The sequence below is a fragment of the Archangium minus genome, assembly GCF_044360475.1.
Lineage (GTDB): Bacteria > Myxococcota > Myxococcia > Myxococcales > Myxococcaceae > Archangium > Archangium minus.
The window spans coordinates 1,200,808-1,431,493 of the sequence record NZ_CP043494.1 but is presented as its reverse complement, the minus strand read 5'-3'; the positions used below and the strand labels follow the sequence as shown (position 1 = coordinate 1,431,493).

At 68.1% G+C, this 230,686-nt stretch carries 192 protein-coding genes and 3 pseudogenes (2 of these 195 running past the window's edge); 94 read left to right on the top strand and 101 right to left on the bottom strand.

What is annotated here, in order from left to right; all coding sequences use genetic code 11:
- From F0U60_RS06050 to F0U60_RS06020, 7 genes are all read right to left on the bottom strand, one after another.
- Window positions 1-55: the 5' end (the start) of a hypothetical protein gene (locus F0U60_RS06050; RefSeq protein ID WP_395815238.1), read on the bottom strand. Its footprint begins 1,103 nt before the window's first position; 55 of the gene's 1,158 nt are visible here — the first part of the coding sequence; it begins with the start codon at window positions 53-55; the stop codon falls past the left edge of the window.
- A 20-nt stretch (window positions 56-75) separates the two neighbouring features.
- Window positions 76-882: a tetratricopeptide repeat protein gene (locus tag F0U60_RS06045; protein ID WP_395815235.1), complete on the bottom strand. Its 807-nt coding sequence runs from the start codon at window positions 880-882 to the stop codon at window positions 76-78.
- Between the two features lie 97 nt (window positions 883-979).
- On the bottom strand, window positions 980-1,288 hold the full coding sequence (locus F0U60_RS06040) for a hypothetical protein (protein ID WP_395815232.1): 309 nt from the start codon (window positions 1,286-1,288) through the stop codon (window positions 980-982).
- Window positions 1,289-1,344: 56 nt separating this feature from the next.
- Window positions 1,345-1,911, bottom strand: a complete 567-nt coding sequence (locus F0U60_RS06035) for a hypothetical protein (protein ID WP_395815229.1) — start codon at window positions 1,909-1,911, stop codon at window positions 1,345-1,347.
- Between the two features lie 43 nt (window positions 1,912-1,954).
- Complete coding sequence (locus F0U60_RS06030) at window positions 1,955-3,607, bottom strand: type VI secretion system contractile sheath domain-containing protein (RefSeq protein WP_395815226.1); 1,653 nt, start codon at window positions 3,605-3,607, stop codon at window positions 1,955-1,957.
- A gap of 79 nt (window positions 3,608-3,686) precedes the next feature.
- Window positions 3,687-4,361, bottom strand: a complete 675-nt coding sequence (ung, locus tag F0U60_RS06025; RefSeq protein ID WP_395825999.1) for a uracil-DNA glycosylase — start codon at window positions 4,359-4,361, stop codon at window positions 3,687-3,689.
- Between the two features lie 115 nt (window positions 4,362-4,476).
- Window positions 4,477-7,398 carry an ATP-binding protein gene (locus F0U60_RS06020; RefSeq protein ID WP_395815223.1) on the bottom strand — a complete coding sequence of 974 codons (2,922 nt, stop codon included), beginning with the start codon at window positions 7,396-7,398 and terminating at the stop codon, window positions 4,477-4,479.
- Window positions 7,399-7,611: 213 nt separating this feature from the next.
- Here F0U60_RS06020 and F0U60_RS06015 point away from each other — a divergent pair, with 213 nt between their 5' ends.
- From F0U60_RS06015 to F0U60_RS06000, 4 genes are all read left to right on the top strand, one after another.
- A complete protein-coding gene (locus F0U60_RS06015; RefSeq protein WP_395815220.1) occupies window positions 7,612-9,390 on the top strand; it encodes a CpaF family protein in 1,779 nt (592 codons plus the stop codon).
- 96 nt (window positions 9,391-9,486) lie between these two features.
- Window positions 9,487-10,386: a hypothetical protein gene (locus F0U60_RS06010; RefSeq protein WP_395815217.1), complete on the top strand. Its 900-nt coding sequence runs from the start codon at window positions 9,487-9,489 to the stop codon at window positions 10,384-10,386.
- 8 nt (window positions 10,387-10,394) lie between these two features.
- Window positions 10,395-11,996, top strand: a complete 1,602-nt coding sequence (locus F0U60_RS06005; RefSeq protein WP_395815214.1) for a PE-PGRS family protein — start codon at window positions 10,395-10,397, stop codon at window positions 11,994-11,996.
- An 87-nt stretch (window positions 11,997-12,083) separates the two neighbouring features.
- A complete protein-coding gene (locus F0U60_RS06000; protein WP_395815210.1) occupies window positions 12,084-13,838 on the top strand; it encodes a protein kinase in 1,755 nt (584 codons plus the stop codon).
- 45 nt (window positions 13,839-13,883) lie between these two features.
- Here F0U60_RS06000 and F0U60_RS05995 read toward each other — a convergent pair whose 3' ends face one another.
- Window positions 13,884-14,648, bottom strand: coding sequence for a transglycosylase domain-containing protein (locus F0U60_RS05995; protein WP_395815207.1), 765 nt, complete (start codon window positions 14,646-14,648; stop codon window positions 13,884-13,886).
- 58 nt (window positions 14,649-14,706) lie between these two features.
- Here F0U60_RS05995 and F0U60_RS05990 point away from each other — a divergent pair, with 58 nt between their 5' ends.
- Both F0U60_RS05990 and F0U60_RS05985 read left to right on the top strand, forming a co-directional pair.
- Window positions 14,707-15,399 (top strand): NAD-binding oxidoreductase, encoded by a 693-nt coding sequence (locus tag F0U60_RS05990; protein WP_395815204.1) that lies wholly within the window; start codon window positions 14,707-14,709, stop codon window positions 15,397-15,399.
- Between the two features lie 11 nt (window positions 15,400-15,410).
- A complete protein-coding gene (locus F0U60_RS05985) occupies window positions 15,411-17,822 on the top strand; it encodes a ribonuclease H-like domain-containing protein (protein ID WP_395815201.1) in 2,412 nt (803 codons plus the stop codon).
- Between the two features lie 104 nt (window positions 17,823-17,926).
- Here F0U60_RS05985 and F0U60_RS05980 read toward each other — a convergent pair whose 3' ends face one another.
- Window positions 17,927-19,555: a WD40 repeat domain-containing protein gene (locus F0U60_RS05980; protein ID WP_395815198.1), complete on the bottom strand. Its 1,629-nt coding sequence runs from the start codon at window positions 19,553-19,555 to the stop codon at window positions 17,927-17,929.
- On the bottom strand, window positions 19,552-21,738 hold the full coding sequence (locus tag F0U60_RS05975) for a penicillin-binding protein activator (protein ID WP_395815195.1): 2,187 nt from the start codon (window positions 21,736-21,738) through the stop codon (window positions 19,552-19,554). The genes F0U60_RS05980 and F0U60_RS05975 overlap by 4 nt, the downstream gene beginning before the upstream one ends.
- A gap of 265 nt (window positions 21,739-22,003) precedes the next feature.
- On the opposite strand from F0U60_RS05975, the gene F0U60_RS05970 reads away from it, so the two are divergent.
- On the top strand, window positions 22,004-22,870 hold the full coding sequence (locus tag F0U60_RS05970) for a hypothetical protein (RefSeq protein ID WP_395815193.1): 867 nt from the start codon (window positions 22,004-22,006) through the stop codon (window positions 22,868-22,870).
- Window positions 22,871-22,945: 75 nt separating this feature from the next.
- Here the strand turns inward: F0U60_RS05970 and F0U60_RS05965 are convergent, their stop codons facing one another.
- The 3 genes from F0U60_RS05965 to F0U60_RS05955 all read right to left on the bottom strand — a co-directional run bounded on the left by F0U60_RS05965 (window position 22,946) and on the right by F0U60_RS05955 (window position 28,170).
- Entirely contained in the window at window positions 22,946-26,089 is a 3,144-nt protein-coding gene (locus F0U60_RS05965; protein WP_395815190.1) for a protein kinase, read from the bottom strand.
- Between the two features lie 357 nt (window positions 26,090-26,446).
- The gene (dnaJ, locus tag F0U60_RS05960; protein ID WP_203410646.1) at window positions 26,447-27,580 is read right to left on the bottom strand and encodes a molecular chaperone DnaJ; all 1,134 of its coding nucleotides are present in this window, start codon (window positions 27,578-27,580) and stop codon (window positions 26,447-26,449) included.
- Window positions 27,581-27,723: 143 nt separating this feature from the next.
- Window positions 27,724-28,170 (bottom strand): hypothetical protein, encoded by a 447-nt coding sequence (locus tag F0U60_RS05955; RefSeq protein ID WP_395815187.1) that lies wholly within the window; start codon window positions 28,168-28,170, stop codon window positions 27,724-27,726.
- A gap of 139 nt (window positions 28,171-28,309) precedes the next feature.
- Here F0U60_RS05955 and F0U60_RS05950 point away from each other — a divergent pair, with 139 nt between their 5' ends.
- Together F0U60_RS05950 and F0U60_RS05945 are read left to right on the top strand one after the other, a co-directional pair.
- Window positions 28,310-30,073: an ABC transporter ATP-binding protein gene (locus tag F0U60_RS05950; protein WP_395815184.1), complete on the top strand. Its 1,764-nt coding sequence runs from the start codon at window positions 28,310-28,312 to the stop codon at window positions 30,071-30,073.
- Between the two features lie 116 nt (window positions 30,074-30,189).
- Window positions 30,190-31,179 carry a hypothetical protein gene (locus F0U60_RS05945; RefSeq protein ID WP_395815181.1) on the top strand — a complete coding sequence of 330 codons (990 nt, stop codon included), beginning with the start codon at window positions 30,190-30,192 and terminating at the stop codon, window positions 31,177-31,179.
- Between the two features lie 27 nt (window positions 31,180-31,206).
- Here the strand turns inward: F0U60_RS05945 and F0U60_RS05940 are convergent, their stop codons facing one another.
- Complete coding sequence (locus F0U60_RS05940; protein ID WP_395815178.1) at window positions 31,207-31,836, bottom strand: hypothetical protein; 630 nt, start codon at window positions 31,834-31,836, stop codon at window positions 31,207-31,209.
- A 163-nt stretch (window positions 31,837-31,999) separates the two neighbouring features.
- On the opposite strand from F0U60_RS05940, the gene F0U60_RS05935 reads away from it, so the two are divergent.
- Genes F0U60_RS05935 through F0U60_RS05925 form a run of 3 tightly spaced genes read left to right on the top strand, consistent with a single transcriptional unit; the run spans window position 32,000 to window position 33,623 of the window.
- Window positions 32,000-32,239, top strand: a complete 240-nt coding sequence (locus tag F0U60_RS05935) for a hypothetical protein (RefSeq protein ID WP_395815175.1) — start codon at window positions 32,000-32,002, stop codon at window positions 32,237-32,239.
- 43 nt (window positions 32,240-32,282) lie between these two features.
- The gene (locus F0U60_RS05930) at window positions 32,283-33,047 is read left to right on the top strand and encodes a hypothetical protein (RefSeq protein WP_395815172.1); all 765 of its coding nucleotides are present in this window, start codon (window positions 32,283-32,285) and stop codon (window positions 33,045-33,047) included.
- Window positions 33,048-33,050: 3 nt separating this feature from the next.
- A complete protein-coding gene (locus F0U60_RS05925; RefSeq protein ID WP_395815169.1) occupies window positions 33,051-33,623 on the top strand; it encodes a hypothetical protein in 573 nt (190 codons plus the stop codon).
- A 96-nt stretch (window positions 33,624-33,719) separates the two neighbouring features.
- On the opposite strand, the gene F0U60_RS05920 is transcribed toward F0U60_RS05925, so the two are convergent.
- Entirely contained in the window at window positions 33,720-36,755 is a 3,036-nt protein-coding gene (locus tag F0U60_RS05920; RefSeq protein ID WP_395815166.1) for a helicase-related protein, read from the bottom strand.
- Window positions 36,756-36,993: 238 nt separating this feature from the next.
- Between F0U60_RS05920 and F0U60_RS05915 the strand changes: the two genes are divergently transcribed.
- The 5 genes from F0U60_RS05915 to F0U60_RS05895 all read left to right on the top strand — a co-directional run bounded on the left by F0U60_RS05915 (window position 36,994) and on the right by F0U60_RS05895 (window position 44,609).
- Window positions 36,994-37,959, top strand: a complete 966-nt coding sequence (locus tag F0U60_RS05915; RefSeq protein ID WP_395815163.1) for a sensor histidine kinase — start codon at window positions 36,994-36,996, stop codon at window positions 37,957-37,959.
- Between the two features lie 325 nt (window positions 37,960-38,284).
- The gene (locus F0U60_RS05910) at window positions 38,285-40,099 is read left to right on the top strand and encodes a cytochrome c3 family protein (protein ID WP_395815160.1); all 1,815 of its coding nucleotides are present in this window, start codon (window positions 38,285-38,287) and stop codon (window positions 40,097-40,099) included.
- A gap of 30 nt (window positions 40,100-40,129) precedes the next feature.
- Window positions 40,130-41,290, top strand: a complete 1,161-nt coding sequence (locus F0U60_RS05905; RefSeq protein WP_395815157.1) for an FIST signal transduction protein — start codon at window positions 40,130-40,132, stop codon at window positions 41,288-41,290.
- A gap of 3 nt (window positions 41,291-41,293) precedes the next feature.
- A complete protein-coding gene (locus tag F0U60_RS05900) occupies window positions 41,294-44,224 on the top strand; it encodes a response regulator (RefSeq protein WP_395815155.1) in 2,931 nt (976 codons plus the stop codon).
- On the top strand, window positions 44,217-44,609 hold the full coding sequence (locus F0U60_RS05895) for a two-component system response regulator (RefSeq protein ID WP_395815152.1): 393 nt from the start codon (window positions 44,217-44,219) through the stop codon (window positions 44,607-44,609). The genes F0U60_RS05900 and F0U60_RS05895 overlap by 8 nt, the downstream gene beginning before the upstream one ends.
- Before the next feature lie 219 nt (window positions 44,610-44,828).
- Here F0U60_RS05895 and F0U60_RS05890 read toward each other — a convergent pair whose 3' ends face one another.
- On the bottom strand, window positions 44,829-45,512 hold the full coding sequence (locus F0U60_RS05890; protein WP_395815149.1) for a response regulator transcription factor: 684 nt from the start codon (window positions 45,510-45,512) through the stop codon (window positions 44,829-44,831).
- Window positions 45,513-45,704: 192 nt separating this feature from the next.
- Window positions 45,705-45,977: a hypothetical protein gene (locus F0U60_RS05885; protein ID WP_395815146.1), complete on the bottom strand. Its 273-nt coding sequence runs from the start codon at window positions 45,975-45,977 to the stop codon at window positions 45,705-45,707.
- A gap of 249 nt (window positions 45,978-46,226) precedes the next feature.
- Between F0U60_RS05885 and F0U60_RS05880 the strand changes: the two genes are divergently transcribed.
- The 5 genes from F0U60_RS05880 (at window position 46,227) to F0U60_RS05860 (ending at window position 53,119) form a co-directional block, all read left to right on the top strand.
- Window positions 46,227-48,206, top strand: coding sequence for a serine/threonine-protein kinase (locus F0U60_RS05880; protein WP_395815143.1), 1,980 nt, complete (start codon window positions 46,227-46,229; stop codon window positions 48,204-48,206).
- 104 nt (window positions 48,207-48,310) lie between these two features.
- A complete protein-coding gene (locus F0U60_RS05875) occupies window positions 48,311-49,261 on the top strand; it encodes a DUF2381 family protein (protein ID WP_395815140.1) in 951 nt (316 codons plus the stop codon).
- Between the two features lie 161 nt (window positions 49,262-49,422).
- Complete coding sequence (locus F0U60_RS05870; RefSeq protein WP_395815137.1) at window positions 49,423-50,577, top strand: serine/threonine protein kinase; 1,155 nt, start codon at window positions 49,423-49,425, stop codon at window positions 50,575-50,577.
- Window positions 50,578-50,639: 62 nt separating this feature from the next.
- Window positions 50,640-52,508 carry a PAS domain-containing protein gene (locus F0U60_RS05865; protein WP_395815134.1) on the top strand — a complete coding sequence of 623 codons (1,869 nt, stop codon included), beginning with the start codon at window positions 50,640-50,642 and terminating at the stop codon, window positions 52,506-52,508.
- Between the two features lie 200 nt (window positions 52,509-52,708).
- On the top strand, window positions 52,709-53,119 hold the full coding sequence (locus F0U60_RS05860) for a response regulator (RefSeq protein WP_395815131.1): 411 nt from the start codon (window positions 52,709-52,711) through the stop codon (window positions 53,117-53,119).
- A 40-nt stretch (window positions 53,120-53,159) separates the two neighbouring features.
- Here the strand turns inward: F0U60_RS05860 and F0U60_RS05855 are convergent, their stop codons facing one another.
- From F0U60_RS05855 to F0U60_RS05840, 4 genes are all read right to left on the bottom strand, one after another.
- Window positions 53,160-54,302, bottom strand: coding sequence for an ISAs1 family transposase (locus F0U60_RS05855; protein WP_395809119.1), 1,143 nt, complete (start codon window positions 54,300-54,302; stop codon window positions 53,160-53,162).
- A 268-nt stretch (window positions 54,303-54,570) separates the two neighbouring features.
- Window positions 54,571-55,881 carry an ABC1 kinase family protein gene (locus F0U60_RS05850; protein ID WP_395815128.1) on the bottom strand — a complete coding sequence of 437 codons (1,311 nt, stop codon included), beginning with the start codon at window positions 55,879-55,881 and terminating at the stop codon, window positions 54,571-54,573.
- Window positions 55,882-55,896: 15 nt separating this feature from the next.
- Window positions 55,897-57,786 (bottom strand): protein kinase, encoded by a 1,890-nt coding sequence (locus tag F0U60_RS05845; protein WP_395815125.1) that lies wholly within the window; start codon window positions 57,784-57,786, stop codon window positions 55,897-55,899.
- Window positions 57,787-58,187: 401 nt separating this feature from the next.
- Entirely contained in the window at window positions 58,188-58,460 is a 273-nt protein-coding gene (locus tag F0U60_RS05840; protein WP_395815122.1) for a type II toxin-antitoxin system RelE/ParE family toxin, read from the bottom strand.
- Between the two features lie 254 nt (window positions 58,461-58,714).
- Here F0U60_RS05840 and F0U60_RS05835 point away from each other — a divergent pair, with 254 nt between their 5' ends.
- From F0U60_RS05835 to F0U60_RS05825, 3 genes are all read left to right on the top strand, one after another.
- The gene (locus F0U60_RS05835) at window positions 58,715-60,058 is read left to right on the top strand and encodes a short-chain fatty acid transporter (RefSeq protein ID WP_395815119.1); all 1,344 of its coding nucleotides are present in this window, start codon (window positions 58,715-58,717) and stop codon (window positions 60,056-60,058) included.
- 77 nt (window positions 60,059-60,135) lie between these two features.
- Window positions 60,136-60,648: a hypothetical protein gene (locus tag F0U60_RS05830; RefSeq protein ID WP_395815116.1), complete on the top strand. Its 513-nt coding sequence runs from the start codon at window positions 60,136-60,138 to the stop codon at window positions 60,646-60,648.
- A gap of 354 nt (window positions 60,649-61,002) precedes the next feature.
- Window positions 61,003-63,510 carry a sodium-translocating pyrophosphatase gene (locus tag F0U60_RS05825; protein ID WP_395815113.1) on the top strand — a complete coding sequence of 836 codons (2,508 nt, stop codon included), beginning with the start codon at window positions 61,003-61,005 and terminating at the stop codon, window positions 63,508-63,510.
- Between the two features lie 164 nt (window positions 63,511-63,674).
- Here F0U60_RS05825 and F0U60_RS05820 read toward each other — a convergent pair whose 3' ends face one another.
- Window positions 63,675-63,995, bottom strand: coding sequence for a transcriptional regulator (locus F0U60_RS05820; RefSeq protein ID WP_395815110.1), 321 nt, complete (start codon window positions 63,993-63,995; stop codon window positions 63,675-63,677).
- Between the two features lie 127 nt (window positions 63,996-64,122).
- Between F0U60_RS05820 and F0U60_RS05815 the strand changes: the two genes are divergently transcribed.
- The 3 genes from F0U60_RS05815 to F0U60_RS05805 all read left to right on the top strand — a co-directional run bounded on the left by F0U60_RS05815 (window position 64,123) and on the right by F0U60_RS05805 (window position 66,051).
- On the top strand, window positions 64,123-65,088 hold the full coding sequence (locus tag F0U60_RS05815; RefSeq protein ID WP_395815107.1) for a fatty acid desaturase family protein: 966 nt from the start codon (window positions 64,123-64,125) through the stop codon (window positions 65,086-65,088).
- Window positions 65,089-65,211: 123 nt separating this feature from the next.
- A complete protein-coding gene (locus F0U60_RS05810; RefSeq protein ID WP_108072049.1) occupies window positions 65,212-65,418 on the top strand; it encodes a cold-shock protein in 207 nt (68 codons plus the stop codon).
- A gap of 66 nt (window positions 65,419-65,484) precedes the next feature.
- On the top strand, window positions 65,485-66,051 hold the full coding sequence (locus F0U60_RS05805; protein ID WP_395815103.1) for a DUF99 family protein: 567 nt from the start codon (window positions 65,485-65,487) through the stop codon (window positions 66,049-66,051).
- 145 nt (window positions 66,052-66,196) lie between these two features.
- Here the strand turns inward: F0U60_RS05805 and F0U60_RS05800 are convergent, their stop codons facing one another.
- The 6 genes from F0U60_RS05800 to F0U60_RS05775 all read right to left on the bottom strand — a co-directional run bounded on the left by F0U60_RS05800 (window position 66,197) and on the right by F0U60_RS05775 (window position 74,049).
- Window positions 66,197-66,685 carry a hypothetical protein gene (locus tag F0U60_RS05800; RefSeq protein ID WP_395815100.1) on the bottom strand — a complete coding sequence of 163 codons (489 nt, stop codon included), beginning with the start codon at window positions 66,683-66,685 and terminating at the stop codon, window positions 66,197-66,199.
- Window positions 66,686-66,697: 12 nt separating this feature from the next.
- Window positions 66,698-68,161, bottom strand: a complete 1,464-nt coding sequence (locus tag F0U60_RS05795; protein WP_395815097.1) for a TolC family protein — start codon at window positions 68,159-68,161, stop codon at window positions 66,698-66,700.
- 43 nt (window positions 68,162-68,204) lie between these two features.
- Entirely contained in the window at window positions 68,205-71,333 is a 3,129-nt protein-coding gene (locus F0U60_RS05790; protein ID WP_395815094.1) for an efflux RND transporter permease subunit, read from the bottom strand.
- A gap of 32 nt (window positions 71,334-71,365) precedes the next feature.
- Window positions 71,366-72,478 (bottom strand): efflux RND transporter periplasmic adaptor subunit, encoded by a 1,113-nt coding sequence (locus F0U60_RS05785; protein ID WP_395815091.1) that lies wholly within the window; start codon window positions 72,476-72,478, stop codon window positions 71,366-71,368.
- A complete protein-coding gene (locus F0U60_RS05780; protein ID WP_395815088.1) occupies window positions 72,475-73,251 on the bottom strand; it encodes a TetR/AcrR family transcriptional regulator in 777 nt (258 codons plus the stop codon). Before F0U60_RS05780 ends, F0U60_RS05785 begins: the two co-directional genes overlap by 4 nt.
- Before the next feature lie 102 nt (window positions 73,252-73,353).
- Window positions 73,354-74,049 carry a DUF2293 domain-containing protein gene (locus tag F0U60_RS05775; protein WP_395815085.1) on the bottom strand — a complete coding sequence of 232 codons (696 nt, stop codon included), beginning with the start codon at window positions 74,047-74,049 and terminating at the stop codon, window positions 73,354-73,356.
- A gap of 136 nt (window positions 74,050-74,185) precedes the next feature.
- Between F0U60_RS05775 and rnz the strand changes: the two genes are divergently transcribed.
- Window positions 74,186-75,109 (top strand): ribonuclease Z, encoded by a 924-nt coding sequence (rnz, locus tag F0U60_RS05770; RefSeq protein ID WP_395815082.1) that lies wholly within the window; start codon window positions 74,186-74,188, stop codon window positions 75,107-75,109.
- A gap of 20 nt (window positions 75,110-75,129) precedes the next feature.
- Here rnz and F0U60_RS05765 read toward each other — a convergent pair whose 3' ends face one another.
- Window positions 75,130-75,642, bottom strand: a complete 513-nt coding sequence (locus F0U60_RS05765; protein WP_395815079.1) for a hypothetical protein — start codon at window positions 75,640-75,642, stop codon at window positions 75,130-75,132.
- 200 nt (window positions 75,643-75,842) lie between these two features.
- Here F0U60_RS05765 and F0U60_RS05760 point away from each other — a divergent pair, with 200 nt between their 5' ends.
- The gene (locus F0U60_RS05760; RefSeq protein ID WP_395815076.1) at window positions 75,843-78,068 is read left to right on the top strand and encodes an ATP-binding protein; all 2,226 of its coding nucleotides are present in this window, start codon (window positions 75,843-75,845) and stop codon (window positions 78,066-78,068) included.
- A gap of 28 nt (window positions 78,069-78,096) precedes the next feature.
- Window positions 78,097-78,618, top strand: a complete 522-nt coding sequence (locus F0U60_RS05755; RefSeq protein WP_395815073.1) for a YkgJ family cysteine cluster protein — start codon at window positions 78,097-78,099, stop codon at window positions 78,616-78,618.
- A gap of 12 nt (window positions 78,619-78,630) precedes the next feature.
- Here the strand turns inward: F0U60_RS05755 and F0U60_RS05750 are convergent, their stop codons facing one another.
- Window positions 78,631-79,587 (bottom strand): alpha/beta fold hydrolase, encoded by a 957-nt coding sequence (locus tag F0U60_RS05750; protein ID WP_395815070.1) that lies wholly within the window; start codon window positions 79,585-79,587, stop codon window positions 78,631-78,633.
- 125 nt (window positions 79,588-79,712) lie between these two features.
- On the opposite strand from F0U60_RS05750, the gene F0U60_RS05745 reads away from it, so the two are divergent.
- The 5 genes from F0U60_RS05745 (at window position 79,713) to F0U60_RS05725 (ending at window position 86,439) form a co-directional block, all read left to right on the top strand.
- Window positions 79,713-80,486 (top strand): rhomboid family intramembrane serine protease, encoded by a 774-nt coding sequence (locus tag F0U60_RS05745; RefSeq protein ID WP_395815067.1) that lies wholly within the window; start codon window positions 79,713-79,715, stop codon window positions 80,484-80,486.
- Window positions 80,487-80,601: 115 nt separating this feature from the next.
- Complete coding sequence (locus F0U60_RS05740; RefSeq protein WP_395815064.1) at window positions 80,602-82,338, top strand: hypothetical protein; 1,737 nt, start codon at window positions 80,602-80,604, stop codon at window positions 82,336-82,338.
- A gap of 83 nt (window positions 82,339-82,421) precedes the next feature.
- Window positions 82,422-82,808: a BlaI/MecI/CopY family transcriptional regulator gene (locus F0U60_RS05735; protein ID WP_203410604.1), complete on the top strand. Its 387-nt coding sequence runs from the start codon at window positions 82,422-82,424 to the stop codon at window positions 82,806-82,808.
- Window positions 82,805-84,661: a M56 family metallopeptidase gene (locus F0U60_RS05730; protein ID WP_395815060.1), complete on the top strand. Its 1,857-nt coding sequence runs from the start codon at window positions 82,805-82,807 to the stop codon at window positions 84,659-84,661. The genes F0U60_RS05735 and F0U60_RS05730 overlap by 4 nt, the downstream gene beginning before the upstream one ends.
- Before the next feature lie 89 nt (window positions 84,662-84,750).
- Window positions 84,751-86,439 carry an amidohydrolase gene (locus tag F0U60_RS05725; protein WP_395815057.1) on the top strand — a complete coding sequence of 563 codons (1,689 nt, stop codon included), beginning with the start codon at window positions 84,751-84,753 and terminating at the stop codon, window positions 86,437-86,439.
- A 45-nt stretch (window positions 86,440-86,484) separates the two neighbouring features.
- On the opposite strand, the gene F0U60_RS05720 is transcribed toward F0U60_RS05725, so the two are convergent.
- On the bottom strand, window positions 86,485-88,521 hold the full coding sequence (locus F0U60_RS05720) for a hypothetical protein (protein ID WP_395815054.1): 2,037 nt from the start codon (window positions 88,519-88,521) through the stop codon (window positions 86,485-86,487).
- Window positions 88,522-88,578: 57 nt separating this feature from the next.
- Between F0U60_RS05720 and F0U60_RS05715 the strand changes: the two genes are divergently transcribed.
- Window positions 88,579-89,757: a DUF6068 family protein gene (locus F0U60_RS05715; RefSeq protein WP_395815051.1), complete on the top strand. Its 1,179-nt coding sequence runs from the start codon at window positions 88,579-88,581 to the stop codon at window positions 89,755-89,757.
- A gap of 89 nt (window positions 89,758-89,846) precedes the next feature.
- Here F0U60_RS05715 and F0U60_RS05710 read toward each other — a convergent pair whose 3' ends face one another.
- Window positions 89,847-90,287: an organic hydroperoxide resistance protein gene (locus tag F0U60_RS05710; RefSeq protein WP_395815048.1), complete on the bottom strand. Its 441-nt coding sequence runs from the start codon at window positions 90,285-90,287 to the stop codon at window positions 89,847-89,849.
- Window positions 90,288-90,389: 102 nt separating this feature from the next.
- Between F0U60_RS05710 and F0U60_RS05705 the strand changes: the two genes are divergently transcribed.
- On the top strand, window positions 90,390-90,977 hold the full coding sequence (locus tag F0U60_RS05705) for a YdeI family protein (protein ID WP_395815045.1): 588 nt from the start codon (window positions 90,390-90,392) through the stop codon (window positions 90,975-90,977).
- 3 nt (window positions 90,978-90,980) lie between these two features.
- Here F0U60_RS05705 and F0U60_RS05700 read toward each other — a convergent pair whose 3' ends face one another.
- On the bottom strand, window positions 90,981-92,180 hold the full coding sequence (locus F0U60_RS05700) for a VWA domain-containing protein (protein ID WP_395815042.1): 1,200 nt from the start codon (window positions 92,178-92,180) through the stop codon (window positions 90,981-90,983).
- 13 nt (window positions 92,181-92,193) lie between these two features.
- On the bottom strand, window positions 92,194-93,036 hold the full coding sequence (locus F0U60_RS05695) for an AAA family ATPase (RefSeq protein ID WP_395815039.1): 843 nt from the start codon (window positions 93,034-93,036) through the stop codon (window positions 92,194-92,196).
- Window positions 93,037-93,286: 250 nt separating this feature from the next.
- Between F0U60_RS05695 and F0U60_RS05690 the strand changes: the two genes are divergently transcribed.
- Window positions 93,287-94,300 (top strand): endonuclease/exonuclease/phosphatase family protein, encoded by a 1,014-nt coding sequence (locus tag F0U60_RS05690; RefSeq protein WP_395815036.1) that lies wholly within the window; start codon window positions 93,287-93,289, stop codon window positions 94,298-94,300.
- Window positions 94,301-94,478: 178 nt separating this feature from the next.
- Window positions 94,479-96,044, top strand: a complete 1,566-nt coding sequence (locus F0U60_RS05685; protein WP_395815033.1) for an ATP-binding protein — start codon at window positions 94,479-94,481, stop codon at window positions 96,042-96,044.
- A gap of 7 nt (window positions 96,045-96,051) precedes the next feature.
- Here the strand turns inward: F0U60_RS05685 and F0U60_RS05680 are convergent, their stop codons facing one another.
- Window positions 96,052-97,539 (bottom strand): N-6 DNA methylase, encoded by a 1,488-nt coding sequence (locus tag F0U60_RS05680; RefSeq protein WP_395815030.1) that lies wholly within the window; start codon window positions 97,537-97,539, stop codon window positions 96,052-96,054.
- Window positions 97,540-97,839: 300 nt separating this feature from the next.
- Here F0U60_RS05680 and F0U60_RS05675 point away from each other — a divergent pair, with 300 nt between their 5' ends.
- The 3 genes from F0U60_RS05675 (at window position 97,840) to F0U60_RS05665 (ending at window position 100,464) form a co-directional block, all read left to right on the top strand.
- On the top strand, window positions 97,840-98,712 hold the full coding sequence (locus F0U60_RS05675; protein WP_395815027.1) for a hypothetical protein: 873 nt from the start codon (window positions 97,840-97,842) through the stop codon (window positions 98,710-98,712).
- A gap of 103 nt (window positions 98,713-98,815) precedes the next feature.
- A complete protein-coding gene (locus F0U60_RS05670; protein WP_395815024.1) occupies window positions 98,816-99,646 on the top strand; it encodes a hypothetical protein in 831 nt (276 codons plus the stop codon).
- Between the two features lie 227 nt (window positions 99,647-99,873).
- Complete coding sequence (locus F0U60_RS05665; RefSeq protein WP_395815021.1) at window positions 99,874-100,464, top strand: hypothetical protein; 591 nt, start codon at window positions 99,874-99,876, stop codon at window positions 100,462-100,464.
- A gap of 143 nt (window positions 100,465-100,607) precedes the next feature.
- Here F0U60_RS05665 and F0U60_RS05660 read toward each other — a convergent pair whose 3' ends face one another.
- Both F0U60_RS05660 and F0U60_RS05655 read right to left on the bottom strand, forming a co-directional pair.
- A complete protein-coding gene (locus F0U60_RS05660; protein ID WP_395815018.1) occupies window positions 100,608-101,240 on the bottom strand; it encodes a hypothetical protein in 633 nt (210 codons plus the stop codon).
- A gap of 11 nt (window positions 101,241-101,251) precedes the next feature.
- Entirely contained in the window at window positions 101,252-101,554 is a 303-nt protein-coding gene (locus F0U60_RS05655; RefSeq protein WP_395815015.1) for a hypothetical protein, read from the bottom strand.
- Between F0U60_RS05655 and F0U60_RS05650 the strand changes: the two genes are divergently transcribed.
- From F0U60_RS05650 to F0U60_RS05625, 6 genes are all read left to right on the top strand, one after another.
- Entirely contained in the window at window positions 101,553-103,571 is a 2,019-nt protein-coding gene (locus tag F0U60_RS05650; protein ID WP_395815012.1) for a hypothetical protein, read from the top strand. The two genes, F0U60_RS05655 and F0U60_RS05650, sit on opposite strands and share 2 nt — an antisense overlap.
- Before the next feature lie 380 nt (window positions 103,572-103,951).
- Entirely contained in the window at window positions 103,952-104,386 is a 435-nt protein-coding gene (locus F0U60_RS05645; protein WP_395815009.1) for a hypothetical protein, read from the top strand.
- 32 nt (window positions 104,387-104,418) lie between these two features.
- Entirely contained in the window at window positions 104,419-106,437 is a 2,019-nt protein-coding gene (locus F0U60_RS05640) for a hypothetical protein (RefSeq protein WP_395815007.1), read from the top strand.
- 469 nt (window positions 106,438-106,906) lie between these two features.
- The gene (locus F0U60_RS05635; RefSeq protein ID WP_395815004.1) at window positions 106,907-107,254 is read left to right on the top strand and encodes a hypothetical protein; all 348 of its coding nucleotides are present in this window, start codon (window positions 106,907-106,909) and stop codon (window positions 107,252-107,254) included.
- 235 nt (window positions 107,255-107,489) lie between these two features.
- Window positions 107,490-108,137, top strand: coding sequence for an SGNH/GDSL hydrolase family protein (locus F0U60_RS05630; protein WP_395815001.1), 648 nt, complete (start codon window positions 107,490-107,492; stop codon window positions 108,135-108,137).
- A gap of 55 nt (window positions 108,138-108,192) precedes the next feature.
- The gene (locus F0U60_RS05625) at window positions 108,193-108,939 is read left to right on the top strand and encodes a glutathione S-transferase family protein (protein ID WP_395814998.1); all 747 of its coding nucleotides are present in this window, start codon (window positions 108,193-108,195) and stop codon (window positions 108,937-108,939) included.
- A 10-nt stretch (window positions 108,940-108,949) separates the two neighbouring features.
- Here F0U60_RS05625 and F0U60_RS05620 read toward each other — a convergent pair whose 3' ends face one another.
- The 3 genes from F0U60_RS05620 to F0U60_RS05610 form a co-directional block, all read right to left on the bottom strand.
- Complete coding sequence (locus tag F0U60_RS05620; RefSeq protein WP_395814995.1) at window positions 108,950-109,534, bottom strand: NIF family HAD-type phosphatase; 585 nt, start codon at window positions 109,532-109,534, stop codon at window positions 108,950-108,952.
- A gap of 117 nt (window positions 109,535-109,651) precedes the next feature.
- Window positions 109,652-113,908 carry an adventurous gliding motility protein AgmC gene (agmC, locus tag F0U60_RS05615; RefSeq protein ID WP_395814992.1) on the bottom strand — a complete coding sequence of 1,419 codons (4,257 nt, stop codon included), beginning with the start codon at window positions 113,906-113,908 and terminating at the stop codon, window positions 109,652-109,654.
- An 18-nt stretch (window positions 113,909-113,926) separates the two neighbouring features.
- The gene (locus tag F0U60_RS05610; protein WP_395814989.1) at window positions 113,927-115,780 is read right to left on the bottom strand and encodes an OmpA family protein; all 1,854 of its coding nucleotides are present in this window, start codon (window positions 115,778-115,780) and stop codon (window positions 113,927-113,929) included.
- A 345-nt stretch (window positions 115,781-116,125) separates the two neighbouring features.
- Here F0U60_RS05610 and F0U60_RS05605 point away from each other — a divergent pair, with 345 nt between their 5' ends.
- A complete protein-coding gene (locus F0U60_RS05605; RefSeq protein WP_395814986.1) occupies window positions 116,126-118,468 on the top strand; it encodes an ATP-binding protein in 2,343 nt (780 codons plus the stop codon).
- A gap of 12 nt (window positions 118,469-118,480) precedes the next feature.
- Here F0U60_RS05605 and F0U60_RS05600 read toward each other — a convergent pair whose 3' ends face one another.
- Complete coding sequence (locus F0U60_RS05600; protein ID WP_395814983.1) at window positions 118,481-119,017, bottom strand: hypothetical protein; 537 nt, start codon at window positions 119,015-119,017, stop codon at window positions 118,481-118,483.
- A 121-nt stretch (window positions 119,018-119,138) separates the two neighbouring features.
- Complete coding sequence (locus F0U60_RS05595) at window positions 119,139-121,349, bottom strand: methyltransferase domain-containing protein (protein WP_395814980.1); 2,211 nt, start codon at window positions 121,347-121,349, stop codon at window positions 119,139-119,141.
- Between the two features lie 125 nt (window positions 121,350-121,474).
- Between F0U60_RS05595 and F0U60_RS05590 the strand changes: the two genes are divergently transcribed.
- Entirely contained in the window at window positions 121,475-122,275 is an 801-nt protein-coding gene (locus tag F0U60_RS05590; RefSeq protein WP_395814977.1) for a M50 family metallopeptidase, read from the top strand.
- Window positions 122,276-122,287: 12 nt separating this feature from the next.
- Here F0U60_RS05590 and F0U60_RS05585 read toward each other — a convergent pair whose 3' ends face one another.
- The 5 genes from F0U60_RS05585 to F0U60_RS05565 form a co-directional block, all read right to left on the bottom strand.
- Window positions 122,288-123,355 (bottom strand): type III polyketide synthase, encoded by a 1,068-nt coding sequence (locus F0U60_RS05585; RefSeq protein WP_395814974.1) that lies wholly within the window; start codon window positions 123,353-123,355, stop codon window positions 122,288-122,290.
- Between the two features lie 116 nt (window positions 123,356-123,471).
- Window positions 123,472-123,678, bottom strand: a complete 207-nt coding sequence (locus F0U60_RS05580) for a hypothetical protein (protein ID WP_395814971.1) — start codon at window positions 123,676-123,678, stop codon at window positions 123,472-123,474.
- Window positions 123,679-123,862: 184 nt separating this feature from the next.
- On the bottom strand, window positions 123,863-124,618 hold the full coding sequence (locus tag F0U60_RS05575; protein WP_395814968.1) for an SDR family NAD(P)-dependent oxidoreductase: 756 nt from the start codon (window positions 124,616-124,618) through the stop codon (window positions 123,863-123,865).
- Between the two features lie 14 nt (window positions 124,619-124,632).
- A complete protein-coding gene (locus F0U60_RS05570; protein WP_395814965.1) occupies window positions 124,633-126,039 on the bottom strand; it encodes an ELWxxDGT repeat protein in 1,407 nt (468 codons plus the stop codon).
- A 231-nt stretch (window positions 126,040-126,270) separates the two neighbouring features.
- The gene (locus tag F0U60_RS05565) at window positions 126,271-126,783 is read right to left on the bottom strand and encodes a hypothetical protein (RefSeq protein WP_395814963.1); all 513 of its coding nucleotides are present in this window, start codon (window positions 126,781-126,783) and stop codon (window positions 126,271-126,273) included.
- 524 nt (window positions 126,784-127,307) lie between these two features.
- Between F0U60_RS05565 and F0U60_RS05560 the strand changes: the two genes are divergently transcribed.
- The gene (locus F0U60_RS05560) at window positions 127,308-128,450 is read left to right on the top strand and encodes a hypothetical protein (RefSeq protein ID WP_395814960.1); all 1,143 of its coding nucleotides are present in this window, start codon (window positions 127,308-127,310) and stop codon (window positions 128,448-128,450) included.
- Window positions 128,451-128,462: 12 nt separating this feature from the next.
- Here the strand turns inward: F0U60_RS05560 and F0U60_RS05555 are convergent, their stop codons facing one another.
- Window positions 128,463-129,092 (bottom strand): TetR/AcrR family transcriptional regulator, encoded by a 630-nt coding sequence (locus F0U60_RS05555; RefSeq protein WP_395814957.1) that lies wholly within the window; start codon window positions 129,090-129,092, stop codon window positions 128,463-128,465.
- A 70-nt stretch (window positions 129,093-129,162) separates the two neighbouring features.
- Here F0U60_RS05555 and F0U60_RS05550 point away from each other — a divergent pair, with 70 nt between their 5' ends.
- Complete coding sequence (locus F0U60_RS05550) at window positions 129,163-130,029, top strand: DUF6463 family protein (RefSeq protein ID WP_395814954.1); 867 nt, start codon at window positions 129,163-129,165, stop codon at window positions 130,027-130,029.
- A 56-nt stretch (window positions 130,030-130,085) separates the two neighbouring features.
- On the opposite strand, the gene F0U60_RS05545 is transcribed toward F0U60_RS05550, so the two are convergent.
- Entirely contained in the window at window positions 130,086-133,658 is a 3,573-nt protein-coding gene (locus F0U60_RS05545) for an ABC transporter permease/M1 family aminopeptidase (protein ID WP_395814951.1), read from the bottom strand.
- 13 nt (window positions 133,659-133,671) lie between these two features.
- Window positions 133,672-134,583: an ABC transporter ATP-binding protein gene (locus tag F0U60_RS05540; RefSeq protein ID WP_395814948.1), complete on the bottom strand. Its 912-nt coding sequence runs from the start codon at window positions 134,581-134,583 to the stop codon at window positions 133,672-133,674.
- A 168-nt stretch (window positions 134,584-134,751) separates the two neighbouring features.
- Here F0U60_RS05540 and F0U60_RS05535 point away from each other — a divergent pair, with 168 nt between their 5' ends.
- The gene (locus F0U60_RS05535; protein ID WP_395814945.1) at window positions 134,752-135,009 is read left to right on the top strand and encodes a mersacidin/lichenicidin family type 2 lantibiotic; all 258 of its coding nucleotides are present in this window, start codon (window positions 134,752-134,754) and stop codon (window positions 135,007-135,009) included.
- 208 nt (window positions 135,010-135,217) lie between these two features.
- Here F0U60_RS05535 and F0U60_RS05530 read toward each other — a convergent pair whose 3' ends face one another.
- Complete coding sequence (locus F0U60_RS05530; RefSeq protein ID WP_395814942.1) at window positions 135,218-135,976, bottom strand: DUF5953 family protein; 759 nt, start codon at window positions 135,974-135,976, stop codon at window positions 135,218-135,220.
- A 1-nt stretch (window position 135,977) separates the two neighbouring features.
- On the bottom strand, window positions 135,978-136,142 hold the full coding sequence (locus F0U60_RS05525) for a DUF6310 domain-containing protein (protein WP_395825997.1): 165 nt from the start codon (window positions 136,140-136,142) through the stop codon (window positions 135,978-135,980).
- A gap of 161 nt (window positions 136,143-136,303) precedes the next feature.
- Between F0U60_RS05525 and F0U60_RS05520 the strand changes: the two genes are divergently transcribed.
- Together F0U60_RS05520 and F0U60_RS05515 are read left to right on the top strand one after the other, a co-directional pair.
- The gene (locus tag F0U60_RS05520; RefSeq protein ID WP_395814939.1) at window positions 136,304-136,762 is read left to right on the top strand and encodes a DUF5063 domain-containing protein; all 459 of its coding nucleotides are present in this window, start codon (window positions 136,304-136,306) and stop codon (window positions 136,760-136,762) included.
- A 325-nt stretch (window positions 136,763-137,087) separates the two neighbouring features.
- On the top strand, window positions 137,088-137,624 hold the full coding sequence (locus F0U60_RS05515) for a hypothetical protein (protein WP_395814936.1): 537 nt from the start codon (window positions 137,088-137,090) through the stop codon (window positions 137,622-137,624).
- A gap of 130 nt (window positions 137,625-137,754) precedes the next feature.
- Here F0U60_RS05515 and F0U60_RS05510 read toward each other — a convergent pair whose 3' ends face one another.
- A complete protein-coding gene (locus F0U60_RS05510) occupies window positions 137,755-138,549 on the bottom strand; it encodes a hypothetical protein (RefSeq protein WP_395814933.1) in 795 nt (264 codons plus the stop codon).
- A 322-nt stretch (window positions 138,550-138,871) separates the two neighbouring features.
- Here F0U60_RS05510 and F0U60_RS05505 point away from each other — a divergent pair, with 322 nt between their 5' ends.
- Entirely contained in the window at window positions 138,872-139,867 is a 996-nt protein-coding gene (locus F0U60_RS05505) for a lipin/Ned1/Smp2 family protein (protein ID WP_395814930.1), read from the top strand.
- 211 nt (window positions 139,868-140,078) lie between these two features.
- Here the strand turns inward: F0U60_RS05505 and F0U60_RS05500 are convergent, their stop codons facing one another.
- On the bottom strand, window positions 140,079-140,612 hold the full coding sequence (locus F0U60_RS05500; RefSeq protein ID WP_395814926.1) for a TspO/MBR family protein: 534 nt from the start codon (window positions 140,610-140,612) through the stop codon (window positions 140,079-140,081).
- A gap of 76 nt (window positions 140,613-140,688) precedes the next feature.
- On the opposite strand from F0U60_RS05500, the gene F0U60_RS05495 reads away from it, so the two are divergent.
- Complete coding sequence (locus tag F0U60_RS05495) at window positions 140,689-141,267, top strand: DUF924 family protein (protein ID WP_395814923.1); 579 nt, start codon at window positions 140,689-140,691, stop codon at window positions 141,265-141,267.
- A gap of 3 nt (window positions 141,268-141,270) precedes the next feature.
- On the opposite strand, the gene F0U60_RS05490 is transcribed toward F0U60_RS05495, so the two are convergent.
- The 5 genes from F0U60_RS05490 to F0U60_RS05470 form a co-directional block, all read right to left on the bottom strand.
- A complete protein-coding gene (locus F0U60_RS05490; RefSeq protein ID WP_395814920.1) occupies window positions 141,271-142,026 on the bottom strand; it encodes a ferritin-like domain-containing protein in 756 nt (251 codons plus the stop codon).
- Window positions 142,026-143,228, bottom strand: a complete 1,203-nt coding sequence (locus tag F0U60_RS05485) for a hypothetical protein (protein ID WP_395814917.1) — start codon at window positions 143,226-143,228, stop codon at window positions 142,026-142,028. Before F0U60_RS05485 ends, F0U60_RS05490 begins: the two co-directional genes overlap by 1 nt.
- Window positions 143,229-143,513: 285 nt before the next feature.
- Window positions 143,514-144,623, bottom strand: a complete 1,110-nt coding sequence (locus F0U60_RS05480) for an extensin-like protein (RefSeq protein ID WP_395825994.1) — start codon at window positions 144,621-144,623, stop codon at window positions 143,514-143,516.
- A 35-nt stretch (window positions 144,624-144,658) separates the two neighbouring features.
- Entirely contained in the window at window positions 144,659-145,618 is a 960-nt protein-coding gene (locus F0U60_RS05475; RefSeq protein ID WP_395814914.1) for a ParA family protein, read from the bottom strand.
- A gap of 40 nt (window positions 145,619-145,658) precedes the next feature.
- The gene (locus F0U60_RS05470; protein WP_395814911.1) at window positions 145,659-147,368 is read right to left on the bottom strand and encodes a HEAT repeat domain-containing protein; all 1,710 of its coding nucleotides are present in this window, start codon (window positions 147,366-147,368) and stop codon (window positions 145,659-145,661) included.
- A 540-nt stretch (window positions 147,369-147,908) separates the two neighbouring features.
- Between F0U60_RS05470 and F0U60_RS05465 the strand changes: the two genes are divergently transcribed.
- The 3 genes from F0U60_RS05465 to F0U60_RS05455 all read left to right on the top strand — a co-directional run bounded on the left by F0U60_RS05465 (window position 147,909) and on the right by F0U60_RS05455 (window position 150,007).
- Window positions 147,909-148,250 (top strand): helix-turn-helix transcriptional regulator, encoded by a 342-nt coding sequence (locus F0U60_RS05465; RefSeq protein WP_395825991.1) that lies wholly within the window; start codon window positions 147,909-147,911, stop codon window positions 148,248-148,250.
- 201 nt (window positions 148,251-148,451) lie between these two features.
- Window positions 148,452-149,249, top strand: coding sequence for a fatty acid desaturase family protein (locus F0U60_RS05460; protein WP_395814909.1), 798 nt, complete (start codon window positions 148,452-148,454; stop codon window positions 149,247-149,249).
- An 80-nt stretch (window positions 149,250-149,329) separates the two neighbouring features.
- Window positions 149,330-150,007 (top strand): helix-turn-helix domain-containing protein, encoded by a 678-nt coding sequence (locus F0U60_RS05455; RefSeq protein ID WP_395825988.1) that lies wholly within the window; start codon window positions 149,330-149,332, stop codon window positions 150,005-150,007.
- 217 nt (window positions 150,008-150,224) lie between these two features.
- Here F0U60_RS05455 and F0U60_RS05450 read toward each other — a convergent pair whose 3' ends face one another.
- Together F0U60_RS05450 and F0U60_RS05445 are read right to left on the bottom strand one after the other, a co-directional pair.
- Entirely contained in the window at window positions 150,225-151,628 is a 1,404-nt protein-coding gene (locus F0U60_RS05450) for a sensor histidine kinase (protein WP_395814906.1), read from the bottom strand.
- 113 nt (window positions 151,629-151,741) lie between these two features.
- Window positions 151,742-152,365 carry a phospholipase D-like domain-containing protein gene (locus F0U60_RS05445; RefSeq protein WP_395825985.1) on the bottom strand — a complete coding sequence of 208 codons (624 nt, stop codon included), beginning with the start codon at window positions 152,363-152,365 and terminating at the stop codon, window positions 151,742-151,744.
- Between the two features lie 107 nt (window positions 152,366-152,472).
- On the opposite strand from F0U60_RS05445, the gene F0U60_RS05440 reads away from it, so the two are divergent.
- The 4 genes from F0U60_RS05440 (at window position 152,473) to F0U60_RS05425 (ending at window position 156,466) form a co-directional block, all read left to right on the top strand.
- Window positions 152,473-153,147: a TetR family transcriptional regulator gene (locus F0U60_RS05440; RefSeq protein ID WP_395814903.1), complete on the top strand. Its 675-nt coding sequence runs from the start codon at window positions 152,473-152,475 to the stop codon at window positions 153,145-153,147.
- A gap of 131 nt (window positions 153,148-153,278) precedes the next feature.
- Window positions 153,279-154,718: an aldehyde dehydrogenase family protein gene (locus tag F0U60_RS05435; RefSeq protein ID WP_395814900.1), complete on the top strand. Its 1,440-nt coding sequence runs from the start codon at window positions 153,279-153,281 to the stop codon at window positions 154,716-154,718.
- Window positions 154,719-154,727: 9 nt separating this feature from the next.
- Window positions 154,728-155,354: a phenylalanine--tRNA ligase beta subunit-related protein gene (locus tag F0U60_RS05430; protein WP_395814898.1), complete on the top strand. Its 627-nt coding sequence runs from the start codon at window positions 154,728-154,730 to the stop codon at window positions 155,352-155,354.
- A gap of 68 nt (window positions 155,355-155,422) precedes the next feature.
- Window positions 155,423-156,466 carry a phosphotransferase family protein gene (locus F0U60_RS05425; RefSeq protein WP_395814895.1) on the top strand — a complete coding sequence of 348 codons (1,044 nt, stop codon included), beginning with the start codon at window positions 155,423-155,425 and terminating at the stop codon, window positions 156,464-156,466.
- On the opposite strand, the gene F0U60_RS05420 is transcribed toward F0U60_RS05425, so the two are convergent.
- On the bottom strand, window positions 156,460-156,951 hold the full coding sequence (locus tag F0U60_RS05420) for a gluconokinase (protein WP_395814892.1): 492 nt from the start codon (window positions 156,949-156,951) through the stop codon (window positions 156,460-156,462). The genes F0U60_RS05425 and F0U60_RS05420 overlap by 7 nt on opposite strands.
- Before the next feature lie 404 nt (window positions 156,952-157,355).
- On the opposite strand from F0U60_RS05420, the gene F0U60_RS05415 reads away from it, so the two are divergent.
- Together F0U60_RS05415 and F0U60_RS05410 are read left to right on the top strand one after the other, a co-directional pair.
- Window positions 157,356-158,666, top strand: a complete 1,311-nt coding sequence (locus F0U60_RS05415) for a serine/threonine-protein kinase (protein ID WP_395814889.1) — start codon at window positions 157,356-157,358, stop codon at window positions 158,664-158,666.
- A gap of 112 nt (window positions 158,667-158,778) precedes the next feature.
- A complete protein-coding gene (locus F0U60_RS05410) occupies window positions 158,779-159,606 on the top strand; it encodes a hypothetical protein (RefSeq protein ID WP_395814886.1) in 828 nt (275 codons plus the stop codon).
- An 18-nt stretch (window positions 159,607-159,624) separates the two neighbouring features.
- Here the strand turns inward: F0U60_RS05410 and F0U60_RS05405 are convergent, their stop codons facing one another.
- The 3 genes from F0U60_RS05405 to F0U60_RS05395 all read right to left on the bottom strand — a co-directional run bounded on the left by F0U60_RS05405 (window position 159,625) and on the right by F0U60_RS05395 (window position 163,815).
- On the bottom strand, window positions 159,625-161,709 hold the full coding sequence (locus tag F0U60_RS05405) for a neutral/alkaline ceramidase (RefSeq protein WP_395814883.1): 2,085 nt from the start codon (window positions 161,707-161,709) through the stop codon (window positions 159,625-159,627).
- A gap of 84 nt (window positions 161,710-161,793) precedes the next feature.
- Window positions 161,794-162,978, bottom strand: coding sequence for a nitrogen regulation protein NR(II) (locus F0U60_RS05400; protein ID WP_395814880.1), 1,185 nt, complete (start codon window positions 162,976-162,978; stop codon window positions 161,794-161,796).
- 216 nt (window positions 162,979-163,194) lie between these two features.
- Complete coding sequence (locus F0U60_RS05395; protein ID WP_395825981.1) at window positions 163,195-163,815, bottom strand: acyltransferase; 621 nt, start codon at window positions 163,813-163,815, stop codon at window positions 163,195-163,197.
- A gap of 295 nt (window positions 163,816-164,110) precedes the next feature.
- Here F0U60_RS05395 and F0U60_RS05390 point away from each other — a divergent pair, with 295 nt between their 5' ends.
- From F0U60_RS05390 to F0U60_RS05380, 3 genes are read left to right on the top strand one after another with little or no spacing between them, the layout of a single operon-like run.
- On the top strand, window positions 164,111-164,692 hold the full coding sequence (locus F0U60_RS05390) for a head protein (protein ID WP_395814877.1): 582 nt from the start codon (window positions 164,111-164,113) through the stop codon (window positions 164,690-164,692).
- A 40-nt stretch (window positions 164,693-164,732) separates the two neighbouring features.
- A complete protein-coding gene (locus F0U60_RS05385; protein ID WP_395814874.1) occupies window positions 164,733-165,326 on the top strand; it encodes a hypothetical protein in 594 nt (197 codons plus the stop codon).
- 39 nt (window positions 165,327-165,365) lie between these two features.
- Window positions 165,366-165,947, top strand: a complete 582-nt coding sequence (locus tag F0U60_RS05380) for a head protein (protein ID WP_395814871.1) — start codon at window positions 165,366-165,368, stop codon at window positions 165,945-165,947.
- Window positions 165,948-166,246: 299 nt separating this feature from the next.
- Here F0U60_RS05380 and F0U60_RS05375 read toward each other — a convergent pair whose 3' ends face one another.
- The 7 genes and pseudogenes from F0U60_RS05375 to F0U60_RS05345 all read right to left on the bottom strand — a co-directional run bounded on the left by F0U60_RS05375 (window position 166,247) and on the right by F0U60_RS05345 (window position 171,235).
- Entirely contained in the window at window positions 166,247-167,272 is a 1,026-nt protein-coding gene (locus tag F0U60_RS05375) for an alpha/beta fold hydrolase (protein WP_395814868.1), read from the bottom strand.
- Window positions 167,269-167,895 (bottom strand): hypothetical protein, encoded by a 627-nt coding sequence (locus F0U60_RS05370; RefSeq protein ID WP_395814865.1) that lies wholly within the window; start codon window positions 167,893-167,895, stop codon window positions 167,269-167,271. Before F0U60_RS05370 ends, F0U60_RS05375 begins: the two co-directional genes overlap by 4 nt.
- 113 nt (window positions 167,896-168,008) lie before the next feature.
- Window positions 168,009-168,326 (bottom strand): annotated as a pseudogene (locus F0U60_RS05365) (LysR substrate-binding domain-containing protein); the annotation flags it as partial.
- 100 nt (window positions 168,327-168,426) lie between these two features.
- The gene (locus F0U60_RS05360; RefSeq protein ID WP_395814862.1) at window positions 168,427-168,897 is read right to left on the bottom strand and encodes an NUDIX hydrolase; all 471 of its coding nucleotides are present in this window, start codon (window positions 168,895-168,897) and stop codon (window positions 168,427-168,429) included.
- Window positions 168,894-170,402: a DUF2380 domain-containing protein gene (locus tag F0U60_RS05355; protein WP_395814859.1), complete on the bottom strand. Its 1,509-nt coding sequence runs from the start codon at window positions 170,400-170,402 to the stop codon at window positions 168,894-168,896. Before F0U60_RS05355 ends, F0U60_RS05360 begins: the two co-directional genes overlap by 4 nt.
- Window positions 170,392-170,825, bottom strand: a pseudogene (locus F0U60_RS05350) (hypothetical protein); the annotation flags it as partial. The gene F0U60_RS05355 and the pseudogene F0U60_RS05350, both read right to left, overlap by 11 nt.
- 128 nt (window positions 170,826-170,953) lie before the next feature.
- Window positions 170,954-171,235 (bottom strand): hypothetical protein, encoded by a 282-nt coding sequence (locus F0U60_RS05345; RefSeq protein ID WP_395814856.1) that lies wholly within the window; start codon window positions 171,233-171,235, stop codon window positions 170,954-170,956.
- A gap of 240 nt (window positions 171,236-171,475) precedes the next feature.
- Between F0U60_RS05345 and F0U60_RS05340 the strand changes: the two genes are divergently transcribed.
- Window positions 171,476-172,279, top strand: coding sequence for a hypothetical protein (locus tag F0U60_RS05340; protein ID WP_395825978.1), 804 nt, complete (start codon window positions 171,476-171,478; stop codon window positions 172,277-172,279).
- Between the two features lie 28 nt (window positions 172,280-172,307).
- Here the strand turns inward: F0U60_RS05340 and F0U60_RS05335 are convergent, their stop codons facing one another.
- Entirely contained in the window at window positions 172,308-173,054 is a 747-nt protein-coding gene (locus F0U60_RS05335; RefSeq protein WP_395814853.1) for a phosphatase PAP2 family protein, read from the bottom strand.
- Window positions 173,055-173,290: 236 nt separating this feature from the next.
- Between F0U60_RS05335 and F0U60_RS05330 the strand changes: the two genes are divergently transcribed.
- Window positions 173,291-173,764, top strand: coding sequence for a DofA protein (locus F0U60_RS05330; protein WP_239014928.1), 474 nt, complete (start codon window positions 173,291-173,293; stop codon window positions 173,762-173,764).
- Window positions 173,765-174,120: 356 nt separating this feature from the next.
- Entirely contained in the window at window positions 174,121-174,651 is a 531-nt protein-coding gene (locus tag F0U60_RS05325; RefSeq protein WP_395814850.1) for a hypothetical protein, read from the top strand.
- Here F0U60_RS05325 and F0U60_RS05320 read toward each other — a convergent pair whose 3' ends face one another.
- On the bottom strand, window positions 174,652-175,350 hold the full coding sequence (locus F0U60_RS05320; protein ID WP_395814847.1) for a class I SAM-dependent DNA methyltransferase: 699 nt from the start codon (window positions 175,348-175,350) through the stop codon (window positions 174,652-174,654).
- Window positions 175,351-175,524: 174 nt separating this feature from the next.
- Entirely contained in the window at window positions 175,525-176,964 is a 1,440-nt protein-coding gene (locus F0U60_RS05315) for a hypothetical protein (RefSeq protein ID WP_395814843.1), read from the bottom strand.
- A 417-nt stretch (window positions 176,965-177,381) separates the two neighbouring features.
- Between F0U60_RS05315 and F0U60_RS05310 the strand changes: the two genes are divergently transcribed.
- Entirely contained in the window at window positions 177,382-178,794 is a 1,413-nt protein-coding gene (locus tag F0U60_RS05310) for an NAD-dependent succinate-semialdehyde dehydrogenase (RefSeq protein WP_395814840.1), read from the top strand.
- Here F0U60_RS05310 and F0U60_RS05305 read toward each other — a convergent pair.
- Window positions 178,784-179,968, bottom strand: a complete 1,185-nt coding sequence (locus F0U60_RS05305) for a hypothetical protein (protein ID WP_395814837.1) — start codon at window positions 179,966-179,968, stop codon at window positions 178,784-178,786. The two genes, F0U60_RS05310 and F0U60_RS05305, sit on opposite strands and share 11 nt — an antisense overlap.
- Window positions 179,969-180,200: 232 nt before the next feature.
- Here F0U60_RS05305 and F0U60_RS05300 point away from each other — a divergent pair, with 232 nt between their 5' ends.
- Together F0U60_RS05300 and F0U60_RS05295 are read left to right on the top strand one after the other, a co-directional pair.
- Window positions 180,201-183,128 (top strand): sigma 54-interacting transcriptional regulator, encoded by a 2,928-nt coding sequence (locus tag F0U60_RS05300; RefSeq protein WP_395814834.1) that lies wholly within the window; start codon window positions 180,201-180,203, stop codon window positions 183,126-183,128.
- Window positions 183,129-183,530: 402 nt separating this feature from the next.
- The gene (locus F0U60_RS05295; RefSeq protein WP_395814830.1) at window positions 183,531-184,490 is read left to right on the top strand and encodes a COX15/CtaA family protein; all 960 of its coding nucleotides are present in this window, start codon (window positions 183,531-183,533) and stop codon (window positions 184,488-184,490) included.
- 73 nt (window positions 184,491-184,563) lie between these two features.
- Here F0U60_RS05295 and F0U60_RS05290 read toward each other — a convergent pair whose 3' ends face one another.
- Window positions 184,564-185,400, bottom strand: coding sequence for an SIR2 family NAD-dependent protein deacylase (locus F0U60_RS05290; protein ID WP_395814827.1), 837 nt, complete (start codon window positions 185,398-185,400; stop codon window positions 184,564-184,566).
- Between the two features lie 22 nt (window positions 185,401-185,422).
- On the bottom strand, window positions 185,423-187,195 hold the full coding sequence (locus tag F0U60_RS05285) for a hypothetical protein (RefSeq protein ID WP_395814824.1): 1,773 nt from the start codon (window positions 187,193-187,195) through the stop codon (window positions 185,423-185,425).
- Window positions 187,196-187,312: 117 nt separating this feature from the next.
- Here F0U60_RS05285 and F0U60_RS05280 point away from each other — a divergent pair, with 117 nt between their 5' ends.
- The 4 genes from F0U60_RS05280 (at window position 187,313) to F0U60_RS05265 (ending at window position 191,066) form a co-directional block, all read left to right on the top strand.
- Complete coding sequence (locus tag F0U60_RS05280; protein ID WP_395814821.1) at window positions 187,313-187,930, top strand: DUF2378 family protein; 618 nt, start codon at window positions 187,313-187,315, stop codon at window positions 187,928-187,930.
- Window positions 187,931-187,980: 50 nt separating this feature from the next.
- Window positions 187,981-188,982 (top strand): RNA ligase family protein, encoded by a 1,002-nt coding sequence (locus tag F0U60_RS05275; RefSeq protein ID WP_395814818.1) that lies wholly within the window; start codon window positions 187,981-187,983, stop codon window positions 188,980-188,982.
- Between the two features lie 224 nt (window positions 188,983-189,206).
- Window positions 189,207-190,220: a kinetoplast-associated protein gene (locus F0U60_RS05270; protein WP_395814815.1), complete on the top strand. Its 1,014-nt coding sequence runs from the start codon at window positions 189,207-189,209 to the stop codon at window positions 190,218-190,220.
- 24 nt (window positions 190,221-190,244) lie between these two features.
- The gene (locus F0U60_RS05265; protein WP_395814812.1) at window positions 190,245-191,066 is read left to right on the top strand and encodes a hypothetical protein; all 822 of its coding nucleotides are present in this window, start codon (window positions 190,245-190,247) and stop codon (window positions 191,064-191,066) included.
- A gap of 48 nt (window positions 191,067-191,114) precedes the next feature.
- On the opposite strand, the gene F0U60_RS05260 is transcribed toward F0U60_RS05265, so the two are convergent.
- Complete coding sequence (locus tag F0U60_RS05260; RefSeq protein WP_395814809.1) at window positions 191,115-192,614, bottom strand: glycine betaine ABC transporter substrate-binding protein; 1,500 nt, start codon at window positions 192,612-192,614, stop codon at window positions 191,115-191,117.
- Window positions 192,611-193,354, bottom strand: coding sequence for an ATP-binding cassette domain-containing protein (locus F0U60_RS05255; RefSeq protein WP_395814806.1), 744 nt, complete (start codon window positions 193,352-193,354; stop codon window positions 192,611-192,613). The genes F0U60_RS05260 and F0U60_RS05255 overlap by 4 nt, the downstream gene beginning before the upstream one ends.
- Before the next feature lie 203 nt (window positions 193,355-193,557).
- Here F0U60_RS05255 and F0U60_RS05250 point away from each other — a divergent pair, with 203 nt between their 5' ends.
- A complete protein-coding gene (locus tag F0U60_RS05250) occupies window positions 193,558-194,625 on the top strand; it encodes an H-type lectin domain-containing protein (protein ID WP_395814803.1) in 1,068 nt (355 codons plus the stop codon).
- Window positions 194,626-194,638: 13 nt separating this feature from the next.
- Entirely contained in the window at window positions 194,639-195,127 is a 489-nt protein-coding gene (locus F0U60_RS05245; RefSeq protein WP_395814800.1) for a hypothetical protein, read from the top strand.
- Between the two features lie 45 nt (window positions 195,128-195,172).
- Here the strand turns inward: F0U60_RS05245 and F0U60_RS05240 are convergent, their stop codons facing one another.
- The 4 genes from F0U60_RS05240 to F0U60_RS05225 form a co-directional block, all read right to left on the bottom strand.
- Window positions 195,173-196,837 carry a mechanosensitive ion channel family protein gene (locus F0U60_RS05240; protein ID WP_395814797.1) on the bottom strand — a complete coding sequence of 555 codons (1,665 nt, stop codon included), beginning with the start codon at window positions 196,835-196,837 and terminating at the stop codon, window positions 195,173-195,175.
- A gap of 162 nt (window positions 196,838-196,999) precedes the next feature.
- The gene (locus tag F0U60_RS05235; protein ID WP_395814794.1) at window positions 197,000-197,500 is read right to left on the bottom strand and encodes a thermonuclease family protein; all 501 of its coding nucleotides are present in this window, start codon (window positions 197,498-197,500) and stop codon (window positions 197,000-197,002) included.
- Window positions 197,488-198,648 carry a lamin tail domain-containing protein gene (locus F0U60_RS05230; protein ID WP_395814791.1) on the bottom strand — a complete coding sequence of 387 codons (1,161 nt, stop codon included), beginning with the start codon at window positions 198,646-198,648 and terminating at the stop codon, window positions 197,488-197,490. Before F0U60_RS05230 ends, F0U60_RS05235 begins: the two co-directional genes overlap by 13 nt.
- A gap of 44 nt (window positions 198,649-198,692) precedes the next feature.
- Entirely contained in the window at window positions 198,693-200,795 is a 2,103-nt protein-coding gene (locus tag F0U60_RS05225; protein ID WP_395814788.1) for a helix-hairpin-helix domain-containing protein, read from the bottom strand.
- A 173-nt stretch (window positions 200,796-200,968) separates the two neighbouring features.
- Between F0U60_RS05225 and F0U60_RS05220 the strand changes: the two genes are divergently transcribed.
- The gene (locus tag F0U60_RS05220) at window positions 200,969-201,742 is read left to right on the top strand and encodes an alpha/beta hydrolase (RefSeq protein WP_395814785.1); all 774 of its coding nucleotides are present in this window, start codon (window positions 200,969-200,971) and stop codon (window positions 201,740-201,742) included.
- Between the two features lie 43 nt (window positions 201,743-201,785).
- Window positions 201,786-202,322, top strand: coding sequence for a DUF2378 family protein (locus tag F0U60_RS05215; RefSeq protein WP_395814781.1), 537 nt, complete (start codon window positions 201,786-201,788; stop codon window positions 202,320-202,322).
- An 18-nt stretch (window positions 202,323-202,340) separates the two neighbouring features.
- On the opposite strand, the gene F0U60_RS05210 is transcribed toward F0U60_RS05215, so the two are convergent.
- Window positions 202,341-203,498 (bottom strand): acetyl-CoA carboxylase biotin carboxylase subunit family protein, encoded by a 1,158-nt coding sequence (locus tag F0U60_RS05210; protein ID WP_395814778.1) that lies wholly within the window; start codon window positions 203,496-203,498, stop codon window positions 202,341-202,343.
- A gap of 371 nt (window positions 203,499-203,869) precedes the next feature.
- Here F0U60_RS05210 and F0U60_RS05205 point away from each other — a divergent pair, with 371 nt between their 5' ends.
- Window positions 203,870-204,664 carry a hypothetical protein gene (locus tag F0U60_RS05205; RefSeq protein ID WP_395814775.1) on the top strand — a complete coding sequence of 265 codons (795 nt, stop codon included), beginning with the start codon at window positions 203,870-203,872 and terminating at the stop codon, window positions 204,662-204,664.
- Between the two features lie 158 nt (window positions 204,665-204,822).
- Here F0U60_RS05205 and F0U60_RS05200 read toward each other — a convergent pair whose 3' ends face one another.
- Entirely contained in the window at window positions 204,823-205,770 is a 948-nt protein-coding gene (locus F0U60_RS05200; RefSeq protein ID WP_395814772.1) for an HNH endonuclease, read from the bottom strand.
- 109 nt (window positions 205,771-205,879) lie between these two features.
- Entirely contained in the window at window positions 205,880-206,623 is a 744-nt protein-coding gene (locus tag F0U60_RS05195) for an Imm52 family immunity protein (protein ID WP_395814768.1), read from the bottom strand.
- A gap of 281 nt (window positions 206,624-206,904) precedes the next feature.
- Here F0U60_RS05195 and F0U60_RS05190 point away from each other — a divergent pair, with 281 nt between their 5' ends.
- From F0U60_RS05190 to F0U60_RS05180, 3 genes are read left to right on the top strand one after another with little or no spacing between them, the layout of a single operon-like run.
- Window positions 206,905-208,446 (top strand): DUF2380 domain-containing protein, encoded by a 1,542-nt coding sequence (locus tag F0U60_RS05190; RefSeq protein WP_395814765.1) that lies wholly within the window; start codon window positions 206,905-206,907, stop codon window positions 208,444-208,446.
- Window positions 208,443-208,910 (top strand): NUDIX hydrolase, encoded by a 468-nt coding sequence (locus tag F0U60_RS05185; protein ID WP_395814762.1) that lies wholly within the window; start codon window positions 208,443-208,445, stop codon window positions 208,908-208,910. The genes F0U60_RS05190 and F0U60_RS05185 overlap by 4 nt, the downstream gene beginning before the upstream one ends.
- Before the next feature lie 54 nt (window positions 208,911-208,964).
- Window positions 208,965-209,579: a pentapeptide repeat-containing protein gene (locus tag F0U60_RS05180; protein ID WP_395814759.1), complete on the top strand. Its 615-nt coding sequence runs from the start codon at window positions 208,965-208,967 to the stop codon at window positions 209,577-209,579.
- Window positions 209,580-209,790: 211 nt separating this feature from the next.
- On the opposite strand, the gene F0U60_RS05175 is transcribed toward F0U60_RS05180, so the two are convergent.
- On the bottom strand, window positions 209,791-210,123 hold the full coding sequence (locus F0U60_RS05175) for an antibiotic biosynthesis monooxygenase family protein (RefSeq protein WP_395814756.1): 333 nt from the start codon (window positions 210,121-210,123) through the stop codon (window positions 209,791-209,793).
- Window positions 210,120-211,319, bottom strand: coding sequence for a cytochrome P450 (locus F0U60_RS05170; RefSeq protein WP_395814753.1), 1,200 nt, complete (start codon window positions 211,317-211,319; stop codon window positions 210,120-210,122). Before F0U60_RS05170 ends, F0U60_RS05175 begins: the two co-directional genes overlap by 4 nt.
- Before the next feature lie 122 nt (window positions 211,320-211,441).
- On the opposite strand from F0U60_RS05170, the gene F0U60_RS05165 reads away from it, so the two are divergent.
- Complete coding sequence (locus tag F0U60_RS05165; protein ID WP_395814750.1) at window positions 211,442-212,131, top strand: ArsR/SmtB family transcription factor; 690 nt, start codon at window positions 211,442-211,444, stop codon at window positions 212,129-212,131.
- Between the two features lie 31 nt (window positions 212,132-212,162).
- Here F0U60_RS05165 and F0U60_RS05160 read toward each other — a convergent pair whose 3' ends face one another.
- The 6 genes and pseudogenes from F0U60_RS05160 to F0U60_RS05135 all read right to left on the bottom strand — a co-directional run bounded on the left by F0U60_RS05160 (window position 212,163) and on the right by F0U60_RS05135 (window position 219,484).
- A complete protein-coding gene (locus F0U60_RS05160; protein WP_395814747.1) occupies window positions 212,163-212,450 on the bottom strand; it encodes a barstar family protein in 288 nt (95 codons plus the stop codon).
- Window positions 212,451-212,665: 215 nt separating this feature from the next.
- Window positions 212,666-213,019, bottom strand: a pseudogene (locus tag F0U60_RS05155) (DUF2019 domain-containing protein); the annotation flags it as partial.
- A complete protein-coding gene (locus tag F0U60_RS05150) occupies window positions 213,013-214,449 on the bottom strand; it encodes a hypothetical protein (protein WP_395814745.1) in 1,437 nt (478 codons plus the stop codon). The pseudogene F0U60_RS05155 and the gene F0U60_RS05150, both read right to left, overlap by 7 nt.
- Before the next feature lie 226 nt (window positions 214,450-214,675).
- Window positions 214,676-215,974 (bottom strand): serine hydrolase, encoded by a 1,299-nt coding sequence (locus F0U60_RS05145; protein ID WP_395814742.1) that lies wholly within the window; start codon window positions 215,972-215,974, stop codon window positions 214,676-214,678.
- A 610-nt stretch (window positions 215,975-216,584) separates the two neighbouring features.
- The gene (locus F0U60_RS05140; protein WP_395814739.1) at window positions 216,585-217,913 is read right to left on the bottom strand and encodes a carboxypeptidase-like regulatory domain-containing protein; all 1,329 of its coding nucleotides are present in this window, start codon (window positions 217,911-217,913) and stop codon (window positions 216,585-216,587) included.
- A 164-nt stretch (window positions 217,914-218,077) separates the two neighbouring features.
- Window positions 218,078-219,484, bottom strand: coding sequence for an amidase (locus F0U60_RS05135; protein WP_395814736.1), 1,407 nt, complete (start codon window positions 219,482-219,484; stop codon window positions 218,078-218,080).
- 306 nt (window positions 219,485-219,790) lie between these two features.
- Between F0U60_RS05135 and tnpA the strand changes: the two genes are divergently transcribed.
- The 3 genes from tnpA to tnpC are packed head-to-tail and all read left to right on the top strand — an operon-like array spanning window position 219,791 to window position 222,240.
- Window positions 219,791-220,168, top strand: coding sequence for an IS66 family insertion sequence element accessory protein TnpA (gene tnpA / locus F0U60_RS05130; RefSeq protein ID WP_395804314.1), 378 nt, complete (start codon window positions 219,791-219,793; stop codon window positions 220,166-220,168).
- Window positions 220,162-220,533: an IS66 family insertion sequence element accessory protein TnpB gene (gene tnpB, locus F0U60_RS05125; RefSeq protein ID WP_395804316.1), complete on the top strand. Its 372-nt coding sequence runs from the start codon at window positions 220,162-220,164 to the stop codon at window positions 220,531-220,533. The genes tnpA and tnpB overlap by 7 nt, the downstream gene beginning before the upstream one ends.
- Window positions 220,534-220,569: 36 nt before the next feature.
- Window positions 220,570-222,240: an IS66 family transposase gene (tnpC, locus tag F0U60_RS05120; protein WP_395806806.1), complete on the top strand. Its 1,671-nt coding sequence runs from the start codon at window positions 220,570-220,572 to the stop codon at window positions 222,238-222,240.
- Window positions 222,241-222,567: 327 nt separating this feature from the next.
- Here tnpC and F0U60_RS05115 read toward each other — a convergent pair whose 3' ends face one another.
- On the bottom strand, window positions 222,568-222,861 hold the full coding sequence (locus F0U60_RS05115) for a cupin domain-containing protein (protein ID WP_395814732.1): 294 nt from the start codon (window positions 222,859-222,861) through the stop codon (window positions 222,568-222,570).
- A 213-nt stretch (window positions 222,862-223,074) separates the two neighbouring features.
- On the opposite strand from F0U60_RS05115, the gene F0U60_RS05110 reads away from it, so the two are divergent.
- Window positions 223,075-224,049 carry a lytic polysaccharide monooxygenase gene (locus F0U60_RS05110; protein WP_395814729.1) on the top strand — a complete coding sequence of 325 codons (975 nt, stop codon included), beginning with the start codon at window positions 223,075-223,077 and terminating at the stop codon, window positions 224,047-224,049.
- Between the two features lie 19 nt (window positions 224,050-224,068).
- Here F0U60_RS05110 and F0U60_RS05105 read toward each other — a convergent pair whose 3' ends face one another.
- The 3 genes from F0U60_RS05105 to F0U60_RS05095 all read right to left on the bottom strand — a co-directional run bounded on the left by F0U60_RS05105 (window position 224,069) and on the right by F0U60_RS05095 (window position 228,210).
- Window positions 224,069-226,396 (bottom strand): class I SAM-dependent methyltransferase, encoded by a 2,328-nt coding sequence (locus F0U60_RS05105; protein WP_395814726.1) that lies wholly within the window; start codon window positions 226,394-226,396, stop codon window positions 224,069-224,071.
- Window positions 226,397-226,425: 29 nt separating this feature from the next.
- Window positions 226,426-227,184 carry an SDR family NAD(P)-dependent oxidoreductase gene (locus F0U60_RS05100; RefSeq protein ID WP_395814722.1) on the bottom strand — a complete coding sequence of 253 codons (759 nt, stop codon included), beginning with the start codon at window positions 227,182-227,184 and terminating at the stop codon, window positions 226,426-226,428.
- Between the two features lie 120 nt (window positions 227,185-227,304).
- Window positions 227,305-228,210, bottom strand: a complete 906-nt coding sequence (locus tag F0U60_RS05095; RefSeq protein WP_395814719.1) for a LysR family transcriptional regulator — start codon at window positions 228,208-228,210, stop codon at window positions 227,305-227,307.
- Between the two features lie 94 nt (window positions 228,211-228,304).
- Between F0U60_RS05095 and F0U60_RS05090 the strand changes: the two genes are divergently transcribed.
- On the top strand, window positions 228,305-229,363 hold the full coding sequence (locus F0U60_RS05090) for an SDR family oxidoreductase (protein ID WP_395814716.1): 1,059 nt from the start codon (window positions 228,305-228,307) through the stop codon (window positions 229,361-229,363).
- Between the two features lie 310 nt (window positions 229,364-229,673).
- Here F0U60_RS05090 and F0U60_RS05085 read toward each other — a convergent pair whose 3' ends face one another.
- Both F0U60_RS05085 and F0U60_RS05080 read right to left on the bottom strand, forming a co-directional pair.
- A complete protein-coding gene (locus F0U60_RS05085) occupies window positions 229,674-230,399 on the bottom strand; it encodes a dienelactone hydrolase family protein (protein ID WP_395814713.1) in 726 nt (241 codons plus the stop codon).
- Between the two features lie 108 nt (window positions 230,400-230,507).
- Window positions 230,508-230,686 carry the end of a hypothetical protein gene (locus F0U60_RS05080; RefSeq protein WP_395804454.1) on the bottom strand. 328 nt of this gene lie beyond the right edge of the window, so 179 of the gene's 507 nt are visible here — the last part of the coding sequence; the start codon falls outside the window, past its right edge; its stop codon occupies window positions 230,508-230,510.

The following is a 230,686-nucleotide window of genomic DNA, read 5'->3' as shown; positions in this document are numbered from 1 at the left end:
CAGCCCGACCCTCCAGGCGCAGGCGGTATTCGTCCTCGACCGGCGGAACTCCCATGGTACCCGGGAGTATAGCGCTCAGCCCGCCTGGGCCATCGTGTCCTTGGGTCGCAGAGGAGCAGCGAGCCGCTCGGCCTCAGCGCCCAGAGGGCCCTCTGGGTCCAGCGCCTTCGCGCGCTCGAAGGAGGCGAGGGCGGCCTCGCGGTCTCCCTTCAGCTTGAGGGCGACGCCCACATTGAGGTGCGCGCCGACGTTGTCGCGGTCCATGGCGAGCGCCTCACGGAAGAGGGCGAGCGCCTCGTCCAGGTCACCGGCGAGCAGGGCCTCCTTGCCGGCCTGCACGCGCTTGTCCGCGTCATTGACGAGCTCCACCTGGAGCAGGCTCCCGCCAGCCACGGTGACGACGAGCGCGCGCAGGATGCCGCCCCAGTAGAACGTGAGGCCCTCGGCGGCGGCGACGGCGGCGAGGGGCAGGTCCGGCAGCAGCTGCTTGCCGCGGAACTTGAAGCGCACCTTGGTGTAGCGGCCCTTGTTGGCCCAGTGGACAGCCTCCTCGCGCAGCTTGCGCAGACCTTCCTCGATGCGCTTGGGGTCGATCTCGAAGGGGAACGCCTGGCCGCTCACGGGCTCCCCAGCCGGGAGGGCCTTCACGTCGGGAAGGGGCTCGGCGGCGGGGGTCGTCTCGCTTGGGGCGGTTTCCTCGGGCGCGGGAGGCGCCACCGGAGCAGCGGGCTTCTTCGCGGCAGCGGGCTTCTTCGCCGGAGCCGCACGCTTCTTCACGGGGGCGGAGCTCTTCTTCGCGGGAACAGCGCTCTTCTTCTTCGGAGCCGCGCGGACGGCCTTCTTCTGGCTCGCCGGGGCCTTGCGGGGTGCGGTCTTCGCCATGGTGACAGGACTCTAACCAGTCGCGAGGCGGCTTGCTCGCGGGTGCACCCGGAACGTCGGGGGGACCCGGCGGCATCCCGCAGCCGGGCCCGGGTTCTCAGAGGGCCCGCTGCCGCGTCAGGGCGTCGTACTCCGCACAGCGCTCCAGGAACCTTCGGATCGCCGCCTGATGATCTCCCCCGGACTCCTCCAGATACAGCCCGGCCCACCCCTTGCCTGCTGGAAATTCGTTTCGCACATCTCGAAGCCAGGCGCCGAACTCCTGGAACTGCGGATCCTCGACACCACCGCAGTACAGATGGAACCGCACGCCGTGCACAAACGCAGCCACCGACCAGACATCCAGCCTGCCGAAGAACATCTCCGGCATCACTCCGCCGAGAATCTGCTCGCGGATGAAGAGCAAAACCTCCAGGGTCGAAACGAATCGGCCCTTCCATGCTTCCGGTGGTCGGATCGCGCTCACGGTATCACCGTGTACTGAAGCGACCCCAGGTACGCCATGGCTGCTTGATACTCGGGCCAGGTCATCCCTACGGCTCCCGTGAAGGCATCGAAGATTCTTCCATCACTGAGCACGGCGGCATGGAAGTTGTTGTCCGACACCAATTGCCTTCCTTTCCACGACAGCATGTCGCCCCCCGAGCTGGATATGCGAATGATCTGTGGGCTCTGACCCAACCGTCTCAATCCCTCGGCAATCGCATTGGCAGTTGACCGACAAGCGTTGGGAGCGCGACCTCCCGCCTCAAAAGCCTGTTGAAATGCCGTGAACCACTTCGGAAGCTGCGATGTACCTGTGGCCAGTAGGTAGTAATCGCCGGCCGCCGCGACCTCGCCGCGCAGAATTCTCGCGAGCATGTTCATCCGAACCGAATCGGGAATTGCTCCCGACAAGTCGGTGAAGTGGATCGGGCAGTTCAGAACGGAGGTATGCGTCGGACCGTCAAGCACCCCAGGCAAGTTCGAATGATGAATGGGCGTCAGAAAAGCGACGCACCACATCAGGACTTGAAGAACCCAAGTCATAAACTCGCCCAGGCATGACCGACAGGGTCTCCGCAGCTCATCTTCACCCGCGCATCGGTAGGACGAAGCCCAGCTCCAGCGGCATGCCTGCGTACTCCGGCCGCACCAGCGCCGTCACGCGCACGCCCCGCGTGCCCTCTCCGGTGGGCACCACCTCGCCACGCACCCGGCCCGCCGGCGTCGCGCCGCCGAAGAGGAAGATGTCCGCCGCCTGCGTGAACAACGTCGCCACCTCCGCGTCTCCCGCGCTCGGTGGAAGTTGGTCTCTCACCCACTGCGCGAAGCGGACGATGCGGCCCGTGAGAATCTGCGCCGGCAGCGGCACCTTGTGCTCGCCCCCATACACCATGGGCGCCGCCGTGAGCTGCAACACGTCCGAGTTCTTCCCGCTCCCAATTCCCAGCACGCCCCGCTCGGCCAGCTTCGACTGCGTCCGCATGGGGAAGAACGCCTCCGTCGGCACCGACGTCCCTCCGTCCCGTCCCGGCGGCAACTGCCACACCGAGGGCGCCTGCACCCCACCCGCCCCTCCGAGGATTCGCGCGAAGCTCCCCGTCTCCCGGAAACTCGAGGCCAGCATCGACGCCACGCCCAGCGCCGCGCTGGTGAAGCACGCCCGCCGCCGAGCACCCTGCCCGTCCACCATCACCACCACACGGTGCAGCGCCGCGCACAGCCAGCGCGAGGATTCCTCGGCGCGCAGGGCAGCCCAGGCCTCGGGGAGCCCGCTGCCCTCCTCCTCTACCCGCGTTGCGACCTCCGCCGCGGATTGCACCCCGAAGAGCGACGGCGGCACGTCCACCACCACCGGGAGCTGCGCGCGCTCGCCCAGCTCCGCCAGCCGCCGCAGCACGGCCAGGTCGTCCACCGCATCCAGGACGAAGAGGGCATCGGGGCGCTCAAAGCGGTCGATGGGGAGCTGCTGCTCCACGCCCTCCACCCCCGCAGGCCCCTCTACGTCGAGCACCTCCACGGCCATCCCGGACGACGTGGGGCACAGGTCCACCAGCATCTTCAGGCCACGCCAGGCCGACTCGAGCCGCGCGACAAGCGGGTGGGCCAGGACGTCCCGAGCCGTAGCCTGCACCGCCTCCTCCACCAGGGCCTTCGCCGGGGCCGTCGCCGAGGCGGAATTCGCGGGGGACGTCGAGCGGGGTCCGACAGCCTTCAGGAAGGCATCCACGCCCGCCTTCGCCACCTGCGCGGGACGGGCCGTCTCCGCCTGAGCGAAGATGGAATCCACGAGGTCCGGCTGCTTGGACGTCGAGGGCGCGTGAGGCGCCACTCCGTTGCTCCCCTTCGCCGCGGGAGGCGACTGCTTCTCGCGCAGCAGCGTGCCCACCGCCTCGGACAACCGCCCGGCCCCCACCACCGCCTCGAGGCTCTTCACCGCCGCATCCGCGGGCAGCTTGTCCAGCCCGTCCATCAGCGCCTTGAGGGCGCGCAGCTCGGGGACGGCCGACACCACCTCCGCCACCGTGAAGGAGCGCTGCTTGGGGAAGGACAGCTCAAAGGTGCGCGTCTCCCCCGCCCCCAGCCGGTCCGCCACGCTCACGCGCAGCCCCGTCGCGGCTCGCGCCAGCTCCTCGGCGTAGGTGTCTGGAGTAACGAGGAAGCGCTTGCCCGAGGGGTTCGGCGTGAAAGCCCCCGCGACCCACCACCTCACCTGCGAACCCGATGCGCCTTCACTGCTCATGTCGACATCCCCCTCTTGGAGAGGGCGTCACGTTAGCCCGAGTTGTGGTCTCCCGGACAGCTCCCGGGTCCCCCCCGGCCTATGAGGGCAGCCGCCAGTCGATGGGCTCTCGCCCCCGCTCCTTCAGCTCTTCGTTCGTCTTGCTGAACGGCCTGCTGCCGAAGAAGCCCTTCTTCGCCGACAGGGGCGAGGGATGCGGCGCCTTCAGGATGACGTGCCGCGTGGTGTCGATGAGCGCCTCCTTCTTCTGCGCGTAGCTTCCCCAGAGGAGGAACACCACCGCGTCCTCCTTGTCGCTCACCTTCTGGATGACCGCGTCGGTGAAGTGCTCCCAGCCGTGCCCCTCGTGAGCGTTGGCCTGCCCCTCGCGCACTGTCAGCACCGCGTTGAGCAGCAGCACCCCCTGCTTCGCCCACGGCACCAGCGAGCCCTCCTTCGGCTTCGGCACGCCCAGGTCGCTCTGGAGCTCCTTGAAGATGTTCACCAGCGAGGGCGGCGGTTTCACTCCCGGCTGAACCGAGAAGGCCAACCCGTGCGCCTGCCCCGGCCCGTGGTACGGGTCCTGCCCGAGCAGCAGCACCTTCACCTTCTCGTACGGCGTCAGCCGGAAGGCCGAGAACAGGTCCTCCTCGGTCGGGTACACCGTGTGCTCGCGCCGCTCCTCCTCCACGAACGCCTCCAACTGCGCGAACTCCGGGCCCGCTAGCACGTCCTTCAGCACCTTCTTCCAGTCCGCCGGCAGCCGGTCCTTCATCGAGCCCATCTCGCCTCCGCGTCTCGTGCCTCATCGAGGCACCCGCACCACACTACTTCTGCGGTCGGATGGCGCCAGTATTTTTCTTGGGTAGGTCGATGATGTCCGGGAAAGCTCACTCCCGCCGCGGCAACCTCACACGGAACGTCGTGCCCTCCGCCTCGGAGGACTTCACGTCGATGGTGCCTCCGTGCGCGCGGACGATGTGGTCCACGATGAAGAGCCCGAGCCCCACGCTCCGGGTCGACGGATCCATCTCCGAGGCTCCCCGCTGCATGGCCTGGAAGAGCCGGGGCAACAGGTCCTCCTGGATGGGCTGGCCCTGGTTGGAGACGCTCAGGAGCAGGTGCCCCTCTTCTGCACGGATCACCACCCGCACGGGCGTGCCCTCCGGACTGTAGCGGAGCGCGTTGCCAACGAGGTTCTGCACCACCTGGCCCAACCTCTCGCCGTCCCACTCGCCACACCCGTCCCCCTCGTGCTCGATGAGCAACTCCCGCTCCGGGAAGGCGACGTGCAGCTCCTCCAGCGCGGCCCGGGTGACCGCGTGCAGGTCCACGGGCTTCCGGTAGACGGGAATGCCCGTCCCCAAGCGCGCCTGCGTGAAGTCGAGGAGGTCTCGGATGAGCCGGCTCGCACGTTCGGCGCTGGTGATGATGCGGGCGGCGTTCTTCGTCGAGCGCTCGTTCAACTCCTCGCGCTTGAGCAGCGCGTGGGCGGACAGGAGGACGGCGTTGATGGGGTTGCGCAAGTCATGGCTGACGATGCCAATGAGTTGCTGCTCGAACTCGGCCCGCTTGCGCGCCTCCTGAAGTGCCTCCTGGCGCATCCGCGACAACGCAAGCTGGGCGCTGACACGGGCCAGCAGCTCGCGGGCGGAGAAGGGCTTGATGAGGTAGTCGTCCGCGCCCGCGTTCATCCCCTCGACGGTGGCCTCCTCGCCCGCCCGCGCAGACAACAGGATGACGGGAACCGTCTGGGTGCGAGGGTCCGCCCGCAGCTCCCGCAGCAGGCCGAAGCCGTCCAGGCCCGGCATCATCACATCGCTCAGGATGAGGTCCGGCACCCGCTTCCGAGCCGCCTCCAGGGCCATCACTCCATCCGCGACGGCTTCCACCGTCCAGTGCTCCGCCAGGAGCCGCTGGAGGTAGTGGCGCATGTCTGTGTTGTCGTCCACCAGGAGGATGTGTCCGGCGGGCAGCTCCCCCTGGTGGCTGCGGGAACTCGGAGTGGAGAGCGTGGAAACACCCCCGCCTGTCCACTGCGATAGCTCTTCCAACAAGGAGGCGGCCTCCAGCCCCGTCGAGGCCTGTGTCCGGGTTGCCCCCAACCGCTCCCGAGGTAGGTGGGCGTTTCCCAGGGGAATTGTCACCGTGAAGGTGGAGCCCTGACCCAGGGTGCTCTCCACCCGCACGCTCCCCCCGTGCAGCCTCACCAACTCCTGCACCAATGCGAGGCCTATACCCGTGCCCTCGATGCTCCGGCCCTTCGCCCCTTGCACGCGATGGAAGCGCTCGAAGACGCGCGGCAGTTCCTCACGTGGAATCCCCGTGCCCGTGTCCTCCACCGACAGCTCGACATGTCCTTCCACCGGGCGAAGGCGCACGGCGATGGCGCCCGCGAGGGTGAACTTGAACGCGTTGGAGAGCAGGTTGAAGACGATCTTCTCCCATAGCTCGCGATCCACCCAGACGGGCTCCTGCAAGGGCGGACAGTCCACGGTGAAGCGCATCCCCGCCTTCTCCACCGCTGAGCGGAAGCTGCTGGCCAGGTCCGCGGTGAGTGAGGAGAGCTCCACGGGCTCGAACGACGCCTGCGCGCGCCCCTCCTCAATGCGGCTGAAGTCCAGCAGCGCGTTGACGAGCTTCAGCAGCCGCAGGCTGTTGCGATGAACCGTCCGGAGCTCTTCCCCACGCAATCCCTCGTCGGGCACGACCAGCGCCTGCTCCAGGGGCGAGAGCATCAACGTCAAGGGCGTGCGCAGCTCGTGGCTGACATTGCTGAAGAACGCCGTCTTGGCGCGATCCAACGCGGCGAGCGCCTCGGCCCGCTGCTGGGCTTCCTGGAGCACCCGCACGCGGCCAATGGCCGTGGCGATCTGCCCGGCCACCAGCCCCAGGAAGCTTCGGTACTTCTCGTCGAGGAGGACGTGCGGACTGAGCCCCGCAACGAGCACCCCCGAGGGCCGCGCTTCACCCGGGCACACCAGGGGCAGCACGAGCGCCGCGTCCACAGCGGTCGCCCCCTGCCCGCCCATCACGGCGCCGAGGCGGCGCGACAGCCCGTCCAGGAGGACGGACTGGCCCGAGCGCGAGACCTCCGGAATGGACCAGTCCTCCGCACTTCCCATCACCTCGGGAGGCAGGCCCGTGAAGGCGGTGAGGAGGGCCTTCCGTCCCTCGTCGTCCAGCAGATAGAGGCGCGAGAAGGGGACATCGGCCAGGTTCTGACTCAAGGCCTCGGCCGCGAGCGCGCAGGCTTCCTCCGCCGTCCTGGCCGTGGAGGTCCTGCTCGGGAGCTCCTGCAACGTCCGCAGCCTCCGCTCGCTCAGGACCTGACCGGTTGTCTCGTACACCGCCGTGAAGACGCCGCCCACCCCGCCGGACTCGTCCCGGATGGGGCTGTACGAGAAGGTGAAGTAGCACTCCTCCGCGAAGCCCGCCCGGACGAGGGGGAGCATGATGTTCTCGGACCAGGTGGCCTCGCCCCGGTGCAGCACCCCTTCCAGCATGGGGCCGATGATGTGCCAGATCTCCTGCCACACCTCCCGCCCGGGCAGGCCCAAGGCACGGGGATGCTTGTCCCGCCCGAGCATGGGGCGGTAGGCATCGTTGTAGAGCATCACCAGGTCGGGCCCCCACCACACCAGGATGGGGAAGCGCGAGTTGAGGCAGGTGCTCACCGTCGTCCGCAGCGACTGGGGCCACGTCTCCACCGGACCGAGCACTGTGCGCGACCAGTCGGTGGAGCGCATGAGGACGCCCATCTCGCCTCCACCGGCGAGCACCTCATCACTGGCACACCGCTCCGCCCTCATGGAGTCTCAAAACCCTCGAGTCCGCGAAAATCCTTCCTCCGCGCCAGCCGAGCCATACCCAAGACCCCTTGTGGTGAGAACCAGGCAACGCACCCGATAGCGGGTGTTGAACACCCGGCGGACACGGGCTTGGGCAGGAAAGGCGGGGGGGTAAGCGGGCGAGCAGGCCTTCCCCTTGGGGCCAGGCCAGTGTCGGGCTACCCTCGGGGCGCCATGTCGATGTACTCCGAGTCGCTCCGCGCGTTCCTCAAGCCCGTCCTCCCCTATCTCGACGACCCGTCCGTCTCCGAGATCATGATCAACGGGCCCACTGATGTCTGGATTGAACGCAAGGGCAAGGTCTCCAAGACCGATGCCACGTTCACCGAAGAGGGCCTGATCGGCGCCGCGCGCAACATGGCGCAGTTCGTCGGCCGCCTCCTCAATGACGAGCGCCCCCGGCTGGACGCGCGCCTGCCCGACGGCAGCCGCATCCACGTCGTCATCCCGCCCATTGCCCGTAAGGGCACCACCATCTCCATCCGCAAGTTCTTCAAGGAAAAGCTCACCATTGAGTCCTTGATCAAGTTCAAGTCCATGACGCCGCAGATGGCGCGGCTCATCGACGCGGGCATCCACACCAAGCTCAACATGCTGGTGTCCGGAGGCACGGGCTCGGGCAAGACGACGCTGCTCAACATCGTCTCCTCGCTCATCCCCGACGAGGAGCGCATCCTCACCATCGAGGACTCGGCGGAGCTCCAGCTCAACCAGTCCCACCTCGTCGCCTTCGAGAGCCGGCCCCCGGACAAGTTCGGCAAGGGCGGCGTGGACATGGGAGACCTGCTGCACTCGGCCCTGCGTCTGCGCCCGGACCGCATCGTGGTGGGCGAGGTGCGCGGCGGCGAGGCCTTCCACCTGGTGCAGGCGATGAACACCGGTCACGGCGGCTCGCTGGCCACCACCCACGCCAACACCCCCACGGATACGCTGCGCCGCATTGAGTCGCTGTGCCTCATGTCCGGCATCGAGCTGCCCATGGTGGCCATCCGCGCCCAGGTGGCCAGCGCCATCAACTTCGTCATCTGCTGCGAGCGCCTCCACGACGGCAGCCGCAAGACGATTGCCCTCTCCGAGGTGCTCCCCCTCACCGAGAAGGGCGACTACCGCACCCAGGACATCTTCGTCTTCACGCCGGTGACGAAGGACGAGGAGGGCCACATCCTCGGCTACCACGCGCCCACCGGCATCATCCCCAACTTCGTCGCTCGGGCGCGCGCGTACGGCTTCACGGACCTGGACGAGTCCTTCTTCGACCCCGCCACCTATGGCCTGCCGCCCCCGCCCGCCTTCCACGCCGGCGAGAGCTACGCCGTGCGCTGGGCCCCCTCCCTCAAGCACCGCGAGCGCGGCGAGCCCGACCCGGCGAGCTTCAAGAAGGAGTGGCAGGCCTTCGAGCAGCGCCTGAAGGACGAGGCCCGAGACGCCAAGGACGGGGTGCAGGTGCAGGTCCCCGCGAACCTCCCCACGCCTGCCCGGCCGAAGCCCGCCGAGCCACCCGCCGCCCGCGGCGGGCCCTCGCTCCGGCCCAACCTGCCCGCCAACCGTCCTCCTCCCCCTCCGGAGTCGGACGTGGACGATGATCGGACTCCGCTCCCCACCCGCAACCCCTTCGCCGACGAGGCGGAGGACGGGCTCGGTGCCCCTGCCGACGAGCCCAAGGTACAGGTGTCCGCGGACCTCCTCGCGGACGACCTGGAGACCCAGGGCCGGGGCATCGCCACGCCACCGCGTCCGGCCGCCCGGCCCACGCCGTCGCGCCCCAACCCCCCCGTCACCAGCACCCGCCCTGCCATGGCGGCACCTCCCGCCCGCCGACCCGCGCCCTCGGCGCCCAACCGGCCCCTCCCACCTCCCGTCCCGTCCGACGACCTGGAGGATGACGAGCCGAGGGAGCTCGATAATTCTGAGAAGACGCACATCCGCCCCATGCCCGAGAAACCCAGGCGCTGAGCCCGCCCGGCCGGACACACCGGTGTCACTCAAAGGGCGTTACTGCGAGTGCGTGACCTTGCGGTAGGCCCAACATGGGGGGAAAGTGACACCATCGTGTTCCTTACACTCCTCGCCACGCTCGCCGTGCTCGGTCAGGCACCCGCGTCTTCCGAGGCACCGCTCACCGTGCTCATCGCCCCGCCCGATGCCGCGGGCGTGCCCTCGCATATCGTCTCCTTCGCCCAGGAGCACGTGTACGAGCAGCTCAAGACCCAAGGGCTGCAGGTGATCCGCGCCTCGGAGCTGTCCCAGCTGTTGTCACCCGCGGAGCGCAAGACGGTGCTCGGGTGCAACCGCCTGGAGGCAGCCTGTCGCATCACCCTGGGCGAGGCCGCTCCCGCCGACGTGGTGCTGATCGCCGAGCTGGTGCAGTTCCTCAGCGGCTACCGGGTGGCGCTGAAGGCCTACGCCACGCGCGACGGAGAGCTGCTCGCCGAGCACTATGTGCCCGGAGTCCGCGAGGACCAGCTGCTCGACGCGCTCACCCAGGCCAGCGAGAAGGTGCTGCCCCCGGTGCAGCGAGCGCTGCGCCCGACGCAGAACTCCGTTGTCCAGGCGCCGCCGCCGACAACGAACCCGACCCAGCCCCTGCTGCCCAAGCCCGAGGTGACGGCCAGCCGCGCGAATGTGCGGAGCTGGGCCTGGGTGCCCGCAGCCGGTGGCGCGGTGTTGCTGGGCGCGGGGACGCTCTTCTACCTGCAGGCGGGGAAGAACTATCGCGCCCTGACAGAGCAGACGATCGGCGATCCCCAGGAAGCCGCCCGGCTGAGGGACGCCGGCAAGCTGTCGCAGAACCTGAGCGCGGCGTCCTTCGCGCTGGGCGCGGCGGGCGTGGTGACCACCGGCGTCATCTACCTGCTGTCTGACAAGGACAAGGCCGAACCGAAGGTGCGGCCCACTGCCTCCGTGGGCAACGGGGGCGGCATGGTGGGTGTGGTGGGGACGCTGCCGTGAGAAAGCACATGCACGAGACGAAGAAGCTGTTCGCCGTGGGAGCCGGGGTGGCGCTGCTCACCGCCGTGGGTTGCTACAACTTCCAGGAGGCGTACGACGACTGCGTGGCCACCGGACGCTGCGCGCCCGAAGGATGCAAGCCCGAGTGGGCGGATCCCCCGGATGACAGGTTCCTGGACAGCAACTGCGACGGCATCGACGGCGTTGTCGAGGACGGCGTCTTCGTGGACCCCGTCAACGGCAAGAACAGCGCCCAGTCCGGCACGAAGGACGCCCCCTACCAGACGCTCGCGTATGCCCTGGAGCGCATCCCCGCGAACATCCAGGCCATCTACCTCGCCCGGGGCGTCTACAACGAGCCGGGGCTGAGGCTGGACAAGCCCATCTCGCTGTATGGCGGCTACGCCGGCCTGGACGGAGGCTGGAAGCGCGACGCCACCAACATCACCCAGCTCACGGGAGGCAGCATTGGCTTGACGGTGAGCGGGCTGGGTGAAGACGCCGGAGTGAGCCTGGAGTGGCTGAGCATCACCTCCGACCCCGGCTCCGAGCCAGGCGCGCCTTCCATCGGGCTGCGGGTGTTGCAATCCAAAGGCGTGCGCCTGCGCCACGTGCAGATTGTGGCGGAGGAAGGCGCCGACGGTGGGGCGGGCAGCACGCCCTCCACGGGCCCGGGCGGCGCGGATGGCGGCACAGGAGGAGCGGCTCCATCGAACGTCGCGGGAGGTTCGCCTGGCATCAGCAGTTGCGGCTCCGTCCAGAACAAGGGCGGAACAGGGGGCCGTGGCGGTGAAAACAACTCGATGAGCAACGGGACTGGCGGCCGCGGCGAGGCAGGCACTCCGTCCGCGAATGGAGGGGCTGGTGGAGTGGGCAAGGATACGCCCAATACTTGCACGGGCACGGCCTGTCATTGCGTTGGGGAGCCAGGCCAGGACGGACAGGTCGGCGCCGAGGGAGGAATTGGACCGAGCGGTGAGCCGGGTGACGGAATTGGCACGCTGGTGGCCGATACCTGGAGCCCCACCTCCGGAACGGCCGGCCAGCCCGGCTACCCCGGTGGCGGAGGGGGTGGGGGAGGTGGAGGTGGCATGTGCTCAGTCAAATTCGGTAACTCGCTAGTAGAGGGGAGCGGAGGCGGAGGCGGAGGCGCTGGCGGCTGCCCGGGCCTGGGTGGGAGCGGAGGTAAGGGGGGTGGCGCGTCCATCGCCCTGCTGCTCATCAACGCGCACGTGGAGCTGGAGTCCTGCTCGCTGAAGACACTCAAGGGAGGCGAAGGCGGTGCCGGCGGAAAAGGTGGCGCCGGTGGCCCCGGCGGCCAGGGAGGCGCAGGAGGGCCGTCCTTCGTGAACACGTCGGACCCCTCCGCGACGTCCACCGGAGGTCGGGGTGGCAAGGGGGGTAATGGAGGCAAGGGTGGGGATGGCGGCCCAGGCGGCAATGGCGGCGGGGGCCCGTCCGTGGGCGTCTGGTGCGGCCCCGACGGCTCCGTCTCCCAAACGGGGACGACTTTCGCCCTTGGCCCCGCGGGCAAGGCCGGCAAGGGACCTGCCCCCCAAGGCCATGACGGTATCCAGAAGCAGTACCACGGGTGTGAACCGACACCCTGATGGGTTGGATCCGGGCAGGAGGACCCTGCCTGCTCGCCCGCTTGTGGGAATCTGCTCCCGGTCTGCTACCCTGGGGGCACTTCCCCGATGGCTGACTCCCGTTCCTGTGAAACCTGCGGCCTTGCCGTGCCGGCGGACACCGACATCTGCCCGCGCGACGGGACCGTACTGCTTGGCTCCTCCACGTCGCCGTCCCCTGGCGATCCAGGAGGCGCGCGACGGACGTCGCCCGGGAGGACCGTGCACGTGATGGATGACTCCTCCACGCAAGATCCGCTCACCGGTCTGAAGATTGGCGAGTACGAGCTGCGCCAGCGCATCGGCGTGGGCGGCATGGGCCTGGTGTACGAAGGCATCCAGCCCCTCATCGGCAAGCGCGTGGCGGTGAAGGTGCTGCGCCCGGAGCTGGCCGCGGCCGAGGAGCAGGTGGCGCGACTGCTCGCCGAGGCCCGCGCCGTCAACGCCATCCGCCACCGCGGCATCGTCGACATCTTCGGCTTCGGTCAGGTCCCCGACGGCCGCCAGTACATCATCATGGAGTACCTCGAGGGCGTGGCCCTCGACGCGTACCTGGCGGAGAAGGGCAAGCTGCCCGTCTCCGAGGTGCTGGACATCCTCGACGAGGTGCTCAGCGCGCTGGGCGCCGCGCACGGGGCCGGCGTCGTCCACCGCGACCTCAAGCCGAGCAACATCTTCCTCGTGAAGCAGCCGGACGGCTCGCGCTACGTGAAGCTGCTGGACTTCGGCCTCGCGAAGATGGGCCTGCCCACCGGGCGCACCGCGCAGACGCGCACGGACATGGTGGTGGGCACTCCGGAGTACATGGCTCCCGAGCAGGCCCGCGGCCAGCCCGTGGGGCCCATGACGGACCTCTACGCCCTGGGCGTGGTGGCCTTCGAGATGGTCACCGGCCGGCTCCCCTTCACCGGCACCTCGCCGGTGGACCTGCTGATGAAGCACGTGGACGCGCGGCCTCCGCGTCCCTCTGACTTCGTCTCCAGCCTGCCCGCCGCGCTCGATGCCTTCATCCTGCAGATGCTCACCAAGGATCCGGAGTCTCGCCCCGGCTCCGCCGAGCAGCTGCGCCGCCAGCTCCAGCGGCTGCGCGATACCCTCGCCACGCAGCCACAGGTCCAGCTCCCGACCCCGACGAAACCCACCGTCCCGGAGCCCGCCGTCTCGGTGCGCCCGGAGGTCCAGCCACAGCCGGAGAGCGCGAAGCCCGAGCCCACCCGCTCGCCCGAGCCGGTGAAGCCGGAGCCCTCGCCCACGCCGGTGCGCACCCCGGTTGTGGACTCGCCCATGCGTCGCATGGTGCCCATGGGCCTGGGAGCGCTCGCGCTGGTGGCGCTCGGAGGAGGCATCGTGTTCGCCGTGCGCGGCCCGGCCTCCACCCCACCGCCGCAGGTGAGCGTCACGCCTCCTCAGCCTGTGCAGCCCACGCCGCAGCCGGCGGTCCCCACCCCGAACACGGCGCAGGCGCAGCAGACCACGCCTCCCACCGCGGCTCCCGACGCGGGCACGCCCACCCCGGACAGCGCGACGGCGCAGCAGGGCACCACGGTGCCAGCGGTGGCCCCTTCCGAGAACCAGGACGCGCAACAGGTGGCGCAGAAGCGTCCCGAGTCCTCCGGCCCCACCAGGACCGCGCTGCTCAGCAAGATCCGGCAGTACGATCGCGAGATCGAGGAGCTGGCGAGCCAACAGACGCTGAGCGGTGCCACGCGCTCCACGCTCGATGCACTGCGCAAGCGGGCACAGACGGCGAGCACCCCGGAAGAGCGCCGGCAGATCGCCATCGAGCTGGAAGACTGGAGGCGCTTCTTCCTCAAGCGCAAGTGACGAGGGCCCGGCCACCGCCAGGCCCACGCCCGCCGCCCCTGCTCCTCAGCGGCAGACGGTCGGCTGGGACATGGCGGTGCGCGCCCGCTCCTCGGTGACGAGCTTGTAGCCAGCCAGGTCCGACAGCAGCACGTCCCGGTTCTGCCGAATGAGGCTCGCGTTACGGCAGACGGCGGTATCCGCGTACATGAAGTGCGGCGGCAAGGTGAGCGCCAGCTCGGCCAGCTGCGGGAGCTGGAGCGTGTTCAGCTCGCGCCCGAAGATCTTGAACGCCGCGTCCTCCACCCCCACGACCCCTCGGTCGAAGTAGAGGGCGGACAGATCATAGGCAATCAGCTGATCCTTCTGGAGGAAGGAGTGCAGGCGGTTGGCGGCCACCGTCTGCTGCAGCGCGCCTTGGATGCCCAGCGCCACGGCGAGCCGCACGGCGAGCAGCCGCTCGCAGCGGCCGTCGCCTGGAGGCTCGGTGCCAAAGGCCACCATGGAGAAGAGCCGCCAGGCCCACTTCGGGCCGTCCTCGCGCGGCGTCTGGAAGTAGGTGGGGCACCCGAGCTGCGCGATGTAGAGCGCCACCAGGTCCTTGGGCAGGTGCAGGAATTCAGGCTTCTTGTAGGCGGTGGAGCGCGAGCGATCAAAGGTGCCCGCCACCAGGCTCATCCGTTCGCCCTCGATGGAGTGGCGCAGCTGCTTCTCCAGATCGAACTCCGTCTCCAGCTGGGGCAGCTTGCTGGCGGCATGGATGTACACGGCCGGCAGCGCCACGCCCGCCAGCCCGATGAGGAACAACACCAACCAGAGCAAGGTCTTCACGCCCCCCAGGCTATCAAAGGGCGACGACGGCTCGGGTCCAGGTTAAACAAGGTTTGTCATGAACGACTGGCACCCCACCACTGTGGCGGACGTCCTCCCCGCCGCGGACGGCCTTACCGAACTCGTCCTGGATATTGGCGGAACCCCACTGGTGGGGACACACCGCACCCCGGGGCAGTACGTACGCCTGGCCCTGCCCGAGAAGGGAGAGGGGATGTTCGCCCTCGCCTCGCCACCCGAGCCCTTTGGCACCCGCTGGGAGTTCCTCCTCAAGGGGGGAAGCCCGCTGGCGGACACCCTGATCCAGCTCCAACCCGGGGCGAAGGTGAACAGCTCGCGCCCCCAGGGCCGCGGCTTCCCCCTTCCCCTGGCGCGTGGGAGGAACCTGCTGCTCTTCGCCACCGGCTCGGGCATCTCCTCCATCCGCTCCGTCATCGAGAGCATCCGCCAGGAGCGGAGCGCCTACGGTGAGGTGACGCTCTACTTCGGGGCGCGCACTCCGAAGGCCTTCGCCTACGAGGACGAGCTGCACCACTGGGAGGCGGCGCACATCCGCGTGGTGCGCACGGTGAGCCAACCAGGAGAGAGCGGCTGGCAGGGCCTCATCGGCTACGTGCAGACGCACCTGGGCGAGGTGTCGGTGGAGGACGCCGTGGCCTTCGCCTGCGGCCAGTCGGCCATGGTGCAGGGAGTCATGGACGCGCTGCGGCTCCGCGGGCTGCCCCGTGAGGCCATCCACCTCAACTACTGAGGGCCCACGTCATGGAGGACGAATGGCTCTGGGGCTGGGATCCCACGCCAGGCATTGTCTCGGTGTGGGCGGAGCCCGACGGCCGTGCGTTCGTCTGGCGCAGGCTCCCAGGGAGCGGCACGCTCGTACGGGAGGATGTTCGCTTCCGCCCCTGGCTGCTCCTCTCCTCACTGGAAGACCTGGAACACCTCGGCGAGAGGCTCCGGCCCGAGCACGAGGGGCCCGCACCGCACCGTGTCACCTACCAGGAGCTGGAGGGATCCGGCGCGCTTCGTTACGTGGTCCGCGCGAACGATGGCCGCGCATTGAACGCGGCTGTGCTCCACGGCGCCGCACAGCGCCTCGGTCGCCCCATCGGGCACCTGCGGGAGCTGGGTCCAAACGCAGTGCTCGCGCCTCCACCCGAGGAGCAGTACCTCATCGCGTCAGGGCGCACGTACTTCCGCGAGCTTGGGTTCGACGACCTGCACCGCCTGCAGTTCGATCTCGAAACCACGGGGCTCGAGCCCGACCGAGACCGGATCTTCCTCGTGGCGCTTCGCGATCCCGAGGGCAGGACCGAGGTGCTTGAGGCCCACGGCGATGGCAACGCAGCCGAAGCAGCGCTCCTCCAGCGTCTGGTCGCACGCATCCGCGCCGTCGATCCGGATGTCATTGAGAACCACAACCTGCACGGCTTCGACCTGCCGTTCCTCGCCCGCCGGGCGCAACGGCTCGGCGTACCCCTGGCGCTAGGACGTGCCGGCGCACCGGGCCTGAGACAGCGTCCCGCCTCACGAGGGGCCACTCCCGGACGGGACTCGGCGGGGCGCGCTTCCGACCCGATGCGCCGCTCGCGGTACACGGTCCCCGGCCGCGAGCTGATCGACACCTTGGACGCCGTGCTGCGGCACGACTTCGCAGCTCGGGAGCTGCCAGGTCACGGGCTCAAGGCTGTCGCGCGGCACCTCGGGCTCGCGGGCCCGGAGCGGGAGCACATTCCGGGAGCCCGGGTGTATGAGGTCTACCGGAGCGACCCCGAGCGCGTGCGGCGCTATGCCCGTGACGACGTGACGGAGGCCGCGGGCGTCGCGCGCATGCTCGGGGGGGCGGCCTTCGCGCTCGCTCGCATGGCACCGCGCCGTTATGAGCGCCTCGCGGATGCGGGCCCCGCCACCGGTGTGTTGGATCCCCTCCTCGTGCGCGCCTACGTCCGAGCAGGGGCCGCGCTGCCCGCGCACGAGGAAGGTGACGGGACGCCCCACAGCGGAGCCGCGCTCCACCTGTTCGCCACGGGCGTGGCTCGGCACGTGGTGAAGGCCGACGTCGCGAGCCTGTACCCCTCGCTGATGCGCGAGTACCGGATAGGGCCACGGAGGGATCGGCTCGGTGTGCTGCTCGCGCTGGTCGACCGGCTCGTGGAGCAGCGGCTGGCGGCCAAGGCGCGGGCACGTGCCGCGGCGCCCGGCTCGCCGGAACGGCACACCCACGAGGCGCTCTCGGCGGCGATGAAGATCGTGGTCAACTCAGCCTACGGCTACCTCGGCGCAGTGGGCCTCACGCGCTTCGCGGATGTGCACGCCGCCAATGAGGTGACGCGGCGCGGGCGCGAGGTGCTGGCGCTCCTGTGCCGCGAGCTGGCACAGCGCGGCGTCACGCTGCTGGAGGCGGACACCGACGGCGTGTACTTCGCCGTACCAGAGGACTGGCGCGAAGCCGACGAGCGCCGGGTGGTCTCCGAGGTCGCCGCCTTGCTGCCACCGCGTGTCCACCTCGAGTTCGATGGACGCTATGCGGCAATGCTCTCGCACGAGCCGAAGAACTACGCGCTCCAGCCCTACGACGGGCCCCTTGTCCTGCGCGGCGTGGCGTTCCGCTCCAGTCGCGCGGAGCCCTTCGGCGAGGACTTCCTGCGCCGGGCGCTGCGCCTGCTCCTCGAGGGGGATATCCCGGGCGTGAGAGAGGTCTATGTCACGACGGTGACCGCGCTGCGCCGGCGGGCGGTCCCGACCCTCGAGGTGACGGCACGTGTCCGGCTGACGAAGACTCCGGCGCAGTACCTCGCCACGCGGGGACGCAGGCGTGAGCTGACCTACGAGGCCGTGCTGGCGAGCGGGAGGACCCACTGGGCTACCGGCGAGCACGTTCGGATCTATCGAGCCGTGGGAGGACGCGCGGGGCTGCTGCCCGATCCGGATGCGGACGACAATACCGGAGCTGTGAGCGATCCTCGGGACTATGACATCGATTTCTATGTCCGACTGCTGCGTGAGACGTTCGCAGCCCGACTGGTGCGAGGGTTGACCCCCGAGGACTTCGCGGCGGTGTTCGCGGACCCTGGACAGCCCTCCCTCTTCGCACCGTCGCTGACCCAGGCCCGGCCGATCCTCACCGTGCTGAACGAGGGCATACTCCCTCTCCCTCTGGGAGAGGGCGGGGGGTGAGGGTAATCGTCACTCGCGCATCACCCCTTGGCCTGGCCCGCATCCACTCCGTGTCTCCATTCCCAGCCAGGAACACGGGTCAGGAACACGGGAAGGAAATACCCTCACCCTGGCCCTCTCCCAGAGGGAGAGGGGACATCCACGGTGGGTGCGGAGTAACGCACTGTAAAGAGCGCCGCGGCGGGATCGCTCTCCTGATTGCCCACGGCCCGCTGCGGCGTCCACGCGGCTACACCCACCTGCCGCCCGTCTGGACTGAACCGCACCCGGCGCACGGACCAGCCAAACCCGCGCTCGGCCACCGGAGTCTCCTGACCCTCGCGCCACACGTAGAGCCGCTTGTCCCAGCCACCGCTCGCCAGCGTACGTCCGTCCGGGGAGATGCCCACCGAGGCCACCACGCCCCGGTGCTGCGTCCACTTACGAAGCACCTGGCCAGAAGCCGCGTCCACCACCGCCGCGGCGTTCCACTCGGCGGGCGGCTCAATGAGGCCCTTCTTCTCGCGCTCGTAGACGGTGCGGTTGCGCTCGGCCTTGGACTCGGAGAAGGCCACGCCCAGGCGGCGCCCAGCCCCATCCACGGAGACGTCGTTGACGTGTGCCGGGAAGGCGAAGTCCGCACGCGGGGCGAGCACCAGTCCCCGCTCCTCCTGCGGCGCCACCTGAGCGGGCGCCTTCAGGGTGAGAACCGCCTCGCCCGTGGCGTCATCGAAGGCCACGCCCACGCGCTCGGAGAAGGGCGCGCCCAGCACGCCGGACACGCCCGGAGGCAGGCACGCGTCACACACCGCCACGTCCACCCCGTCCAGCTCCAAGCCCTTGAAGCGCAGGTGCTGACCACGGACCACCCTCGCCAGTGAAGTGCCAAGCGCCGTGGGCAGTGACACCGTCTCCTGCACGAAGGCGGTGTCGATGCCCGCCATCGCCGCCGCCTGCGTCCCGAGCACAATGGCGGGGGTGCGCGCATCCAGCGCGAACGCCACCGGCGCCTTGCCATTCACAATCCCCGCCACCACGGCATGGCCCCCACGCCGCTCGAAGCGCAGCCGCGTCTGCTCCTTGCGCAGCGCCTCTTCGCGCGAGTCGAAGACCCGCAGGTGCTTGTCCCAGCTCCCCGAGTACAGCGTCCCCTCCTGAGAGAAGGCGAGCGCGCTCACCCGGTTCGCGTGGGGCCGCACCTCGAAGGAGAAACCCAGGTCCGCCACGCGCAGCACGGTGACGAGCCCCTGGGTACTGCCCACCACGAGGTAGCGCCCAGAAGGATGGAAGGCCACCGCGGTGAGCGGCTCGTCGGTGCGCAGGCTGGCCTTCTGCACGCCGGTGGCCGCATCAAAGAGGCGCACCACTCCGTCCCAGCCCGCGCTCGCCACCAGCGAGCCATCCGGCGAGAAGGCCAGCGCCTCCACGTCAAACTCGGAGGAGTTGAGGACCGTGTTCGCCACGGGCCTCGGCGTGGGCCGCAGCGTCCACAGGGCGAGCAGGTACTCGCGCGCGCCCATGTGCGAATAAGCCACGCGCGAGGCGTCCGGCGAGAAGGCCAGCGTCCAGACGAAGTCCTTGCGGTCAAGGACGGCGCCATCCTCGAGGCCCACCACCTCACCCGCGAGAAACGCCCCCGGCGTGGACTCCAGCCGGGAGACCAGGTCCGGAGCGAGGGCCGGCGCTGCATGCTGACAACCCGCGAGCGCCAGCCATCCCACCACCACCAGCGCGCGCGGCGCGGAAATGCTCACGAGCCCCCCAGCGCCGCCGTCTTGTCCTGCTGCACCTCGTTGACGCCCTTGCTGTCCACGGACAGGAGGAACAGGGGCTTGCGCGCCTCGCGCTTCTCGTCGAAGGCCGTCTTGCCGGTGGCGCCGTCGAAGTCCTTCAGGTTGGCCAGCGACTCGCGGAACTCACCGCGGCTCTGCGGAGGCTGCTTCGAGTCAAGCAGCTGGCGCACCATGCGTGCCGAGTCGTAACCGTAGGCCTCCAGCAGGCTCGGGTCCGCGTTGTACTCCTTGCGGTAGGCCTTCACGAAGCGCTGCGTGGCCGGCCGCTGCGAGTCCACGAAGAAGCCATCCACGTACACCGAGCAGGTGACGAACTTACCGCCGCGCTCGACGAGCTCCGGCAGGCCGCTGGCGCCCTTGGCGCTGCTCCACGCGTTGGTGCCCAGCAGCATCACCGTCTTGAGGTCCTTCTTGCCCGTCGTCTTGCGGATGCGCTCCAGGTCGCGCGCGTCGCACGCGTTGGTGACGATGTCCTCCACCGCCAGCGCCGGAGCCACCAGGCTCACCCGCTTCCACTCGTCGGGGATGAAGATGGCGTCGAAGTCGACGATGGGCTCCACGTTGCCCTTCATCTTCTCCATGGCCTTGCGCTTGCGGAACGCGTCCTGGCCGGTGGTCTGCTGCTGCACCTCGCGCACGCCCTCGACGTAGTCGAGCCGGTCCTCCAGGTAGTAGCGGCCCACCAGCTTCTTGGCCTCACTGGTGAAAGTCGTCTGATCGTGGTCGTACGTCTCCGCGCCGCGCACCTGGCCACCGTTCTGCACCACGTGGTCCCAGAAGTCGTTGGCCAGCTCCACCCCGTAGGGGAGGTTGGGATAGAGCATCGCGAAGCTCTTGAAGCCCTTCTGCTTCATCGCGAAGTCGGCGATGGCACGCGCCTGCGCCGAGTTCGTCAGCATGTTGCGGAAGATGAAGGGGCCAATGTCGGTGATGTCCTCCTGGCGCGTGAGCGTGAGCAGCGGCACCTGGAGCTCCTCGGCCAGCAGCGCGGCGCGCCGGGACTCATCCGAGGTGATGGGGCCCAGCACGGCGATGGCGCCCTCGTCGAAGGCGAGCTGCTCCAGGGCCTGCCCGGTGACGTTCACATCGCCCTGCGTGTCCTTGACGACAAGCTCCACGTCACTGCCAGCCAGCGCCAGCTTCACGCCGCGCAGCACCGCCTCGCCCACCGCCTTGTACTTGCCGGACATGGGCAGCAGCACGCCCACCGTCTTGGAGCGCACCTCCACGCGCCGGGTGGCACGCGCCAGCAACTCACGGGCCTGGCCGGCGAACGGGTGGTTGGGCGCCTCCGCGAGGAAACGGTTGAGCGTCTCCTCCAGCCGCGTCCAGTCACGCAGGTGGTAGTAGATACGCGCCAGCTTGAAGCTCAGCACCGGCCAGGAGGGGTTGGACGGAGACAACTCCTCCATCACCCGCGCTACGTCCATGAAGCCCGCGCGGCCCTCCACCAACTGCTGCACCCGAGCCACCGCGGCCTGCTGCGCCTCAGGCGTCCGCGCGTTGCCCGCCAGGTCCACGGAGATTTGAAGCGCCTGGCCGAAGAGGCCCGCCTTCTCCGCGGCCTGGGCGGCTTGCTCGAGCAGCTGCGTGCGCTCGTCGCCCTCGGCGTTCTCCGCGAGGCTGAAGAGCATCTGGTACGCGTCGCGGTAGGCACCCACTTCCAGCGCGGCACGGCCCAGCTTGCGCTTGGCGTCCGGGGCCTGCGGGTGGAGCGGATTCTCGAAGAGCAGCTCGTTGAAGCTCTTGCGCGCGTTGGCGTAGTCCTGCGAGTCGTAGAAGAGCACGCCCGCTCGGTAGAGGGCCTCCTGGCCGGCGGTCGTCTCCGGGTACGCCTTGCGTACGGCGAGGAAGGACTCGGCGGCCTGCTTGCGGGGCGCCGTCTCGGCCTGCGCGATGGCCTGGGAAAGGGCCCTGTCGGCCTGCTCGTCCTGGCGGGCCTTGATGGTGGGCTTCTTCGGGAAGGGATCTCCCTGGGGCACGTCATCGCGTCCCTGCTGGGACGAGGGGGAACCCGAAGAATGGCCCGGGGAAGAGCCACCGCCCACGGCGGAAGGCGTCTTGCAGGCGGTCATCAGCAACGTCAGCGCAACCAGCAGTGCGCGGCGCGGAGAGGAGCGGACATCCATGGTGTGGGTGTGCATAGCAGTGGGGCGCGTCTCCGTCGACAGCCGAGCGGAGGGAAGATTCCCCCCGTCGGCCGATGGGTCCTGCAGCAGACGTGCCGCCCGGGAGCCCCGAAGAGCCGGGACACCACCCCGGACGGCGTGGGTCCCAGACCACGGCGGTGTGGGCCCGTGTACTCGCCTGCCTGGAGGGCAATGAGGAGGGCCCCCTCCGGCCTTGGTTGCGTGGTCCCCTCGCCGTCCCAAACGTCAAGGCTTGGACTTTCTCACCCAGGAGCGAGCCATGGCAGGCGATCAGAAGCTGCGGGAGGGCTACGGGAGCACGAGCGAGCAGCGACAACGCAACCTGGAAGGTGACGCCTTTGAGGAGCGGGCCCCGCATACGCCCGAGGAGAGCGAGGCGGCGCGCGGCTCCGCGGACAAGGGAGGGCACGTGGTACACGTGGAGGCCCTGCCAGAGCCGCTCGATGTCAGCCAGGTGCGCCCCGATACGCTCTCGGCGCCCGAGCTGTCCCAGCCGGGGATTCACCCGGGAATGCTCGTCCGCAGCCGCGAGGGCGAGCCCCTTGGACGGGTCCTCTCCGTGGATGGCGACGGGTTCGTGCTCGAGCGCAGGATCGTCGTCACGCGCGAGCACCGGATGCGCCTCGAGGAGATCCACGCGGTGGATGAGCACGGCATCGTGCTCGAGCAGGCCTCTGCACAGTCACGCCACGGCCTGGAGGCTACGGACCTCGTGGAGGTCTTCTGGTCCGCGAGACGCGCGCGCGATGAACAGAAGCCCCTGAACGAGCGGATGGAGCCGGAGACGCTCACCGCACCGCGGGTGGCCACGACAAAGCATGCCGAGGCCTATCCCCTCCAGGTGGAGCGAGGCACGGTCCGCTCACCCCGCTACGTGCCGATGTCCGAGGAGCCCACGCACCAGGCCGGCAACGCCGAAGTGGAGCCCCCTACCCCGCCGCTCGGGACTTCGGCGTCGGCGTCGGCGAAGGACACCGCGTCGAAGCGCAGGACACGCGGGTCCTGGAGCCGGACGGTGCGCCTGCCTCGCGCCGAGCTCGTGAGGCATTACGCGACCCATCCCCTCGAAGCAGCCACCACGCTCCTCGACAGGCTGCGCGGAGGCAAGCACGGCTCCCGGCACTGATGCGCAAGGCCCTGGGGACGACCCGGGTGACGACGACCCTCACCCCCCGCCCTCTCCCAGAGGGAGAGGGAGTTGCTAGGCGTTCATGAAGGCGGAGGTCATCGTCGCCGCCACGGGCGCCGGAGTCGGAGTCAACGACACCCTGCGAGGTTGCAGAGCACGCCGCAGCTTGGCCACCAGCACGTCCGGGTTGACCGGGTACGTGAGGACATCGTCCGCGCCCGCATCCAGCCCGGCCTCCACCAGCCCCGGGTCCTCCGCGGGTGCCAGCACGAAGATGGGCAGCGAGGCCGTCTCCACGACAGAGCGCAACGCGCGGGTGAGCGAGGCCCCGTCCCCATCCGGCAGCCGCGAGGCCACCACGAGCGCCTGACTGCCCTGCGACAGCAGCGTGCGGACCCGGGCCGCGGAGTCGGCGAGCACCACCCGCACCCCATCCGCGAGGAAGCGCGCCTGGAGCGCCGAGGCGCGCGCCGTGTTGGGCTCGGCGAGCACCACCGTGTGCGAGGCCCTGTCGCCCAGCACCAGCTCCATCACCTCCGCGGAGAGCGCCTCCAGGGCCACTCCCGGCAACCGGCTCTCCGCGCGCAGCTTCACGAGCGCCTGCGACGCGCTCGATGCCACCAGCGTGGCCGTCCCCGCCACCTCGAGCAGCGACACGGCCGCAGCCAGGGCCAGCGTGGCCTTGTTGGCGCTCTCGGTGAGCGGCGGCGCCTCCCGAGTACAGGCCCCAATGAGGCTGGCCAGCTCGCCCGCGTCGCGGCCGAGAATGGCTCGCACCGCCTCGCACGAAGGCCGCGAGAAGCGCTCACTCGACTCCTGGAAGGCCGCGAGCGCCAGCGCATAGGCCACCGCGGAGGCCCTCTCGGCTTCCGCGCACCCGGCCCCCAGTCGCCGGGCCACACGCCGGGCCAGCTTGGCGAGCGAGGCCCCCTGCACCCCGACTCCCCCGAGCGCCGCGAGCGCCGCATCCACCACGCGCGCATGCAACCGCGACGCGCGGCCCAGCGGACCCGCCTCACCCCCGAGCGCCTCGGCCAGCGAGGGCAACACGCGCACCTCCACCGAGGGCGCTACCCGCATCAGCCTCGACACCACCGAGGGCGCGTCCGGGACGGTGTCCGCGGCCACCAGCGCCACCTCGGTGCCACCGAGCGCCACCGCCCTCTCCACGTCCGCGGCGCAGCTGCCGGAGGCCGCCACGCCCTGCCGTGTGAACAGCCGCACCGCCGCCTCGCGCAGCTCCACGTCATCCGACACCACCAGCATGGTGCGAGCCAACGAGGCAGGCGCAGGCGTCGCGGGCGCTGACTCGGGCACGGGTGGAGGCGACGCGGGCGGTGGCGCGGGAGCCGCCGCGACTTCCTCGAAAGCGGACTCGTCCAGCATGCGCTCGCGCGTGCGGGTGTGCTTGTCAGCGTAGGGCGTGACACCCGACGGTGTCGTCGCCGCGCCCGCCATCGGCATCATGCTGGACCAGTCATCCATCTGGTCCGGATCATCTCCCCGGTAGAAGCGGCCAATGGCGCGACGGATGGCGCCCTCGGTGGCGTAGATGCCGCGCACCGGGCAGCCGGTGATGAACTTCAGCTCGTCCAGCCGCGCCAGATCGCGCGGCTCGCGCATGGCGCACACCAGCTCCTTGGACTGCTGGGTCACCGGCACCGCCTCGAGCCGCTCGGCCTTCTCCAGCGGCAGCAGCCCCAGCAGCGCCTTGGGCACCGGCATGGTGCGCAGCACCTGGTCCGCGATGAACGGGATGCCCGCCTGCTCGCCCAGGGCGCGAACCACGTCCTCCTCGGAGATGAGCCCCTCGGCGACGAGCAGCTCACCAATGCGTCCCCCGGTGCGCTTCTGCCGCTCCAGCGCGCCCCTGAGCTGCGTCTCCGATAGCTTGCCGGCGGCCACCAGCATCTCCCCCAGCTTGCGGCGCGGCGCGCGCATCACACGCGTGGGAGGGGACACGGAGAGCGAGGAGCCCACCCCCGTCTGCGTCACCGTGCGAGCACCCGGTGACACAGTCCCCGCCTGGGTGGCGGGCAGGGCCCCTGTGCGCGCGCTCGCGGGCAGCGGCGGCGGCACCTGCATCGAGAGGGAGGTGCCCCCACGCACCTCGGGAGGCGGAGGCGGAGGCTGCATCCGACCCGGGTCCGTCACGGTCCGGATGGGCGTGGCGGGCGTGCCCGGACGAGGTCCCCCTGGGAACGGCGGGCGCGAGCGCACCGAGGTGAGCGTCTGCGGGCGCTGCAGCCCCGCGTCCGAGCCGAGGCGGATCTCCTCGCCGCGCACCTCCCCGGAGCCATCCAACGGCGAGTGGCGCCCAGGGAAGCAGCGGGCGAAGAGCGCCGCCACGTCCTGCGGGCCCACGCGCAGCCGGTGGTCGAAGAGGAAGTTCTGCAGCGCGTCCGAGATGTCACGTGCCCGGTGGAAGCGCGCCGAGGGCTCCGGAGCCAGTGCCCGGGTGACGATGCTCCACAGCGCCGGAGGCACGCCCGGCACCGGCGCGAGGCTCTTCACGTCAAACTGGGCAATCTGGCGCAGCGTCTGGAAGTAGTCCGTGCCACCGAAGAGCTGCTTGCCGGCGAGCAGCTCGTACAGCATCAGGCCAATGAGGAAGAGGTCCGCGCGCTGATCCACCTCGGCGCCCTTCACCTGCTCTGGCGCGAGGTAGCCCGCCTTGCCCTTCACCACGCCCACCTGGGTGCCGTTCTGCGCGTTGGCCGCCTTGGCGATGCCGAAGTCCGCCAGCTTCACCTCGCCGCTGGCGGCCACCATCACATTGGACGGGTTGACGTCGCGGTGGATGATGTTGAGCGGCCGGCCCGCCGCGTCCGCGCGCCCGTGCGCGTAGGCGAGCCCCTCCGTCACCTGCTGGACGATGAAGCACACCTCGCGCAGCCCCAGCGGCACCTGGGTGGACGCCGAGCCCCGCTGCAGCGCCCGGAGGTTCTCCCCGTCCACGAACTCCATCACCATGTAGTACTGGCCGCTGATGGAGCCCAGATCGAAGACCTGCACCACGTTGGCGTGCTGGAGGCAGACCGTCAGCTTGGCCTCGCGCAGGAACAGCTCCACGAACTCCCGGTCCTGCGCCAGCGACGGGAGGATACGCTTGACGGCCACCGGCTTCTCGAAGCCCTCGGCTCCGACCACCTTGGCCAGGAACACCTCCGCCATCCCGCCGGCCGCGAGCTTGCGGATGAGTCGGTATGTGGCCATGCCGGCACCTCCACCATCTCCCTAGGTTGCGTGCTCCGGTATGCGCACGGGGGGATGCCTTGGTGAGTGCCCTTCGCTTCCGGACGCGGTGAACGTCCACCTGCTGGCATTCGGACGACACATCGCACCCCTGAGGCGTTCACGGGTGGTCAACGGCCTCCGACTTGGGGGACGGTGGGGCCCTCTGCGGCACGGGGAGAGCTAGCGGTACATGCCCCTTCATTCAGACGCTTCTCGCGGTGGGCACGTGTCCGGCTGGCTCGGAAAATTAAAGAGGGCCGCAGGTGGAGTCCCTAGACCCTCACCCCGGCCCTCTCCCAGAGGGAGAGGGTGCTCGGAACCCGAGACACCCTCTTGTCAGCCGAAGAGCTCTCGCACCTTGTCGAAGAAGTTCTTCGACTGCGGATGCGCATCCTCTCCGCTCAGCTCCGCGAACTTCTCCAGCAGCTCGCGCTGCTTCGAGCTCAGCCCCGTCGGCGTCTCCACAATGACGCGCACGTGCTGGTCTCCTCGCTGCCCACTGTGCAGGTGCGGAATGCCCTTGCCCTTCAGCCGGAACACCTTCCCCGACTGAGTCCCCTCGGGCACCGTCATCTTCACCTTCCCGTCCAGCGTGGGCACGTCAATCTTCGCCCCCAACGCCGCCTGCGTGAACGAGATGGGCACCTCGCAGAACACGTCGTAGTCCTCGCGCTGGAAGAGCGGGTGCTCCCGCACGATGACCGTCACATACAGGTCGCCCGGAGGTCCGCCTCGGTCTCCCGGCTCGCCCAGGCCCGTCAGCCTCACCCGCGTGCCGTTGTCCACGCCCGGCGGGATGTTCACCTCGATGACTTCCTCGCTCGGCACCTTGCCCGAGCCCCGGCACTTGTTGCACGGGTCCGGCACCACCGCGCCCGTCCCACCGCAGTCCGTGCACGGCCTCGACACCGCGAAGAAGCCCTGTGTGAAGCGCAGCTCGCCCGAGCCACCGCACGTGCCGCACGGCTTCGGCGCCGACGCGCTCTTGCTTCCCGTGCCGCTGCACGTGTCGCACTTCTTCGGACGCGGAATCGGTACCTTCGGACGGCAGCCGAACGCCGCCTCCTCGAAGGAAATCTCCAGGTTGAAGCGCAGGTCCGAGCCCCGGTTGCTCACCCGGCCTCGGCCACCTCCTCGCCCACCGAAGATGTCTCCGAAGATCTCCCCGAAGATGTCGTTGATGTTGACGCCCTGGAACCCGCCACCGAACGGATCTCCCCCCGCGGCGCCGCCCACGCCCGCATGGCCGAAGCGGTCGTACCGCGCTCGGCGCTCCGGATCGCTCAGCACCTCATAGGCCTCGGAGGCTTCCTTGAACTTCTCCTCCGCATCCTTGTTCCCGGGGTTCCGGTCCGGGTGGTACTGCAGGGCCACCTTGCGGAAGGCGCTCTTCAGCTCCTGCGCTGAGACGCTCTTCTGGACGCCCAGTACCTCATAGTAGTCGCGCTTCTGGCCCGCAGCCGCTGGCATTGCGTTCAAACCCCTGGATTTATTGGACTTTCTACGTCCGCGTCATCTTCGGAACCACTATAACGCAGGCGAGAGGCCCGGCAATCCAGGCCCGCCCCACTTCAGGGGCGGGCCTCCGGGGTCGAACATTCCATACGAAGGGCTTAGACCGTCCAGACCCGGTTGGCCGTCAGCTCCATGCGAGCGAGCCGGCGTTTGAGCACCGGATCGATCGCTCCCCGGCTCGAGGCCCACTTGGGCACCACGAAGTGCAGCTCCGCGTTGTAGAGCTTGGCGGCGCTGGACAACAGGCTCCAGCGGTTCTCCGTGGCAGGGTCCTCCACCATGCTGGGCGTGACGATCTCCAGAATGATGGGTGTGCGCCCCGAGTCGGACTGACGGCAGGTGAAATCCGGCCGATGGTCCTCGATCGTGCCCGAGAGAACGGGCGGTGGCATGAAGCCGGGCAGCCGGGCTTTGATGTCCGTGCAGCCGATGGTTCTGAAGTACTCCGCCATCAGCCACAGGAGCCGGCGACGCTCTTCATCCTCGACCACCGGCTCACAGCCCGGACTGAACAGCGCCTCTTTCCCAGTGTTGGTGTTGTCCATGGCTAGCGAAAAGCTGGCGGCCCCTTCCCGTTGGAGCAATGAAAGGGCCTACATGGAGCACCTGACGGGCAGCAGAGCAGCCAGGCGGGCTTCAGGCTTTGCCGTACAGCTCACACGGTGAGAAAGTGCACGCTTCGCCGTGGCCCCTCGACCATCCCCGAACGTCTATCCCCGCCTGTTGGGCTACGTCCGCCCCTACCGGCGCCTGTTGCTGGCCGGCCTGGCGGCCTCGCTCGTCGCCGCCGGCGCCACGTCCGCCTATGCCTTCCTGGTAGGTCCCCTGCTGCGCGCTGTCCTCACGGGTCAGCCGGTGGAGCTCGCCGGCGTCACGCTGCCCGGAGCGCGCATGCTCGGCGTGCTGCCGCTGCTCGTGGTGGCGGTGGCAGCGGTGAAGGCGACGGCGGGCTTCCTCCAGGGCGGGTGGATGCAGCGACTGGGGCAGCGGGTGATGGCGGACCTGCGGGCCTTCCTGTACTCGAGGCTGCTCGCCCAACCCCCCGCATTCTTCGAGCGCCAGCACTCGGGCGAGCTGCTCACCCGCTTCACCGCGGACGTGCCGCTGGTGGAGTTTTCAGTCACGCAGGCGCTGTCCTCGTACGTGAGGGATGGGCTCCAAATCCTCGCGCTGCTCACCACCTGCCTGCTCATCGACGCGAAGCTCTTCCTGCTCACCTTCGTGGTGATGCCGCTCACGGTGCTGCCCGTGCGCAGCTTCGCGCGCTCGCTGAAGAAGGTGGCCAACCGCTCGCAGACGAGCCTGGGTGCCCTCACCGCGCTCACCGGGGAGCAGCTGCAGGCGCTGCCCGTGGTGCAGGCCTACGGGGGCGCGCCCCGAGCGCTGGAGGCCTTCGAGGTCGAGTCGGCGCGCTACCTCGGGGAGATGCGTCGCTCGCTCTTCCTGCGTGGCGCGTACAGCCCCACGGTGGAGGTGATGGGGATTCTGGGCGCGGCGGTGGCGGTGTCCTGGGGCGCGCGCGCCATCTCCGGAGACCCGTCACTGTCCGGGCGCCTGCTGTCCTTCATCGCCGCGACGCTGCTCCTCTACCAACCGGTGAAGTCGCTCAGCGGCACGCTCTCGCAAGTGATCACCGGGCTGGTCGCCGCCGAGCGCCTCTTCGCGATGGCAGACGCGCCGGTACCACCGGACGAAGGTGAGCAGGCCGGGCCTCTCACCCAAGCACTGACGCTCGAGGGCGTGCGCGCCACGTACCCCGACGGCCGCGAGGCGCTGCGCGGCGTGGATCTCACGGTGCCCGCGGGCGCGAGGGTGGCGCTGGTGGGGTCCTCGGGCGCAGGCAAGACGACGCTCTTCTCCGTGCTGCTCGGCTTCATGCCTCCGAGCGGCGGCACGGTGCGCTGGGACGGCACGCCGCTGTCCGCGCTTCAGCAGTCCAGCGTGCGCGCACAGATGGCCTGGGTGCCGCAGGAGCCGGTGCTCTTCTCGGGCAGCGTGCGGCACAACCTGCTGCTGGCTCGGCCCGACGCCACCGATGCCGACATCTGGGAGGCCCTGCGGCTGGCCCACGCCGCGGACTTCGTGAACGCCCTGCCCGGCGGCCTCGACGAGCCGGTGGGCGAGCGCGGCGCGCGCCTCTCGGGCGGACAGCGCCAGCGCCTCGTGCTCGCCAGGGCCTTCCTGCGCCGGCCCTCGGTGCTGCTGCTGGATGAGCCCACCAGCGCGTTGGATGCCCAGAGCGAAGCCGCGGTGGGCGCGGGCCTGGCGGCGCTGATGAAGGGACGCACGGTGCTCGTCATCGCTCACCGGCTCTCCACCGTGCGCGACGCGGACCTCATCGTCGTCCTGGACGCCGGCCGAGTGGTGGAGGCAGGCACCCACGCGGAACTCTCTGCCCGCGGGGGGCGTTACGCCCAGTTGCTCGGCGAGGGTGCTGTCGCCGCCTGACAGCCAGCCAGCGACTGAACGCCTGCCCTCCTGCCTGGCCTTCAACCTGACGTCCGTGCCTTTCGTTCACGGCCAGTCAAGCAATTCGTACTAGAGTGCCAATTCTGGAATTCCGGGTGCGGACCGTATACTCCCCCACCATGCTGTTCCCCACCCGGCTGAACACCCTCCCAGGATTGATGCTCGCCCCCTTGCCATTGGTCGCGGTGGGAGGCGCCGGGCTCGGCTTCATCTCATTCGTTGGCGGTCGAGCCGCCGTGTGGCGCCTGGCGGATGCAGCGGGGCCCTACAGCCTGCTGATGGCGATGGGGGTGCTCGCGGTGACGCTCATGCTCGCGGCGTTGCTGGGCCGGAGCCCCTCGGGGCGGCACGTGCCGCTGGTGGTGCTGATGGGACTCGCCACGCTGCCATGGCTGCTGGGGATCGCCGGCACGCAGGAGGCGATGGAGAAGGTGCTGGCGGCGCTGCCGGACGCGGGGAGTGGGAATGCGCTCACCGCGCTCGTCGCGGGCACGGGTGAGGCGATGGTGACGCGCCTGCTGGGCGCCTGGATGAGCGCGGCGCTGCTGGTCTGCGTGGCGGTGGGCCTCGTGCTGCTGCGCGCGCCGGCCGTGCGCAGGGGAGAGGATGCCGGGATACTGCTGGGCGCTGTGCTGAGCCTGATGTTGGGGGGCATCGCGCTCCTGGTGGCGCTCGAGGCCCACCAGCTCTTCGAGCTGCTCACCCCGCTGGCCACGCGGTCCCCGGAGCTGCAGGCCGGGCTCATCACCCAGGGCATGGAGAAGCTCGAGTGGATGCAGGAGCTGCGCGCGGCCTCGCTAGGCGCCCTGGCAGTCCTGGCCGCCACGCTCATCGGCTGGAAGTTCTTCCTCCGCCCGGAGAGCGTGCGCCGATGGATGGGGAACCTCCTGCTCGTGGGGCTCGCCGCGCTCGTGCTGCTGCTGGATGCGCTTCCGATGCAGCTCGCCGCCAGGGGCGTCCGGGAGGCGGGCGTCTCGCGCACCCTGCTGCCCATGGTGCTGCGCCAGAACCCGACGAACGCGCGCTCGGCCGCGCCCCGCTCCAGACCCACCTCCCCGGTCCCTCTCATCCGGTTCGAGAAGTGAGGGCGCGGCCCGCCTGGTCCAGAGTCTTCAGAGCAGCCAGAACAGCATCGCCACGCCCAGCACGAGGCCCAGCCCGAGGACGATGAGCATGGTCAGCCCCTCCGTCTTCTGCCTGCGGAGCATGACCGGGTCGATGACAGGGTCGATCACGGGGTTGATGGAGGCAGGGGTGGGCATCGAGGGCGACGTCTCGGCCACAGGAGTGGGCGCCTGGGGCGGGGCCACGGGCGCCGGAGCAGCGGGCGCTGGCGCGACGCTGGCGGCACCTCCGGCGAGCACAAGGCCCTGGCGCGCGAGCGCGAGCACCCGCTGGATGTGGAGGATGTAGCGGTCCTCGCCCTGGTAGTCCTCGAGGGCGAGCGCGGCGCGCAGCATCCGGGCGGGGACGGGCTGGGCGTCCGGGTGGACGACGCTCGCCTCTGTGCGCACAGCGCCCACCTGCTCCACACGTCCGGTGCGCAGGCCCACGCCGCTCATCCAGACACAGTGCTCGCCCAGCAGCGTCAGCTCCTGGCGTTGCACGCGACCCTCTCGGTCAACGAAGGAGAGCAGCTCCGCGCCCTGGGGGGACAGGTGCCAGACGGAGCGCTGGCCGTCATCACCGGGAGGCCCTTCCACCGGGCGCGCCTCGTACAGCGCCAGGACTGCGGCCTTCACTCTCTCCGACGACGGTTCGCTCATGTGCGGGGGACGAGCCTAGGGTCTGACGAGCGGAAACGGAAGGGCTCGGGCATGCCACTGTCTCCCTGGCCGGTTCCCCCCGGGCAACCCGGGCCACGGGGCGGCGGCGTTCCTATGGTTCCTCAGGAGGAACCCCCTCATGGCGATCACCTATCCCGACCATCCCCTCGAAACGCCCTTCCAGGTGCCCCCCAACCGAACAGAGGTGACGGACGAGCCGGAGCCCCAGGGCTCGGGCTACGATCCCCGCTTCCCGGACGTGAGCTGGATTGGCACAGCCCAGCAGGGCGGGGGGCGGGTGCCGGAGGACTACGAATGGCCCACCAACCCCAAGGAGCACCAGGACGAGCTGATGGGCGAGTGGGCCCCCCCTCATTGAGCCACGTGCCTCCCCGGCGTCCGGGCGCTACGGTGCGTACCCCATGAGTCGCTCCCGTTCCAAACAGATGGAGTTCGTCCGCCACTTCGAGGGCGCGCAGGTGCTCGATGGGCTGTTGCAGCTCGCGGGCACCTCGCACGACAGCCTCACGGTGCTGGCACACATGCGGCAGGCCCACGCGGAGGGCCGCTCCTCGCAGGAGGTGATTCCCGACCTCTTCGAGCAGGAGCCGCGCTTCGAGTCCCCGGAGCTGGCGCGCCGCCTCTTCCAGAACCTGCTGGGCCTGTGGGACCTGGTGGAGGAAGGCAAGTCGGTGCGGCTGGAGGACGGTCCTCGGCCCCCGCGGCCCAAGAAGCAGAAGGTGGAGCCCCCGAAGCCCTTTGCCCCGGGAGAGCCGGACACGGCATTCGTGGAGGGGGCCTGGCGTTATCTGGAAGACGACGAGAAGGCGCGCACGCGGCTGCACGATGCGTTCGAAAACAAGCAGGACGCGTTGCTGGGCGCGCTTGACGACGCGGGGCTCACGGACGAAGGATACGGTGTCGCCCGCCACTTGCTCTTCGAGCTGCATGCCATGTTGGAGCTCGGTTGGCCGCAGGGGCTGGCGAGCGTGGCTCCCAGAGCGATGGAGGACCCGGGCACGGAGGCTCCGCCAGTGCCCACGGCCCTCGCCGCGTACGCGGACGAGGCGCTGTTCGAGGCGGAGCAGGACGAGGAGCATCCCCTGACACCCGAGGAGCTGGCGAAGGTCCGCACCCTGGTGAAGCGCGGCATGACGGCGCTGTGGAGTGCTCGGAAGGGAAAGTGACGAATGGCACGTGACAAGGACGACGATCGGGGCGGAGGGGGCTTCTCCGGAAAGCGGACGAAGAGCTGGCGGGAGATCGACGCTTCACGAGGCAAGGGCCGAGGCCACACCTCCCGGCAGGACGACCCGGCGCAGCAGCGCATCGAGCGCAGCGCGTCCTATCAGAAGTACAAGGCGGCGGCGGACGCGCTCTTCACGGGTGGCGAGCTGCCCGAGGGTCTGGCGAAGACCTTCGACCCGGACGGCAAGCGCAAGGCGCAGAAGCAGGCGATGCAGAAGCTGATGGAGTCCGCCGAGGACCCGCGCGCCTGGGCGACGGGCGTGGTGGAGTACCTGGAGAAGTACCCCGAGCTGCCGGAGGATCCGTACTTCCTGGACAGCCTGCTGGGCCATCCGCGAGAGCGAATCGTGGACAAGGCGCTGGGCAAGCTGGAGGGGCTGGAGGCGGAGGGCAAGCTGGTGAAGACGAAGGTGCCCAAGAGCCTGGACCAGCGGCTCAAGGGCATCGAGCTCACGAGCCTGGACCCAGACATGCAGAGCCGAGCCAAGGCACTGCGCGAAAAACTGCGAGTCTAAGCAACACCCAGAACAACCACCCCTCTCCCTTCGGGAGAGGGACAGGGTGAGGGTATCGAGGGCCCCAGGTTGAACCTGAGAGCCCCCGTCCAGGACTCACCGGTTGATGACAAACCCGCAGGCCGAGTCGAGCACCACCTTCGCGCCCGACAGCGCCTTCAGCAGCCGGTCATAGTGCAGCTGCTCGGCGGCAAGCTGCGACTCCACGGCCTTCTCCTCCAGGCCCTGGTGCGTGAGCGACAGCTTCATCCGCTCCAGCGCAGCATCACGCTCGGCCTCAATGGCCTTACGAGCCCGCGTCTGCAGCTTCGCCATCTCCGCCTCGGCGGCCTTCTGCGCCACCGGCACGCCCTGCTCCACGAACGAACCGAAGCCCGGGAAGACGCGCAGCAGCTCATCGCCCTTGAGCGGCTTGCCCTCGGCCTCCAGCGCGGGCAGCACGGCCGAGTCCGCCTTCGGACCCGTGGGGCTCTCCACCACCGCAACATGAACCAGCGTGCGCTCCAAGAAACGAGCGAGCTGACGGCTCGGCACGCGAGCACCCGGCGAGGTGTCCTCCGGCTCCGGCAACTGCACGTGGTAGAGCAGCTCCACGCCCTTGGCCTTCATCGGCCCACGCTTCTCAATGAAGCGCGCCCCGCTGCGCCCATAAGGGCCGTCCCGCAGAAAACCAAACAGCGCCTCGACGATGGGGTGACCCGTCGCGAAGTACTCCAGCTCCTCGGCCTCCACCGCGGTGTCGCGCCAGAAGGTGCCCAGCACCGTCCGGTCCTCGTTGATGTCGATGCCCGGCAGGCCCTCCACCTTCAGCGCGTGGCCGAACTGGAAGGCGCACTGGAACGCATCCACCTGCTCGTCCGTGTCCACGCCGATGCCCACTCGGCGCGCCAGCTCCGTCACCGTCTCCTCGAGCCGCTCGTCCAGGTCACGCGCCACGCTCCACAGACCCTCCTCGAGGCTCGACTCCTCTTCCTCGTCGGCCTCCACGCCCATGCGCTCCTGGGCGCGCGTCACCAGCCGAGCCACCGCCTCGCGGTCGAACGAGCGGATGTCCAGCAGCGGATCATACGCGCGCTTCACCTGCGCCCGCGCCGCCTCCACCTTCTCCTTCAGCTCCGAGGCATACGCCACACGTGACTCGCGCGGCAGCAGCGCCAGCTCGGTGAGCCGGTCCTCCACCTCCTCCAGCACCGCGTCCAGACCACCCACCGTCTCGCCGAACACGCCCACCGCGTCCGCCAGCAGCATCAGCACGTCCGACGCCAGCGTGCCCGTCGGATCAAAGACGTGGATCTCCACCGGGTGGTTCTGACCAATGCGGTCCAAGCGGCCGATGCGCTGCTCCACCGTGGACGGGCTCCACGGCAGATCGTAGTGCACCAGGTGGTGCGCGAACTGGAAGTTGCGACCCTCGCCACCCACCTCGGTGCACAGCAGCACCTTGGGGCCCTCGGGGTCGCGGAAGCGCGCCACCTGCCGGTCCCGCTCCACCATGGGCAGATCGCCGTGGTAGGCGAGCGCCTCCACCCCCTCGCGACCCAGCTCCGCGCGCAGGGCCTCCAGGGTGTCACGGCTCTCCGTGAACACGAGCACCTTGGCGTTGGGCTCCGCGCCCCAGATGCCGCGCAGCACCTCCTGGAAGGCGCTGAACTTCGCGTCGCGCGAGGGCAGTTTCAGGCTCCCCGCCACGCTGGCCAGGGCCTTGTTGGTACGCAGGGCCTCGCCGAAGGCAGCGGGGCTCGACTCCAGCCGGCGCAGCAGGTTGGCCAGGGGCGCGCCACGCAGGTTCGAAGACGCGAGCGCGGCCAGGGCGGCGTCACGCGTCTTGAGCTCCTCCGCGGACAGCTTCACCGGGTGCCGGTGCAGGCGGCGCGTGGAGAAGCCACCCACCACCGCGCGCCGGTTGCGCACCAGCCGATCGGACAGGCTGTACGTCTCCGCCAGGTGCTGCATCAGCGCATCGCGCTCCTTCAGCGACTTCAGCTTCGGGTCGTCCGGGAAGCGCGCGGCCAGGGCCTTCACCGCGCCCGCCGCATCCTTGCCCTCGAGCAACCCGCGCACCGCCGCGCTCAGCTCCTCCTGACGCGCCAGCCGCTGCTCGAAGCCCTTCACCGTGGGCGCCGTGGCCGCGTCGATGAGCGTCAGCAGCCCGTGGTACTCGGCCGGATCCAACTGCATGGGCGTGGCCGTGAGCAGCAGCAGGCCCCAGCTGTTGACCGACAGGCCCTGAGCGGCCTCGAAGGCCTTCTCGCCCTTGAGGTGGTGCGCCTCGTCGATGATGACCAGGTCCCAGAAAGCACTCTCGTCGGCCACGGACTCCCGGTGCTCCTCGCTGCGCGCGAGCATCTCCAGGCTCGTCACCACCAGCGGGAAGCGCGCCCACGGGGACACCGTCGGCATCTCCTTGAGCGACTGCGCGTAGCGCTCCGAGTCCATCAGCGTGAAGAGCTGGTTGAACTTGTGGAAGAGCTCCACCAGCCACTGCACGGTGAGGTGGCTGGGCGCCACCACCAGCACGCGCCGCGCCAGGCCCGACAGCCGCAGGGCGCTGAACACCATGCCCGCTTCAATCGTCTTGCCCAGGCCCACCTCGTCGGCGAGCACGAAGCGGGGCCGGCGCGCGCTCAGCACCCGCTGCACCACACCCACCTGGTGCGGCTTCACCATCACCCGGCTGGCCAGCAGCGCGCCCAGCGCGTCACAGCGCCGCTCGTCGTCCAGCACCAGCGCCTGCTTGCGCAGCGTGAAGGCGCGCGACTCTCCGACCCGGCCCTCGCGCAGCGTGGAGAGCAGATCCGAGCGCGGGGCGAGCGCGTGCACCTCGGACTCGGGCATCTCGTCTTCCTCACCCGAGTCCGCATATCGGATGACGTAGCGGCGCAGGCCCCGGCCACCCTCCTCCTCACCCACCACCGTGGCGCGCCGACCCTTGGCCGTCTGGACGGGCTCACCCTTCGTCAGCACGTACGGCACCAGGGCCCCGCCCTTGGTCGACACCAGCACCGGCTCTCCCTCCCGGGCTGGGAAGAGGACGAGCGCCTTGGCGCCCGCATCCTGCAGCGCCATGAGATGACCCACGCCCCACTCGGGCTGGGGGAGATAGCGGACCTTGTTGCCAGGAACAAAGGACATGGTCGAAAACGAACCCTCGACAAAGAGAAAAGGGGGTTCGCTCATAACCCCGCCCCACCCCCGCAGCCATCCCGCGAACCCCTTGAATTAAGGCCCGGCCTCGTACTCCGGGGCGATGCCGCTGTCACCCTTCCAACACACTCCTGCCCACCAGGGCGATTTCTCCCTAAGGGCTCTACAGGCAAGGTGGAACCCGCCTGCGACCCTGGATTTCAGGGCTGCTGGGGGGGAGAGCCACATGTTGCTGCCGCGTCACCCGACGACCGCGCGTAGCGCGGGCGTGAGCCTGCTCGCATTCACTCTGCTCCTGACGACCATCCTGGGAGTGCTGCTCCTCACACCGGGAGAACTGCCCTCGCGAGGCGAGGGCGAGAAAGTACGTGAGCTGCGGCTGCTGGTGATGATGACGGGCTTCATCGGGCTGGCCCTGGGCTGCGCGATGGGCTGGACGCTGCGCCAGACGCTCCCCCCCGAGGAGCCGGACCACTCGGCCCTGCTCCAGGAGAACGCTCGGCTGCGCGCCCAGGTGCAGGGGGCCTTCGAGCTGGTAGGCGTGGCCGCGCACGACCTGGGCAATCCCCTGCTGGCGCTCCAGCTGCGCCTGTACCGGCTGCGCGCCCAGTGCCGCAATGATCCCCACGCCCAGGAGGGGCTCGCCATCGCTGAGCGCGAGGCCCGCCGTATGGGCCTGCTCGTGCAGGACCTGTTGGACCTCTCACGCCTGTCCGCCGGCCGGCTCACCCTGGAGCTGGAGGAGCTGGACCTGGCTGAGCTCACACGTGAGGTGGCCGAGCGCTTTGCGGACCAGGCCGCCGCCGTGGGGAGCTCCGTGGTAGTTCACGCACGAGGCCCCGTACGCGGCCAGTGGGATCGCCAACGCCTGGACCGCGTCACCACCAACCTGCTCAGCAATGCCCTCAAGTTTGGCCAGGGTCAGCCCATCGAGGTGCACGTCTTCGCCGATGGCGGACAGGCCCGCCTCGCGGTGTGTGACCACGGCATGGGCATTCCCCCCGACGCCCAGGGGCGCCTCTTCGGCCGCTTCGAGCGGGTGGGCAACACCGGGCGGCCCGGCGCCGGGCTCGGCCTCTACATCGTCCACCAGCTGGTGGAGGCCCACGGCGGCACCATCCACGTCTCCAGCCACCCCGGCCACGGCGCCACTTTCACTGTCGAGCTGCCCCACGCTTACTCCCGGTGCTGACGGTTAAAGTGCTGAGGCTCCGCACCCAACCGTACACGTCACGTACAGAACCCCACACGTTGCCCACAGCACCGTACAAGTGCGTTCCTATAAATTGCTCAAGAGTGGACTACACGGATTAGTGAAGAATTCTTTTAGACGTTGAATTCCAGGAGCACTCCCTCTATTCTGTCATCACTCGAATCAACCAGTAGCCCTGGCGATGGGGAAACGGTTGATGAACCCGCAGCTCCAACCTGGCAGGTCGGGCTGGAGAATGCAGGCGAGGACCAGCGGGGCCGGGTGAAACACCGCCCACCGCCCAACCACAGAAGGAGGGTCCGCCATGAGCGGGAAGGAAGCACTCTGTGTGCCGTCGCACTCGTCTGTCCGCACCTCGGGCCGTCTGGCCGGCGTGTGGCTCGCGACGTTGGCCCTGCTGGGTGTGGGTTGCGCGGAGCACGAAATCGAGGAGACGCAGGCGCCTGCCTCGCTCGCCCAGGGCCTGTCGGAGGCCGCGGCCTCGCGCCCCTGCCCCGAGCCCGCCGCCGTGGGCCTGGCGCTCGAGGTGGAGGATGGTGCGGGCATTCCCCTCAAGGTGCGCGCCGGACAGACCTTCTTCATCAACCAGTTGGACCTGCGCGCCTCGGTGACGGCGACCCGGGACGAGGGCGTGGACGGCCTGCGCAAGGCGGGTGACTTCAAGGACCTGCCCTGGCAGGGCGTGTCGCTGGCGGATGAGGAGCCCGTCCTGCTGGCCAACGGCAACGGCACCTACACCCGCCGCCGCTTCTACCGCAACGCGAAGTGGATGGAGCAGCCCAGCATCTTCTTCGTGCAGCCGGTGGACTCCCGCGGCCGTCCCACCGGCCGGCTCATCCCCCTGCACATCGGCAAGGATGACCAGCGCAGGAACAACGACGACTTCTTCATCCGCCGGCTGCGCGCCATCCAGTGGACCAACGACTGCCGCGAGGTCAAGGACTGCAAGGGAGCGAAGAACTACTCGGAGGAGGCGCTCGTCGAGGTGCGCAACGCCCGCGCTGGCGCCACCCGCTTCACCCTCTCGCCCCAGACCCGCGCCCTGCGCCTGAGCTGGTCGCTGCGTCCCGGCGCCGACTACATCATCCCCGTCGAGCAGGTGGAGGAGCCCACCTACGACTACGGCTTCTCCATCGACGTCCAGGCGGTCACCCCGCCGCGCGCGGATGGCACCTACGCGCCGGGCTCGGCCATCACCTTCCAGCTCTCGCTGCGCGACGGAGCAGGCAAGCGCCTCCACCCTCAGGGGATCCTCCCCTCGTATAACCAGGTCGTTTTCGGGCAGAATGAGCCAGGCATTCAGTACTACAGCGCCTTCTTTGACCCAACCACCACGTACTACCGCCGCAAGCACCGTGAGCGCATGCTGATGACGCAGATCATCGGACCCGCCCAGCGCATCCAGCCCATCCGCAGCATCGTGGACATGGACGCGTTCCTCGGCCCCGACGACGTGCAGACCATCGGCACGCTCGAGCGCGACGGTGTCTTCGCCCAGTTCCAGACCTTCCCGCCGGCCAACAAGCTCTTCGGCGGCGCCTTCTTCCCGGACGAGGGCCGCTGGGACGCGCCGGTGAGCGACTCCTGGACGTACACGCTGCCGGCGAACGCCGAGCCCGGCACCTACCTGGTGACGGTGAAGGGCCGCCGCCTGTACCTGGGCGAGGACGTGCCCGCCAGCCGCACCGTGGAAATCCAGGTGGGCACCCCCCGGCACACCGAGGCGACGCTCACCACCGGCAAGTGCAGCACCTGCCACAACGAGGGCGGCGAGCTGTCCACCGTGCTGCACGCCAATGACAACCGCGCCGCGTGCGCCGGCTGCCACGCCCCGCTCGGCTTCGAGCTGGAAGGCCCCATCGTCGTGCGCGCCCACTTCATCCACGCGCGCTCGGACCGCTTCGACGCCTCCAAGGCGAAGTGCTCCAGCTGCCACCTGACGCCGGAGAGCGTGCAGCGCACCAGCAAGGCCGCCTGCCTCTCGTGCCACACGAGCTACCCCAAGTCGCACGTGGAGAAGTTCGGCCCCATCGAGAGCATGTACGTGGGTGGTGGGCGCGAGTCCTTCCAGCAGTGCACCGGCGCCTGCCACAAAACCCACCCGGGCAGCGGCCTCTAGCGCCGCTTCCCGCTACCCCCGGAGGTCCTCTTGGCTCGAGTGAAGATGCAGACGGTCCGTACCACGCAGTCGGACCCCGTCGCAGCCGCAGAGGACCTCATCCGACAGCTCGAGGGAGCAGCCCCCCGGCTCGTCACCTTGTTTGCCTCCCGGGAGCGGAACCAGCAGGCGCTCAACCGCGCCGTGCGCGAGCGACTCCCCCCGGGCACGCGCCTGGTGGGCGCCACCACCGCCGGCGAGCTGGACAACCACGGCATCCACTCCGGCAGCGTGGTGCTGGGCGCGCTCTCCGGTGACTTCGAGGTGGGCCTGGGCCTGGGCACCGGCCTGTCCCTGGACGCCGTGGGCGCTGGCGCCGTCGCCATCAAGCGCGCGGCCCAGGACCTGGGCGTACGCCAGTCAGACATCGACCCGCGCCACTTCGTGGGCCTCGTGATTGACGACGGCTTCCGCTACAAGAAAGAGGAGCTGCTGCTCGGCATCCTCGAGAAGAACCAGACGCTGGTGCTGGTGGGCGGTGGCGCCGCGGACCACGAGCAGGACCCGGCGAAGCAGTCCGCCCTCATCCACGTGGATGGCGAGGTGGTCACCGACGCAGTCGTGGTGGCCCTCTTCAAGACGAGTGCCCCCTGGGGGGCCCTCCGCTCCCACTGGTACCAGGCCACCGGCGAGCGCCTCACCATCACCCGCGTTGACGAGAGCGCCACCCGCGCCCTGGAGATCGACGGCAAGCCGGCCGCCGCGCGCTACGCGGAGCTGCTGGGCGTGGCCGTGGACGACCTCGAGTTTGGCAAGCCCCGCGGCTTCGCCGTCCACCCCACCGCCCTCAAGGTGGGCCGCGAGTACTTCATCCGCGCCCCGTGGAAGCCCCTGCCCGACGGCTCCATCCTCTTCGCCAACCTCTTGGAGGAGGGCACCGAGCTGGAGCTCATGAAGATGGGCGACATGGCCGGCATGACGCGCCAGTTCTTCCAGGAGGAGCTGCCCCGCCGCGTCCCCAACCCCCAGGCCGCCCTGCTTTTCCATTGCAGTGGGCGCATGTGGTACGCCGGCTCCACGGGCACTGTCGCTCAGCTGGCGGACACCTTGCGCCACGCTCCCACGGCGGCTGGAATGAATGTGCACTTCGAGATCTACTCGGGGTTCCATATCAACACGACGCTGACGGTCCTGGCGTTCGGGGGAAATTGACGGATGGGTACTCCGACTCCTGCGGTGTCGGGTAGCGAGACGCCCCGACTGCTTTTGGTGGCCGGTGAGGCGGAGAGCACGCGCGTGCTGGAGACGCTGCAGCGCGCGGACCTGCGGGTGTCCGCCGAGCGCGTATCCACCCAGGACGAGCTCCGGGCGACGCTGGAGAAGCCGTGGGACCTGGTCGTGTGCGGCTCGGAGCTGCCGGGACTGGGCTTCCGCGAGGTGGCCCCGTGGCTGCGCGAGCGCTCGCGCCCGCTGCCCTTCGTCGTGGTCTCGGCGAAGTGGGACGAGGCAGAGATGATCTCCGCCATGGAGGAGGCCGGTGCCAGCAGCTACCTGGAGCAGGAGCGGCTGGCCACGCTCGTGCCCGTGGTGCGCCGCGAGCTCAAGCGCATCATCGAGCGCCGCCAGCACCAGGAGGCGGAGAAGCAGCAGGCAAGCTCGCGCTGGCTGCTGGAGCGCATCGTCGACAGCCTGCCCTTCGTCCTCTTCGCCAAGGACGCCGAGGAGCGCCGGCTGCGCGTGGTGAACAAGACGTTCGCCGACGCGTTCGGTGTCACCAAGGAGTGGCTGCTCGGCAAGCTGGACCACGACTACTTCCCGCAGGAGCAGGCCGACTCCTTCGTGGCCATCGACACGGAGATCCTCCAGACGAAGAAGCTCAAGCGCTTCGAGGAGGTGGCGCGCACGGGTGGGGTGGACCGCATCTACGCCACGCGCAAGCTGCCGCTCCTGGATGACGCCGGCGAGGCCCGCTACGTGCTGGGCATCACCGAGGACATCACCGAGCGCAAGGAGGCCGAGGAGGCCCTGCGCAAGTCCAAGGCCGAGCTGGAGGAGGCCAACAAGCGCCTGGCGGAGAACCTGGAGGAGCTCAAGAAGAGCCGCGCCGTGTCCGCGCGCACGCTGGCCAGCTATCAGCAGCGGGCGCTGCAGATGGAGATCATCCGCCAGCAGAACGAGGACCTGGACCGGCTGGCCACGGAGCTGGCCCTCGCCAAGCGCAACGAAGAGGACCGCGCGCGCGAGGCCGAGGCCGCCGCCCGGCTCAAGAGCGAGTTCCTGGCCAACTTCAGCCACGAAATCCGCACCCCGCTCAACGGCATCATCGGCTACTGCGACTTGCTGATGCGCGAGGAGGGCAGCCGGCTCACCGCCCACGGCCGGCGCGACCTCAACGTGGTGAAGAAGAACGCGCAGACGCTGCTCGCGCTCATCAACGACATCCTCGACCTGTCCAAGATTGAAGCGGGCCGGATGGAAATCGTGGTGGAGCGGGTGGACATGCAGGAGCTGGCCGAGGAGTGCCTGGCCACGGTGAAGGAGTACCTCAAGGGCAAGGACGTCGAGCTGCGCACGGACATCCACGAGCGCACGACGTACGTGCGCACGGACGCGCTGAAGCTGCGTCAAATCCTGCTCAACCTGCTGTCCAACGCGGCCAAGTTCACCGAGTCCGGCGAGGTGTCGCTCACCGTGCGCCCGGAGGGCAACGAGGCCGTCTTCATCATCGAGGACACGGGCATCGGGATTCCCCCCGAGCAGCTCAGCGTCATCTTCGAGAAGTTCCGCCAGGTGGACGGCTCCTCCACGCGCAAGGTGGGTGGCACCGGGCTGGGGCTCGCCATCGTCAAGGAGCTGAGCAAGGTGCTGGGCGGCGGGGTGGAGGTTCAGAGCACCCTGGGTCGCGGCACCACCTTCACGGTGCGGCTGGCCGGCGTGCTCGAGGGCGATGCGCTGGGCGGCTCGCGCGAGCTGGACAAGCCGGTGTCCCCGCACGACGTGGGCGCGGCGCTCGCCCCCATCGTGCAGGGCGGCACCGTGCTGGTAGTGGATGATGATCCGCTCGTGCAGCACCTGGTGTCCGGACAGCTCGGGCCCGCGGGCTTCACCGTGGTGACGGCCACGGATGGGCTGGACGCGCTCAAGAAGGCGCGGGAGCTGCGCCCGCACGCCATCGTGCTGGACATCCACCTGCCGCGCCTGGACGGCTGGAGCGTGCTGTCCACCCTCAAGAGCGAGCCGGACCTGGCGCGCATCCCCGTCATCATCATCTCCGTGGAGGAGCAGCGGGCCCGCGGCTTCTCGCTGGGCGCGTGTGAGTACCTCGTCAAACCCATTGAGCCCGAGCACCTGGTGGAGGTGGTGCGCCGCAGCATCGGCACCGCCACCGGCGCGGGCGAGGTGCTGGTGGTGGATGACGATGCCACCACCCGCGAGCTCGTCAGCCGCTCCCTGCGCCGCGCGGGCTTCTCCACCAACGAGGCCCACAGCGGTGAGGACGCCCTCCTCAAGGCGCGCGTCTCCCCGCCCACGCTGGTGGTGTTGGACCTGATGATGCCCAACCTGGACGGCTTCGAGGTGCTGCGCCGCCTGCGCGCCGAGAAGCTCAACGTCCCGGTGGTGGTGCTCACCGGCAAGACGCTCTCCGCCGAGGACCAGGCCCTGCTCCGCGACGGCTTCGCCGGCTTCGTCCAGAAGGGCGGCCATGCCCTGGAGGACGTCATCGGCCAGGCCAAGGGCATCCTGCTCAAGCAGAGCGCCCAGCGCGCCGGCCGCCTGCCACGCATCCTCTACGTCGAGGACAACCCCCAGAACCGCGACATCGTCCGCCGCTACCTCGGAGGCCTCTTCGAGGTGCTGGAGGCCGAGGACGGAGAGCTGGGGGTGGAGCGCGCCACGCGCGAGGTGCCGGACCTCATCCTGATGGACCTGTCCCTGCCCCGCCTGGACGGCTGGGAGGCCACCCGGCGCCTGCGCCAGCTCCCCGCCGCGGCCAACATCCCGGTCATCGCCGTCACCGCCCACGCCGGACGCGAGTACCAGGAGAAGGCCACGGCCGCCGGCTGCGACGCCTACCTCACCAAGCCGTTGGACCGTGAGACGTTGCTCGAGACCATCCGCAAGCACCTGGGGCGTGGCAATGGCTGATGCCCCCAAGGCCCTGGTCCTCGTGGTGGACGATGATCCGGATCTGCTGGAGCTCGTCCGCCGCACCCTGGCGCCGCACTTCGAGGTGCAGACGCACCGCTCCGCCCTGGGTGTTTCCAACCTGGTGCGCAACGTGGAGCCGGATCTGGTGCTGCTGGACGTGAATTTCCCCGCGCTCAAGGGGGACCAGGTCGTGAGCCTGGCCCGCCGCTACGCACCCCAGCACACGAAGTTCATCCTCTACTCGGCCTCGGACGAGGCGCGGCTGCGCTCGCTGGCCCGGGCCTCCGGCGCGGACGGCTACCTCTCCAAGAGTGTCCAAGGCGCGGAGCTCATCCAGAAGCTCACGGCCTTCCGCGAGCAGAGCCGCAGCGCGCCCTCCTGAGCAAAACAAGACTGGGGCAGAGTGGGACGGCCCTGCCCCAGCCCGTGGGACACTGAGAAGACACGGTCACGAAGGAGCTGCCGGAGGGAAGGCGACACCCTCCGAGAACCGGACACGCCCGGAGAGAGAAGGCGTGTCGATCCTCAGGATGTGTCCGCGCGACCCGATGAAACAGTGTGCCGCGGTACACCGTCCGCCCGTACAAGGCGGCGTATCCCTCTAGGGATGCGAGTCCATAGCGCCGGAGAGTCCGGACTGGTACCCCACCATCGCCATCTCCACGCGGTTCTGCACCCCCAGCTTGCGATAGAGATTGGAGACGTGCGCCTTCACCGTGCGCTCGGTGATGCCGAGCCGGGCGGAGATCTGCAGGTTGTCCGCCCCGCTCGCCACCAGGCTCAGCACCTCGCGCTCACGCAGGGTGAGCCGATCCAACGGAGAGGCCCGCTCGCTCGCCTCCTGGGCGGCCTGCACCGGGCTCACGAGCTCCGACGGAACCACCCACTCGCCTCGGGCCACCTGCTCGATGGCGGACACCAGCTCAGCGCAGCTCACGTTGAGCTTGCTGACGAAGCCAGCGGCCCCGGCCTGGAAGCAGCGCTCCATCTGCGGGAGCTCCCGCTGGCCCGAGAGGACGAGCACGCGGACTTGCGGATACCGCTCCCTCAGCAGCGTCACCAGCCGCAGGCCGTCGTCCATTTCCTTGGTATCCGGGCGCTCGAGCCGTAGATCCACCACGGCCACATCCAGAGCCGAGTCCTGGAGCTGCGCCAGGAACCCCTCCACGTCGGGGCTCTGGACGGTTACCTCCAAGCCCGCGTTCGCGAAAAGCGCAACCAGGCTTTCACGAAAGAGCTGCTGATCCTCCAGGATGCCAATCCGGATCCGCTGTCCCGCCTGCATGTGACTCTCCCTTGCCCTTCCCAGGTCCCAACCAACAGGCAGAGTCCACCCTATAGGGCAGAGTCTACCCCATAGGGCGGAGTCCCACTCCACCCGAGCGAACTATATCCATCCTGGTTGCAATGGCAGGGAGACTCGTCTGGTCAGGTGTCATGCAGAAGGCAGTTGAAGCGTTCTGGCTAGACCCTTGCCTCACTGGCTCAAGGACAGGGAAGCAGGCAGGCGTATTCGCACACGGCCTATCTGCTCCACGAGAACTTGGCGGTCGTCGGGCAGCAGGTGGAACCGGACGCAGCAGCCGGCGACATACATCCGCAGACCATCCCCGTCCGGCTGGGCCACTTCGCGCCAGAGGGGATCATGCGGCGGCAGATACTCGGCGGCATCTGCGATGGTCTGGAGCTGCTCCTGCAAGGAAGCCCGCACGTGAGTAGGCAGCTCTTCCATCAGGGGGGTCAAAGACATGTCGATATGTATGGAGTATGACATTGTGTCTCCACCTTTCGCAGCGCACTCCAATGTGGAAACTGTACTCACGGCCGACATCGCCCTGGCCGCCTGGAGTGCTCGTGGAACCTGACCCATCCCCGAGTGATTCCCGACGCACCGGGTCAAAGAGGAGCGTCCACACCCTAGACGGTTGACGGGACGAACAGCGGCGACAAGCTACATCAGGGGGTCATGTTAGCCTGCCTCACCTCGGAGGTTGAGCACATGAACGGGGTCGAGGCCGAGCCGTCCGCGAGGACATGGCTGAAAGTACAACGGCGCATGCTGTGGAGGCGGGCCGTCACCGAGCCCCTGGAGCCGCAATTGCCTCTGCCCGGGACGCGAGTGGGCGGGCTGTACCTGGAGGCGAGGCTGGGCGGCGGAAGCCAGGGCACGGTGTACCGGGCCAGGAGCCCGAGCGGGAAGGCGTACGCGGTGAAGTTCATCCACCTGCCTCGCGCGGCGGCCTGGGCGTGGCGGGAATTGGAGGTGCTGCTGCGGTTGCGGCGCATCGGCTGGGTGTTCGTGCGAGGGCACGGTGAGTGGCCGGAGAAGGCGCCGCGCTTCATCTACCTCGTCATGGAGTACGTCCAGGGGCGGGCGCTGCACGCGTGGGCGAAGCGGCACAACCCGTCAGCGAGGCAGGTGGCGGAGCTGGTGCGAGCGCTGGCGCAACAACTCGCGGCCGTGCACCGGGCCGGCGTGGTGCACCGCGACGTCAAGTGCGCCAACGTGGTGGTGCGCGAGGCGGACGGTCAGCCCGTGCTGGTGGACTTCGGCGTGGGCACCTTCCCCGGCGCGCACCAGGTGACGGGCCCCGTGCTGCCGGGCACCGCGCCCTACCGCAGCCCGGAGGCAGAGCGCTTCAAGCGGCGCCGCCGCGAGGGCGAGCGCTACGAGGCGAGCACCCGGGATGACCTGTGGGCATTGGGAGTGCTGCTCTACTGGCTGCTGACGGGCACCTTCCCGTTCCAGGTGAGGGAGGCGGGCGACGCGGACGCGGACGCCTGGGCGCTGGGAGAGGCCATCCTGCACCAGCAACCCGAGGCCCCCCAGGCGCGCAACCCGCGTGTGCCGCAGACGCTCGCGGACGTGTGCCTGCGCCTGCTGGAGAAGGCACCCGAGGCGCGCTACCCGGACGCTCGAGCGGTGGATGCAGCGCTGGAGGAAGCACGGGCCCGAGCGGACGCGACGTGGGACGTGCCGCTGTGCGAGGCCTGGGGCCCGGACACCGCCACCACGGCGGCGGAGGCAGAGCTGGAGAACGAGGACGAGGAGGCTCGGTGGCGGCGGCTGGAGGAGTACGAGCTGCGCCACCCACGTCGCGGCGAGCCCACCTCCCAACCCGAGGAGCCCGCCACGCCGGCACCGCCCACGGTGGCCGCGCCCGCAAGCGAGTCGGAAGCCCTCCCCGTCTCCGCACCACCGCGAGCACGCAACACCACTCGGTGGTGGGCGAGCGCGGGCCTCGCGCTGGTTCTGGGGCTGGCAGTCCTTGGGCTTGCTCGCCGCTCGACCTCTCCGGTGGCCTCCGCCCCTCCCACGCTCGAGGTGAGACCCGCCCCCAGCCAGGAAGTGGCGCCCGAGAGGAAGCAGCCGGAAGGTGACGGAGGCGCAGCGCCTCCAGAGGCGGCAACCCCTGCGCCCGTCGCCCGTGCGACGCCCGCCAAGGACACGCACGTGAAGCCCTCACGGAAGACGTCCCAGAAGGAATCGAGCACCCCGGCCACCAAGGCGGGAGCGCTCTTGACCTGCACCGCCCTCCTCACCGGATGCACAGGGCCCACCACCGCCCAGGTGCGCCCCACGCCCGCCCCCGCGGAGTGCCCTCCTGACGCGGCGCAGACCATGAAGGAGTTGGAGTTCGGGGAGATAGGCCGTGACCGTTACGGGCACGTCTCGATTCCCGGGAGCGAGCCGATCACCACCGTGCGCCCGGGTCCCGCGACTCTGGTCCTGGATGAGGACTGGGGAAAGCTGCCGCTCGGCACGCTCTTCTCCGGAGAGATCCTCTTCGGGGAGAAGGAGGTGTTTGGCCGCTTCACCCGGGCCCACACGCCCAACGGTCACACGTACTCCGTCTGCATGGTGGTGACGCGTGGAGGATCAACCAGGAGTTGGGGAGGAAAGAGGGTCGAGAGCGAACAGGGCATCGCCACCGTCCGAGGCAGCGCGTTCATCTTCCCAGTGAAGCGCTTCGAGTAGAGCACGAGCGGCGAACGGAGCGGGCAGCAGAAAACGAGGGCGGAAGCGAGGAACCTACGTCGGAGGTCCTTGCTACTCTGGGTCACTCCGGAGGTTATCCCCCCATGACCGCACCGCTCGTCGCGACCCTGCTGCTCGCACTCCTCACGGCAACACCCGCCCCCCGCCAGCCCGCGCCCGGGGAGTGGAACGGAATGGGCGTGCGCCACCTGGAGCTGACAGCCGAAGGCATGGGGCAGAACCATGCGGTGCACATCAGCCCCCACCGCACCACCACCTTCGTGCTTCACGCTCCCTTGCAACGCGGCGGAGTGGCAGTGGAGGAGCGCGAGCACTTCCTCTCGGTGACAGTGGATGAGGCCGTCGGAGTGGTCACCCTCCTTCCCGCGGGCTCGCTGCCATCGGGCAGGGAATTGCTGCTGACGGTGCGCTTCGCGGATGGCGCGGCGCCTGAAGGGGCCACCTTCCGGCTGGTGGTGCACCCCCTCCAGGCCGAGCAGCAGGTGGAGGTGTACCGTCGGCCCCACGCAGGAGAGACGAGCGAGCAGGCGGTTCAGAGGGAGCGCGAGCGGGCCGAGCGGTGCGAGGTGGAACTGGCGCACACCCGGGCGGAGGGGACGCCTCCCGAGGGCCTCATGAACCTGTTCGTCTCCGGACTGGTGGGTGAAAACCACGGGCTCTCGGTGCGGGACATTACAGAGGACCTCACCCCGCCTCCCGGCGAAGCCTTCGTGGTGCGGCAAGCCTGGAGCTACCGCGCAGAACAGGGAAAGCGGGTGGCCGTGGAGCTACGGGTGAGGAACACTGGCCCCCAAGCCTGGACGGCGGAAGAAGCGCGGTTGGTGGGCCCGGAGGGCGTCCGGCTGCGGGTGCTCCGCGTGTGGCAGCCTGGGCCGCTTGCCCCCCAAGCCCAGGACCGAGTGGTCGTGGAGGCGGAGGCCCCCTCGGAGCAGGCGCGGGGCCCCTTCCTTCTCGAATTGAGAGCGGCGGGAGGAACGCGAATCCTCGCCGTGCGCGGCGTGAACTTCCCGGAAATACAACTGTTTCCCCCGTGATGCATGGCGTGCTGGGACAGGTAACCCCTGGTCAACCTCTCAGGTCATTCCCTTCGGGTTTATCTCTGCGGTAAGGTCCTCCTCAACGTCGCGTTACTTCAGAGGTCATCAACCGATGCGTGAACCTGTGCGGATTGGCCGCCATCAGAGGAGTCTGTTCAATGTCTATCTTCGACATCCATTTCCCCCGCCTCACGGCTCGTGACATCCTGCTCTCCCACGGAGGCATCGACTACTACCGGCTCAAGACGCTGGTCGCGGGCCCTGGCGAGCGGAAGGTGTACCTGTGCCTGCCGCGCACCGGGTTCAAGGAAGGCCCGCTAGTCGAGATCGCGGTGCTGGACAGCGACGCTTCGCTGACGAATCACAGGCGCATGAACGAGGAGGCGGACTTGCTGAAGCGAATGTCACACCCGTCCATTCCTCACGTTCACGGCGTCTTCAAACAGAACGGCCGCAGGTACCTCGTCATGGATTACGTGTTTGGCTTCAGCTTGAACATGATCGGCCACTACGCATGCATGCGTAAGCGGCCCATGTCCGAGAGATTCATCGTTCATGTAGCTCGGGAGGTGGCAAAGGTGCTGGACTACGTACACTCGCTCAAGGATGCAGAGGGCAAGCCCCTGGGCATCATCCACCGCGGTATCGACCCCTACAGCATCCTCGTGGCCTATGACGGCCGAATCATTCTGACGAAGTTCGTGTCGGCGTACTCGCGCGTGGCCGGGCGCGAGACGACCAACCCGTACATCCTCCGAGGAGAGGTCGACTTCGCCGCTCCGGAGTACCTGTGTGCGCCCAGCCTGCGCATCGTGGTGGATGGCCGCGCGGACCTCTTCTCGTTGGGCCTGGTGATCGTGGAGCTGGCCACCGGCCAGCAGCCCTACGCCACGGACGAGATGGAGAAGGCCGCCGCTCAGCTTCCCCCGAACCTGTTCGAGGACAAGCTCAACGCGGCGTGGCTGACGGAGGTGCAGTGCTGGACGACGGTGGAGGACCTGTCCCGGCGAGCCTCGGCCATTCGTCCCGAGTACGTCGAGCAGCTGACGCAGCACCTGTCCGCCCCCGTGCAGAAGGTCTTCCTCAGGCTGCTGCGTCGCGAGCCCTCGGAGCGCTACGCCTCCGCCGCCGAGCTGCTGGCGGACCTGGATGAGTGCGCCAGGCAGTGGGACACGCCCTACGGCCCGGTGGAGGCCATGGAGGAGCTGCTGCAGGCCCGGGAAGAGGCCGAGACACGAGGGCCCGCGGAGTTCCGGCCCTCCGATGATGACGAGCGCAGGGCCGGTGACGTGTACTTCCTGATGGACCACTAGCCCGCCGGCACAAAGTGCGCTCTCTGCTGGCACGAATCCCTGCGCCGTGGCTAGCTGCCGTTATGGGTGCACTGGCCGACATCCTCTCGCTGCGGCGCGGGGACATTCTGGAGCGGTTCGAGCGCACGGTGCGTGCCCACTTCCCCATGGAAGGCCGGACGCGCTCCGCCGTCATCGACACGTTCCCGGTGCTGCTCGATGAGCTGTTGGACCTGCTCCGCGGACACCCTCGCGCGCAGGTGCTCGACACGGCGGCGCAGCACCGCGCCCAGCGGAGGGACCTGGGCTACGACGTCACGCAGATCGTCCGCGAGTATGGGCTCCTGCGGGACTGCATCCTCGAGCTGCTGCAGGAGACGGGTGGCACGTTGGACCTGGCGGAGAACAGGCTCCTCCACCAGGGCATCGACCTCGCCATGGCGGACGCTGTCGCGGAGCGCGAGCGCGCGGTCCGAGCAGAGACCGAGGAGCAGCGGACCCTGCTCCGGGACATCATCGCCCAGAGTGGTGACGGCATCATCATGGCGGATGCCCAGGGCGTGCTGCGCCTCTTCAACCCCGAGGCCGAGCGTCAGCACGGACGACCCCTGAAGGAGCTGACCACGCAGGAGTGGATGGAAGGGTTGTCCGATGAGGAGGCTCGCCCGCTGACGCTGGAGCAGGTGCCGCTGCACCGCGCGCTCCAGGGAGAGCTCGTGCGGGACGAGAGCTTCTGGATTCACCGTCCGGATGGTACGCGGCTGCCCATCTCCATCACGGCCCGGCCCCTGCGCTGGCCCGATGGCTCCCTGCGCGGCGCAGTGCTCACCTCGCGAGACGTGGCACTGCGGCGCGCCCTGGCCAAGGAGCGCGAGGAGGCCCTGGCGTTGTTGGACACGCTGCTGGCCACCGCGCCCGTGGGCCTGTCCTTCATCGACAGGGAGTTGCGCTACGTGCGCATCAACCATGCGCTCGCCGCCATCAACGGCGTCCCCGTGGAGCAGTCGCTCGGGCGCACCGTGTGGGAAGTCATCCCGCGCATTGCCCCCTCCAACGCGCCCAACTACCAGCGTGTCTTTGAGACCGGCGAGTCGGTGACCAACATGGAGCTCCATGTGCCCACGGCCGGCCGGGGGGGCGAGCTCGGTTACTACCTGGTGAGCTACTCGCCGGTGAAGGACCGCGAGGGCCGCACCCTCATGGTGGCCACAGCCGTGGTGGACATCACCGAGCGCAAGCGCTTCGAGGAGCAGCTGCGCCAGACAGCGGAGTTCCGCGAGCGGTTCCTCGGCATTGTCAGCCATGACCTGCGCAATCCCCTGAGCATCATCAGCCTGTCGGCCGACCTGCTCCTGCGCCAGGAGACGCTGCCGGAGCGCTCGCTGCGGCTCGCCCAGCGCATCGCGCTCAACGCGGAGCTGATGGCGCGGATGATTGGAGATCTGCTCGATCTCACGCGCGGGCGGCTGGGAGGCGGCATCCCCATTACGCCCGCCCCCACCGACCTGGAGTCGCTGGGCCACCGCGTGGTGAGCGAAGTGGAGGTGTCCCACCCAGCGCGCGAGCTGCTGCTGGAGACCCACGGCGACCTGCAGGGCGAGTGGGATGCGGATCGGCTGGCCCAGCTGCTCAGCAACCTCCTCAAGAACGCCCTCGACTACAGCCCCCCGGCGACACCTGTGACCCTGGCCCTCTATGACGAGGGAGAGCGCGTGCGCATGGAGGTACGCAACCAGGGCGAGCCCATCCCGGCCGAGCTGTTGCCCGACCTCTTTGAGCCCTTCCGCCGAGGAATGGCGCGCGGTCGGTCGCCCTCCGGGCTAGGGCTCGGGCTCTACATCGTCCGGCAGATCTCCACCGCGCACGGGGGCACCGTCGAGGTGCGCTCCACACACGAGGAGGGCACGGTCTTCACCATCCGTTTGCCTCGCGCTGTCCCTCGTCACGAATGAGTGTCATCTTCCCGGCTTTGCCCGACTGGCCGGGCTTGGCAAGGATGGTTCTTACCGGCTTTGCACATCTCCCGGGGAGCTGACGTCGGATTTCTGGCCTCACGACTCGCTTCCATGAGGGGCGGGCCTCCCAGTGCGGGTGCGAGGATGTATCCTAGAGCTCCGCAAACCACCTTTCGCACTTCATCCAAGGGGAACTCATGTCCGAGAGCGAGAACAAGATTCGTGTCCTCGTGGTGGACGACGATGTCGATCAGCTGATGCTTCTGGAGCGGACGCTGCACGCCTATGGCTTCGAGGTGCGCACGCATCGCTCGTCACTGGGTGTCTCGAACCTGGTGCGCAACGCGATGCCGGACCTGGTGCTGTTGGACGTGAACATCCCGGCGCTCAGCGGCGACAAGGTGCTGACGCTGGCGCGCAACCAGGCCCCGCCGGCCACGCGCTTCATTCTCTATTCAGCTTCGGACGAGTCCAAGCTGCGCGCGCTCGCACTGGCCTCGGGAGCAGATGGCTACATCTCCAAGAGCGTCCAGGGCGAGTCCCTGGCCCGCAAGCTGATCAGCATCTACAAGAAGAGCCGGCTGCCGCCCGCCGCGAGCGCCCGCTAATCCCCACTACTCCCTCTCCCCTCGGGCAGGGCGGGCGCATCTAATTCTCGGGAAAGCCAGCCAGCAGGACACGTAGCAAATAGTCGGTGTCCCACCCAGCCTTCTTGCGCCGGGTAGGGACACCGGCCTTGAGTGTCTTCTCACGTCGCAGCAGCGTGAGGGCAATGCGGCTGAGCACGGCGAAATTCTGCGCCCCATTGAAGTGGCGGATGGTGCGCGAGTCCTCGCCCATGCACACGTCCAGGCACCAGTGCAGCCCATTCTCCACGCCCCAGTGGCCGCGGATGAGGCCGGTGAGCTTGCGAGCCTGGGGTGGCAGGCTGCTGAGGTAGTAGTGCCACTCCTGGCTCACCTTGCCCTTGAGCGTGCGCTCGCGCCGCAGCAGCACGGCAGTGCGCAGCCGGGGCCACTTGTGTGCGCTGGGCGGTAGGTCTTCTGGCCGCAGGGCCACTGCCCAGGCTGTACGCACCTCGCGTCGGCCATGTCCCTTGCTCACGCTGCGGCTGTGAGTGTCCACCCCAGAGTGGCTCGCCTCGGGGTTGGCACGCACCGGGGCGAACATGTCCTTGACGTGGGAGTACAACGGCCCGCGGTTGCCCTTGAGGTGCAGCACGTAGTCAGCTCCCGCGTGCACCACGGCCTGGGCCACCTTGGCCGTGCACCCGTTGGCGTCCACCGTCACCACTGCCCCTTGCAGTTGCAATTGCGCCAGCAACTCGGGGATGGCCGCCACCTCTCCGGGTGCTCCCGCTACGGCCTGCTGCGCCAACAGCAGCCGCTGCTCGCTGGCCCATACGTGCACCAGATGCAGCGGCGAGCCCGCCAGGGTCTTGCTCAGTGCGCCTCGCACACTCTTACCGTCTACCGCCACTACCTGGCCGCGCACCTCCCTGGCCAGTGCCTGCATCCACCGGCGCATGCAGGCCTCGAATGCCTGGGGGTGTAGTGCGCACAGCACCCGGCGGAAGGTGTCCGCGCACGGCACTCCATGTGGCATGTCCAGGAAGCTGGCCAACCACTGCGCTCGCGACCTGGCAAATTGTGCCAGTCCCTCCCACCCGTCAGCTCCAGCAATCACCGCGCACAGCGCCATCACCAGCACGTTGCTGAGCGCATGGCGCTTGGTGCGCGCCACTCGGGGGTCCTTCAGCCCCCCGAAGTGCTCGAGAATGAGTTGAACCACAACCTGCCCACCCTGCCCGCCCTGCCCCTGTGACTCCATAAGTGGGCCCAGCCTATGGAAGTCCTCTGACCTCCTGCGTGAGCCCACTGCCAACCCGCTGATTTGACTGGCGCTTTAGATGCGCCCGCCCTGCCCCTCGGGAGAGGGTCGGGGTGAGGGTAGCCGAGCCCGTTCTCCAACCCGTAGCTCGCAGTGTGGACAGAGGGTGCAACCCGGGTTTACCCGATACCCTCACCCCCCGCCCTCTCCCAGAGGGAGAGGGGGCAGCTCACAGGAGCGCGGCGACTTCCTGGTAGACGCGGCGGAAGTCACCCTGGGCCCCGATGAGCCGCAGGTTCTGCGCCAGTCCCCCGGTGGAGCGGAAGAACATCACGGCCTCGGCGGGTGGGCGGATCTTCAAGAAGCGAGTGGCGTTGCGCGCGAAGTGCAGCTTCATGTCGCGCGTGATGGAGCACGTGGCGTAGTCGTACGGCGCCGAGCGCATGGGCCGTCCGGCGATGTGGAGAATCTCCTGGATGAGCTCGGTGGCCTCCACGTCCGGCAGCTCCGTGGTGAAGCCCACCTCGCGGCTCAGGCCGAGCACGTCCATGGGCTCCAGCCGCATGGCGTGCACGAACATGCGCCGGTTGGCGTCCACGAAGCGCGGAGAGAAGCGCTTGATAGAGCCGAAGTCGAGCAGCCCCAGCCGCCCGTCCTCGAGCACCATGAAGTTGCCCGGGTGCGGATCCGCGTGCATCTCCCCGACGGTGAAGAAGGGCCCGTAGATGGCGAGGATGAGCTGGCGCGCCACGCGGTAGCGCTCCTCGGCGGAGGGCTCGGAGACAACCCAGTCCTTGAGGGTGCGGCCCCGGAGCAGCTCCAGCGTGAGCACGCGCCCGGTGGTGCGCTCGGTGATGACCTCGGGCACCTTCAGGTCCGGTAGGCGAGCCACGCCGCGAGCGAAGGCCGTGCACAGCGAGGCCTCGCGCAGGTAGTCCGTTTCCAGGAGCAGCTCGTCGCGCAGCTCGTGGAAGTAGGCGGTGCCGTCGGCGAGCCGCGAGGCCTTGGAGACGGTCTTCACCACCAGGCCCAGGTTCTCCATGTCGCCGGAGAGCGTCTGGGCGATGCCGGGGTACTGCACCTTCACCGCCACGGGGCGGCCGTCGTGCAGCACGGCGCGGTGCACCTGGCCCAGCGAGGCGGAGGCGAGCGGCGTCGTGTCGAACTCGCGGAAGAGGGCCTCCGGGGTGTCCCCCAGCTCCTCGCGCACGACGCGCGCCACCACCTCGTAGGGCATGGGCGGGGCCTCGTTCTGCAAGCGAGCGATGACCTGGCGCACCTCGGGGGAGAGCAGCTCCGTGTCCATGGACACCGCCTGGCCGAGCTTCATGGCCGCGCCCTTGAGCTCTCCCAAGGTGGAGACGAGCTTCTCGGCGGCGGCCTTGCTGAGCAGCTCCGGCTCCTGGCCGACGAGCCGCTTCGCCCCACTCTTCAGGACGTCCGCGCTGAGTTGGGCGGAGAGGCCGGCGAGCTTGCGGAAGCGGTTGAAGCGGCCCTGGGTGGGGAGCTTGTCATCGAGGTCGGAAGGATCAGAGGCCATGCGCGGGGACCCATCCTAACGGTGGGTCACGGGCGATGCATTGCTTCGCAGCCTGACCCGGAGGGCATGCCAGCGCCTCAGTGCCTCGAGGTGGAGCGGGTCCACCCGGAGAGCCGCCTCGTAGGAGGCCAGGGCCTCATTCAAGCGGTTGGCGGCTCGGAAGGCATCTCCGGAGGCCAGGTGCAGCGCCGAGTGGCCGCCGATCTCCGGGTGGCGCGCGAGGAAGCGCTGGCGGCACGCCTCCAGGGTGGTGACGGTGAGGCCCGCGGCGAGGCAGCGCATCACCCCGTCCAGGTTGCGCAGCTCCGCGTCGTACTCCACGCGCCGCTCCAGGTGGCCAAGCACGAGGAGCGCCTGGGCCACCTTGGAGAGGGCGCGCTGCACGAGGGCGCGCTGTCCGGGAGACAGCGGAAGGGAAATCAGCGGCTCGAGCCGGTTGCGGCACTCACGCGCGTGGGCGCGCACCTTGTCCGCGTCCGCGTCCCGGGGGATGCCCAGCACGGCGTAGTGGTCCCCGGAGAGGCGCTGGCGGAACTCGCGCAGCAGGGGCTCGGCGCGGGCGTCGTCCTGGGGCGCGGGAGGAGGCGTGGGCTCCGGAGTCGGCTCCCCCGAGAGCAGCCGGGCGAAGAGCTGTTGGAAGGAGGCCGAGGTGTCGCTCAGCTCCACGCCGAAGCCCGGGGCCATGTTCCACGCCCGGGCCTGCTCGGCGGTCACGTGACGCACCACCTGGCCCAGGCACTGCAGCTCGCCCCCAGGCAGCCGCAGCAGCAGCGACACGTCGGAGCGCAGCGGTGGCGGCTCCTCGCCGGTGCGCAGGAAGAGGCCGGTGCGGCCCACGCGCTCGCAGGGGTACTCGCGAACGCCCAGTGAGCCATGCACCGGGACGCGCGCAGTGAAGCCCACGGTGGGCGGCAACGGCGCGGGCGTGCGTGCCCGGGTGACAGTGGCCTCCAGCGCGGCGCGCAGCTCGGCGGCAGTGGCGTAGCGCGCGTCGGGACGCTTGGCGAGCGCGCGCAGCAGCACCGCGGAGAGCGCGGGTGGAATTCCCGGACGCACCTCATGAGGCGGGCGCGGGGCCTGCTGGAGGTGGGCCACGAGGATTTCGGCCGCGTTGCTGCCACTGAAGGGCGCGGTTCCGGTGAGCAGCAGATAGCCGAGCACCCCCACCGCGTAGAGATCCGTGCGTGCGTCCACGTCCTTGCCGCCGCACTGCTCGGGGGCCATGAACTCGGGCGTGCCCATGAGCACGCCGGTGCGGGTGGGCGTCTCCCCGTCGAGCCGGACGAGCCGCTTCGCAATACCAAAGTCGAGCAGCTTCACGCGGTGGCGCCCGTTGGGGCCCGGCGTAAGAAAGACATTGGCGGGCTTGAGGTCGCGGTGGACGATGCCATGCGCGTGCGCCGCGCCGAGCGCGTCACACACCTGCGCGAGCAGCTCCACCACCAGCGCCGGCTCGAGCGGCCCGCGCGCGAAGGCGGCCAGGCTCTGCCCCTCCAGGTACTCCATGACGAAGTAGGGGCGGCCCTCCCGGGTGTCGAGGTCGTAGACGGTGACGACGTTCTCGTGCTGCACGAGGCTCATGGCGCGGGCCTCGGCGAGGAAGCGCGCGACGAGCTCCGGCTCCTCCGCCAGGTGACGGTGGAGCACCTTCACCGCCACGCGCTTGGGGATGAGGACGTGCTCCGCGAGCAGCACCGTGCCCATGCCTCCGCGGCCCAGCTCGCGCCGGGACACGAAGCTCCCAAAGCGCTGGCCCACGAGCTTCTCGCCCCGCTCGCTCGAAGGCGGCAGCGTGGGCGACAAGGGTGGACGAAGCTCGGAAGCCCCCCGCAGGACAGTGGGGCACTCCGCGAGCTCCGGGTGCGGAGTCAGGCAGGCGCAGCTCGGACGAAAGGTGGGTTCCACGGCACTCTCTTCCCATGCCATGTTCATGCCGACACCTCGGAGAGAGATTCGCCGACTTACTGCGTCGCGAAGTGGCTGAAACCCCCTCCCTGTAGGGCACTATCGGCGCGTATCCCCTGATTCCCTGGTGCGGGGAGGCGCGAGTACAGGCTGTAAAAAGCACCGAAGCCGGGCTGAAACTTCTACCGCTTTGCCACCTCTTTCTCGCCCTGCGCTTACCGCATGGCCGCCGACAACCCCTCGCGAGGTGTGGAACACAAACGGGTGCGCAACCAGCGGGCGCGGCTGGTGAGGATGAGCACGGGGTAGCAGGGATGCGAGGTGGGACAAACCCAGGGGGCGGAGCATGTGGCCTCCTGCTCACCCACGGTGAGGCGACCTGGCGGACGACGGGGTGCGGCTCAGTGACGGCCGTTGGCGGCGATCAACCCGGAGGCCAACGCAGGCGCGTCGCCCTCCTCCTGCTCCACGTCGAGCACGGAGACGGTGCGGCAGGACTCGTCGACTTCGTAGAGCAGGGCGTAGCCATCCACCATGCAGCGCAGCAGAGGCCGATCGGTCGCACCGAGCTTCAACCACAGCGGGTTGAGGGGCGGTGCAACTTCCGCGAGCTCAGCGATGTCATCAATACGCTGGTGAAGCCGATCGATGAATGCCGGTGGAAGCGCTTTCAAGGTGCTCCACAGCTCCACTGGGATATGGATGCGGTAGGCCATTGGTGCGGGTATGGCCATTGTCCCGAGGACGGACAAGTGGGGGGCTGCGCATTCTCTGACAGGCCAAGACATCTGCCACCCCCGTTCCGACCAACTCCAGACACACCGTCGGCGCGAAGTGTGCGTTAGCCGTCAGGAGAGGGGCCGCGGACCCGAAAAGGACGTGCACCCGTTTTCTCGGAAGGTGCGCGGCTCCGTGTTCAGATGCGCCCGTGGAAACCCTCGTTCGCATTGCGGAGGCCCTCGGCCGCTTCTCCGCGCGCTTCGTCCCCAGTTCGTTCGCCATTGCCGTCCTGCTCTCGCTGCTCACCATGGGGCTGGCCCTCGGCTGGGCGGGAGCACCCGCGCCGCGCGTGCTGGAGTCCTGGGGAGGCGGCTTCTGGGAGCTGCTCACCTTCTCCATGCAGATGGCGCTGGTGATGTTCACGGGCTACCTCTTGGCCCTCACCCGCCCGGTGCGCGCGCTGCTCGAGCGTCTGGCAGGGCTGGCGCGAGGCCCCCGGAGCGCGGTGGTGCTCATGGCCGCTGTGTCCATGGGCCTGGCCTACATCAACTGGGGCCTGTCGCTGGTGGCCAGCGCCATGCTGGTGCGCTTCGTGGTGCGACGGCAGCCCGAGGTGGACTACCGCCTGCTGGTGGCCTGTGCCTACTTCGGCCTGGGCGCCACGTGGCACGCCGGCCTGTCCGCCTCCGCACCGCTGCTGGTGGCCACCCCCGGCCATTTCTTGGAGAAGCAGCTCGGCGTCATCCCCATTGACCGGACCCTCTTCTCGCCCTTCAACCTGGGGCTCACCGTGGCGGTGGTGGGAGGCCTCACGCTGCTGGCGTGGGCGCTGCATCCAAAGCCCGGACAGGCGGTGCGGGTGGACCCTGCCATCCTCGAGCAGCTCAAGGACTTCGAGCCCCCCCTGCGCCCGCGCGAGAAGAGCCCTGCCGTGTGGCTGGATTTCTCTCCGCTGCTCAACGTGCTTTTTGGTGTGCTGGGCCTGCTCTGGTTCGCGCGCCACCTGGGGCTCAACGGCGGCTGGAAGGCGCTCAACCTCAACGTGGTGAACTTCCTCTTCCTCACGCTGGCGGTGCTGTTGCATGGCACGCCCGCGCGCCTGCTCAAGGCCAGCGAGGAGGCCGCGAGCGTGCTGCACGGCATTGTCCTGCAGTTCCCGCTCTACGCGGGCATCTACGGCATCTTCAAGGCCACCGGCCTCACCGAGCGCATTGGCCAGCTCTTCGTCTCGCTGTCCACGCCCAGCACCTTTCCCGCCATTGTGTATGTCTACAGCGGTGTGGTGAATTACTTCGTGCCCTCGGGCGGCTCCAAGTGGGCCATTGAAGCGCCCTACCTGCTGGAGGCGGCGAGGACACTTGGGGTGGTGCCAGAGAAGGTGGTGCTCGCATACGCCTGGGGGGACATGGCCACGGACCTCATCCAGCCCTTCTGGGCCCTGCCGCTGCTGGCCGTGGCGCGGCTGGACTTCAAGGACATCCTCGGCTTCCTGCTGGTGGCCTTCTTCGTCTACCTGCCGCTCGTCACCCTCGCCTTCTTCCTCTGGGGTTGAGAGAACCCACCCGTGGCCAGCCGGGGCCCGTCCTGTGGTAGACACCCGGGGCGAAACCCACTCGAGGGGGAGACCCAATGGCAGGCAATCTGAAGAAGCTGGCAATGTGCGCGATGGTGGCGTTTGGCGGTGCGGCGATGGCGCAGGACGCGGCAGCCCCGGCTGCCCCGGCGCAGGAGCCGGTGAAGGCGCCGTCCGCCGAGGCGGTGAAGAGCACCTGGGACTACTTCTACAAGGCGCAGGGCCAGGGCCCCGTGCTGGTGGAGGCCAAGCTGTGCACCGAGGTGGCCAAGGACGGCCCCAACAAGTTCGAGTGCACCGTCGAGGCCAGCCCCGACGCCATCAAGGCCAACACCACCCTGATGCTGTGGCAGTCCTACCTGGTTCCGCAGGGAGACACCATTGATGACCTGATGGTCCAGGTGAAGCAGGGCAACGTGGTGCGCGAGACCAAGGACGTAAAGATCAAGGGCGAGGGCTGGCGCGCCCGTCAGTGGACTGGCGTCCGTATGAACAAGGCCGGCGACTGGACTGTCAGCATCCTCCGCGGAGATCAGGTCCTGAAGACGATCAACGTGAAGGTGCAGTAGTCATCACATACGCGGAACCCCCCACGCGCCCGTCTGGCGGCCTCCGAGCCCCGGACGGGCGTTTTGTTTTGTAGAGCCGCGACAATCCACCCCACAAGGTGGGTGTCTGACAAAACAGCCATTAATCAACACTTTTCCGGGAATTCGACTTTTCACCCCGCGTGGTGGTAGATGTGGGCTGCCTTCAGGCGTGCTCTCTGACCCTGAAGGGCGAGGCTGTGCTGAAGCGTCGGCGAGCGGACCTCCGCCCGCAGGCGGCCAACCCCTCGACTCGCATCCCAGGTACCCGGCGCGTGGGGGAGGAGAGCGCCGCGCGTCACAACACATTGATGAGCTTCTGAGGAGTTGCACACCATGAAATGCATTTCACGGCATGGCGCTCTCTCGAGCGTCATGGGCAGGATCGCGGGGGTCCTCGGGCTCCTGACACTGATGGCCAGCAGCACCGCCCGCGCGAGCGAGGCGGACCTTGTACTCCCGGACTTCCGCACAGTGACATTCGTGGGCGGACTCAACGGGCACTCGCTGCTGATGGCGGGTATCGCGGTGGCTGTCTTTGGCCTCATCTTCGGCTTCATGCAGTACACGGCCTTGCGCAAGCTGCCGGTGCACAAGTCGATGCTCGAGATCTCCGAGCTCATCTATGAGACGTGCAAGACGTACCTCATCACCCAGGGCAAGTTCATCCTCATCCTCGAGGTGCTCATTGGCGCCGTGATGGTGGTGTACTTCGGATTCCTGCGGCACATGGAGCTTATCAAGGTCATCACCATCCTGGTGTTCAGCCTCATCGGCATCGCCGGCAGCTACGGCGTGGCGTGGTTCGGCATCCGGGTGAACACCTTCGCCAACAGCCGCACGGCCTTCGCCAGCTTGCGCGGCAAGCCCTACCCCACCTACGCCATCCCCCTGCAGGCCGGTATGTCCATTGGCATGGTGCTCATCTCCACCGAGCTCCTGCTGATGCTCATCATCCTGCTCTTCGTGCCGGCGGACTTCGCGGGCCCGTGCTTCATCGGCTTCGCCATCGGTGAGTCGCTGGGCGCCTCGGTGTTGCGCATCGCGGGCGGTATCTTCACGAAGATCGCCGACATCGGCTCGGACCTGATGAAGATCGTCTTCCGCATCAAGGAGGACGACGCGCGCAACCCGGGCGTCATCGCCGACTGCACGGGTGACAACGCGGGTGACTCGGTGGGCCCCTCGGCCGACGGCTTCGAGACCTACGGCGTGACGGGCGTGGCGCTCATCACCTTCATCCTCCTGGCGGTGCCGGGGGCCGAGTTCCAGGTCCAGCTGCTCGTCTGGATTTTCATGATGCGCATCGTGATGGTGCTGGCGAGCCTGGGCTCCTACGGCATCAACGGCATCATCCAGGGCGGCAAGTACAAGACGGCGGACCACATGAACTTCGAGGCCCCGCTCACCTTCCTGGTGTGGCTGACCTCCATCGTGTCCGTGGCGCTGACGTTCCTGGTCTCCTACCTGCTCATCCCGAACCTGGCGGGTGACACCACGCTGTGGTGGAAGCTCTCGGCCATCATCACCTGCGGCACGCTGGCGGGCGCCATCATCCCGGAGGCCATCAAGGTCTTCACCTCCACGGAGAGCCGCCACGTGCGCGAGGTCGTCACGGCCTCCCGCGAGGGTGGAGCGTCGCTCAACGTCATCTCGGGTCTGGTCGCCGGTAACTTCTCCGCCTACTGGATGGGCATCATCATCGCGGCGCTAATGGGCGGGGCCTACTTCTTCAGCCTGGACATCCCCAACACGCTGATGATCGCCCCGGCGGTGTTCGCCTTCGGGCTGGTGGCCTTCGGCTTTTTGGGCATGGGCCCCGTCACCATCGCGGTGGACTCGTACGGCCCGGTGACGGACAACGCGCAGAGCGTGTACGAGCTGTCGCTCATCGAGAACGTCCCCAACGTGAAGGAGGAGATCCAAAAGGACTTCGGCTTCTCGCCTGACTTCGACAAGGGCAAGCTGTACCTGGAGGAGAACGACGGCGCGGGCAACACCTTCAAGGCCACGGCCAAGCCGGTGCTCATCGGCACCGCCGTGGTGGGCGCCACGACGATGATCTTCTCCATCATCGTCATCCTGGTGGGCATCACCGTGAGCGGCGACGGTTTCCGCTCGCTCAACGCGGCCAACGCGGCCAACCTGTCGCTGCTGCACGCCCCCTTCCTGCTGGGCCTCGTCACGGGCGGCGCCATCATCTACTGGTTCTCCGGCGCCTCCATGCAGGCGGTGTCCACGGGCGCCTACCGCGCGGTGGAGTTCATCAAGGCCAACATCAAGCTGGAGGGCGTGGAGAAGGCGAGCGTGAGCGACTCCAAGCGCGTGGTGGAGATCTGCACCCAGTACGCGCAGAAGGGCATGCTCAACATCTTCCTGGGCGTGTTCTTCAGCACCCTGGCGTTCGCGTTCCTCGAGCCGTACTTCTTCGTGGGCTACCTCATCTCCATCGCGGTGTTCGGCCTGTACCAGGCCGTCTTCATGGCCAACGCCGGTGGCGCGTGGGACAACGCGAAGAAGCTGGTGGAGGTGGAGCTCAAGGCCAAGGGGACGGAGCTGCACGCCGCCACGGTCGTGGGCGACACGGTGGGCGACCCGTTCAAGGACACCTCGTCCGTGGCGCTCAACCCCGTCATCAAGTTCACCACGCTCTTCGGCCTGCTGGCGGTGGAGCTGTCGGTGGAGCTGAGCGCGGCCGGCCAGGCCACCATCACCCGGGTGTTCGCGGGCATCTTCTTCATCGCGTCGATGGTGTTCGTCTACCGCTCCTTCTACGGCATGCGCATCGAGACCCCGATGGCCGCCATCGCCGGTGAGGGCAAGGCGACCGTCAAGCCGGCCTAGTCCGCGGCCCTCCTCCCTCTCCCTTCGGGAGAGGGACGGGGTGAGGGTATCGGGCGAACCCGGGTTGAACCCCCTGTCCCCCCTGTGGGCCTCGGGTTGAAGAACGGGCTCGGGTACCCTCACCCCCACCCTCTCCCGAGGGGAGAGGGAGCATTATTGAAAGCTCAGCGGATGCGAAACGCGGGCGGATCAATGCGCGTGGAGCGGCACTCCGGGCAGGAGCCAGGCCGGCTCAGGCGCTTGCGGTCACGGAAGACGTAGCCGCACGCGAGGCACTCGGCGGGAATAACCTCCAGCGCGGCGCCTCCCGCCCGGAGCGACTTCTCCAGGTGCTCCAGGTGCCCGGCCACGTCCTTCTCGGAGATGCCCACCAGCCCGGAGAGCTCCTTCGCGGTGAGGCCCGTCTGCGGCGCCGAGGCCAACTCCGCCTCCAGCGCGCCGCGCACCGTGGCGCCTCGGGCGGGGGGAACAGGGCTGCGATCCATGGACCATGACCTCCCAGGACAAGAGTAGGCACGCGTCCCGGCTCCGGCCTTCCGATGAGCTTGCCTGCTCGAATGCAGGAAAGAGTATTAGGAACCCCAAGGGGGGTTGGATGTAGCCTCCGGCGCCATGAGCCTCCGCTACACAGCCGATTATCGAACGCTTCTCTGGTGCCTCTTCATGCCCGTGGTGGCGATGGCGCAGTACGTCAACCCTGCGCTCATCCCCTACCTCAGTCCGATCGGCTGCTACCTGGCGCTGTCCGCAGGCGTCATCGCGCACAACCACAACCACTGCCCGACCTTCAAGAGCCGCAAGCTCAACTTCCTCATGAGCCTGTGGCTGGCGCACTTCTACGGCTACCCCACGTTCGCCTGGGTGCCCACGCACAACCTCAACCACCACAAGTACGTCAACAAGCCGGGCGACGCGACCATCACCTGGCGCTACACCAACAAGCACAACTGGTGGGTCGCCTTCACGTACTTCTTCGTCTCGTCCTACTGGCAGAGCGATCCCATCAAGCAGTACATCCGCAAGGCGCGTCAGTCGAACCCCACGCTCTACCGGCAGATCATCACCCAGTACGTCTCGTGGGCCGGCCTGCACCTGGCGATGCTCGGCGTGGCCATCGCGTGGCACGGCCTGGGACGCGGCATCATGGTGTGGAGCTTCGCCTTCCTCATCCCGGCGCTCTTCGCGCTGTGGACCATCATGTTCTTCAACTACATCCAGCACGTCCACGCGGACCCCTGGAGCGAGAACGACCACTCGCGCAGCTTCGACGGCAAGCTCATCAACTTCCTGCTCTTCAACAACGGCCTGCACGCGGCCCACCACGAGGTGGCCGGCGCCCACTGGAGCACCCTGCCCGAGCTTCACGCGAAGCTCGCCCCGAAAATCAACCCGGAGCTCAACCAGAGCAGCTTCTTCGGGTGGTGTTTCCGGAATTATGTGCTGGCACCCTTCTTCCCCCAGTACGGGACGAAGCAGATCGGCCGCGCCGGGTTCGAGCCGCCCACGGGCGAAGAGGCGCAGTTGGAGTCCGCGGACGTGGATGCGTTGGAGTCGGGCATCAACGCTGCTCGAACGTGAACACTCTGAGAGGCCGTCCTCTCGACTTTTGTGAAAGGACGGACTACTCCTGAACCCCCGGCTCAAGTCCGGGCTGGGAACGGCGGCTCGTGTGCCGCCGCTGTGACGAAAGAAGAACGATTCATGGCAACCGGTACGGTCAAGTGGTTCAACGACGCTAAGGGCTTCGGGTTCATCACGCAGGACGGAGGTGGCGAGGACGTGTTCTGCCACCACACTGCCATCAACATGGATGGCTTCCGCACCCTGGCCGAGGGGCAGCGGGTCGAGTTTGAAGTGACCAAGGGCCCCAAGGGACTGCAGGCGCAGAACGTTCGCGCCGCTGGCTAGTCCGCAGCACGGATGATTCCTGGAGCCCGACCTCGTCTGGGGTCGGGCTCTTTCTTTTTCATGCTCATGCGTCTGCCCCCCCTGCCCCGAGTCGCCGGTTTCGATGATGCGCCTTTCGCCAAACGCCCCGGTGCGAGGGTGCCCCTGGTGGGCGTGGTGTGCGCCGGCACGCGCTTCGAAGGGCTCGTCTGGGGACGGGTGCGCAAGGACGGGTGGACGGCGACAGACGAGGTGTGCCGGCTGCTGGTGGGAGGCAAATTCCTGCCGCAGCTGCACCTGGTGTTGTTGGATGGGATTGCCTTTGGAGGTTTCAACGTGGTGGACCTGCCACGGCTGGCGCACACGTTGGGCAAGCCCTGTGTGTCAGTGATGCGGCGGCTGCCGGACCTGGACGCGATGGAGCGCGCGCTGCGTCACCTGCCCCGCGCGGAACGGCGGCTGGAGTTGCTGAGGCGGGCGGGCCCCATCCACCAGCTCGGAGGCTTCACGTTCCAGGTGCAGGGCGCGGAGCCCGCGTGGGTAGCGGAGGCCTTGAAGCGCCTCACGGACCGAGGGCATGTGCCGGAGGCGCTGCGACTGGCGCACCTCATTGGCTCGGCGGTGGTGACAGGAGAGAGCTCGAAACGCGCGTGATGTCCCTCCCCTCTCCCTTCGGGAGAGGGACAGGGTGAGGGTATCGGGTGAACCCGGGTTGAATCCCCTGTCCACACTGAGGGCCATGGGTTGAAGAACGGGCTCGGATACCCTCACCCCGACCCTCTCCCGGAGGGAGAGGGAGTTAGCGGCGCACCTCGGGCGGCACCTGTGCCAACCACCCCACCTCGAGCACGGCCCATAATCCCAACAACACCGCCTCCGCCGCATCGTGCCGCAGCGACGTGGGCCGCGGTGCGCCGGACCATTCAATCACTCGGCGCGCGAGCCCGTCCGCGGCGTCCTTCGCGAGGCCCCCGCTGCGCTGCTCGCGGGCATACAGGAGCCGGGCGCGCCAGTCCTGAGCGGACACGCGCAACACAGGCAGCGCTCGCCGCGCGGCCTCGCGCTCCCAGACCTCGGCGATAGGCCCTCCGCCCTCCAACACCAGCCACGCGAGCGGCCCGGCCGAGTGCAGCACCGAGGGCACCGCGCGCTTGAGCCGGGACTGAGAGCCAAAGTTCTGCGAGCGGTACCAGCGCAGCCGCCCGTCATCTCCGTAGAAGGCGAGCCCCGAGCGCAGCCCGAGGTCCACCGCGAGCAACCCCGGTGTCGATGGCGCGTCCGGGCTCACTCCGCCTCCCGCTTACTGCTGCGGCTGCTGCTCGATAGAGGCGGCGATGCGGCCTCCGGCGGCGGCGAGCTCCGCGCGGCGGATTTCCAAGGTGGCCCGGGCCTGCGCCGCGGCGCTGGCGGAGAGGAAGCGGCGCGAGTCCGCGTCCGACATCTCCAGGCTGGTGGACATCCCCGCCCTGAAGGCGGCCGCCACCTGCTGCTGCACCCGGGCGGCGAGCTGCGCCTGGGCCTCGGCCTGGGCCAGCGCGGCCTGCGCGGCCTCCAGGTTGGCCTTCGCGGCCACCCAGTTCGCATGGGCCTTGGCGCGCGACGACTCGTACTGCGCCTTCGCCTGCTCCAGCCGGGCCCTGTCCTCGTGCAGCGCCGCGTAGCGCTGCCCGCGGTCATACAGCGGCATCGAGGCCGCGACGGACAGCTCGTAGCTGGTGTTCGTCCCGGTGAAGCCGGAGTTGGAGTTGTAGATGCCGCGGGCCTGGGCGACCAGACTCGGCAGCCACGAGAAACGGTCGTACGTCACCTTGCCCTCGCTGGCCTGCACCGCCTTGGCGGCCGAGCGCACCGCGTACGTGTTCTCCCAGGGGCTGGTGTCCTCGGAGGGAATGTCCCAGCGGGGACCCGGGGCATCAAGCGGAGCCGGCTGCACGGGCTCGCCCACCAGCGCGCCCAGCATGGCCAGGAGCTGCGCATACTGGCCGGAGAGCTGCGCGAGCTGCACGCGCGCCTGGGCCGTCTCCGTCTGGGCGCGCAGCAGCGACGCCTCCACCGTCATGCCCACGTCGAGCTGCGCCTTGGCCTCGCCCTCGCGCTGGAGCGCCACGGCCTCCGCCTCACGCGCCGCGTCCATCAGCTGCGTGATGCCCTGAAGTCCCAGGTACGTGCGCGCCACCGCCAGCAGCACCTGCTCGCGCGCCTCCAGGGCACCCAGCTCCGCCGCCTCCGCGCCCGCCTTCGCCGGGCCGATGAGGAAGACGCCGGCCGGGGTGAAGAGGGGCTGAGAGATTTGCGCCGTCGCGTAGCGCGAGTCCTTCGCCGTGATGACGACGGGCTCCGGGACGAGCTGCGGATTCTGGGGCAGGAGGTTGAACACGCCGCCCACCAGTCCGACGAACTGCCCCAGGTCCAGCAGGGCCTCGGCGCTGGAGCGGACGTACTGGGCGCTGACCGTCAGCTCGGGCTGCCACGCCGTCCAGGCGCGGCGAACGCCCGCGGCGGCCACCGCGGACTGAGCGCGAGCGGAGGCCACGTCCGGGCTCTGCTTCGCGGCGAGGGTGAGCGCCTCCTGCAGCGTCACGGTGCGCAGCGTGCCGGGAGCGGGAGCCACCGCCAGGCCGGGCTGCGCGGCGGGAGCCGGCTGAGGCGTGAGCGCGGGGGCCGCGGGCGCCTGGGCGAGCGCGCCGAGCGGAGAGAGGGCGGCGAGGAGGACGAGCGAGAGGGGACGCCGGGCGGACCCGGCGGCGGCAATTCGGATGAACATAGGCGATGGCAACGCGAAGAAGTGAGGGTGCACCCGGCCGCGCTCAGGCGGCGCGACCGGAGTGCTGCGCCTGGTGCTCCTGAACGGGCGCGGAGGGGAGTTCGTCCTGTGTCTTCTGGACGCGCTTGGAGAAGCCCAGGCGCTCCATGGCGGCGAACACCACCGGCACCACCAGCAGCGTGAGGAAGGTGGAGGTGATGACGCCGCCGATGACGGCGATGGCCATGGGGGCGCGGAACTCGGAGCCCACGCCCTTGCCGATGGCGGTGGGCACCATGCCGATGGCCATGGCGGCGCTCGTCATGAGGATGGGGCGCAGACGGCGCGGGCCCGCCTTCATGAGCGCCTCGTCCACCGAGTCACCCTCGCGCAGGAACTGCAGCGCGCCGTCCACCAGGAGGATGGCGTTCTTCGTCACCAGGCCCATCAGCAGGATGATGCCGATCATCGCGCCCATGGAGACGTGGAAGCCGCCGAAATACAGACCCAGCAGCGCACCCACGAGCGCCAGCGGCAGCGACACCATGATGGTGAAGGGGTGCTTGAGGGACTCGAACTGGCTGGCGAGCACCATGTAGATGAAGACGAAGGCCAGCAGACCCGCGGTGATGAAGGCGTCGTTCTGCTCGTTCATCAGCTTCATCTGTCCGTCGTAGACGAGCGAGTAGCCCGGAGCCAACGGCTTCTCGGCCACGCGCTGCTGGAGCTGACTGGCCACGTCACCCAGGGCCGCGCCATTGAGCTGGGCGTAGACGGCGAGCTGCCGCTGGCGGTTCTCGTGCTCGATGACGCTCGGGCCATCGCGCAGCTCCACCTTCGCCACGTCCGTCACCGGGACCATCCCGCGGGGCGTGGCCAGCTCGATCTGCCGCACGCGCTCGGGCGTGTCACGGTCGCGCTGGGTCAGGCGCACGCGGATGTCCGTCTCGTCCACGCCCTCGCGCAGCTTGGCGGCCACATCACCGCCGATGGCCATGCGCATCTGCATGGCCAGCGCCGCGGCGCTCAGGCCCAGGTCCTTGGCGCGGGCCCGGTCGATCTCAATGGCCAGCTCCGGCTTGGGCGGGTTGAAGTCCACGCGCACGTCCGCGGTGCCTGGAATCTCGCGCAGAATCTGGGCGATGCGCTCGGACTCCTCCCGGAGCTTGCCCAGGTCCGGCCCGATGACGCGCACCATGATGGGGAAGAAGTCACCGCCCAGGCCATCGACGATGGGCAGGTCCTGCATGATGACCTGGGTGGCGGGCAGCGCGGGCGCGAGCAGCTCACGCGCCGATTCCTTGATGGCCTGGATGCCCCGCTCGCGCTCGTGCTTCTCCTTGGTGAGCACGCGGATGCGCGCCTTGTTCACATCGCCGTTGTCGCCGACGATGGAGTAGACATCCGTCACCTCGGGGATGCCCTTGAGGATCTTCTCCGCCTCCGCCACGCGCACGCCCGTCTGATCCAGGCTGGAGGCGTCGGGGAGGATGAGCTGCACGATGAACTGCGAGCGGTCCTCGGGCGAGAGGAACTCCACGCCCAGGCGGCTGGCGGCGCCGAAGGACACCACCATCACCAGCACGGTGATGCCCGTGGTGAGCCACTTGTGGTTGAGCACCCAGCGCAGGATGTTCGAGTAGACGCGCTCGCTGCCATCCAGGAAGCCGCGGATGGTCTTGGCCAGCGCGTTCTCCTGGTGGTGCTCGCCGTGCTTGCGCTGCTTCGCCAGACGCGCGGACAGCATCGGGTCCAGCGTGAAGGAGATGAAGAGCGAGATGAGCACCGCCACCGAGATGGTGATGCCGAACTGCTGGAGGAACTGACCCACCATGCCCGGCATGAAGGCCACCGGGACGAACACCGCCACCAGGGCGAGCGTGGTGGCGAGCACCGCCAGACCGACGTCACTGGTGCCCTTGGAGGCCGCGCTCACCGGATCCTCGCCCTGCTCCAGGCGGTGGGTGATGGCCTCGCGCACCACCACCGCGTCGTCGATGAGCAGACCGATGGCCAGCGACAGCGCCAGCAGCGTCATCTGGTTGAGCGTGTAGCCCAGCAGGTACATCACGAAGAACGTACCGATGACGGAGGTGGGCAGCGCCAGCGAGGAGATGAAGGTGCCGCGCGGATCCAACAGGAACATCAGGATGATGAGCACCGCCATCGCGCCACCGAAGATGAGGGCGATCCACACCTCGTGGGCGTTCTCATTGATGATCACCGACTGGTCGATGAGCAGCGTGGTCTGGAAGCCATGGCCCAGGGAGGGCACCAGGGTCTCCATCTGCTTCTTCACCGCGTCACTCAGGGCCACGGTGTTGGAGCCGGGCTGCTTGATGATCTCCAGGATGACGGCGTCCTGACCATTGAGGCGCGCCGAGGTGCGCCGCTCGGCCGCGCCGTCGGTGATGGTGGCGACCTCCTCCAACCGCACCTGGGCGCCCGTGCGGCTCTGCGCCACCGGGAGCTGCCGCAGCTCCTCCACGCTCTTGAACTGTCCCAGCGAACGCACCGTGAGCTCGGTGGGCCCCAGCTGCAGCCGGCCCGCCGGCAGATCCAGGTTCTCCGAGCCGATGCGCTGGGCGATGTCCATCGGAGTCACGCCCACCGCGCGCGCCTTGTCCAGGTCGACATCCACCTGGATTTCGCGCACGTCACCACCGTTGATGCGCACGTCGGCCACGCCCTCGAGCTGCGCCAGGGCTGGCTTGAGCTTGTCGTCGATGAGCTTGCGCACCGTGCGCGAGTCCGCCTGCGCGCTCGCCGCGTAGGTGAGGACGGGCACCGCGGAGATGTCCACGCGGCCCACCACCGGCGCATCCGCGTCCTGCGGCAGCTTGTTGACGATGCCCGACACCTTGTCGCGCACCTCCTGCACCGCCCGGTCCAGGCTGGCCGACAGCTTGAACTGAACAATCACCGTGCCGACGTTCTCGCGGCTGAAGGAGTGGATCTTGTCCACACCACTGATGCCGGCGGCGGCATCCTCGATGGGCTTGATGATCTGCGTTTCGATCTCACCCGGGCCGGCGCCCTTGTAGATGGTGTTGACCACCACCACCGGGATGGAGATGTCCGGGTAGAGGTCGGTACCGAGCCGGCTGTACCCCATCACCCCGAGGACGATGAGGCAGAGGGAGAGCATGGCCGTGAAGACCGGCCTGCGGATGGAGACGTCGCTGAGGAGCATGGGGGACGCTCTGGTGTCCTGGGAAGGGAGGGCTACTTCACGGAGACGCGCGTCCCCTCGGTGAGGGACGGCGTGGGGTATTCGATGACCTTGTCCAGCGGAGCGGCGGCCTTCACCACCACCTCGCGCACACCACGCTCGAGCACCTGGACATCCACGCGGCGCACCTCGCCGGAGGGGGCCACCACGTAGACGTGGTCACCGCCCGAGGAGGACAGCGCGGTGGCGGGCAGGGACTGAGCGTCCTGAGCGTCGCCCAGCGGGAGGATGACGCGCGCCAGGGTGTTGGCCACGAAGCGGCCGTCCTTGTTGGGCACCAGGATGTCCACCGGGATGCGGCGCGTGGCCTGGTCCGCGGAGGGGATGATGGTGCGGATGACGGCCTCGTCCGTGGAGGCGCCGCCACCGATGACCTCTACGCGCACCTTCGTGCCCTGCTTGAGCTGGGCGCGCAGGGACTCGGCCACCGTCGTCTTCAGCAGCAGGGTGCCCAGGTTCTCCACGGAGAACTGGGGCGCGCCCGGGCCCACGATGGCGCCCACCTGCTCGGGCGCGTCGGTGACGGTGCCAGCGAAGGGCGCCTTCAGGTCGTGCTTGCGGCGGCCGGCCTGCGCCTGGGCCAGCTGCGCCTTGGCGGCCATGAGCTGCGCCTCGGCCTGCTTCGCCTGCGTGGTGGAGGTGAGGTTCTGCAGGTCGCTCACGTTGCCCTGCTGCTGCAGCTTCGCGTTGCGGCCGGCCACATCCGCGGCCATCGCGGCGGCCACCTCAGCGGCGGCCACCGAGGCCTGTGCCTGGGCCAGCTGCGCGTCGGCGATCTCCGCGTTGAGCTGCGCGAGCACCTGGCCCTCCTGCACCGTCTGGCCCTTCTTCACGCGCACCTTCTCCAGCCGGCCTCCCACCTCGAAGCCCACCTGAAGGGCCTGAGAAGGAAAGAGCGTGCCCGTCACCTCCTCGCGCCGCGAGGTCTGCACCGAGCGCGGCGTGGCCAGCGTCACCGTGGGGAGCTCCTGCGCGGCGGCGGCCTTGTTGGCGGCGGGGGGCGGCGCGGCGTCTGCCTTGCAGCCGGAGAGGGGAAGCGCGGTGGCGGCCAGGCCCACGGCGGCGAGCCCGGCGACAAGCGGCGTCCTGGAGAGTTTCACGGTCATGACCTCGAAGTACTGCGGGTGCGGGAGAGAGCGCGGGCCTGGGTAGACCGGCGCGGGGAAGTCGAAGCCTTCGTCGGAACCTTCGTCGGGACCGACAACGTCGAGGGGCCGGAGTCCGTGAAGGCTGGGGGCAGGCTGCCCTCGCGGATGAGGCGGTGGATGGAGTTGGCCCAGGCGGCCAGGTCCGGCTTCTGCTCCATCTGGCTCATCTGCTGCGCCAGCAGCAGGTAGGTGCCAACGATGAGCGAGCCGATGACCTCGGGAGGGACGTCCGGGCGGCACGCGTGAGCGGCCTGCAGCCGGTGGAACTCCTGGGACACCCGCGCCGTCTCGCGGTCCACCATGCCCCACACCAGTGACTCGAAGTCGGTCCCCTGGCTGCCGCGGATGAGCACGTTCATCACATCGCGGTAGGCCCACATCAGCTCGAGCAGATTCAGGTCCGACTCGGCGTTCAGCTTCACCAGGAGCTCGTAGCGCGCGGAGCGCTCGGCCACGTCCCGGGCCTCGAGCACGCCATGCTCGGCGAGGAACTGATCCGTCGCCTTCAGCCGATGGACGATGACCTGGTTCATCGCCTCCGTGAACTCGCCCACCACCTCGCCGAAGAGGGCCTCCTTGGAGGAGTAGTGCAGGTAGAAGGCGCCTTTGGAGAGGCCACAGGCGGCGGTGATGTCCTCGATGCGCGCCCCACGGATGCCCTTCTTCACGAACTCCGCTCGCGCGGCGGCGATGAGGGCTGCACGAGCATGTGGATCCGCAGGACGAGCCATGACGCGGCCATTACTAACCCGCCGGTCAGAAACTGCCCAGGGGGTTTCTGAACCACGGGTCAGAAACGAGCCCCATGTTACTTATTGAACAATTAAGTAGAACTAAGGGGAGGGTGCGGCGCCGAGCCGGGCCAGGGCGGTGCACAGAGGGCACGCGGCCGGCAGGTGGGGGGTGTCGCGGCGGTGGAGGTCCAACACCGCGCGGGACACCTCGGCCAGCTCGCGGCGCACCTCGCGCCGAGCGCCCTTCACCCGGGCGATGGAGAGGTTGTCGTAGGCCGTCGTCTGGTGTCGCATCCAGGCGATGACGGCGGCCTCGGCGCGGCGCTCGATGGGGATGCGCTCGGTGCGGGCCACGGTGCCGCTGCCCACGGGGGTGGCATGGGCGGACACCGCCACGGCCAGCTTCTTGGCCTGGGCGATGAAGGTGGGCGCGAAGGCGAGAAAGCGCAGCACGGCGTTGGCGAAGTCCACCTCATACTCAGCCTGCTCGCGCTCACGGCGGCGCACGTCCGCCTCACGGCGACGGGCATAGGCGGGGGTGGCGCGCTCGGCCTCCAGGGCGGCCCGGGCAGCGGTGATGTGGGCCTCGGGCGCCCATACCCCTTGTGAGAAGATCTTCCTCCCCTTCTTCTCCACCACCGTCCAGCTGGGGCCGGCGGCCTTCACCCGGCGCGTGAGGCCCGCGTCCCCCGGGGGCAGCAGGGCCCAGCCCGCGGGCACGGTGAGAATGGAGCCATCGGCCGCGCGCACACGGCGCGGGTCTTTCGTGGGGGCAACAGTGAGGGAGTCGCTCATGGCGGGGGGTGGCGCCTATAGCGCAAGCGGCGTCAGCGGGGGAAGCGCCCCGGGGTCAACCTCGTGGTAGATGGGGCCTGTCGCCAGCGCACACCGCCGCTGCGCGGGAGGGTCTTCAATCGTGGGCAGCGCCGGCATGTCCATCCTCAGGCTCACCTTCCTCGGCACCTCGGCCGCTCAACCGACGTTGCACCGCAACCTGTCCGGGCTGGCGGTGAAAGCGAACGCGGATCTGCTGCTCTTCGACTGTGGCGAGGGCAGCCAACGGCAGATGGTGCGCTTTGGCACCGGCTTCACCGTGGATGCCGTCTTCTTCACCCACTTCCACGCGGACCACTACCTGGGAATCATCGGCTTCCTGCGCACCCTGGGGATGATGGGGCGCGACACGCCCGTGCAGCTCTACGGGCCGCCTCCGGCGCGGCGGCTGCTGAACCAGGCCGTGCACCTGGGCGTGGAGTCACTGTCCTTCCCCGTGGAGTTCCACGAGCTGCGCGACGGCGACAAGGTGGAGCGGCGCGGCTACACGGTGCACGCGGTGGGGGTGGATCACCGCATCAACGCGCTCGGCTACGTGCTGCAGGAGGACGAGCGCCCCGGCAAGTTCAACCTGGACAAGGCGAAGGCGATGGGGATTCCGTCGGGGCCCGTCTACGGTCAGCTCCAGCGGGGCGAGCCGGTGACGCTGCCGGACGGCCGCACCATCCATCCCGACGAGGTCGTGGGGGACCCGAGGCCCGGCCGGCGGCTGGTCATCTCCGGTGACACCCGCCCCTGCCAGTCCCTGGTGCGTGCCGCGCGCGAGGCGGACCTGCTCATCCACGAGGCCACCTTCTCCGACGACGAGCAGGCGCGTGCGCTGGAGACGCGGCACTCGACGGCGCGCGAGGCGGCCCAGGTGGCGCGCGAGGCGGGTGCCCGGCGCCTCATCCTCACGCACCTCTCCAGCCGTCACGACACGGACCCCTCGCGGCTGCTCACCCAGGCGCGCGAGGAGTTCAAGGGGCCCGTCGAGGTGGCCTACGACGGGCTCACCGTGGAGCTGCCCCTGCGCGACTGAGCGCGCGGGGGCCTCGCTGACTACTTGATGGACTTCTCGGCCTCCTCGCGCAGCGCCTTGGCCCCCTCGGGGTCCACGCGCTGCAGCAGCTCCCACTCCATCTCCACGTCCCGCGTCATGTTGGTGGTGTCCGTGCCGAGGTCCTGGCGCTGGCCGTTCGAGCTCATGGGGCCCTGGCCGGACTCGACGCGGTTCTGCTTCAGGATTTCCACCGAGCACATGGTCGGGTTGGGCTGCTTGCCGCGCACCAGGTAGCGCACGTAGCTGGTGCCCAGCGACGAGGGCGCGCCCACCTGGTGCCAGTCGGTGCTGATTTCATACGCCCCCGGGGCCTCGCGCACCGGCAGCTCCTTCTCCTTCAGCAGCGACCGCACCTGAGGCCACACCTCGGCGATGGGCTTGCGGTACACGTGCTGGCGCGCCTTGTCCTGGATGTAGGCCTCGCGACGGCTGGCCGTGCACCCAACGGCCAGCGTGGCAACGGCGAGCACCACCAACGACAAGGACCACGACGAGCGGTTCGACGGCTTCATTGTGTTCTCCCCCGACTGTTAAAGACGAGATGAAGGGGATTTGAAGCACGGGGTACCGCTCCCGCCAAGCCACCCTTGCCGCGCTCCCCTGGCAGTGCAGCTCGCCTGGAACACGGCAGCCTGCTTGGAATGAACCTTTGCGACGACAAGGAAAAGCGTACTGTTCAGCGGAGAAACACCCGCTCGAGCCAGGTCGCTTCATGTCGCCCCCCCGCCCTCCCCCCTCCCTGTCCCGCTCGACACTGCTCAAGATGGGCGTACGCATCGCCGGGGTCATCGCCCTGGGTACGCTCTTCAGCTATCTCCACCTGCTCCACGCCGTGCGCACCGAGGACCTCGCGCGGCTCGAGCGGCATGTGTCGGAGCGCAGCCAACGGGAGCAAATCCTCTTCCTGCTCGCGCAGGACAACCACGTCGTCATCAAGAAGGCCCTGCAGGAGAGGATCCTCGCGCTAGAGAAGGAGGACGTCCAAGCACGCTTCGACCAGCTCTTCACGCCAAGGCCCGACGGCACCGTCCGCAGCCGCCTCGAGGGCTTTGACGGCACGAAGATGCCGGGCGTTGTCGTCAACCGAGGCCGGCAGCTCGACGACGGGCTGCGCCGGCGCATCCTGGCCGCCCATGAGGTGCTGTCCTGGTACGGGCCCGCCCTCCACACGCGCTTCACGAACACCTATGTCGTCCTGGCCGAGGGCGTCATCATCCTCTACTGGCCGGAGCGCCCCAACTGGTGCCAGGACGTGGGCGGGGAGCTCTCGTTGCTCGGCCTCAGCGCGAACAGCCCCCAGAACAACCCCACACGACAGACCATCTGGAGCGGCATCTACTCGGACCAGGGCACCCGGAAATGGATGGTCTCCATCGCCACGCCGCTGGACATGAACGGCCGGTACGTCGCGACGTTCGGCCACGACGTGCTCCTGGAAGAGTTGATGACTCGCACCATCAACGATCACCTGCCCGGCGCGTACAACATGATCTTCCGCGACGATGGGGAGCTCATCGCCCATCCCCAAATCACCCAGGAGAACTCCACCGGCGTCTACAACATCCTGCGTGACGCCGGGCAGAACGGCGACCTCATCATCCCCGAGGAGCAGCGCTACCACCTGCGGAGGCTGTTCGAGCGGGTGCGAGACCGCGAGCCGGACCGGGCGGTGGTGGAGCTGCCCGAGTTCTCCGAGTACCTCGGCGTGGCCCGGCTCCAAGGCCCTGGCTGGAACTTCGTCACGGTGCTTCCGGAGAGCGTGGTGTCCCAGCCCGCGGTGCGGGCGGCGCGCACTGTGCTGGTGCTCGGCATCCTCTCGCTGCTGGTGGAGCTGATCATCATGTCCTGGGTGCTCAAGCAACAGATTACCCGCCCGCTGCTGGCCTTCACGCGGGCCGCGGACCGGGTGGCCGCGGGTGACTTCCATGTCGAGCTGGACACCTCGCGCGAGGACGAGCTGGGCCAGCTGGCGCGCGCCTTCCGGGTGATGGCAGACAAGGTCCAGCATCGCGAGGAGGCCCTGCTCCAGGCCAACGAGAGCCTGGAGCAACGGGTGGAGGAGCGCACCCGCGAGCTGAAGGAGGTCCACAGGCAGCTGGTGCAGACGGCCCGGCGCGCAGGCATGGCGGAGATCGCCACCAACGTGCTGCACAACGTGGGCAACGTGCTCACCAGCGTCTACGCCTCGGCGCAGCTCGCTCGGGAGCGGATGGGCCGGATGCGGCTTGAGCACGTGAGCCGAGTGGCGAGCATGCTCGAGGAGCACCAGGGCGACCTCTGCACCTTCCTCACCCAGGACGAGCGCGGTCAGCATGTGACGCCCTTCCTGAGCAAGCTGGGGCAGAACCTGCAGGAGGATCGCAAGGAGCTTCTCTCGCTGCTCGACGACGTGGGCCGGTACACGGAGCACATCGGCGACATCGTCAAGGTGCAGCAGAACTACGCCCGCACGCCCCGAGTGCACGACGAGCCCGTCCACCTGGACGCGCTGGTGGAGGACGCGCTGCGCATCAACACTGATGGGCTCACGCGCTACCAGGTGAAGGTGGAGCGGGACATGATTCCCCTGCCGCCCCTGATGACTGACAAGCACAAGGTGCTGATGATCCTCGTCAACCTCATCAGCAACGCCGCGTATGCCCTGGAGCCTGTGCCCGTGGACGAGCGACGGCTGACCGTCAGGATGGAGCGCACCCCCACCCAACGCATCCGCATCGAGGTGCGGGACAACGGCATGGGCATCGACTCCGAGCTGAGCACCCGCATCTTCCAATACGGCTTCACCACCCGCAAAGACGGGCACGGCTTCGGCCTGCACTCCAGTGCCCTGGCGGCCCAGGAGCTGGGGGGCTCGCTGACGGCGCACAGCGAAGGGTCGGGACTGGGGGCCACGTTCACGCTGGAGCTCCCCTACCTCCTGGCCGAGGAGGCGTCATAAGCGGCCCCTCTGGTAGACTGGCGCCACCATGAGGGACGGGCTCATCCGCCGAGCCATCAAACGGCTCGCGTTGATCCGCTACACCATCGACCTCTCCCTGACGCGCCTGGTGCTGCGCGCCCAAGGAGAGCCGCGCTACCGACTCACCGGGGCCTGCAATGGCTGTGGTCGCTGCTGCGAGACGCCCGTCATCGCCGTGAGTCGACCCGTGTTCTACCTGCGCTCGCTGCGCTGGCTCACGCTCACCTGGCACCGGCTCGTGAATGGCTTCGAGTACGTGAGCGAGGACCGCCGGCACAAGCTCTTCGTCTTCCGCTGCACGCACTACGATCCTGTAACGAAGCAGTGCGACTCCTATGACAGCCGCCCGGGCATGTGCAGGGACTACCCGCGCAACCTCGCCTACTCAGCGCTGCCGGAGTTCCTCCCCGAGTGCGGCTACTCGGCCGTGTACAAGAAAGGCGAGCAGCTCCGGCAGGCGCTGGAGAAGGCCAACCTCCCGCCGGAGAAGTACGAGGAGCTGGTGCGCAAGCTGCACCTCAAGGAGTGAGCCCAGAGCCTGTCACGCTGGGGGCTGCGGCTCCTCTCCGTGCACGCCTTCGCGCGTGGCCCACGTCTCCCGCGCCTCCTCCACGGGACGCTCCGCGGCGAAGTGCTCGAGGAGCAGTGCCGCCACCTTCTCCGGGGCCTCCAACGGCACGGAGTGGCCCTCCTCGGGCAGGCAGTGCACGACGGGCCGCTGCTCGAAGTATGGCTCCAATCCCTGGGTGAGTGACTTGCGCAGGGCAACGTCCTGCTCGCCCCAGATGAGCAGGAAGGGCGCGCGGATGCGGGGGTAGTTCCGCGACTCGCGCAGCCCCTTGGGCGAGAGGTTGCGGCGGAACAGCTGGCGGTAGTAGTCGATGGCCGCGCGCGCCGCCTCTCTGCTGGAGAAGTTGGCCTCGTACTCCGCCAGACGCCCCAGCGGCACGCGCGACGGGTCCACCATCGACCTGCGCAACAACCGCGGCACCAACGCGCCCCCTCGCGCGGAGAGCAGGCGCTCGGGCAGGTACGGAAGCTGGAAGAAGAACACGTACCAGGAGCGCACGAGCTGCGCGGGCTTCCATATATCCCGCGTCATCACGGACGGATGCGGGGCATTGATGATGGCCAGACGATCCACCACCTCTGGGTGGTGGGCGGCCACGTGGTAGGCGATGAGCCCGCCCCAGTCGTGGCCCACGAGGTACACGGGCCGCCCCGGCTGGAGGTAGCGCGCCATCTGGACGACATCGTTGGCCAGCGTATCGATGTCATAGCCCCCCTTGGGCCGGTCCGTGCCGCCATAGCCCCGCAGGTCCGGCGCCACCGCGCGGAAGCCTGCCTCGGCCAGCCGGGGCAGCACCTCGCGCCAGCTCTCGGACAGCTCGGGGAAACCGTGGAGCAGGAGCACCAGCGGCCCATCGGCGGGGCCGGCCTCCAGCGCCTGCACACGCAGGCCAGGCAGCGGAATCAAGAGCGGAGTGATGGCAGTCATGCGCACACAGCTAGGGTCGCTCCTCCCCAGACGGAAGCGGTCCCGGGGCGAGGACGTCCGCCGCCATACACGCGCGACGAAATCAGTGCCTCGCAGCTCCGTCATGGACATGATGGAGCCGCCCGATGATTCCTCTCAGCGATGACAACCCCACACTCCGCACGCCGATCGTCACCTACCTGCTGCTCGGTGCCATCGGGGCCACCTGGGTCTTCGTGCAGGGTGCTGGCCTCAATACCCTGGCCCTCGTCTCCAGCGTGTGCAACCTCGGGCTCGTCCCGGGCGAGCTCACCGGAGGGGCCCCGGTAGGACTCGAGGTGCCGCTCGGGGACGGGCTGGCGTGCGTGGTCGACCAGGAGCCCATCAACCGCCTCACGCCCCTCACCTCCATGTTCCTCCACGGGAGCTGGGGCCACATCCTGGGCAACTGCCTCTTCTTCTGGGTCTTCGGCAACAACGTCGAGGACAGCATGGGCCGGATGCGCTTCCTCGTCTTCTATGTGGTGTGCGGCCTGGCGGCGGCGGCGGCCCAGGTGGCGGTGGACCCCTCCTCGCCCATCCCCATGGTCGGAGCCTCGGGCGCCATCTCCGGAGTGATGGGGGCCTACCTCATCCTCTACCCGCGCGTGCGGGTGAACATGCTCTTCATCTTCATCATCATCTTCCGCATCATCCCCCTGCCCGCCTGGTTGGTGCTGCTCTACTGGTTCGGCCTCCAGGTCATCACCGGCCTGCCCCAGCTCAATCAGCTCAACGCCGAGGGCGGCAGCGGCGTGGCCGTGTGGGCCCACGTGGGCGGCTTCGTCGCGGGGCTCGTGCTGGTGAAGTTCTTCGAGAACCGAAACCTCACCTCCCGGCGCTCCGGGTGGCGGCACCGGCTCCACCCGGACCATCCGTGAACAGATCGCGCCTCTGTGTCAGGGGCATGCGATTTGCTCAATGACAGAGCAGGGTCGAGAACCGCGGCTCGGGGACCTCAGTCTCCTCTGAAGCCGTTCGTGAGGGTGTGGCACGATGCGTCGGGTGAGGATGTTCCAGTCTTGCAATCCGCGGCACCTCGCGGTGGCCCTGGCGTTGTTGACGACGGTGCTGTTGGACCCGCAACGGTCCGCGTCCGCTCAGTCGGAGACCGAGCCCCTGATTCCCAACGGCCCCCAGACGCTCACGGTGCGAGTCCCGCCTCTGCAGACCGTGAACGAGGAGGAGGTGCTGCGCGTCACCGTCCAGGTGGAGGGCGCACAAGGCAACCTGCGCGTCTTCGTGGACGGGCTGCCGCCAGGGGCGCACTGGGACGAGCTCGCTCGCACGCTCACCTTCCAACCGGACTTCATCCAGGGCGGCTGGCGCCACGAAGTCACCTTCACCGCCAAGGACGACCAGGCCACGACGCAGGCGCGGATGACGATCGCCGTGCGCGACACCGTGCGTCCGCCCGAGCCGCGCATCGTCCAGCGCGAGGAGCTGCCCGGCAGCCTGCGCCTGACGCTGGAGCAGCCCACGGACACGTGGTTGGACAGCCCCGGTTACGCTGGGCGCACCTTCCCCGCGGTGGTGACGGTGCCGCTCGCCGCCATGGCCGGCAACCCCATGCCGGTGACGGTGAGCCTGCACGGCGTGGGCAACTGGCCGCCCACGACCCAGGTGTCCACGGATCGCTTCATCATCCAGCCGAGTGACCCGAACCTCACCTACTGGTGGGGCTACTCCGAGAGCCTGCCGCGAGGCCCGGTGCAGGGAACGGCCGTGCCGCCGTACACCGCGCGCCGAGTGCTGGCGCTGCTGGAGTGGGTGCTGCGCAGCTACCCCGGCGCGGACCCCGAGCGCGTCTTCGTGGAGGGAGACTCCATGGGCGGTGCGGGCGCGCTGACGCTCGGCCTGCTGGACGCGCGGCACTTCGCGGGAGTGTTCGCCAAACATGCGCAGCCGGTGGCGCGAGCCCACCGTCCCTGGCGGCTCGCGCAGCTCTCCTCGCTGTGGGGCATGCCCGAGGAGGAGGTGCCGGACGCGCAGGGCCTGGGCGTCTGGAGCCGCCTGGACCTGACGCGCGCCCTGCGGGACGAGCCCGGAGCGCGCTCGCAGTTCCTCTTCCTGGAGCACGGCAAGGACGACCCCATCATCCACTTCGGCTCCGTGGTGAGGCCCAGCCCCCTCACCGGTGCCTCCTTCTACGAGTCACTGCAGTCCTGGCACATCGGCCACGTCGCGGTCTGGGACGAGGGTGGACATGTGGAGGCAGACCCCTGGCTGGGCCATCGCTGGTGGGACCGCGGCTGGAACCCGCGCACGGATGCGCGGACCTTCCTGCGGCGAGACCTGGCCTTCCCGGCCTTCAGCCGCTCCTCGTGGGACGGCAACCCGGGCAGCGGGGGCAGCGGACGTCAGCCGTGGCGCAACGACTCCGGCTACGCGGGAGACCCGAAGATTGCCGGAGACACCGGCTGGGATGGCGACGTGGCGGGCATGCTCAACCGCTCGCTGCGCTGGGACACCAGCGCGTTGGTGGACACGCAAGGGCGCTTCCTGCTGCCCCTGCGCGCGGTGCTCGGCCCCGGCGTCACCGACACGCCCGTGGTGGACGTGACGCCCCGGCGCGTGCAGCGCTTCCACTGCCTGCCGGGCGAGCGCATCCGCTGGAGCTTCGGCAAGGCCAGCGGCACCGTCACCGCCGCCTCGGACGGCAGCGTCACCGTGCCCCGCTTGTCCCTGGGTGTGGACTGGACGCCGCTGGTGCTCGAGCGCGAGCGCTCCTGAACCCGCCTCCCCTGACTTGACTACAACCGTAGTCACCGCTACCTTGCTTCGTGACGACACTTGTAGTCACGCGGGTGAGGTGCATGAAAAAGCCGGTGGGAGACCAGGAGTTGGCGGTGCTGCGCTGGGTGGCGGAGCACGGCCCGGCCACCGTGGGCGAGGTGGCGGAGAAGTTCGGTGAGCCGCAGGGGCTGGCGCGCTCCACCATCCTCACGGTGATGGAGCGGCTGCGGAGCAAGGGGCACCTCACCCGGAACAAGGTGGAGGGCGTCTACCAGTACAGCTCGAGCGTGCCGCTGGCGGAGCTGCTGCGCGGCGTGGTGGGTGACTTCGTGCAGAAGTCCCTGGCGGGCTCGCTGTCTCCCTTCGCCACGTGGCTGTCCCAGGCCGACGAGGTCAGCGACGAGGAGCTGCGCCAGCTCGAAGAGGCCGTTGCCCGGCTCAAGTCGAAGAAGGAGGGCGAGGAATGAGCGCCCTGGACCTGGAGGTGGTGAGGGAGCTCGGGCCCGGTGTCCTGCACGCGCTCTGGCAGGTGACGTGGCAGGGGGCGCTCTGGGCGCTGGCGGTGTGGGCACTCACGCGCGCGTTGCCGAAGCTGCCTGCGTCCGTGCGCACCACGCTGTGGTGGCTCGTGGGCCTCAAGTGCCTGGTGAGCCTGTGCGCGCCCGTCGCCGTGCGCCTGCCGTTGCTGCCCGCCTCCGAGGCGCGCGTGGCCCTCGTGAAGGAGGTGGCCTCAGCACCGGCTCACGCGCACGTGAGGCCAGGCGAGATGAAGAGCGGTGACAGGTCCACTCCCGGAGTGCTCGCGCCGGAGCACGCTGAGACGCGCACGGACTGGACGCCGCTGGTCTGGGGGGCGCTGCTCGTGTGGCTCGGCGGCATCGCCTGGCAGGGGCGGGAGCTGCTGCGCGGGCTCGTGCAGCTGCGTCACATCCGACGCGAGGCCCGGCCGCTGGAGGACGCCTCGCTCCACCAGGCCGCGGCGACACTCGGGCGGGAGCTGGGCCTCGCGCGAGTCCCCCGGCTGCTCGTCTCCGAGCATGCGCCAGGCCCGCTCGCACTGGGCCTGCTGCACCCCGAGGTCATCCTGCCGCGCAAGGCCCTGGAGACCCTGTCCCCGCTGGAGCAGCGCATGGCGCTGGCACACGAGCTCGCCCACGTGCGGCGCGGGGACCTGTGGCTCGGCTGGGTGCCTGTGCTCGCGCAGGCAGTGCTCTTCTTCCATCCGCTCGTGCGGCGGGCGTGCCGGGAGTACGCCCTCGCTCGAGAGGAGGCCTGCGACGCCGCCGCGCTCCAGGCCACCGGTGCCGCGCCCCGCGAGTACGGGCGGCTCCTGCTCATCTTCGGTGTCGCCCGCGCTCCGGCTGCCGCGGCGGCGTCCGGTGCCTCGTCACACCTCGCAGCCCTCAAACGGAGGATCGCCATGCTGGAACATGCTGGGACCCAATCGAAGCACCGCCGCTGGACGCGCTGGACCCTGGGAGGCCTCGCCCTGGTGGCGATTGTCCCCTTCCAGGTGGTGGCCCGCGAAACACCCGCCACTCCGCCCGCGCCGCCCCCCATGCCCCGCGTCGCGGCCGCGCAGCCCGCCGCCCCGGCGAAGCCTCCCGCGCCTCCGCGCGTGCTCGTCGAGGACGAAGACCGTAGGTACTCCTACGTCCTCCTCCGCTCCTCGGATGACGCGACGATGTCCGGCTCGACGCACGACCTGAAGGTGGCTCGCCGCCTCGCGGGCAACGGAAAGCTGCCCCTGCTCTACGCGCGCCGCGATGATGGCCAGGAGTTCCTCATCCGGGATGCGAAGACGCTGACGGCCTTCGAGGATGCCTTCAAGGACATGAGGGAGCTCAGCACGAAACAGGAAGCGCTCAGCGGGAAGATGAGCGAGCTCGGCGGGAAGATGGGCGAGCTCGGCGGGAAGATGGGTGAGTTTGGCGGGAAGATGGGCGAGCTCGGCTCGAAGCAGGGCCAGCTGGGACGGAAACAGGCCCAGCTCGCCCTCAAGGCGAGCCTCCTGGAAATGGAGGATGACGAGAAGGAGACCCCGGAGACCAAGCGCCAGCGGGAGCAGCTCGAGCGCGAGCAGGAGGAGCTCCAGAAGCAGATCGACGAGCTCGACAAGCAGCGGGAGCCCATCGAGCAGCAGATGGAGGCGCTCAGCAAGGAGATGGAGAAGTACAGCGAGCCGATGGAGGACTTCGGCGAGCAGATGGAGAAGCTCGGCGAGCAGATGGAGGCACGAAGCCAGGAGGCCGAGAAGAAGGCCCAGACCTTGCTGGATGACGCGGTGAGCAAGGGGCTGGCCGAGCCAGTGAAGCGCTAGCCCGTAGCACGAAGTTCCCACTCGCACGCGAGTGCGCCAGAGTGCGCCGCCACCGACCCCGGCCTCCGGGGCAGTCCGAAAGGTGAGCGATGCACGGTTTGAAGTCCCTCCTTGGCGCAGTGCTCCTCGTCGCGAGCGCGGCCGGTTGTGCCCGGCGTACTCCGGAAGCGCAGCAGGCCCCTTCCTCTTCCACCACCACCGTGTATGTCGCGCGGCGCGTGCGGACGCTCAATACGGAGCGGCCGATCGCCGAAGCGCTCTCCGTGCGCGCGGGGAAGGTGCTCGCGGTGGGCACCCGGGACGAGGTGCTCGCCGCGGCGGGAGCAGGCGCGCGGGTGGTGGAGCTGGGAGACGTGACGGTGGTGCCCGGCCTCACCGACGCGCACGGACACCTGGCGGGGCTCGGCCAGAGCCTCGCTGGAGTGCGCCTGGAGGGCACGGCCTCGCGTGAGGAGATCCTCGCGCGAGTGACCGCCGCGCCCGCCACGGCGATGCAGGGCGACTGGCTGATCGGCCGGGGGTGGGATCAGAACGACTGGCCGGAGAAGAGCTTCCCCGGCCGGGCCGAGCTGGACGCGAAGCTGCCGAAGACGCCCGTGGTGCTCGAGCGTGTGGATGGCCATGCGCTGTGGGTGAACGGCGAGGCGCTCCGGCGCGCGAAGATTTCGAAGGACACGCCGGACCCGGCGGGAGGCCGCATCCTGCGAGGCCCGGACGGCGAGCCCACGGGCGTGCTCGTGGACAACGCGATGGACCTGGTGCTCGCGGTGGTGCCGCCCCCCACGGACGCCCAGTTGGAGGCGCGGCTCGCCGCGGCGCTCGCGCGCTGCGCGGAGGTGGGGCTGACGGGAGCACACGACGCGGGTATGGACCTGCGCACCTTCCGGCTGCTGCGGCGCTGGGACGAGCAGGGCAAGCTGCCGCTGCGCGTCTACGCGATGGCGGATGGCCAGGGGCCGGACCACGCGACGTACCTGCGCGAGGGCCCCTTCCAGGGACGGATGCTGACGCTGCGCTCGGTGAAGCTGCTGCTGGACGGAGCGCTGGGGAGCCGGGGCGCGGCGCTGCACGAGCCCTACAGTGACGAGCCGGCCCACCGCGGCCTGCTGCTGCTCAAGCCCGAGGAGTACGAGGCGCGGGTGAAGGCCTTCATGTCGCGCGGCTTCCAGGTGGCCACGCACGCGATTGGAGACCGGGCGAACACGCTGGTGCTGGAGACGCTGCTGCGCGAGTCCGAGGCCACGGGGACGCGCCACCTGCGGCACCGGGTGGAGCACGCGCAGATCATGCGGCTGGAGGACATCCAGCGGCTGGGCCAGAGCGGTCTGGTGGCGAGCATGCAGCCCACGCACGCCACGAGCGACATGCCGTGGGCGGAGACGCGCGTAGGGCCCAAGCGCATCCAGGGTGCGTACGCCTGGAAGAAGCTGAAGGAGTCGGGGGCGCCGCTGGCGCTCGGCAGCGACTTCCCGGTGGAGCGGCCGGACGTGGTGCTGGGGCTGTACGCGGCGCGCACGCGGCAGGACGCGGAAGGCCAGCCCGCGAGCGGCTGGTACCCCGAGCAGCGGCTGAGCGGCGAGGAGGCGCTGGAGGGCTTCACGGTGGGGGCGGCCTACGCGGCGTTCGCGGAGAACGAGCGGGGTCGGCTCAAGCCGGGCATGGACGCGGACTTCGTGGCGTTCTCGGTGGACCCGGTGGACGCGTCGCCGGCGGAGCTCTTGAAGGCCCAGGTGAAGCTCACGGTGGTGGCCGGCGCCGAGGTCTACCGGGCCCCGTAGCGCACGGAGGCGGAGCCGGGGCAGGAGAGCCCCGGCTCCTCGACCCTACGCTCGCCCCTTGCCCTTGCCCTTGTCGGCGGGGGGCGTGCCCAGGTTCGCGGTGAAGGACAGAGCCTGGACCTTGCGGTTCACCTCGTCCTGAGCCTCGCGCTTCTCGCGCGCCACCCGCTCCAGCTCGCGGGCGATGAACTCCAGCCGATCCTCCTGCTCGTTCAGCTTCGTCACGAAGCGCTCGGCCAGCTCGCGCTGGGAGGCTCCGCTCTTCAGGGACTCGATGTTGGCCCGGATGCGCTCCTGGTCCTTGAAGAGGTGCGCTCGCTCCTGGGTCAGCCGCTGCTCGTCCTCGTTGAGCCGCGCCACCCGCTCGCGGATGGCGATGACCTCGCGAATGCCCTGCGCCACGCGCTCGTCAATGAAGCCCGAGCTCAGGAAGAAGCCCACCTCGTCCGCGCCGGTGTTCGACAGGTAGTACGAGCGCTGGCCTCCCGAGTACTCGGTGACGGCGAAGTCCTCGCTCGCACCGGCCGCCAGCTCGCGCTTGAAACGCCAGAAGCCGTCCGTCGTCTCATCGGGCTCCTGCGTGTCCTGCAGCTGCCAGCCCGTGCGCGGATGCTCCAGGTACAGCGTCTGCGCCCGCTTCCCCTTGTTGCGCACCAGGTAGTGGGTGCGCCGGAAGTGGTAGAACTCCACCACCAGCGTGCCGCGGTTCACCACCGCCTTGAACACCGGCCCTTCCTCCATCTTGTCTTCCACCGACACCACGCACCCGAGCTCCACCGCGTACGGGACGAAGCGCTTGTCGTCGGGCTTCATCGTGTCGAGCATCGCCTCGCCCACGTACGTGTCCGCCTCCGTCACCGTCACGGGCCCGCCCTCCAGCGTCAGCCCCGTGGTGTTCTTCAGCTCGATGCACGCCATGGGATTCTTCTCGCGCGTGGAGCGGTTGTAGAGCAGCACGCGCCTGCCCTCGAAGGGACGGTGGAGGATGGGCACCAGCGCGCTCTGGTTGCGGTGCACCGTCACCGGGTGGTCCACCCGGTACTCGAAGAGGTCACCCACCTCCTTCGTCAGCGTCTTCACGTCCGCGCTGCGCTCCATGGCCTCGCGCCGTCTCGCGCCCCCCACTACCGCCCCGAAGGTCCGCATGGGCGAGGGAGCCGGTGCGGCCATCGCCGGCATGGCCTTCATCATCTCCATGGGCGCCCCCTCGTCGGCCAGCACCTCTTCCTCGGCCGCCGTCTCGAACGCCTCCTCGGGGATGACGGGTGCCGCGGCCGCTTCCGTGCGCACCTCCACCACGGGCCGCTTCATGTAGCGCGGGTTGTAGAGGTCGTGCACGAAGGACACCGGCAGCCCGGCGATGAGCGCCAGGTCCACGTCCTCCCAGTCCTCGTCCCCCGTGTTATCCACCACCGCCCAGCCCTGCAAGAGCGGCTTCTGCTCCTCGTCCAGGAGGATGCGGTAGCTCGTCTTCCACACCGGCGCTTCCAGCACGTACGAGACGAACAACTCCCGCTCGCCCTCGCCCGCGGTGAGCACGGACAGCCGCTTGGTGTCCTTCTTGTACGAGGACAGCACCGTGGCCAGGTAGAACTCGAGATCCTTGCGCACGGTGTCGTCCAGGAAGACCAGCTCCGCCACGTCCAGCAGATCAAAGCTGCGCAGCGACGCGCCCACCAGCAGCGTCAGGAAGGGCCGGTGCACCGCCACCTCGCCCTGCGCCACCGCCAGGGACTCGAGCCCCACGATGACGCCCTCCACCTGCTGCTCCCGGCCCACCCGCGCACGCACCCGCGCGCCCTTGATTTGTCCCAGCAGCGCCGTGAGGCTCCCTGAGTCCGGAATCCGGATGGTGGCCTCCTGGAGCAGCTGCTCCAGCGGCTTGGTGGAGTCGTAGCTCACCGCCGATACCGAGCCACCCGATAAATCCAACACTGTCATCGACTTCAGGACGTCATTCATGTCCCGTGCCTTGAAGTCGAAGTGAAGTGTTTCACTTCCGTTCACTTTGCCGCGGCGCTCGAAGTAACCAACACCATGCTTGTAGAGGACGACGCGGCGGATGGGCAGGGACGGGGGCATGCGCGCGGCTCCAACGAAAGATGGGACTGAATACACGCCCGGTGTATCAAGTCTCACATGCAAATGCGCCACTCCCCTCTTTCCGTCGCCGCGCTGCTGGGCGCGGCACTGTCCCTCCTCCCGGGCTGCGAGAGCACGAAGTCGAGCGGCCCCTCCCCTTCCGACCCCCAGACCCAGAAGGACGCCCCCGTGCAGACCCAGGACGGCTGGCAGCGCGCCCGCGTGGGCGACCGCGTCACCTACGCCTTCTCCGCCAAGCAGGGCCCCGCGCCCCAAGGCGGCACCGCGCGAGCGCTCAGCGGGCAGGTGACGCTGGAAGTGGAGGCCGTGCAGCAGCCCTGGGTCTGGGTGCGCGTGACCTTCTCCGATGAAGCCGGCAAGCCGCTCGCGCAGACGCGGCTCGCACAGGACCAGCTCATCCCCGTGCGCGCGGACGTGACGCGCCCGCTCGACGTGCCCCATGCGGGCGAGGCCAGCGCCGAGCGCCCCACCACCGCCGGCCGCACCTGGGAGGCCATGCGCTACGTCAGTGATCAGCGCCCCGTGGATGGCCCCCTGCGCACGCGCGTGTACGCCAACGAGCCGGGCCCGCTCTACCTCACCCAGGGCCTGCTCGAGGCGAACACCGAGTCCGCCGGCTTCCGCGTTCCGGGCGGCATCCAGGTCACGCTGCGCGAGTTCCGCGAGGGCTCGGGGACCAACGCCGCCGTGCCCGCGCTGGACAGGCCGCTGGGCCCCGGCGCGTACTACGACCGGCGCGTGGACATGGCCCCCTCGCCCAGCGTGTTCCGCGTGTGCTTCGCCGCCGAGCGCGGCTTCCTCCTGCGCACCGAGGGCCCCATCGACACCAACGCGGCCCCCTGCTCCGACTTCTCCCAGGCCGAGCCGGAGCGCCTCGAGGAGGTGCTGCTGGGCCTGCCCTTCGAGGCGCTGAGTGCGGGTGACTGGCCTCCCACGACCGCCGCGTCTGGCACCCGTGGCACCTTCACGGTGGAGGAGCGCGCGGTGCCCGCCATCACCGTGCAGCGCACCGAGACCTCGGATGGCACCCAGCGCGTCTACTCGGAGACGGTCGCAGCCGATCCGTGGGGGCCGGTGCTCTCGGGCCTGCCCTACGAAGCGCGCTTCCGGACGCTCAACGAGGGCACCGAGCGCGTGCTCGCGGGTGGCAAGCGCGAGCCCGAGGGCAGCAGCCGGCTCGTCCGGTGGGGCACCTGGCTTGGCGGCTCGAAGTAAAGCCCACTGAGCTTCTCGCTCGGACAGCCCACCGCCCCGGCTCCGGGTGGCGGTGGGCAAGCACCACACGCGCTGCGCCTGTGAGACGCTCAGACCGCCTCGGCCGAGAGCTTCACCTCGATGTTGCCCTGGGTGGCCAGCGAGTACGGACACACCTGGTGCGCGGCGTGCATCAGCTCATCGGCCTCCGCCTGCGACACCCCCTCGAGCTTGCCGTGGAGCTCCACCGCCAGGCCGAAGCCGCCCGTCGGGGTCTTCCCGATGGTGGCCTTCGCCGTGATGTGAGCGTCCTTGATCTGCTTCTTCATCTTCCCGGCCACCAGGCGCAGCGCGCCCTCAAAGCACGCCGAATAGCCCGCGGCGAAGAGCTGCTCGGGGTTGGTGGAGCCCGGGGTCTCCGGACCGCCCAGGGCCTTGGGCATGGTGAGCGCCATGTCGATCGTCCCATTGTCTGAGCGGACGCGACCGTTGCGCCCCCCGTGCGAGGTGGCGGTGGCGGTGTAGAGCGGCTGGATGGCGATGGGGGCCATGGGAGGACTCCTCTGAAGGGGACAGCGAGTGGAGTGCCCCTTCTAATCCCCCCACCTCACACGTGCAGAGCCATTCTCCCAGCCAGTACACTGTTCATCAGAATGAAACCCACCTTCTTCGCGACCCCCGCTGAATGGCGCTCATGGCTCGAGAAACATCACGCCCGAGAACCAGAGCTGCTGGTCGGGTTCTATAAGAGGGACTCGGGCAAACCCAGCATCACGTGGCCGGAGTCGGTGGATCAGGCCCTCTGCTTTGGATGGATCGACGGCGTGCGCAAGCGCGTCGACGACGTCAGCTACACCATCCGGTTTACCCCCCGGAAGGCCCGGAGCATCTGGAGCAACGTCAATATCAAACGTGTCCAGGAGCTCACCCGCCTGGGACTCATGCACCCCGCGGGCCTTGAGGCCTTCGAGAAACGCGCGGAGGACAAGTCCGGAATCTACTCGCACGAGCAGAAGGACAACCCCACCTTCACGGAGGAGTACGAGAAGAAGCTGAAGGCGAACAAGAAGGCCTGGACCTTCTTCCAGGCGCAGGCCCCCTGGTACCAGAGATCGGCCACCCATTGGGTGGTGAGCGCCAAGAAGGAAGAGACCCGGCTCAAACGGCTGACCACGCTGATCGAAGACTCAGCGAACGGACGGACCATTCCCCTCCTGACGCGCAAGCCCGGGTCGAAGTGAGCGCTACCGGCGCCCGCGCACCATGCGGCCCTTTGTCAGGTGCGCCACCGCGTCTCCCAGTCCCTCCAACGTCAGCGGGAACATGTCGAAGACGTTCTTCACCGCTTGAATGGTGTTGCCCCGCCACGTCTGCGGAGGCTCCGGGTTGAGCCAGGCGCTGCGCTCGAAGTGCCGCGCCAGCTCCATCAGCCACACCAGCCCCTCCTTGCCGTCCACCGGATCGTAGCGGCCCTCCGCGTTCGTCCGCATCGTCAGCTCGTACGGCGCCATCAACGCGTCGCCCACCACCACCAGCTTGTGGTGCCGCCCCACCTGCCCCAGCAGGTCCGGCACGCTGAGGCCTCCCACGAGGTACGGCGAGTCGAACACGCGCCCATACACGCAGTTGTGGAAGTAGTAGGTGCGCAGCTCCTTGAAGTGCGTGGCCTGCTTGGCCACCGAGAAGAGCCGGCTCACCAGGTGCGCGTACGGGTCCATCGACCCACCCACGTCCATCATCAACACCACGCGCGTGTTGGGCCTGCGCGGCGGGCGCGTCACCACCTCCAGCTCGCCCGCGTTCTTCGCCGTGGCCGCGATGGTGCCCTCCACGTCCAGCTCGTCCGGAACGCCCTCGCGCGCGAAGGCCCGCAGCTTGCGCAGCGCCACCGCCATCTGCCGCGTGTCCAGCACCACGTCGCCCCGGTAGCCCTGGTACCTGCGCGCTCCCGCGAGCTTCATCGCCATGCGGCTTCCCGCGCCCTCCCCGCCCACCCGGAAGCCCTCGCGCGGGTTGCCCGAGTGCCCGAAGGGCGACGCGCCCCCCGTCCCAATCCACTTCGTCCCACCGTCGTGCCGCTCGCGCTGCTCGTCCAACCGCTGCTGGAAGAGCCTCTCCAGCTCCTCCACGTTGAACTGCTCCAGCAGCGCCCGCTCCTCCGGGGTGAGCTCGCGCCGCTCGCGCGCGTCCTTCAGCCACTCCAACAGCTCCTCCGTGAGCTGCTGCCCCGCGCCCTCCATTCCCTTGAAGTGCGCCAGGAAGGCCTGATCGAAGGCGTCCAGGTGCGTCTCCGCGTGCACCAGCAGCGCCCGCGCCACATGGTAGAAGCCGTCCAGGGAGCTGTCGTGCAGCCCGGCCTTCAGCGCTCCCGCCAGCGAGAGCGCCTCCTGCGCGCCCACCGGCACCCCGCGCCGCCGCAACTCGTAGAGGAAGGGCAGGAACATGGCTCGCCCTCGCTCAGGCCTTCGTCCGACGGCCGCGCCCGAAGGCCTCCGCCACCGCCATCAAGTCCTGCTCGCGCTTGAGCAGCGCGCCCAGGAAGGGCAGGTTCTCGTCCAGCTTCATGCTCGTGACGCCGTTGGCCTTCAGCACGGCGATCCAATCCACGAGCTCACTTGTGCTCGGCCGCTTGCGCAGCCGCGTGAAGTTGCGCAGCTCGTAGAAGATGTCGAGCGCCTGCTTCGTCAGCGACTCGTCCAGCCCCGGGTGGTGCACCGCGACGATGCGCCGCATCAGCTCCTGGTCCGGGAAGTCGATGAAGTGGAAGACGCACCGGCGCAGGAAGGCGTCCGGCAGCTCCTTCTCGTTGTTGCTGGTGATGATGACGACGGGACGGTGCGTGGCCACCACGTCCTCGTTCGTCTCGGAGATGCGGAAGCGCATCCGATCCAGCTCGTGGAGCAGGTCGTTGGGGAACTCCACATCCGCCTTGTCCACCTCATCGATGAGCAGCACCACGCGCTCCTTCGAGGCGAAGGACTCGCCCAGCGGGCCCATGCGGATGTAGCGACGGATGTCGCGCACGTCCCCGTCACCGAAGCGCGAGTCGTACAGGCGCTGCACGGTGTCGTAGACATACAGGCCGTCCTGGGCGCGCGTAGTGCTCTTCACGTGCCAGGTGAGCAGGCGCAGCCCCAGGCTCTCGGCAACGGCCTCGGCCAGCAGCGTCTTGCCCGTGCCGGGCTCACCTCGGACCAGCAGCGGACGCTGGAGCGTCAGCGCACAGTTGACGGCGGCCTGCAGGCCCTCGCTGGAGAGGTAGGAATCAGTTCCGCGGAAACGAGAAGGAGAGGACGTCATGGCGTGTCCCTCCCTTTAACACCGCTCCGGCTCCTTCGCCTGCCTGGCGTCCATGCCCACCCCGCCCACCCGCCGTGCATTCGTCCGGCGGGGACGTGAGGTCCGCATGCTCCCGGGGGGACCGGGCAACCCCAGCAAGGGCGCGATATCCAGGTCTGGGGTGGCACGCGAGGACCGGGGCGCTCCCCCCCAGGCGCTAGAGGCAATACGTTCCCCCTACTTTCCGCTTCCACACGACTCACGAGCGAGTATGGCCCACACGCCTCTACGCATCGTCAGCTACAACGTCCGCTACTTCGGACATGCCCTGCGCGGGCTCGCCAGCACGCTGGGGCCCAAGCGGCGGGTCGCGGCGGCCCTGGCCGGGTTGGAGCCGCTACCGGACATCATCTGCCTGCAGGAGGTGGAGACCCAGTCCTTCCGCAGCAGCGTTGCCCACCGGCGCTCTCGCCCTGGCGAGACGCAACTGGAGGCCTTCATGGGGCGCATGGAGGAGACGTTCGCCAACCTCCGCCGGCCCATGCCCTACGAGGCCTTCTACTTCCGCGCCCACCACTACAAGGTGGGGGAGTTCTCGCTCTACACCACCGGGCTGGCCATCATCGTCAACACCCAGCGGCTCTCGGTGGACACCCACAACGTGGACGCGCCCCACCACATCACGCACCACCACGTGCGGATGTTGCGCGAGCGCAAGCAGAGCCGCATCTGCGCGCACATGCGGCTGTTGCGCAAAGAGGACGGACTGCCCCTCCACGTCTTCAACACCCACCTCAGCCTGCCCACGCCCTTCTCGCGTGCCTTCTGGGCCACCCGGGACAAGATGGGCAACGGCATCAACCAGCTCCACGAGGCGCGCGCTCTCTGCACACTGGTGCGGCACCGAGCGGCCGGCGAGCCCTTCATCATCTGTGGGGACTTCAACTCGCCTCCCGCCTCGCCCGTCTTCCACTACTTCTGCGACGAGGCCCGCCTCACCAGCGCTCAAGCGGCGGTAGGCCAGATAGATCCGCGCCTCGCGCGAGGCTTCCCCACCGCCGGCTTCATGCACATGCGCATGCACCTGGACCACATCTTCTCCGGGGAAGGGGTGCGGTGGTTGGACGCTGACGAGACGCGCCCCTTCGGGGACACGCGCAGCCGCTTCCATGGGCTCTCGGATCACATGCCGCTCATCGCGCGCTTCCAACTGGAACCACCGGCCGCGCACGTCGCGCCGCCCTCCCCAGCCTCCAGCGAGCCGTCCGCTCCTCCCGGGGCATGAGCTGCCCCTGCTCCCCCTGCTGCGCAGCAGACAGGCAACCCAAGCCATCGGTCTGTTGCCTGCTTCGCGAGCCGGGCTTCGGCCCTCCGGCATCCGGTTCGGGAGGACTCACGGGTCAGCAAAGCCATAGCCAACCTGTAGGCTCTAAGGAGGTGGCCCTCTCGCACGAAAGGGATGCATGTCTGGCGATGATTTCAGGGTACTGATGGATGCGATGGCGGATCCCCTCGTGGCCTGCGATGGCAACGAGCGCGTCCTCTACCTGAACCCTGCCGCCGAACGCCTGCTTGGCTGGAAGCTGATGGAGCTGGCGGGACAACCCTTCGAACTCCTTGTTCCTCAGCGTCTGCATGCCTTCGATGGGCAGTCTTTCCTGCGCTACCTGCTGAGACGGCGGCGCGCGCTGAGCGGGCGACCCGTTCGGGCCTCCCTGCTGTGCCGGGGTGGACCGGAGCTGGAGCTGGAAGTGACGGTGGGTGCCGCCGAGTCGGAGGGCGGAGAGCGCATCACCGTGGTGCTGCGACGCACGCCCGAGTTCCCCGACTACACCGACGAGCCCCTGGAGCGGCTGTCCTCCGCGGTGCGCACGCGCGCCCTCCACCCGGCCTCCACGGGAGAGCGCGTCTATCAGCTCGTCTTCGAGAACGCGCCCATGGGGCTCTTCCACTTCGACACAACCCCCACCCTCCTGGCGTGCAACGACTACTTCGTGCGCCTCCTGGGCTCTTCCAAGCGGGCGCTCATCGGGTTGAACCTGTTCTCGCTCCAGAACGAGTCCATCATGACCTGCGTGCGCGAGGTGCTCGAGGGACGCCACGCGTCCTACGAAGGGGACTACCGCTCCATCACCGCGGGAAAGGTGACGCCGGTGCGCGTCCACTTCGCGCCCTGCCTCAATGAATGCGGCGAGGTGGAGGGGGGCGTGGGCATCGTCGAGGACGTCACCGAGCAACGCACCGCGGAGGCCGAGCGATCTCGCCTCTTCCGCGAGGCCCAGGAGGCCATCCGCGTGCGCGACGACTTCCTCACCATCGCCTCGCACGAGCTGAAAACACCCCTCACCCCGCTTTCGCTGCGCCTGGCCAGTCTCGAGCGCCGGCTGGAGCGCCACGAGCCGGTGGACCCCACGCTGCTGCGTCACGCGCGTCAGCACCTGGTGCGGTTGGCAGCGCTCATCAACGACTTGTTGGATGCCTCGCGCATCGAGGCGGGCCGGCTCGCGCTGCACTTCGAACCCACCCGGCTGGATTCCATTGTGGAGCGCGCGCTGACGGTGATGGACGCCGAGCGCGGCCAGCACCGCATCGACTACTCGCATCCGGAGGAGCCGGTCCGCATCCGCGGAGACCCGTACCGGCTCGAGCAGGTCATCGCCAACCTGCTGGAGAACGCCCTCAAATACAGCCCCGGGGACAGCACCGTGCGCGTGACGCTGGACGTGCGCGGCGACTTTGCATTGCTCTCCGTAGCGGACGAGGGCATCGGCATCCCCCACGACCAGCAGGAGCAGCTCTTCGAGCGCTACTTCCGCGCCCGGAACGTCTCCGTCACGTCCTACGGCGGACTGGGACTAGGCCTCTACATCAGTCGCGACATCGTGGAGCGCCACGGTGGCCGCATCTGGGTGGAGAGCGAGGTGGGCCGAGGCTCCACCTTCTACGTGGCGCTCCCGCTGCTGTCGGCCGCCAGCCCGACGCCTCCCGAGCCGCGACCGCCTACGGGCTCGTCGCAGCAGGTGCACTGAGGAGCAGTCAACCGCGGGCCAGGTCTGTCTGAATGGCTTCGAACTGCTCCAGGGCTGTGCGCAGGTCCTCCACGATTTCTCCGGCGATGACGTCCGGATCCGGCAGGTTCGCTGAGTCCTCCAGGCTCTCGTCCTTGAGCCAGAAGATGTCCAAGCTCACCTTGTCTCGTTGGAGCAGCTCCTCGTAGGAGTAGGCCCGCCAGCGGCCCGTGGGGTTGTTCTTCTCGGACCACGTGGACTTGCGCGCATGCCGGTTGCCCGGCTTGTAGCACTCCACGAACTCGTTCAGGTCCTCGCGCTTGAGCGGGTTTGCCTTCAAGGTGAAGTGCTGGTTCGTCCGCAGATCGTAGATCCACAGCTTCTGCGTCCAGGGCTTCGCACTGGCCTCCTTGCGCTCGAAGAAGAGGACATTCGCCTTGACGCCCTGCGCGTAGAAGATGCCGGTGGGAAGCCGCAGCAACGTATGCACGTCGCACTCGTGCAGCAGCCTGCGACGGATGGTCTCACCTGCGCCACCCTCGAAGAGGACGTTGTCTGGAATCACCACCGCCGCCCGGCCATTCACCTTCAGCAGCGTCTTCACGTGCTGCACGAAGTTGAGCTGCTTGTTGCTGGTGGTCGCCCAGAAATCCTCCCGGACGATGGTGAGCGCCTGACGCTCCTGCTCGCCCTCCTCGTTCACCACGTTGACGCTCGACTTCTTGCCGAACGGTGGGTTGGTGAGGATGACATCGAAACGCTCACCCGGATCCCCATTGAGCGAATCCTCCACCCGGATGGGCGGAGTCCCGTCGTCACCGATGCCGTGTAGCAGCAGGTTCATGGCGCACAGACGAGCGGTGTTGGGGACGATCTCCCAACCGTGGAGCGCCTCCTTCTTCAAGTGCTTCTTCTGGTCGCGGTCCAGCTTGTTGTTCCGGGCGACGAAGTCATGCGCGGCGAGGAGGAAGCCGCCGGTGCCACAGGCTGGATCGCAGACGGTCTCCTCCGGTTGGGGGGCCACCACCTCGACGACGGCCTGGATGAGCGAGCGCGGTGTGAAGTACTGCCCCGCCCCGCTCTTGGTGTCCTGGGCGTTCTTCTCCAGCAGGCCCTCGTAGGCATCGCCCTTCACGTCCGCGTCGAGCGTCATCCACTCCTCGCGGTCGAGCAGATCCACGATGAGCCGGCGCAACTTGGCGGGATCCTGGATCTTGTTCTGCGCCTTCTGGAAGACGAGGCCCAGCATCCCCTTCTTCTTGCCCAGGGTCTCGAGGATGTGGCGGTAGTGCGTCTCAAGCGCGTCGCCGTCCTTGGCCATGAGGCTCGGCCAGTCGAACCCCTTGGGGACGGGAGACTCGCGGTTGTACGGCGGCCGAGTCTGCTCGTGGGCCATCTTCAGGAACAGCAGGTACGTGAGCTGCTCCACGTAGTCGCCGTAGGACAGGCCGTCGTCGCGCAGGACGTTGCAGTAGTTCCAGAGCCGCTGGACGATTTGCTGGGAGGGGTTGCTCATGATGGGGCTCGCTCGCAGCCGTTCGTATCAGACGGAGCGCCCAGCCGCACCTCCGGAGGCCGGGATAGACTGCGCCCCCTCGACACCTCCATGAGAACGTCCTCGGTTCTTCTCCCGGTCGTACTGCTGGTGACGGTGGCCGCGTGCCGAAGCCATACGGACAGAGGCCCTGGCCCGCGCTTGGCGTTCGCCCTGGAATCACCGGGCACCGGTCCACTGCCCTCCCAGTCTGGAGAAGGCGGACTGGGCCAAAGGGCTTCGACCCACACCGGAGCGGAGGTCCTGGAGGGGACGAAGGAAGTGCGCGCCCAAGCGTGGGCAGCTGCACGAAAGCTCAAGCGCGCGGGAGCGTGGCTGGCCCTGGGGTTACGCGTGGAGGGCGAGCGTGTCCGGCTGCTCGGCCTCCGCACGCACGAGGGAGCGGGCAGTGAGTTGGGAGCGGTGAAAGAGGAGAGCTTCCACAGTCTGCTGGAGTGGGCGGTGTACCGGTATGTGCGCGGCCAGCGCGGCGAGGTGGTGCTGACGCTGCGCCGCGGTGAAGGCCCGTGGCGCGAGGAAGTGGAGTCCACGGGCCCGGTGCTCTCGGCCACTCGGCCCCAGGCGCCCTACGAGGCCTTCCTGCGTCACCAGGGCAAGGCCTTGCAATCCACCGGACTCTCCGAGACGGCACGCCGCGAGGGACTGGCGGCGCTGAAGACACTGGAGCGCGAGGTGCTGCTGCAACCGGAGGAGGCGCTGGAGACAGCACCCTCTCCCCTGGCGCGCTACACGGTGCTGCTGCAAGAGGAGCGGCGACGCGAGGAGCGCTGGCGCTCGGTGCAGCGCAAACTGGCCGACTACGAGGCGTGGGGCACCAGGCTGCTGAGCACCTACGCCCCACCCCCGCGCCGCCTCGCCCCGGGCTACCTCCTGAGCGAGTCTCCTCTGCGCGAGCACTCCCTGCGCGCCCTGGGCAACGCCACCCTCGCCTGGGCCTACGCCCATACGGAGGACCCGGACTTCCTCAAGCGCACCCCGACGAGGTGGCCCTCTACCTGCTCGCGAGCCGCTCGGCCCTGGCCAGCGCGGTGCAACTGGGCCGTCTGGCTCCGGTGCACCTGGATTACAACGAGGCCTTCGACCCGGAGGCCCACCGCGCCGAGGAATTGGTGCTGGAGTTGCTGGTGGGCCTGACACCGGGCGTGGGCGAGCTAACGGACGCGCGGGCGGCCGTCACCGGCCACAGCCTCACCGGCCACGCCCTCACGCGCCCCAGCGCGTGGTGTGTGCACTGGGCGTGCTGCTGCCCTTCGTGACTGGGGCCGTGCTGATGAAGGCCGGTGGGGACGCCGAGCGGCTGGCGTTGCTCACCGGCCGGGGCCTGGGCGAGGTGGAGGTGCTCTCGCGTGTGGCCTCGCACCTGTCACCAGCGGACGCCAAGGAGATTGAGCGCCTGCTGGCACAGGCCTCGCGGGGCCACACCTTTACTGAAGAGGAGTTGCGATTCCTCCAGCGGGTGGCACGCGGCCTGGAGGCGCCCTTGCGAGAGGCAGCCGGGGCCTTGAGGGCGGGCCAGAAGGTGCCGCTGCTGGGCGTGCGCACATTGCCGGACGGCAGCCGGCTGCTGCCCGGCACCCCAGCCCACAAGGCGCAACGCTGGGTGGACTACCAGTTCCGCCACCCGGAAAAGTACCGCCGCTTCTCCTTCCAGTCGGACGCGCACTGGGAGCGCCTCTACGAAACCCTTCTGAAGAACCGGCCCGCGGGCAACGCCTTCGAGGACGCCATCCTCCAGGCCCACCAGTACGAGCGCAACGCCGCCATGATGATGCCGCCACCGGGCAGCCGCGCCCAGGGCTTCATCCCCGACTCGGTGAAGGGCAACCCCACGGAGTTGATATGGGGGCAGCCCTACCCTTTCGTCGAGTCCAAGGCGCGCAAGGTGCTCTCCCTCTCCGGCAACATCAAAGCAATGATTGACTACGTGGACCGGTACGGTGGCCACCTCGAGCTGTGGGTCCGCTCCGCCAGACATCCTGATGGAGCTACGTACCTGTCAGAGCCGCTCCTAGACAAACTGAACGACCTGAAAGAACAAGGCAAGGCAATCCTTCGCCTCTACCCGTGATGTCCATCCAAGACATGTCCACCCGATACCTCGAAACACGCTTCAGGCTTCCCCCCGGACGACCTCCCTGCCCAGTGGTAGGAACGTTTCTCGACCTCATCCTTCGTGATTTTCGTTGGTTTGAGCCCAGGCGTCATGGGTCGGCGGCTCTGGATAAACCCATCGACCCGAGTCGCATCGATCTGGGTGCGCTCGTGGCCCACTTCGAAGAGCATGGAACCTTGTTCGTGGCCGCCCGCACCGATCGGGACTTCATCTCGATTCATCCCATCACCACCGGAGCTCCACCCTACACGGGTTCCATTTCCTGGATGACGTCCGCTACCCAGGCCTCGAAAGCCTCCTGGCGTGCGTCCCATACAAAGCAGGTGCTCGAGGTGATGCGCCTGTTTCAGGTCCCACTGGCCCTGTCCGGCTTGAAGACGGATCTCCATGCAAAGCAATGGCGACTCGTGCACAAGAGCACTCCCATGGAAGGAGGAAAGGAGTTCACCTACTCGGAAGAGGTGCTCACCGTGCCCGATTACAGCAAAGGACTGGCGGGCCTCGTCTGGCGCAACTTCTACGGCCCCCCCTTCGTCCGCATGTTTGGCGAGCGGCTCGACTCACTGCCCCCAGAGTGCCGCCAACCGCTCGGCGAGGAGCTCGTCCTCGTCCAGCCCTACGAACTGCCCACGGAGGCTGGCACCGAAACGGGCATCGCACGTGAGCGCGAGCTCATCTCCCTGCTCGGCCCCGAGTGCTTTTACGACCACGCGCACCACACCCTCCCCACCCGCCGTCCCGTCCTCGACTCCCTCGGCCAGCCCCTTCACTGAGCCGGCTTGCTCAGGGCGTCGCATTGAGAGGGCGCTCCCGCGGGGAGAACGTGGGGCGGCGGCTCTCCTGCTCCACCTTGCTCCGGCGCTCCTCCAGGGCCACCAGGAACAGCCGGATGTTGAGGTTGGGCTGGAGGTTCGGGTCAGTAGACGATGCAGTCGAACTTCTCGAGGACGGCCCGGAGCTCTTCCTCCGTGGTCTCCTGACGGCTGGCGACCGAGGGGGCATGATAGGTCAGCGCTCGGGTCGGAGTCGGTTGGGTGTGCAGTTCCTCGATGATGACGCGGCCAAACCGGCCCGGCCACTGGACGCTGTTGAGCTCACGGCTTCTTCCTATGGGGTCCAGGATGGTGAAGCACGGCCACTTGGGAAAGCGGAGGGTGGCGGGGTCGGAGCCCATGATGCGGCAGCCATCCAGGCGGGCCTCGGTGAAGTCACAGTCCTCGATGGAGCCGTGCTGATACCAGGGCAGGCTGCTGTATTCAGGCCAGTGCCCGAAGTCGCACCCCCTCAGCCGCCCCTTGAAGCGGCAGCCCTTCAGGGACGCGGCCACCCAGCTCTGGTAGTTCTTCAACTCCTGCTTCACCTCGAAGGTGCAGTCAATGAACCGGGCTTGCTTGAGGCTCAGGCGCCGAGCGGACACCTTCAGCACGAGGGTACAGTTCTTCAGCGTCAGGTTGGGGCCGAGGATGTAGTTCGCATCCTTGTCCGTCAGCTCCAACCTCTCGTTTGTGATTTCCCGGTCCGTGAAGACGACGTTCCCGAGCCAATCCATGGCTACCCCTTTCAGAAGGTGAGCATCCGGAAGAGCTCGCCCGCCATGCGCCTGCCCTGACGCGCCAGATTCGAGTCCGTGCCGGAGAGAAGCTCGTACTTGCGGCCCGTCGTCAGGTCAACCACGTCCACTCCCTGGTGTCTGTACCGAAGGCTCCCTCGCAACTGGGCTTTGACCTCTTCGTGCACGAAACGCCCCCGGGCCTCGCGCTCCAGCAATCGCGCCAGCCAGTCCAGGAACTGGAGGAGGTGGCGATGAAGGGAGCTCGCGCTCCAGAGACCGGGATAGACTGCGCGCCCCCTCGACGCGTCCATGAAAACGCCCTCGGTTCTTCTCCCGGTCGTACTGCTGGTGACGGTGGTCGCGTGCCGGAGCCATACGGACAGCGGCCCTGGCCCACGCCTGGCGCTCGCCCTGGAGTCACCGGGCACGGGTCCGCTGGCCTCCACGTCAGGAGACGAGGGCCTGGGCAGGAGGGCCTCGGCCCACACCGGCGCCGAGGTGCCGGAGAGGACGAAGGAGGTGCACGCTCAGGCCTGGGTAGCGGCGCGTGGGCTGAGGCGCGCGGGGGCGTGGCTGGCCCTGGGGTTACGCATGGAGGGCGAGCGTGTCCGGCTGCTCGGCCTCCGCACGCACGAGGGAACGGGCAGTGAGTTGGGAGCGGTGAAAGAGGAGAGCTTCCACAGTCTGCTGGAGTGGGCGGTGTACCGGTATGTGCGCGGCCAGCGCGGCGAGGTGGTGCTGACGCTGCGCCGCGGTGAAGGCCCGTGGCGCGAGGAAGTGGAGTCCACGGGCCCGGTGCTCTCGGCCACTCGGCCCCAGGCGCCCTACGAGGCCTTCCTGCGTCACCAGGGCAAGGCCTTGCAATCCACCGGACTCTCCGAGACGGCACGCCGCGAGGGACTGGCGGCGCTGAAGACACTGGAGCGCGAGGTGCTGCTGCAACCGGAGGAGGCGCTGGAGACAGCACCCTCTCCCCTGGCGCGCTACACGGTGCTGCTGCAAGAGGAGCGGCGACGCGAGGAGCGCTGGCGCGCGGTGCAGCGCAAACTGGCCGACTACGAAGCGTGGGGAAGAAAGCTGCTGGACACCTACGCCCCACCCCCGCGCCGCCTCGCCCCGGGCTACCTCCTGAGCGAGTCGCCCCTGCGCGAGCACTCCCTGCGCGCCCTGGGCAACGCCACCCTCGCCTGGGCCTACGCCCATACCGAGGACCCGGACTTCCTCAAGCGCACCCCCGACGAGGTGGCCCTCTACCTGCTCGCGAGCCGCTCGGCCCTGGCCAGCGCGGTGCAACTGGGCCGTCTGGCTCCGGTGCACCTGGATTACAACGAGGCCTTCGACCCGGAGGCCCACCGCGCCGAGGAATTGGTGCTGGAGTTGCTGGTGGGCCTGACACCGGGCGTGGGCGAGCTAACGGACGCGCGGGCGGCCGTCACCGGCCACAGCCTCACCGGCCACGCCCTCACGCGCCCCCAGCGCGTGGTGTGTGCACTGGGCGTGCTGCTGCCCTTCGTCACTGGGGCCGTGCTGATGAAGGCCGGCGGGGACGCCGAACGGCTGGCGTTACTCACCGGCCGGGGCCTGGGCGAGGTGGAGGTGCTCTCGCGTGTGGCCTCGCACCTGTCACCAGCGGACGCGACGGAGATTGAGCGCCTGCTGGCACAGGCCTCGCGGGGCCACACCTTCACCCTGGAGGAATCGCGCTTTCTCCAGCGGGTGGCTCGCGGCCTGGAAGCACCGTTGCGCGAGGCGGCCGGGGCCCTGCGAGCAGGCCAGAAGGTGCCACTCTTGGGCGTGCGCACGTTGCCGGACGGCAGCCGACTGCTGCCCGGCACCCCAGCCCACAAGGCGCAACGCTGGGTGGACTACCAGTTCCGCCACCCGGAGAAGTACCGCCGCTTCTCCTTCCAGCCGGACGCGCACTGGGAGCGCCTCTACGAAACCCTTCTGAAGAACCGGCCCGCGGGCAACGCCTTCGAGGACGCCATCCTCCAGGCCCACCAGTACGAGCGCAACGCCGCCATGATGATGCCGCCACCGGGCAGCCGCGCCCAGGGCTTCATCCCCGACTCGGTGAAGGGCAACCCCACGGAGTTGGTCTGGGGACAGCCCTATTCCTTCGTCGAGTCCAAGGCTCGCAAGGAACTCCCCCTCTCCGGCAACCTCGAGGCAATGCTCAAGTACGTCGACAAATATGGTGGCCATCTTGAATTGTGGGTCCGCTCCGCCAACCATCCCGATGGAGCTACGCACCTGTCGAAACCACTCCTGGATTTTCTCAGCAGACTGAAGAACCAAAACAAAGCAACCCTGAGACACCATCCGTAGCTCGTCCCTTTGACATGCCTCTAAAATATTTCCAGACTCAGCTTGGACTTCCCCCTGGCCGCCCTTCAGACGTCGTCGTGAGAGAGTTCCTCAACCTCGTTCTCCGCGAATTCAAGTGGTTCGAGCCCAGGCGCTATGGTTCCGTATCGCTCTCAGAGACCATTGACCCGGCCCGCCTGGATCTCGGCGCTCTCGTTGCCTATTACGAAGAGAATGGCCACCTGTGTGTGGCGGCACGCACGGACCGGGACTTCTTCTGGATTCATCCCACCTCTACAGGCGCTCCTCCCTACACGGGCGCAATCACATGGACGACGTCCGCCAGCTTCACCTCGAAAGCCTCCTGGCGCGCAGCCCATGGTGTGCAGGTGATTGAGCTCATGCGACTCGTCCGTTCCCCTCTGGCCCTGGCCGGCCTGGACGCGGAGCTTCATGCCAGGCAATGGCGACTCGTGCACAAGAACATTCCCGCGCAAGGAAAGCCATTTACCTACTCGGAAGAGGTGTCTACCGTGCGCGACTACAGCGAAGGACTCCCGGGACTCGTCTGGCGCAACTTCTACGGCCCTCCTTTCGTCCGCATGTTCGGCGAGCGGCTCGACTCTCTGCCCCCCGGGTGCAGCCAACCGCTCGGCGAGGAGCTCGTCCTCGTCCAGCCCTACGAACTGCCCACGGAAGCTGGCACCGAAACGGGCATTGCTCGTGAGCGCGAGCTCATCTCCCTGCTCGGCCCCGAGTGCTTCTACGACCACGCGCACCACACCCTCCCCACCCGCCGCCCCGTCCTCGACTCCCTCGGCCAGCCCCTTCACTGAGGAGTAGACTGCGCGCCCCCCTCGACGCGTCCATGAGAACACCCCCGGTTCTTCTCCCACTCGTACTGCTGGTGACGGTGGCCGCGTGCCGAAGCCACACGGGCAGCGGCCCTGGCCCGCGCCTGGCGCTCGCCCTGGAGTCACCGGGCACGGGCCCGCTGGCCTCCCAGCATGGGGAGGGGAGCCTGGGCAGGAGGGCCTCGGCCCACACCGGCGCCGAGGTGCTGGAGGGGACGAAGGAGGTGCGCGCCCAAGCGTGGGCAGCGGCGCGTGGGCTGAGGCGCGCGGGGGCGTGGCTGGCCCTGGGGTTACGCATGGAGGGCGAGCGTGTCCGGCTGCTCGGCCTCCGCACGCACGAGGGAACGGGCAGTGAGTTGGGAGCGGTGAAAGAGGAGAGCTTCCACAGTCTGCTGGAGTGGGCGGTGTACCGGTATGTGCGCGGCCAGCGCGGCGAGGTGGTGCTGACGCTGCGCCGCGGTGAAGGCCCGTGGCGCGAGGAAGTGGAGTCCACGGGCCCGGTGCTCTCGGCCACTCGGCCCCAGGCGCCCTACGAGGCCTTCCTGCGTCACCAGGGCAAGGCCTTGCAATCCACCGGACTCTCCGAGACGGCACGCCGCGAGGGACTGGCGGCGCTGAAGACACTGGAGCGCGAGGTGCTGCTGCAACCGGAGGAGGCGCTGGAGACAGCACCCTCTCCCCTGGCGCGCTACACGGTGCTGCTGCAAGAGGAGCGGCGACGCGAGGAGCGCTGGCGCGCGGTGCAGCGCAAACTGGCCGACTACGAAGCGTGGGGAAGAAAGCTGCTGGACACCTACGCCCCACCCCCGCGCCGCCTCGCCCCGGGCTACCTCCTGAGCGAGTCGCCCCTGCGCGAGCACTCCCTGCGCGCCCTGGGCAACGCCACCCTCGCCTGGGCCTACGCCCATACCGAGGACCCGGACTTCCTCAAGCGCACCCCCGACGAGGTGGCCCTCTACCTGCTCGCGAGCCGCTCGGCCCTGGCCAGCGCGGTGCAGCTAGGCCGTCTGGCTCCGGTGCACCTGGATTACAACGAGGCCTTCGACCCGGAGGCCCACCGCGCCGAGGAATTGGTGCTGGAGTTGCTGGTGGGCCTGACACCGGGCGTGGGCGAGCTAACGGACGCGCGGGCGGCCGTCACCGGATTCGGCTTCACCGGCCATACCCTCACGCGCCCCCAGCGCGTGGTGTGTGCACTGGGCGTGCTGCTGCCCTTCGTCACTGGGGCCGTGCTGATGAAGGCCGGTGGGGACGCCGAGCGGCTGGCGCTGCTCACCGGCCGGGGCCTGGGCGAGGTGGAGGTGCTCTCGCGTGTGGCCTCGCACCTGTCACCAGCGGACGCCAAGGAGATTGAGCGCCTGCTGGCACAGGCCTCGCGGGGCCACACCTTCACCCTGGAGGAATCGCGCTTTCTCCAGCGGGTGGCTCGCGGCCTGGAAGCACCGTTGCGCGAGGCGGCCGGGGCCCTGCGAGCAGGCCAGAAGGTGCCACTCTTGGGCGTGCGCACGTTGCCGGACGGCAGCCGGCTGCTGCCCGGCACCCCAGCCCACAAGGCGCAACGCTGGGTGGACTACCAGTTCCGCCACCCGGAGAAGTACCGCCGCTTCTCCTTCCAGCCGGACGCGCACTGGGAGCGCCTCTACGAAACCCTTCTGAAGAACCGCCCAGCGGGCAACGCCTTCGAGGACGCCATCCTCCAAGCTCACCAGTACGAGCGCAACACCGCCATGATGATGCCGCCACCGGGCAGCCGCGCCCAAGGCTTCATCCCCGACTCGGTGAAGGAAAACCCCACGGAACTGGTCTGGGGACAGCCCTACTCCTTCGTCGAGTCCAAGGCTCGCAAGGAACTCTCCCACTCCGGCAATCTCAAGGCGATGATTGATTACGTGAACCAATACGGTGGCCACCTCGAACTGTGGGTCCGCTCCGCCAGACATCCCGATGGGGCTACGCACCTTTCCGAGCCCCTCCAAAGAGAATTGACCCGTCTATCACGTCAGCGCAAGGCAACCATTCGACGTCATCCGTGATCCCATTCACAACATGCCCGTGAAATACATCGATACGAATTTTGATCTTCCACCCGAAAGACCATCCTGCGCGGTGGTGGAGAGATTTCTAGCTCTCGCTCTTCGTGAGTTTCGATGGTTCGAGCCCAGGCGCTATGGGTCCTCGGCCTTGGATAAGGCCATTGAGCCGAGCCGCATGGATTTGGGTGCGCTAGTGGCCCACTATGAAGAGCATGGAACACTGTTCGTGGCGGCCCGCACGGATCGGGACTTCATCTCGATTTATCCCATCATGACCGGTGCTCCTCCCTACACGGGTGCTATTTCTTGGCTGGCTTCCGCGAGCCATGCATCGAAAGCCGCATGGCGTGCGTCCCATACAAAGCAAGTGCTCGAGGTGATGCGCCTGTTTCAGGTTCCGCTGGCGCTTGCCGGGCTGAAAACGGATCTTCATACCAAGCAGTGGCTGCTCGTCCACAAGAGCACTCCCATGGAAGGAGGAAAGGAGTTCACCTACTCGGAAGAGGTCCCCACCGTGCCCGATTACAGCAAAGGACTGGCGGGTCTCGTCTGGCGCAACTTCTACGGCCCCCCCTTCGTCCGCATGTTCGGCGAGCGACTCGACTCACTGCCCCCCAATTGCCGCAAAACGCTTGGAGAGGAGCTCGTCCTCGTCCAGCCCTACGAGCTGCCCACGGAGGCTGGCACCGAGGCGGGCATTGCACGCGAGCGCGAGCTCATCTCCCTGCTCGGCCCCGAGTGCTTCTACGACCACGAGCACCACACCCTCCCCACTCGCCGCCCCGTCCTGGACTCCCTCGGCCAGCCCCTTCACTGAGGATTCATCCCTCGCGCCACGGTTGGAAGCGCACGGCCGCCGTAAGTCCCGCCCCTCCCAGTCCATCGCGCAAGACGTCTGCCCCCATGTGATTCGCGAGCGAGCGGACATCAGCTCACGTCCTGGGCTCCAGGCGGGCGAGCGAGTGCTCAGGTCCGTGTACCGCAGGCCCGTTGCCCGGTACTCGCCCCCACCCCAGGGTTGGAAGATGACAGCGCTCTCACGGAGGCGGAGCATGCTCACGGTATTCACCTTTGGCGATTCGGTCCTCGACTGTGGCCACTACAACCGTTACGGCGTCTCGCCCGGCGAGCTGCTGGTGCGCAACCGGGATGACCTCTTCCCCGAGTTCCGCGGACAGGACCTGAGCACACTCGGGGGTGGGCGACTCGAACAGCTCGCACAGGATGGGGGGACGGTGAACTCCCTTCCGCGCCAGCTGCGCGGGGTGAAGAGCCACGGGCCTGCGGTGGCGCTCGTCTCGGTAGGCGGCAACGACCTGCTCCAGGGCCTACTCCTGGACGCGGGCCCTGGCTTCGAGGAGTTCCGGCGCAAGCTCTCCGCCTTCCTCACGGCGTTGCCCATCCGCCCGGTGCTCATCGCGAACGTGTACGACCCCACGGTGGGTGATGACCGCCACAACTTCACCGGCGTGCCGGTGGAGCGGGCTCGCGGCAACCACCAGAGGATGAACAACCTCATCTCCGAGCTCGCCTCGGAGCACGGCGTCCTCGTCGATCTGCACAGGCACTTCCTCGAGGGCGACGCCTCCTGGTTCACCTCCACGATCGAGCCCAGCCTGCGTGGCGCCTCCGAGGTGCGGCGCTGCTTCTGGAGGGAGCTGGTGAAGCTCCGCCCCGCCGGAGTCGAAGCGGCGCCCTGATGCGGGTGTGCCGCGCAGTTGCCATGGGAGCGGAGTGCGAGGAGAGTCACCGGTCATGCGAACCCTCGTAGGCCTGGGCTACTCCGGTTGGACCGAGAAGGCACGGTGGGCGATGGACCACCATCGTCTGGCGTACCAGTACCGCGAGCACATCCCGCTCCTCGGCGAGCTGCGCCTGCGACGCCATGCGCCCCCCGGGGGACGCGGCACCGTACCGCTCCTGCTGGAGGACTCGGGTGCCACGATGGGCTCCTACGCGATCGCGCAGCGGGCCGAGCGTGAGGGCCAGGGCACCCCGCTCTTCCCCGCGACGTCGCTCCCGGAGATCGAGCAATGGGAGCAGCGAAGTGACGCGATCCTGCGCGTAGGGCGCGCGTACATGGTGCAACGGCTCATGCAGTTCCCCGAGGCCCAGGTGGAGAGCCTCCCCTCGTTCGTCCCCGCGTGGGCGCGGGGCCCGTTGAAGCCCATGGCACGAATGGCGGGGAGCTTCCTCGCGAGCAAGCATGAGGCGGCATCCGACCCTGAGGCGCTCCTGCTCGCCACGGTCGTACCCAGCCTGGAGCAACTGCGTGCGGCGCTCCAAGGGAGGCGGTTCCTCACCGGCACATTCTCGTATGCGGACGTCACCATGGCGGTGACACTCCAGTTCATCCAGCCCGTGGGAGGGAGCTTCATCCCGCTGGGGCCGGGCCAGAGGAAGGCCTGGGCCCACCCAGCCCTCGCGGAGCGGTTCGCGGACCTGCTCCGCTGGAGGGACCAGCTCTACACCGAGCATCGCCCCGCGCCGGTGGCCCGCTGACCCGGAAGCCTCACGTTCTCCCGTACACGGACCGCCAGAGGCGCTTCTCGAGCGTCCTCACGTTGATGGCGTCCTTGAGGGTTGCCAGGTACCGGGAGAGGGCTGGCAATTCCTTGTCATCCTCCTCCCCGTTGTACTCCTTCACGTAGATGGCATTGCCATAGTTGTGGATGCACTTGGCCGGGGTGTCATCCACGATGAGGATACGCTCCAGCCTGTATCCCTTCCGCTTCAGCTTGTGCAGCTTCTTGACGTAGTTGTAGTGGCTGCCCGGATCGAGATACCCGGCCTCCTGCACCCACGCGCGGTCGAGCGCGAAGGTGCACCGGCTCCGTCCCCAGACGAACTCAGGGGTGAGCTCCCGGGGGAAGATCCTCTTCACGACCTCGCCCACGTAGTCGTCGGAAGCAGAAGACCAGACCGCGAGGCGGAAGTGGACCGCGCACTCCGTCAGGAAGCGCTCCACGTACGGCCGGACATAGACGTAATAGTCGAACAGACGAAAGTCCTCTGCCCGCTCCAGCCGCTCGGTGCTGGCGTGGATCAACGTCTCATCCAAATCCAGGATCAGCAGGATCCTGTCCGTGTCTGTCATCTCAGTGGTCCCACACCGAAACGGTATGCCCCATTGCTGCACGGGGACACGAAAAAAGCCGGGCCCCACCTCCCGTGAGGGAAGGGAGCCCGGCCCAAGATTCAGCCAGGGAGCGGGTTACTGACGACGGCGACGGCGGGCCAGCGTCAGGAACGTGCCCAGGCCCACCAGCACCAGCGATGCATCACCACCCGTGGCCGAGCAGCCGACGCCATCGCCCAGGAAGGCGATGTCCCCGCCCGTGTTCCCCGAATCAGCGGACACGGTCCAGGTCCGGGTGGCCGGAGTGGCGTCCACGTTGCCCGCGGCGTCACGCGCGCGCACCCGGACAGTGTGCTCGCCCTCGGACAAGCCCGTGAAGGTGACCGGAGACAAGCACGGCGCGAAGTCGGCACCATCCAGGCTGCACTCGTACGTCACGCCCGGCTCGTTCGAGTCGAACGTGAACGTCGCGCTGTTCTCCGAGGTGGTACCCACCGGACCGGAGGTGATGGTGGTGTCCGGCGCGGCGCTGTCCTGGACGATGGTGAAGGAGTGGCCCGCGCTCCCCTCACTGGTGTTGCCCGCCGCATCCGTGGCGCGGACGGTCACCGTGTGCGGGCCCTCCGTCAGCGGAGTGGCCGGCGTGTAGCTCCAGTTACCGGACGCATCCGTCTGAGCAGTACCCACCTCCACTCCGTCGATGATGACCGTGACGGTGCTGCCCGGCTCCGCCGTGCCGCTGATGACCGGCGCAGGCGTCGTCACGTGAGCGCCCTCGCTCGGAGCCGTCACGGCAGGCACCGCCGGGACAACCGTGTCCACGATGAAGTGACGCACGTTGGACTCGGGGCTGATGTTGCCCGCAGCGTCCTTCGCCGTCGCCTTCACCGAATGCGGGCCGTCCGACAGATCCGTGGCCGGCGTGTAGCTCCAGTTGCCCGCGGCGTCCGCCGTCACCGTGCCCACCGCCACATCGTCGATGATGACCGTGACGGTGCTACCCGGCTCCGCCGTACCCGTGATGACCGGCGTAGGCGTCTTCACGTGAGCGCCCTCGCCCGGAGCCGTCACGGAAGGAGCCAAGGGAGACCCCGTGTCTACTGTGAAGGAGTTCTGGGCGGACTCGGGGCTGATGTTGCCTGCCGCGTCCGTCGCCGTCGCCTTCACCGTGTGCGGACCCTCTGACAGGTCCGTGGTCGGCGTGTAGCTCCAGTTGCCTGCCGCGTCCGCCTTCACCGTGCCCACCGCCACGCCATCGATGATGACCGTGACGGTGCTGTGGGGCTCCGCCGTGCCCGTCATGGCCGGAGTCTTCGTGCCCACCACGGTCCCATTGGCCGGAGTCGAAACAGTGGGCGCCGCCGGAACGGCCGTGTCCACGAAGAAGTTGCGCACGGAGGACTCGGGGCTGGTGTTGCCTGCCGCATCCGTCGCCGTCGCCTTCACCGTGTGCGGACCGTCATCCAGCGACGTCGTCGGCGTGTAGCTCCAGTTGCCCGAGCCATCCGCCGTCACCGTGCCCACCACCGTCCCGTCGATGATGACCGTGACGGTGCTGTGGGGCTCCGCCGTGCCCGTGATGACCGGCGTGGGCGTCTTCACATGAGCGCCCTCGCCCGGAGCCGTCACGGCAGGCGCCGCCGGAATGACCGTGTCCACGGTGAAGTTGCGCACGGGGGACTCGGGGCTGGTGTTGCCCGCCGCGTCCTTCGCCGTCGCCGTCACCGTGTGTGGACCCTCCGTAAGGTCCGTGGTCGGCGTGTAGCTCCAGTTGCCCGCGGCATCCGCCGTCACCGTGCCCGCCGCAACGCCATCAATGATGACCGTGACGGTGCTGCCCGGCTCCGCCGTGCCCGTAATGACTGGCGTGGGCGTCTTCACGTGAGCGCCCTCGCTCGGAGCCGTCACGGCGGGCACCGCCGGAACGGCCGTGTCCACGATGAAGGAGTTCTGGGCGGACTCGGGGCTGGTGTTGCCCGCCGCGTCCGTCGCCGTCGCCTTCACCTCATGAGAGCCATCCAGCAGGGGCGTGGTCGGCGTATAGGTCCAGGCACCAGACGCGTCTACGGGGACGACCGCGACGGGAACGCCATCGATGATGACCGTGACGGTGCTGTTGGCCTCGGCGGTTCCAGTGATGGTCGGCGTGGAGTCATTCACCACCGAGCCCGAGCCGGGAGAGACCACCACGGGCGCCACGGGCACCACCGTGTCCACAAAGAAGTTGCGCACGGAGGACTCGGGGCTGGTGTTGCCCGCCGCGTCCGTCGCCGTCGCCTTCACCGTGTGCGGACCCTCCCCCAGCGGCGTCGTCGGCGTGTAGCTCCAGTTGCCCGCCGCGTCCGCCTTCACCGTGCCCACCGCCACGCCATCGATGATGACCGTGACGGTGCTGTCAGGCTCCGCCTTCCCAGTGATGGCCGGCGTGGGCGTCTTGAGGTACTCGCCCTCGCTCGGAGTCGTCACCGTGGGGGCCGCGGGTGCCGCCGTGTCCACCCTGAAGGAGTTCTGAGCAGACTCGGGGCTGATGTTGCCCGCCGCGTCCTTCGCCGTCGCCTTCACCGTATGCGGACCCTCCGTCAGGGCCGTGGTCGGCGTGTAGCTCCAGTTGCCTGCCGCGTCCGCCTTCACCGTGCCCACCGCCACGCCATCGATGATGACCGTGACGGTGCTGTGGGGCTCCGCCGTTCCGGTGATGGCCGGCTTGGACGTATTGAGCAGGGCTCCGTCCGCGGGCGCGCTCACCACCGGCGCCGCGGGCGCGGTGACATCCACGGTGAAGGTGTTGGCCGCGCTCCTGGGGCTCTGCACCTCATTGAGCTCCGTGGCCGCCTGCACCGTGTGATTGCCCTCGGAGAGGGCGAAGGGCAGGCCGAAGATGTAATCGCCGCTGGCGTTGGACATGGTCCGGCCGACCTCGACCCCGTCGATGTAGATGACCACCGTGGTGTTGGGCTGGGCCTTGCCGCGGATATCGGGCTGGCGGTTGCTGGTAATGAGGCCATCGGCCGGCGTGGTCACCGAGGGCACGGATGGCACGACGAAGCCGCCCGTCAAGGTGACGGAGTTGCCATTGGCGCCCACCGTCGCCCCGTAGGTCGTGCCGTCGGGAGCCGTCGGATCCTGCTGGTTGCCGGGCGCGGCACCAACGAGGATGAGGTTGCAGGTACCTCCCAGCGCGGCCTGGAACAACACCCGTCCACCGCCACCACCACCGCCGGGGCCTACCCGGCCGGTGTTCACCGTGCCACCCACACCACCATTGGCAGAGACAGAACCGCACGCGGCCGTGCCGGCGAAACGCAGGTAGATGGAGCCACCCGCGCCACCGCCACTGCCTCCATCCTCGGCCGAGGAGCCGCCCGAACCACCCGAGGCCTGGATGGTGCCCGTGCCCGTGAGCTGGTTGGCCCGGATGAAGATGATGCCACCGCCACGCCCACCCGGCGCGCCCGAGCCGTCCGCACCATGACCAGCACCACCGCCTCCGCCTGGCGTGAGGTGGTTCAGCATCGAATAGACGAGCGCCGTGCCTCCCAACCCGCCCACGAGCCTGGCTCCATCGAAGGAGCCCTCCGAGCGCCCACCCACACCACCCGCCCCGTAGTTACCACCGCCTCCGCCACCGGACTTGTAGCAGATGCCACCTCCGGCCCCGTTGGCCACGTTGCCACGCCCAGTATGAGCAGGACCGTAACGCACGTCGGCGATGCCCTCGCCCTTCTGGGCGCCCTTGGGGGCGTCCTCATCCAGCCCCGAACAGGCTGTCGTACTGGAGTCATCATCGACGTACATGCCGCCGCGGAATCCGGCGGAGTTGGCGTTGATCTGCCCGGCGTTGCTCACCGCGCCCGTAGCCAGGAACGCGATGATGCCACCCGCGCTCCCGTTCCAGGGGGATGCGATGAGCCTTCCAGTCGTGGTGAGGTTGACGGTCGTGTACTCGGGAACCCGGATGACCTGGGTCACGTTGGCCGCATACGAGTGGATGAGCGGAGCGGTCAGGGTGAGCGTCGAGCCCGTGACCGAGGTCAGCCGCGCGAACTCCCAGCGGCCCACCGGATCATTGGAGATGTCGATGGCCCCCGTGCCTCCAGAGGGGGGCACCGGGACGAGACCGGTCGTCTGGAGCACCATCACCAGATCGCCGGCCGCGAAGCAGGAGGGAGCGCCCAGGCACGTCCCCACGGGAACAGTGGTATCGCCCGGCGCCAGGGGTCCCGTCACCTGGGCATAGCTGTTGATGACGGTGCCCGCGGTCGTCACCGAGAGCGCGCCATTGCGCCCGGTGCCCAACCCGAACGAATCCGGCTCGGCCAGCGCCGCGGTCGAGCCGAGGGCCAGCACGCACAGCGCCGCCGCGAGCCACTTCTTGAAGAGTCCGTTCTTCATATGCATCGATTCCTTCGACTACTTCAGCTCGCGCTCAGCGGTGACGATGATGAACTCCACGCGGCGGTTGGCCGCGCGGCCCTTTTCCGTCTTGTTGGACACGATGGGCCGGTCCGGACCGAACCCCTTCGCCTCCAGGCGAGACGGCTCCACGCCCTTGCGCACGAGGTAGCCCTTCACCGCCTCGGCTCGCGCCAGCGACAGCTTGCGGTTGGCCTCCGCGTTACCGCGGTTGTCGGTGTGGCCCTCGATGACCATCTGGTCGACCTCCGGGTGCTGCTGGAGAACCTTGGCCACCTGGTCCAGCATCTTGAAGGAGCGCGGCTGGATGACGGCCTTGCCCGTGGCGAAGAACACTGACTCCTTGATCTCCAGCTTGCCCGTCTGGATGGCCACGAGCTGCTTCTGCTGCACCGGGCAGCCCGCGTTGGTGTCCACGCCCTTGTCGGCGGGGCAGTTGTCCAGGTGGTCCGCTACACTGTCAGCGTCCGTGTCCTTCGCAGGGCAGCCGCGCAGCTCCACCAGACCCGCCTCGGTGGGGCACCTGTCCGCGGCGTCCTCAATTCCATCCTTGTCCGAGTCGCGCACCGGGCAGCCCTGGCGCTCGGTCAGACCTGCCTCCGTGGGGCACTTGTCCGCGGCGTCCTCAATTCCATCCTTGTCCGAGTCGCGCACCGGGCAGCCCTGGCGCTCGGTCAGACCTGCCTCCGTGGGGCACTTGTCCGCGGCGTCTTCAATTCCATCCTTGTCCGAGTCGCGCACCGGGCAGCCCTGACGCTCAGTCAGACCCGCCTCGGTGGGGCACTTGTCCGCGGCGTCTTCAATTCCATCATTGTCCGAGTCGCGCACCGGGCAGCCCTGGCGCTCGGCCAGACCCGCCTCCGTGGGGCACGCGTCGTCGGCATTCCTCACACCATCGCCATCATCGTCACGCCGCGAGGCATCCGCCCGCTCGCCCCCGCCAACAGCCACGCCGAGCAGCAATCGGAAGGTGGGCGTGCCCGGAGCATCACCGAAGCCGGGGCCACCCAGCGCGTAGGCCTCAACGGACTCGCCCAGGGGCAGCCGGAGACCGGCCAGCACCTCCAGGGAGCTCGACTCACGGGTGAGCGGCACGGTGCCGCGCACGTTGAGCTCTCCACGCAGCCCGTCGCCCGTGGTGGCCAGCACCGCGCCCAGGCGCACCTCGTTGCCCAGCTCGTCCTGCACCTCGCCCTCATCCCCGAGGACAACCGCGGGCCGAACCAGCGCTCCCGCCTCCACACCGGCGCGCAGCGCGCCGAAGCTCCGGCCCAGCATCACCTTGGGCGCGAGGCGCACGATGCTGTCGCGCGAGAGCGTGTCCACACTGCCCACCGGAAGCCCCACGCCCAGCTCCAGCGCCAGGTCCACCGGCGCCTCTCGCCGCTGCGCGAGCAGCCCCAGCCGCACGTGCGCCGAGGGGGTGGACAAACCTGTACGGCCCGGTGCCGTGACACCTTGCGCGCTGAGGTCGTCCCCACGCTGCCAGGCCACCACCGGCAACTGCACCCCCAGCTCCAGCCAGTGCATCGGTGCCCAGGCCGCCAGCAGGTGCGCCGTCACCCGGTCGCTCACCACCGAGCCCAGCCGATTGCCATCCCGGTACATCACGAGGGGATCGTTCTCGTACTGCCCCGCGAGCGAGAGGCGAAAGCCGCCCTTGGGGAGCAGCTCGCCGGTGCCGATCAGCAGCGAGCCTCGACCATTGGGATTCAGCTCCAGCCGCTCCAACTCAAACCCTGGCAGGCCTGAGGGCTGCGCGAGCGCGGTCGAAGCGAGCAGGAAGGCGGCAACGGTGGACAAACGCACGTATCCCGCCCCCCGGCGGAAAGACGGCCTGGTGTGACTCATGATTTCTCCGTGTCGGGGCCCCTGCGGGTCCGCTTCAGCCGGACCGCCCCGCGGCGCTGCGTCCCAGGTGAAGAGAAGCGGGGAGCTACTCCCCCCGTCTGGCTCAGGGACGACGCCGCGCGCAAACAGACCCGACATTCCGTGGACTGTCCAGGAGTCGTCCAAGGTCTAACGAACGCCCGCTCGTTCTTCGAGGAGCCGCGAGGGGGGCTTCCAATCCAGTTGGAGACCTCCAACAGGCTCGGCTGCCCTGTCGCTCAGTTAACCGGCACGAGGCCCTCGCATTGCACTGAAGGAGCGAGGAAGCGTTGCCGAGCAAGCAGCAGGTGCGCACCCTGGCCACGGATGAGCACCCTGGGGCGCATAGCGCGTGGCCTGGGCCTCGGGCTGGTCGGGTTGGTGCTCAACCTGGCGGCCCTCGAGGTCCTGCCCGGGGTACACCTGCTGCTCGGACCCCTGCTGGTCCTCATCACCGCAGTGCTGTTCGGCCCGTTAGCGGGCGGGCTGGCGGGGGCCGTGGCCGGAATAAGGACCCTCTGGCTGTGGGGTCACCCCTGGGGTTGGCTCAACATCACGCTGGAGGGCATCTTCGTGGGTGCGCTGCGTCGGCGCCTCACGCCGCTGGTGGCGGACGCCTGCTATTGGGCGCTGAGCCCGCTGTACTTCCTCCTCACCTACCGGATGGTGGAGGGCATCCCGCTCGAGGCCACGCTGGTCGCGGGGCTGAAGCAGGCGGTGAATGGGCTGTTGGCGGTGCTCGGCCTCCAGGTGGTGCTGCTCATCCCCCACGTGCGCGCGCGCCTGCGTGCGCTGCTGCCCCTGCCCCTCGCGGACGTGTCCATCGGCCGTGCATTCGGCTCGGCGCTCACGCTAGGGGCCATCATCCCGCTGCTGGTCGTGGGCGGAGCCGAGGGCCGCGAGCGCTACGCCTCCGAGGTGCGGCAGGTAGACGAGGAGAATCTGCACGCAGCCGGGGTGGTGGTCAGTGAAATTGAGAGCAGCCTCGCGCACGCCCGCCATGGTGTCTCTCGGCTGGCCCGCACGCTCTCGACGAGCCTGTCGCCGGAGGGACGGCTGCCGGGCCCCCACTTCCTCGAGGGCGAGCTGGACGCGCTCGTCACGTACTCGCCAGAGGTCATCAACGCCTACGTCGGCAGTCCGCAGGGAGTGGCGCTCGCCTTCTCTCCACGCCATGACACAGAGGGCCATCCGCTGGCGGGCACGGACTTCTCGGATCGGCCTTACGTGCGTGAGGTGCGGCACTCACGCGAGCCCCTCGTGAGCGACGTCTTCCTCGGGCGTGGCGGTGTGCAGGGGCCACTGGTGGTGACGCTGGCGCCCATCCGTCGCGAGGAGCACTACGCGGGCTACGTGCTGGCCGCGATGGATCTCCCGAGGCTGCGCCGGCACGCCCGGGCGCAGGTGGGGGACACTCCGCGGCGAGTCCTCGTCGCCGACGCGCGGGGGGGCATCATCTTCGACTCGGCCGAGGAGGGCCCGGGGCAGGTGCAGAGCATCCGCGGCTCGTCGCTGGCGCGAGCGCTGGAGCGCGTGAGCAGCGGCGGCACGGGGAGCTACGAGGTCGAGCCGGACGCGGTGACGCTGGTCCGCATAGGCACGACGCGCCACTTCGGCATGGTGGAGGTTCCCGCGCTGGGTTGGCGCGTGGTGGTGGAGCAACCGGACACACGGCTGCAGCACGACGTGGAGCAGGCCTACTTCGGCCTGCTGGGCACGATGGGGTTGGCCACGGTGGCGGCGGTGCTGCTGGCACTCGGCTTCTCGCGCATCATCGTCGCCCCGGTGCAGGGGGTATCGCACGCGGCAACCCGGCTGACGGCGGGAGACCGCACGGCGCGAGCCTCCGAGGCGGCCAAGGACGCACCTCGCGAGCTGAGCCAACTGGCGGAGACGTTCGACCGGATGGCCTGGCAGATCTCCCGGCAGCTCGAGGCTATCGAGCGCACCAGCCGGGAGAAGGACGCGTTCCTGTCCATCGCCTCGCACGAGCTGAAGACGCCGCTCACGGCGCTCAAGGCCCAGGTGCAGATATTGAGGCGCAAGGTGGGGGGCGAGCACGTGGAGCGGCTGGACAACGTAAGCCGGCAGGTGGACCGGGTGACGCGGCTGGTGAACCAACTGCTGGATGCCTCGCAGCTCGGCGTGGAGCAGCTTCCCCTGCAACGCACGCGAGCGGACCTGAGCGAGGTGGTGCGGCGGGTGGCGGAGAGTCTGGTGAATGCCTCACCGCTACACACGTTGGATCTCTTCACGCGCCCGCTGGTGGGCGAGTTCGACGAGCTCCGCATGGAGCAGGTGGTGCACAACCTGGTGTCCAACGCCATCAAGTACAGCCCGACGGGGGGACTCATCGAGGTGTACACGCGGGTGCTGCCGGACGGCCAGGCGGAGCTGGTGGTTGCGGACCGGGGAATTGGCCTGCGCGTGGAGGACGAAGAGCAGCTCTTCGGACGTTTCGAGCGCGGGAACCGGCGCGAGCAGACGGGCATCTCGGGCATCGGCGTAGGACTGTACGTGTCGCGAGAAATCATCCGGCGCCACGGAGGGCGCATCTCCCTGCGCCCGCGCGAGGGCGGCGGAGCGGTGGCCACGGTGCGACTACCGCTGAGCCTGGGGTCGGAGCACGATGACCACGCCCCTCATCCGATGGCGGACGGTCGAGGGTGAAGCACTTCCACCTCAGGCAGACCTCACCCGGTCGAGCCACTCCTGGTATTCATCACCCAGGTTCATGATGAAATCGAAGCGCCCGGCAACGATCAGCTCGACGAGCCGACGGTCGCGGGCGATGAGCTCGGGAACCCCCGTGGGAAATTCGACTCCTCGCATTCCGTCGAGACGATATCCCTCATCCTCTACCAGGATTTCAAAGTAGCGGGAGAGAGTGTCGAAGAAGAAATCCACACTCGAGGCGACAGGCAGGACATACCTCTCCATGTAAGCATTGACGTAGATGACGGGCTGGAGTCCCTGCTCGTCGGCCAACTTCGGCACCACCGCGTAGTAATAAGCGAGGTCTGGAATGCAGCCGAAGGCAACGGAGGAGTGAAATGGCTCTTGTGCCCCCCTCCGCCGTGCACCCGTTGCGAGTGTGAGCCCATCCACCTGGTCATCAAGACGATGCAACAGGAACTCGCCTTCCTTTCCAGCGATGCGCAGCCCACCCATCCGCCTATAGACGGTGGCGAGAACCGGGTCGAAGGGATGACCCGCCACGAGTGCTCCCGCGGCCGGAGTGGAGCGCCCTGGCAGCAGGGTGTCGACGCTGAGCTCGTACTTCCGACAAACTTCCAGCAAACGCTCGAGTCCTGGTAGCGGCATCACAGGCGGCGGAGCCTCACCCCAGCACGCCCAACGCGTGCGCCAGCCGCCAGGCCACCACCAGCAGGTGCGCGTCCTGTACCTCCTCCAGTTGGCTGATGAGCACCTCAAGCGGTATCCAGCGCAGGCGCGAGCCACACGCCGCGTCGGCCTCGACCTCCACGGCGAACGGCCACACCAGCTCGGGCGTGACACCCGGAGTCGCGTGGTACGAGCCTCCGAGCTCCCAGGCGTGGCGCACCGTGACGGAGAACTCCTCGCGCAGGCGCTCGGCGATGAAGGCGGGCACCTGGCCCAGGTGGGTAACCGTCCGGGGCAGCCGCCAGGCCGGTGTCACTGCGAAGCTGGCGCTACCCGTGAAGTGCTGCACCACCGGCAGCTCCCGGTGCTCGATGCCCACAAGGATGCCCTCTCGCGTCCGCACCACCGGGAGCGCCACCGTGGTGTTGCGGCTGGCCTCGCGCGGCACGAGGTACTCGCGCGGCACGCTCGCCAGCACGCGCCCCTCCGCATCCCGCTCGGAGAAGGTGCCAGTTCGCAAGTCCAGGTAGCCGCAGGCGCCGTCCTCGTGGGGAGAGAACGTCACGCGGCGCTCAGGCGTCAGCGCATCCTGGGCCCAGCGAGGCCCACCGGCCTGCTCAGTGAGCTGGAGGGTCGCGCCGATCCACGGCCCGGGCGAGGTGCCCAGGTGGCGCAGCAGACGGTGGATGTTGATCTCCAACCGCGCGTCCACCATGCCGCCCACGTGGCAGGCACGGAGCACCTGGCGCGCATCAAGCTCGCGCACCGAGCCAGCGCTGGTGAACGGACCGTAATCGGGCGCGGGCAACCCGGCGGTGGGGGCCACCTCGACCAGGTACGCCGCCACGCGCTCGTTCACCCCACCGGGTGAGGTGAAGTAGCGCGCGGGCTCGCTCAGGGAACGGATGCTCTCGGCGGAAAGCCCGGCCCGCTCGTGCAGGATGCGCGCGATGGCTTTATCCGGTGCCTCTCCCGCATGGGTGATGGCGGCGAGGGGCTCGGTGATGTAGCCGGACAGCGCCGCGCCTCCAAGGTTCGGGTGGTCCGCGCACGCGTTGATGACGGGCCGCGGAAACCCCTTCTTCGCCAGCACGAACACCTGGCCGTCCTGGCGAAACCAGGGCAGCAGATCCAACGTGCGGCCCGGACGCTCCACCAATTCGAGGACGTGGCCAGACTCATGGCGCCAGGCGCTGAGGGACAGAAAGTGGGGCGTGGTGAGCGACTCCTGGCGCTCCTCACGCAGCTCGACGCCCGCGCCCGGAGGCACCTTCTCCCCGACGATGAGGTAGTTGGTCGCCGGGAATGGCAGCGGCCGGCCCTCGAGGTCGCTCAAATGGAAGCGGCCCTCATAGCGGTTGGCGATGATCCACGGGTTGCGGATGGGCATCGAGCTGAGGATGCGCAGCCCGCGGCGCCGGAAGGCGGACTCGAACTGGGCCTGGGAGAAGTAGGTGTACTCCTCGAGCAGCTCCACGTCCCAGTCCGTGCGGTAATCCTTGCGGAGGATGAACTCGTTGGCGGCGCGCAGGGTGAGCCGGTAGCGGACATGGCCCGCGTGGGGCGAGGCGAGCCGCGTATGGGGCACCGGGCCGTCGCGGTTCACGCTGCAGCGGAAGTCGCGTGCGAAGCGCTCGAAGAGCGCGACAGTGGAGAGCCCGGACACGGGGCCGTCCGCCGCTCCATCCGTCTCGGGCAAGTCGAGGAACACCTCCTCGGGCCCATCCGGGACGAGGAAGTCGCGGATGATGATGACACCCCCGGTACGCAGCGCGCGCACCTGGTTGTCCAGACACTCCTCCAGCCGCGCGAGCGAGAAGCCATTGAAGCTGGTGACGTGGTGGAGCACCGACGAGTCGAGCACCCCATCCAGCGACTCCGGAGGGAAGACGGGGTCGGCGATGTCGCCCACCACGAAGCGCAGGTTGGGGCGCTGGTAGGAGGCGGCGGCCATGTCCACGGACACGGGGTTGATGTCCACGCCCACCAGCTCCAGCGCGCTGTAGAGACAGGCCAGGTCATGGGTGCCACGGCCCGAGCCACTGCCCATGTCCGCCACCCGGCCGCGCGTGGGGAAGTGCGCGGTGGTGAGGGCCACCTTCTGCTGCATGGACGCATCCATGCCCGCGAAGTAGGTGGCGTAGTGGTCCGCGTCGCCCCGGTGCTGGGCAGCGTACGTCTCGGCCGTGCTCGTCTTGAATGCCATGGAGCCACCCACTCTATGCCGAGCCCCACCGCCCCGGCATGGGGGGGAGCCGGGGCCCCCTCCCCTGCCCTCTGCCCCCCAGGCAGCCCACGGAACGAAAAACCCCGTGTTAGCGTCCAAGCGTCATGCGTCCCGTCCCCGAGCCGCCGCCGATGTCCACCCGCGCCCTGCTGGCGTGCCTGGTGCTCGCCGCCGTGGCCAGCGTCTTCCTCTGGCAGACGGTGTGGCTGTACCCCTTCCGGCTGCTCGTAACCCTCATGCACGAGAGCGGACATGCCCTCACCGCCTGGGCCGTGGGCTCGCATGTGGGCAGCGTCACCATCAGCCCGGCCACGGGTGGGCTAACCTACCACTCGCTCACGGGTTCGCTCTGGAAGGAGCTGCTCATCGCCTCGGGCGGCTACGTGGGCTCCTCGGTCGCCGGCGCCCTGCTGCTGGTGGCCGCCGGTCGCATGCGCAGCGGACGCTTGCTCTTGTGGGGCCTGGTCGCGTGGATGGTCGGCGTGGCCGTCCTCTGGGTGCCCCTGCTCCCGCCCGACCCTGGCGCCTCCCACGCGCTCGCCACTGGCTCCTCGCGCTCGGATGGGCTCTTCACGCTCGGCTTCATCGCCGGCATGGGAGCGTTGCTGGGACTGGTGGCGTGGAAGGGCCCGGTGTGGCTGAGGCGCGGGCTGATTGTGTGGATTGCCGCGCTGTCGTGCCTGCTGGCCCTTCAGGACATCAAGGGCTTGTTCGGCTACGGCCTGGAGGTAGGTGTCTCCGACGCCCACGCCATGGCACAGCTCACGTACCTGCCCGCGCCCCTGTGGGCCGCGGTGTGGATGGCGGTGTCGCTCGCGGCCATGTGGCTGGGGCTCCGGTCCATCATCCGGCGTCGGCGGATGGTGGCGTCCCGGAGCCCCATGGCCAGGCTGTCCTTCCGGTAGGCCCGCTGCGCATCAGAAGCGCAGCAGGGCCCCTTCCATCGTCAACCCGGGGCCGAAGGCGAGCATCACGCCGTACTCACCCGGCTGCGGCTTGTCCTTGGCAATCATATCCTCCAGGACGAGGTAGACGGTGGCCGAGGAGCAGTTGCCGTACTCCTCGAGGATGTGCCAGGTGGAGCGGAGCTGGGAGTCGCTCAGCCCGAACTTCTCGCCAATGACCTCCACGATCTTCGGCCCACCCGGGTGGATGGCCCAGTGCTTGATGTCACTGGCGCTCAGGCCGGCCTTCGCGGTGAGCGTCTCGATGAGCGACTCGATGTGCTCCCCGATGAGGCCGGGCACCTCGGGCGAGAGCGTCATCCGGAAGCCCTCGTCCACCAGCCGCCACGTCATCAGGTCGACCGCGCCGTAGAGGTGCGTGGAGTGGAAGTCCAGCACCTGCGGCCCGACCCCCGGCGGCTCCATGCCCATCACGGCGGAGGCACTCCCATCCGCGAAGAGGGCGTGGACGACGACCTGCTCGCGGCTGGACTCCTCGGGGCGGACGTGGAGCGAGCTGAACTCAGTGCAGTTGAGGAGCACCCGCTCGTTCGGGCGTGCCACCAGGCTGTCCAGAGCGACGTTGAGCGCGTTCATCCCCCCGTTGCAGGCCATGTTGCCCACGAAGGTGCGGCGTAGCTTGGAGGGGAGGTGGTGGTCCCTCGCCAGGAGCAGGTCCGGCGTGGGGGCGATGTAGCCGGTGCTGCTGGCCATGACGAAGCTGCCAATGGACTCGCGATCCACCTGGCGCAGCACCGCCTCCAGCGAGCGTCCTCCTACCTCCATCACTTCCCGCTCGAAGATGGCCATGCGCTCACCGAGCCCGACCTTGCGCTGCAGCACCTCGCGCGGATCCAGTGCCAGGTAGCGGCGCCGCACGCGGACGCGCCGGATGATGCGCTCGAGCGCGGCGACATTGCCGTAGATCTCCTTGCCGAACGTCTCGTAGAGGTCCTTCTGCAGATAGGCATTCTTCGGGAACGCCGAGCTCAGGCTGAGGAACGTGGGATAGACTTCGCGTACGGAAGTGTTGTTCTTCATGAATCAACCATTTCGGTGTGAGGGGGGATGCTTCGGAGCCGAAGCCCTGTCCCGCGTCTTGTTTTGTCCGGGACACTGGGATGGAAGGCCGCGGAATTTGTTGTGACGCGCGGTTTTCAGCGGATATCCCGCGCAGGGAGCCCCACCTCCACCTGGACGTCAGCGGGGGCGTGGGTGCGCTGCTCCTCACGAACGCGGGTGGTGGTGAGCTCGAGCAGCTCGTTGATGATCCGGATGATCTGCTTCGAGGTGTACCCGTACGAGCGCAGCTCCTGGAAGAACGAGTGCGCGGTGCTAGGGGGACCCCGAGTGTCTGAGTTCATGGAGGCTTCCTTCTGGAAAGGTGGAATGGGCAATCGGTGTGGATGCCCAGACAGAAGGAGCCGAGCGGACGTGTGACGGAGCCGCCTTCGCAAGGGAAGGCGGCTCCGTCTCCGTTACATGAAGTGCTGAGAGGGGTTGCTGGGGCTGGAGAGGGCTGGGAGGTCCCAGCCACTCAATCCCGCCTCAACGCATACGACGAGCGATTGTGTCGAAGAGGGCGCCAGGAATCACCTGCATCATCCGCATGAAGGTGGCCGCCTGCCAGGGCATGGCGCACCGGGCCTTCCCCTGGAGGATGGCCCGCCCCATGCGCGCCGCAGCGTCCTGCTCATCCAAGGTGAAGGGCTCGGGATGGCCCCACACGGCATGGTGGTTGCGCAGGTGGCCGGGGTAGATGCAGGTGACGCGCAGGCCGGTGCCCCTCAAGTCCACGCGCAGGCTCTCCATGAAGTTGGAGATGAAGGCCTTGGAGCCCGAGTAGGCCGAGCGTCCCGCCAGGCCCCGGTAGGCGGCGAGGCTGGAGATGCCCACCAGGTGCCCACGGTCCCGCTCCAACATGCGAGGCAGCACCGCGGACAAGAGCGCCACTGCACCTGTGACGTTGGTCTCGATGAGGTAGCGCGCACGCTCCCAGGGGAAGTCACGGGCGTTCGTCTCCTCGTACGTGCCCGCGGCCACCACCAGGTCCAACCCGCCGCACTCCTCGTCGAGCGCGAGGATGCGCTCCCGTGCTGTCTCCACCTGGGAGGTGTCCAGCTCCACCGGGACGAGCTGGGCACCGGAGCCCCGGGCCCGCGCGAGGTAGGGCTCCAACTCCTCCGGGTCTCGCGCCGTGACGTAGACCCGCATGCCCCTCTGACCGAGCCATAGCGCCAGCTCGCGTGCCAGCTGGCTCGGAGCGCCCGTGATGAGCGCGGTTCGATACTCCTGCTCCCTCATGGCCATATCCCCCTTTAGCGAGCGGCCCGGGTGTCGTGGTGCCGGTGCTTGTGGAGCGGGAGCTTCCAGAGCTGCTCGCCGCGGTCTGCCCCCTGGTTCACGAAGAACAGGTCCCCACCCGAGCGCGTCAGGAACAAGGGCGCCGAGCCGGTGGGCCCGGGCACGAAGTCCTTCAGCACACGCGTGCCACGCACGGTGCCATCGCTCGTCCACAGCTCATTCCCTGTCTCTGGGCTGGAGCCGGTGAAGATGACGCGGTCACCCACGGTGATGAGGTTGGGCGGCGGGTAGCGGTCCGAGAGGAACAACGGCCTGTGGAGCAGCCGGGTCCCGTCCCGAGTGCCGTCGGTGCGCCAGAGCTGCATGTCTCGGGGGGTGGGAGCGGTGAGGTCAGGGAAGTTGACCGTCATGAAGAGCTGGTCGTCAGTCCCCGCCGCGAAAATGACGAGGGGCTCCCTCGGCGGGGGCGCTCCGGGACCGAAGGGGTTGGGGATGTCGGTGATGTGCTCCGAGCGGGTCGTGCCTGGCACAAGCGTGCGCAGCCGCAGCGCCCCGTCGGGCGACTCGCTCGAGGTGAAGTAGAGCCGCCCCTTGTAGAACGTAAAGGGTCGCGGCCGGGAGCCATTGGGACCCGGAACAATGTCCTCCACCATCACCGTGCCACTCTCCGTGCCATCGGACCTCCACAGCTCGCGTCCGTTCTCAGGGGTGGTGGCGGCGAAGTAGTTCACCCCCTCCTCCACGAAGACGGGGAAGTTGGGGAAGGAACTGGTGGGCCCCGGGTTGATGTCCTTCACCATCCCAGTACCCGCCTCAGTGCCATCACTCATCCAGGGCTCGCGGCCGTGCTCGGGATCCAACCCGCTGAAGAAGAGGCGGCTGCCGGAGCCGGTCAACCCGATGGCAATGCCTCCACTGGGTGCCGTGCCCAGGTCCTTGACGCGCACAGTCCCGGCCTCGGTGCCATCGCTCTTCCATAGCTCCTCGTGGACCTCGGTTCCTGGAACCGTGCGCACGAAGAACAGGGTGTTCCTCACGGCAGCGAGCTCTTCCAAGGACGAGGAGGCGGCTCCCGGGGTGATATCCGCGAGCAGGCGCGTGCCCTGGGGGGTGCCATCGCTGATCCAAGGCTCGGCGCCGTGCACTCCGTCATCCGCCACGAAGAAGAGCCGATCCCCCATGACGGTCAACTCACGGATGCTGGCACCGGCGACCTCGGGGAACTGTTTGACGATCACCGTGCCCTTGACACTGCCGTTGCTCTTCCAGAGCGACGGCCCACCTCCGGCATCCGGGTTTCGGCCGAAGTAGGTCGTCCCACGGAAGTCCACCAACTCCGTGATGCTACGGACGTCGGGGTTGGTCATGGCCGGGAAGCTCTTGAGGAGCTGCGCGTGCCCTTTCTTGGAGTCGTGCCTCATCCCGGGTTGCTCGGCGTGGGCGCACCCTGCTCCCGCGAGCGCTGCACCGCATGCCACTGCCAATGAACAGGCAACTGCCAGCCTACTCCCACTCCATCTCATGTCATACCTCCTGGGTTCGGAGGTCTGAGCGAATGAGCGGGAGATGTGAGCTGTTCATCTTCACGGGTGCTGGAAAGAACGTCCGTCTATCATCCAGACAGGCCACCCCATGACACCCATGCCTGGGATTCAGAAGGGCAGCGAGGCCCGCCCCTCCCGGTGTGCTTGGAAGAATTGACGCACCTGCTGCACGGCGGGCTGCCCTGCCAGGGGGCGCACGTCCACCGCCCCCAAACGCCGGCACAGCTCCTCGTCCAACGCTCGCCCCTCCAACCCGAGCTGCTCCTCGAGGACGCGCCGGGGCTCGGTCTGGCCGCGTCTCAACGCCTCCTCGGTGGGCTCTCGCCCGAGCACCTGGCGGAGGACTCCCCGCTCCTGGAAGAGCAGCACCTCCGTCTCAGGCACCAGCAAGGAGACCTTCCACAGATCAGCGCAGGCCACACTGATGAGCAGGTACACGATGGAGCGGTGCGTCTGCCGGAGCTCCTCGGGCTTCGCATCGGTGACCACGGCCACGACGGACTTGCGGTTGAGGAGGAGGGACCTCGCCAGAGAAACGCCGCCCCCCACGTCCTCCGCGTCGAAGACGCGCAACTCCCGTCCAAACTCCGGCTCGAGCAACTTGCGAAAGACCAGGGCCATTGCCTGCCCTCGTACGATCAGGACCGGAATCATCGGAAGTCCTCCGCCTCGCGTTCGTCATCCACCATGGCGTCCTCCACGGCCTTCGCCACCTGAATCCAGAGCGCGGCACGCAGCCCCCTACTCCGCGAGGCTAACCAGCCCCTCTGACACGCATTGCGATCGCACAGCCCAGCCAGCAGGGGCCGCGACCGCTCCTCACCCAGGCGTCTGCGCGCGAGTATCCGCTGGGAGAACCCATGACGTCAAGTCCCTGGGTCTACCTGTCTCGTCACGTGCTCGGGTGTGCGCCAGCCAGCCCCAGGAGGGCTGGCAGAGAATGGGCAAACATCACGCCCCCACGGCCGCCCCAAGGAAATCTTCAACAGCACTACACCCGGAGACCCTCAGGAGATACCCTCGAGGGCCCCTCGTGGAACGCGAGGCAGCGAGCGGCCAGACGCGATGTCTGGATTTGAGGTGCGGAGGTGCACCTTGGTGGCCCGCGTCTCGCTGTATTCTGGCCACCTTCGTAGGAGCCATTCATGACTGCTGTCACTCTCGCTGGCCCCACGCCGGCCCGCACGGGCTGGCTCGTGAACCGGCGGCACGATCTGCTCTCCACCTTGGGAGGGGCCGCCGCGAGCTTCGCGCTGGTCGCACTGCACGCCTGGGCAGGCATCAGCAGCATCGTTCTCTGGTGGGTGTGGGTGCTGGCACTGGACGGGCCGCACCTGTTCGCCACGGTGTCCCGCACGTACCTGGACGCACGCGAGTGGCAGACGCGGCGGCGGCTGCTCCTGGGCAGCCTGGGATGGTTCGCGGCGGGCCCCCTGCTCTTCGGGGTGTCAGCAGCGCTGGGGAGCAAAGTGCCCTTCGAGCTCTTCCTGACGTTCGCCTCGCTGTGGGCGTACTGGCACGTGGTGCGGCAGCACTACGGCATCATGGTGCTGTACCAGCGCAAGGGCGGGGAGACGCTGCCGTTGGATCGGCGGCTCGACAGCGTGACGCTGTACGTGGGGCTGCTGGCGCCGTTCGTGGCCTTCGCGGTGACGCACCCGGTGGCGCGCAAGCGGCTGGGGCTGACAGGAGCCCCCTCCTGGGAGCCGGTGCTCGCAGGGGCGTGCTTCGCGCTGGTGCTAGCGCTGGTGGTGCTCTACGCGGCGCGGCAGGTGCAGCGCACGCGCGAGGGGCTCCGGGTGAACGGGCCGAAGCTGCTGATGATGGGCGCGGCGTTGGGGCTGACGGCCGTGGTGTTCTGGCCGTCGGTGGCCGTGCGCATGGACTTCATCATGTTCGCGGTGGCGGTGACGGCGTTCCACAACGTGCAGTACCACGGCGTGGTCTGGTTCTATCACCGCAACCGCTACCACGCGGCTGGGGTGGACCCGGCACCGTTTGGCCTTGCACCCAAGGTGAGCCAGCGCTTCATCCTCTACGCGCTCTGCGGCGTGGTCTTCACGCTGCTGTACCGCGGGCTGGGCTGCGGCTTCGGCGCGCACCCGGGTTGTGGAGGCTTCGACTGGCACATGCCGCTGGCGGCGGGGCTGACGCTGCGCCACCTCATGGAGGGATTCATCTGGGGCTTCGCCCTCCACCACTACTACCTGGACCAGAAGATCTGGCGCGTGAGCCGGGACGCGGGGCTGAACAAGGACCTGAAGCTGGGCACGGCGACGGCCGCGTAGGGGCGCTGGCGCTCACACCGGAATCAGCGCCCGGATGAGGTGCTTGACGTAGTCGGCGCGAGCGCGGCTCGTGCCCAGCGTGTCCGGGCTGGCGATGGCGAGGTGCAGGAGACCCACGTACGTGGAATAGGCCTGCAACGCCCAGTGGCGTGCCTCGCGAGCTGGCAGGCCGAGCGCCCGGTACAGCGTCACCAGGTAACCCATGCGCCGCTGCGACACACGCGCGAGGACCGGCTGGATGCGTGGATCCGCGGCGGCGCCCGCGACGATGGCGACCTCGATCTTCCCATGTGGGTCTGGCTCGAACGTCAGCGCCAGGAGCCGGAGCAGCCGCTCCCTCGGGTCCGGCAGTGCGTCCAGTTGGGTGATGACTTGGGTGGTCGCCAGCTGCTCCCAACGCGCGAGCGCGGCCTGAAGCAACTCCGCACGGTCCTTGAAGTGCCAGTAGAAGCCCCCCTTCGTCACCCCGAGCCGCCGGGCCAGCTTCTCCACCGAGAGGGCCTCGATGCCGTCCGCGAGGCTCCAGAGCGCGGCGTCCGCCCAGTCCTCGGCCGAGAGCCCCGGGCCCCGGCGCTGCGCGCGGATGTCCTCCAACGTCCGGAGGGGCGTGGACTCGGGTGTACGTGCGGAAGTGCGTCTCATCGTCCTCTGGACTATACGGTACCGTATCGGAATACGGTACCGTATCCGATGCCGATAACGAGGGCTGCACATGCGAGTGACGAACGGGGCGTTGCTGATGCTCACCGGAGCGCTGCACCAGGCCGTGGGGCTGGTGGTCTACCGGGAGCCGCTGCTGGAGATGGTGCACGCGGGCGTGCTCAACAGCGTGGGCGAGGACACCAGCGCCCGCGCAGCGGCCTTCTGGTTCCTGGCCGCGGGCGGGCTCATGCTCCTCATGGGGGCGCTCTGCCGCTGGGTGGAGCGTGAGCTGAACCGCCCGCTCCCGGCGAGCTTCGGCTGGGGGTTGCTCGGCGTGGCGCTCTTCTGCGTGGTCCCCATGTTCGAGACCGGAGCCTGGGTGTTCTTCCCGCTGGGCCTTCGCGTCCTCTTCCAGGCCCGAACACCCCAGGTGCTGCCCGAGGTGCTGCGCCCCTTCGCGAAAGGGGCGGACCACGTGGACGTGAAGATGGTGGAGTCAGAGGCCTCGCTGCGCGCCTTCCTGGCGGGGCTGCTGTCGTACCAGCCCGCGTGGGTGACAGCCCTGTATGGAGTGCGGGGCGTCTTCGTCCGGATGCTCGGGCTGAGGCAGCTCGGCGTCCCCAAAGCCCGGCACCTGCGCCCGGAAGACATCCCCATGACCCCGGGCAGCGCCGCCGCGTTCTTCACGGTGCGCCACGCGGAGGAGGAGCACGTCTGGGTGGTGGCGGCGACGGACTCGCACCTGGAGGCCACCCTCGCCGTCGTCATGGAGCCCACCAGCGGAACCCAGAAGCGCTTCCACGTCGTGACGTTGGTGCACTACCGGCACTGGACCGGACCGGTGTACTTCAACGTCATCCGGCCCTTCCATCACCTCGTCGTGGGGGGCATGGCCCGGAGCGCGGCGCGGGGAGGGCCCGCCCTCGGCACGGCCTGAGCGGGCCCAGACCCTCACCCCGACCCTCTCCCAGAGGGAGAGGGAGGAGAGAGGGCTCAGAGTTTCTCTACCGTCACCGTGTTGTCGTCCGGCTTGCGGTCGATGAGCTTGTTGAGGGGATCGATCCCCGCCTTCGCCGGGCGCGCGTCCACCAGCGCGGTGAACTCCACGTCCTCCTTCGTCACCTGGAGCTTCTCCAGGTAGAGCGGCTTGCCCTCCGCGTCGAGCACGCCCACGTCCACCCAGTCCGCCAGCTTCAGGTCCGACTCCGTGCCCGTGCCGTTGGCCTCCACCTTGTGCGCCTTCGCCGTCACCTTCACCTCGAACTTCCCGCCGGCCACCTCGGTGTACGTGGCCTTCAGGGCCCGGTTCTCGTAGAGCGTGATGCGCTCGAAGAAGTCCGGGATGAGGTAGCTCAGGTGCTCGGGCGTCACCGCGCGCAGCTCGGCGAGCAGCTCCGGTGAGTTCGTGAAGGGCGGCTGCTGGAAGGCCACCTTCTTCAGGTACGAGGCCAGGGCGCGGTTGACGGTGTCCTCGCCCAGGAAGTCCTGCAGCGCGTACATCACCACGCTGCCCTTGTTGTAGTGGACGTAGGTCTGCCCCTCCACGCGCATGAGCGGCATCTCCTGCTTGCGCTCGAAGGCGCGCCCGCGCAGATAGCCATCCATCTCGTAGCGCAGGAAGCGCCCCATCTTCGCCTCCCCATACCTCTTCTTCATCACCATCAGCGCCGAGTACTGCGAGAGCGTCTCGGACAGGAGCGTGGCGCCCTGCACGTTGCCGCCGATGACCTGGTGCGCCCACCACTGGTGCGCCACCTCGTGGGCCGTCACGTAGTAGGGGTAGTCCACGTCCTTCGGGTCGTCCGGATCCACCTTCGCGATGAAGCCGATGCTCTCCGAGTACGGAATGGTGTTGGGGAAGGACTGGGCGAAGGTCGCGTAACGGGGGAACTCGAGGATGCGCACCTGCCGGTGCTGATAGGGCCCGAAGTTCTTCGTGTAGTAGTCGAGCGAGTCCTTCACCGCCTGGATCATCCGCTCGACGTTGTACGCGTGGCTCGGGTGGTAGAGGACCTCGATGGCCACGTCGTTCCACCTGTCGCGCTTCACCTCGTAGCGCGCGGAGAGGAACGAGTAGTAGTTCAGGATGGGGCTGTCCATCTTGTAGTGGAAGTAGCGGCGGCCGTTCTCCGTCCACTCACGCTGGAGGTAGCCGGGCGCCATGGCGATCTGCTCCGGCGAGGTGCTCACCGTGGCCTCGAAGGAGACCCAGTCCGAGTCCGAGGCGATGTACGTATTACGCCGGGCCTCCAGGTCATTCACGTCGGCCATGCGCGCCTTGGGTGCGAGCCCCTGCTTCTTGCGCGCCTCATCCTCCTGGAGCTCGAAATCCTCCAGGTAGCCCAACCTCGGCAGCACGTCGTTGTGGAGGAAGGTGCCGTTCTCCACGATCCGCGTCTCCGCGCCCTTGTTGCGGAAGCCGTGTGGCTCCAGGCCCAGCTCGAACTGGAGCTCAGCCGAGGCCCCAGGTGCCAGCGGCGTGGGCAGCGTGTACGTGAAGAAGCCCAGCCGCGTGTCCTTCTCGGACGGCGCCTCGGCACCCGCCACCACCATGCTGTACACCTTCACGTCGTCCGGCAGGTTGACGTACACCGTCTTCACCGGCTCGGCCGTCTTGTTGACGAGCCCGAAGGTGCCCTGGGCCCGCATGCGCGGCTCCTCGGGGAAGAGATCCACCTGCACCTTCACCGAGACGATGCGCGGCTGCGCCACCTTCGCGAGCGGCTTGTACTTCTTCTCGTAGTCGGCGGACTCCGTCTGCTCCTCGTGCTCCGTCTTGAAGGGGTTGAGGTGGTTGGTGTTGTAGAAGATGAAGGCCCCCGCCCCCACGGCCGCCATCACCGACAGGGTCAGGCCCACCCGCACCGGGCGCGAGGCCCGCGCGCCGGCCAGCCTCAGCCGCCACCGTGCATCGCCCTCCGTGCCGCGCACCCAGAACAAGTGGATGGCGAAGGCGAGCGCCACCGCCACGAGCGCCCAGTACGCGCGGAACCACGCCATCTGCGCGACGAACGGCCCGAAGCCATTCATGTCCGAGTACATGTGCACGGGCGCGCCCGCGTAGTTGTAGAGGTTGTGCTCGAAGCCGAGCTGCTCGGCGAACGTGGCAGCCAGCAGGTAGAGCACCATCACGAAGTGGCCCACGTACTTGTGATTCACCAGCACATGGACGAGCACCGCGAGCACACACAGCTGCCACATATCCACCAGCCGGTGGCCGAAGAGGTCCGTGAGATAGAGGCCAAGCTCGATGTCCGTGAAACCGCGGAAGAGCTGCACCAGCACGCCGCAGACGAGCAGCATCGCGCTGAGCAGGACCTGCACGCCCATCAGCGCCAGCAGCTTGGAGAGAAAGGGCAGCCACCCGGGCACGGGGAGCGCGTCGTAGAGCTGGTGCATGCGCGCATCGCGCTCGCGCCAGATGAGCTCACCCGAATAGAAGGTGATGATGATGACGTGGAAGAGGCTGAAGCCGCCGCCCACCATCTCCACCACCAGGTACGTCACCGGGTGGATGGGGGTGCCGAACATCGTGCCCAGGGTGCTTGAGGCCGCGAAGACCATGAGGACGCCGGCCAGCACCATCACCAGGAAGTAGACGTTCTTCACCGTCTCCTTGAGATCCAGCCACGCCAGCCGCGGGAGCAGCCGCAGGAAGGTGGCGCCCCGGAAATCGCGCGACACGGGGGGAGGCGCGAGCGGCGCCTGGGCGGGCACGGACTCGGCAACGGCCTCCGCTCGGCCCCCCGTCAAAGCGTGGGAGCGTTGGAAGCGGACGAGGGTATAGCCAAGCATGGCGGCACCCAGCCCCACCCAGAGGAGACGGTTGACGAGGAACCAGCCCTCGAGCGGCACCAGGCGGGAGTTCTTCTCCGCCACCGTCCAGTACTCCATCACCATGCGCAGCGCGTTCATGCCGAACGGGTCCGCCAGCGCGGCGATCCACTTCGTGTCGAGCTCCCGCAGCAGGCGGCCTGCCGCGAGGTAGCCCACGAGCAGCACCACGCTGGTGACGTAGACGGGGAGCATGCGGCGGGAGAGCGCGGCCATCCCGAAGAAGAGCGCGCCGGTGAAGAAGAGGTTGGGCAGGATGCTGACCAGGTAGGGCCGCAGGTACGAGCCGGGCACGGTGGGGCCCAAGAGGGTCTGGTCCAGGAAGGGCAACGAGGCGCCGAAGCGGGCCCCCAGGCCGATGCTCGAGAAGATGACGACGAGCGTGAGGAAGGCCCCGAGGAAGCGGCCGAGCAGGAACCGGGTGCGCGAGATGGGCGCCGTGAAGAAGAGCGCGTGCGTGCCGTGGGCGAAGTCCTGGTAGACCGACTGGCCCATCACTCCGCCAGTGATGATGACCCCGGCGAAGCCCAGCAGGGAGAGAAGCGAGGCCAGCGTGAAAGGCGCGTTGGCGAGCACCTTGCCGCCGCCCCCCGCGCTGAAATTGACGGACTCGAAGGCGCCTCCCGCCGCGCACATCGCGAGGCAGGCGAGCAAGAAGAAGACGCCGAAGTACACCCAGGTGGACAGCATCTTGAGCCGCTGACGCAGCTCGAAGAGGGCAATGGAGAGCATGGGGGATGGCTCCTCAGCCCACGGTGGCCTGGAGAGTGGGCGCGGAATCCCCCGCGAGGTGCCCCTTGATGGCGGCGAAGTAGGCGTCCTCGAGGTCCGGGACGGCCGGAGCGAAGGAGGCATCCGGAGCGCCCGGGTTGTAGACGTGCACGAGGGTGCGGCCCATCAGCAGCCGGTGGGAGATGATGGGTAGCTCGGCCTGCAACTTCGGCAGCTCCGCCTTGTCCACGAACTTCTTCCAGATGCGGCCCTCCAGGCGGGCGATGATGTCCTCGGGCGCACCGGTGAGCAGCACCTTGCCCCCGTTGAGCACGGCCATCTGCGGGCACAGGTCGCGCACGTCCGAGACGATGTGCGTGGAGAGGATGACGATGACGTCCTGGCCGATTTCACTCAGTAGGTTGTGGAAGCGCACGCGCTCCTCGGGGTCGAGGCCCGCGGTGGGCTCGTCCACGATGAGCAGCTTGGGGTTGCCGAGCAGCGCCTGGGCGATACCGAAACGCTGGCGCATGCCTCCGGAGAAGCCGCCGAGCTGCTTGCGGCGTGCGTGGTGGAGGTTGGTCTGGTGCAGCAGCGCGTCCACCACCTGCTTGCGCTCGCGCGCACTGGAGATGCCCTTGAGGGTGGCCAGGTGGGTGAGGAGATCCTCGGCGGTCACCTTCGGGTAGAGGCCGAAGTCCTGGGGCAGGTAGCCGAGCACGCGGCGCACGGCGTCCTTGTCCTTCAGCATGTCGACGTCACCCAGGAAGGCGCTGCCGCTGTCGGCCTCCTGCAGGGTGGCCAGCGTCCGCATCAGCGTGGACTTGCCGGCGCCATTGGGGCCGAGCAGTCCGAACATGCCGGGCGGAATGGTGAGCGTGACGTCCTGGAGCGCCTGCGTCCCGTTGGGGTAGCGCTTGGACAGGTTCTGGATGCGGAGCTCCATGAGCCCTCCGGAGTAGGAAGGGCATCATGACGCGGAGCTCCTCGAACGTCACCACAAGCGTGGGACGCCAACTCGCGAGCCAGTCACAGCGTCACAAGCAAAATGTGGCACCTCCATCCTCCTGAACGTGTCCTCTCCTTTTGGAGAGTGTCAGCCTGGAGGAACGGCATGCGAGTAGAGACCATCATCCGTGCGTGGAAGGATCCGGCGTTCCGCGCGAGCCTTACCTCGGAGGAGCGGGCGGCACTTCCCGAGCTCCCCTCCGGCAAGCCGGTGACCGAACTCGACGAGGGCGAGTTGTCGGACGCGATGGGGGGCGCGAGCCGTCCCCGCGGAGGCTGTAACCCCCGTGAGTTCACCGACATCCCGTGCAGTGCGATTGACGCCTGTCCCAGCGCCCTGGGCTGTACGTTCGCCGCCTGCTGACGACGGTCACCGCGCGGTGTGGCGGTAGTCCCTCAACCCTCCAGGGGAGGCCAATGGCGCACGACGCGCCCGATGGCATCGCGCAGTGAGTCGTCTGGAACTCCGGTGAGCACCGGGCCTTGCCGGGGGGTGAACTGGTATCCCTGGCTCTCTGGCTTCGTTGACGCTGCGAACCGCTGCCCGCGTTGCTTCGCGCACGGTGCAGGCTTTATGGGGCTGCGCGCCCGCCGATCTCCGGAAAGCGCTCGTAGGCCCGCTTGAGCGCATCCAGGTGGGCGGGGTTGTCCAGGTCGAGCGGCGCATCCGTGAGTTGCACAACCCACCCGCCCGTCGCGGTACGCCGCGCTCGCGAGAGCAGGTCCGCGTCGCGGGCAGGGTCCGGAAACCCGATAGCTCGTGCGGCAGCAGCCGACCAATAGTTCAGCCACCCGAGTCGATGCGGAATCTCAGGAGAGCGGATCGTGTCTGGGAGCTTGAGCGCTGGCAGTCCCCGGGGAGGGTTCGGAGGCCTTTGCAACGTGGGACTCGTCTGTTCCGCGATCTCAACACCCGCATTGAACGGCGTCGCATGCCCCCAGAACGCGCGTGCGCCTTCCGCTACGGCTTCCAGCACGTCCGCTGCCGCAGCGATGCCGGTTGCGTCGAGTGGTAGGTCCGCATGGACTTCAAAATGTGGCGGGCTGCCCGCCGCAAGACCGTTCGGATTTTCCCATCCGGCAACCGTAACAGGCTGGTTGTCGTCATTGTTGCAAAGGAATGGAAGACCTCCGGTCGCCCCGTTGGCCGCGACCCACTCATCGCGGTGAGGCAATGCGATCAGGTCTTCTTTTTCAGAAGTCGTCCACCCCAAGTACAAGCCGGGTAGCGCGCGCTCCATTCCATGGACGATGGTGAGCACCCGGCCTTCATCACGCAAGAAAGCAGGCGCATAGACGATAATGCCAAGTTCATTCTGGTTGGATGCCATTTCAACACCAATCCATGACAACAACCTTAAGGGAGGGATCCGCGAATTTCAGCGCGGCCTTGTGAGTTTCGTCATGCACACCAACAATGAAGTCATACCCACATTCTCTGGCGAGCCTGGAGAAGGAGCAGGAGGGTGCTACACATCCGCCAACGCATGGCCACATCCTTTCAATCGCCTTTGCCGAGGCGATGGACTTCATCACACACGACGACATCGTCGGCTGATTTCGGCATTGTGGGTATAAGACATAGGAATACTCAACTGACTTCCGTCAAGAGGCTCGCATTCGAGCAGCGTAACGAAAGCCGGGTAAGCTCAGACCCCATGACACGAAGTGAGATCCTGGACGTCGTGAAGCAGTTCCTAGCTCTGCTTGAGGGAGAGGGGCCTGTCGAGGCACGGGAGAGCAGACTCCGTCTGCTGCTCGATCGTCTCGCCCTCGCCTATCACTTCGCCGAGGCCCCTTTCGATGCTCGCAAGCATCACGAGCCACCTCGCGCCGACTACCGGCTCCTCCGCGAGCGGATCTCCTCGCTGTTTCCCAACTACGGCTTCTACAGCACCGTGCTCGATGTCACGAATGAGGTCGGCGAGTCCGAAGTCGGCGTCGGAGACTCCATCGACGATCTCACGGACATCGCCATGGATCTGCACGAGGTGCTCGCCCGCTGTCAGATGACGAGCGAAGAGGATGCGCTGTTCCACTTCCGCATTCTCTTCGAAGGGCACTGGGGTGCACATCTGCGCTCACTCCAGCAATATCTGCACGCACTGACCTTCTGAGTCTGCTCGCCTGTGTGAGCGAGTCCATGAGTGTGGTGACGATTCACTCACCACCTTTGCCACTCGACGCTCCCAACCTCGAATCATACGAGGGCTCGACCTCTGCATGCTGATTGAAGTTGCATCAGGGTTCTTTCACAGGAATGGCAGTTCGCGGGTGTTCCAGGCCGATTCACTGCACCACAAGGCCACCTTGCAGCATCGTCCTGTGAGCGCCTACACAACTGCCCTACCGTGATTCTCGCCAACCGGACAACGCCGGTGTGCCCATGTCGAAGACGGACAGGGCGTCCCCACGTTCCATCCTCATCAGGAGATTCGTCACATGACCCGTCGAATGGGTTTGCTCAGCTTGATGTTGCTCGCCACCGCCTGCGGTCCTGAGTCCGAACCCGCTGCGGACGAGACGAGCAAGGAACTCCCGGCCTCCGAGCTGAAAACCAATGTCAGCGAACTCGCTTCTCCCGTTATCCAGTTCCGGGAGGGCAATGGCTGTAGTCAGGATCAAGTCGGCTGGTATATCTACAACGGCAATTGGATGACCATGCCCAACAGCAGCGGATCGGGCTGGGTCAATGACGAGGCCAGGTCCATGATGCTGTACAGGATTCCGGCCAACACGTTCATCCGGGTCTACAACAGCGACTCCGGCTCCCTTGGGGCGGACTGGGCGGAAATCAAGATCAACGAATACATTGATCAGCTTTGCATCCACTCCTTCGAGGATGCGATCTTCAACACCGCCTTCGAGGTCCATTATTGCCGTTACGACGGCGACCTCGATGGGAAGGTCTCCCTGGCCAGAGCCCAGCCCGAGGGTTACCCCGACTCCACCTGCAACGGCATGTGGATGCCGTTCTAGCCACGCAGGAACACCCCAGGAACACGAATTCGGAGTGCGAGGCTTCGGTCTTACGCACCGCAGCCTCCACACCCAGGTGTCATTCGGATCGCCCGCTTGGAAAGTGGTGCGTTCCTTGGGCTCGTTCCAATCACTGCCCGAGCGACTGGGGCACCGGCTTCTTGGCGCTGAACATGGGCAGGTAACACTTGCCCTGGTACTCGTAGAGTTCGTCCGGGCACGGGGCTTTCAGCTCATGCGGCCCCCAGCAGGCCCCCATGATCTCTACCTCCACGAGGCGAGTGCAGGGCGGGCGCTTCTGCCCCTTGAAGGGCTCGCGCGGCATGGGCCGGGCGAACACAGGTTGTCCCGGGGGCACGGTGTCCGCGAGCCATCCGCTGGTGAATGGCTCTGGCATCCAGGTGTCTGTCGTCGCCTCGTGGCTCATGGGTGCTGGCGCGCTCGTCAGGGTGTTCGGGTCGCTCGGCGGTGGGCACTCGGAGTCCATGCGCACCAGGGCGAAGCCCAGGGCGCACGCCGTGGCAACTCCCACCATCGCCCATCCCAGGTGTCGCCAGTGACGAGGCTCGTTGGACGCGGAGACGGCCTGGGCCATGCGGCGCACTCCGGCGAGCACATCCTCCAACGTGCACACCAGCGTCTCCGTCGATTGCTTGTCGGGGGCCACGGACCAGGGCGTCTGCTCCACCTCCAGCGCCAGGTAACCCGGTGAGGCCGAGCTCACGCAGCGCACCTGCCAATCCGTCCGCGGCACCGCTCCGTCTTTTTCAGCGGGCTTGAACACCAGGGCCGTCGCTCCGCTCGTCTCGTTCTTGGCCCGGTAGAGCTCGCCCTGGCTGTGCTTGTCCAGCGGCACCTGCTCGCGCAGTTGGTACGACCCCAACCGCTCCACTTCCTCCCAGTTCGACTCGTCGTTCTCGTCCACGCGTGCTCCTCGCTGGCCTCCTCGACCGCTCGAGGCCTGGACCTCTCCTTTGCACCGAGTCGTGCCCTCGCTCCAGGAGGTGCATGGTGGCTCCGCACCGTCCTACTCCACGAGTGTCGCGAGTGGATTACAACCTCCGGAGCTCGCGCTCACGCTTCGAGAACCTGGGCAATGCGCCGTCACGATACTTATCCGCTACCCGCGGATGGCTCTCCTCCCGTTCTCTGCTCCACAGTCACGTGTGTGTGTCTTCATCAATCCGCATGAGGCGGGCCCGCTTCGAGCTGTATAAGGCGGCCCCCCCTCGGCCAAGGAGGCCACTTTGATACGGACTGTTGCTCGATTCGTCGCGCTGTCTGTCTGGACTCTGTGTGCGGTTCCCTCGTCTGCCTTCGCGCAGCTCACGTGTCCGGACTACGCCTCAGTCGCGAATCCCCCCGCGCTCCAGGGTCCGGCACGCCGGAACTTCCGGCACGCGGGCAGCCAGATTCTCTCCTGGACCCATCCGCCCTATCACATGGTGCATGACCAGATCGTGCCCGTGGGGACCCAGGCCACGGTCGTGGGCAAGTTCGACTACAGCGCCGTCCTGCACAAGGACCTCGAGGACGAGGACGTCCACGTCTACATCATGGGAAGCAACACGCCGGGCTGGCAGTATGTCGGCGAGTTCCGCACGGACTCCGATGGGAAGATCTTCGTCCCCATCACGCGCCCCGTGGGCGAGTACCGGGTGACCATGGTCGTCGAGGGCGACCTCAGCTCCGCCACCGGCTTCCTCTCCGTGGTCGAGCCTGGCCGCCAGACCGTCCTGTTCGACATCGACGGAACCCTGACGCTCAATGACTTCGAGGCGGTCGGCGACTACCTCGGCGTCAGCACGGCCAGGGCCTACCCCTATGCGGTCGATGTGGTGAACAGCTACGCGGCCATGGGCTACCAGATCGTCTATCTCACGGCCCGCCCCTATTGGGTTGGCAAGGACACGCGCGAGTGGATTGACTACCAGGGCCTCGTCGACGGGCACGTGCACACCAATCCCTATGGGGATGGCCCCATTCCCCCGAACACCGAGCAGTACAAGACCGACTACCTCACCTACCTGCTCGAGGATGTGGGGCTCGACATCGTCCGCGTGTACGGGAACGCGACCACGGACATCGGTGCCTATGAGGCCGCGGGTCTGCCCAAGTCCGAAACCTATATCATCGGCGAGCACGCGGGCGCCGATGGCACCATGCCCATCCAGAACAACTATCTCCAGCACCTGAACACGGTCGTGGCCTCCACGCCCGACGCCAACTGCACCTCCCGGTAGCCGAGCCAGGCCTCTTCTGGGCATCTCCGGTGGGAGGCAACGGACGGAGCGTGGCGGTAGTCGCGACGAGGTGGGAGTCCGGGAGGGCTCCCACCTTGGATTCACTCACTCCAGGTGGAAGACCCTCACCCTAGCCCTCTCCCAAAGGGAGAGGGGACATCCACGGGTCCTCGGACTTTGTACTTCGTGGACACTCCCATGCGTCCGCGCCTCAAGGATTGAGGCGGACGATCTCCTCGTTGAGCGCGCTCGCGAAGCCCACCCACCCGAGGTAGGGCACCATCATCCACGCGGCCCCCCGGTCCACCTTCCCCGCCACCGCCGTGTACGCAGCGAGGCTCACGCCGAGCGCCGCGATGTCCGCGAGCGCTGCCCGCTTGCGGTGCTTACCGAAGAAGAGCGGGGACCAGAGCGCGTTGAAGCCAAGTTGCAGGCCCCACAGGGCAAGCGCCCACGAGCGCTTGGGGCCCGCCGGCCGGTTCCACACCCGCCACGCGGAGAAAGACATCAATCCGTACAGCACTGTCCACGCCGGCCCGAACACCCAGGCCGGTGGGGTGAAGCCAGGTTTGCGCAGTCGCCGGTACCAGAGCTGGTTGCTGTTCGAGACGCCCGCTCCGAGCAGGGCCGATCCCGCGGTGAGCGCCCCGATGGCTCCCAGCGCCGCGAGTGACTCCGTCCGCAGGGACGGGTTCTTCAAGGTCGTGAGCGACGGGCTGTCCAGATTGTATTGCTCCTGCATCATCCAACCTCCATCAGGGGACGCGTCGTGAGAAGCTGGGGGGCGGGTACTCGAAACGCAATCCGATCAGGAGCAGCCCATGGCCAGCGTGGACGACATCCTCACTTTCTGGTTCGGCCATCCGTCCGAGCCAGGACACACCGCGCCGCGCGCGCTCTGGTTCGAGCGCAATGCGGCCTTCGATGCCGAGTGCGCCCGCCGCTTCCTCGCCACCCACGAGAAGGCTGCCGCCGGTGAGCTGAATACCTGGCGCGATGAGCCACGCAGTGGCCTGGCCCTCGTGCTCCTCCTGGACCAGTTCCCGCGCAACCTCTTCCGCGAGTCGTCGCGTGCCTACGCCTCGGACCCCCTGGCCCGCGAGGTGGCGCGTCACGCGCTCGCTCGCGGCCTCGACGTTCCCCTGCCCCCTGTCTGGCGGTGGTTCTTCTACCTGCCCTTCGAGCACAGCGAGGACATCCACGACCAGCGTCTGGCCGTGTCCCTCTTCGAGATGCTTGCCCTGCAGGATCCCCACAGCGCTGAATCGCTGGAGTACGCCCGTCGCCACCATGACATCATCGCGCGCTTCGGGCGCTTCCCCCACCGCAACACCCGGCTGGGCCGCGAGTCGACTCCGGAGGAAGTCGCCTTCCTCCAGGAGCCGAACTCGTCCTTCTAGCGACTACGCCGGAGCGCCAGCGGCCTCCTCGCCGACCCTCGCCTCCAACATCGTCCCAGTGGCGATCCAGCTGCGCACCAGCGCCAGGTGCTCCTGCTCCACGTCCAGCGCCCGCTGGAACTCCTCGGCGATGTTGGAGTGCCCCAGCTCGCGCGCCAGCTCGATGAGCAGCTCCCAGCTCGCGTTGTCCACGAGCTCGGCCGTCAGCAGGCATTCCAGCGACTGGAGCAGGTTGACGCGCGGATCCGCCAGCATCTTGGGAACGCCTTCGGAGATGTTGGCCTGCAGGTCCGCCGCCGGCGTGAGCGCCGTGGGATCCGCGCCCAGCTTCTCCATGGTGCGCTTCACCAGGGCGAAGTGAGACAGCTCATCCAGGCGGATCTTCTCCAGCTGCTCCCGCGAGGGTCCGCCCTCCCAGGTGCCGAACACGTCCAGCTTGGACAGGGCTGACTCGTAGAGCCGCACACCTGTGCGCTCGAAGCCCAGGCGCTGGCCCAGCTTGTCGACGAACACGGTGGCCCGGCCGCCCTTCAGCATGTCCACCGCCGTCTTCACCATCCCCTTCGGAGTGGGCGGTGGCACCGAGCCCAGGTTGTCCACCTCGCGCGAGAACTCCTGGCGCACCCTCCAGATGGCCGAGGCATCCCCGAGGCTGCTCGGGCCCCGCTTCTCGGCCCCCTCAATGGCTTCCTTGCTGTGCACCGGAGAGGTTTTGATGCCCGTCCGGTTCATCCCGATCTCGCTCGCCTTGCGTTCCATTACTGGATCCTCCCCTCGGCCACGGTGCTCGCGCCCACGCGCTCGGACTCAACCGACAGCTCGGTGCCCGGACGCCAGATGTAACCCGCCGAAGCGATATCCGACGGAACGCCTTCCGAGTGCAGCGCCTCGCGGTAGCGCAGCGTGCGCTCGTGCTCCTCGGCGCGCGGCACGAACTCGGTCCCCTTGGCGCTCAAGGTCTCCTCGTTGCGGAGCACCTGGCGCACGAACTCGCGGTGGGTGTCAAAGCGCACCGGCTCCGGCAGCTCCTTGGGCAGCACCTCCGCCGCGTCCCGGTTCTCCAGCCGCTGGAAGAGCTCCATCACGTAGTGCAGGTGCCCCAGCTCGTAGTCCACGAACCGCTGCCACACGTCCTTGAGGACGGGGTTCGACTCGTAGTGCAGGCAGCTGTAGTAGTTGTAGACCTCGTTGGCCTCGTGCAGCAGCCACTTCTCCAGCCACGACTCGCCCGGGTCGCACAGCGACTCGTACTGCGTGACGTGCTGCTCCTCGATGGCGGCGATCTCCGCGTAGAGCTGACGCGCCACCGGGTCGGTGAAGATGGGGCCGATGTTCATGTAGTAGGTGTGAACCTGGTTCTCGGCCGAGACGATGGTGAGCGCGTTGAGCTTGGAGATGGGATCCGCGGTGCGCGCGTCATAGGGCCTACGGACGTCGTCCAGCGGGTGACGGTGCTCGAGCACGGTGGGCCGCCCGGGGATGATGTCCGAGTAGCTCTGGACGATGTTGTTGGGATCCTTGCCCATCAACCGGTCGTACAGGGCCGAGTAGCGATACAGGTGATCAAAGTCCTCGAGCATGCCAAAGCGGTAGGTCTGCGCGAGGTAGGGGTCCGGCTCGTGCTGGGCCACGCTCGCCGTCACCTCGATGGCCGTCTGCTCGTAGCCGAGCGTGGTCTCGAGGGGCGACTGGTCGGGCGGGTTCATCCAGTTGACCATCGTCTGTTGGAAGTGCTCCACCCGGCGGATGAGGGCGAGAGGTTCGCGAAGTTCACGGTTCATCCGCGCGCAAGCGTGGCTGAAGCGCACCGACTCCGCTTCAATGCCGTTCATCAGGATGACGCGCACTCGCGTGAAGGCGTCATCGTCCAGCTTGCTGAAGGTACGGCGCGTGAGGTCCTTCCAGGTGAACTTCTGGCGGTCCAGAGGAACACCCTTCTCCTTAAGTAGATCCAGGGCCACTTCTGACTCCTTTGCGCGGCGCACGTGGGAGGAATCGGACAGCGGAATGGCCTCCGAGTCCCCCCGGGTTCGGCGGTAAAGCTCAGACGTCACTCCAGGTGCGGCAACGGCACTCGGAGTCTCCGCCTGTACGGCATCAGGAGAGGCGATGGCTCGGCTGGCCCCTCGCTCTGGACCTGGGTCCAATGTCTGTCAATCTAATGTCCGTCAAAGCAAAAGCCCGCCGGGTCACGAGGACCCAGGCGGGCTTGCGAAGCAACGAAGGGGAGCACGTAGCTCCCGGTCTCAGCGCGCCACGGCCTGGCTGAGCGCGCGGTGGACGGCCTCGAGTGCCTTGCGGGCCTCGAGCAGCTCGGCGCGCTCGGCGGTGAGCGAGGCCACCTGCTGGGCCAGCACGTCCCGCTCGCCCTGGAGCGTGTCCACGGCGCGGCGCAGCGCGGCGGCCTCGTCCTTGGAGGCCTCCAGCTCGCTGGCGAGCCGCTCCTCCTCGGAGAGGCTGTCAGCGAGCGCCTTCTTGGCCTCGGCGACGGCGGCCTCGAGGTTGGCGCGCTCCTGGGCAGCGGCCTGCATGGCCTGACGCGCCTCCTGCAGCGACAGCAGGGCCTCGTCGCGCTCACCTTCCAGCGCGGCCAGCTCGCGCTCAAGGTCGCCCAGCAGCTTCAGCCGGCCCTCCATCTCGGAGGCGAGCCGGCGGGCCTCGTCCATGCGCAGGCGGGCCTCCTCGGTGGCCTTCTCCGCCTGACGCCGAGACACCTCCAGCTCCTGCGTGAGCGAGAGGTTGAGGGCCTTCACCTTGGTGAGCTCATTCTGCAGCGCGGAGATGCGCTCCACCGCGCGCATGCCCGCCTCGGCGACGCTGGCCGGCAGGGGCTCGGGGCGCGGATTCTCGCGCACCGCCTTGAGGCGCTCCTTGAGCCGCTCGCGGCGGGCGTGCGTGTCCAGGTCTTCACGGGGCGAGGACGGCGTCTGCACCTCCACCTCGGGCTCGGGCGCCTCGACCCGGGCCACCGGCGCCGTGGGGGGCGTCATGGGAGGAGCGGCATGGGCCGGAGCAGCGGCCACCTCCGCGGCGTGGTGCTGCGCCTGGGACGGAGGCGAGCGCAGGGCCGCTTCAATCACCTCGGAGGCCGTGGGGCGCGGCGCGCGGGCGCGCTCGATACGGGCCCGCACCTCGGCGGACAGATCGTTGGTGGCGGCGGTCGGCGGCTCGGGCTCTCGCGTGGGCTCGGGGGCCGCGAGCCGCTCGGGCTCCGGCTCGGGAGCCTGCACCTGGGCCTGCGGCTCGACGGACTCCTGGGCCTCCTCGGGCGCGGCGGGATCGACGACGCCGGTGAAGGCCCCCAAGCGGAGGCGCGGCTTGGCGCGGGACACGTTCTGTTCGAAGGCCTTCTTCATGGGCTGTGCCTTGAAGCCGAAGAGGTGGGGTGACGTCAACCGGCCTGCTGCGTACCGCTATCGCTACCGGGAGCCGTGTTCACCCGCAAGCGTGGAAGCACGTTCTGGATGAGGGCCTCGATGTCGTTGGCCCCCTTGGAGTTGGGGTCGGCCACGAAGACGGGCCGGCCCTCGCTGGAGGCCTGGGCGAACTTGGTGCACTGCCGGATGATGGTGGGCAGCAGGTACTCCGGGTAGTGCGTCTGGAGGGCCTCGAGCGCCTCCTTCGCCAGCTTGAAGGTGGCGTTAAAGGAGTTGACCACGATGAAGACGTGGTCCAGCACGTGGTTGAGGTCCTCCTCCAGGCTCTGCACCGTCTCGAAGAGCAGCTTGAGGCCGTGGAAGGAGAGGAAGTCGGCCAGCACCGGGACGAACAGGTCGTTGGCCGCCATCAACGCGTTGAGGTTGAGCAGTCCGAAGGAGGGAGGCGCGTCGAAGACGATGACGTCGTACTGGGCCTCCACCTCCTTGAGGGCGTTGCGCAGCTTGAACTCGCGGCCCGCCATGGGCATCAGCGCCAGGTCCACCGTGGACATGGTGAGGTTGGAGGGGACGAAGTGCAGGTTGGGCAGGGAAGTCTTCTGGATGACCTCGGCCATGGGCGCCTTGCGCACCAGGACGTTGAGGAGCGTCTTCTCGAAGTCCTCGCCCTCGAAGCCCAGGCACTTGGTGGCGTGGCCCTGGCTGTCGAGGTCCACAATCAGGACGTTGTAGCCCAGTTCCGCCAGGCGCCAGGCGTAGGAGGTGGAGAGGGACGTCTTGCCGGTGCCACCCTTGAAGTTGAGGAAGAGCTGCTTGCGGCGGCCGAGCGACGGCGGGTACGCGCCGAGCTGTGCCCGCAACGCCCACACCTCCGTGCCGGTGTAGCTGTCCTGCTTCAGCGCCGAGGCGAGGGACTTCGGAGGCAGGCCGAGCATCTCGGCAACCTGCTTGGGGCTGTACGTCGGCGCATCCATGAGGAACCCTTCGTCGAATCTCAGGGGGGCATACCTTGCCTCAAGCGGCGAAGTATTTGTGCCCCCTCCTTATGATGGCTCCCCTGGCCACAAGCAGGGCGAGCGCCTCCTCCACGAGCTCCAGGGTCGCCGAGACCCCGGAAGCCAGCTCACCCAGCGAGCGGCCACGGATGGCCACGCGAATCTCCGACATCAACGGCCCGCACAGGGCTTCCACGGGGGAAGCAGCCGAGCGCGCGGCGGGACGCGAGGCGGGCGCAGCCGCTGCCTTCGGAGGGGCGGCGGGGGTGGCGGCGGTCCGGACAGCTTGGGCCGCGCTCCGAGCCGGGGCAGGCGCGGGGCGAGCGGATGCAGCGGCCTGGGCCGGAACGTGGACGGGCGCCACGGGCGCTGGAGCAGCGGCCACGGGAGCCGGCGCCACGGTGAGGCGCAGGGGCGGAGACGCCTTGGGGGCCAGCGAGGCGCGCACCGGCTGCACGGGGAGCCCGGCGAGCCGGCGAATCTCTCGGCGGCGATGGCCGTCATCCATGTTCACCACGGCGGAGACGTCCTGGCCGAGGATGCGCGAGAGGCTTTGCGCGGCCGAGCGGCGCACGCGCGTCTCGGGGTCCTTGAGGGCCTCCAGCAGCAGCGAGCGGGCGTGCTCCCCGCTGCCAGCCCCGAGTGCCAGGGCGGCGAGGCTGCGCACCTCGGGGTCCGAGTCGTGGATGGCCTCCTCACCCAGACGGCGCGCGTTCTCCCCTTCCAGGCCGAGCGCCAACAGCGAGGCGCGCCGACGCACAGCGCGGTCCGGGTCCTTCACGGCCTGGGCCAGGTGGGGCGCGGCCTCCTGGGGTGCCAGGGCCAACAGCGCCTTGAGGGAGGCGATGCGCACCTCGGGGACGGTGGAGGCCAGCAGGGGCGACACCACGGAGGCCCCCTCCTCCTTGCCCACCTCGGCGAAGGCGGCCAGCAGGGCGACCTGTACGGTGGGGTCCTTCTCCGCGTGCAGCGCGGTGGCCAGCGCGGGCGCGGCGGCCGACTGGCCCAGGGCCTTGAGGCGCTCGGCGGCACGCACGCGCGAGGTGGCATCCGGCGCCGACAGCTCGCGCACGGAGAAGCCAAAGAGGGTCTCGTCGCCGCCCCCGGACCCGGAGAGCTCCGCCAGCTGCCCGGGGCTCACCGCCAGCCGCCCCTCCAGCATGAGGCGCTGCGCATGCTGCATCACCGGAGAGACGTTCGCCGCCGAGGAGGAGGCCGCCACCACCGCGAGCGCGGGGGCCGGCTCTTCCTCCTGCTGGGAGCGCTGCGGCTCGGAGGGCGCGGGCCACGGGTACACGGGGGCGGGCTGCGCGGACACGGCCTCGGCCGGACGCGTGAGCGCCTCGCTGCGCAGCTGAGAGATGAAGGAGGCCAGGTCGATGCCCAGGCCGTCCTCGTCCTCTTCGCGCTCGGGCCGGTCCGAGGCACGGATGCGGCTGGCCTCCAGCAGCTTACCGAGCAACTGGCTGCGCTCGGTGCGCAGGGCCTGGTTGAGGCGGGTGAGCTCGTCGCGGTCGGCAGCCAGGCGGCCCAGTCGGACCTCCAGCTCCGCCACCTCGCGCCGCAGCGCCAGCTCTCGCTCCTCGGACAGGGTCAGCTCGCGCTTGAGGTGCTCCATCTCCTCGCGCGTGGACATCAGCTCATGGTGGAGCTGCTCGGCACGGGCCTCGAAGTAGACGATCTTTTCGAGTGCGCTCTTGAGCAGCGCGTCCGGACGCTCGTCACTCACAGCCTGAACAGCCCTCCCAACCGGGGCACGCCTGGAAGCCTCCGCACCTGGGAACGCGGGGGACTCCGGTACCCGGGGACCCCCGGGAGGGCGCCACCCTATGTCAGAACGTCATGCTAGGTAAACCCCTGAAATAGCTAGGACTTTTCCATTCCGACCCACCTCGGGGGTTGACAATCGCGCTGGGGCCGATTTCTCGGGCCTCTGGGCGATTCCGTCCCCGAGCAGCCAGCCGGCGGTTCCGGGCCCTTCCCCGCCTCCAGCCCAGGGAAGTGCAAAGCCCCCAACAGAGCCGCCTCCCCCCCGCCCCCCGGTTGTCGATTCTGAACCGACTCCAAAAGTTATCCGCTGACACGTGACTTCAAAAGTCATATAACCAGCGGAGTCAGGACGGAGCCGAGAGGATCCATGGCGTCGAAGACGACTTACCCAGTCACCCCCGAGCAGTCCTCTACGTCCAGGCGAGGCAAGCGCCATACGCGCAATAAGGAGGCCTCCGACCGGGAGAAACGAGAAGCGAAGCAGGAGCTATCCAAGGCCATGGGGGACACAGCCCGCGACGCCCGGCAACGGGCGGAGCTCACCCAGGCGGATGTGGCCGAGCGCATCGGCGTAGCCACGGAGGTTTACGGACGGTTGGAGCGGGGGCTGCTGATGCCGAGCGTCCCCACGCTGCGCCGACTGTGCCTGGCACTCAACCTCCAGGCGGATGTGTTGCTGTCACTCGGCTCGGGCCCTCTTCCCGCCTGGTCGGCGCCCCCCCAGCCTCCCTCGCCGGAGGGGCCCCTCATGCGGCGGCTGATGCGACATGTGCGCAAGCTCAACCCCGCGCAGCTCCGGGCGCTATCCATGGTGGCCGCCACGCTGCTCCGCGAGGGCTGAGCGGGGAGGGAGGCACGCGCGGGCCTTCGCGTTGGCGCAACCGATTGGCGCCTGCAATGAAGCAGTTCACACCTCGGGTGCGTACACGGATGGGGCATGACCTCTCGCCCTGCCTCTCCCCCTGCGCTTGATGTCCCACATCTCGCCGTTCATGCCCTCTGGTGGGCGTGGGTACCCGCCTTGTTGCTGGGTTGGGACGCCGTGTCCGAGGTGGGACGCGCTGCCCTGCTGGTGCTCGGCTTCGTGCTCCTGTTCTGGAACTACGCCGTGCTCCACAACCACATGCACGTGCCCATCGCGAGGCCTCGGGCCCTGCGCTGGCTCGTCTCTCGTACCCTGGGGCTGGCCTGTGGCTTCGCCTACCGCGGCTTCCACATCCACCACTTCAACCATCACAGGTACAACGATGGAGAGGGGGACTGGGGCCGCCGCCGCCCCGGTGAGGGCGCGCTCACCTATCTGGTGCGCTCCACCCTCACCCCCTGGTTCTGGCCCTACGCACTGCTGGGCCAAATCTGGAAGGTCGCGTCCCAGAAGAGGGGCCAGCGCGCCGAGCTGGTGCTGGACTTCGTCCTGCTGCAGGGGTCCCTGGTGGTGCTCGCACTGTGGCGGCCCTGGCTGGCCCTCTCCTACTTCGGCATGGTGCTCCTGGGGCAGCTCACCATCCACCTGCTGAACCTGGCCGCCCACCATGAGACGGACGCCACGCAGAAGGATGGCCTGGGCGTCACCTCGACGTCCCGCCTGTACAACCTGCTGTGCTTCAACGCGGGCTACCACCAGGCCCACCACCTGCGCCCACAGGCCCCCTGGCGGGAGCTGCCGGCCCTGACGGCACGCCTGGCCGGCGAGGGACTGGTTCGTCCAACACTGCAAACCCCGCTCGCCCCCATTCATCCTGCCTGGGTTGTCCGGCTCTTCCGGAGCTATGCTCCCGCGCCGTGCAATCCGCAGAAGGACTCGACGACTACCTCCGAGACCCCATCGGCCGCTACCTGACGGGGGAGAGCTTCCTCCATTGGTACGCCTCGCCCGAGGTGTGTGGATTTACCGTGTGGGGCAGGCCGGGCGAGGCGCAGATTCAACGGCTCACGCAGGTGCTGGACGTCGAGCTGGCGCCCTCGGCTCCCCACGTGTCGCTGGTGGATGCACGCCGGGTGGAGGCCCCGGACGCCAACGGCCTCGCCGTGCTGGTGAAGTACATGGTGCCGCGCATCTCCGGCTTCTCCCAGACGGTGAAGCGCCAGGCGCTGGTGCGGCCGGAGGGCATGGCCGGTGCGGTGGTGGGCGGCTTCTACAGCCTCGTCAGCTCCAGCTACCCCACCCGGGCCTTCGCGGATCCCCTCGAGGCGCTCTCCTGGTTGGGCCGTCCCGAGAGCGAGTCCCGCGCCCTCATGAACGAGCTCAACGACCTGGTGACCCAGCTCATGGGTCAGTCACCGCTGCTCGGCGAGCTGCACCGGGTGCTGCGGACGCGACTGGTGGACGCCAGCCTCACGGACGTCGCCCGAGAGATGGGCATGTCCGAGCGCACGCTCCAGCGCCGCCTGCGCGAGGCCGGCACCTCCTTCCAGTCCGAGCTCAACACGGTGCAGGTGCGCACCGCTCAAGCGCTCCTGCTGGAGAGCGACGCCAAGCTCACCGCCGTGGCCGTGGAGGTGGGGTGTGCCTCGCTCCAGCACTTCAGCAGCTTGTTCCGCAAGATGACGGGTGAGTCCCCCAGCGCCTGGCGGGCACGTCACCGCAATACACCCTAAGCTCCCTCAGGTAAGTGCGCCAAGGAGAGCCCCTGGGGACAAGCGCTGACAACCGCGGCCATTTCCCCTCTCCCCTCGGGAGAGGGACAGGGTGAGGGTATGGAAGTCCCGGGTTGAACCCCCTCTGTCCATACCGAGGGCCATGGGTTGAAGAACGGGCTCGACTACCCTCACCCCCCGCCCTCTCCCAGAGGGAGAGGGAGCATGCGCAACTCGGTTAGCTCGCGAGGCTGCACGGCGGCGCGGAGGTGCGCTCCGCCACCGTCGGCAACACCAGGACAAAGCGGGCGCCGCCCTCGCAGCGGTTCTCCGCATGCAGCGTGCCTCCCACTCGCGAGACGTACTCGCGGCACAGGGCCAGCCCCAGCCCCGTCCCCTTCCCCGGCGGCTTGGTGGTGAAGAAGGGCTCGAAGAGCCGCGACTGCACCTCGGGGGAGAGCCCCGGGCCGTTGTCCTCCACCTCCAACCTCACCCCGCTCTCCACTCGCTTTGCCCTCACCAGGATGTGGGCTCGGCGCGCGGGCACCGCCATCTCCACCGCGTCCGCTGCATTCAGCAGCAGATTCACCAACACCTGCACCAGCTGCCGCTGCCCCAGGCGCACCGACGGCAGCCCCGGCGTCACGTCCGTCGACACCTCGCCCAGGCTGCGCAGGCGCACCGACGCCAGCCGCTTCGCCTCGTGCAGGGCGTCCTCCGGCAACCCCTCCTCTCCCGTCTCCCCCTCACGCGAGAAGCGCCGCAGGTCCGCGACAATCTGCTGGATGCGCAGCACGCCCTGCTTCGTCTCCTCGAGCACGTCCCTCAGCTCCGCGCGGTCCACCGGCCCGTCCTCGCTCAGCAGCTCCTGCTCGAGGTAGTGCAGGTTCGACTTCACGAAGGCCAGCGGGTTGTTCACCTCGTGCGCCACCCCGGCGGCCAGCTGCCCCACCAGCACCAGCCGCTCCACCTCCGCGCGCTCTCGCTCGGCACGTACCCGCCGGCGCTCGCTCTCCGCCAGCCGCTCCAACGCCGCCAGCCGCTCCTGCTGCGCCACCCACCGCTCCTGCTGCGCCACCCACCGCTCCTGCTGCGCCACCCACCGCTCCTGCTGCGCCGCCTTCTCCGCGCTCCGCGTGCGCCGGTACGCCCCCGCCAGATAGATGGCGACCCCGCTGATGAGCCCGAAGCTCGACATGTGCAGCAGCATCTGGCGCAGCGGCATGTCGGCCAGCATGTCCAGCAGCAGCACCACCCCCATCATCCCCAAGCTCGTCAGGACGGTGGATCCACGCACCTCCGAGGCAAAGGTCGCAACGACGAGCGGCAGAGCGCTGAGCATCGGGAAGTAGGGACTGGCCGGCCCTCCCGTGACGTAGATGAGCAGCGTCGCCGCCACCAGGCTGACGAGCCCGGAACACACGCCCGACCACTCCGCCGGAATCCACCCCGCCCCTATCGCCGCCCCGAGCAGGACGAAGGTCGAGCTCCACCCCAGCAACGCCAGCAAGGGCGTCGGATCCAAGGAGCCCGACACCCCGCAGTGGCCGACGACGCCCAGCGCCAGGAGCGCCGCGCAGGCGAAGAAGTTCTTCCTCTTCACCTGCGCCAGGGTCTGCGACCCGAAGGAATCAACCATCATCGGGCTCTGCTGTAACATTTCAAGGGGACGGGATTATATAACAGAGTTCCTGGTAAGTCAGGTCTTCAACGCTCGGCGCTCCAGGGTGATGGACAGGAGAACTCACCGTCTGTCTAGGAGCGCTTCGCCGCGGGTCGCACCAGACGCCGCGTCTTGCCCAGGCGAATGCCCCCGGGAGAGCCCTTCTTCGCCGGGCCCCCGCCCCCCGAGAAGATGGGGTCCGGGCACACCGAGCGCAGCCGGCACCCGCGGCACTCGGCCCCGCTCCACACCGACTCGTAGAGCGCCGTCACCCGGTCGATGACATCAAAGTCCTCGGTGACGAAGCCCAGCTCGAAGTTGCGCGCGTCCTCGCCCTTGGCCCCCAGCCCCGCCCCGGTGAGGTTGGCGCTGCCCAGGTAGGCCCACGCCCCATCCACCAGCACCGTCTTGAAGTGCACCCGCGGGCACACCTTCAGCTCCAGCCCTCCCTTCACCAGCCGCGAGCGCTTATCGAACTCCGCCCGGAAGGGCCGGCTCGGCAGCTCCGCGTGCAGGAGCCTCAGCGCCACCCCTCGCGCCGCCAGGCCGTCCAGCACCTCCAGCACCGGCACGAAGCGCCCTCCCTGCTCCACGTACATGGCCTTCACATTCGCCGTGGAGATCCACACCGACTCGCGCGCGTGCGCCAGCTTGCCGAGCACCACTTCCCGGTACAGCGCGCCGCCGTCGAGCAACTCCGCCTGGATGGGCCGCATGCCTACATGCTCGCACACCCGCCGAACCGTCGCGAGCTTCGCATCGACCCCCGCGAAATGACCCGAGGTCATTGACAGCCAACCCGGACCCCCTTAGTTGATGACCCATGGTCAGCAACAACGCCAGGCGGGTGATGGCCCAGCGTGCGCGCAAGGAGGAGGACAAGGAGGCGCGGCGGCGGCAGCTGCTGGACGCGGCGCTGGAGCTCTACCGGGGCACCTCGTACGACGAGGTGAAGATGGCGGACGTGGCGGAGCGGGCGCAGCTGGCCAAGGGGACGGTGTTCCTCTACTTCCCCACCAAGGAGGCGCTCTTCCTGGCGCTGCTGGAGGAGCAGCTCTTCGCCTGGTTCGCGCGGCTGGAGGCGACGCTGGCGCGCGGCGAGGAGCGGTGGACGGGGGCGCAGATGGCGCGCACCGTGGCGGGGTCAATGGAGGGGGAGGAGCCGCTCACCCGGCTGCTGGCGCGGCTGCAGACGGTGCTGGAGCAGAACGTCACCGTCGAGCAGGTGCGCGGCTTCAAGGAGCGGCTGCTGGAGGCGCTCGGGCGAGCAGGAGCCCTGGTGGAGCAGCGGCTGCCCTTCTTGAAGCCCGGAGAGGGCGTGCGATTCTTTCTCCACGTGCACGCCCTGGTCGTGGGCCTGCGGCAACTGGCCGACCTGACCCCTGTGGTCCGACAGGTCCACGAGGCCGCCCCCCACCTCCATCCCCTCCGGGTGGACTTCTCCCGCGAGCTCACGGAGGCCCTCAGCGGCCTCCTGCGGGGGCTCGAGACCCGCTGACCCAGCGCGGCAGGTGCGCGTCCAGGCGTGAACAGTCACATCGCCGCTCAGAGGACCATCCACGAGAGGATGGCTTAGAGCCTGTGAGCGGCGGAATTCGAAGGCGAACGGAACCCAGAGGAGACGAAGCAATGCGCGTGGTGGATACGAACGAACAGGCTCGGAAGAACCCCCTCCAGGAGACCTTCGAGCGCCTTCGGGCGCGTCGCTGGGACATGGCGCACACCAGCGCGAAGGAGCGCATCGCCCGGCTGCGCAAGCTGCGCGACACCCTCGTCCAGCGGCGCGAGGCGCTCTACCAGGCGCTGCACGCGGACTTCCGCAAGCCGGCGGCCGAGGCGGAGAACACCGAGGTGCTGATGGTGTTGATGGAGATCGACCACGCCATCAAGCACCTGGCGAAGTGGATGAAGCCGCGCAAGGTGGGCACGCCCGTGCTGCTCGCCGGCACGCGCAGCGAGGTGCGCTACGAGCCCAAGGGCGTGGTGCTCATCATCGCGCCGTGGAACTACCCCTTCCAGCTGACCATCTCCCCCCTGGTGGCGGCGTTGGCGGCGGGCAACTGCGTGGTGCTCAAGCCGAGCGAGAAGACGCCGCACACGTCCGCCTTCATCCAGCAGCTCGTGCGCGACGTGTTCGACCCATCCGAGGTGACGGTGGTGCTGGGCGGCGCGCAGGAGAGCCAGGCGCTGCTGGAGCTGCCCTTCGATCACTTCTTCTTCACGGGCGGCCCGAAGGTGGGGCGCAAGGTGATGGAGGCGGCGGCGAAGCACCTGGCCGGGGTGACGCTGGAGCTGGGCGGCAAGTCGCCCGCCGTGGTGGATGAGACAGCGGACATCAAGACCACCGCTGAGCGCCTCGCCTTCGGCAAGTTCCTCAACGGCGGCCAGACGTGCGTGGCGCCGGACTACGTGCTCGTGCCCGCCTCGAAGGAGCAGGAGCTGCTCGCGCGGATGCGTGAAACGATTGAGCGCTTCTACGGCAAGACGGAGGAGGCGCGGAAGGCCAACCCGGACTTCTGCCGCATGGTGGATGACGCGCAGTTCACCCGGGTGAATCGGCTGCTGGAGCGCTCCGTGGCCAACGGGGCCCGCGTGGTGGTGGGCGGCACGGTGGACGCGGCCAGCCGCTACATCGCGCCCACGGTGCTGGCGGACGTGAAGCCGGAGACGCCCATCATGGAGGAGGAGATCTTCGGCCCGGTGCTGCCGGTGCTGCGCTACGAGCGGCTGGAGGACGCGGTACGACACATCCGCGCGGGGACCAAGCCGCTGGCCATGTACATCTTCAGCCAGGACTCCCAGACGGTGGAGCGGCTGCTGTCGGAGACGTCCGCGGGCGGCACGTGCGTGAACACGGCGGTGGTGCACCTGAGCAACGCGGAGCTGCCCTTCGGCGGCGTCGGCGAGAGCGGCATGGGCAACTACCACGGCGAGTACGGCTTCCGGACCTTCAGCCACGAACGCGCGGTGCTGCGCCAGGGCCCCCTCTCCCTGCTGGGCACCCTCTTCCCGCCGTACACGGAGAAGTCGCGGAAGATGGGGCGCATGGCCAGCCGTCTCTTCGAGTAGAAAGCCCCCGTGCTCAGCGTCGACCCTCATCCGTTGCTGGACGTGGTGGCCTTCGAGGTCACCTTTCCCTCGCCCCTGTCCGCCTCGCCCTCACCCGAGTGGCTGGTGGCACTGCTGAAGCCGGACGCGTCGGCGCCCCTGAGCGCCGATGACGGCGTGCGTGGCGCGGTGAGGGATTTGTTGCGCCACGGCGGCTACAAGCCCACGGGCCGGGGCAAGCCGGCCTCGGAGTACCTGGTGCGGGCCGCGGGTGACGGCTCGCTCGGCTCCATCAACGCCGCGGTGGACGTGTGCAACGCGGTGTCGCTGCACAGCGGGCTGCCCATCAGCGTGGTGGACCTGGACCGAGCCCGGCCACCGCTGCGCATCGGCATCGCGCCCGAGGGCTCCTCGTATGTCTTCAACGCCTCCGGGCAGAGCATCGACCTCGGAGGCCTGCTGTGCCTCTTCGACGCGGAGGGCCCCTGCGCCAACGCGGTGAAGGACGCGCAGCGCACCAAGACCCAGGGCGACACGCGCCGCACCCTCACCGTGCTGTGGGGAACGAAGGCCCTGCCAGGACGCACGGAGCAGGCCTTCTCCTGGTACCGCGAGCTGCTCGAGCGACTGGGCGCGACGGTGGAGCGGCGGTCCTGAGCGCGCCAGAGCTCGCCCCCCTGCTGGCAAATGGAGCCCGTGCGCTGTCGGCGGCCTGGGGACGCCCGGTGCTGCTCGGCTCGCCTGAGCTCCTGAAGACAGGGACGCGCAGCGTGGTGGTGCGCGCCCAGGTGCGGGGCGGCCCCGTACCGGGCGTCATCCTCAAGCACTTCCACGATGAACCGGTGTGCGGGTTCGACGACTGGGCGGGCACGGAGTTCCTCACCCGCCGCGCGCCGGAGCAGGGGCCCCACTTCCTCGCGGGCGACGTGGACGCGCGACTCTTCGTCCAGGAAGACCTGGGACGTGGACGCACGCTGGAGGAACTGCTGCGCGGAGAGGATGAGCGCGCCGCGGCCGGAGGCGTGCTGAGCACCGCCCGGCTCACCGGACAGCTCCATGCACGGACGATGGGCCTGCAGTCCGAATACGAGCTCATCCGCCAGGCGCTGCCTCCCCGGCACCAGCGGGTGCGGGTGGAGAACGCACGCTACCTGCTTGAGCACGAGGGGCGGCTGCTGCGCTGGCTCTCGGCGTTGGGAGCGGAGGCGGCTCCGGGCACGCGCGAGGACCTCGAGACGGTGGCGCGCGCGCTGGCGGACCCAGGGCCCTTCCTCGCCTTCACGCACGGGGACCTCGCCCCGAGCAACGTCCTCTTCACCCTGGAGGGCCCGCGCCTGCTCGACTTCGAGTACGCGGGCATGCGCCACGCGATGTACGACGCGCTGATGTGGCTCGTCACCGTCCCCTTCCCGGACGAGCTCGTGTCCCGCGCGGACATCACCTACCGCATCGCGCTCTCGTCCCAGTGCGAAGCAGCCCAGGTGGACTCGCAGTGGGCTCGGGCCCGCGCCACGGTCGCGCTGGCGCGCACGGTGAACCTCTTCCAGTGGCTGCCCCCGCGCGTGCTGGAGGAGGACCGAGAGTGGGCGCCGGGCCTCTCCGAGCGCGCCGCCCTCCTGCACCACCTCGCACGCTGCCGGGCCCTGCTCGCCCCCGTGGATGGCTTCCCCGGCCTCGCCCGCACGCTGCAAACGCTGGAGTCACGCCTGAGCGAGCGCTGGACGGTGCCGCCCTTCGTGTGGCCCGCGCTCCAGCAGGTCGGTCACTGAAGCGCCAGCTCGCGGAGGAGCGTGGCCACCACTGTGTCCGGCTCCGCCGTGGAGACATCCACCGCCAGGGCTCCCCGCGGTACCTCCAGCGCCGAGAGCTGGCTTTCGAGCAGCGTCGGCGACATGTAGTGACCCGAGCGCCGCTTCAGCCGCTCAGCGATGAGCTCACGCGGCGCATGCAGGTACACCCACCGCTGCCGCGCCGCATCGACCGTCAGCCGCTCCCGGTAGACGCCCTTCAGGGCCGAGCACGCCAGCACCACGTCCTCCCCCGCCTCCAGCGCGCTCCGCACCACCTCCCGCAGCCGCTCGAGCCAGGGCGCCCGGTCCTCATCCGTCAGCGGGATTCCCGCGGCCATCTTCGTGACGTTCCCAACGGGGTGGAAGTCATCCGCGTCCAGGAAGCGCCACCCGAGCGCTGCCGCAAGCCGCGACCCCACCGTCGTCTTCCCCACTCCGGATACTCCCATCACGATGACCACCACGCGTGCGCCCTCCGACCCTCCTCATATACGGCCCCAGGTGATGACACCGGGTGCACATCCACCGTATCCAAGCAGGTAGAGCAGAAGTTCCATCGAAACCGGCCAGATGTGGAAGTTTTGATCAATCGACTCCGAGCAGACTGAACGAATTGAACACCTGCCCCGGAGGACAGGGGGACGTGCGCTGCGCGTCATCGCAATCACCTGATTTCTCATCGCCGCGCACTCCCTGCGACACTGTCCACACATCATCCATCCACCCACGGACAGAGCATGGAGTTTGCACATGGAACTCGCCCTGCATGCACTGCGAGCACTGTTCGTCAGAACATCCCGCGAGTCTCTCGTGCGAGGACCAGGAGACCTGGACCGACGTCGACTCCACGGGCCCGGCGCCACGTCAGGTGGCCTCTGCGACACCGGCCCTGGTGGACCTGTGCGGCCGCACGCTCGGTCACTACAGGCTCACCCAGATGCTGGGCAGCGGCGGCATGGGCACGGTGTACCTCGCTGAGCAGATCATCATCGGCGCTCGGGTGGCGGTGAAGGTGCTGCACCCGGACATGGCCCAGGACACCCAGTTGCGCTCGCGCTTCTACGCCGAGGCGCGCACGGTGAACCTCATCGGCCACCCCAACATCGTGCGCATCTTCGACATCAACGAGTCGAAGGACGGCATCCACTACTTCGTCATGGAGTACCTGGAGGGCACGCCTCTGTCGCGGCTGCCGCGCCCCGTGGAGCCGGGGCTGTTGGCCTGGCTGCTCGTCCAGGCGTGTGACGCACTGGAGGCCGTGCACCGCAGCGGCGTGGTGCACCGCGACCTCAAGCCGGACAACCTCCTCATGATGGAGCGACCGGGAGAGCTGCCCACGCTCAAGGTGCTCGACTTCGGCGTGGCCAAGGCGCTGCACGACACCGCCACCTCGGAGCCGACAATGGCCGGGCAGGTGTTCGGGACCCCCGCGTACATGGCGCCGGAGCAGTGGGCGGGCCAGCCCGTGGATGGACGCGCGGATGTCTACTCCCTGGGCGTCACGGGCTACCTGCTCCTCACCGGCCAGTTCCCCTACCCGCGCGGACAGCTCGCCGAGCTGGTGCTCTCGCCGGAGCCGCCCCCGCTGCGCCCTCCTCATGAGCTGGCCCCGGCCGTGCCCGAGGCGCTCTCGCGGACCCTGATGCGCGCCCTCGCCCGCAACCCGGCGGAGCGCTTCGCCAGCGCACTCGACTTCAAGAAGGCCCTGCTCGCCGTCGTCCGGCCCGCACCGCGGCCCTACCCGGTGCCCTTGCCGTTGCGCCCGTCCACCAGCACCCCCATCCCCGCGATTCCGTCCCGGCCCGAGCCCAATGATCCCACGCCGCCGCCCACCTGGACGGCCCGCGTGCGCAACAACACCGGCTCCGTGGTGGTGCATTGCAGTGAGATCAGCCGCGGCGGCGTCTTCATGTGCTGCGCCGAGCCCTTCCCCGAGCTCTTCACCCGGCTCGAGTTCACCCTGCAGATCGGCGGTGAGGAGGTGGAGTGCGTGGGAGAGGTGGTGCGGCACGTGGACTCCGCCCTGGCGCGCTCCTGGCGCATGTCTCCGGGCGTGGGCCTCCAGTTCATCAACCCTTCTGCCCGGTTGCGCGAGCTCCTGATACGCCTGCGCCCTCCGCGCCGTCCCTCCGCGGCGCTACAGCCCCCCCCTGTCCAGGAGGCCCTTGCACACCTCTGAGCAGGGCCTCTGTCCACTTCCGGTCATCCTGGGGTCGGGAACGTCTCTTCTTCGACGGCGCGAGAGCCAAAACAGGGCACTGCCTGTGCGTCATGGATACGTTCATGTGCGCATGAAGCGCGGATCTGGTGAGGCGACCCGGGGGGGTTGGATGCTGGCGCTCGTGTGCGCCGTGCTGCTGGGAGCCTGCCGGGATCCGGCGCGGGCCTCGGGGACGGCGCTCTACGTCACCACCGAGTTCGATCCCACCCTGTTACTCACTCAAGTGCGAGTGTGGGGCACGGTGGAGGGCGACGGTTCCACCTTCGGGCCTGACCTCCTGCCCGAGCAACCGGACCGACTGCTCTACAGCGGGGAGACGTTGCGCGTGCTGCTGGGTGACATTGCCAACGGCACACAGGCGCAGGTGTCCATCGAGGGACTGCGCAACGGCGTCGTGGTGGCGCGAGGCCAGGGCAGCGCACAAATCCGCGACGGGTATGAGGTGGACGTCACCCTGCGACTGGAGCCGGCCACACCGGACAACCCGGATGGGGGAACCTTCTGTGTCGGGTGCGATGGCTGCTGCAGGCAGGGCGTCTGCTTGGACCGAACGTTCCAGACCTGCGGCGCGGGCGGCATCGCCTGCGTGACGTGTGATGAAGCACGCGCCGACACCTGTGACAGCCGTGGCGTCTGCGTCTGCGGGAAGAATCCCGCCTGCAGTGGCGTGGGCGTGGATCGCTGCGCGAACGGGCAGTGCAGGTGCGGCAACGGCCCGGCCTGCGCCGCGGGACAGGCGTGCGTAAACGGAACCTGTCTCTGCACCTCGAACTCCTGCTCGGGCTGCTGCTTGAACAACACCTGCCAGCAGGGCAACACGAAGGACGCGTGCGGCAAGGGTGGCGAGGCCTGCTTCCAGTGCAAGAAGGGCTGCGACACGGACCGGACCTGCAAGTGAACGTCGGCCTGACCCGGCTCACTGCACAGTGAAGCCACGCGAGGTGCCCCGGTAGGGTCGCACGCGACCATCCCAGCCGGACTTCCAGTCCCCCTCGTGGACGATGCGGTAGGTGCCTGGCTGCGCATCCGGGGGGATGGTCCACTCGATGGTGACGTGCGAGCATGCCAGGGTGGGCAGGCAGTAACCGCGCCGCCACGTGTACTTCGTCTCCCAATCCCAGTCGTACGCCACGTCCTCCCACAGCAGCCCGGCGCGGCGCTGCACGCGCAGGTAGGTGCCTTGGATGTGCGGCTCGTTCTTCGGGTGCCCGCCCAGGAAGGTGACGCGCACCGTCTCCCCGCGTGCATAGGAGTCGTTCGCGTCCACGAGGACGTCTCCGAAGTCCTTCCACAGCGGCTTGTCATCGAAGAGGACGCCGGGCCGCAGATGGCTCTGCTGACGGCACAGGTCGCGCGGCAGGGGGCCCGAGGGCAGCGATGAGCCCTCGCGCAGGGCCTGGGCCAGGGAGTCGAACGTCTGCTGAATCGCCGCCAACGTCCAAGGGCCAAAGTGGGTGGAGGCCCCCTCATACTCCTGCTTGGCGTACTCCTCGCGCGTGGCGACATAGCCGGAGTAGCCGTTGGACAGACCCGCGATGACCACCTCCGTCACCCCCGCGGGCTCCAACCGGGCCCGTACCGTCTCGCGCAGGCGGCGCCCCGCCATCGTCGTCAGCTCGAAGGGCACCGCCACCAACGCCACGTTGCCCACGGTGACGAGCTGCATCGGCAGCACCTCAGGGCTCCACGGAACGGGCTTCATCGAGCCGATCCGCAACACGATGGGCTTCTCCGCCTGACAGGGCGTCGTGGTGGTGGCGCAGGTGAAGGAACTCCACACATCGTGCATGGCGGCGCACGTCGCGCCCTCTCCCCCTCCCACGCCCGGCCCGTCCTCCGCGCCCGACAACATGGAGATGCCGATGGCCGCCGGACAGGTGTGCCGCGCGGTGCCGTCCGTGAACTCGGGCCGCACCTCCACGTCGTCCATCTTCACGTAGATGTGCCGGTAGTCCACCCCGCCAGTGAGGGGCGTGGTGGCGCTCGCGTAGAGCGAGGCGGCGCGCTCGTACTGCTTACGGCCTGAAATCTCCGTGCTCTCGAAGTCGTCCCTGCCGCCGCCGTCCTCGCCCCCGAAGATGTTGGGCGTCACGTCGCCCTCGTTGGCCTGCGCGAAGGCAGCCACGAAGGTCTCACCTTGGGCGTCGTAGCGCGTGCCCTTTGCCTTCTCGAAGAGATAGGAGGCGTACCCCTTGTTGTCGCCGCTGATGTAGCGGTGCGTCATCCCCATCGAGGTGGTGTGCACCGCGAACCAGTTGATGAGCCCCACCTCCACACCCGACTCCTTGGTGAAGCGCAGCAGCGTCATCCGCTTGTCTGTGTCGTAGGCGTAGCGCGCGCGCTCCTCGGGCGGGTTGAGGCGGTAGGCCTCGGGCGAGCGGTTGAGGCTCGCGTCGAGCAGATCCCCCGCCGCCAGGGTGATGTGGCCTGGACCCAGGTGCTCGTGGGCTCGAACGATGGATTGGTAGATGCCCTCGACGATGATGTCGAAGTTCTTCGGCTCAAAGCCGAACGTGCTCAAGTTGTAGAGCGCGTAGTGCGAGTAGCCCCCCGGCCCGCTGTGGGTGTGGGTGGCGCTCAGCAGCACGTTGTCATCGGAGTAGATCGGCCCATACGTGGCCCGCAACCGCTCCAGCACCTGCTGCTTCACTCCCTGGAACACCATGCCCAGGTCCGCGCTGACGATCGCCACGCGCTTGCCGTTGCACGGTGAGGCGATGACGAAGGCCCGCGAGCGCAGACGCTGGTGGATGCCCGTCGTCTGCTGCTCCAGCTCCACGTAGCCCATCATCCCCACCTCGGCGGCGGGGCCGGTGATGTCGTAGATACCGCTTCCGATGAGGAACGACTGCTGCCCGGCGCAGGAGCCCCCAAGCCCCTGACCGCCCTGCGCCACCGGGAGCTCGGTCCCCGTCTGTCCCTCTCGGGAACCACGGTGGCCACAGGCGGCGAGCACCAACGCCAGCACGAGCACACCCAGACGGATGACGGACGAATGCACACAGACCTCCACGAAGGGCTTTGGAGCCCTTCTTGAAGGTTAGGAACCCCCAACGAGCGGTGCAGGGTAGAGCGACGGCCCTGCTCAGGAGACCCGGGGCAGCGTCACCCGGAAGACGGTCCCCCTGCCCACGGAGGAGGTCACGGTGATACTCCCCCCGAGCGCGCGCACGATGTCCCGGCACACGGAGAGCGCCGGCCCCGGGCGAGCCTCCCGCGCCGTGAAGAGCGGCTCGAAGACGTGGGGGAGCTGCTCGGGTGGGATGCCAGCGCCGGTGTCATGCACCTCGACCACCACGCGGCTCGCCCCGTCCTCGCGGGTGACGAGGCGCACCTCGTTCCTCTCCGTGTCTTCCCCATCAGGCAGGGACAGCACGGCGTGAAGGACGAGGTTGAGCAGGGCCTGGCGCAGCCCGCTCTCGCTGCCAGCCACCAGGGCCTGGGCGCTGTAGTCGCGCACCAGGCGCCCACGCGAGCGCAGCATGCTGGACACCATCTGGCCCACCGTGTCGAGCAGCGTGTTCACGTCCACCGGCCCCTGCTCCGACTCCGCTCGGAAGCTGCGCAGGTGGCCAATGAGCTGCCGCAGCCGCTCGGCCCCCTCGTGCACCTCGCCGATCGCCTCGCGCCACTCGGCCACCTGGCTGGCCGGGGCAGCCCCCGCCACGTCCCCCATGCTGGAGAGCAGGTACTCCAGGTTGGCGAGCATGAAGGCGAGCGGGTTGTTCATCTCGTGCGCGAAGCCCGGCACGAGCATGCCCAGCGTGGCCAGCCGGTCCGACTGCTGGAGGCACGCCTGGAGTTGGCGGCGCTCGGTGGTGTCCGACAGCGTCCCCAGCATCTCGCCCTGGCCCGTCGGCGAGCTGTGAGCGGCCAGCTCCACCCACCGAGGACCGCCGGAAGCGAGCAACCGCAGTTCGAGCCGGAAGGACGCCTGCACACGCGCGGCGATCGCATCCAAGAGCGCCTGCACGCGCGGCCGGTCCTCGGGGTGCACCATCTCCACCAGCGGCTGCCCGAGCACGTCCTCCACCGTCAGGCCGGTGAGCGAGGTCCAGGTAGAGCCCAGGAAGGTGAGGTTGCCCTGGCCATCGAGGTGGAAGACCACCTCACGGAGCTGCTCCGCCAGGAAGTGGTAGCGAAGCGCATCCGCGGACAGTCCTGAGCGGAGGCTGGCGGCAAGCGCCAGGAGGCCCATCCTCGACAGCGTACCCGGCGTCGGGCTCTCCGCATTGAAGGCGATGGCCTGCGACAATTCCTGGTACGCCATACCGCGCTCCTTTCCCCCGGGGAGACGGTCGCACTTCAGAAGACGGATTCCCCCTGCCGTCTGCCGAGGGCTCCTCCCGCGTACACACCCCGCCGGACCGAGCCCTCTACATGTTCGAGAGCATAAGACCCTCGAATGAAGCGGCGTCAAATCGGGGGCCCCCCTCCGGTTCTGTTTTCTCGGGAGTCGACAGGAATACCGGGGAAAACCAGTCAGTCAGTCCCCGGAATCGTCAGATGGTGGCCAGGAGGGATCTGGGGCACCGGAGCGGCGGCGATCCCGGCGATCGCCGATCACCCGAGCGGGGACGCCAGCGACGATGGCCCAGGGAGGCACATCCCGGGTGACGACGGCCCCCATGCCCACCACGCTGTGATCGCCAAGGCGCACCCCGTCCGTGATGCCGGCGTTGGCACCCACCCACACATCCTTGCCCAGCACGATGCCACGCGAGGTGACGGGCTGAGAGCGGACGGACCGATCCGGGGCCAGGCCGTGATCAAAGGCATAGAGGGTGGCACCGGTGGCGATGCGGCTGCCCTCGCCGATGTGGATGCCCGCGGCGCCTCCATCCAGGCTGACGCGCGCGTTGAGGCTCACCCCAGCCTCGAGCACCACCGGCCCATGAACGAAGGTATTGGCGGCGATGCTCACCCCGGGGCCCACGATGCGAATGGGGCGGCCCGGCTCGGCGAACAGGTGCGCTTCCGGAGAGATGAAGCAGCCCTCGGCAATCTCCACTGTCTCCAGTTCGCGCAGTCGGTCCTGCACTTCCTTCTGCCAGGCCTCGGCCCAGGCGCGGTGACGTGGCTTGAGCGTGAAGTAGAGCCACGGCATCCAGGAGAGGCGCTGCTTGTGCTGCTCGCGTCTGCGGGCGTCGAGATCGTCCACGGCTTTTGACTACCACGACCGCGCGCGGCCAGCCTCGGGAGCGATGCGGAGATGTTGGCCTGGGTGACGTCACGTGCTACTGCGCCCGCCCCTCCCTCCTCGAGGACCCCGGCCTCCGCGACCTCCAATGACCCCCCCTCCGGCTCATCGCCTCGGCACTCGGCGTGTTGCTCGTCTCTTCCCAGCGGCTCTCCTGGCATCTTGATGGGCCCTGCTCGAACCCCACATCACGGCGGATCATATGGATATCGGAAAGAGCATCTTCGAAGCGATAAACCTTCTCGGGTTGATTCACGAGAAGACTCAGTCTCCAGAGGAGAAGGAGCTGCTTCTCATCGCAGCCGAAGCGCTCAGGTTCATCAATACGACCGGCCAGCAGTATGAGTTCGAGGACTACCGCGAGGATCTCGGGACCGAAGGACCACCGATGGTGATCGCCGGCTTCGCAACGCGCGAAGACGCGGAGAACTGGCTGAAGAACCATCCCAAGCCGCCCCATATGGCCTTCGTTCTGATCGCGGACGAATATCACACCGTCTATTACTGGCGTGAGCACAACCTCCGCAGGATGCCCTCCACTCCCACGGTTGAGTACCATCTCGAGGAGATGATGAAGGCCGGCCTTCCCCCGCCTGTCGCCACGTTCGACACGCGAGAGGAGGCGAAGGCCTGGTTCTACAAGCTGCCCCAAAAGCCCTCGCAAGCCGTCATCCAGCTCGGGGGTGAGCCCTACCTCGCGGCGTACCACCGCAACATCGACCACCTGGCCTTCCACCCCTTCTCCCTCGTCGACAGGCTGAAGGAGTCCAAGCCGCAACCCTGACGTCCTCGGGGAATTTGTTGGAGGAGACTCGAAGCCCTCTATGACTGTATCCAGCAACACACGACTCATCGCCTCGGCACTCAGCGTGCTGCTCATCTCTTGCGGCACCACCCGCGCGACCACCTCGCCCGATGCCGAAGAACTCACCCGCTATGTACTCGTCATCCAGGAATCACCCGATGGTCAGGTGACCCACGACTGGCGACGTGCCGAGGACTTCGATCTCTCGGGGTACAGGCTCCCCTCGAACGCCAGTGGGTCATATGGACGCATCGTGCGCGTGGCGAGTCATCCGCGTGACTGTCATGAGGAGTTCAATGAGTGCGTCGACAAATGCGTGGACCGTCCGCTTCCGCGGGGACATGGACACATCAGGGCAGGTCAAAAGGGAATGGGTAGAAAGAAAACCTGGTGTCGCGAACAATGTTGGCAACCCTATCGCGACTGCGAGGAACTACAGGGTCGCCGTCCCCAGGAGTTCTCGGCCACGGAAGAGGCGGTTGAATGGTTGAAACGTAACCATCAATCGCTCTTGGTGGGAAGCATCGTAGTCATCGCGGGCGTTGCTTTCGTCACGGCTTCCGCCGGTGCGGGGTTCTTTGTCCTCGCTCCGGCGGCTTTTCTGGCTTCCTGACGTGTCCTGCTAGAACCCCCCACAGCACAACGGCATCACATGGAAATCGGAAAACTCATTTTCGAAGCAATGAACCTCATCGGGTTGACTTATGAAAACACCCAGTCCCCGGAGGAGAAGGAGTTGCTTCTCACCGCGTCCGATGCGCTCAGCTTCATCACGACAACAGGTCAGCAATATGAGTTCGAGGACTACCGCGAGGATCTCAAGACCGAAGGACCCGAGATGGTGATCGCCACCTTCGCGGCGCGCGAAGACGCGGAGGCCTGGCTGAAAAACCATCCCAAACCGCCTCACATGGCCTCAGTGTTGATCGCGGACGAGTACAACCTCGTCGTGTATGACCGTGCTCGGAACTTCCGCAGACTGCTCTCCCATCACACCATCGAACACCACCTCCAGGAGATGATGCAGGCCGGCCTTCCTTCGCCGGTGGCCACCTTCGACACGCGAGAGGAGGCGAAGGCCTGGTTCTACAATCAGCCCCAGAAGCCCTCGCAAGCCGTCATCCAGCTCGGGGGTGAGCCCTACCTCATGGCGTACCACCGCAACATCGACCACCTGGCCTTCCACCCCTTCTCCCTCGTCGGCAGGCTGAAAGGCTCCAAGCCGCAACCCTGACGTCCCCGGGAATCTCGTCCCAGGAGGGCGGGGCCCGCGCGGCGGGGAGTACCGCTTCGAGGGCCCAGCTCGGGCGCGGAGAAGAAAGAGGTCCGTGAATGAGCTGGCGCTGGAGCGTTTGTCACGAGCAGAGGACGACCGCATTGCCTATCGAATGAAGCGCCCACTGCCGGGCGGCATGACGCACCTGTTCTTCAGCGGGCTGGAACTTCTACGCAGACAAGCAACTGCGTATCACGAAGGCAGGAGATACGTACCTGCGCCGGCTCCGGGCAGGGGGCCCCCAGGCCCTCTGTGGCTCAGCGGTACTTCTCGATGAACCGGGTCACCGCCTCGAGGAAGGCCTCGGGCTCCTCGAAGGGTGGCAGGTGCGCGGAGTTCTCGAAGATGACGAGGAACTTGTGCTCGGGAGGTGTACCCAGGTTGTCATAGGCGTCGTACGCCATGGCGACCGGCACCGCGCCGTCGTGCCGCCCCCACAGCACGAGTGAGGGGATGGTGATGCGCGAGAGCTTCGGGGACATCTGCAGCGCGTCATAGAAGGCGTCGTCGGAGAGGATCTTCTCGAGGACGATACCGTTGTTCGTGCGCATGGCCCCCAACGAGAAGGGCGAGAAGAGCAGCAGCTCCGCGCCAGCGCCGGGCGAATTCGACGGATCAAGGATGTAGCCCCCCGCCTTGGTGCACAGGCGCTGCCATTTCCAGAGACTGTCGCTGCTCATCCGCGTCCCCTTCATCGACTCGGCCCACTCGGGAACGCCGCGCCACGTGTCCACCTCCTCGCCCGCGGCCAGCTTCCGCTCGGCGTGGACCTTCACGTAGTCGAGCGTGAAGTCCCAGTTCTTCTGCCAGTCGTGGTTGCCATCCATATCGATCCATCCGGCCACACCCTCCTGGTGTTCGAGGAGGTAGGCGGTCCCCAGGGTGCCGCCCCAGCTCGGGCCGAGGAGGAAGAGCTTCTGGACATCATGGCGCTGGCGAAGCGCGCTGATGACGGCGTGGGTGTCCGCGACGAACTGCTCGAGCGAGAGCGTCTCGGGTGTGGGGTTGCCCTGGGCCACCCCGGTGGCGCGCTGGTCCCAGTAGACGACGGCGTACTTCTCCTCGAGGGACTCCGTGACGGGCGACAAATAGGACATGCCCGAATTGCCAGGGCCTCCGGCGAGCACCACCATGAAGACACCGGAGTCCGTGTTGCCACGCACCCACACCGGCAGGTCCGCGCCGGCACTGCGCACGAAGAAGAGATCGCCCTCGGTCTGGAACCGGCCGCAGCCAGTCACGAGCGCGGCGAGCAAGAGGGCGACGGTCGCGAGGGTTCTCATTGGAAGCGGACTCCGAGCTGCACGGCCGCATGGGGCAGCAGCCGCTGGTTGAAGGGGAACTGGCCGAAGAGCGTCAAGCGGGTGAAGAGGGCGAGCGGGGCGACTCCATTGCGTTGCAGATCCCAGCCCAGGCCCAAGCTGGCGGTGGGCATGACGGCGGGCCTGCCGGCGTCCGCCGCGGGCAGCACGGAGCCATCCGGCGAGACCTCATAGACAGGGCCTTGCAGGAAGGAGTGCAGGTAGCCGGCGCCGACGAGCAGCTCTCCATACAGGCCGAAGGGAGCCGTGAGGCGTCCGCCCATCTCGGCGGATGCGAAGAGCCCCACGTGATTGCGCGGATGGACGTAGCCGCCCAGATTGCCCGTCAGGACGACGGCACCGACGTCACCACGGACCAGGCTCAGCTCCGTCCCGACGGTGAGTCCCGGATGGACGAGCGTCTCTCCAAAGTACGCCACGGTCAGCGGAAGGCGCGTCGGAGATTCCTCGGCGCGGGCCGGAGAGGAGAAGAAGGCGGCAGCGGATATCACGGCGGCGAGCGCCAGCCGCACGGAGGGGCGGGACAGGAGGGGCCCTGGATGCCGAGGTGTTCCCGCCTGAGTGACGGTTGAGTGCAATGTCATGCACCATGAAACACCGTGACATTCCCGGACTGTCACCGCGTCCTGCTCTCACGTTCTCCAGGTGGGGCCTGGATGGATCATCCGCGTGCCGGACCAATCATCGGTCCTGACCGGCCCTGGACCGGAACGCGCCAGCTCTTCTTCCCGCGCTCGAGCTCCCAGGCGTAGCGCCCGCCGCGGGTCGGCGCGCGGATGCAGTCGTGAGCGAGCAGGTCATCCGGTTGCTCCGGGGTGCCCCTGCGCGCGAGGTAGGCGGGCGCGGCGACCACGACGAACCGGCTCGGCCTGGACAGTCGCACCTGCACCATGTCGCGCTCGATGGACTCGGCCGGTCGCTTCGCTCGGGCGGCCCCATCAGCGTCCCTCCTCCTCCCCTCTCTGCTCCCTCCCTCCCCTCCATGCGTCCAGCGCACCGTCACCCTCGGCAACATGACGTTTCCTCAGTAGCCGTCGACTGCCCTATCCGCTGGGCTCGCCCGGACCCTCTGTCTCATCAGTCGTCACGCGCTCTCTTGGAGGAGCGGCGGAGAATCAGACCTCCTCGTCGGGCAGGAGTGAGAGCAGCAACTCGTCGTCAGGACCGAGCGGACGCCAGCCGGGCGGCGGTGGGGTGGCGAGGAGCGCATCGCCGGCCTTCCTGACACGCTCCTCATGAGTTTCAGGGGTATAGGCAGACCAGAGGCCGAGCGCCTCGGCGACAGCGAAACGGGCTTCGTCATCCAGCACGGCCGGCCAGCCGTTTGGGAGTGCTTCGGCCAGTTCGCGCACGAGTTGCCCGCGCACCAGACGCGTGACCTTGCCGCTTCGCTCCGCCTCGGCAACCAACCCGCTGAACACCTGCACTGCCGCGATGTCATCAGGGCCAAGCTCGTCCGCCAGTTCCACTAGAGAAGCGGTGGGACGCGCCTCGGCGAAGGCGGTGAGCGAGTCGTAGCCGCGCTTGCGGACCCGCTCATACAGGCGCGCCTTTATGTTGCCCTGCCAGGCACGTCCGTCGCTCATGGTCCTCTCCATGGGACGAAATTCATAGGGATCCTGTAGCGCTTCATGTTGTTTGCGACAATTCTCAGGATCGCATTGCGCGTCAACATCCGGCCAGCCCTGGTCTCGGCATCAAACAGCGCCTTCATGACCATCCGGTTCCATTCGCCGGGCCATGTGCGGCCCAGCTTCCAGTCGCCACCGCCGTGAATGGCCTCGTGGTGCGCCTGCTCCAGCTTGACGCAGAACTGGTCGATGTCCATGTCGCCAGTGAAGCCGCGCTTCTCAAACCACTCGCGGAACTCTTTGGGCAGAACGTGGTGCCGGGGGGGCTCGGCCATACCGGCCCCCGCTCTGTCCGTCACCCGCATGCCCCGCACCTCGGGCCCGTCGCCGAGCGCCTCGCGCACGCCGCGCGGCAGCTCGCCGTGCGCCATCATCAGCTGGCCGGCCTGAATCCGTACCGCGGCGCTGACGGCGGGCAGGGAGAGGACGCCCGCCCGCACCAGCCGGTTCACCATCTCCACCCACTCGGCGGAGACGACGATGCGCGTGCCCATCATCACGCCGTTGTTGCCCATCACCATGCCTACCCCGAGTGTCACGGGGGCCGAGGGCCGCAACGCGGGCAGCGAGAACTTCAGCGCCGACCTCATCGTCACCAGCTCCATGAGCTGCGCCAGCCACATCACCTTCTCGACGTTCCTCAGCCCCGAGTGAAGGCGCTCCGCCGTCCTGTTGAACTCGCCGGACAGGTAGCCCATCAGCGCGGGCATGTTCTCCGCCGCAGCCTCCACCTGCCCTGGCTCCCGCGAGGCCAGCGCCGTCATGGCCGGCTCCACCATCTTCCGCCAGCGCTCCATGTCCACGAACAGCGTCTCCACTGAGTCGTAGCCCTGCTTGAACGCCACATCGAGGAGGTTGAGGAAGTCCACCCATGCCGCGAGCAGCAGCGAGCCCAGCATGGCGGCCTCCAGCCGTGGGCCCGCCAGACGCAGCAGGGCCAGTTGCATATCCGGGTCCTCCACCTCCGCGGCGGCGTGGGCCAGCCGAGTGGCAGCAGAGAGCTCGGCATCCAACCACCGCAACTGGCTCTGGCCATACTCGATGGAGGGCACGAAGAGGCCAGCGGCCTTGCCGACGATGCCCCAGTGGCTCTTGCGCAACCTGGACAGCTCCCCGGAGAGGTCGCGGGTGGAGCCCGACACATCGAGCAGGGCACCGCGAACCGCCAGGTGGGCCGCCAGGGCGCTCTGCCACGCCGTCTCCTCCGTGCCACCAGGGCCCACCGCCGTCACCGCCTCCCGCACGTCCTGGCGGCGGTGCAGCCGCTGTGGACCCTCGGGCTCGGGCGCGGACTCCTCGCCCGGGTCTCCGGCCCATGCGGGCGCGGCGGCCTCGTGCGGCGTGTAGCGCAGGTGCGTCCCCCGGCCGGGTGGTGACGTCAGCGACGCACAGGCGTTGGACAGCAGGGCCAGGGCGAGCAGCAGCCCCGTCCACCTGAATCCTGGCGACTCAGCACGCATGGTACACCCCCAGGCCCCCCGGGCGCAGCGCGCCCTGGCCTCGCGGAAACAGCAGCGTGCCGCCCTGACCCAGCACGTACAGGTGCCCCCCGAGCAAGCGCCAGCGCACCTCCGCCGCACCCAGAGAGCGCGTCCCAGGTTGCCCCAGATCCACTGCCATCCCCTTCACGACCACTTCCATCATGTCCAGCGTGGGTGTCACCGCATCCGCGCCCGCCCCCACCACCGCCGTCCCGTCCACGTGCGCCAGCGTCACCGGGGGTGCCGCCCTCCGGCCCGGCCCCAGTCATGCACGGCGAACAGCGCCAGCGTGTAGCGCCCGCGCTGACGGGGCTGGCCGAAGATGCACGTCCAGCGCGGCTTCCGCGCCCATCAGCCGCGCGCCCAATCCGAGGCGAAGGCCTCCGCGTAGAGAGGGCTCAGGAGCTGATACCTACTGGAGACTGCGGATTTCGGAAGATGGAGCGGGTAGGGCAGCTGGCGTCTGCTCCTTCTTCGGCTCCGCCCCACTGTTGCCACCGGCGGTGGGCTCTCCTCCTCCGGCCCCTCCTTCAGAACGTCTGTTTAGACCAGCTGAAGCGGTCCCGCGCGCAGTCCATCGCGCGCTTGTAGGCGTCGGTGGTACGGAGGAAGTCGAACTTACCGTCAGAGACCTTCGACTCGTAGGCGGGCATGTTGCAGAGTTCCTTCAGGAGTGGGACGAGCTTGGTGCGCGTCAGCTGGCGCAGTACGTCGGCGAAGCTCGCCTCTTTGGCCAGCCTGGTCCCGTAGTCCTCGCGGTAGACGGGGTACTTGTCGTCATTGAGCAGAGCCTGGACTAAGCGCCCGGACATTAATTCTGTCTACCTGCGCCGCACTCGAAGGTGGTAGCGGCGCAGGGTACTCCTCACAGCGGCCAGTAGCTCTTCGAGAGTGCTGTAGGTGCGCTCGGCAAGTGATGGGTGAGCTGGATCGAGACGGCGATGGGCCGCTTGCGCGCCACCTGGGAGAGGCCCACGGCCCTCATCGTCTTGGCGCGCGCGAAGTGCCTGGCGATTGAGGCGCATCTGACCGCTGTGGTAGGGCGCAAGGCTATGAACCCTGAACACTCTCAGGTGCTCGAGTTTCCAGCGTGGCTCTACGGCACCAAAGCCGCCATCCTCCGCAAGGTGAGAGCCGAGGGCCACTGGTGGGCTCGGGAGTATCTCAAGACCGGTGCCTTTCCCCAGCCCCGGCAGATGCGACAAGTGTTACCCGGCGAAGTGCTGGTGATGCACTCGGTGGCCGACTTCGACTCGGGCGACCCCCGCTGGCGGATGCACATCTTCGGCGACGTCTTCATGGGCTTGGATGAAGGCGTCCCGAAGGAGGAGCGCCCGCGCATGAGTGACGCCTTCGAGTCCTTCTGCCTGAGCACCCCTTGGGGGGCTCTCGACCATGCCGTATCTCCGCCCCCGCCGCAGAGCGCTGAGCGCATGGCGAACCGGCTCGCCGCCTTGCTTCGCGTCTGGGATGTGCTCCAGGGCCTTCGCTACGCGTTCTGGTCGTTCGATCAGAAGTACACGCTGGAAGAGCTCATGGATGACATCTACCGCAGGACCCTGGAGGCCTGGTGCCCCGGAGGCCCTGCCCCTGTGCGCGAGCACCTGACCCTGACGGTGGAGCGCATGTCTCGCGCCACCCGGGAGGATTGCGTGGAGGCCGTGCTCCGGGTGATTCCTGGAATGGTCGAAGTGGACAACGATCTCAAACACCGCGAGGTGCTCGGGGACCCGGGCTTCTTGCGTGAGCGACTCTCCGCGCTTCCCCCGAAGAAGTTCGAGGATATCTCCAGCGCCTACAAATACGCGGTGTCCACGCAGTTGTCGGACTGGGACAGGGAGTTGGGGCGGCATTAGAGCGGGTGGATATGGGTGGACATCCACCTCATGAGGGCGCGGTGTCGCCTCGGGCCTCCTCGCGAAGCCCAGGGCTGCGCCTTCGGACCGCACGGGCCACCACGGCCGACAGCAGCGCCCACCCCAGCCCTGCCATCCACCCGCCCAGCACGTCCGTGGGGTAGTGCACCCCGAGGTACACCCGCGTCAGCCCAATGAGCAGCGTGAGGGTCAGCGCCACGCCCACCAGGTACGCCTGGAGCCATCGCCGCTCGACGAGCTGCGCCAGCAGCGCTCCCAGCGTCAGGTAGACAATGGCTGACAGCATCGCGTGCCCGCTCGGGAAGCTCTCCGTCAGCACCGAGGTGAGGTGCGGCACCACGGTGGGCCTCGGCCGGGAGAACAGGCTCTTGAGGAGCGCGTTCACCACCGCCCCGCCCAGCGTCGAGCCCACCACCAGCGCCAACGTCCGCCAGCGCCGCACCAGGATGAGGAATCCACCCACCGCGCCCACCACCAGCGTCAGCACCGACACGCTGCCCAGCGCCGTCACATCCCGCGCCGCTTCGGCCAACCACAAGGGCCCGAGCGGCTCCTCGGGGTTGCCTGGCTGCCGCAGCGCCAGCAGCACGCGCTCGTCGAAGTGTTGAGTTTCCCGCTCATGCACCTCGTCCGACAGCTCGATGAAGCCCAGCCCCAACGCCAGCAGGGCCAGCAGCGTGGCCAGCAGCCCAATCCCATCTCCTCCCAACTTTCCGTGGAGGCGCTCCCGTAGCTCGCCCAGTGAGAGTTGCATTCCTACACGCTAGGTGCTCTCCCACCAAAGCGCACCCCGCATTCGTAAGCTTCCCGACATTGTGTGCTCATTATTCGTGCGAACGACGGCAAACGGCGCGTCGTGGCCTTGGGGATGGCGGAAGGGATCACCAGATTGGCGCCACCATGTCGTTCGTTGCGCGTGCCGGGCACGTCAGCCGCTCGGAATACCATTTCCGGGCACCCATCCCGGCCAGCTTGGGGAGTGATGGTCCCATGTCCGCATTCGCCGCCGCTACCGTGTCTCCTCCGAATTACAAGACGGGCCTCATCAACAAGGTCTTCTTCATCCGTTGGGAGCAGCCGCCCAGCCCGGCCGAGGTCCAAATTGTTACCACGCGCTTCCGCGAGGCCTACGAGGCCTACCGTCAGCAACTGTGCGTCGTGGTCGTCACCGGGGCCAAGGCCCGGGTGCCCAATGGCGAGCAGCGCAAGGCGCTCTTCAAGATGCTGGAGGACCATCGCAAGTACATCTGCGAGCTCCACCTGCTCATGGAGGGCAACGAGCTGCAACACAACCTGCAGCGCATCATCGCCTCGGCGCAGCTCATCGTGACGCGCATCTACGACAACAACTACGCGCGCCTGCACAAGGACTCGGCGAGCATTGCGCCCTTCCTCACCAACCGCCTGAAGGTGGATGGCAACCGCATCATCAACGACGCCCGCCTGCTGGGACTGGTGCACTGAAGCTCCGAGCAGCGCGAGGCCCTTCGCGGTTCAACGCTGGGGTTGTACGACGAGTCTCAAACTCCATACAGCCCCTCGCCCCTGGCAATCACAGCCAGTCTAGAGACTGACCACCAGCCAACAGACACTCCCTCTTCACATCTCTCGCGCTCCTGTCCGGGTATCGTTTCGGTTCTGAACAAGGCCAGGTGTTGGACGCATTGGCTGTCCAAAGGAAGACACCATGAGGCCACAACCCGGGAGACCCGCTGATTATGGAGCGCGACAACGCCTCCTATCGGTTCATCCAAGCCGAAGGGGAGCTGCGAAGTAGAGCCATCGCTTTGCATCGCCAGCGCTACATGGAAGTCGGATTCATGCCGAACGACTTCCAGGATCCTTACGAAAAGGACTCCATCTACTTCGTGGCGCAACACGCACTGAACCAGCAGGTCGTCGGTGTCTGCCGGTTGGTCCTCCAGGAGTTGAGGACGCTCCCCACCTACAACCATTTCGAACTCTTCGAGCACGAGCGAAGGGCGCTTGAGCGATGGAAGCCAGGCACCTACTGCGAGATGGGAGCCCTCGCGAAGCTGCCGAACCATTCCAATGTGACGCCCGGACTGGTTGCTGTCGCCATGACGCGAGCCTCCGCCATGGGGATGACTCACGTGCTCTGTTGTTCGGATCAGCGGCTCTTCCAGAGCACGCAGCAACACCTCGGCATCCCCTATCAGGTCATCGGCAGAAGCAGGTTGTTCTATGGCTCGGTCAAGATTCCCTGCATCGTGAACATCTCCGAGACCCTCAGGCAGTTGGAGCGCAGGAGGCCTCGGATGATCCAGGACCTGGCACTCCACACGGCGGCTTCAACGCACGTCCCGCCGCCACTGGAGCTCCGGGCGTAGCTACCGCGCCATGCACACGTAGTAGTTCTCGCCGTAGTAGTCGTCGCTGTCAGCCGCGAGCACGCGCGAGAACCCCAGGCGCCGCAGCGTGTCCACCAGTGCGTCCGGCTGGAAGAAGGTCACCATCTCGTTGGGGTCGGTGACCAGCCTGCGCGTCACGTCGACGTGGTAGGCGGTGGCGGCCTGCAGCGCCTCATCCCAGCGGCCCTCCGCCTTCCACTCCTCGATGGAGTTCATCATCACCTTGTGCAGATCCGGCCGCTGCCGGGGTCCGGTGGCGATGACCAGGCCGCCTGGCTTGAGGTGCTCGAGCACCTGGCGCAGCACCTGCTCCGGCTCGCGCACGTAGAAGAGGACGTTGTTGAGCACCACGACGTCCGCCTCACCCGGCACCTGCGAGGGGAAGGAGCACACATCCCCCTCCAGCACCTTCCAGCGACGGCGCGCCTCCTCCGGCGCCTTGGCCTGTTTGCCCACGGCCAGCCCGAGCATCGCCAGGTTGTTGTCGAAGCCCACCACCGTGTGCCCCCGCTCGACGAGCGGCTGGCTCACCAGTCCCGTGCCACACCCGGCGTCGATGACGTACTTGCGACCCTCGGTGTCACGAAGGATTTTCGCGACCATCCGCCGGTAGCAGTTGAGCTGGGAGCAGATGACGTCATAGCTCCTGGCGAATTCGGTCCAGATGTTGTCGACCACGTGGGGGGCCCTCGCTCTTCGTCCGGGACAATCCCGGAACACAGGCGCGCAATGTAATGAGCAGGGCAAAGGCCGGGAGCCCCCGCGCGGAGCGGATACGTCCAAAAAAAAACGGGCCCCGCGTCCACGCGAGGCCCGGGCACAGGGGCGACGGCAACGCCCCGCGCTCCTGAATCAGTGCTTCTTCATCCACTCGTAGATGGGGGCCCACACAGTCTTCTCGGCATCGCTGGCCAGGAAGAGGTCCGCGTGGCCGTAGTCAGCAGCCCGGTACGCGTCCGGCAGCCGCTGCACCTGGTGGATGGTGACGTCCTTGCTGCCCAGCAGGTTCTTCACCACGTACTCGCCGTAGGTGCCGAAGCCGCCCGCGGCCCCCACGTAGAGCACCGGCACCTTCACCTTCGACAGGTGGTCGTCGTAGGGCAGGTCCTTCACGCCGCACTGCAGCTGCTCGCTCTCCACGACCTCCGTGAAGCTCTGGTACGGATGGGCGGCGGAGAGGAAGTCGAAGAACTGCTGCGACCCCACGTACTGCAGCCCCGTCAGACTGTTGTTCGGGTCGAAGCTCCCCGCGGCGAAGTGGTAGCCGGGCACCACCGGCTGGATGCCGGCCGCCGCATTGGAGAGGAAGGTGTGGGTGGCCGCCCCCACGGCGACGCCAAGCTGGCCGTAGGTCGTCTGCGGCGGCAGCTCGATGCCCGGCACCTGGGCCACGGCGTTCGGCCAGGCGCCGGCCGCCATCCCCACCTGCATGATGAGCACCCCGGCGCCGTTGCCCGACAGGTTCCCCTCGTAGCGGCCGCCCTGCAGAATCATCTCGCCCACGGCCGCGCGCGTGCATGCCCACTGGCGCTGCTGCTCGGCCTCGGGCCCAAACTTCATCACCATGTCCACCGGGATGAAGCCGCTCACGTTGCGCAGGCTCTGCGGCAGCTGCGTCTCCGCGTTCATGTACGCGTAGGACACCACCGCCCCGCGGCTCCAGCCCAGCAGGTTCATCTTGTCGGTGCCGCTGCCCGTCAGCGCGCGCACCGCCCGCGCCACCGTCATGCCCACGCCCACGTCCTGCGCGTGCGTGCCCAGGTTCCACCCCTTCATGAAGGAGAAGTCCTGCGTCTCCAGCGGCACCTGCGTCCAGCGCAGGTCAATGCCCCACACGTCCACGCCCCGCTCCGCCAGGTACACGGCGATGGAGTGGTCCGCCGCCACCGTCTTCGTCAGCGTGCTCGTCATGAACGCGCCCCGGAAGTCCCAGGCGTCGCCGTGCACCATGAAGAGCGACTCGCGGCTCTTCTTCGGCACCCAGGGGAACTTCTCCTTCACCACGCGGTGCAGGGTGACGACGTCACGCGCCGCGTTGGGGCCCACCTGCAGGCGGATGGAGTAGTGGGCGATGTCGCCCGTCACCTGCTCGCGCTCGAAGTCGCTCAGGAAGCGGGTGCCCTCCGTGCCGCCGAGGCAGCTCGGGTTCAGGCTGACCCGGAGCATGGACTGCGTCTGCCCCAGCTCCTCGGCCACAACGGGCTGCTGCTCCTGGTCAACGGGAGTCTCGGCACCGCACCCCATCAGAGAGAGAAGGGCGAACGGGACGATGTGGCGGAGATTGAAGCGCATAGTTTCCTCAAAAAAGAGTTTCTTCAGAGTCGGAGAAGCGACGTTTCCGTCACCCTACCGGCCCCACTTGCGCAACCTGGAGAGCAGGAACCGAGCCAACCCCCCAAGCCCGCGAAAAGACAGGAATGCCCACCAGGACATGCCGTCAAGGCTGAAACATGCCGTCATTACTAAACAAAGGAAAGCCTGATTTTCAGAGGGAACGGATGTGGTGCGTCGGAATTGAAACTGATGCTTCAAGAATGAATCAGAAATCATGTATTCACGGTTATGTGCGACAGACCCGAGGGTGGGGGAAACGTATACACCCTGACAGCGCTGCCCGGGAGCCGCGTGCAGGCGTGAACGGGGGCCTCACGTCCGCCTTGTCGCTCCCAGGAGCCGGGCCCACACTCCGCGCCTCGAGAGGACAGCCCCATGGCCTTCGCCACCGTTGACCCCACCACTGGCAAGACGCTGCGCACCTTCTCCCCCCACTCGCCGGAGGAGGTGGAGGCGCGGCTGAAGCTCGCCCAGGAGACGTTCCACACGTACCGCCACACGCCGCTGGCCACGCGCGCCGGGTGGATGCGCCGGGCGGGGGAGTTGCTGGAGGGGGAGGCGGACCGCTACGGGCGGATGATGACGGAGGAGATGGGCAAGCCGCTGGAGGCCGCGCGCGCCGAGGCCCGTAAGTGCGCCAGCGCCTGCCACTACTACGCGGAGCACGCGGAGCGCTTCCTCGCGGACGAGCCGGTGGCCACCCCACCGGACACGAGCTTCGTGCGCTACCAGCCGCTCGGGCCGGTGCTGGCCATCATGCCGTGGAACTTCCCCTTCTGGCAGGTGGTGCGCTTCGCCGCCCCGGCGCTCATGGCGGGCAACGTGGGGCTGCTCAAGCACGCGCACAACGTGCCCCAGTGCGCGCTCGCGCTCGAGGAGCTCTTCCTGCGCGCGGGCTTCCCCAAGGGGGCCTTCCAGACGCTGCTGGTGGACTCGAAGGCGGTGCGAGGGCTCATCGAGGACCCTCGCATCCGCGCGGTGACGCTCACCGGCAGCGAGGGCGCCGGGCGTGACGTGGGCCAGCACTCGGGCCGGCAGCTCAAGAAGGTGGTGCTGGAGCTGGGCGGGAGCGATCCCTTCATCGTGCTGCCGAGCGCGGACCTGGAGCAGGCGGTGGAGACGGCGGTGAAGGCGCGCCTCATCAACAACGGCCAGTCCTGCATCGCCGCCAAGCGCTTCATCGCCACCGAGCCCCTCTACGCCGAGTTCGAGCGCCGCTTCGTCGAGCGCATGCGCCGCGCCGTGGTGGGAGATCCACTGGAGCCCCTGACGGAGGTGGGCCCGCTCGCCACGGAGGGCATCCGCGACGGGCTGCACGAGCAGGTGGAGCGCAGCGTGGCCGCGGGGGCGAAGCTGTTGCTGGGTGGCCTCAAGCCCTCGGGGCCCGGCTTCTGGTACCCGCCCACCGTGCTGGCCCAACCGCCCCCTGGCACGCCGGCCTATACGGAGGAGATGTTCGGCCCGGTGGCCGTGCTCTTCCGCGCGAAGGACGCCCAGGACGCGCTGCGCATCGCCAACGACTCCCCCTTCGGGCTGGGCTCCTCCGTGTGGACGCGCGACGAGGCCGAGCAGCGCCTCTTCATCGACGGGCTGGAGGCCGGCTCGGTGTTCGTCAACGGCATGGTGGCGAGCGATCCACGCCTGCCCTTTGGTGGAGTGAAGGCCTCGGGCCACGGGCGCGAGCTGGCGCGCCACGGCATCCTCGAGTTCCTCAACATCAAGACGGTGCGCCTGGTGAGCGCCTCGTCAACCGCGCCAGCCCGGACGCAGGCCCAGGCTAACGAGTAGGCACCCGCTCCCGGCGAGGAGCGTCCTGGTGGACCTCCTCCAGGGCCTCGGCCACCGCGTCCATCTCCAGGCCGAGCTGCTCCACACTCCGGCGCAGCCCCGCGCCCGCCACGTCCGCGCTCGCCGTGTCCGCCGAGCGCACCCGCAGCACCTGCGTGTAGAGGTTCTCCAGCGTGTAGTACAGGCGCATGTGCTCGGCCTCCAGCCGCGAGGCCGCCGTGGCCAGCTCCGCGCGCTGCCCCCGCTGCTCATCCAAGAGCCGCAGCGTCTTCTCCAGCCGCTCCTTCACCACCGCGTCGCGCTCGGACTCCACCCGCGCCGCCAGCTTCGCGTGCTCCTCCTCCAGCCGGCGCTCGTCCTCGGGCGTGCTCAAGGAGCGCAGCTCCCGCTCTCGGCGCGCCAGCTCGTGGCAGCTCTTTCGCAACGCATCCACCGTCTGCTCCGGCTGGTGCACCACGTCCCGCAGCACCCCCGGCCCCGCGCGCAGCTCCGCCAGCAGCTTGTCGCACAGCGCGTCCACCCGCGCCGTCCTCGGGTCCTCTGACGCCGAGGGCACCGTCGTCTTGCCGGAGGCCACGGGCTTCACGGGTGCCTCGCTCTGGGCCTCCTCCAGCTCCGGTGCCGTGCCCTGCCCCTGCTGGAGCCGGGCCCGCTTCTTGTTCTGTTGGACCTGGCCCAGGATGCCCGCCGACGCCGCGCCCATGCCGAGCGCCACGAAGATGAGCCACCACTTGTCAGGCTGGAGCAGCGCCATCCCCACCATCACCATCGCCGCCAGCGCGAACACCCACCCCATCAGCGGGTTGGCCTCCTCGGCCTGCCGCTGCCGCTTCAGGGCGCGCCGCTGCTCGCGCAACATCTCCCGATGCATGCGCCGCTCCATCTTGCGGCGCTCCCGCTTCCCCAGGTGATCGGCCCACTTCTCCACGCCCTCGGCCCACTTCTCCACTCCCTGGGCCCACTTCTCCACGCCTTGGGCCTGGCGCTGGGCCCACTGCTCCCACCCCTCGGCCTGCTGGCGAGCCCACATCTCCTTCTCTCGGGCATCGTAGCGCGCCCACTTCTCCTTCCACTCCGCGTGGCGCTGCTGGCCCTCGGCGATGGCCTCGAGCAGACGGCGCAGGTTCTTCTGGAGCGGGGTCTCGGGCGGGGGAACAGGCGGTTGCGGAGCCATGGCGGTTTCCAGGTGGTGGCGGCGGAGCACCACGGTGTGGGTTACACCAGACGTCTCATCCTGCCCATGATTCGTCCGTTTCCACCAGGAGGCCAAGGCGCCACGCGTCCCGGGTCATCCCTCCTGGAATGGAGGTGGCGCGCTCGCCTGTTCGCAAGGCCCACAGAGATTGCCCTTCCTCGTCAAATGACCGAAGAAGCGGGAACGGGCGGGGGGCCGTAAGGGGACAGTGGTGTCGAGGAACGAAGCACAGGGCGTCGGACCCGAGGCGATTCGCGCACTGCGTGGGGGGCTGAGCCGGGCAGCGTTCGCCCGTCAGCTCGGAGTGACGCCCCTCACGGTGTACCGGTGGGAGCTGCCGGAAGCCGCGCCCCAGGCCCGCCGACCGAGGGGGCGGGTGGCTCAGGCGCTGCGCCAGCTCGCTGAGGGAGGCCAGCCAACCCTGCCCTCCGCTCTTCCCCGGCTGGCCGGGAGCCTGCTCCCACAGGAGATGTCGCCCGAGGAGCGGGCCCGGCTGACACCGTGTCTGAAGTTCTTCCAGCGGGCCGATTGGCGCTCGGCGGAGAACGTCCTGCTGGCGATGCTGGCCTCGGGGGAGCTGCGCTCCACGGGCGCGCGCGCCCTGGCCTCGGCGGGCCTGGCCTACGTGTACCGCTGGGGCTTCGAGGACGTGCGGCGCGCCTTCACCGTGCTGCTGCCCCACCTGGCCGAGGCCGACGCGGGCCTGCTGCCCGAGTCCATCGAAGTGCATGTGCACGCGCAGGCCGCCAACCTCTTCGCCTCGCCGGACGGCCGCATCTTCGACGCGGGCAAGGTGAACGTGCACGTGGCGCGCGCCGAGACCCTGCTGCGGTCCGCCAACATCTCGAGCGCGGAGGTGCGCTGCCTGCTGCGGATGGCGGAGGTGGCGGCGGCCTTCCACCTGGGTGCGCCCGAGCTCATCTCCCGCCAGTTCGGTCGGTTGGAGGAAACGCTCTCCGGGGTGACGGATCCCACGATGCGGCTGATGGCCACGCATGGGATTGCGCACGAAGCCGCCATCCGAGGCGAGGCCTCGCTGGCCACCCGGCGCTTCCGCGAGTTGGCGCAAGGCGCGGCGCGCCTGGGCTATGGCCTGCTCGAGGCGCGCAGCCTCGCCTTCCTCGCGCAGCGCCGGCTCGACGAGGCGTGCGAGCCCGACGAGGCGCTCGCGCTGGTGCGCCGTGCCCGCGAGGCCGCCTGGGACGGACGGCTGGGGCGAGGCTTCTCCTTCATCTTCGCCGCGCGCGCGGAGGCGGACGCCCTGCTGCGGCTGGCCCGCTTCACCGAGGCCGAGGCAGTGCTGGACCAGGGTGATGCCGTGGTGGAGGACCTGGCCTGGACTCCGCACCCACTGGTGGTGCAGCGCGCCCGCCTCTTCTATCTCACCGGCCGCTACGCGGACATGCGCCGGCTGGCGGTCCGGCTCTCGAGCTATTCCGGCTCCATCCAGCAGGCCCTCACCCACGCCTACGGGGTCTGGGTGGAGGCGCTGGCGGACTGGGTCGAGGGCAACGCGCAGCGCTCCGCGGAGAGCTTCGCCGCGGCCCATGCCCGCGTCCTGGAGCTGGGCGGCTGGCCCTACCTGCGGCGCGACAGCATCATTGCCGAGGTGGGCGCGCGTGCGGCCGCCAACCAGTTCCCGGAGGCCCGCGCGGCCCTCCGCCGAGCCCGGGCCACGGTGGAGCAGTTCCCCTCCGCCTGGAGCACCGCCCTGCTCCACCGTCACGAGGGGTGGCTGCTCGCACGTGAGGGCCGCTCGCGCGAGGCGCGTGAGAAGCTGGAGGCCTCGCTGGCCACCTTCACCCTGGCGGGAGACCTCCCCGAGACAGCCCTCACCCGTCGGACCCTCCTCCGGGTGGCGCAGGCCGCGGGCGAGCCGGGCACCGAGTCCGCGCTCCTCCAGAGTGAGGAGGAGCTGCGCCGCCATGGCATCACCGCGCCCCCGGACTTCAGCCCAGGCCCCCTCCACGCGCAGGAGGCCCCTCCTACCGACGCGGCGCCCCGGCTGGGAGCCGAGTCCCTGATGGTGCCCTTCGAGCGGCTCTCCGTGCGCGGCATGGGCGCGCCCCTCATCCAGCGCGAGCTGGTGGCAGTGCTGGAGGGGCTCTTCCCCGGCTGCGCTCCACGCCTGGAGGAGCTGGACTCGCAGGACCGCGCCACGCCGCTGCTGGGCCAAACCGACATCCCCGCGAGCGAGTGGGTGGAGCTCAGCGACGGGTATGGCCGCCGGCTGCGCGTGGGCGTGGCCGGTCCTCTGCCCGCCGACGGACGGGCGCTGCTCACCGCGCTGGCGCGCCTGGCCGGCTTCGCCCTGGAGGTGGCCGTGCTGCGCGGCTTCGCCCACCACGTGGAGCCGCCCCTGCGCGAGCCCGAGGGCGGAGCCCCGGAGATGCCTGGCTTCATCGCCGCCTCGCCTGCCATGCAGCGGTTGAAGGCGGAGCTGGCGGGGCTGAGCGGCTCGCGTGCCACCGTCATCGTCACCGGCGAGTCCGGCAGCGGCAAGGAGGTGGTGGCGCGCGGCCTCCACCGGCTGTCAGCGCGGTCCGAGCGGCCCTACGTGGCCTTCAACTGCGCCGCGGTACCGCGCGAGCTCTTCGAGGGCCAGCTCTTCGGCTACCGGCGTGGCGCCTACACGGGCGCGACGGCGGACCACCCGGGTGTCATCCGCACCGCCCACGGAGGCACGCTCTTCCTGGACGAGATTGGCGAGCTGCCGCTCGAGGTGCAGCCCAAGCTGCTGCGCTTCCTGGAGAACGGAGAAATCTTCCCCCTGGGCGAGACGCGGCCGGTGCAGGTGGACGTGCGCGTCATCGCCGCCACGCACCGGGACCTGGGGAAGCTGGTGCGCGAGGGCCGCTTCCGCGAGGACCTCTACTACCGGCTGCAGGTGGTGCCCGTGCGCGTCCCCCCGCTGCGCGAGCGGCGCGAGGACATCCTCGCCCTGGCGCGTCACTTCATCGCCCAGCTCACCCCCGAGGGGCAGGAGCCTCCAACGCTGGGGCCGGACGCCATGGCGGCGCTGGTGGCCCACCCCTGGCCGGGCAACGTGCGCGAGCTGCGCAACGTCATCGAGCGCTCGCTCGCCTTCGGGCCACTGCCGGCGGTGCTGGGGGCGGATAGGCTGCGCATCACGGGCTAGCCCGGAGCCGCGAACCTCCGCGAGAAAAGAACACCGCGGGCCAGGACAGGGGGCGAACCCGACCCGCGGTGCAGGGACTACACCTGCTAAAAAAATGCGCTCGTGGGCCGAGGTGGGGGGGCCCCCGACCCACGCAGCGCTCCGGGCACCGAAGCGCCCGAACTGGAAATCGTTACCGAGAGAACACTTAGCAGGTGGCGTGCCAACGTCCGCGGGCCTTGGAAGGGCGATTGGAAATCATCCAAGCGCATCCAAAAGCAGGCAGGCCTATCCAACAGTCCTTCCAACGGAAACAGGGTGGGTTTCCGTACACCCAGGTGGATACGGATGTTGGAGGAGCAAGCGAGCAAGGTACGCCAGGGGCGCGGGCAGGGCCAAAGTAGGTTAGGGAGGGGCCATCCGATGAGCTCCTCCTCCCGTGGCTACCGTGTCTTCAGCTGGTTCACCCTCGCCTTCTCGCTGCTGGTGGTGCTGTGGGGCGCCTACGTGCGCGCCACGGGCTCGGGGGCGGGGTGCGGCGACCACTGGCCGGTGTGCAATGGCGAGGTGGTGCCGCGCGCGCCGAGCGTGCAGACGCTCATCGAGTACACGCACCGGGTGACGAGCGGGCTGGTGATGGTGTTCGCGGTGGTGCTGTGCGTGTGGGGGCTGAGGGCGCACGCGAAGGGGCACCCGGTGCGAACGGGGGCGGTCCTCTCGCTCGTCTTCATGGTGACGGAGGCGGCGCTGGGCGCGGCGCTGGTGCTCTTCAAGATGGTAGCGGACAACGAGTCCATTGCGCGGGCCTGGTGGATGGGAGCGCACCTCCTCAACACGTTCCTGTTGGTGGGCGCGCTGGCGCTGACGTGCTGGTGGGCGGGAGGCGGGGAGCGACTGACGTGGCGGCGGCAGGGGATGACGGGCTGGCTGGTGGTAGGGAGCCTGGTAGGGCTGCTGACGCTGGGGGTGAGTGGGGCCATTGCCGCACTGGGCGACACGCTCTACCCGGCCACAAGCCTGGCGGAGGGACTGAGACAGGACGTGTCCCCCACGGCACACATCCTGCTGCGGCTGAGGGTGCTGCACCCGGTGCTGGCGGTGCTGGTGGGAGCGCTGGTGGTGTTCTCCGCGGGGATGGTGGCGAGGCTGCGACCATCACCGGCGGTGAGGCGGTCGGCGATGCAGCTGGGCATGCTGTACGCACTGCAGCTGGTGGCGGGGCTGGTGAACGTGGCGCTGCTGGCGCCGGTGTGGATGCAGCTGGTGCACCTGCTGCTGGCGGACGTGGTGTGGATTGTCCTCGTGAGGCTGAGCGCAGCGGGACTGGCCCTGGGAGCACCGCGAACAGACGTCAAACTGAAGTCCGAGCTCTCGCTGTCCTAAACAAACAAACAAACAAACAAACTCCCTCTCCCTCTGGGAGAGGGTCGGGGTGAGGGTAAGCGGTCCCCCGGCATCACCCCCGAGCCAGTTCCTCCTCAATCCCCTGCAGCGCCTCCAAAGCCCGCAGCGGCAAACTGATTCCACCCGAGGGCACCTGAGGCTCACGCACGTTGATACGAATCAACGTGCCCCGACTGGCGGCCACGCGCTCGCAAAAACGCCGCACGGAAGGAATGGCCGTGCCCGCGCCGCACTCAACAACCGCCAGCGTGCCGGGCGCCACCGTATCCAACCACTGCGTGAGCCGCCGCTCTTGGGCCTGGCTGCGCGAGTCATTCCAATCCCAGTCGTTGAACATGAGGATATTCGGCCGCACGAGCGAGCCGCAGCGTGAGCAGACGGGGAGCGGAGACCTGGCGCGAAAGGTCTCCGGGTCCACATCCACGGAGTACGCGTCGGCGGAAACAACCTCCGTGCAGGAGCCGAGACACTGCACGAAGTGGATGGAGCCATGAATTTCGAAGAGACGCTCCTCCGGTACCCCCGCCTTTTGAAACTGACCGTCGACGTTGGAGGTGAAGACGAAGGCACCGTGCGGCATGCGCGAGCCCCAGGAGCGGAGCAGCGAGAAGCCCGGGTGGGGAGTCGTCGCGCGGTACAGCCCGAGGCGATGGCCGTAGAACCCCCAGGCGAGCTCGGGATCCCTCTCGAACCATTGGGGATTCGCCAGGGACGAAAAGTCGAGCCCGAGCTTCTCGTAGGCGGGGTAGGCGCGCCAGAAGCCCTCGGTGCCGCGAAAGTCAGGCAGGCCCGAGTCCACCCCCATGCCCGCCCCAGCCCCGATGAGGAGGGCCTGGGCGGAACGCAGGACGTCAGCGGCACGGCGAAGCTCCTGGCGCATCTGGGTCATCGCTTCCGTCTCCCCCGAACCATTACAGGAACGAGAACGACACCGCGTCGCCCTGGGGCGGCGGAGTGAAGCGCTGCAGCTTGCGATCCTTGAAGTGAAGCATCACGAGCGAAGGATCCTCCAGCGGCACGTCGAAGGTGAAGGACAGCTTCTGAGGCCCCTCGGCGTCCGCCTCCAGCACCTTCACCTTCATGCCCTCCATGACGACCTCGTGGCCGGCAGGCAGGGGGAAGCGGCCGGAGCGGTGGATGCGCTCGCCGATGGTGGAGAGGAAACGACCGCGCTCCAACGACAGCTCAAGCGTGGAGGGCCCGGTGCGGGTGATGTGGTGCTCGCCCGCGGCGTAGGAGAGCGTCCACCAGGCGCGCGGGAGCACCTTGCCAGTCGCCCACCATTGCACCGACGTATAGATGCCCACCATGGCGTTGGGCGCGTTGAGCACCACCACGCGCTGCTCGGGGAGGCGCGCCATGTCGAGGTGCTCCTGGAAGCGCGTCTGGAGCCGCTCATTGCTGGCGGAGACGCCCGAGAACAGGTTGACGGTGCTCCACCAGACGTACGGCGCGGCGACCACGTGGAGCAGCACCAGGGCACCGGCGCCGACGACCACGGCCTTCCCGCGCCAGGAGCGCTCGCGCCGACGCCAGGCATGGTGCAGCACCACGGCGACGGCAACCGCGCCACCCAGGCTCGGCACGAACAGCGTGCGCGAGGACGGGAAGGTAGAGGCCGCGAACCACGTGGAGAGGAAGGCGCCCACGAGCAGCCAGCGAACGTGACGGCGCTCGGCGTCCTCCAATCCGGCCCAGCAGGCACGCAGCAGCAGCCCCACCACCACCATGGCGGCGAGCCCCACGCCCAGCATGATGCCCTCGAAGCGAGCCTCGCCGGCGAAGTCCACGGGGGCATTGAGCAGGATGCCACCCAGGTTGATGGGGACCCGGATGAGCGCCGTCTTCAGCCAGAAGAGGGGGCTGTCCAGCGGATCCAAGTACATGTCCGAACCCGAGGCGCCGTAGTTCAACCGCTGGTGCACCACCATATAAACGAGCAGCACCAGGCCCGTGGGGACGAGCGCCCGGAGCCGCTCGGCGGGCCGACCCGGAGCACCCAGCCACTCATAGGCGACCAGATAACCAAGGACGATCAACGCCGTCTCACCGCCCGCGAGGGCCACCACCAGGGACAGCACCGAGAGGGGCAGCGCCCAGGTGCGGCCCTTCTCGCGCCACTCCAGGTGCAGGCACAGGCCCACCAGGGAGAAGAGCATGGAGACCACCGCGCTGCGGTTGGCCAACCACCCCACCGTGGCGGCGTGCGAGTCGTCGATGGCGAAGAGCAGCAGCGCGAGCGCGCCCAGGGCCCCGGGCAACACGCGCCGCATCAGCGCGCCGGCCAGCGCCACCAGCCCCAGGTACCAGAGCACCGAGTGCACGTGGTAGCCCAGCGGCCGGGTACCAAAGAGCGAGTAGTCCATCGCGAAGAGCGCGCTGGAGAGTGGCCGCCAGAAGGAGACCTTGAGTTCGGGCAACACCCACCAGGGGAAGACCCCCTTCTCCATGAGCGCATGCTGCGCGGCGGCATCACCCGCGGCGATGCGGTACAGGTCAAAGGCCGAGTTGGCGAGCGGCGCCGGCGGCGGCACCTTCCCGAGGATGCCCAGGTAGACGAAGTCGTCGGGCATGAAGCCCGCCCTCAGCACCAGCAGGCAGAACGCCAGCGCGGCGCCCAGGGAGACCCAGAGGACGCGGGGAAAGGACAGCCAACGGTTGGGGGGGGACGGGGGAGTGTCCATAACCGGACGACCATACCAGGGCCGCAATCCCAGGTACCTCCCCCACCCCCGGTTCTCTCAACAATTCTTAATGTGGGGGCAAAACAGCGGAAACGGCCCAGGTGTGTCATGCGAGGCATGGAACAGCCCCGCTCGAGCACCTGGACGCCGCACCCCCACTCTCTCCGCCGCGAGCCCGTCGTCTTCGGCCATGTGATGGAGCTGTTGCTGACCGACCTGGAGCTGATCCACCCGCGGGCGCGCGAGGCGCTCGCCGGGATGGGACTCTCATCGGGGGAGCCCCACGCGGTCTACTCGAGTGCCGCCTGGGTGGGTGCCATCCACGTCCTCTCCGGCGCGCTCTACTCGCACCTGTCCTCGCCCAGTGCGGAGTTCGCGCTCGGACGACGGTTCATGGCGCGGATCCTCCGGTCCCGCCTGGGCGAGGTGATGAACACCCGTGCCCGAGCAACGGGCCCAGAACGCACGCTGCATCGGATGCCCAACCAGCTGCGAATGCTGAACAACTACCTCGGCGCCTCGGTGCACGCGCTGCCTGGGGCGGGCCGCTGGGAGCTCACCCTCCGGCCGCTCCCGGAGTTCTTCCTGTCTGCCGGGGTCCACGTCGAACCGCCCCATTTCACCCGAGGAGCGATCATCACCTCCTTCCAGGCCGCCGGCGTGTTCGACCTCCAGATGGACCTGGTGCGCCACGACGTGTCGCTGGGCACGTCGACCTTCCACCTCACCTTCTGAGCCAAACCCGAGCCGTCAGGAGGAGCCCCAGCGCCTCGTCAGGCGCCGGCATGGAAAGAAAGCTCGTGTCCGTGCAGCGCGTCGACCACCTCGAGCCGATCGCTGGCGCCGACAACATCCAGAAGGCGCGAGTGATGGGCTGGGACGTCGTCGTGAAGAAGGGCGAGTTCGCCCCGGGCGACCCCTGCATCTTCTTCGAGATCGACAGCCTCCTGCCCGAGGGTGCGCCGTGGGCGGAGTTCATGCGCCCGCGCGGCTTCCGCGTGAAGACCGCGCGCCTGCGAGGCGTGCTGTCCCAGGGACTCGCCCTGCCCGTCTCCATCCTCCCTGGCGCGGTGCCTCCGCAGGGGACGGACGTGCGCGAGGTGCTCGGGGTCGTGAAGTACGAGCCCGCGCTGTCTGACGGGCGGGAGATCTCCGGGCCGTTCCCGGGCCAGGTGCCCAGGACGGATGAGATCCGCCTGCAGTCGGCGCTTGGCGTCCTGGAGGAGCTGCGCGGCCACGACTTCTACGTGACGACAAAGCTGGATGGGACCTCGGCGACCTTCTTCCGGCCGTTCGAGGGCGAGCTCGTGGCCTGCTCGCGCAACTGGGCGCTGGCACGCGGCGCGTCGCATCCGGCGTGGCGCATCGCGGACAAGTACGCGCTCGACACCGTCCTCCCGGCGGGCTTCGCCGTGCAGGGCGAGCTGTGCGGCCCTGGCATCCAGAAGAACCGCCTGGGCCTCACCGAGGTGGACCTGTTCGTGTTCAGCGTTCACGACACGCGCACGGGGCGCTACCTGGACCACGCCGGGCTCATCGCGTTCTGCGCCGAGCACAAGCTGCGCACCGTCCCGGTGGAGCACGTCGTCACGGGTGACGCCGCCCGGACGTTCGACCATGGCCTCGAGCACTACCTGAAGCTGGCCCAGGGCTTCTACACGGGCACCCGCAACCGCAAGGAGGGCATCGTGGTGCGGCCCCTGACCGAGTGCCACTCGCCCACGCTCGGCGGCAGGCTGTCGTTCAAGGTCATCAACAACGACTTCCTGCTCAAGGACGAGGACTGAGAACAGGGGCAGCGGAGCAGGACCCGCCAGGTTTCGTGGACAGGTGGGTCTGACATCCGAGGTTGGTGCGTGGAACCCGCTGAAAAAGGCCACGCGAGAGCCCCGGGAATGTCAGACCCATTGGGTATTTCTTGCGCATGGCCGCCCGAGGGGGGGCCAGGAAATCTCACGCCACGCTCAGGCCCTACCTGAGACGGCACACATCCAACCTGGAGCATCACGCCATGGCCAAGACCACCGCCGCCGCCCGTAACCGTTCCGCCGAGCAGACCAAGACCGCCTTTGAGGAGCTGGCCCGGAAGAGCCGCAACAAGCCCGTGGTCTCCGCCAAGGAGCAGGAGGCCCGCCAGTCTCACGCCCGGAACGTCCTCACGGATGTGTCCGGCCTCACGGCGGAGTCGGCCGTCAAGAAGGTCACCGAGGCGGGCCTCACCATCAACAAGACGCTGGCGGGCATCAACGAGCAGGTGATGTCGCTGGTGGAGGAGTTGAAGAAGCTCGACGAGGCCATCCAGCTCAAGAACGGGGAGCTGGCGGAGCTGCACGGCAAGGACATCGCCGCGAGCGCCATCGACGTGCTGGTCGCCGAGTACGACCGGAAGAAGGAGGAGCTGCAGGCGGAGATGGAGCGGCTCCAGAAGGAGATCGCCGACACGCGCACGAAGTTCGCCACGGACCTGGCGGCGGAGCGGGACGCGGCCGAGCTCGCGCGCAAGCGGGCCGAGGAGGAGTACGCCTACAGCAGCCAGCAGCAGCGCAAGAAGGAGCAGGACGCCTTCGCCGAGCAACTGCGCCAGCAGGCCGCCGCCGAGCGCGACCGCAAGGAGAAGCTGGAGAAGGACTGGGCCACGCGCGAGGAGAGCCTGAAGCAGCGCGAGAAGGAGCTGGAGGATCTGCGCAAGCAGGTGGCGGACTTCCCGGCGGTGCTGAAGAAGGAGACGGACGCGGCGGCGGCCATCGCGGGCAACCGGGTGAAGTCCGAGTGGGAGCTGAAGTACACGCTGGCCCAGAAGGACGCCGAGACGGCGCAGCGGGTGGCGAGCATGGAGATCGCCTCGCTCAAGGAGACGAACACGAAGCAGGCGCAGGCGCTGCAGACGCTCCAGACGGAGCTGGCCGAGGCCAAGCGTCAGGTGCAGGCCATCGCGGAGAAGGCGCTGGAGTCCGCCTCGGGTGCGCGCGCACTGGCCGAGGTGCAGGGCGTCATCGCCAACCGCGACTACAGCAAGAGCAAGTAGTCCCGCGCTAGGATGCGGGCGGACATGGCATCAAACTCCGCCCGCCCCTTGCCGCGCCTGCGGTGGCTGCTCGCACCGCTGATGCTTCTCACGCTCACCGGCTGCTTCGACCTCCTCCAGGAAATCTGGCTCCTTCCGGATGGCTCGGGACGCGTGGTGTTCGACGTGGGCCTGCCGAAGTCGTTCCTCGACCTCGCTCGGACGAAGGGAATGGATCCACTCCAGGAGCTGCGCGCGGCAGCCAAGGCCACCGAGGAGGACCTCAAGAAAGACCCGGACGTGACGAAGTTCGAGTTCCGGGAGTACGAGCAGGATGGGCAGCAGCACCTCGTGTACGACTTGACGGTGAAAGACATCACCCGGCTGGGCGAGTTGCAAAAGCGGGCGATGGAGCACAACGCCTCGGCGAAGCAGGGAAAGAAGGAGCTCGCCTTCCACGTTGAGCGTCGCGGGTTCGGGGAGTACGTCTTCGTCCAGCGATTCGGAGAGCCGAAGGACCCGTCCGGCACGACGAACGGGACGAAGAATCCCTCGGAGCAGGCAGCCCGAGATATCGGAGCGCAGCTCGCGCGGGCGCTGCTCGGCAACCACTTCTACATCGTCCGCGTGCACGGACAATCCATCACGGAGACCAACGGCACGCTCAACGAGAAGAAGGACACCGTGGAATGGAAGTACAGCCTGGTGGACCTGGCGGACGAGGCCCAAACGGGCACGGAGCTGCGAGCGGTGGTGCAGGCGGGACCTCCGCTCTGGCTGTGGCCGGTGGTGCTGGGCGTGCCGCTGCTCGTGCTGGCGCTGGCGGTAATGGCCGCGCGGCGGCAGCGGGCCCGGCGCTCCATCTGATTGCGCATGCTCCCTCTCCCTTTGGGAGAGGGCGGGGGGTGAGGGTCGTCACCCACGTGAGCCACCGAGCCGCAGACCCCGGGGAACCACGAGCCACTCGACGAGCTCGAACAAACAGCTGACGAGCAACGCGAGCACCGCCGCGGGCACGGCGCCCTGGAGGATAAGCGCTGTGTCATCCAACCGAATGCCGGTGAGAATGGGCTGCCCATAACCCCCAGCGCCGATGAGGGCCCCCAGGGTCGCAGTGCCCACGTTGATGACGGCGGACGTCTGGATACCTGCGAGGATGGACGGAGCCGCCATGGGCAGCTCCACCAGACGCAGGCGCGCGCCGGGAGGCAGACCCAGGGCTTCAGCGGACTCACGCACCTCCGGAGGGATACCCGAGAGCCCCGCGGCGGTGTTCCGGATGATGGGCAGCAGGCTGTAGAGGAACAGCGCCACGATGGCGGGCCGCGCGCCGATGCCCAGCAGCGGAATCATGAACACCAGCAGGGCCAGCGAGGGCACCGTCTGGATGATGCCCGCCAGCGCGAGCACCCCCTTGCCCAACCTCGGCCTGCGCGCCACCAGCACGCCCAGGGGCACAGCGACCCCGATGGCCGCGAGCAACGACAGGCCCACGAGGAACAGATGCTCACGCGTGTGGCGCCACAGACTCGCAAGCACACTGTCACCGCGCACCGTCACCGTCATACCGAGCTCGCGCTCCAGGAACGAAGCCGCGACCTGGCGCTCGGGGACGCGCTGCAACTTCGCCCGGGCGTTGAGCTCCACCATCTCGGGCTCGGAGATGCGGCCCTCCAGCCGCCCGAACGCCGCCACCACCTCCGGGGCACGCGCGTCCAGGTCGGCACGGAAGAGGAGCACGGCGTCGTATGCGGGGAAGTGCCGGAGGTCATCCTCCAGAACGCGCAGGTGGTAGTACGCGATCTCCGCGTCGGTGGAGTACAGGTCGGTCACCTGGATGGCGCCGCTCTCCAAGCCCCGGTAGGCCAGGTCATGATCGAGCCCACGCACCTCCCGCTGGGGCAACGCATAACGCGAGCGCAGCGCAGGCCAACCATCCGCCCGGTCCATGAACTCGTTGCTGAAGCCGAAGCGCAGCTCCGGGTGCTGACGCAGGTCCGAGAGGGTCCGGATACCCAGCCGCTCGGCCTCGGCCTCCTTCATGCCCAGCGCGTAGGTGTCATTGAACCCCAGCGGCGCGCTCATGCGCAGCCCCTCGGCAGCGAGCGCCTGACGCAGTGCCTCGTCATCGGGCAGCGGACGACCCGCGAAGATTTCCTGGCGCAGCGTGCCGGTGTACTCGGGATAGACGTCGATCTCCCCGCGCCGCAGCGCCTGCCACAGCACCTGGGTGCCCCCGAGCTCGCGCCGGTGCTCGGCCCGAGCGCCGGTGCTCCGGGCGAGCTGCGTCACCATGTCTCCGAGGATGACGGACTCGGTGAACTTCTTGGAGCCCACACGCACGCCAGGCGCCTCCGAGGACGAGCCGGAGCACGCGACGAGCACGAGCAACAGGCACGCACCGAGCCACCTCATGACAGGCGCCCCTCGAAGGTCAGGCGCTGGGCCTGAAAGAAACGGGTGACGAAGGGATCCGCGGGAGCACGCTCCAGCTCGGCGAGCGAGCCTTGCTGGACGATGCGGCCCTCGCGCATCAGCACCACATGGTCGCCGAGGAAGGCGCCCTCGGCCAGGTCATGGGTGACGAGCACCACCGTCTTCCCGAGCCGGGCGAAGATGTCGCGCAGGTCGCCCTGAAGCTCGTAGCGAATCATGGGATCCAACGCGCCGAGCGGCTCGTCGAGCAGCAGCACATCCGGGTCGAGCATCAGCGCTCGCATCAAACTGACGCGCTGGCGCTGACCTCCGGAGAGCTGGCCGGGGTAGCGGTCGAGGGCGTCCGAGGGGAACCGAGTCAGCTCGACGAGCTCGCGCAGCCGGGCGTGGATCCGCTCCTCGGACCACTTCAAGTAGCGAGCCATGAGGGTGGCATTGCCCTCGGCGGTGAGGTGCGGGAAGAGTCCACCCCCCTGGAGGGTATAGCCCATGTGCTGGCGGGCGGTGAGCAGGTCCTCGTCGCGCAGGGGCTGTCCCCGGAAGAGGACGCGACCGGAGTCGGGCCGGAGCAGCCCGTTCATCAGGCGCAGCAGCGTGGACTTGCCACAGCCGCTCGGGCCGAGGAGGACCGTGGTGCGCGCCTCGGGCAGACGCAGCTCGAGCGGATGGAGTGCCCACGTGTCACCGAAACGCTTGGAGACTCCCTCGAGCTCGAACACCGAACGCCCTCCTCTCGCATTGCCCTCGCGTCCAATCCCTCTACACGGGGGAGAACATCCCGCAACATCTCCAGTCCTCGAGGGTCGTATTCCGTAAACCCGGGCTGAGGCCGCGGGGAATGCGAGCTTGCCTGGATATTGCGTGATCTCCACCTTCGCGCGGCCCGAGCAATCCCCAGCGGGCTCCCCAAGGCGGAGACGTCATGCCCCCGAAACGAATCCTTTCCATTCTGTATGTCTTGTTGTTGGCCCTCCCCCTGGCAGCCCGAGCGCAGACCAGCCCGCGCGCGGTCAGCATCCGCATCCAATGCGAGCTCAGGGAGGTCAGTCAGACGGGCGCGACCTCGGTTCGTGATTGCCAGAGCCTCTTCGGCTGGTTCGAGGGCCGGCTCGACTGGCGCAGTGGCGGCACAGTGGGCGACGACGCCTCGGGCACGCTGCTGTACTCGGAGATCGGCCGCTTCTACGCCACCCACTCCTTCGACGGCGAGGTGCTCGTCTACGCGGATGGCAACGGCGTCTCCGAGGACTTCCAGCAGCGCTACCTCACCCCGAGCGAGCACAACGTCCTGACGGCACCAGATGTCCGGGTCGTGCTCTACGCGCGCAAGCGGGACGACTACGTGCTGCTCACGGATCAGCGGTTCATGCCAGTGGCCAGCGCGGCCTGGGCCCGGTACGCGGAGGAGGCGATGCGCTTCTCGGGCGAGCTGCGCGGTGACGTGCAGGGGCCGCAAGAGGGCACGCGGGTGGTGGGCCTCCAGAACGTCCCCGTGTCCGAGTCCGCGCCGAGCCTCGGACAGCAACTCCGCTTCGATGGGAGCCAGTGGGCGCCGTCCTCGCTCACCGGCTCGGATGTCCCGGGCGGCAGCGGCCACTACATCCAGAACCAGGATGGCGCGCCGCAGGATGCTCGGTTCTCCATCAGCGGCACGGCGAGCGTCGGAGCCCTCCAGGTGGGCGGAGGCACCACGCTCCAGCGGCTGCAGATGGGCACGTTCGTGCTGAACCCGCCCGGTCGGTGTGGCGGCTACCCCGTGGTGAAGTGCAACTACACCTACTCGTTCTGGTTCCCGAAGACGTTCTCGTCGCCCCCCACCGTCCTCGCCTCACCGCGCAGCGAGTGCTGGGACTGCTCGGACACGTTCAACGTCACCGTCCGGAGCGTGACGAACAGGGGGTTCGACGTCGTGGTGACGCGGACCGACCCGAACCGAGCGGGTGGAGACTGGGGCCAGTCCCTGCGGATCGACTTCCTGGCCGGGAACTGAGGCGGAGACGCGGATGAACCTGGGTCGCTCCATCTGGATGCTGGCGTCCGTGGCGCTGCTCGCCGTGGGCGTACTGCTCGGAGTCCACGTGTATCGCCTGGAGACGCGCCTGGCCTCGCTGGAGGCAAGTGCCGCCGGAGCCGGAGCGACAACGCCTCCGGAGGGACAGGCGCGAGCATCGCCCGTCAAGCCAACTGGGCGACTCTTGCGGCTCGATGACGAGGCGGCGCGGCAGCTCTCTCGACGACTGGGGGGAGAGCTGGGCCTCGGACAGGAGCGAGTGGAGAAGCTCACCCGACTCCTGATGGCCTTCCACCTGCGCGAGGCACTGGCGAGCGCGAGGGCCCAGGGAGAGGACGTGTCCGAATCGGCGGCGAGCTACCCCGAGTTGCTACAGGGAGACCTGAAGCAGGAGCTCCTCGAGCTCCGGCTCACCGAGGCCCAGCTCGCCGCGCTGTCTCGGGAGACGCCGGGGATTGAGGAGCTCCTCTCGCGGGAGTGAAGCACCCTCTCCCTCTGGGAGAGAGCGGGGGGTGAGGGTCGTCACCTACCCGAGCCGAGGGCCTGAGGAGACCACGTTCTCCCCGGGCCGTCCCGAGGGCGCGGCGAGAGCCTGACTGCCGGCAGGCCCCGCCGCGTCCGGAAGGAACAGGGCCTCTGCGCGCAGCACCGGCAAGCCGCGCGGCTGCTGCTGAAGGAAGGCGATGAGCTTCTCGCGCACGATGCAGCGCAGGTCGAACGCCTTGCCCGCGTCCGCGGCGCTCACCAGTGCGCGCAGCGTCATGGTCCGCTCGCTGCAGTTCGTCACCTGCACCGCCTGGGCCCTGCCGTCCCACAGCTCGCGGCCCTCGTTGTGAAGGATGCGCACGAGCTCGGCGCGCACCGCGTCCACGTTCGTCTTGTAGTCCGCGTACACCTCCACAGTGCCGAGCAGCTCCGGGGACACCTTGCTCCAGTTCTGGAAGGGCTTGTCGAGGAAGTGGCTCATCGGCACCACCAGCCGCCGCAAGTCCCACACCTTCACCACCACGTACGTGAGGGTAATCTCCTCAATCCACCCCCACTCGTTCTCCACGATGACGGTGTCGCCGATGCGCACCGGCTGGGTGATGGAGAGCTGAATGCCGCCGAGCAACGTGGAGATGGACTTCTGCGCCGCGAGGCCGATGACGAGACCCGCGATACCTGCGGAGGCGAGCAACGACACGCCCACATTGCGCACCGCCTCGAACTGCAACAGCAGCAGAGAGATGGCGATGACATAGGTAGCCGCCTCGATGATGCGCCGCATCACCACGAGCTGGGTGCGCAGGCCCCTCGCCCGCCCCACGTCCGCGCCGGACTCGCTGACCACCTTCTGCTCGATGAAGCGGGCGGACAGCTTGACGAAGCGCAGGACGAACCACGCCACCGCCACCAGGGCCAGCGAGTGCGCGACCACGTCCACGCCACGCTGCGCCGGAGGCGGGAGCAGCAACGCCCGCGAGCCCAGGGCCCCGAGCACCGCGAAGAGGGCGTAGCGCACCGGGCCCTCGCCGGCCGCGAACACCTGATCATCCCAGCCGGACTTCGTCAGGCTCGCAGCGTGCTTGCCCAGGCGCAGACTCCACTGCTCCAGCACCCGGCTCGCCAGCGCCGCCGCGCCCACCCAGAGCACGAGCCCCAACCACTGCCACAACTCCAAAATCCAAAACGGGCGAGCGAAGAGGAAGGGAGGGAGCACCTCCAACATCGGCGAGCCGTGCTCCTCGAAGAGCGCATCAATGGCGCGCACCGTGTCCTCACTGAACACCCAGACGGGAACCCCCTCGGGCCCACTGACCTTGCGCAACCGGATGTCCCGCTGCCCCTGGCCGAGCGGAACCTGCCCAATGGTGTCGTAGAGGGCATCCGCTGGGTCTCCCTGCGGCTCCTGGCTGATGCGTGAGAAGTCGAACCACAGCATGCGGTCCACCACGAACATCAGCCGCTGGGCGAGCCGCTCGCCCTCGACCCGCTGCTTCTCCTTGGGCAGGTGAGACAGCCACAGGTAGTGCGGCATGCGCGCGACATCCCGTGCGTGCGTGGCGTCCAGAAAACCCGCCACGGTGGCCGAAGGGGTGCGACGATCCACCTCGGGCGGCGGCTCACCGAGTCCTTCATTGAGCGCAAAACCGGTGGAAGGGGCCACCAGCAGGAGCAGCGACAGGAGGACGAGGTATCGATGAGTCATGAGGCCCGCTTAAACTAATTTGACCTCAAAATAAACCCCAGAAGAGCAAGGCCGTCTGCACTGGAAGGAAGGAGGGTTACGCATGCCCCCTCTCCCTCTGGGAGAGGGCGGGGGGTGAGGGTAGTCGTCACACGGAGACAACCGAGTGCCGAGACACGCGACTCACCGTGAACACGGGACTGCGGAGCAAGCGCCCCACAGTCCGCGACCAGCGCGTCGAGCCGAGGACTCAAGCGCCTCGAACTCCGAGCGCCGGGAGCCGCCCGCCGGAGCCACATAATAGACACAGGCATACCCCTCGCGCGCGAGCAGGGCATTCACCTCGCGACCATCCACGGACACATACGCGAGCAGCCGCCCATAACGGTCGGTACACGCCTCGCCGTACTCCAGCCGCACGTTGCGCCCCTCGACGAGGGAGCGGTTGAAGTCACGGGCCTCGGAACCAAAACACTCGTGCTTGCCGCCCGTGCTCTCCGGGGTGTCAACGAGCAGGTAGCGCACGCGCTCACCGCTCTGGAGCACGAGCGTGTCACCATCGACGACCCTCGACACCACACCAGCGCCCGGGCCACAGGCGGACTCCGAGCCGCACGCGCACAGGACGATGAGCACCAACCCGAGCGCCACGAAGAGCACCCGCCAGCCACTCACGGGACGCATGGACGGTTCTCCGCGCCGGGGGTGCCCCAATCACCCAGACCAAAACGAAAATCCTTGGGCGTCAGACAGAAGCTCTCCGCCGCATCGTTGCGCGTGGGGTCCCTGCGAGCCGGGTCGAGCTGCCGGGACACACCGGGAGTCGCGGCGCTCGTCCAGGACACCTCGTCGAGCAGGGTGTCATTCAGAAACAACCGGAGCGCATGAGCCCCCTCGCTGTTGCTCAAGCCAAACGAGAAGGTCCCCAGCACGGAGGGCAATCCCCCGTTGGCAGCGGACTCGACACTCCGCGCGAGCACCGCATAGGTCCCCGCCCTCACCTCCAGGCACCGCGAGTCACCGAACAAGGTCCGGCCACTCCCCTCGTTCGCGAGCGTCACGCCATTGAGGTCCACATCGCGAAGGGCATACACCTCCACCCACTCCCCCGAGCTATCCGCAACAGCCTTCGGATCCGCCATGACCTCGGTCAGGAGCACGTCACCCGGACGCGGACGAGACAAGCTCCGGACCGTCCCCGTGCGCGAGGACAGACACGTGTTCGCAGGCACGCCCGCATCACCAGACACCCCACCATCCGAGCCCTCGAGTGGAGTCACGCAGGCCGGGTTCGCGGCGCCGGGGCTCATCCGAGTGCCGCCGTCCGACGCAGGAGGCGCATCACACCACCGGCTCGGCTCATCATTGTCTGTCGAATCCGGGACGAGCCGCCCGTCGTAGATCCGCCCTACTCCGGAACGAATCGGCCCCGAGTAGCGCACCTCGTCCACGACAACGTCTCCACAGCGCAAGCCGACGAGCCCGCCCGAGTTCCCCAGGGAGCCCAGGGTATCGCCGTACGAATGACGCACATGGGCAGGAAGCACATCCGAGCGCACGTCCCCGAGCACCACATAGCCCCGCGCCTCCACGGGCACGGAGGACTCGAAGAGGTACGCCCGCTCCTGCGAGCCATCCGCACGAGCCGAGTAGAGCAAGAGCCCCTGCAGATCCACCGCCGAGCGCCCAGGGTTGTGAAGCTCCATCCACTCCTGCCCGGTGTCTGTGCCCTCGGGGTCTGGCAGGAGCTCGGTGATGACAACGTCTCCAGGCCGCCACCCCTCACAGGCGGGCTCCACGCCACCGAGCGACAGGTCACAGGCGCCACTCACGAACACCAGGGGCAAAGCAAGACAACAAAGAGGTAAGACATTCTTCAAGGTCGACTCCATGGAAAACGACCTTCCAGCTCCAGCCGGAAGAGGTGTTGAGGGGGCTCGGGAGGAGTGCGCGACCCCACGGGAGCCTTCAGGTCCAGCGCGAGCTCGTACCGAGCACGAAGGCCAGGCCCACGCTCAAGCGCCCAGGCCACCTCCAGCGAGGTGCGCAGCGTCTGCGTGAGTCGGGTGTTCTCCGAGAGATCCTCGTCCTGCCAGCTCGCGCGCCCGTGCAGGCGCAGCGACGGCAGCGGTCGGAAGAGAACATCCAGCAGGGCCCGGCCGTCCTGCTGAAAGCTCTCAGGGCGCTGACGAGTCCCGACCCACGTGTGCTGGAGTTGCACGGCCAGCGCCAGACTCTCGACGGGCTCGAACCGCACCCGGCCTGCGAAGCGGTACTGCTCGCCGACACAGGTCGCGTCTCCCGCGAAGCACAGCCCGGGCCCGTTCTGGCCGAGGTCCTTGTTGCGATGCTCCACCCACACCGAGGGCTGGAGCTCCGGCACGCCCACGAAGTCCACTCGGGCGGAGGTCTCCAGGTGAGCAACGCCGGACAACTCGCTCCCGGGAGGCTGCGTCCACACATCCACCCGCCCTGACAGGCGCCACGCACCGTCCGCTGTCCGGTGGAGGTAGCGCAGCCGAGCCCCCAGCTCATTGCTCGCGCGCAAACCCTCGGACTCATCGGGGCCCGAGACGGCCCGGCTGTAGGGGTTGTCGAAGTCGCGCCCGTAGTAGCGCAGCGTCAGCTCCAGCTCCCGGCGCTTGTCACCGAGCACGGTGCGCTGGACGGCGCCGAAACCACCCCCTGCCCCGGACGAGCCCGAGAAGCCACGCGCGCCCTCGAAGAAGAGGTCCACCGGACCGGCGCCCCACGCGGCATCCACCCCCACCGCGCCAGGAGCACCGCCCCCGGGGTAGCGGGCACTCTCCTTGAAGTCGAGCGACACACCCTCCACCGCCCACACCGGCCACGCGCCCCAACCCGTCAGCCCCAGGCGGGCGCGCGGAGAGAAGCCCACGGTGACATGGCCACCTCCGGCCAGCTCGTGGAAGACATCCGGCAGGGTGCGAGAGACAAAGCGCGCGGCTCCCGGTACCTGCGTCCCAGGGAGCACAGCGAGCACGTCCGGAGCCTCGCGGGTCTTCGTATCGAACAGCTCGTACTGGGAGAGGTCGCGCGACTGGTACGAGCCAAATCCCGTGAAGGACAGCGCCACGCCCTCCACCTGCCCGTGGACGGTGCCCACCACGCCACGAAAGCCCTCCGTCCACCCGAAGTCCGGAGTGACGCGCCCCTGCTCACTCGCATCCAAGCAGGCCCCCGTCCCCGTCAGCATGCAGCGCCGCTCGGAGCCACCAGGCGCGCGGAATCCATCGTCGGGCACGAAGCCGTCGGGAGCGGGCTGACCCGTGGTGTCGAGGGTGAGCCGCTGCCCGAACCCCAGCCGGTACGTCCCCACCAACACCGAGGCGTGCTCGCCCTCCCATCGCACGTGGAGCTTCGGCACTTGGAGCGCCGCACGGGGAAGCTCAGCCACCAGGGCCCGGCGGCGCACGTCATAGCGCACGGCGTCCAGGCGACGCCGAGTGAGTGAGAGCACGCCTCCACCTCGCAGCCCCAGCGGCCCATCGACCCGAGCCTGGAGCAGCACCGGAGGCACCAACGCATCCGCCGCGCCATACGCGCTCAGCAGGCGAACACGACCGGAGAGCGTCCCCTCCCCTCCCACCTCCGAAAGGAAGGGCCGCAGCCGACGAAGCGCCTCATCGGTGAGCACCCCAACCTCCACGAGGTCCTCCGGCGCGAAGAAGCCCCCTACCCTCTCGCGGTACGTGAGGAGCGCATCCACCTGAGCCCACGTCAGGCCCGGCAGCGCATACAGCGCCTCACGTGAGGCAGTGCGCAGCTCCACACCGGTGCGCAGCAACTCCCGCAGTGTCTCGAAGTCCGCCTCCGAGAGGACACCGTCCTCGAACAGCGCGCGGAGGTCCGTCTCGTCTTGAATGGAGAGCTCGACCTCGTAGGGCTCGGCACGCGCGTCCGGAGCGACGAGGAGAAAACCGGTCATCAACAAAGCAAGCAGGCAGGCACGTCGCACGGCGCGGGCGCCTTGCACGAAGGAGACCAACGAGGACACCTCGGGGACCCCACCTGCGAGGTGTCCCGGACGGGGACAGCCCATCCAGGACACGGACCGGGGCATGGGGGAGTTGGCCGAGACCGCGGGGCTGACTATCGTTCGAGCTCCGCCGTTCTCCGGCGCCCCCGCCCATGGGTCACGTCCACATCATCCGAGACTTCTACTCTCCGCAGGAGGGCTTCACCCGCACCGTGCGCATCTACACGCCGGACGGGTACGACCAGGCCCCCCACCACGCCTTCCCTGTACTCTTCATGCACGACGGGCAGAACGTCTTCGCGCATGCCGAGTCAGCGGTCTTCGACACCTGGTGTGCCAACCACGTGGTGGAGAGCATGGTGGGCGAGGGCCGGGCAGAGCCGTGGCTCATCGTGGGCATCGACTCGGGCCCGGGGCGACTTGAGGAGTACACCCCCTGGGACGAGCCGCGTGGCAACGTGCGTGGCCGGGGCGATGCCTACGCCCGCTTCGTCGTCGAGACGCTCAAGCCGTACATCGACAACATCTACCGCACGCGCCAGGGCGCCGAGTGGACGGCCATCATGGGCTCGTCGCTGGGCGGGCTGATGTCGCTGTACCTCGGCTGGAAGTACCCCGAGGTGTTCGGCCGCATCGGCGCGCTGTCCCCTTCAGTGATGTGGAGCGAGTACCAGCTCTTCCGGAACTGGAAGAACCACACCCGGCGCTGGTCGCGCATCTACCTGGACGCGGGGGCGGAGGAGTGGATCAACCCCGGCGGCGTCCCGATGCCCTACGGCGAGGCCACACGGGACTTCTACTTCCACCTCAAGCAGCTCGGGTACGCAGACCACGAGCTGGCGCTGGTGCTCGAGCCGGGCGGGCTCCACCACGAGCGTGACTGGCAGCGGCGGCTGCCGTTCGCGATGAACTGGCTGCTCGGATGAAGGGGTGCGGTTGCGTCCCCGCGAGGTAAAGCAGGAAGACCGGATGGTCTTCGTCCAAGTGGTGGAGGGGCTGCTCCGGTACGGAGTCGGTGGACGGGTGACGCTTCGCCTGCGCGAGCGGTTGCGACAGGTGGGTCTGGACCTGGACCGGCCGCTGCTGCCGGCCTACCCGGTGGACCAGTGGAAGTACTGCCTGCACATCATCATCGAGGAGATGTACCCGGGCATGCCGCGAGAGGAGGCCTTCGGCCTGTTGGCGGCGGCGCACCTGGAGGGCTACGGCCGGACCCTGATGGGGCGCGCCCTGCTGCGGCTGTTGCGGCTGCTCGGCCCGAGGCGCACGGTGCACCAGATGGCCCAGGCGCTGAGGACCTCGGACAACTACACAGAGGTACGGCTGACGCAGCTGGAGCCCACCACCTACGAGATGTGGATGAACTCGGTGTTGGAGGCACCGGGCTATGCCGAGGCCCTCTTCGTGAGCTTCCTGCGGGTGAGCGGCGCGGAGGAACCCCGGGCGAACATCGTGCGCAAGGAGGGAGAGGGCACCATCTACCTCCTCACCTGGAAGGAGCGCTGAGAGCGCCCCGGAAGAGCGTCAGGTCGCCTGGATAAGCCGAATGGCCTCGTGCATGGCGGCGAGGTCCTTGTGGCGGGTGAGGTACATCTCGTTGCCCATGGCGCTGTGGTAGACGGCGGGCATGTCGCGGTGAAGCAGGAGCGCGTCGCCGAGCTTCGCCACCAGCTCCGCGTGGGAGTAGCGATAGCGGCGAGTGGCACGCCGGGCGATGTGGCACACGTGGTACTTCGGCGTGTAGCGGAAGTCGCGCAGGTCATCGCCGGTGAGGAGACGGGCCCACAGACGGTACACGTCCATGTCGCACGTGTAGTTCATCATGTCCGTCATGAAGCCGCCGGGGGGACGCAGGTTGGCCTCGAGGGCGACGTAGCTGCCATCGGAGAGCCGGAAGAACTCGAGGTGGAACCAGCGCTCGCGCAGACCGAGCGCGGCCACGGCGCGGCGGCCGAGCACATCGAGGGCAGGAGGGACCTCGGTGAGGCTCCAGAAGGAGATGTCACGCTGCTCGAGGACCACCTCCATGACACCATCGCTGTACTCGTGGCTGAGGCGGAAGACGATGTTGCCCTCGCGGTCCACGAGCCCGTCATAGGTGACGATGGCGCCACGCACGAAGGCCTGGGCGACGTAGTTGTGGAGGGGCTCGGAGAGGGCGGCATCGACCTCGGCGTTGGAGGAGACCTTGAAGGTGCGAGCGGCGCCGACCCCGACGTCGGGCTTGAGAACGAGCGGGTAGCCGACGTTGCGAGCGAAGGCCTTCACACCGGCGGCGTCCTTGACGGGGATGCCATCGGGATGAGGGACGCCGGCCTGCTTGAAGACGTCGTGCATGCCGAGCTTGGTGCGCAGACGGGCGATGTCGGCGGGCTGCAGACCGGGGACGTGGAAGTCCTCACGGAGACGGGCCTCGACCTCGAGCCATGTCTCGTTGAGCGAGTCGATGCGGTGGATGCGACCGTGGCGCCAGGTGAGATAGCCGGTGGCGCGCAGGAGGGCATCGTAGTCGTTGAGGTTGGGGGTAAAGAAGTACTCGGAGAGGGACTCGCGGAGCTCGTGGCGGAGGGAGTCGTAGGGGGAGTCGCCGATGCCGAGGACAGAGACACCGCGCTCGCGCAGGGCGGTGACGAAGTGGAAGAACTGAGGGGGGAAGTGGGGGGAGATGAAGACGACGTTCATAGGTGGGCTCGGGAGGGCCTCCTGCGCGACGAACCACCATAGCGCGCCCGGGGACGGAGCCCATTTCCAGGTCGAGCGCGAGTAAGAACCGCGACACTCGCAAAGAGCCCCCTCTCCCTTCGGGAGAGGGCTGGGGTGAGGGTAACTCGCCTCTCAGGTTGAGCCTGTGAAAGCCCCCTCTCCCTCTGGGAGAGGGCTGGGGTGAGGGTCTACCCCAAGTAAAACCCTACCGCCCGAGGAACACGGAGAGTGCCACCTGGACAGTAGGCCCCCACATGGTCCACCAGTCACCTCCTGGAATGGGGGCGAGACTTCGGGGCAAACAAGAGCCCCAGGAGCCGAGCAGGCAGGAAGGCGAGCGAGGAGCGAGCATGAAGGACGAGAAGGAGTCCGAGTCGAGCTGGGAGGAATCGGAGCGATTGGGGCCGTACGAACTGCATGAGCAGGTGACGCAGGCCGCACCGGACCGGGGAGAGCTCTACCGAGCCACGCACGAGACGAGCGGGGCAACAGCCCTGGTGCTCAAACCCACCGGGGACGAGGACGACAAGACTCGACCGAAGGACTGGCAGGCGCGCTGCGTCTCCTCGAGCTCACCCAGCTACCTCGCCGTGGAGGTGGAGCACACTCCGTGGTCGGTATCCCCGGACAGACACTCAGCGGAGGCGCTGGTGTTCATGTTCGAGGACCTGCGCGAAGCAGTGAGACGGATGGCCCAACACATCCCCACGGCCGACGAACCTCACCCCAGGTGGCGCCTGAGACTCGCCCTGGCGAGTGCTGCCGTAGCGTGCGCCCTGGTCTTCGCTCTGGCCACCATGTCGCGACCACCAGAAGGCCCGAACTCCGAGTCGATCGCCGCGCTAACGCCCATGAGCCTTGAAGAGGTACCGACGGACACCGAAATGCCCTTCGAAGGAATCTCGCTCATAGACAACAGGGACGGAGGGTCTATTGAGTTCCTTGCCCGTCCCCTACCGAGCAAACCCTACAAGGGGCAGAAGCGACCTCCCTGCACCCCCCGTATCGAGGTGGAGATCATGGGAGGCTGCTGGGTGCCGCACGAACTGAAGGCACCATGCCCGGAGGCACTGCACGAGTATCAGGGCAAGTGCTACACAATCGCAGTCAGCGCCCAGCCACCGCCCCAAGCGATCGGACAGTGAGTAGTGCTGGACCATCCCGGAGGAGGAGGAAGTAGAACCAATCGAGTGAAAGCCGCCGCTACCGCGACCGAAAGCACCTGGAACTGCCCACGCACGACAGAGACTGACTGCGGGCGCCCCTGATTCGCCGAATCCAGGACGAGGCTATCGAGCCACTGTCAATTCAGGAGAGAGAGCTTCCAGCGTATCCGGAGGGCTGTCTCATCCAGGTTCCTTTCCGCTCCATGTCTCACGGACTTCAAGTTCGACTGGTGGAGCCCCAGCAAGGCAGGATGATTCCGATACGCACTTCGGACAAATATCTTTTTTGATTTTGCCTCTATGCCCCAGAGGTGTTGATCGAACGCCCAGTGATGGGTTCGGCAGAGCGGAAGCGCATTGCCTGGCGAGTCGGCACCTTGGTCACGAACTTGATGGATATGGGCAATTTCGCACTCATAGAGGTCCTCTTGCGTCCCGAGGCTCATCCCACACGCGGCGCATGATGGCCCCCAGAGAGCGAGAACCACCGGCCTCAGCTTCTGGTCACGTATCACCCGGTGAATTTGCTGTAGCATTCTCTGCTGCTCCTCGATTTCGAAGCTTCGGAACAGCTCGAGGAGTTGCGATTCATCAGCCGAGCGGGTGCGAGTCCTGGACCCTGGCAGCTTGGAGTTCAACCTTTCGTAAAAATCCAGTAAGTCAGGCCAGTTATTGCTCGGGCCGCCTCTCGCCCAGCGCCGATTCTGTTGACCGGGTGGCCAGCTCACTTCAATGCGTTCATCTACTGGGAAACAAGTGACCTCATCGGAACGAGCGAAGCCGTTGGTCCAGCCATCTTTTCCGTCTGTTTTCCAAGATAGATCACGGAAGATAGCAACGACGCGGTGCTTGTTGTCGCGTGGGTCCTTGGCCACGAAAACAGCATCGAGCTTTTCTACATTGATTGCGCCCCGACCCAAGCCGCAATAGTGGAGACCGTCATTCTGGACGAAAAGGCGTTCATCAGAGGCGCCGTACTTCGCGAATCTCTTGGTCTTGAGGTACCGGAAGTTTCCCATGGGTATCTCTGTTCCGTCGTATCGCTCCGTCCATACGACATTGACGAAAAGCACAGATGGCTTCATGTGTTTACCTCCATCGTCCAGTTGACTGCTGTGTGCTTGACCTTCGAGAGGGAGCTCCCACCCAAGAAGGGTATCAAACGCGTCGTACGGACACTTCGTACGGCTCGCGTCACTCGCCGACCGACTCGGGCTCAGGCCGTTCGATGAGACCTGCTCGGTCGAGCAGCTCGCGCACGCGTGCGGTGAACGTCACGTGCTCGGGGTTGCTCGCTGTCATGAGATTGGGAGAGAGGACGAGAAGCCAGCCCAGCGCCCCTACCGGCTCGATGTGCACGGGAGCGGGCAGCGGCGGCACCATGCCCAGACGGCGCGACAGGTACGTCAGCCAGCCCACCCTCACCTCTCGCTTCCGCTTCTGGATGAGGCGTACCAGCTCGGTCGAACTGGCCATGGCGAAGTCGGGCTCCCACGCTGTGGCCACACTGGTGAGCACCTCGGCCAACACAGAGGCGCACAGAAGTCGCTCCCGCCCCGCCCCCTCTTCGGGCGGATAGAGCAGGCAGGTGTTTCCTGGTCCCGATGGGGAGTATTCACCGCAGTGAAGTTCGACGCGGGTCCGTTCCTTCTTCGCATTCCACACGAACTCGGTGAACCCCAGTTCCTCGATCACTTTTCCATCAGCGTCCGTGCGGTTCATCCCGCGAAGGAACAGTTGCTCCCACTCAGCCACCTCTGGACGGACAGGGTGTCCAGGCAAATCAAGTGGGGCTCCACGTCCCCCCCTGTACCACTGGGCGAACGACGGGTCACATCGCGCCAGCATGGAGAAGAAGACCTCCGCGCGCCGGGCGCACTCCAGCGCCGTCTCCCGACGCGGCCCCCAGTACGCCCCTACGTAGAACCTCTCCGACATGCGTGCTCCGCACCGCACTGGCGGCGTATGGCTGACGGTGATGTTTCCCATCCATTCTCTTCGAAAAGGGCTCGAAGGAAGCCCGCGAATTCCGCTGCGGACGAGGGCTTCGCGCAAGAGGAGCCCACACGAGCACGCGACCTGGGCGGGGCCGAGGTACGATGGCACCTCTTCAGGGAGCGCCTGTGTACGCGCTGGGCACGGCGGCAGGCGGCTGTTCCCGGAAGGGAACGGCTAGCAGCGGCCGGGAGCCTTCGCTTCCGTGGGCCGGGGAGTGCACAATGGGCACTGATTCGTCGCGGACATGGTGGGCGGGACTGCTGCTGACCGCCGTCCTGATGTCCACCGGCTGCGTGTCTCTGACGCCACCGCCCGGCCAGAGAATGAACCTGCCCTACATGCCGCGCGAGGCCGCGGGGCATGCATCGGAGGAAGGGCCCAGCGTCGAGTCTCCGCGCGCCCTCCTCTCCCCTCCGCCACCCCCTTCCGAGCACGAGGCACCGGAACGGTTGCACCGGCACCGGGCCTCTCGTGAGGCCGTGACGGCGGCGGGCACCAGCAACGAGGAGAGGGCTGCAAAGCAGAATGCCCTCGCGGCCCATCTGGCGTTTCGCGGTGCCGTTCTCGACGTGTCGGGCTCCACTCGCCGCATCTCCGGCGAGCTCTCCAGACTCAAGGCCAGCGGGCGGGGCATCACCGGCGGAGCCGCCGGCATCTTCGTCCCCTATGTCAAGTATGGCGAACGTCAACTGCGGTGGATTGACGCCCAGCTCGCCGCCGCCACCCTGCTGGCCAACGCCGCCGCGGAGGTGGATGACCCGGATATGCAGCTCGCCCTGCTGCGCCTCGCCGGCCCACGGCTCGAGACAGCCATGCTCGGATCCATTCTGCTCGCCGCATGGCTCGACTTCCTCAATCTCGTCGACGTCGCACTCAAGCAGTCTCTCTACAGCGTGGAGAGGCTATTCGCCAACATGTACCGCTTGCAGGAGATGCTCGAGCCCTCCATGAAGGAGCTCTCTTCCCTGGACCCGGGACAGGTGGAGGCAGTAGCGAAAGACATCCCCGCGCTGGTAGGCCACCTCACCCGAGAGTTCGCCGCCACCCGTGAAGCCGTACGCAAAGGGGCGGAGAACCTCGAGAAGATTCTGGTGCTCAAGGAAGCCATCGAGGCGGTCACCCTGCTGTCAGCGATGAAGTTCTCGCTGCCCTCGTTGCCGCCATCCGCACCCGCGACACTCGGGCTTGGGCTGGTGGTGGGAGGCGACGGCGTGATGATGGGCACGCGCATTGTCGTGTCCGCCGAATGGGTGGAAATGATGCGCCAATTGGTGCGAGCGGGCGTCATCTCCTTCCCCATCATCAGCGCCGCTGTCCGGATTCAGGCCGGCCAGGTGATAGCGCAGGCTCACGACGAACTGCCCAAGGGAGTGCGCGAGGCGCTGGGCGACGGGCCCGAGGTGCGCGGCATGCGGGTGACGGGCAGAGCGGGGGCTGGCATGAACGAGCCTCCGCGGCACCACGTACTGCCGCGAGAGTTCCGCGAGTGGTTCGAGCAGCGCGGCTTCACCGGCGACATGAGCATCGACCAGTTCTGCGTCGAGATGGAGCGGGCAGGTCATGAAGCGATTCATGGCGGCGGCGACTGGCGCCTGGGTCGCATGTGGGCTGGCGAATGGAACCGAATGATCATGCGCGTGCTGCGTGGAGCAGAGATGGCGGCCGGCCGGAGGTTGACGCGAAGCGAGATCCTGAACATCGTCGCGGCAAATATGAAGGAGTACAGAGTCCCGATGAACTTCACCCCCTGGAGAGGGCGATGAACGAGGATCGTTCCTGGCAGGGAAACTGGAAGGTACGCCTCTATGAGCGGGTCCGCGAGCGCGGGTACACTTCGCTCACCGCCTTTGCCGAAGCTCGCCCTACCGTCCCGCTGCTTGCACTGGCCGAGGAGCTTGGGGAGGACGTCAACGCAGTGCAGGTGTTGAGCGGGTTGCTCGCCGAAGCAGAGCAGCGCAAGCAGGTCACGCGCTTCGAGCGAGATGTGCTCGTTCGCATGTTGTCCCAGAGTCTCCCTGATGGCTGGCCGTCCGTGATGGACGACCAGGCCCGTTTCGCCGTCGGCAAGGCACTCGGCCGATGGATCGGCTACACCCCCGAAGCCCATCAAGAGCGATCCGAGAGGGTTATCGCAGCGCTCCTCGCTACGCCGCCACCGCCCGGTTGGCGGCCACTTGGTCCCGACGACGAGCTGCTGCGCACCCTCTTGCCAGACGAGGAAGTCTGACTCGACTTTCGCCGTTTTGAGCGTCTCTCTGAGAAGAATGAAGCGCCTTCCCGCGTGACTCCCAACATCCACTACGAGAACCGAGAGATTGAAGGCGAGCGGCTGGAGCTGCCCAAGGGAGCCATCTACTGGCTCGGCCCGAACATCACACTGCGCCGCTGCACCCTCGTCCTCAGTGTCGGCTTACGCTGGCTCACCTTGATGTCGGGCCAGTTGATTGACTGCACCATTCAGGCGAAGAGCGAGCTGAAAAACACGCGCTGGACAACGATGAACTTCAAGGGCTGTCGCTTCAAGGGCCGGTTTACCGGCAACGAATTCGGGCAGAGGCGCGGACACGATGAGGAGTGGGAACTGGCGGGACTCGAGGACTGTGACTTCTCCGAGGCCCGGCTCGATGCCTGCCGGTTTCACGGCTGCGATATGAGGACGATGCGGCTTCCACGCTGGCCGTGCTTCACCATCATGGACCCGCGCGGTCATACTGCGGAACTGGGCCGCCTCGCATGGCCCGGCCGGTTCGGTCGCGTAGTCATTGAGGACTTCGCGGAGGAGCCCGAAAGCGTGGTGGCACTGACGTACCATGCGCCCTCTGTTGCTGAGCGCCTCGACACGACAGCCGAGGAACTCCGGGCTGTTCTGGAGGGTCTCGCGTGCGTCGTCATGTAGAGAGCGTGGAGACCTACCGAAGCAGCGTAGGCCCGCACCTCTCTCCCACCGGCCGCACCGAAGCGCCCAACACCTTCTCCTCCGCCAGCGCCCGGGCTACTTCCCGTGACACCAGAACGCCCCTGTAGGCCGACGCGCCGCTGCCGAAATACTCCCGTGTCTTCGCCATCCGGACCGAGGGCTCGCTCGGAGCCTTCAATCGTTCGGGGTATCAACGGGAATCGGAGGGGGCCTGCTCCCGCTCGCGCAAACCATAGTCCCGGAGCACGCCCGCCACTCGGAGGCGATAGTCCCGGAACAGTCCCCCTCGGCCCCGGGCCTGCGCGGCCCGGTGCGCCTCCAGCGTGCGCCACGCCTCGACGGCCTCCTCGTCTCGCCAGAAGGACAGGGAGAGGATCTTCCCCGGCTCGCTGAGACTGGTGAACCGCTCGATGGAGATGAAGCCCTCCACGCCCTCGAGCAACGGCCGGAGGTCGGCGGCGGTGTCCAGGTAGTCCTGCCGGTGGGCTTCGTGTGGCCAGACCTCGAAGATAACGGCAATCACAGTCGTGCACTCCCAGTCTCGAAGAGAGGAATCCGCGCGTTGGCGGAGGTGCGATAGGTCACCGCTCCCGTCAGGGACTCGAACGGCGCGCGGGACATCAGGACACGTTCGACGCCCGCCCTCGCGAACGCCAGGGCGAGTACTTCACCCGGACAGGCATGGACACCGGTACCGAAGGAGAGCGTCTCCCGGTCCGGCCGGAACGGGTCGAAGCGCTCAGGATTCGGGTGGACCCGCGGGTCCCGGTTCGCCGCCGCGAGGACGACCAGAATCACGTCGCCCGCCTTCATCTGCTCGCCCGCGACCACATCGTCCCGGACAACGAAGCGGCGAGTGTTCTGGATGGGTGGGTCATACCGAAGGACTTCCCGCATCACGTTGCCCAGCAGACCCGGGTCGGAGGAGACGCGCTCGCGCCACTCGGGGAGGCAGGCCAGGGCCCGCAGCGTGTTGCCGAACAGCCCCGCTCCCGCCTCGTAAGCCTGGGACATCAGGCCAATTCCATTCGCCGCCACGGCATCCCCGACATCCTGGCCCCCGCTCCTGTGCCCCAGTTCCCGTGCGAGGACGGACAAGAGTGACTCTTCCGGGAGGATACTCCGAGCGGAGAGCCACTCACGGAACAGGCCGAGCAGCTGGCCTGCGGCCACCCTGCCCCGCTCGACCTGCTCGGGACTGCTCGCGGGCGCGAGGCAGCGGACGAAGTCGCTCATCCAGTCCGCGACTCGTGGCAGGTGCGCCTCCGGAACTCCCAGCAGCTCCCCCACGCCGTGGACGGACAGGCGAAAGGCGAAGTCGGTCAGCCCTCCGGGAAGGGCCGCGGGAGCCAGCTCCTCGAAGAGCCGCCTGGCCCACTTGCGTCCCAGCTCCAGGGCTCGGGCTTCATCCACCGTCCCCAACGTGGCAGACACCGCCTGCTTGAGCGGGCAATGGCTGGCGCCGTCATTCATGCGGACCAGATGACGGAAGATGTCGGCGGCGGACGAGCCGAGCAGCGCGCGAGGAACCGGCTCCAACACCGGGCGTACCCGGCAGGCGTCGTGGGAGAGGACGGCCATCACTGCTTCCGCGCTCGAAGCCACCCAGAGCCCCAGCTCCGGGTCATGGTAGAGGGGCCTGTCCGTCACGAGGCGTGCGTAATAGGGATAGGGCTCGGGATGGGTTACCGCCGCGACAGGGGATTGCGGAAGGGTCATGGGTCAGCGATCCAGGGCTCGAACCGCAGAGGTCGCGGAGAGCGCTCTGCCTCGGAAGCGTCGCCAGTGTCATCGGAGTGGGATGCGTTGTCTCGCGGGAACAGTTTGGTTACCGTCGAACCATGATGGAAGAACCCGACCTGGGCGCGCTCGCGCGAGCACTGGGTGACCCGACTCGCCTGCGCATGCTGACCCTGCTCATGGAGGGCCGAGCCCTGACGGCCAAGGAGCTGGCGTATGGAGCAGGAGTGGAGCCCGCGACCGCTACGGCGCACCTGCAGCGGCTGACGGCCAGCGGGTTCGTCCACCCTCGAGCGCAAGGTCGCCACAAGTACTTCCACCTCGCATCCGAGGATGTCGCGCGGATGATGGAGGCGATGATGGTCGTGGCGCCCTCCGCCCCAGACAGGTCCCCCAAGGAGAAACCCGACGCCCCCATCCGCATGGCGCGATTCTGCTACGACCACCTCGCGGGCCGGCTGGGCGTCCGGCTCACCGAAGCGCTCGTCTCTCGCCGTGTCCTCCGAGCGGAGGGCGACGCGTTCTCCGTCACCCAAGCCGGAGAGAACTGGTTCCGGTCATTCGGCCTCGACATGCCCGCCCTGAAGCAAGGCCGCCGTAAGTTCGCCTCGCGGTGTCTTGACTGGAGCGAGCGACAGGAGCACCTCGCCGGCGCGCTGGGAGCGGCCATCGCCCGGAAGCTGACCGAGGAAGGCTGGGTCTCCCGGCACCATGACTCCCGCATCGTGTCCGTCACCATCGAGGGGCAGCGGGCCCTGAAGGAGCGGCTCGGGGTGTCGCTGGAGCGCTAAAGCAGAAGACTGCGCATCGAGACAGTTGGCTCTACTGGAGCTCGAACTCGAAGCGCTCCGCCAACCCGAACGTCCTGTCCTGCTCCTCGACCCGCCGCAAGATACTCACAATCCGGTCGAAGACAGCCCCCAATGCCAGACGCGAGACCTCCGCGTCCTTCCAGACCAGTTTCACGGGCCGTTCCACGTCCGCACTGAGTCTGTCCCACAAGGCATCCAGATTCCTGCCGTAGTACGGCCCGAAATCCAGCTTCCTGGAGAGCTGCTCGTGAAAGTCCCGCTCCGACTTGATTCGGCTCCCATCCAGCTCGACCAACATCCGGTCTCTCCTGCGCAGTAGCCTAATCGCGTGTGCTCGGCGCTGTCCGAGTATATCTTCGGCTGCCGGAGCCTGGCGCGCTCCGCTCGAGCTCAACTATCAGGTTTGTCACGCTTGCTGCCCCTTCGTCTGGCAATCGCGGCGCGCCCCGTGCGTGGTCGGCTGCGCTTGACTGGCGACGCCGAACCGGGCGCCTCTGGCTGCTCATCATCATCATCAGGGTCTAGAGCCCAGGTGCCATCCGCCCAGCGTTTCAAGGCCTCGGAAGCCTCAAAGGGAATCAGACCCTGTCCCTTTGCAGCCTCCTCTAGAACCGCTTTGGCCTCTGCTGTCCGATGACGGAGCAGAAACGCAGCCGCGGACGTCCGCACGTCCATACTCGGATGCGTGAAAAGCACAGCGAGCGCGTCCCGCCCCGTATCACCTCTAGAGCGCAACTCCAGGAACGCAGCAACTGCCTTCTTCGCATGCTTGTTTCCGGTCTTCGCGTCTCCCCTGAAGATCTCTTGGGTTTGAGCCTGTACGTGGTAGGCGAACTCCTCAACGAGCTTTTCAAGACTCTTTACCATACCCCATTCCTGACATTGGTCATTGCCAGTAGACCAAAAGCGCGCTGCGCCTCGTAGGACTGAGTGCCAAGCCACTGTCGAACCGTCATGGTGTGAGAGCCGGTAATCCGCCAACGAATCGAAGAATAAAGGCGGCTCACATCGGTGTGCAGAGCCTTGTCTAGCGCGATGACGTTCTCCGTATTGTGCAGAGCCTCACCCCCGAACCGCTTCACGTTGCCTGGGGTCTGCTCCACGAGGTGATGCCACTCCTTTCCCGGGCCCGCTGACCCCATGGCCGACTTGAAACCACCGTACGATCCCCACGCCCTATGTCCGTTGGGGAGGAGCCTACCCCGACTCGGCGCAGGACTCCCAGCACCAACGTTCCGGCCAGCCATGGCTACAACGTGAGGCGCCACGACGAGGCGGATCGTACCCTCGGGTACCGAGACAATGACGCGCTCGGCTCCGGTTGCCGCATCCAGCAGACGCAAGCCGGTACTTTCCGCGCCCCTCTCCGACGCTCGCGCGAATCCGGGTAGTTTCGGGGCCTTTGAGGCGAATGCCGCCGTTCCACCTATCGCCGCTGTCCCTACCAGCACGAGAATCCGCACACTGTTGGGACCGATGACACGTCCGAAACGCTCGCCAATCTCGCGCAACTCCGCGAAGGAAGAGGCCCGGGGCGCATCTTCGTAAAGCCGCGCATAGGCCCGCAACAAATCGAAGAATTCCCACCCGAGATAACCCCACAAGGCGGCACTGAACACCAGGGCAACGCCCTTTGTCACAGGCTCGGGCACCGGCGCCAATATCAACGCCATATAGGCCGTGATGCCAATGCTCATCATTGTAAGCATCCGTGTAGGGTTGAGCATGGCTCTCACTTCCGCGTCTACGCCTTCCAGGGCAGGACCCACCGCCAGGGCAAGCGCAAGGCGGCGCTTATCGTCATCCTGGAAATGAGGTCCATCATCGAACAGCGTCAGGCAGTCTCCCGGAGTGCCGCGCCGCTCGCAATGACGCCCATAGGACCGAGCCAGGTCTGATTGCCAAGCGTCGCCCTTCAAAGACACGGAAGCCAACACCAGCCTACGGCCGACATACTGCGGGGAACGAGGCGTGGCCAGCCGCAACGGGGTGTCGAGCCAAAGCGTTGCCACGGCTGCCGAGAACTCGGCGTCACTCACCTGCACCGGCGCGAAGTCCGTGGGCAACCGGATCAAGAAAGCCTCTCCCCGGCCCTCGTCGTCCGCTTCCGACTCCAGGGCCCCCGCTTCGGGCGAGTCGTGCGGCACGAGTGAACGGTACCGTGAAACCGTCGACCCTGCGCCGGGAGCCCCCGTGGCGCACGCTGTAACCAGCATCAACGCCGCCAAGGCCAGCGCACCCAGGCGCAAGGGCCGCCGTGAGTCCACGGGGTGAATACCGACAGATTGCCTGGACATTGCCACACCTCTCCTGGCGAGCCGCCCGAGCTGGGAGCCCAAACCCATCGATTACAGGGAGCGGCTGACAACCAGGTCAAGCCATCGGGTCCGGAGAGGCGCTGATTGAGGATACAAGGGCAGCCGAGTGTCGCATCCCGGTAGCCCGAGTCTCGTGAGCGCTCAGAAGCGCACGTTCGCACTCACCACGGCATAGAGGGGCGGCAGCGGCCAGTCCACACCTGGGTCACTGCGCATCTACGCGGCGGGCTTCACTCTCCGCGCCCAGTTGAATCCAGGTGAAGCCATAACCGCCACCCTCGAGGCGCTTCGGGCGTAGCACCGCATCGAAGGCGAGCGGGAAGAAGTCTCCCGCACTGTCGTAGCCCAGCTCGAAGGCGGGCTGACCTTCTGCCTGGATCTCCAAGGCATTACCCTTGCGGCCCAGCCGCAGCTTCAACCCTCCCGTGAGCTCATAGTGACCGACCAGCGCGTCCATCAGCGCCGGGTCGGCGGCCACCACCTTGCGTGGCTCGCCTGGAGGCACGGAGGCATCGAGCAGGTGCATGCCCAGGCTGCCCAGTCCGTTGAGCGAGAGCAGCGCCGTATCCGACAGCACCACGACGCCGCGCCGCTGCTGGACGTCCAGGGCCACGAGCGAGGTGAAGCCTCCGGTTCCCCCCTCGTGCACATGCACGGTGCGTCCGCCCAGCGGGGTCAGCATCCAGCTCATGCCCATGCGCTGACCCGACGGGGTCTCGATGGGCCGCAGGGTGCGCTGCACCGCCGGAGTGATGGACGACTTGCGCCTGCCAAGCCCAGCCTCGACGTAGCGCACCATGTCGTCGAGCGTGGCGTGCACGCCGCCCACCCCCGCCAGGTTCGTGGCGAAGGTCCACGCACTCGTGGGCTGCCCGTTCGGGAGGTGGCCCGTGGCGACGCGAACCGTGTCGGGGCGCTCGTTGACATAGGCGCCCTCCATGCCCAGCGGAGTGAAGAGGCGGCGGTCGAGCAGCGTCTCGAAGTCCACACCGGCCCGGCGCGCGATACCCGCCGAGAGCAGCATCATCCCGAAGTTGGAGTACTCGAAACGACTGCCCGGTGCCTGCGCCAGCTTCACATCGGCGAGCGACTCCAGCAGCGTCTTCTCGTCGAGATCCGCGTAGGGGTTGGCTGGGTCTTTCAGAGGCAGGCGCGACGGGAGGGACGGCAGCCCCGAGGTGTGTGTGACGATGTGCTTCAGGAGGATGGGCTTGCCCTGGAACGTCGGGACCTTCGTGCCCTTTGGCAGGAGGCTCGCCAGCGGGGCCTCAAGCGAGACCTTGCCCTGTGCCATCAAGTCCGCGAACAACGTGGCGGTCAGGGTCTTGGTCACCGACCCCAGCTCGAAGGCGGTTTTCGAGTCGATACGCCCGGCATCCTTCGCATTGGCACAGACGTAGGTACGCGCGATCTCGTCGTCGATCACTGCCACGGCGAAGCAGGCGCCCGTACGGTCTCCAGACAGGCGCCGCTCGACCACGGACTTCAACTCGGCATCAGTCATGGCCTGTGCAGCTCCAGCACAGAGGGTGGCGACAGCAGCGAGCATGCGCTTCATCGAGGTCCCCTTTCGCTGATGAGATCGCGTCAATCCCACACGACTTCATGCGGATTCGCGTTCACCTCCGCCAGCAGGGCCTCGCGCAGCCGGTCCTTGCCTTCGCCCTCCAAGGCGGCTCACGAGCGACACCACGCCCCACCACACAGCTGCCCAGAAGACAGCAACCGCGCTCCACCCAAGCAGCGAGGGATCTCCCCATCCACCAGACTCCGACCCTGCGATGACGGGGAGGCCCACTGCCCGCAGGACCATGAGCGGCGCATAAATCGAACCGGCCACCGCGGGAGCAATCGCCTCTGGCGCCAAGAAAATCGCCAAGAAATGCAGTGTCAGCAGCGAAACCCACAGCACCAGGCGCAGTCGCATCGTTTCACAGCCTCGAATGGATTGTTGGCACCCTTGTGACGCCCATGCGGGGAGACTGAGCAAGGCTCGACAAGGTTGTCAACCCGTCCTCTCGACGGCGCGTCCTGGCGGAAGCTCCTGTACCCGGACAACGTCTGCACGACCCCCCGCGAGCGCGTGAACGCCCGCGGGGTACCGAGGCCCCTGTCTACGGGTGCGTCGCGAAGACGACGACCGAGCCGCAGGGGTGATCACCCGCGTCCACGTCGGCCAGGGTGATGGCATTGCCCGCGGAGTTCTTCGGGTAGCCGGTGTAGGTGAGCGCTCCCGTGGTGAACTCCGTGGCTCCGCCCGTGGCCCAGTACGCGGGGAACCCGGAGCCAGCGGCGGGCGCGGGCGTCGAGGTGATGGTGAGGTTGCCGGCGCAGTAGGCGGGCGCGCCCGGCGGGAACTCCAAGGACAGCTTCAGGTCGGTGCTGGCCCGGAGGTTGACGAGCGCGATGTACGTCGCACTGGAGAGTACGTTCGACTCCTTCGACTTGGGCGTCCCACTCACGGTCATCTGCTCGAAGGCCACCTCGAGACCCGGCTCGGGAGAAGAGCCGGGAGGAGGGTTGTAGCAATCCAGGGGGATGTTCTCGAACTTGATGATGGTGCAGGCGGGGTTGACCGTCTCGATGTCCGCGTTCCAGGTTCCCAGACCATCCGCGGGGTCGATGGCCTCCTTGCGCATGCCGGTGATCCGGAACGAGGTCCCCGTGGTATTGAATTGAGGATTCGCCGCCTGCTCCACCCACAGGCCGGTGCGCGGATCGAACCGCCACATCGCGGCCCGGCAGCTTCCGTTGAGCACGCAGGCGGGCATCGTCCCGCCTCCAACCGCAGCGGGCACGGGCAGCCGCACGTCCAGGGTCTTCCCGGCGATCAGGCTCAAGGTGTTGCCATTGCCGTCCACCGCCGCCAGCGTCAGCGCGCCCACGGTCTCGAGCGCGACCAGTTGATTGGCGGAATTCCTCGCGCTGAAGTCGCCGGGCATCGTGTCCGGACCGTGCGGCGCGATGAAGAACGACACGCGGCCCGTGGCGACCGCGCCCGTCGAGGTCTGGAGGCTGCTGGCGGGCAGCAGCACCCGGATGCCCGATGATGGATCGACAATCTCATTGTTGATCGCCGGATCAATCAGCTTCGTGAAAGACTTCGCGAGCACATGCTTCTGCGCGATCGCGCCTCCGGTCTTGAATACGTTCACCGGCGCGTAGCCATCCTTGCGGATGTCGAACCGGTAGCCCGCCAGCGACTCGGTGACCGCGAGGCTATAAGTCCCCGTGGAGCTCGTGAGGCGGGTGATGCCATTCACCGTCACGCGCGCGCCGACGACGGGCACGCCCTGACTGTCCACGACCGTCCCCGAGAAGACCGCCGAGAGGGCGGCGGACTCGACGCGGGTGTCGTCAGCGGAGGGCGAAGTCGTCTCCACCTCGCCACAGGCGAGGCCAAGCAGGGTCGTGGGCAACAACAGCAGGGCAGAGCGTCTCACGTCGGGTTTCTCCTGAAGGAGGGAGCCTTCAGGATTTGCACATTGCGTACCGACAACGCGTGACACCGTCTTCTCCTCTAGAGGGTCAGGGAGAACGCGTCCGTCACATGTCGCGGTGTCGACCCGAGCACAACACGGAGGACCGTGAAACGTGGCCCTCCTGGCTACGCGCGCGGGTCGACCGGCGCGAAGGTGCCAAGCCGTGCTTCAATGGCCGCGGCCGCTTCGAGGCACAAATCCTCGCGGTAGAAGCTGGCGATGACTTGCACGCCTTGCGGAAGTTTACCGGCAAAGTGTGTGGGAACAGCGACCGCTGGCACGCCGACAAAGCTCGTGGCGGTACACAACCGCAGAGCGTTCGCGCACCGAGCGTGCTCCTCGAGCCCATGCGTGTCGTAGCCCACCGGCACGGCCGGCTCCGTGAACACCGGTCCGAGCACGAGGGGATAGCGAGCCAGGAATTGTGCCCAGTCTCGCTGAAGTCCCTGCCGGACCGAGGTCAGCCGCACGTACTCGGCGAGGTCGACGGGGCCACGCAGCGCCATCGCGAGCTCGATATAGCGACGGCCATCCGGAGCCAGTAGCCGCTCGAGCATCGGCCAGCTCAGGTTGAACTCGGTCATGATCATGTGCCCGTACGCGTCGACGGTCTCGGCGAGCCTTGGCACATCCACTTCATCGACCACGTACCCGGCGTCACGGAGCGCAGCCGCGGCCAGCTCCACCGCGGCGCGTACATCCGGGTGAACGCCGAGCCCGCCCGGGTCGGCTGTCATGGCGACGCGGAGCGGGCGCACGAGCGGCGGTCCCTCCAGAGGGGCCGGCACCGCTCGCGGGTCGCGAGGATCCGGGCCCGCGAGCACCTGGCAGGCGATGCGCAGGTCCGCGACGGTGCGCGCGAGCGGTCCGTCCACCGGAATCACCTGGGAGCACAGCGTCAGGTCACGCGGCCCGATGCTGCGGTCGCCCGGGAACCGCCCGTAGCTCGGCTTGAGCGCGGCCACGCCGCCCAGCAGCGCAGGCAGGCGCACCGAGCCACCCGCGTCATTCCCCAGACCGAGGGGCGACATCCCCGTCGCGAGCGCAACCCCCTCCCCTCCGCTCGACCCACCTGGCGAGAGACTCGGGTCCCAGGGGTTCACGGTGTCACCGTAGAGCTGGCTGCGCGTGTGCATGCGAAGCGAGAGGTCCGGCAGGTTGGTGCGAGCCAGGGGGATGGCACCCGCCTCGCGCAGCCGCTGCACCACGGGCGCATCGAGCGGCGCCACGGCGTGACGCAGCGCGGGAACCCCATGCGTGGTCGCCGAGCCCGCTACGTCAAGGTTCTCCTTGGTCGTGAAGGGCACTCCAGCCAGGGGTCCGAGTGCCTCACCCGAGGCGCGCCGGCGATCGACGGCTCTCGCCGCTTCACGCGCGGAGTCAGCGAGGACGTTCGTGACCGCGTTGACCGAGGGATTCACCTCGGAGATCCGGTGCAGGTGGTCGTCCACGACTTCGAGCGCGCTGCACTCTCCGCGCGCAACCATGCCAGCAAGCTCCCCCGCACTCCGCTTCCACAATCCGGTGGCCACGAGATTCGTCTCCTTGCCGGCCAGTGCCTCTCTCGACGAATATTACCCGGGTAAAACAGGGCGTCAATATTACCCGGGCAGAATCCAGCGGCAGCCCCACACCACTACCTTGGACCCAAACCAAGTGGTCCTGAAGGGGAGGAACCGGAAACAGCCACGTCAGGGGGGCCGGAAGCCGCCCTCGCTGCGAATCCGCTCACCCTGGCGGACTACCCCCTCAAGGCGAGCGCGGAGTAAGCGCTCGGTGGACCACACCTTCCGCGTGAGGGAGGAGCCGTTCAGCGTCGCGTTCCAGGAGGTGTAGACATGGGACGCAACACGGAAAGAGTGGACGCAACGCTGGCGAGGGCGGCGGCAAGCAACTACTGGACGGAGGCCGAAGCGCAGGCGGTGCTGGAGGCCTACGAGGCGAGCGGGCTGTCGGTGGCGGAGTTCGCCCGCCGCCATGGGCTTACGCCACAGCGGCTGAGGTGGTGGAAGAAGCGGCGGGCCGGGGAGGCGGGCCCGGCGCTCTCGTTCGTCCCGGTGCACGTCACGGCGCCGCCCTCGCCAGAAGCACGTGGGGCACCGAGCACAGCCAGCATGGAGGTGCTACTGGCCAGGGGCCGGCGCATCCGAGTGGAGCCGGGCTTCGACGCGCACGCGCTGGCGCGGCTGGTGAGGGCGCTGGAGGAAGCATGCTGACACTACCCTCCTCGGTGCGCATCCACCTGGCGAGCCAGCCGGTGGACATGCGCAAGTCCTTCGACGGGCTGTCCTTGCTGGCACGACAGGTCCTGCGAGAGGACCCGCTGAGTGGACACCTCTTCGTCTTCTTCAACCGCACGCGCGACATGGTGAAGGTGTTGTGGTGGCACTCCGGTGGCTTCTGCCTCTTCTCCAAGCGCCTGGAGAAGGGCAGCTTCCGCCTGCCGCGCCCGCTACCGGAGGACACGGGCGCCGTCATCCTGGAAGCGGTGGAGCTCACCCTGCTGCTGGAGGGGATTGATTTGAAGGCCAGTGTCCGCCGGCCTCGCTGGCAGCCCCCACCTGAGAAGTCGGTTGCTTGAGAATACCTCTTGCGTCCTGGGTCCGGGTCATGGCTCATGTCCCGGGACATGAGCGGCGCGGCTCCCGGCAAGAAGACGACGGACGTACACGGCGTGGCGGCGCTGCTGCGCACGCTGCTGGCCGAGGGCCAGGACGAGCAGGTGATTGAGCTGGTGGTGGGCCTGCTCTCGCAATTGGTGGAGAAGAACACCGAGTTGGAGTTGCGGCTGCGCAAGGCGCTGCGCCAGCGGTTTGGCCGCCAAAGCGAGAAGCTCTCCGCCGAGCAACTGTCGCTGTTCCTGGAGCAACTGGGCCAGCAGAACGCCGGGGCCCAAGAGGCGGCGCCGCCCCAGGCCGGGGACGCAGGCGTCGCGGCGGGCTCCACGCCGCCCTCCAAGCCACCCCACAAGGAATCGCGAAAGAAGGAGCGCAAGGGGCACGGGCGCCGCCCGCTGCCCTCCAGCCTGCCGCGCGAGCAGCGCGTCCACCAGCCCCCGCCCGAGGCGCTGCGGTGCGAGGCATGCGGGCGGGACAAGACGTGCTGTGGCCAGGAGAAGAGTGAGACATTGGAGTGGGTGCCTGGCCACTTCAAGGTGATTGAGGAGGTACGGCCCAAGTACGCCTGCCGGCCGTGTGGTGACGGGCTGGTGGTGGCGCCTCCCGCCGACAGGGTGATTGAGGGGGGATTGCCCGGACCGGGCCTGGTGGCCCACGTCCTCGTCTCCAAATTCAAGGACCACCTGCCGCTGCACCGGCTGAGCGGCATCTACGCGCGCCATGGCGTGCAGCTGCGTACCTCGACGCTCTCGGACTGGGTGGCCGCGGGCGCCGACACCCTCCAGCCGCTGGCCCGGGAGGTGGCCCAACGGGCGCTGGCCTCGCACGTGCTGCAGAGCGACGATACGCACCTGAAGGTGCTCGACAGAGAGCACCCCAACGGACTCAAGCGCGGGCACATGTGGGTGTACTTGGGGGACACCACCTGGGCGGCCTTCGTCTACACGCCGGACTGGAAGGAAGAAGGGCCCCTGTCCTTCCTGGACAAGCGTGAGGGCTGGCTGCTGGTGGACGGGTACAAGGGCTACGACAAGCTGTTTACCCGCCAGGGCGCCACCGCGGTGGAGGTGGGGTGCTGGAGCCATGCCCGTCGCTACTTCGTCGAGGCCTTGGACGCCGGTGACACACGAGCGGCGCTGCCGCTCTCTCTCATCGGCCGGCTCTTCGAGGTGGAGCGCGAAGCCGACGAGCAGCAGGTGGAGGAGACCGAGCGGCTGCGCAGGCGTGACACGCTCTCACGCGCTGTCACGGAGCAACTGGGGCGCTGGATGGCCGAAGTCTACAACCGGGAGCCGCCGAAGAGTCCGCTGGCACGGGCGTGCCGCTACGCCATCAACCAGTGGAAGTCGCTGACGCGCTTCATGGAGGACGCGCGCCTGCCGCTGCACAACAACGCCTCGGAGCTGCGGCTGCGGGAGATTGCCGTCGGCAGGAAGAACTACCTTTTCGCCGGCAGCGACGCGGGAGCCGAGCGCGCCGCGTGCGTGTACACGCTGGTGGCCACGTGCGTGCTGGCCGGGGTGGAGCCGTGGGCGTACCTGGCTGACGTGCTGGAGAAGCTCGCCCAGGGCTGGCCGCAGCGCCGTCTCGAGGAACTGCTGCCGCCCATGTGGAAGGCCGCGCGCGCGGCTGCCTCGCAGACGCCCTCCACCTCTTCTGCCGCGACCTGAGCACCGCCCATCCCCGTCGGCAGACCGGCGGGCGGCGCACCCGTTATCACATCTGCGCCGCCCCCCTGCACCGCTCTGCCGAGTGGATACAGCGCGGACCAGCGCTCCCTCGTCACGGCCACGGGAGCGCCGAGTCCTTCAACGGCATGAACCCGGCGTCACCGGCCATCACCTCGGTGGCCACGACGGACCCCTCGGATGCGAGCGGCTACGACTACTGGGAGCACGTCGAGTGGGTCATCGACCAGGCCGGGCAGCGAGGCATCCAGGTGGCGGCGGTGGTGTCCTGGTATGGCTACGGAGGCAGGGACTGGCGGGCCGGTGAGCTCAGACATCCACAATCACCAGCGTGCCGTGGCTTCCCTGCGCCACGGCATGCGGTGTGCCGGCTTCGACCAGATAGAGCTCACCAGCGCGCACGTTGACGGGCTCACCACGCACGGTCAGCGCCATCACGCCGTCCAGCACCAACAGCGCCTCGTTGTAGTCATGGATCTCCTCTTCGTAGGCCAGCGCATCCATCCGCAAGACCTTGATCCGCGCCGGCCCGACCTGGCCGAGCACGCGAGAGCGCCATGCCTCAGGCAGGCTCGCCGCGAACGCATGTAGATTCACTGCCATCACGTCTCACCGCTTTCTGCACATGTTCTCTATCTTTCCCAGGCGGGAAAGGGCTCTTGCAACACGGGTAGGACCTTTTCTAACAGGCGAAGTCCGGTGTGCCCACACAAGGCCTCAGGTACGAGCTCTTTTAAATCCAGGGGTGACCCGAAAATCCGAGCCGCGGACTCCTTTACGGTGAATTCCACCCTGAAGGGAGAGAGGTCCGTCCGCATGAGGAAGCCATTCATCGCGCCGTCCCTGGTCCTGCTGTCCGTGCTGTCCGGTGGTCAATCGTTCGCGCACGGCTCCATGGAGATTCCCATCAGCCGTGTGTACAACTGCTACAAAGAAGGGCCGGAGACGCCCAAGTCCGCGGCCTGCAAGGCGGCGATCGCCTACGGCGGCACGCAGGCCTTCTATGATTGGAATGGTGTCAGGCAGGGAAATGCCAATGACCGGCACCGGGAGATCATCCCAGACGGCAAGCTGTGCAGCGCGGCCAATGAGTCACACAAGTCGCTGGACCTGGCCAGGAACGACTGGCCGGCGAAGCTGATCGCTCCGAACTCGAGTGGCCGGTTCGAGTTCGTCTATCACGCGACCGCGCCCCATGCGGGCCGGTACTTCCAGTTCTACGTGACGCGGGACGGCTACAATCCGCTGCAGCCGCTGAAGTGGTCGGATCTCGAACCGGCGCCGTTCTGCACCATCACGAGCGTTACCCTCCAGAACAACCGCTACACGATGAGTTGTCCATTCCCCACGGGGAAGAGGGGCCGGCACGTCATCTACAACATCTGGCAACGCTCAGACAGCCCGGAGGCGTTCTACGCCTGCATTGATGTGGACTTCGGGAACGCCAGCCTCGCGGCATCCGACTGGAAGGAGCTGGAGCCGGTGCAGGTCCGGGAGGACTTGCGCGCCGGGAGCAAGGTGGTCTTCCGGGTGTTCGACAGCGAGGGCCGGGACGTGGAGCGCCACGAGCTGCGCTTGGAGGAAGAGGTGAGCCCGGCGGCCCGTTGGCTCGCGCGTCTGGCGCGGCAGGTCAACGCGCAGTCCCGGTATGTCCGGGTGGGCGCCCTCGAAGCCGGGGGACAGATCGCTCCCCTCGAGGCAAACCAGGGCAACAGCGTCTATGTCCGAGACGCGGGGTATCGCATCCAGATCGACATCGAGAAGCCGGTGAACAGCAAGCCCTCGCGCTAGGGTCGCGCCACCGGCCTTCTCAACGCTCCGCGAGCCAGCGATCCAGCCATGCGCGCACGCGCCTGGGCAGGTAGTGGACCAGGCGCGTGCGCACCCGCCGCAGCAAGGCCCCGCGCTCTTCGATGAGCCGGGCCTGGGCCGCGATGGTCTCGTCCCGCTCGCGGAGGATACCCTCCATCCTCTGCATGCTGGCCCCGCGCTCCTCGATGAGCCGAGCCTGGGCCGCGATGGTCTCGTCCCGCTCGCGGATCATCCCCTCCATCTGCTGCATGCCGGCCCAGCGCTCCTCGATAAGCCGAGCCTGGGCCGCGATGGTCTCGTCCCGCTCGCGGATCATCCTCTCCATCTGGCCCATGGCGCGCCACCGGGTGTCGAGCATCCACTTCCAGCACTCGCGCACCTGCTTCCACAGCAGCGAGGGGGAGTGCGTGCTCGCCTCGTAGGTGGCAGCAAGCGCCTGGGTGCAACGGGTGGCGGCATCCAGGAACTCCACCGCGACGCGCAAGGGGAAGCGCAGCGGCTGCTCAGGCCGGCCCACGTACTCCTTCCAATCCACCCCGAGGAGTTTCTCCGCCTCGGCCACACCGCGCCGCCAGGCCTCACGTGCCGCCGCGGGCTCTCCCAGCGCCCACGACAGCAGCCCCGCGTGGAACCAGGCCTCCACTGTCTTGGTTCCAATCGTGGGGCTGAAGGGCCGCCAGTCCAGGGTGGCGCACGCTTCGAAGGTGTCGCGTGCTGCGCGCAGCTCACCCACCTTGCGCAGCAGGCAGGCGAGCAGGAAGGAGAGCGAGATGCGCCAGCGCAGCTCGTGCGGATTCCGGGCATCCGGGGACAGGTTGCGGCGGAGGTCGGCGATGAAGGCTCGCACCTGCGCTTCCGGCGCCTGCGGATCTCCGAGCACCTGGTAGCCGAGCACCGCCAGGGCCGCACTCTGGTCCGGTGAGCCGACACGGGCCTGTGCAAGGCAGGTGTCCGCGAAGCGGCGCAGCACCTGCGGGCTCGCGGCGCGCGTGGGGTACTCCACCAGGCCTCGCACCAACCACGGGTTGTCGTAGTCACGCCCAAAGGCGAGCAGGTTCTCCGGAGGCGACGAGTACGGGTAATACACCTCTGAGAAAGGAACCCCGCGGCCTTCATTGGGGTCGACCATCGCCACCAGCACCCACGCCTCCGCGTCGAGCGCGCTGGAAGGCTCAACCGGCACCTGGCTCAGGCGCCGGGGTGAGTGGCCCGACTTCCCACCGAGACCCGTCACCTGCCGCCAGGCCGCCTCGAGGTGGAAGTGCGTCTGAAGCTCGCTCTTGAGCCGCTCCCGGGAGTAGGCATCGGGCACGCCCACCACCACGCGGCCCCCGGGACGCAGCACGCGGCGCACCTCGGACAGGAAGCGCTCGGGGTGGGGCACGTGCTCAAGCGCCTCGAAGGCGACGACCAGATCCACGGAGCCTTCTGACAGGGACGCCAGCGACTCCCCGCCACGTGGCTCGAAGGAAAGACGGCCGGCATCGTGCGCGAAGCAGGCACGTGCGTAGGCGGTGGCGTCGTCCGAGGGCGTGAGGCCCACGACGCGGCTCGCCCCGGTGCGGCACCGCAGCAGGTGCGAACCAGCGCCCCTACCGCACGCGACATCGAGGACGACATCTCCATCACGGACGTAGCGGCTGGCCAGCGCGTAGCGAGCCACGTGCGCCTCAGAGCGCCGCCCACTCTCGCGCAACGGGTCCTCGCGCGGAGACCCGAGCGCCGCCAGCGGCCAGGTGGCCAGCGCCGCCGCGGGAACCTTCTCCAGCAACAGGGTGAGGACGGGGCCCTCTCGCTCCAACGACTCGTAGGGCACCAGCTCGTCGAAGGCGGGATGCTTGCGGAAGCCGGCCTCGAAGAAGCGCTCCTCCCACCAGGCCCGCTCCCGCCGGGTGCTTGCCCAAGCGGCTCCGTCGCCGGAGTGGACGCGCACATAGGCATGGTGCCGGCTCACCCGGTAGAGCTCGGCGAGGGCGGCGGGGACGTCCTCCTCCGCCAGGAACTCCAGACTCCCGGTCGCCGTGACGGTGTCGAAGGACTCGTCGGGAAAGGGCAACGCCAGCAGAGAGCCCTCCCCAAAGCGTTCCGACGCGAAGCGGTTGGCCTCCGCAACGGCCCGCGGGGAAATGTCCACCCCCCGGGCATCCACCCCCTGCCCCAGCAGGGTACGAACGAGCAGGCCCAGGCCGCAGCCCACATCCAGCACGGAGCCCAGCCCACAGGCCGTCAAAACCTGCTCGGCGACGGCTTGAGCCTCCTCGAGCCCCTGCTGCGGGCCCCAGTGCTCAGCCCAATAGCGTTCGCCTTCCGAGCGATAATCCTTCACGAAACCCACTCCAGAAGGTTTCGCGGCGCTCAGTCAAGAAAGCAGTGGAGCTGGTGTCCTCCATCCACGTCCCAGATGGCGCCCGTCACGAAGCCGCCCGTCTTCTCGTCGAGCAGCGTCAGGGCATGCCGCGCGATCTCCTCGGGGGTGGCCACACGCTTGATAAGGCTATTCCTGAGCGTGTCCTGCTCGAGCGTCGGCATCATCTTCTCCGCGGTGGTGAAGGCGGGAGTCCTCGTGGCGCCGGGGCTCAGGCAGTTGACGCGAATCCCGCGATCGGCGAGCTCGATGGCCCACGTCTGGACCAGGTGCTGCAACGCCGCCTTCATCGCTCCGTAGAGGGAGAGGTACGGCACGGTGCGGCGCCCCGCCGACGACGAGATCATCAGGATGGCCGCGCCCTGGCGCCCGCTCAGCGCCTTCACCGCCGCGTTGGTGAACGCCACCGTCCCCCGCACATTCACGGAGAACATCGCGTCCACGTCCTCCAGGGAGACGGCCCCAATCATCCCGGAGCGAAGGAGCCCCGCGTTGTTCACGAGCAGATCCAACCCTCCGTGGCGGCTCACCGCCGCTTCCACGGCGCGCTCGGCCGTCTCCGATTGCGAGACATCTCCCACCACGTACGAGGCGTGGGGCCCCAGCTTGCTCACGGCCTCCGCGAGCTTGTCCTCTCGCCGGGCCACCAGCACCACCCGCGCGCCTTCCTCGACGAGCCCGGCCGCAATCGCAAACCCGATTCCCTCACTCCCACCCGTGATGACCGCTGACTTTCCCGCGAAGCGCATGAAGACTCCGGAACGCCACGCTCGAAAAAGGCGTGGTGGTCATCGAGGCTAGCGCGGGTTTCACTCCACTGACAACATGGCAACCCGGGCGGAATCCCAGCGTCCGTCACAAGGGTGACGTCAGGTGAAACGCACCCTGTCGGCCAGATGGTCGAGAAACACACGCACGCGAGCCGGCAGGTGCCCGCCCTGGCCAAGGAAGACGGCGTGCACCGGCTCGGTGTCCCCTGGGTTGCAGTCCTCCAGCACGGGCAGGAGTCGGCCCGCCGCGATGTCGTCCTTCACTTGGAAGGCAGCCAGCCGAGCAAGGCCGAGACCTGCCAGCGCGAGGTGACGCAGCGCCTCACCGTCGCTCACTCGAGCGTTGCCGACGGGTGCAACGGTCACCTGGGCACCGCGCTCCATCAGCGGCCAGCCCTCGACGGCGCGCGCATACCCAAACCCCAGCCGATTGTGTGACTCCAGTTCACCAGGTGTCTTGGGCATCGCGAAGCGCTGGAAATAGGCCGGCGCTCCAACGATGACCATCCGCGTCTCGCCGAGCTTGCGCGCGATGAGCCGCGAGTCCTTCAGCGGCCCGGCGCGGATCGCCACGTCCGTGCGCTCATCGAGCAGGTCAATCACCTGGTCGGTCAGGACGATGTCCAGGGAGATCGCCGGATATCGGGCCAGGAACTCCGGGACGAGCGGCAGGAGGAAGTGCCTGCCGAAGGGCACGTTGGCGTTGACGCGTAACCGCCCCCCCGGGACCTCACTCGTCGCCACTCCCCGCTCAGCCTCCTCGAGTTCCGCGAGGAGACGAACGCTCCGCTCGTAGAAGGTGCAGCCTTCCGGTGTGAGCCGGAGAGCACGGGTCGAGCGATTGACGAGCCGAGCCCCCAAGCGCTGCTCGAGGCGGGCAACGAGCTTGCTCACCGCCGAGGGCGTCATGCGGTACGCCCGGGCCGCGGCCGAGAAGCCGCCCAGCTCGACCACCCGCACGAAGACTTCCATCTCGCCGAAGCGGTTGACGTCCAAACGAGCCATCGTGAGCTCAACTCACAAGTCCTGTTCCGTGCTGCGGTCTACAGCACGGGTGCCGTGTCGACCATATCAGGGGCGCCATCCACGGGAGGAAGTCATGAGCACGCAGAACAAGGTCGCCCTCGTCGTCGGAGCCCAGGGGGTCATCGGCCGCAACCTCATGGAGCACCTCGCGACGCTCGGCGACTGGGACATCATCGGCCTGTCGCGGCGAGGCGGAGCGTCAGCGGGCCGCATCCGGCACGTGGCGGTCGACCTGCTCGATCGCAACGACTGCCGCGAGAAGCTGGGCGGTCTCACCCGAGTGACGCACCTCTTCTACGCCGCGTACCAGGATCGGCCGACCTGGGCCGAGCTCGTGCCGCCCAACCTCGCCATGCTCGTCAACGTCGTCGACGCCATCGAGCCGATTGCGCCCGGCTTGCGACATGTCAGCCTGATGCAGGGCTACAAGGTCTACGGCGCACATCTGGGCCCGTTCAAGACGCCAGCCCGCGAAACCGATGCCCACCACATGCCGCCCGAGTTCAACGTGGACCAGCAGCTCTTCCTTGAGAAGCGGCAGAAGGGCAAGGACTGGAGCTGGTCGGCGATCCGCCCATCCGTGGTGTGCGGCTTCGCGCTCGGCAACCCGATGAACCTGGCCATGGTGATCGCCGTCTACGCCGCGATGTCGAAGGAGCTCGGGCTGCCCTTGCGCTTCCCGGGCAAGCCGGGCGCATACCACTCGCTGCTCGAAATGACAGACGCGGGGCTCCTGGCGCGGGCAACCGTCTGGGCCGCGACTCACGAGCGCTGCGCCAACCAGGCCTTCAATATCAACAACGGCGACCTCTTCCGCTGGAGCGAGATGTGGCCGAAGATCGCCCGCTTCTTTGACCTCGAGGTGGCGCCACCCCTGCCCATGTCGCTCGACGTCGTCATGGCTGACAAGGAGCCGCTCTGGAATGCCATGCTCGAGAAGCATGGGCTCGAACGGCACGCCTACAAGGACGTGTCCTCCTGGCGCTTCGGCGACTTCGTCTTCTCCTGGGACTACGACATGTTCGCCGATGGCTCCAAAGCGCGTCGGTTCGGCTTCCACGAGTACGTCGACACCGAGGCGATGTTCCTGGACATCTTCGCGGACTTCCGCCGACGCAAGGTCATTCCCTAAACCGAGCCTCGCGGCCAGCGCCCCCATCAAAGCGCTGGCCGCGGGCTCGACGAACGGCACCCTCTGCCGTTCTACCCATCATCCCCGGGTGCTCACGGCTCTTCCGGGCCGAAACAGCTATTGTTGATGCAGAGGTCGGAAGGCAAAGAGCAGCCGCCGCAGTTGCTCCCGGATATAGAACGCTCAGTCCATTATTGCATATCGCTCATCCGTGCTCAGCGTGGATTCGCGGAGGAAGAGAAAGTCTTTACCTCTGAGAATAAACCATCCATGCAAAACTTTACATGGATGGCTCATGCGGACGACACGGCTAGGCCAGAACCTCTTCCAGGAAAGTCCGCATCGCGGTCCAGGAGCGCCGGTCGGCTTCAGGGTGATGGACGATGCCGCGCTCGGGCATGTTCGCCCCCTTGAAGGTGAAGGCGTGCTGAGCGTGTCCGTAGGCGTGGAGCTCCCAGGGCGCCCTCGCCTCGGTCAGCTCGCGCGTCACCGCCATCACATCGGCCGGAGGTGCCAGCGGATCGTCCCAGCCGTGGAGCAGCAGCACCCTGGCGGAGATGGGCCCCTGCGCCCCAAGGTTCGGCGGCTGGAACACGCCGTGGAAGCTCACGACGCCACGAAGGTCCGGCGGCGCGGCTCGTGCCAGATCCAGGACGCAGAGCCCACCGAAGCAATAGCCAATGGCTGCGATGCGGCCGGTGTCGACCGCAGGGTGTCTCCGGGCCGCGGCGAGCCCCGCCAACAGGCGCCGGCGCAACAGCGCCCGGTCCGCCATCAGCGGGCCCATCAGCCCTGAGTTGTCCCCGGTCTCGGACCCGCGTATGCCCTTGCCGTAGACATCGAGGGCGAAGCCGACATAGCCGAGCCTCGCTACCTTCTCTGTCATGGCACGCATGGCCCCGTTCAAGCCGCTCCACTCGTGAGCGACGAGGACGCACGGACGCGGGCCAGTCGTGTCCGCAGGGGAGGCAACGTAGGCTTCGAAGACGGAGTCCGCCTCGGTGTAGTCGAGGTACTCGGTGCGCAGTTCTGACATGCCGCACTGTCTATCACTGGCGGCAGTGCAACTGGGTGCACCTGGTGAACCAGGGACTTCCTTTACCCTCACCCCGACCCTCTCCCTCTGGGCTGAGGATTGCACACGCTAGGCAGGCGGGGGGGCGGCGGAAAGGAACTGGGCAAGGGAGAAGCCCGCGACGTAGTCGCGCAGCCGTTCGTAGCCGCGCCAGAGGACGAGCCAGCCCGGAGGGCGCTTCTGCGGGTTGGCCATGTAACCGCCCAGGGCGGCGATGAGCAGCAGGGCCTGACGAAGCGTCAGCGCCC

Coding starts and splice junctions, on each gene's coding strand:
- F0U60_RS06045 (WP_395815235.1), bottom strand. CDS start 882: ATGGCGAAGACCGCACCCCGCAAGGCCCCGGCGAGCCAGAAGAAGGCC.
- F0U60_RS06035 (WP_395815229.1), bottom strand. CDS start 1,911: ATGACTTGGGTTCTTCAAGTCCTGATGTGGTGCGTCGCTTTTCTGACG.
- F0U60_RS06030 (WP_395815226.1), bottom strand. CDS start 3,607: ATGAGCAGTGAAGGCGCATCGGGTTCGCAGGTGAGGTGGTGGGTCGCG.
- ung (WP_395825999.1), bottom strand. CDS start 4,361: ATGAAGGACCGGCTGCCGGCGGACTGGAAGAAGGTGCTGAAGGACGTG.
- F0U60_RS06020 (WP_395815223.1), bottom strand. CDS start 7,398: ATGAGGGCGGAGCGGTGTGCCAGTGATGAGGTGCTCGCCGGTGGAGGC.
- F0U60_RS06015 (WP_395815220.1), top strand. CDS start 7,612: ATGTCGATGTACTCCGAGTCGCTCCGCGCGTTCCTCAAGCCCGTCCTC.
- F0U60_RS06005 (WP_395815214.1), top strand. CDS start 10,395: ATGCACGAGACGAAGAAGCTGTTCGCCGTGGGAGCCGGGGTGGCGCTG.
- F0U60_RS06000 (WP_395815210.1), top strand. CDS start 12,084: ATGGCTGACTCCCGTTCCTGTGAAACCTGCGGCCTTGCCGTGCCGGCG.
- F0U60_RS05990 (WP_395815204.1), top strand. CDS start 14,707: ATGAACGACTGGCACCCCACCACTGTGGCGGACGTCCTCCCCGCCGCG.
- F0U60_RS05985 (WP_395815201.1), top strand. CDS start 15,411: ATGGAGGACGAATGGCTCTGGGGCTGGGATCCCACGCCAGGCATTGTC.
- F0U60_RS05975 (WP_395815195.1), bottom strand. CDS start 21,738: ATGCACACCCACACCATGGATGTCCGCTCCTCTCCGCGCCGCGCACTG.
- F0U60_RS05970 (WP_395815193.1), top strand. CDS start 22,004: ATGGCAGGCGATCAGAAGCTGCGGGAGGGCTACGGGAGCACGAGCGAG.
- F0U60_RS05965 (WP_395815190.1), bottom strand. CDS start 26,089: ATGGCCACATACCGACTCATCCGCAAGCTCGCGGCCGGCGGGATGGCG.
- dnaJ (WP_203410646.1), bottom strand. CDS start 27,580: ATGCCAGCGGCTGCGGGCCAGAAGCGCGACTACTATGAGGTACTGGGC.
- F0U60_RS05955 (WP_395815187.1), bottom strand. CDS start 28,170: ATGGACAACACCAACACTGGGAAAGAGGCGCTGTTCAGTCCGGGCTGT.
- F0U60_RS05935 (WP_395815175.1), top strand. CDS start 32,000: ATGGCGATCACCTATCCCGACCATCCCCTCGAAACGCCCTTCCAGGTG.
- F0U60_RS05930 (WP_395815172.1), top strand. CDS start 32,283: ATGAGTCGCTCCCGTTCCAAACAGATGGAGTTCGTCCGCCACTTCGAG.
- F0U60_RS05925 (WP_395815169.1), top strand. CDS start 33,051: ATGGCACGTGACAAGGACGACGATCGGGGCGGAGGGGGCTTCTCCGGA.
- F0U60_RS05920 (WP_395815166.1), bottom strand. CDS start 36,755: ATGTCCTTTGTTCCTGGCAACAAGGTCCGCTATCTCCCCCAGCCCGAG.
- F0U60_RS05915 (WP_395815163.1), top strand. CDS start 36,994: ATGTTGCTGCCGCGTCACCCGACGACCGCGCGTAGCGCGGGCGTGAGC.
- F0U60_RS05910 (WP_395815160.1), top strand. CDS start 38,285: ATGAGCGGGAAGGAAGCACTCTGTGTGCCGTCGCACTCGTCTGTCCGC.
- F0U60_RS05900 (WP_395815155.1), top strand. CDS start 41,294: ATGGGTACTCCGACTCCTGCGGTGTCGGGTAGCGAGACGCCCCGACTG.
- F0U60_RS05895 (WP_395815152.1), top strand. CDS start 44,217: ATGGCTGATGCCCCCAAGGCCCTGGTCCTCGTGGTGGACGATGATCCG.
- F0U60_RS05890 (WP_395815149.1), bottom strand. CDS start 45,512: ATGCAGGCGGGACAGCGGATCCGGATTGGCATCCTGGAGGATCAGCAG.
- F0U60_RS05885 (WP_395815146.1), bottom strand. CDS start 45,977: ATGTCTTTGACCCCCCTGATGGAAGAGCTGCCTACTCACGTGCGGGCT.
- F0U60_RS05880 (WP_395815143.1), top strand. CDS start 46,227: ATGAACGGGGTCGAGGCCGAGCCGTCCGCGAGGACATGGCTGAAAGTA.
- F0U60_RS05875 (WP_395815140.1), top strand. CDS start 48,311: ATGACCGCACCGCTCGTCGCGACCCTGCTGCTCGCACTCCTCACGGCA.
- F0U60_RS05870 (WP_395815137.1), top strand. CDS start 49,423: ATGTCTATCTTCGACATCCATTTCCCCCGCCTCACGGCTCGTGACATC.
- F0U60_RS05865 (WP_395815134.1), top strand. CDS start 50,640: ATGGGTGCACTGGCCGACATCCTCTCGCTGCGGCGCGGGGACATTCTG.
- F0U60_RS05860 (WP_395815131.1), top strand. CDS start 52,709: ATGTCCGAGAGCGAGAACAAGATTCGTGTCCTCGTGGTGGACGACGAT.
- F0U60_RS05850 (WP_395815128.1), bottom strand. CDS start 55,881: ATGGCCTCTGATCCTTCCGACCTCGATGACAAGCTCCCCACCCAGGGC.
- F0U60_RS05830 (WP_395815116.1), top strand. CDS start 60,136: ATGGCAGGCAATCTGAAGAAGCTGGCAATGTGCGCGATGGTGGCGTTT.
- F0U60_RS05825 (WP_395815113.1), top strand. CDS start 61,003: ATGAAATGCATTTCACGGCATGGCGCTCTCTCGAGCGTCATGGGCAGG.
- F0U60_RS05820 (WP_395815110.1), bottom strand. CDS start 63,995: ATGGATCGCAGCCCTGTTCCCCCCGCCCGAGGCGCCACGGTGCGCGGC.
- F0U60_RS05815 (WP_395815107.1), top strand. CDS start 64,123: ATGAGCCTCCGCTACACAGCCGATTATCGAACGCTTCTCTGGTGCCTC.
- F0U60_RS05810 (WP_108072049.1), top strand. CDS start 65,212: ATGGCAACCGGTACGGTCAAGTGGTTCAACGACGCTAAGGGCTTCGGG.
- F0U60_RS05805 (WP_395815103.1), top strand. CDS start 65,485: ATGCGTCTGCCCCCCCTGCCCCGAGTCGCCGGTTTCGATGATGCGCCT.
- F0U60_RS05795 (WP_395815097.1), bottom strand. CDS start 68,161: ATGTTCATCCGAATTGCCGCCGCCGGGTCCGCCCGGCGTCCCCTCTCG.
- F0U60_RS05790 (WP_395815094.1), bottom strand. CDS start 71,333: ATGCTCCTCAGCGACGTCTCCATCCGCAGGCCGGTCTTCACGGCCATG.
- F0U60_RS05785 (WP_395815091.1), bottom strand. CDS start 72,478: ATGACCGTGAAACTCTCCAGGACGCCGCTTGTCGCCGGGCTCGCCGCC.
- F0U60_RS05780 (WP_395815088.1), bottom strand. CDS start 73,251: ATGGCTCGTCCTGCGGATCCACATGCTCGTGCAGCCCTCATCGCCGCC.
- F0U60_RS05775 (WP_395815085.1), bottom strand. CDS start 74,049: ATGAGCGACTCCCTCACTGTTGCCCCCACGAAAGACCCGCGCCGTGTG.
- rnz (WP_395815082.1), top strand. CDS start 74,186: ATGTCCATCCTCAGGCTCACCTTCCTCGGCACCTCGGCCGCTCAACCG.
- F0U60_RS05765 (WP_395815079.1), bottom strand. CDS start 75,642: ATGAAGCCGTCGAACCGCTCGTCGTGGTCCTTGTCGTTGGTGGTGCTC.
- F0U60_RS05760 (WP_395815076.1), top strand. CDS start 75,843: ATGTCGCCCCCCCGCCCTCCCCCCTCCCTGTCCCGCTCGACACTGCTC.
- F0U60_RS05755 (WP_395815073.1), top strand. CDS start 78,097: ATGAGGGACGGGCTCATCCGCCGAGCCATCAAACGGCTCGCGTTGATC.
- F0U60_RS05750 (WP_395815070.1), bottom strand. CDS start 79,587: ATGACTGCCATCACTCCGCTCTTGATTCCGCTGCCTGGCCTGCGTGTG.
- F0U60_RS05745 (WP_395815067.1), top strand. CDS start 79,713: ATGATTCCTCTCAGCGATGACAACCCCACACTCCGCACGCCGATCGTC.
- F0U60_RS05740 (WP_395815064.1), top strand. CDS start 80,602: ATGCGTCGGGTGAGGATGTTCCAGTCTTGCAATCCGCGGCACCTCGCG.
- F0U60_RS05735 (WP_203410604.1), top strand. CDS start 82,422: ATGAAAAAGCCGGTGGGAGACCAGGAGTTGGCGGTGCTGCGCTGGGTG.
- F0U60_RS05730 (WP_395815060.1), top strand. CDS start 82,805: ATGAGCGCCCTGGACCTGGAGGTGGTGAGGGAGCTCGGGCCCGGTGTC.
- F0U60_RS05725 (WP_395815057.1), top strand. CDS start 84,751: ATGCACGGTTTGAAGTCCCTCCTTGGCGCAGTGCTCCTCGTCGCGAGC.
- F0U60_RS05720 (WP_395815054.1), bottom strand. CDS start 88,521: ATGCCCCCGTCCCTGCCCATCCGCCGCGTCGTCCTCTACAAGCATGGT.
- F0U60_RS05715 (WP_395815051.1), top strand. CDS start 88,579: ATGCAAATGCGCCACTCCCCTCTTTCCGTCGCCGCGCTGCTGGGCGCG.
- F0U60_RS05710 (WP_395815048.1), bottom strand. CDS start 90,287: ATGGCCCCCATCGCCATCCAGCCGCTCTACACCGCCACCGCCACCTCG.
- F0U60_RS05705 (WP_395815045.1), top strand. CDS start 90,390: ATGAAACCCACCTTCTTCGCGACCCCCGCTGAATGGCGCTCATGGCTC.
- F0U60_RS05700 (WP_395815042.1), bottom strand. CDS start 92,180: ATGTTCCTGCCCTTCCTCTACGAGTTGCGGCGGCGCGGGGTGCCGGTG.
- F0U60_RS05695 (WP_395815039.1), bottom strand. CDS start 93,036: ATGACGTCCTCTCCTTCTCGTTTCCGCGGAACTGATTCCTACCTCTCC.
- F0U60_RS05690 (WP_395815036.1), top strand. CDS start 93,287: ATGGCCCACACGCCTCTACGCATCGTCAGCTACAACGTCCGCTACTTC.
- F0U60_RS05685 (WP_395815033.1), top strand. CDS start 94,479: ATGTCTGGCGATGATTTCAGGGTACTGATGGATGCGATGGCGGATCCC.
- F0U60_RS05680 (WP_395815030.1), bottom strand. CDS start 97,539: ATGAGCAACCCCTCCCAGCAAATCGTCCAGCGGCTCTGGAACTACTGC.
- F0U60_RS05660 (WP_395815018.1), bottom strand. CDS start 101,240: ATGGATTGGCTCGGGAACGTCGTCTTCACGGACCGGGAAATCACAAAC.
- F0U60_RS05650 (WP_395815012.1), top strand. CDS start 101,553: ATGAAAACGCCCTCGGTTCTTCTCCCGGTCGTACTGCTGGTGACGGTG.
- F0U60_RS05655 (WP_395815015.1), bottom strand. CDS start 101,554: ATGGACGCGTCGAGGGGGCGCGCAGTCTATCCCGGTCTCTGGAGCGCG.
- F0U60_RS05645 (WP_395815009.1), top strand. CDS start 103,952: ATGCGACTCGTCCGTTCCCCTCTGGCCCTGGCCGGCCTGGACGCGGAG.
- F0U60_RS05640 (WP_395815007.1), top strand. CDS start 104,419: ATGAGAACACCCCCGGTTCTTCTCCCACTCGTACTGCTGGTGACGGTG.
- F0U60_RS05635 (WP_395815004.1), top strand. CDS start 106,907: ATGGAAGGAGGAAAGGAGTTCACCTACTCGGAAGAGGTCCCCACCGTG.
- F0U60_RS05630 (WP_395815001.1), top strand. CDS start 107,490: ATGCTCACGGTATTCACCTTTGGCGATTCGGTCCTCGACTGTGGCCAC.
- F0U60_RS05625 (WP_395814998.1), top strand. CDS start 108,193: ATGCGAACCCTCGTAGGCCTGGGCTACTCCGGTTGGACCGAGAAGGCA.
- F0U60_RS05620 (WP_395814995.1), bottom strand. CDS start 109,534: ATGACAGACACGGACAGGATCCTGCTGATCCTGGATTTGGATGAGACG.
- agmC (WP_395814992.1), bottom strand. CDS start 113,908: ATGAAGAACGGACTCTTCAAGAAGTGGCTCGCGGCGGCGCTGTGCGTG.
- F0U60_RS05610 (WP_395814989.1), bottom strand. CDS start 115,780: ATGAGTCACACCAGGCCGTCTTTCCGCCGGGGGGCGGGATACGTGCGT.
- F0U60_RS05605 (WP_395814986.1), top strand. CDS start 116,126: ATGAGCACCCTGGGGCGCATAGCGCGTGGCCTGGGCCTCGGGCTGGTC.
- F0U60_RS05595 (WP_395814980.1), bottom strand. CDS start 121,349: ATGGCATTCAAGACGAGCACGGCCGAGACGTACGCTGCCCAGCACCGG.
- F0U60_RS05590 (WP_395814977.1), top strand. CDS start 121,475: ATGCGTCCCGTCCCCGAGCCGCCGCCGATGTCCACCCGCGCCCTGCTG.
- F0U60_RS05585 (WP_395814974.1), bottom strand. CDS start 123,355: ATGAAGAACAACACTTCCGTACGCGAAGTCTATCCCACGTTCCTCAGC.
- F0U60_RS05580 (WP_395814971.1), bottom strand. CDS start 123,678: ATGAACTCAGACACTCGGGGTCCCCCTAGCACCGCGCACTCGTTCTTC.
- F0U60_RS05575 (WP_395814968.1), bottom strand. CDS start 124,618: ATGAGGGAGCAGGAGTATCGAACCGCGCTCATCACGGGCGCTCCGAGC.
- F0U60_RS05570 (WP_395814965.1), bottom strand. CDS start 126,039: ATGAGGCACGACTCCAAGAAAGGGCACGCGCAGCTCCTCAAGAGCTTC.
- F0U60_RS05565 (WP_395814963.1), bottom strand. CDS start 126,783: ATGGCCCTGGTCTTTCGCAAGTTGCTCGAGCCGGAGTTTGGACGGGAG.
- F0U60_RS05560 (WP_395814960.1), top strand. CDS start 127,308: ATGACTGCTGTCACTCTCGCTGGCCCCACGCCGGCCCGCACGGGCTGG.
- F0U60_RS05555 (WP_395814957.1), bottom strand. CDS start 129,092: ATGAGACGCACTTCCGCACGTACACCCGAGTCCACGCCCCTCCGGACG.
- F0U60_RS05550 (WP_395814954.1), top strand. CDS start 129,163: ATGCGAGTGACGAACGGGGCGTTGCTGATGCTCACCGGAGCGCTGCAC.
- F0U60_RS05545 (WP_395814951.1), bottom strand. CDS start 133,658: ATGCTCTCCATTGCCCTCTTCGAGCTGCGTCAGCGGCTCAAGATGCTG.
- F0U60_RS05540 (WP_395814948.1), bottom strand. CDS start 134,583: ATGGAGCTCCGCATCCAGAACCTGTCCAAGCGCTACCCCAACGGGACG.
- F0U60_RS05535 (WP_395814945.1), top strand. CDS start 134,752: ATGCGAGTAGAGACCATCATCCGTGCGTGGAAGGATCCGGCGTTCCGC.
- F0U60_RS05530 (WP_395814942.1), bottom strand. CDS start 135,976: ATGGCATCCAACCAGAATGAACTTGGCATTATCGTCTATGCGCCTGCT.
- F0U60_RS05525 (WP_395825997.1), bottom strand. CDS start 136,142: ATGTGGCCATGCGTTGGCGGATGTGTAGCACCCTCCTGCTCCTTCTCC.
- F0U60_RS05520 (WP_395814939.1), top strand. CDS start 136,304: ATGACACGAAGTGAGATCCTGGACGTCGTGAAGCAGTTCCTAGCTCTG.
- F0U60_RS05515 (WP_395814936.1), top strand. CDS start 137,088: ATGACCCGTCGAATGGGTTTGCTCAGCTTGATGTTGCTCGCCACCGCC.
- F0U60_RS05500 (WP_395814926.1), bottom strand. CDS start 140,612: ATGATGCAGGAGCAATACAATCTGGACAGCCCGTCGCTCACGACCTTG.
- F0U60_RS05495 (WP_395814923.1), top strand. CDS start 140,689: ATGGCCAGCGTGGACGACATCCTCACTTTCTGGTTCGGCCATCCGTCC.
- F0U60_RS05490 (WP_395814920.1), bottom strand. CDS start 142,026: ATGGAACGCAAGGCGAGCGAGATCGGGATGAACCGGACGGGCATCAAA.
- F0U60_RS05480 (WP_395825994.1), bottom strand. CDS start 144,623: ATGAAGAAGGCCTTCGAACAGAACGTGTCCCGCGCCAAGCCGCGCCTC.
- F0U60_RS05475 (WP_395814914.1), bottom strand. CDS start 145,618: ATGGATGCGCCGACGTACAGCCCCAAGCAGGTTGCCGAGATGCTCGGC.
- F0U60_RS05465 (WP_395825991.1), top strand. CDS start 147,909: ATGGGGGACACAGCCCGCGACGCCCGGCAACGGGCGGAGCTCACCCAG.
- F0U60_RS05450 (WP_395814906.1), bottom strand. CDS start 151,628: ATGATGGTTGATTCCTTCGGGTCGCAGACCCTGGCGCAGGTGAAGAGG.
- F0U60_RS05445 (WP_395825985.1), bottom strand. CDS start 152,365: ATGCGGCCCATCCAGGCGGAGTTGCTCGACGGCGGCGCGCTGTACCGG.
- F0U60_RS05440 (WP_395814903.1), top strand. CDS start 152,473: ATGGTCAGCAACAACGCCAGGCGGGTGATGGCCCAGCGTGCGCGCAAG.
- F0U60_RS05435 (WP_395814900.1), top strand. CDS start 153,279: ATGCGCGTGGTGGATACGAACGAACAGGCTCGGAAGAACCCCCTCCAG.
- F0U60_RS05410 (WP_395814886.1), top strand. CDS start 158,779: ATGAAGCGCGGATCTGGTGAGGCGACCCGGGGGGGTTGGATGCTGGCG.
- F0U60_RS05400 (WP_395814880.1), bottom strand. CDS start 162,978: ATGGCGTACCAGGAATTGTCGCAGGCCATCGCCTTCAATGCGGAGAGC.
- F0U60_RS05395 (WP_395825981.1), bottom strand. CDS start 163,815: ATGCCGTGGCTCTACTTCACGCTCAAGCCACGTCACCGCGCCTGGGCC.
- F0U60_RS05390 (WP_395814877.1), top strand. CDS start 164,111: ATGGATATCGGAAAGAGCATCTTCGAAGCGATAAACCTTCTCGGGTTG.
- F0U60_RS05385 (WP_395814874.1), top strand. CDS start 164,733: ATGACTGTATCCAGCAACACACGACTCATCGCCTCGGCACTCAGCGTG.
- F0U60_RS05380 (WP_395814871.1), top strand. CDS start 165,366: ATGGAAATCGGAAAACTCATTTTCGAAGCAATGAACCTCATCGGGTTG.
- F0U60_RS05375 (WP_395814868.1), bottom strand. CDS start 167,272: ATGAGAACCCTCGCGACCGTCGCCCTCTTGCTCGCCGCGCTCGTGACT.
- F0U60_RS05370 (WP_395814865.1), bottom strand. CDS start 167,895: ATGACATTGCACTCAACCGTCACTCAGGCGGGAACACCTCGGCATCCA.
- F0U60_RS05360 (WP_395814862.1), bottom strand. CDS start 168,897: ATGAGCGACGGACGTGCCTGGCAGGGCAACATAAAGGCGCGCCTGTAT.
- F0U60_RS05355 (WP_395814859.1), bottom strand. CDS start 170,402: ATGCGTGCTGAGTCGCCAGGATTCAGGTGGACGGGGCTGCTGCTCGCC.
- F0U60_RS05345 (WP_395814856.1), bottom strand. CDS start 171,235: ATGTCCGGGCGCTTAGTCCAGGCTCTGCTCAATGACGACAAGTACCCC.
- F0U60_RS05340 (WP_395825978.1), top strand. CDS start 171,476: ATGAACCCTGAACACTCTCAGGTGCTCGAGTTTCCAGCGTGGCTCTAC.
- F0U60_RS05335 (WP_395814853.1), bottom strand. CDS start 173,054: ATGCAACTCTCACTGGGCGAGCTACGGGAGCGCCTCCACGGAAAGTTG.
- F0U60_RS05330 (WP_239014928.1), top strand. CDS start 173,291: ATGTCCGCATTCGCCGCCGCTACCGTGTCTCCTCCGAATTACAAGACG.
- F0U60_RS05325 (WP_395814850.1), top strand. CDS start 174,121: ATGCCGAACGACTTCCAGGATCCTTACGAAAAGGACTCCATCTACTTC.
- F0U60_RS05315 (WP_395814843.1), bottom strand. CDS start 176,964: ATGCGCTTCAATCTCCGCCACATCGTCCCGTTCGCCCTTCTCTCTCTG.
- F0U60_RS05310 (WP_395814840.1), top strand. CDS start 177,382: ATGGCCTTCGCCACCGTTGACCCCACCACTGGCAAGACGCTGCGCACC.
- F0U60_RS05305 (WP_395814837.1), bottom strand. CDS start 179,968: ATGGCTCCGCAACCGCCTGTTCCCCCGCCCGAGACCCCGCTCCAGAAG.
- F0U60_RS05295 (WP_395814830.1), top strand. CDS start 183,531: ATGAGCTCCTCCTCCCGTGGCTACCGTGTCTTCAGCTGGTTCACCCTC.
- F0U60_RS05290 (WP_395814827.1), bottom strand. CDS start 185,400: ATGACCCAGATGCGCCAGGAGCTTCGCCGTGCCGCTGACGTCCTGCGT.
- F0U60_RS05285 (WP_395814824.1), bottom strand. CDS start 187,195: ATGGACACTCCCCCGTCCCCCCCCAACCGTTGGCTGTCCTTTCCCCGC.
- F0U60_RS05280 (WP_395814821.1), top strand. CDS start 187,313: ATGGAACAGCCCCGCTCGAGCACCTGGACGCCGCACCCCCACTCTCTC.
- F0U60_RS05275 (WP_395814818.1), top strand. CDS start 187,981: ATGGAAAGAAAGCTCGTGTCCGTGCAGCGCGTCGACCACCTCGAGCCG.
- F0U60_RS05270 (WP_395814815.1), top strand. CDS start 189,207: ATGGCCAAGACCACCGCCGCCGCCCGTAACCGTTCCGCCGAGCAGACC.
- F0U60_RS05265 (WP_395814812.1), top strand. CDS start 190,245: ATGGCATCAAACTCCGCCCGCCCCTTGCCGCGCCTGCGGTGGCTGCTC.
- F0U60_RS05260 (WP_395814809.1), bottom strand. CDS start 192,614: ATGAGGTGGCTCGGTGCGTGCCTGTTGCTCGTGCTCGTCGCGTGCTCC.
- F0U60_RS05250 (WP_395814803.1), top strand. CDS start 193,558: ATGCCCCCGAAACGAATCCTTTCCATTCTGTATGTCTTGTTGTTGGCC.
- F0U60_RS05245 (WP_395814800.1), top strand. CDS start 194,639: ATGAACCTGGGTCGCTCCATCTGGATGCTGGCGTCCGTGGCGCTGCTC.
- F0U60_RS05240 (WP_395814797.1), bottom strand. CDS start 196,837: ATGACTCATCGATACCTCGTCCTCCTGTCGCTGCTCCTGCTGGTGGCC.
- F0U60_RS05235 (WP_395814794.1), bottom strand. CDS start 197,500: ATGCGTCCCGTGAGTGGCTGGCGGGTGCTCTTCGTGGCGCTCGGGTTG.
- F0U60_RS05220 (WP_395814785.1), top strand. CDS start 200,969: ATGGGTCACGTCCACATCATCCGAGACTTCTACTCTCCGCAGGAGGGC.
- F0U60_RS05215 (WP_395814781.1), top strand. CDS start 201,786: ATGGTCTTCGTCCAAGTGGTGGAGGGGCTGCTCCGGTACGGAGTCGGT.
- F0U60_RS05210 (WP_395814778.1), bottom strand. CDS start 203,498: ATGAACGTCGTCTTCATCTCCCCCCACTTCCCCCCTCAGTTCTTCCAC.
- F0U60_RS05205 (WP_395814775.1), top strand. CDS start 203,870: ATGAAGGACGAGAAGGAGTCCGAGTCGAGCTGGGAGGAATCGGAGCGA.
- F0U60_RS05200 (WP_395814772.1), bottom strand. CDS start 205,770: ATGAAGCCATCTGTGCTTTTCGTCAATGTCGTATGGACGGAGCGATAC.
- F0U60_RS05195 (WP_395814768.1), bottom strand. CDS start 206,623: ATGTCGGAGAGGTTCTACGTAGGGGCGTACTGGGGGCCGCGTCGGGAG.
- F0U60_RS05190 (WP_395814765.1), top strand. CDS start 206,905: ATGGGCACTGATTCGTCGCGGACATGGTGGGCGGGACTGCTGCTGACC.
- F0U60_RS05185 (WP_395814762.1), top strand. CDS start 208,443: ATGAACGAGGATCGTTCCTGGCAGGGAAACTGGAAGGTACGCCTCTAT.
- F0U60_RS05170 (WP_395814753.1), bottom strand. CDS start 211,319: ATGACCCTTCCGCAATCCCCTGTCGCGGCGGTAACCCATCCCGAGCCC.
- F0U60_RS05165 (WP_395814750.1), top strand. CDS start 211,442: ATGATGGAAGAACCCGACCTGGGCGCGCTCGCGCGAGCACTGGGTGAC.
- F0U60_RS05160 (WP_395814747.1), bottom strand. CDS start 212,450: ATGTTGGTCGAGCTGGATGGGAGCCGAATCAAGTCGGAGCGGGACTTT.
- F0U60_RS05150 (WP_395814745.1), bottom strand. CDS start 214,449: ATGTCCAGGCAATCTGTCGGTATTCACCCCGTGGACTCACGGCGGCCC.
- F0U60_RS05145 (WP_395814742.1), bottom strand. CDS start 215,974: ATGACTGATGCCGAGTTGAAGTCCGTGGTCGAGCGGCGCCTGTCTGGA.
- tnpA (WP_395804314.1), top strand. CDS start 219,791: ATGGGACGCAACACGGAAAGAGTGGACGCAACGCTGGCGAGGGCGGCG.
- tnpB (WP_395804316.1), top strand. CDS start 220,162: ATGCTGACACTACCCTCCTCGGTGCGCATCCACCTGGCGAGCCAGCCG.
- tnpC (WP_395806806.1), top strand. CDS start 220,570: ATGTCCCGGGACATGAGCGGCGCGGCTCCCGGCAAGAAGACGACGGAC.
- F0U60_RS05115 (WP_395814732.1), bottom strand. CDS start 222,861: ATGGCAGTGAATCTACATGCGTTCGCGGCGAGCCTGCCTGAGGCATGG.
- F0U60_RS05110 (WP_395814729.1), top strand. CDS start 223,075: ATGAGGAAGCCATTCATCGCGCCGTCCCTGGTCCTGCTGTCCGTGCTG.
- F0U60_RS05100 (WP_395814722.1), bottom strand. CDS start 227,184: ATGCGCTTCGCGGGAAAGTCAGCGGTCATCACGGGTGGGAGTGAGGGA.
- F0U60_RS05095 (WP_395814719.1), bottom strand. CDS start 228,210: ATGGCTCGTTTGGACGTCAACCGCTTCGGCGAGATGGAAGTCTTCGTG.
- F0U60_RS05090 (WP_395814716.1), top strand. CDS start 228,305: ATGAGCACGCAGAACAAGGTCGCCCTCGTCGTCGGAGCCCAGGGGGTC.
- F0U60_RS05085 (WP_395814713.1), bottom strand. CDS start 230,399: ATGTCAGAACTGCGCACCGAGTACCTCGACTACACCGAGGCGGACTCC.